193 protein-coding genes, 1 tRNA gene, 2 pseudogenes and 1 riboswitch (1 of these 197 cut by a window edge) are annotated in these 196,697 nt (G+C 61.9%); of the genes and pseudogenes, 109 read left to right on the forward strand and 87 right to left on the reverse strand.

The features are described 5' to 3' along the window. The 9 genes from BMX27_RS03710 to BMX27_RS03750 all read right to left on the reverse strand — a co-directional run. Window positions 1-546, reverse strand: partial view of an ABC transporter substrate-binding protein gene (locus BMX27_RS03710; RefSeq protein WP_090158505.1) — the start only. Its footprint begins 768 nt before the window's first position; 546 of the gene's 1,314 nt are visible here — the first part of the coding sequence; the start codon lies at window positions 544-546; its stop codon lies off the left edge, out of view. A 94-nt stretch (window positions 547-640) separates the two neighbouring features. Next, window positions 641-1,666 carry a LacI family DNA-binding transcriptional regulator gene (locus BMX27_RS03715; RefSeq protein ID WP_177172637.1) on the reverse strand — a complete coding sequence of 342 codons (1,026 nt, stop codon included), beginning with the start codon at window positions 1,664-1,666 and terminating at the stop codon, window positions 641-643. Between the two features lie 190 nt (window positions 1,667-1,856). After that, on the reverse strand, window positions 1,857-2,939 hold the full coding sequence (locus BMX27_RS03720; protein ID WP_090158507.1) for a BMP family ABC transporter substrate-binding protein: 1,083 nt from the start codon (window positions 2,937-2,939) through the stop codon (window positions 1,857-1,859). A 25-nt stretch (window positions 2,940-2,964) separates the two neighbouring features. Next, window positions 2,965-3,879 carry an ABC transporter permease gene (locus BMX27_RS03725; RefSeq protein ID WP_090158508.1) on the reverse strand — a complete coding sequence of 305 codons (915 nt, stop codon included), beginning with the start codon at window positions 3,877-3,879 and terminating at the stop codon, window positions 2,965-2,967. 55 nt (window positions 3,880-3,934) lie between these two features. Further along, window positions 3,935-5,020 (reverse strand): ABC transporter permease, encoded by a 1,086-nt coding sequence (locus BMX27_RS03730; protein WP_090158509.1) that lies wholly within the window; start codon window positions 5,018-5,020, stop codon window positions 3,935-3,937. Between the two features lie 54 nt (window positions 5,021-5,074). Further along, on the reverse strand, window positions 5,075-6,598 hold the full coding sequence (locus BMX27_RS03735; RefSeq protein WP_090158510.1) for an ABC transporter ATP-binding protein: 1,524 nt from the start codon (window positions 6,596-6,598) through the stop codon (window positions 5,075-5,077). Further along, window positions 6,595-7,338 (reverse strand): xanthine dehydrogenase accessory protein XdhC, encoded by a 744-nt coding sequence (gene xdhC, locus BMX27_RS03740; RefSeq protein WP_090158511.1) that lies wholly within the window; start codon window positions 7,336-7,338, stop codon window positions 6,595-6,597. The genes BMX27_RS03735 and xdhC overlap by 4 nt, the downstream gene beginning before the upstream one ends. Next, window positions 7,335-9,755 (reverse strand): xanthine dehydrogenase molybdopterin binding subunit, encoded by a 2,421-nt coding sequence (xdhB, locus tag BMX27_RS03745; protein WP_090158512.1) that lies wholly within the window; start codon window positions 9,753-9,755, stop codon window positions 7,335-7,337. The genes xdhC and xdhB overlap by 4 nt, the downstream gene beginning before the upstream one ends. After that, the gene (locus BMX27_RS03750; protein WP_090158513.1) at window positions 9,752-11,104 is read right to left on the reverse strand and encodes a xanthine dehydrogenase small subunit; all 1,353 of its coding nucleotides are present in this window, start codon (window positions 11,102-11,104) and stop codon (window positions 9,752-9,754) included. Before BMX27_RS03750 ends, xdhB begins: the two co-directional genes overlap by 4 nt. 219 nt (window positions 11,105-11,323) lie before the next feature. Here BMX27_RS03750 and BMX27_RS03755 point away from each other — a divergent pair, with 219 nt between their 5' ends. After that, window positions 11,324-11,683 (forward strand): VOC family protein, encoded by a 360-nt coding sequence (locus BMX27_RS03755; RefSeq protein ID WP_090158514.1) that lies wholly within the window; start codon window positions 11,324-11,326, stop codon window positions 11,681-11,683. Window positions 11,684-11,687: 4 nt separating this feature from the next. On the opposite strand, the gene BMX27_RS03760 is transcribed toward BMX27_RS03755, so the two are convergent. From BMX27_RS03760 to BMX27_RS03770, 3 genes are all read right to left on the reverse strand, one after another. After that, a complete protein-coding gene (locus tag BMX27_RS03760) occupies window positions 11,688-11,951 on the reverse strand; it encodes an SH3 domain-containing protein (protein WP_371260081.1) in 264 nt (87 codons plus the stop codon). Between the two features lie 65 nt (window positions 11,952-12,016). Continuing rightward, a complete protein-coding gene (locus tag BMX27_RS03765) occupies window positions 12,017-12,496 on the reverse strand; it encodes an SRPBCC domain-containing protein (RefSeq protein WP_090158516.1) in 480 nt (159 codons plus the stop codon). A gap of 12 nt (window positions 12,497-12,508) precedes the next feature. Further along, a complete protein-coding gene (locus tag BMX27_RS03770; RefSeq protein WP_090158517.1) occupies window positions 12,509-12,850 on the reverse strand; it encodes an ArsR/SmtB family transcription factor in 342 nt (113 codons plus the stop codon). Between the two features lie 85 nt (window positions 12,851-12,935). On the opposite strand from BMX27_RS03770, the gene dnaE reads away from it, so the two are divergent. Then, a complete protein-coding gene (gene dnaE, locus BMX27_RS03775; protein WP_090158518.1) occupies window positions 12,936-16,436 on the forward strand; it encodes a DNA polymerase III subunit alpha in 3,501 nt (1,166 codons plus the stop codon). A 46-nt stretch (window positions 16,437-16,482) separates the two neighbouring features. Then, window positions 16,483-17,061, forward strand: coding sequence for a hypothetical protein (locus BMX27_RS03780; protein ID WP_090158519.1), 579 nt, complete (start codon window positions 16,483-16,485; stop codon window positions 17,059-17,061). Between the two features lie 8 nt (window positions 17,062-17,069). Here the strand turns inward: BMX27_RS03780 and BMX27_RS03785 are convergent, their stop codons facing one another. Then, on the reverse strand, window positions 17,070-17,270 hold the full coding sequence (locus tag BMX27_RS03785; protein ID WP_056032681.1) for a SlyX family protein: 201 nt from the start codon (window positions 17,268-17,270) through the stop codon (window positions 17,070-17,072). Between the two features lie 99 nt (window positions 17,271-17,369). On the opposite strand from BMX27_RS03785, the gene hisS reads away from it, so the two are divergent. The 4 genes from hisS (at window position 17,370) to BMX27_RS03805 (ending at window position 21,571) form a co-directional block, all read left to right on the forward strand. Next, complete coding sequence (hisS, locus tag BMX27_RS03790) at window positions 17,370-18,947, forward strand: histidine--tRNA ligase (RefSeq protein WP_090158520.1); 1,578 nt, start codon at window positions 17,370-17,372, stop codon at window positions 18,945-18,947. Continuing rightward, entirely contained in the window at window positions 18,944-20,020 is a 1,077-nt protein-coding gene (locus tag BMX27_RS03795; protein WP_256212384.1) for an ATP phosphoribosyltransferase regulatory subunit, read from the forward strand. Before hisS ends, BMX27_RS03795 begins: the two co-directional genes overlap by 4 nt. Next, a complete protein-coding gene (hisG, locus tag BMX27_RS03800; protein ID WP_090158522.1) occupies window positions 20,017-20,709 on the forward strand; it encodes an ATP phosphoribosyltransferase in 693 nt (230 codons plus the stop codon). The genes BMX27_RS03795 and hisG overlap by 4 nt, the downstream gene beginning before the upstream one ends. Before the next feature lie 91 nt (window positions 20,710-20,800). Beyond that, window positions 20,801-21,571: a glycoside hydrolase family 25 protein gene (locus BMX27_RS03805; RefSeq protein WP_090158523.1), complete on the forward strand. Its 771-nt coding sequence runs from the start codon at window positions 20,801-20,803 to the stop codon at window positions 21,569-21,571. A gap of 2 nt (window positions 21,572-21,573) precedes the next feature. On the opposite strand, the gene BMX27_RS03810 is transcribed toward BMX27_RS03805, so the two are convergent. Next, a complete protein-coding gene (locus BMX27_RS03810; protein WP_256212385.1) occupies window positions 21,574-21,999 on the reverse strand; it encodes a phosphate-starvation-inducible protein PsiE in 426 nt (141 codons plus the stop codon). A gap of 185 nt (window positions 22,000-22,184) precedes the next feature. Here BMX27_RS03810 and BMX27_RS03815 point away from each other — a divergent pair, with 185 nt between their 5' ends. After that, on the forward strand, window positions 22,185-22,478 hold the full coding sequence (locus BMX27_RS03815; RefSeq protein WP_090158525.1) for a DUF1330 domain-containing protein: 294 nt from the start codon (window positions 22,185-22,187) through the stop codon (window positions 22,476-22,478). A gap of 20 nt (window positions 22,479-22,498) precedes the next feature. On the opposite strand, the gene BMX27_RS03820 is transcribed toward BMX27_RS03815, so the two are convergent. Next, window positions 22,499-24,058, reverse strand: a complete 1,560-nt coding sequence (locus BMX27_RS03820; RefSeq protein WP_090158526.1) for an AMP-binding protein — start codon at window positions 24,056-24,058, stop codon at window positions 22,499-22,501. 68 nt (window positions 24,059-24,126) lie between these two features. Continuing rightward, window positions 24,127-24,558 (reverse strand): DUF1489 family protein, encoded by a 432-nt coding sequence (locus tag BMX27_RS03825; protein WP_090158527.1) that lies wholly within the window; start codon window positions 24,556-24,558, stop codon window positions 24,127-24,129. Window positions 24,559-24,705: 147 nt separating this feature from the next. On the opposite strand from BMX27_RS03825, the gene BMX27_RS03830 reads away from it, so the two are divergent. Then, window positions 24,706-26,973 carry an adenosylcobalamin-dependent ribonucleoside-diphosphate reductase gene (locus BMX27_RS03830; RefSeq protein ID WP_090158528.1) on the forward strand — a complete coding sequence of 756 codons (2,268 nt, stop codon included), beginning with the start codon at window positions 24,706-24,708 and terminating at the stop codon, window positions 26,971-26,973. Window positions 26,974-27,102: 129 nt separating this feature from the next. Here the strand turns inward: BMX27_RS03830 and BMX27_RS03835 are convergent, their stop codons facing one another. Together BMX27_RS03835 and BMX27_RS03840 are read right to left on the reverse strand one after the other, a co-directional pair. Then, a complete protein-coding gene (locus BMX27_RS03835; protein ID WP_256212386.1) occupies window positions 27,103-27,570 on the reverse strand; it encodes a hypothetical protein in 468 nt (155 codons plus the stop codon). A 135-nt stretch (window positions 27,571-27,705) separates the two neighbouring features. After that, window positions 27,706-27,936, reverse strand: a pseudogene (locus BMX27_RS03840) (DDE-type integrase/transposase/recombinase); the annotation flags it as partial. 152 nt (window positions 27,937-28,088) lie between these two features. Here BMX27_RS03840 and BMX27_RS03850 point away from each other — a divergent pair. The 4 genes from BMX27_RS03850 (at window position 28,089) to BMX27_RS03865 (ending at window position 33,065) form a co-directional block, all read left to right on the forward strand. Next, window positions 28,089-29,345 (forward strand): glycerate kinase type-2 family protein, encoded by a 1,257-nt coding sequence (locus BMX27_RS03850; protein ID WP_090158530.1) that lies wholly within the window; start codon window positions 28,089-28,091, stop codon window positions 29,343-29,345. 258 nt (window positions 29,346-29,603) lie between these two features. Next, window positions 29,604-30,590: a TAXI family TRAP transporter solute-binding subunit gene (locus BMX27_RS03855; protein ID WP_090158531.1), complete on the forward strand. Its 987-nt coding sequence runs from the start codon at window positions 29,604-29,606 to the stop codon at window positions 30,588-30,590. Window positions 30,591-30,652: 62 nt separating this feature from the next. After that, a complete protein-coding gene (locus BMX27_RS03860; RefSeq protein WP_256212387.1) occupies window positions 30,653-31,081 on the forward strand; it encodes a DUF1850 domain-containing protein in 429 nt (142 codons plus the stop codon). After that, window positions 31,065-33,065 carry a TRAP transporter permease gene (locus tag BMX27_RS03865; protein ID WP_090158533.1) on the forward strand — a complete coding sequence of 667 codons (2,001 nt, stop codon included), beginning with the start codon at window positions 31,065-31,067 and terminating at the stop codon, window positions 33,063-33,065. The genes BMX27_RS03860 and BMX27_RS03865 overlap by 17 nt, the downstream gene beginning before the upstream one ends. A 47-nt stretch (window positions 33,066-33,112) precedes the next feature. On the opposite strand, the gene BMX27_RS03870 is transcribed toward BMX27_RS03865, so the two are convergent. Further along, window positions 33,113-36,190 (reverse strand): efflux RND transporter permease subunit, encoded by a 3,078-nt coding sequence (locus tag BMX27_RS03870; protein WP_090158534.1) that lies wholly within the window; start codon window positions 36,188-36,190, stop codon window positions 33,113-33,115. Between the two features lie 4 nt (window positions 36,191-36,194). After that, on the reverse strand, window positions 36,195-37,271 hold the full coding sequence (locus BMX27_RS03875; RefSeq protein WP_090158535.1) for an efflux RND transporter periplasmic adaptor subunit: 1,077 nt from the start codon (window positions 37,269-37,271) through the stop codon (window positions 36,195-36,197). A gap of 131 nt (window positions 37,272-37,402) precedes the next feature. Here BMX27_RS03875 and BMX27_RS03880 point away from each other — a divergent pair, with 131 nt between their 5' ends. Next, window positions 37,403-37,996 carry a TetR/AcrR family transcriptional regulator gene (locus BMX27_RS03880; protein ID WP_090158536.1) on the forward strand — a complete coding sequence of 198 codons (594 nt, stop codon included), beginning with the start codon at window positions 37,403-37,405 and terminating at the stop codon, window positions 37,994-37,996. 37 nt (window positions 37,997-38,033) lie between these two features. Here the strand turns inward: BMX27_RS03880 and BMX27_RS16685 are convergent, their stop codons facing one another. From BMX27_RS16685 to BMX27_RS03905, 6 genes are all read right to left on the reverse strand, one after another. Then, complete coding sequence (locus tag BMX27_RS16685; RefSeq protein ID WP_143056776.1) at window positions 38,034-38,192, reverse strand: peptidase M23; 159 nt, start codon at window positions 38,190-38,192, stop codon at window positions 38,034-38,036. Further along, window positions 38,189-38,647: a hypothetical protein gene (locus BMX27_RS03885; protein ID WP_090158537.1), complete on the reverse strand. Its 459-nt coding sequence runs from the start codon at window positions 38,645-38,647 to the stop codon at window positions 38,189-38,191. Before BMX27_RS03885 ends, BMX27_RS16685 begins: the two co-directional genes overlap by 4 nt. Beyond that, a complete protein-coding gene (locus BMX27_RS03890; RefSeq protein WP_090158538.1) occupies window positions 38,637-39,902 on the reverse strand; it encodes an agmatinase family protein in 1,266 nt (421 codons plus the stop codon). Before BMX27_RS03890 ends, BMX27_RS03885 begins: the two co-directional genes overlap by 11 nt. Continuing rightward, entirely contained in the window at window positions 39,892-40,650 is a 759-nt protein-coding gene (locus BMX27_RS03895) for an ATP-binding cassette domain-containing protein (RefSeq protein ID WP_090158539.1), read from the reverse strand. The genes BMX27_RS03890 and BMX27_RS03895 overlap by 11 nt, the downstream gene beginning before the upstream one ends. After that, the gene (locus BMX27_RS03900) at window positions 40,647-41,459 is read right to left on the reverse strand and encodes an ABC transporter permease (protein WP_090158540.1); all 813 of its coding nucleotides are present in this window, start codon (window positions 41,457-41,459) and stop codon (window positions 40,647-40,649) included. Before BMX27_RS03900 ends, BMX27_RS03895 begins: the two co-directional genes overlap by 4 nt. Window positions 41,460-41,534: 75 nt before the next feature. Next, a complete protein-coding gene (locus BMX27_RS03905; RefSeq protein WP_090158541.1) occupies window positions 41,535-42,602 on the reverse strand; it encodes a putative urea ABC transporter substrate-binding protein in 1,068 nt (355 codons plus the stop codon). Between the two features lie 95 nt (window positions 42,603-42,697). After that, window positions 42,698-42,807: riboswitch (guanidine-I (ykkC/yxkD leader) on the reverse strand. 257 nt (window positions 42,808-43,064) lie between these two features. Here BMX27_RS03905 and tolQ point away from each other — a divergent pair. From tolQ to folD, 11 genes are all read left to right on the forward strand, one after another. Beyond that, the gene (tolQ, locus tag BMX27_RS03910; RefSeq protein WP_172794869.1) at window positions 43,065-43,739 is read left to right on the forward strand and encodes a protein TolQ; all 675 of its coding nucleotides are present in this window, start codon (window positions 43,065-43,067) and stop codon (window positions 43,737-43,739) included. A 1-nt stretch (window position 43,740) separates the two neighbouring features. Next, a complete protein-coding gene (locus BMX27_RS03915; RefSeq protein ID WP_056032874.1) occupies window positions 43,741-44,217 on the forward strand; it encodes an ExbD/TolR family protein in 477 nt (158 codons plus the stop codon). Window positions 44,218-44,221: 4 nt separating this feature from the next. Beyond that, on the forward strand, window positions 44,222-45,367 hold the full coding sequence (locus BMX27_RS03920; RefSeq protein WP_090158542.1) for a hypothetical protein: 1,146 nt from the start codon (window positions 44,222-44,224) through the stop codon (window positions 45,365-45,367). Window positions 45,368-45,469: 102 nt separating this feature from the next. Beyond that, window positions 45,470-46,801 carry a Tol-Pal system beta propeller repeat protein TolB gene (tolB, locus tag BMX27_RS03925; protein ID WP_090158543.1) on the forward strand — a complete coding sequence of 444 codons (1,332 nt, stop codon included), beginning with the start codon at window positions 45,470-45,472 and terminating at the stop codon, window positions 46,799-46,801. A 65-nt stretch (window positions 46,802-46,866) separates the two neighbouring features. Beyond that, window positions 46,867-47,385 (forward strand): peptidoglycan-associated lipoprotein Pal, encoded by a 519-nt coding sequence (gene pal / locus BMX27_RS03930; RefSeq protein WP_090158544.1) that lies wholly within the window; start codon window positions 46,867-46,869, stop codon window positions 47,383-47,385. After that, window positions 47,385-48,191, forward strand: coding sequence for a tetratricopeptide repeat protein (locus tag BMX27_RS03935; RefSeq protein WP_090158545.1), 807 nt, complete (start codon window positions 47,385-47,387; stop codon window positions 48,189-48,191). Before pal ends, BMX27_RS03935 begins: the two co-directional genes overlap by 1 nt. Further along, a complete protein-coding gene (gene tilS / locus BMX27_RS03940; RefSeq protein ID WP_090158546.1) occupies window positions 48,182-49,426 on the forward strand; it encodes a tRNA lysidine(34) synthetase TilS in 1,245 nt (414 codons plus the stop codon). The genes BMX27_RS03935 and tilS overlap by 10 nt, the downstream gene beginning before the upstream one ends. A gap of 82 nt (window positions 49,427-49,508) precedes the next feature. Further along, window positions 49,509-51,419 (forward strand): ATP-dependent zinc metalloprotease FtsH, encoded by a 1,911-nt coding sequence (gene ftsH, locus BMX27_RS03945; RefSeq protein ID WP_090158547.1) that lies wholly within the window; start codon window positions 49,509-49,511, stop codon window positions 51,417-51,419. Between the two features lie 66 nt (window positions 51,420-51,485). Continuing rightward, window positions 51,486-52,067, forward strand: a complete 582-nt coding sequence (locus tag BMX27_RS03950) for an MOSC domain-containing protein (protein WP_090158745.1) — start codon at window positions 51,486-51,488, stop codon at window positions 52,065-52,067. A gap of 96 nt (window positions 52,068-52,163) precedes the next feature. Then, entirely contained in the window at window positions 52,164-53,840 is a 1,677-nt protein-coding gene (locus BMX27_RS03955) for a formate--tetrahydrofolate ligase (protein WP_090158548.1), read from the forward strand. Window positions 53,841-53,912: 72 nt separating this feature from the next. Continuing rightward, on the forward strand, window positions 53,913-54,791 hold the full coding sequence (gene folD / locus BMX27_RS03960; RefSeq protein ID WP_090158549.1) for a bifunctional methylenetetrahydrofolate dehydrogenase/methenyltetrahydrofolate cyclohydrolase FolD: 879 nt from the start codon (window positions 53,913-53,915) through the stop codon (window positions 54,789-54,791). On the opposite strand, the gene pdeM is transcribed toward folD, so the two are convergent. From pdeM to BMX27_RS04030, 15 genes are all read right to left on the reverse strand, one after another. Continuing rightward, the gene (gene pdeM / locus BMX27_RS03965) at window positions 54,736-55,431 is read right to left on the reverse strand and encodes a ligase-associated DNA damage response endonuclease PdeM (protein WP_090158550.1); all 696 of its coding nucleotides are present in this window, start codon (window positions 55,429-55,431) and stop codon (window positions 54,736-54,738) included. The genes folD and pdeM overlap by 56 nt on opposite strands. Window positions 55,432-55,469: 38 nt before the next feature. After that, the gene (locus BMX27_RS03970; protein WP_090158551.1) at window positions 55,470-57,869 is read right to left on the reverse strand and encodes a ligase-associated DNA damage response DEXH box helicase; all 2,400 of its coding nucleotides are present in this window, start codon (window positions 57,867-57,869) and stop codon (window positions 55,470-55,472) included. Window positions 57,870-57,905: 36 nt separating this feature from the next. After that, window positions 57,906-59,216: an ATPase gene (locus BMX27_RS03975; protein ID WP_090158552.1), complete on the reverse strand. Its 1,311-nt coding sequence runs from the start codon at window positions 59,214-59,216 to the stop codon at window positions 57,906-57,908. Between the two features lie 105 nt (window positions 59,217-59,321). Further along, window positions 59,322-59,816, reverse strand: a complete 495-nt coding sequence (locus BMX27_RS03980; protein ID WP_090158553.1) for a prepilin peptidase — start codon at window positions 59,814-59,816, stop codon at window positions 59,322-59,324. A 2-nt stretch (window positions 59,817-59,818) separates the two neighbouring features. Beyond that, window positions 59,819-60,658 carry a tetratricopeptide repeat protein gene (locus BMX27_RS03985; RefSeq protein WP_090158554.1) on the reverse strand — a complete coding sequence of 280 codons (840 nt, stop codon included), beginning with the start codon at window positions 60,656-60,658 and terminating at the stop codon, window positions 59,819-59,821. 26 nt (window positions 60,659-60,684) lie between these two features. Next, on the reverse strand, window positions 60,685-61,233 hold the full coding sequence (locus tag BMX27_RS03990; RefSeq protein ID WP_090158555.1) for a tetratricopeptide repeat protein: 549 nt from the start codon (window positions 61,231-61,233) through the stop codon (window positions 60,685-60,687). Window positions 61,234-61,247: 14 nt separating this feature from the next. Beyond that, window positions 61,248-62,240, reverse strand: coding sequence for a type II secretion system F family protein (locus tag BMX27_RS03995; protein ID WP_090158556.1), 993 nt, complete (start codon window positions 62,238-62,240; stop codon window positions 61,248-61,250). A gap of 8 nt (window positions 62,241-62,248) precedes the next feature. Next, window positions 62,249-63,214 (reverse strand): type II secretion system F family protein, encoded by a 966-nt coding sequence (locus BMX27_RS04000; RefSeq protein ID WP_090158557.1) that lies wholly within the window; start codon window positions 63,212-63,214, stop codon window positions 62,249-62,251. Window positions 63,215-63,219: 5 nt separating this feature from the next. Further along, window positions 63,220-64,686 (reverse strand): CpaF family protein, encoded by a 1,467-nt coding sequence (locus BMX27_RS04005; RefSeq protein WP_090158558.1) that lies wholly within the window; start codon window positions 64,684-64,686, stop codon window positions 63,220-63,222. 11 nt (window positions 64,687-64,697) lie between these two features. Then, window positions 64,698-65,960 (reverse strand): AAA family ATPase, encoded by a 1,263-nt coding sequence (locus BMX27_RS04010; protein WP_090158559.1) that lies wholly within the window; start codon window positions 65,958-65,960, stop codon window positions 64,698-64,700. 224 nt (window positions 65,961-66,184) lie between these two features. Further along, a complete protein-coding gene (locus BMX27_RS04015) occupies window positions 66,185-66,835 on the reverse strand; it encodes an OmpA family protein (RefSeq protein WP_256212388.1) in 651 nt (216 codons plus the stop codon). A 14-nt stretch (window positions 66,836-66,849) separates the two neighbouring features. After that, window positions 66,850-68,274: a type II and III secretion system protein family protein gene (locus BMX27_RS04020; RefSeq protein WP_090158561.1), complete on the reverse strand. Its 1,425-nt coding sequence runs from the start codon at window positions 68,272-68,274 to the stop codon at window positions 66,850-66,852. A 198-nt stretch (window positions 68,275-68,472) separates the two neighbouring features. Continuing rightward, a complete protein-coding gene (cpaB, locus tag BMX27_RS04025) occupies window positions 68,473-69,348 on the reverse strand; it encodes a Flp pilus assembly protein CpaB (RefSeq protein WP_090158562.1) in 876 nt (291 codons plus the stop codon). Window positions 69,349-69,400: 52 nt separating this feature from the next. Then, on the reverse strand, window positions 69,401-69,559 hold the full coding sequence (locus BMX27_RS16795; RefSeq protein WP_177172638.1) for a hypothetical protein: 159 nt from the start codon (window positions 69,557-69,559) through the stop codon (window positions 69,401-69,403). Between the two features lie 190 nt (window positions 69,560-69,749). Continuing rightward, on the reverse strand, window positions 69,750-69,962 hold the full coding sequence (locus BMX27_RS04030) for a Flp family type IVb pilin (RefSeq protein WP_056032922.1): 213 nt from the start codon (window positions 69,960-69,962) through the stop codon (window positions 69,750-69,752). A gap of 370 nt (window positions 69,963-70,332) precedes the next feature. Between BMX27_RS04030 and BMX27_RS04035 the strand changes: the two genes are divergently transcribed. Then, window positions 70,333-71,163 (forward strand): lytic transglycosylase domain-containing protein, encoded by an 831-nt coding sequence (locus BMX27_RS04035; protein ID WP_090158746.1) that lies wholly within the window; start codon window positions 70,333-70,335, stop codon window positions 71,161-71,163. Here BMX27_RS04035 and BMX27_RS04040 read toward each other — a convergent pair whose 3' ends face one another. From BMX27_RS04040 to tldD, 5 genes are all read right to left on the reverse strand, one after another. Continuing rightward, window positions 71,164-71,790 (reverse strand): 3-oxoacid CoA-transferase subunit B, encoded by a 627-nt coding sequence (locus BMX27_RS04040; protein WP_090158563.1) that lies wholly within the window; start codon window positions 71,788-71,790, stop codon window positions 71,164-71,166. Beyond that, entirely contained in the window at window positions 71,790-72,494 is a 705-nt protein-coding gene (locus tag BMX27_RS04045) for a CoA transferase subunit A (RefSeq protein WP_090158564.1), read from the reverse strand. The genes BMX27_RS04040 and BMX27_RS04045 overlap by 1 nt, the downstream gene beginning before the upstream one ends. A 147-nt stretch (window positions 72,495-72,641) precedes the next feature. Further along, entirely contained in the window at window positions 72,642-75,263 is a 2,622-nt protein-coding gene (gene topA / locus BMX27_RS04050; protein ID WP_090158565.1) for a type I DNA topoisomerase, read from the reverse strand. Between the two features lie 213 nt (window positions 75,264-75,476). Further along, on the reverse strand, window positions 75,477-76,667 hold the full coding sequence (gene dprA, locus BMX27_RS04055) for a DNA-processing protein DprA (RefSeq protein WP_177172639.1): 1,191 nt from the start codon (window positions 76,665-76,667) through the stop codon (window positions 75,477-75,479). A gap of 70 nt (window positions 76,668-76,737) precedes the next feature. Next, entirely contained in the window at window positions 76,738-78,156 is a 1,419-nt protein-coding gene (gene tldD, locus BMX27_RS04060) for a metalloprotease TldD (protein ID WP_090158566.1), read from the reverse strand. A 162-nt stretch (window positions 78,157-78,318) separates the two neighbouring features. Here tldD and coxB point away from each other — a divergent pair, with 162 nt between their 5' ends. The 10 genes from coxB (at window position 78,319) to BMX27_RS04110 (ending at window position 87,301) form a co-directional block, all read left to right on the forward strand. Then, window positions 78,319-79,149, forward strand: a complete 831-nt coding sequence (gene coxB, locus BMX27_RS04065; RefSeq protein WP_090158567.1) for a cytochrome c oxidase subunit II — start codon at window positions 78,319-78,321, stop codon at window positions 79,147-79,149. A 104-nt stretch (window positions 79,150-79,253) separates the two neighbouring features. Beyond that, complete coding sequence (cyoE, locus tag BMX27_RS04070; RefSeq protein WP_090158568.1) at window positions 79,254-80,189, forward strand: heme o synthase; 936 nt, start codon at window positions 79,254-79,256, stop codon at window positions 80,187-80,189. After that, window positions 80,189-80,404 carry a hypothetical protein gene (locus BMX27_RS04075; RefSeq protein ID WP_090158569.1) on the forward strand — a complete coding sequence of 72 codons (216 nt, stop codon included), beginning with the start codon at window positions 80,189-80,191 and terminating at the stop codon, window positions 80,402-80,404. The genes cyoE and BMX27_RS04075 overlap by 1 nt, the downstream gene beginning before the upstream one ends. Further along, window positions 80,404-81,015, forward strand: coding sequence for a cytochrome c oxidase assembly protein (locus tag BMX27_RS04080; protein WP_090158570.1), 612 nt, complete (start codon window positions 80,404-80,406; stop codon window positions 81,013-81,015). The genes BMX27_RS04075 and BMX27_RS04080 overlap by 1 nt, the downstream gene beginning before the upstream one ends. Before the next feature lie 23 nt (window positions 81,016-81,038). Then, the gene (locus BMX27_RS04085; protein WP_090158571.1) at window positions 81,039-81,845 is read left to right on the forward strand and encodes a cytochrome c oxidase subunit 3; all 807 of its coding nucleotides are present in this window, start codon (window positions 81,039-81,041) and stop codon (window positions 81,843-81,845) included. 115 nt (window positions 81,846-81,960) lie between these two features. Beyond that, window positions 81,961-82,629 carry an SURF1 family protein gene (locus BMX27_RS04090; protein ID WP_090158748.1) on the forward strand — a complete coding sequence of 223 codons (669 nt, stop codon included), beginning with the start codon at window positions 81,961-81,963 and terminating at the stop codon, window positions 82,627-82,629. Window position 82,630: 1 nt separating this feature from the next. Then, entirely contained in the window at window positions 82,631-84,016 is a 1,386-nt protein-coding gene (gene thrC / locus BMX27_RS04095) for a threonine synthase (RefSeq protein ID WP_090158572.1), read from the forward strand. Then, entirely contained in the window at window positions 84,013-85,275 is a 1,263-nt protein-coding gene (locus BMX27_RS04100; RefSeq protein WP_090158573.1) for a M16 family metallopeptidase, read from the forward strand. Before thrC ends, BMX27_RS04100 begins: the two co-directional genes overlap by 4 nt. Before the next feature lie 2 nt (window positions 85,276-85,277). Beyond that, window positions 85,278-85,859, forward strand: a complete 582-nt coding sequence (locus BMX27_RS04105; protein WP_090158574.1) for a GNAT family N-acetyltransferase — start codon at window positions 85,278-85,280, stop codon at window positions 85,857-85,859. 29 nt (window positions 85,860-85,888) lie between these two features. Beyond that, window positions 85,889-87,301: an FAD-binding oxidoreductase gene (locus tag BMX27_RS04110; protein ID WP_090158575.1), complete on the forward strand. Its 1,413-nt coding sequence runs from the start codon at window positions 85,889-85,891 to the stop codon at window positions 87,299-87,301. Window positions 87,302-87,450: 149 nt separating this feature from the next. Here the strand turns inward: BMX27_RS04110 and BMX27_RS04115 are convergent, their stop codons facing one another. Beyond that, entirely contained in the window at window positions 87,451-87,981 is a 531-nt protein-coding gene (locus BMX27_RS04115) for an adenine phosphoribosyltransferase (protein ID WP_090158576.1), read from the reverse strand. Further along, on the reverse strand, window positions 87,978-88,856 hold the full coding sequence (locus BMX27_RS04120) for an S-methyl-5'-thioadenosine phosphorylase (RefSeq protein WP_090158577.1): 879 nt from the start codon (window positions 88,854-88,856) through the stop codon (window positions 87,978-87,980). Before BMX27_RS04120 ends, BMX27_RS04115 begins: the two co-directional genes overlap by 4 nt. A gap of 134 nt (window positions 88,857-88,990) precedes the next feature. Between BMX27_RS04120 and BMX27_RS04125 the strand changes: the two genes are divergently transcribed. Beyond that, window positions 88,991-90,613: a SulP family inorganic anion transporter gene (locus tag BMX27_RS04125; protein WP_090158578.1), complete on the forward strand. Its 1,623-nt coding sequence runs from the start codon at window positions 88,991-88,993 to the stop codon at window positions 90,611-90,613. A 19-nt stretch (window positions 90,614-90,632) separates the two neighbouring features. Here BMX27_RS04125 and BMX27_RS04130 read toward each other — a convergent pair whose 3' ends face one another. Next, window positions 90,633-91,238 carry a flavin reductase family protein gene (locus BMX27_RS04130; protein WP_090158579.1) on the reverse strand — a complete coding sequence of 202 codons (606 nt, stop codon included), beginning with the start codon at window positions 91,236-91,238 and terminating at the stop codon, window positions 90,633-90,635. 74 nt (window positions 91,239-91,312) lie between these two features. On the opposite strand from BMX27_RS04130, the gene BMX27_RS04135 reads away from it, so the two are divergent. Both BMX27_RS04135 and BMX27_RS04140 read left to right on the forward strand, forming a co-directional pair. Next, window positions 91,313-91,810, forward strand: coding sequence for a GNAT family N-acetyltransferase (locus BMX27_RS04135; protein ID WP_090158580.1), 498 nt, complete (start codon window positions 91,313-91,315; stop codon window positions 91,808-91,810). A 42-nt stretch (window positions 91,811-91,852) separates the two neighbouring features. After that, window positions 91,853-92,641, forward strand: a complete 789-nt coding sequence (locus BMX27_RS04140) for an EcsC family protein (RefSeq protein WP_090158581.1) — start codon at window positions 91,853-91,855, stop codon at window positions 92,639-92,641. On the opposite strand, the gene ptsP is transcribed toward BMX27_RS04140, so the two are convergent. From ptsP to BMX27_RS04165, 5 genes are all read right to left on the reverse strand, one after another. Then, on the reverse strand, window positions 92,638-94,881 hold the full coding sequence (gene ptsP, locus BMX27_RS04145) for a phosphoenolpyruvate--protein phosphotransferase (protein WP_090158582.1): 2,244 nt from the start codon (window positions 94,879-94,881) through the stop codon (window positions 92,638-92,640). The two genes, BMX27_RS04140 and ptsP, sit on opposite strands and share 4 nt — an antisense overlap. 136 nt (window positions 94,882-95,017) lie before the next feature. Next, the gene (locus BMX27_RS04150) at window positions 95,018-95,842 is read right to left on the reverse strand and encodes a class I SAM-dependent methyltransferase (RefSeq protein ID WP_090158583.1); all 825 of its coding nucleotides are present in this window, start codon (window positions 95,840-95,842) and stop codon (window positions 95,018-95,020) included. A gap of 125 nt (window positions 95,843-95,967) precedes the next feature. Continuing rightward, window positions 95,968-97,206, reverse strand: a complete 1,239-nt coding sequence (locus tag BMX27_RS04155) for an aspartate kinase (protein WP_090158584.1) — start codon at window positions 97,204-97,206, stop codon at window positions 95,968-95,970. A gap of 69 nt (window positions 97,207-97,275) precedes the next feature. After that, window positions 97,276-97,923 (reverse strand): SDR family oxidoreductase, encoded by a 648-nt coding sequence (locus BMX27_RS04160; RefSeq protein ID WP_090158585.1) that lies wholly within the window; start codon window positions 97,921-97,923, stop codon window positions 97,276-97,278. Between the two features lie 12 nt (window positions 97,924-97,935). Beyond that, window positions 97,936-98,322 (reverse strand): DUF1178 family protein, encoded by a 387-nt coding sequence (locus BMX27_RS04165; RefSeq protein WP_090158749.1) that lies wholly within the window; start codon window positions 98,320-98,322, stop codon window positions 97,936-97,938. A gap of 108 nt (window positions 98,323-98,430) precedes the next feature. Here BMX27_RS04165 and BMX27_RS04170 point away from each other — a divergent pair, with 108 nt between their 5' ends. From BMX27_RS04170 to BMX27_RS04190, 5 genes are read left to right on the forward strand one after another with little or no spacing between them, the layout of a single operon-like run. Continuing rightward, complete coding sequence (locus tag BMX27_RS04170) at window positions 98,431-99,552, forward strand: acetoin utilization protein AcuC (RefSeq protein WP_090158586.1); 1,122 nt, start codon at window positions 98,431-98,433, stop codon at window positions 99,550-99,552. A gap of 42 nt (window positions 99,553-99,594) precedes the next feature. Next, complete coding sequence (modA, locus tag BMX27_RS04175; protein WP_090158587.1) at window positions 99,595-100,332, forward strand: molybdate ABC transporter substrate-binding protein; 738 nt, start codon at window positions 99,595-99,597, stop codon at window positions 100,330-100,332. Continuing rightward, window positions 100,329-101,024, forward strand: coding sequence for a molybdate ABC transporter permease subunit (gene modB / locus BMX27_RS04180; protein ID WP_090158588.1), 696 nt, complete (start codon window positions 100,329-100,331; stop codon window positions 101,022-101,024). The genes modA and modB overlap by 4 nt, the downstream gene beginning before the upstream one ends. After that, window positions 101,021-102,076 carry a molybdenum ABC transporter ATP-binding protein gene (gene modC / locus BMX27_RS04185; RefSeq protein WP_090158589.1) on the forward strand — a complete coding sequence of 352 codons (1,056 nt, stop codon included), beginning with the start codon at window positions 101,021-101,023 and terminating at the stop codon, window positions 102,074-102,076. The genes modB and modC overlap by 4 nt, the downstream gene beginning before the upstream one ends. Beyond that, window positions 102,073-102,561 (forward strand): gluconokinase, encoded by a 489-nt coding sequence (locus BMX27_RS04190; RefSeq protein ID WP_090158590.1) that lies wholly within the window; start codon window positions 102,073-102,075, stop codon window positions 102,559-102,561. The genes modC and BMX27_RS04190 overlap by 4 nt, the downstream gene beginning before the upstream one ends. Here the strand turns inward: BMX27_RS04190 and BMX27_RS04195 are convergent. The 5 genes from BMX27_RS04195 to BMX27_RS04215 all read right to left on the reverse strand — a co-directional run bounded on the left by BMX27_RS04195 (window position 102,530) and on the right by BMX27_RS04215 (window position 107,217). Beyond that, on the reverse strand, window positions 102,530-103,642 hold the full coding sequence (locus BMX27_RS04195; RefSeq protein ID WP_090158591.1) for a THUMP domain-containing class I SAM-dependent RNA methyltransferase: 1,113 nt from the start codon (window positions 103,640-103,642) through the stop codon (window positions 102,530-102,532). The genes BMX27_RS04190 and BMX27_RS04195 overlap by 32 nt on opposite strands. Before the next feature lie 161 nt (window positions 103,643-103,803). After that, on the reverse strand, window positions 103,804-104,967 hold the full coding sequence (locus BMX27_RS04200) for a lytic murein transglycosylase (protein ID WP_090158592.1): 1,164 nt from the start codon (window positions 104,965-104,967) through the stop codon (window positions 103,804-103,806). Window positions 104,968-105,017: 50 nt separating this feature from the next. Beyond that, complete coding sequence (gene cbiB, locus BMX27_RS04205) at window positions 105,018-105,917, reverse strand: adenosylcobinamide-phosphate synthase CbiB (protein WP_090158593.1); 900 nt, start codon at window positions 105,915-105,917, stop codon at window positions 105,018-105,020. After that, entirely contained in the window at window positions 105,914-106,849 is a 936-nt protein-coding gene (locus tag BMX27_RS04210) for a threonine-phosphate decarboxylase (protein WP_090158594.1), read from the reverse strand. Before BMX27_RS04210 ends, cbiB begins: the two co-directional genes overlap by 4 nt. Continuing rightward, window positions 106,846-107,217 carry a DUF1636 family protein gene (locus tag BMX27_RS04215; RefSeq protein WP_090158595.1) on the reverse strand — a complete coding sequence of 124 codons (372 nt, stop codon included), beginning with the start codon at window positions 107,215-107,217 and terminating at the stop codon, window positions 106,846-106,848. Before BMX27_RS04215 ends, BMX27_RS04210 begins: the two co-directional genes overlap by 4 nt. Before the next feature lie 243 nt (window positions 107,218-107,460). Here BMX27_RS04215 and BMX27_RS04220 point away from each other — a divergent pair, with 243 nt between their 5' ends. Further along, window positions 107,461-107,883: a response regulator gene (locus BMX27_RS04220; RefSeq protein WP_090158596.1), complete on the forward strand. Its 423-nt coding sequence runs from the start codon at window positions 107,461-107,463 to the stop codon at window positions 107,881-107,883. Here BMX27_RS04220 and BMX27_RS04225 read toward each other — a convergent pair. Beyond that, window positions 107,840-108,826 carry a glutathione S-transferase family protein gene (locus BMX27_RS04225; RefSeq protein ID WP_090158597.1) on the reverse strand — a complete coding sequence of 329 codons (987 nt, stop codon included), beginning with the start codon at window positions 108,824-108,826 and terminating at the stop codon, window positions 107,840-107,842. The genes BMX27_RS04220 and BMX27_RS04225 overlap by 44 nt on opposite strands. A 303-nt stretch (window positions 108,827-109,129) precedes the next feature. Between BMX27_RS04225 and BMX27_RS04230 the strand changes: the two genes are divergently transcribed. The 8 genes from BMX27_RS04230 (at window position 109,130) to BMX27_RS04265 (ending at window position 116,395) form a co-directional block, all read left to right on the forward strand. Then, entirely contained in the window at window positions 109,130-109,336 is a 207-nt protein-coding gene (locus BMX27_RS04230) for a DUF6732 family protein (protein ID WP_090158750.1), read from the forward strand. After that, the gene (locus BMX27_RS04235; protein WP_090158598.1) at window positions 109,333-110,550 is read left to right on the forward strand and encodes a sirohydrochlorin chelatase; all 1,218 of its coding nucleotides are present in this window, start codon (window positions 109,333-109,335) and stop codon (window positions 110,548-110,550) included. The genes BMX27_RS04230 and BMX27_RS04235 overlap by 4 nt, the downstream gene beginning before the upstream one ends. 72 nt (window positions 110,551-110,622) lie before the next feature. Continuing rightward, on the forward strand, window positions 110,623-111,261 hold the full coding sequence (locus tag BMX27_RS04240; protein WP_177172640.1) for a precorrin-8X methylmutase: 639 nt from the start codon (window positions 110,623-110,625) through the stop codon (window positions 111,259-111,261). Window positions 111,262-111,322: 61 nt separating this feature from the next. Continuing rightward, window positions 111,323-112,525 (forward strand): precorrin-6y C5,15-methyltransferase (decarboxylating) subunit CbiE, encoded by a 1,203-nt coding sequence (cbiE, locus tag BMX27_RS04245; RefSeq protein ID WP_090158751.1) that lies wholly within the window; start codon window positions 111,323-111,325, stop codon window positions 112,523-112,525. A 70-nt stretch (window positions 112,526-112,595) separates the two neighbouring features. Then, the gene (cobI, locus tag BMX27_RS04250; RefSeq protein ID WP_090158600.1) at window positions 112,596-113,297 is read left to right on the forward strand and encodes a precorrin-2 C(20)-methyltransferase; all 702 of its coding nucleotides are present in this window, start codon (window positions 112,596-112,598) and stop codon (window positions 113,295-113,297) included. Further along, window positions 113,288-115,105 carry a precorrin-3B C(17)-methyltransferase gene (cobJ, locus tag BMX27_RS04255; protein ID WP_090158601.1) on the forward strand — a complete coding sequence of 606 codons (1,818 nt, stop codon included), beginning with the start codon at window positions 113,288-113,290 and terminating at the stop codon, window positions 115,103-115,105. Before cobI ends, cobJ begins: the two co-directional genes overlap by 10 nt. A 70-nt stretch (window positions 115,106-115,175) precedes the next feature. Beyond that, a complete protein-coding gene (cobM, locus tag BMX27_RS04260) occupies window positions 115,176-115,949 on the forward strand; it encodes a precorrin-4 C(11)-methyltransferase (RefSeq protein ID WP_090158602.1) in 774 nt (257 codons plus the stop codon). Between the two features lie 95 nt (window positions 115,950-116,044). Further along, window positions 116,045-116,395 (forward strand): hypothetical protein, encoded by a 351-nt coding sequence (locus BMX27_RS04265; protein WP_090158603.1) that lies wholly within the window; start codon window positions 116,045-116,047, stop codon window positions 116,393-116,395. A gap of 9 nt (window positions 116,396-116,404) precedes the next feature. On the opposite strand, the gene BMX27_RS04270 is transcribed toward BMX27_RS04265, so the two are convergent. Next, entirely contained in the window at window positions 116,405-117,574 is a 1,170-nt protein-coding gene (locus BMX27_RS04270) for a MalY/PatB family protein (protein ID WP_090158604.1), read from the reverse strand. Between the two features lie 136 nt (window positions 117,575-117,710). Between BMX27_RS04270 and def (BMX27_RS04275) the strand changes: the two genes are divergently transcribed. From def (BMX27_RS04275) to def (BMX27_RS04285), 3 genes are read left to right on the forward strand one after another with little or no spacing between them, the layout of a single operon-like run. Then, window positions 117,711-118,232, forward strand: a complete 522-nt coding sequence (gene def / locus BMX27_RS04275) for a peptide deformylase (RefSeq protein ID WP_090158605.1) — start codon at window positions 117,711-117,713, stop codon at window positions 118,230-118,232. Beyond that, a complete protein-coding gene (gene def / locus BMX27_RS04280; protein WP_090158606.1) occupies window positions 118,229-118,684 on the forward strand; it encodes a peptide deformylase in 456 nt (151 codons plus the stop codon). The genes def (BMX27_RS04275) and def (BMX27_RS04280) overlap by 4 nt, the downstream gene beginning before the upstream one ends. Then, on the forward strand, window positions 118,681-119,175 hold the full coding sequence (def, locus tag BMX27_RS04285; protein ID WP_090158607.1) for a peptide deformylase: 495 nt from the start codon (window positions 118,681-118,683) through the stop codon (window positions 119,173-119,175). Before def (BMX27_RS04280) ends, def (BMX27_RS04285) begins: the two co-directional genes overlap by 4 nt. 61 nt (window positions 119,176-119,236) lie before the next feature. On the opposite strand, the gene trpA is transcribed toward def (BMX27_RS04285), so the two are convergent. Then, entirely contained in the window at window positions 119,237-120,028 is a 792-nt protein-coding gene (gene trpA / locus BMX27_RS04290; RefSeq protein ID WP_090158608.1) for a tryptophan synthase subunit alpha, read from the reverse strand. Window positions 120,029-120,131: 103 nt separating this feature from the next. Between trpA and BMX27_RS04295 the strand changes: the two genes are divergently transcribed. Both BMX27_RS04295 and ychF read left to right on the forward strand, forming a co-directional pair. Then, on the forward strand, window positions 120,132-120,317 hold the full coding sequence (locus BMX27_RS04295; RefSeq protein WP_056033070.1) for a hypothetical protein: 186 nt from the start codon (window positions 120,132-120,134) through the stop codon (window positions 120,315-120,317). 62 nt (window positions 120,318-120,379) lie between these two features. Then, the gene (ychF, locus tag BMX27_RS04300; protein WP_090158609.1) at window positions 120,380-121,477 is read left to right on the forward strand and encodes a redox-regulated ATPase YchF; all 1,098 of its coding nucleotides are present in this window, start codon (window positions 120,380-120,382) and stop codon (window positions 121,475-121,477) included. A 96-nt stretch (window positions 121,478-121,573) separates the two neighbouring features. Here ychF and BMX27_RS04305 read toward each other — a convergent pair whose 3' ends face one another. Next, window positions 121,574-123,004: a UdgX family uracil-DNA binding protein gene (locus tag BMX27_RS04305; RefSeq protein ID WP_090158610.1), complete on the reverse strand. Its 1,431-nt coding sequence runs from the start codon at window positions 123,002-123,004 to the stop codon at window positions 121,574-121,576. Next, window positions 123,004-124,236 carry a putative DNA modification/repair radical SAM protein gene (locus BMX27_RS04310; protein WP_090158611.1) on the reverse strand — a complete coding sequence of 411 codons (1,233 nt, stop codon included), beginning with the start codon at window positions 124,234-124,236 and terminating at the stop codon, window positions 123,004-123,006. Before BMX27_RS04310 ends, BMX27_RS04305 begins: the two co-directional genes overlap by 1 nt. Before the next feature lie 98 nt (window positions 124,237-124,334). Here BMX27_RS04310 and BMX27_RS04315 point away from each other — a divergent pair, with 98 nt between their 5' ends. The 8 genes from BMX27_RS04315 to glpK all read left to right on the forward strand — a co-directional run bounded on the left by BMX27_RS04315 (window position 124,335) and on the right by glpK (window position 133,812). Then, window positions 124,335-125,357, forward strand: a complete 1,023-nt coding sequence (locus tag BMX27_RS04315; protein WP_090158612.1) for a LacI family DNA-binding transcriptional regulator — start codon at window positions 124,335-124,337, stop codon at window positions 125,355-125,357. Window positions 125,358-125,428: 71 nt separating this feature from the next. After that, a complete protein-coding gene (locus tag BMX27_RS04320) occupies window positions 125,429-126,787 on the forward strand; it encodes an ABC transporter substrate-binding protein (protein ID WP_090158613.1) in 1,359 nt (452 codons plus the stop codon). A gap of 89 nt (window positions 126,788-126,876) precedes the next feature. After that, window positions 126,877-127,857, forward strand: a complete 981-nt coding sequence (locus tag BMX27_RS04325; protein ID WP_090158614.1) for a carbohydrate ABC transporter permease — start codon at window positions 126,877-126,879, stop codon at window positions 127,855-127,857. 10 nt (window positions 127,858-127,867) lie between these two features. Then, window positions 127,868-129,022 carry a carbohydrate ABC transporter permease gene (locus BMX27_RS04330; RefSeq protein ID WP_090158615.1) on the forward strand — a complete coding sequence of 385 codons (1,155 nt, stop codon included), beginning with the start codon at window positions 127,868-127,870 and terminating at the stop codon, window positions 129,020-129,022. 11 nt (window positions 129,023-129,033) lie between these two features. Continuing rightward, entirely contained in the window at window positions 129,034-130,125 is a 1,092-nt protein-coding gene (locus BMX27_RS04335; protein WP_090158616.1) for an ABC transporter ATP-binding protein, read from the forward strand. 103 nt (window positions 130,126-130,228) lie between these two features. Further along, the gene (gene aroQ / locus BMX27_RS04340) at window positions 130,229-130,660 is read left to right on the forward strand and encodes a type II 3-dehydroquinate dehydratase (RefSeq protein ID WP_090158617.1); all 432 of its coding nucleotides are present in this window, start codon (window positions 130,229-130,231) and stop codon (window positions 130,658-130,660) included. Between the two features lie 56 nt (window positions 130,661-130,716). Then, on the forward strand, window positions 130,717-132,282 hold the full coding sequence (gene glpD, locus BMX27_RS04345) for a glycerol-3-phosphate dehydrogenase (RefSeq protein WP_090158618.1): 1,566 nt from the start codon (window positions 130,717-130,719) through the stop codon (window positions 132,280-132,282). A gap of 36 nt (window positions 132,283-132,318) precedes the next feature. Further along, entirely contained in the window at window positions 132,319-133,812 is a 1,494-nt protein-coding gene (gene glpK, locus BMX27_RS04350; protein ID WP_090158619.1) for a glycerol kinase GlpK, read from the forward strand. On the opposite strand, the gene BMX27_RS04355 is transcribed toward glpK, so the two are convergent. After that, a complete protein-coding gene (locus BMX27_RS04355; RefSeq protein WP_090158620.1) occupies window positions 133,797-134,243 on the reverse strand; it encodes a DMT family transporter in 447 nt (148 codons plus the stop codon). The genes glpK and BMX27_RS04355 overlap by 16 nt on opposite strands. After that, window positions 134,240-134,710, reverse strand: a complete 471-nt coding sequence (locus BMX27_RS04360) for a DMT family transporter (protein ID WP_090158621.1) — start codon at window positions 134,708-134,710, stop codon at window positions 134,240-134,242. The genes BMX27_RS04355 and BMX27_RS04360 overlap by 4 nt, the downstream gene beginning before the upstream one ends. Before the next feature lie 174 nt (window positions 134,711-134,884). On the opposite strand from BMX27_RS04360, the gene rpsD reads away from it, so the two are divergent. Both rpsD and BMX27_RS04370 read left to right on the forward strand, forming a co-directional pair. Then, window positions 134,885-135,505 carry a 30S ribosomal protein S4 gene (gene rpsD, locus BMX27_RS04365; RefSeq protein WP_090158622.1) on the forward strand — a complete coding sequence of 207 codons (621 nt, stop codon included), beginning with the start codon at window positions 134,885-134,887 and terminating at the stop codon, window positions 135,503-135,505. A 157-nt stretch (window positions 135,506-135,662) separates the two neighbouring features. Continuing rightward, window positions 135,663-136,316, forward strand: a complete 654-nt coding sequence (locus tag BMX27_RS04370; RefSeq protein WP_177172641.1) for a pyridoxamine 5'-phosphate oxidase family protein — start codon at window positions 135,663-135,665, stop codon at window positions 136,314-136,316. 96 nt (window positions 136,317-136,412) lie between these two features. Here BMX27_RS04370 and BMX27_RS04375 read toward each other — a convergent pair whose 3' ends face one another. Then, window positions 136,413-137,798 carry a PQQ-dependent sugar dehydrogenase gene (locus BMX27_RS04375; protein ID WP_177172642.1) on the reverse strand — a complete coding sequence of 462 codons (1,386 nt, stop codon included), beginning with the start codon at window positions 137,796-137,798 and terminating at the stop codon, window positions 136,413-136,415. A 148-nt stretch (window positions 137,799-137,946) separates the two neighbouring features. On the opposite strand from BMX27_RS04375, the gene BMX27_RS04380 reads away from it, so the two are divergent. The 7 genes from BMX27_RS04380 to BMX27_RS04410 all read left to right on the forward strand — a co-directional run bounded on the left by BMX27_RS04380 (window position 137,947) and on the right by BMX27_RS04410 (window position 146,853). Beyond that, the gene (locus tag BMX27_RS04380; protein ID WP_090158624.1) at window positions 137,947-139,536 is read left to right on the forward strand and encodes a sulfatase-like hydrolase/transferase; all 1,590 of its coding nucleotides are present in this window, start codon (window positions 137,947-137,949) and stop codon (window positions 139,534-139,536) included. Between the two features lie 143 nt (window positions 139,537-139,679). Next, window positions 139,680-140,768 carry a histidinol-phosphate transaminase gene (gene hisC / locus BMX27_RS04385; protein ID WP_090158625.1) on the forward strand — a complete coding sequence of 363 codons (1,089 nt, stop codon included), beginning with the start codon at window positions 139,680-139,682 and terminating at the stop codon, window positions 140,766-140,768. Next, window positions 140,765-141,682: a prephenate/arogenate dehydrogenase family protein gene (locus BMX27_RS04390; protein ID WP_090158626.1), complete on the forward strand. Its 918-nt coding sequence runs from the start codon at window positions 140,765-140,767 to the stop codon at window positions 141,680-141,682. Before hisC ends, BMX27_RS04390 begins: the two co-directional genes overlap by 4 nt. Next, window positions 141,645-142,571: an extensin-like domain-containing protein gene (locus BMX27_RS04395; RefSeq protein WP_090158627.1), complete on the forward strand. Its 927-nt coding sequence runs from the start codon at window positions 141,645-141,647 to the stop codon at window positions 142,569-142,571. Before BMX27_RS04390 ends, BMX27_RS04395 begins: the two co-directional genes overlap by 38 nt. 308 nt (window positions 142,572-142,879) lie before the next feature. After that, window positions 142,880-145,810, forward strand: coding sequence for an isoleucine--tRNA ligase (ileS, locus tag BMX27_RS04400; RefSeq protein WP_090158628.1), 2,931 nt, complete (start codon window positions 142,880-142,882; stop codon window positions 145,808-145,810). A gap of 141 nt (window positions 145,811-145,951) precedes the next feature. Beyond that, entirely contained in the window at window positions 145,952-146,404 is a 453-nt protein-coding gene (locus BMX27_RS04405; RefSeq protein WP_090158629.1) for a PaaI family thioesterase, read from the forward strand. Further along, window positions 146,401-146,853, forward strand: coding sequence for a methylated-DNA--[protein]-cysteine S-methyltransferase (locus BMX27_RS04410; protein WP_090158630.1), 453 nt, complete (start codon window positions 146,401-146,403; stop codon window positions 146,851-146,853). The genes BMX27_RS04405 and BMX27_RS04410 overlap by 4 nt, the downstream gene beginning before the upstream one ends. A gap of 11 nt (window positions 146,854-146,864) precedes the next feature. On the opposite strand, the gene BMX27_RS04415 is transcribed toward BMX27_RS04410, so the two are convergent. Together BMX27_RS04415 and BMX27_RS04420 are read right to left on the reverse strand one after the other, a co-directional pair. Then, window positions 146,865-147,560: a CDP-alcohol phosphatidyltransferase family protein gene (locus BMX27_RS04415; protein ID WP_090158631.1), complete on the reverse strand. Its 696-nt coding sequence runs from the start codon at window positions 147,558-147,560 to the stop codon at window positions 146,865-146,867. A gap of 154 nt (window positions 147,561-147,714) precedes the next feature. After that, entirely contained in the window at window positions 147,715-148,515 is an 801-nt protein-coding gene (locus BMX27_RS04420) for a DUF3592 domain-containing protein (RefSeq protein WP_090158632.1), read from the reverse strand. 83 nt (window positions 148,516-148,598) lie between these two features. Here BMX27_RS04420 and BMX27_RS04425 point away from each other — a divergent pair, with 83 nt between their 5' ends. Continuing rightward, window positions 148,599-149,213 (forward strand): methyltransferase family protein, encoded by a 615-nt coding sequence (locus BMX27_RS04425; RefSeq protein ID WP_256212389.1) that lies wholly within the window; start codon window positions 148,599-148,601, stop codon window positions 149,211-149,213. A gap of 4 nt (window positions 149,214-149,217) precedes the next feature. Here BMX27_RS04425 and BMX27_RS04430 read toward each other — a convergent pair whose 3' ends face one another. After that, window positions 149,218-150,132, reverse strand: a complete 915-nt coding sequence (locus BMX27_RS04430; protein WP_090158634.1) for a tyrosine recombinase XerC — start codon at window positions 150,130-150,132, stop codon at window positions 149,218-149,220. After that, window positions 150,129-150,848, reverse strand: coding sequence for a DUF484 family protein (locus tag BMX27_RS04435; protein ID WP_056033136.1), 720 nt, complete (start codon window positions 150,846-150,848; stop codon window positions 150,129-150,131). Before BMX27_RS04435 ends, BMX27_RS04430 begins: the two co-directional genes overlap by 4 nt. A gap of 462 nt (window positions 150,849-151,310) precedes the next feature. On the opposite strand from BMX27_RS04435, the gene BMX27_RS04440 reads away from it, so the two are divergent. Beyond that, on the forward strand, window positions 151,311-153,503 hold the full coding sequence (locus BMX27_RS04440; RefSeq protein WP_090158635.1) for a primosomal protein N': 2,193 nt from the start codon (window positions 151,311-151,313) through the stop codon (window positions 153,501-153,503). Window positions 153,504-153,568: 65 nt separating this feature from the next. Here the strand turns inward: BMX27_RS04440 and BMX27_RS04445 are convergent, their stop codons facing one another. Beyond that, window positions 153,569-154,624 (reverse strand): sodium-dependent bicarbonate transport family permease, encoded by a 1,056-nt coding sequence (locus BMX27_RS04445; protein WP_090158636.1) that lies wholly within the window; start codon window positions 154,622-154,624, stop codon window positions 153,569-153,571. Window positions 154,625-154,718: 94 nt separating this feature from the next. On the opposite strand from BMX27_RS04445, the gene BMX27_RS04450 reads away from it, so the two are divergent. The 5 genes from BMX27_RS04450 to BMX27_RS04470 all read left to right on the forward strand — a co-directional run bounded on the left by BMX27_RS04450 (window position 154,719) and on the right by BMX27_RS04470 (window position 159,028). Beyond that, the gene (locus BMX27_RS04450) at window positions 154,719-155,585 is read left to right on the forward strand and encodes a LysR family transcriptional regulator (RefSeq protein ID WP_090158637.1); all 867 of its coding nucleotides are present in this window, start codon (window positions 154,719-154,721) and stop codon (window positions 155,583-155,585) included. A 41-nt stretch (window positions 155,586-155,626) separates the two neighbouring features. Further along, entirely contained in the window at window positions 155,627-156,856 is a 1,230-nt protein-coding gene (locus tag BMX27_RS04455; protein WP_090158638.1) for an MFS transporter, read from the forward strand. A gap of 63 nt (window positions 156,857-156,919) precedes the next feature. Further along, window positions 156,920-157,567 carry a peptide-methionine (S)-S-oxide reductase MsrA gene (msrA, locus tag BMX27_RS04460; RefSeq protein ID WP_090158639.1) on the forward strand — a complete coding sequence of 216 codons (648 nt, stop codon included), beginning with the start codon at window positions 156,920-156,922 and terminating at the stop codon, window positions 157,565-157,567. 153 nt (window positions 157,568-157,720) lie between these two features. Then, the gene (locus BMX27_RS04465; RefSeq protein WP_090158640.1) at window positions 157,721-158,587 is read left to right on the forward strand and encodes a 50S ribosomal protein L11 methyltransferase; all 867 of its coding nucleotides are present in this window, start codon (window positions 157,721-157,723) and stop codon (window positions 158,585-158,587) included. A 96-nt stretch (window positions 158,588-158,683) separates the two neighbouring features. Then, window positions 158,684-159,028, forward strand: coding sequence for a hypothetical protein (locus tag BMX27_RS04470; protein WP_090158641.1), 345 nt, complete (start codon window positions 158,684-158,686; stop codon window positions 159,026-159,028). Window positions 159,029-159,102: 74 nt separating this feature from the next. On the opposite strand, the gene BMX27_RS04475 is transcribed toward BMX27_RS04470, so the two are convergent. Continuing rightward, window positions 159,103-159,303, reverse strand: coding sequence for a DUF1127 domain-containing protein (locus BMX27_RS04475; RefSeq protein ID WP_090158642.1), 201 nt, complete (start codon window positions 159,301-159,303; stop codon window positions 159,103-159,105). Between the two features lie 239 nt (window positions 159,304-159,542). Here BMX27_RS04475 and ruvC point away from each other — a divergent pair, with 239 nt between their 5' ends. The 5 genes from ruvC to ybgC are packed head-to-tail and all read left to right on the forward strand — an operon-like array spanning window position 159,543 to window position 162,795. Beyond that, window positions 159,543-160,049: a crossover junction endodeoxyribonuclease RuvC gene (ruvC, locus tag BMX27_RS04480; RefSeq protein WP_090158643.1), complete on the forward strand. Its 507-nt coding sequence runs from the start codon at window positions 159,543-159,545 to the stop codon at window positions 160,047-160,049. Further along, the gene (gene ruvA / locus BMX27_RS04485) at window positions 160,046-160,702 is read left to right on the forward strand and encodes a Holliday junction branch migration protein RuvA (protein WP_090158644.1); all 657 of its coding nucleotides are present in this window, start codon (window positions 160,046-160,048) and stop codon (window positions 160,700-160,702) included. Before ruvC ends, ruvA begins: the two co-directional genes overlap by 4 nt. A gap of 9 nt (window positions 160,703-160,711) precedes the next feature. After that, window positions 160,712-161,731, forward strand: a complete 1,020-nt coding sequence (ruvB, locus tag BMX27_RS04490; RefSeq protein WP_090158645.1) for a Holliday junction branch migration DNA helicase RuvB — start codon at window positions 160,712-160,714, stop codon at window positions 161,729-161,731. A gap of 54 nt (window positions 161,732-161,785) precedes the next feature. Continuing rightward, complete coding sequence (locus tag BMX27_RS04495) at window positions 161,786-162,403, forward strand: hypothetical protein (protein WP_090158646.1); 618 nt, start codon at window positions 161,786-161,788, stop codon at window positions 162,401-162,403. Then, window positions 162,400-162,795 carry a tol-pal system-associated acyl-CoA thioesterase gene (gene ybgC, locus BMX27_RS04500; protein WP_090158647.1) on the forward strand — a complete coding sequence of 132 codons (396 nt, stop codon included), beginning with the start codon at window positions 162,400-162,402 and terminating at the stop codon, window positions 162,793-162,795. Before BMX27_RS04495 ends, ybgC begins: the two co-directional genes overlap by 4 nt. On the opposite strand, the gene BMX27_RS04505 is transcribed toward ybgC, so the two are convergent. Next, window positions 162,774-163,451 (reverse strand): DUF998 domain-containing protein, encoded by a 678-nt coding sequence (locus BMX27_RS04505; protein ID WP_090158648.1) that lies wholly within the window; start codon window positions 163,449-163,451, stop codon window positions 162,774-162,776. The two genes, ybgC and BMX27_RS04505, sit on opposite strands and share 22 nt — an antisense overlap. A gap of 99 nt (window positions 163,452-163,550) precedes the next feature. After that, window positions 163,551-165,758, reverse strand: coding sequence for an NADP-dependent isocitrate dehydrogenase (locus tag BMX27_RS04510; protein ID WP_090158649.1), 2,208 nt, complete (start codon window positions 165,756-165,758; stop codon window positions 163,551-163,553). Between the two features lie 183 nt (window positions 165,759-165,941). Between BMX27_RS04510 and BMX27_RS04515 the strand changes: the two genes are divergently transcribed. The 9 genes from BMX27_RS04515 to BMX27_RS04555 all read left to right on the forward strand — a co-directional run bounded on the left by BMX27_RS04515 (window position 165,942) and on the right by BMX27_RS04555 (window position 173,872). Then, window positions 165,942-167,084, forward strand: coding sequence for a DNA cytosine methyltransferase (locus BMX27_RS04515; protein WP_090158650.1), 1,143 nt, complete (start codon window positions 165,942-165,944; stop codon window positions 167,082-167,084). Continuing rightward, on the forward strand, window positions 167,081-167,818 hold the full coding sequence (locus tag BMX27_RS04520; protein ID WP_256212391.1) for a GIY-YIG nuclease family protein: 738 nt from the start codon (window positions 167,081-167,083) through the stop codon (window positions 167,816-167,818). Before BMX27_RS04515 ends, BMX27_RS04520 begins: the two co-directional genes overlap by 4 nt. 214 nt (window positions 167,819-168,032) lie before the next feature. After that, entirely contained in the window at window positions 168,033-169,247 is a 1,215-nt protein-coding gene (chrA, locus tag BMX27_RS04525; protein WP_256212392.1) for a chromate efflux transporter, read from the forward strand. 202 nt (window positions 169,248-169,449) lie between these two features. After that, a complete protein-coding gene (locus BMX27_RS04530) occupies window positions 169,450-170,016 on the forward strand; it encodes a hypothetical protein (RefSeq protein ID WP_143056779.1) in 567 nt (188 codons plus the stop codon). After that, the gene (locus BMX27_RS04535; protein WP_090158653.1) at window positions 170,013-170,687 is read left to right on the forward strand and encodes an ABC transporter ATP-binding protein; all 675 of its coding nucleotides are present in this window, start codon (window positions 170,013-170,015) and stop codon (window positions 170,685-170,687) included. The genes BMX27_RS04530 and BMX27_RS04535 overlap by 4 nt, the downstream gene beginning before the upstream one ends. Before the next feature lie 197 nt (window positions 170,688-170,884). Continuing rightward, entirely contained in the window at window positions 170,885-171,841 is a 957-nt protein-coding gene (locus tag BMX27_RS04540) for an ABC transporter permease (protein ID WP_371260082.1), read from the forward strand. Window positions 171,842-171,871: 30 nt separating this feature from the next. After that, window positions 171,872-172,639 carry a DUF4198 domain-containing protein gene (locus tag BMX27_RS04545; protein ID WP_090158655.1) on the forward strand — a complete coding sequence of 256 codons (768 nt, stop codon included), beginning with the start codon at window positions 171,872-171,874 and terminating at the stop codon, window positions 172,637-172,639. Continuing rightward, window positions 172,639-172,974, forward strand: a complete 336-nt coding sequence (locus tag BMX27_RS04550) for a hypothetical protein (RefSeq protein WP_090158656.1) — start codon at window positions 172,639-172,641, stop codon at window positions 172,972-172,974. The genes BMX27_RS04545 and BMX27_RS04550 overlap by 1 nt, the downstream gene beginning before the upstream one ends. A 4-nt stretch (window positions 172,975-172,978) precedes the next feature. Beyond that, entirely contained in the window at window positions 172,979-173,872 is an 894-nt protein-coding gene (locus BMX27_RS04555) for a metal ABC transporter substrate-binding protein (RefSeq protein WP_090158657.1), read from the forward strand. A 273-nt stretch (window positions 173,873-174,145) separates the two neighbouring features. Here BMX27_RS04555 and BMX27_RS16800 read toward each other — a convergent pair. Further along, window positions 174,146-174,239, reverse strand: a tRNA-Asn gene (locus BMX27_RS16800). Between the two features lie 120 nt (window positions 174,240-174,359). On the opposite strand from BMX27_RS16800, the gene BMX27_RS04560 reads away from it, so the two are divergent. The 6 genes from BMX27_RS04560 (at window position 174,360) to BMX27_RS04590 (ending at window position 181,083) form a co-directional block, all read left to right on the forward strand. After that, entirely contained in the window at window positions 174,360-175,613 is a 1,254-nt protein-coding gene (locus BMX27_RS04560) for a tyrosine-type recombinase/integrase (RefSeq protein WP_090158658.1), read from the forward strand. Further along, complete coding sequence (locus tag BMX27_RS04565) at window positions 175,610-176,326, forward strand: hypothetical protein (protein WP_090158659.1); 717 nt, start codon at window positions 175,610-175,612, stop codon at window positions 176,324-176,326. The genes BMX27_RS04560 and BMX27_RS04565 overlap by 4 nt, the downstream gene beginning before the upstream one ends. 269 nt (window positions 176,327-176,595) lie before the next feature. Then, on the forward strand, window positions 176,596-177,168 hold the full coding sequence (locus tag BMX27_RS04575) for a hypothetical protein (RefSeq protein WP_090158661.1): 573 nt from the start codon (window positions 176,596-176,598) through the stop codon (window positions 177,166-177,168). Continuing rightward, on the forward strand, window positions 177,165-178,508 hold the full coding sequence (locus BMX27_RS04580) for an AAA family ATPase (RefSeq protein WP_226748817.1): 1,344 nt from the start codon (window positions 177,165-177,167) through the stop codon (window positions 178,506-178,508). Before BMX27_RS04575 ends, BMX27_RS04580 begins: the two co-directional genes overlap by 4 nt. 306 nt (window positions 178,509-178,814) lie before the next feature. Further along, a complete protein-coding gene (locus BMX27_RS16690) occupies window positions 178,815-179,123 on the forward strand; it encodes a hypothetical protein (RefSeq protein ID WP_143056780.1) in 309 nt (102 codons plus the stop codon). A 770-nt stretch (window positions 179,124-179,893) separates the two neighbouring features. Further along, window positions 179,894-181,083 (forward strand): IS3 family transposase gene (locus BMX27_RS04590; RefSeq protein WP_090158663.1). Its coding sequence is split into 2 segments (ribosomal slippage): window positions 179,894-180,146 and window positions 180,146-181,083, totalling 1,191 coding nucleotides; the frame shifts between segments, so codons are not numbered across the junction. 190 nt (window positions 181,084-181,273) lie between these two features. Here the strand turns inward: BMX27_RS04590 and BMX27_RS04595 are convergent. The 5 genes from BMX27_RS04595 to BMX27_RS04615 form a co-directional block, all read right to left on the reverse strand. After that, window positions 181,274-181,957, reverse strand: a complete 684-nt coding sequence (locus BMX27_RS04595; RefSeq protein ID WP_090158664.1) for a DUF4386 family protein — start codon at window positions 181,955-181,957, stop codon at window positions 181,274-181,276. Beyond that, a complete protein-coding gene (locus tag BMX27_RS04600; protein WP_090158665.1) occupies window positions 181,954-182,436 on the reverse strand; it encodes an NAD(P)H-binding protein in 483 nt (160 codons plus the stop codon). The genes BMX27_RS04595 and BMX27_RS04600 overlap by 4 nt, the downstream gene beginning before the upstream one ends. A gap of 21 nt (window positions 182,437-182,457) precedes the next feature. Continuing rightward, window positions 182,458-182,820: a glycine zipper family protein gene (locus BMX27_RS04605; RefSeq protein WP_090158666.1), complete on the reverse strand. Its 363-nt coding sequence runs from the start codon at window positions 182,818-182,820 to the stop codon at window positions 182,458-182,460. A 106-nt stretch (window positions 182,821-182,926) separates the two neighbouring features. Continuing rightward, window positions 182,927-183,952, reverse strand: coding sequence for a helix-turn-helix domain-containing protein (locus BMX27_RS04610; RefSeq protein ID WP_090158667.1), 1,026 nt, complete (start codon window positions 183,950-183,952; stop codon window positions 182,927-182,929). 89 nt (window positions 183,953-184,041) lie between these two features. Continuing rightward, window positions 184,042-184,977, reverse strand: a complete 936-nt coding sequence (locus BMX27_RS04615; protein ID WP_090158668.1) for an alpha/beta fold hydrolase — start codon at window positions 184,975-184,977, stop codon at window positions 184,042-184,044. Window positions 184,978-185,064: 87 nt separating this feature from the next. Between BMX27_RS04615 and BMX27_RS04620 the strand changes: the two genes are divergently transcribed. Further along, entirely contained in the window at window positions 185,065-185,778 is a 714-nt protein-coding gene (locus BMX27_RS04620; protein WP_090158755.1) for a helix-turn-helix transcriptional regulator, read from the forward strand. Between the two features lie 36 nt (window positions 185,779-185,814). Here the strand turns inward: BMX27_RS04620 and BMX27_RS04625 are convergent, their stop codons facing one another. Continuing rightward, window positions 185,815-186,714, reverse strand: coding sequence for a LysR family transcriptional regulator (locus BMX27_RS04625; protein WP_090158669.1), 900 nt, complete (start codon window positions 186,712-186,714; stop codon window positions 185,815-185,817). A 133-nt stretch (window positions 186,715-186,847) separates the two neighbouring features. Between BMX27_RS04625 and BMX27_RS04630 the strand changes: the two genes are divergently transcribed. The 4 genes from BMX27_RS04630 to tnpB all read left to right on the forward strand — a co-directional run bounded on the left by BMX27_RS04630 (window position 186,848) and on the right by tnpB (window position 189,470). Next, window positions 186,848-187,570 carry a DUF4386 domain-containing protein gene (locus tag BMX27_RS04630; protein ID WP_177172643.1) on the forward strand — a complete coding sequence of 241 codons (723 nt, stop codon included), beginning with the start codon at window positions 186,848-186,850 and terminating at the stop codon, window positions 187,568-187,570. Between the two features lie 12 nt (window positions 187,571-187,582). Then, a complete protein-coding gene (locus BMX27_RS04635; RefSeq protein ID WP_090158671.1) occupies window positions 187,583-188,608 on the forward strand; it encodes an NAD(P)-dependent alcohol dehydrogenase in 1,026 nt (341 codons plus the stop codon). Between the two features lie 101 nt (window positions 188,609-188,709). Further along, a complete protein-coding gene (locus tag BMX27_RS04640) occupies window positions 188,710-189,123 on the forward strand; it encodes a hypothetical protein (RefSeq protein ID WP_090158672.1) in 414 nt (137 codons plus the stop codon). Then, window positions 189,120-189,470: an IS66 family insertion sequence element accessory protein TnpB gene (gene tnpB / locus BMX27_RS04645; protein WP_143056782.1), complete on the forward strand. Its 351-nt coding sequence runs from the start codon at window positions 189,120-189,122 to the stop codon at window positions 189,468-189,470. The genes BMX27_RS04640 and tnpB overlap by 4 nt, the downstream gene beginning before the upstream one ends. A 233-nt stretch (window positions 189,471-189,703) precedes the next feature. On the opposite strand, the gene BMX27_RS04650 is transcribed toward tnpB, so the two are convergent. Then, a complete protein-coding gene (locus BMX27_RS04650) occupies window positions 189,704-190,066 on the reverse strand; it encodes a DsbA family protein (protein WP_256212394.1) in 363 nt (120 codons plus the stop codon). A gap of 127 nt (window positions 190,067-190,193) precedes the next feature. On the opposite strand from BMX27_RS04650, the gene BMX27_RS16695 reads away from it, so the two are divergent. Continuing rightward, a complete protein-coding gene (locus tag BMX27_RS16695; RefSeq protein ID WP_143056783.1) occupies window positions 190,194-190,712 on the forward strand; it encodes a hypothetical protein in 519 nt (172 codons plus the stop codon). A gap of 38 nt (window positions 190,713-190,750) precedes the next feature. Here BMX27_RS16695 and BMX27_RS04655 read toward each other — a convergent pair whose 3' ends face one another. The 3 genes and pseudogenes from BMX27_RS04655 to BMX27_RS04665 form a co-directional block, all read right to left on the reverse strand. After that, window positions 190,751-191,740, reverse strand: coding sequence for a type VI secretion system-associated protein TagO (locus BMX27_RS04655; protein ID WP_090158674.1), 990 nt, complete (start codon window positions 191,738-191,740; stop codon window positions 190,751-190,753). 77 nt (window positions 191,741-191,817) lie between these two features. Next, a pseudogene (locus tag BMX27_RS04660) lies at window positions 191,818-192,414 on the reverse strand (IS3 family transposase); the annotation flags it as partial. 654 nt (window positions 192,415-193,068) lie between these two features. After that, the gene (locus BMX27_RS04665; protein WP_090158676.1) at window positions 193,069-193,488 is read right to left on the reverse strand and encodes a VOC family protein; all 420 of its coding nucleotides are present in this window, start codon (window positions 193,486-193,488) and stop codon (window positions 193,069-193,071) included. A gap of 66 nt (window positions 193,489-193,554) precedes the next feature. On the opposite strand from BMX27_RS04665, the gene BMX27_RS04670 reads away from it, so the two are divergent. Further along, window positions 193,555-194,037, forward strand: a complete 483-nt coding sequence (locus BMX27_RS04670) for a nucleoside deaminase (protein WP_090158677.1) — start codon at window positions 193,555-193,557, stop codon at window positions 194,035-194,037. A 449-nt stretch (window positions 194,038-194,486) separates the two neighbouring features. On the opposite strand, the gene BMX27_RS04675 is transcribed toward BMX27_RS04670, so the two are convergent. Next, the gene (locus BMX27_RS04675; RefSeq protein ID WP_090158678.1) at window positions 194,487-196,133 is read right to left on the reverse strand and encodes a mechanosensitive ion channel family protein; all 1,647 of its coding nucleotides are present in this window, start codon (window positions 196,131-196,133) and stop codon (window positions 194,487-194,489) included. Window positions 196,134-196,697: the final 564 nt, after the last annotated feature.

The following is a 196,697-nucleotide window of genomic DNA, read 5'->3' on the forward strand; positions in this document are numbered from 1 at the left end:
GCCGTTGATGTCGTTGTCGCGGTCCGTCATTGCAGCGGCTGCATCACGGATGAATTCCCAGGTGGGGGCCTCTGGCATTTCCAGACCGGCGGCTTCCATCAGGTCGGTGCGATACATGATCATCGACGATTCGCCGTAGAACGGTGCCGCATAGAGCGTGCCGTCATGGCTCAGGCCACCGGCCATCGCGGGCAGGATGTCGCCAGCGTCATAATCGTCGGACAGGTTGTCCAGCGGGACCAGCCAGCCGTTGCTGCCCCAGATCGGGGTCTCGTACATGCCGATGGTCATGATGTCGAACTGACCGCCGCTGGTGGTGATGTCGGTGGTGACGCGCTGACGCAGGACGTTCTCCTCCAGCGTGACCCATTCGACGTTGATGCCGGTCTGTTCGGTGAACTGATCGGTATAGCCCTGCATCCGGATCATGTCGCCGTTGTTGACGGTCGCGATCGTGATGGTGGGCGAGTGTGCTTCGGCGTAGGCGCCGCCGGCTGTGACCAGCGCGAGCGCCGTCGCAGCACTCAGAGTGCTCTTCAATGACATCAGGTATCCTCCCTAGATCGATGTTCTGTGGGTGAGCATAGGGATGAGGGCTACGCGGCGTCAATAAAAAATTTACGCGCGTAAATTAGCGGTATCAGGCCGAGTCGCGCAGGATCAGACGGCCCTCGATTCGCGTGCTTTGCCAACGCTCTACGCTGCCATCGATCGCGGCGAACAGTGTGTCGGCAGCGTGTTTGGATACGGCGTCATAGTCGTGGGAAATCGTCGTCAGTGGCGGGCAGGTGTAGCGCGAATGGGGGTGTCCGTCCTGACCGGCGATTCGCACCGTGCTGCCGTCGCCACGACCAACGGTGATTCCCCGCTCGTAGCACGCGGTCAGCAGACCGATGGCCAGGCGATCGTTGCTGCACAGGATCGTGTTGGTCGGAAACAGGTTCCTGGCAAAGGCGTCGTGACCACCGACCCGCCCGATTTCTTCGAAACCCCAACCTTCGCCCGCGACGGATATGACGTGCGGGCTGTGGCCGAACGTTTCCATTGCGGCCAGATAGGCGTGCCTGCGCCGATGCGCATTCGGGTTTGCGGGGTTTTTCATCTCGAAAAAGCAGGGTGGTTCACCGGTGCGGCACAGATAATCGGTGATATGCGCGGTGAACTGCTGGTTGTCAGACCCGACAAAGGCAATGCCCAGTTCGGCAACGCTGCTGTCAAAGATCAGCGTCGGCACATCATCGCAGAACTTGGCCAGGACTTCGGTGTCGCTGGCACGGCCCAGCGGTGCCAGCAAGACACCCGCAGGTTTGAGCGCCCGCAAGTTGTTAAGGACAGCAACCTCTTGTTCGGGGTCGCCATGCGCACTGAACAATGTCGGGGAATATCCGGCGACAATGCAGCGCTGCTCCAGGTTCCGTGCGATTTCCGCGAAATAGGGATCAGCCAGCAGGGGTACCACGATGCCGACATTCTTGGTCAGCTTGCGATTCTGGTTCATGGCAAAGATGTTCGGCCGGTAATCGTATTGTTCGATCGCGGCTTCGATCCGGGCACGGGTGGTCTGGCGCACGCTGTCGGGGTTGTGGAAATATTTGGATACGGTCGGGCGGGATATGCCGCTGACGGCAGCAAATTGATCCATGTTGCGAATTTCGCGTGGCGACACCTGCAGTCCTCGTCGGTTCTGGCTTTCCATAGAGTTTAACATTGGGAAAGTGATTTTGTCGCGCGTAAAATTTACGCTGTGATCCAGTCATCAAGATTTGGAAAGTTCGGCAAGGCAGCAAACTTTGCGTGCCCCAAAAGTGCAAAGGGCGACCCGCAGGCCGCCCTTCGTCTTTTTCGGTTGGTCCCGCTTATTGCGGAATTTCGCCTTCGATGCCTTCGACGTAGAAATTCATCCCCGCCAGCGTGCCGTCATCCGCAATCTCGCCCTCTGCCAGCCAGACGGACCCGTCCTGCCGGTTGATCGGCCCGGTAAAGGGATGGTAGCTGCCATCTGCAATCGCGTCGCGCATGGCCTCGGCGGACGCCTTAACCTCGGCGGGAACAGCGTCGGTGATTTCACCGATGCCGACCATGCCTGGACCGATGCCGTCCCAGGTGCTAGTCGATTCCCATGTGCCATCCATCACGGCCTGCGTGCGCGCGATGTAATAGGGGGCCCAATCGTCGATGATCGAGGACACGCGCGGCATGGGGGCGTATTCCGCCATGTCCGATGCCTGACCGAATGTATAGACGTTGCCAGCCGCCTGAGCGGCCGCCTGCGGTGCCGTGGAGTCGGTGTGCTGCAACACCACGTCGGCACCCTGTTCGATCAGGACGGTTGCGGCTTCGGCCTCTTTCGCGGGGTCGAACCATGTGTAGGCCCAGACAATCTTGAACTCGACGTCGGGGTTCACTTCCTTGGCGTGCAGGTAGGCGCTGTTGATGCCGCGAATGACCTCGGGGATCGGAAAGGACGCGATGTAGCCGATGATGTTGGATTCGGTGATCTGGCCTGCAATGTGGCCCTGAATGGCGCGACCTTCGTAGAAACGCGCGCTGTAGACGCTGACGTTGTCCGCCTGCTTGTAGCCGGTCGCGTGTTCGAATTTCACGTCCGGAAATTTGGCCGCGACGTTCACGGTCGGGTCCATGAAACCGAACGAGGTGGTGAAAATCAGGTCAGCGCCGTCCAGCGCCATCTGGGTGATCACACGTTCTGCATCGGGGCCTTCGGGGACGCTCTCGACGAAGACGGTCTCGACCGCGTCACCGAACTCTGCCTCGACGGCCAGACGCCCCTGATCGTGCTCGTAGGTCCAGCCGCCGTCGCCGACGGGGCCCACGTAGACGAAACCGACCTTGGTTTTTTCTGCATGAGCGGCGGCAAATGCGCCCGTGCCCATGGCGATGACGGCAGCCGTGCTGGCAATTAGTGTTCTGCGTTTCATTTCACTCTCTCCTGTTGGTGCGGCCCTAGCGGGCGGCGTGGAATATCCGTCCCAGTGATCCTGGGCTCCGTCCGGCGGACATGATGACCAGAACGGCGATGGTGGCAAGATAGGGCGACATCGACAGGTACTCGACCGGGATCGCAACTCCTGCCGCCTGCAAATTCAGCTGCAGGACAGTGACGCCGCCGAAAAGATAGGCACCCAGCACCAGCCGTCCCGGCCGCCAGCTGGCGAATACGACGATGGCCAGTGCGATCCATCCAGCACCCGCGGTCATGCCCTCGGTCCATTGCGGGACGCGCACCAGCGACAGATAGGCACCGCCCAGACCCGCGCAGGCCCCGCCGAATGCAATCGCCAGCATCCGCGTGCGACGCACGTTGTAACCCAGCGCATGGGCGGCATCGTGGTTTTCCCCCACGGCGCGCAGCACCAGCCCGGCGCGGCTACGGAACAGGAAAAACCAGACGGCCAGTGCGATCAGCAGCCCGATATACACCATCGGATCATGCTGGAACACGATGGGACCGATAACCGGGATATCGCCCAGTATCGGGACATGGATATCCGGAAAGGACGGTGCCTTGATCCCGATATAGCCCTGTCCCATCAGTGCTGACAGGCCCAGCCCAAACAGCGTCAACGCAAGCCCCGTCGCCACCTGATTGGATAGCAGATATTGCGTCAGGAATCCGAACACCTGGCTCAGCAATGCGCCACCCAGGGCCGCCCCTGCGAACCCCAGCCAGGGGCTGCCGGTTGCCACGGCGACGATAAATCCTGTCACTGCGCCGGTGATCATCATGCCCTCGACGCCCAGGTTCAGAACGCCCGCACGTTCGACGACCAGTTCGCCGATTGCGGCCAGCAGGATCGGTGTGGCCGCCACCATCAGTGACGCAAAGAACAGGATCGGATTGATCGACGACAGGTCCATCAGATGATGCCTCCGTGCAGGGTCAGGCGAACCACGCAGGTCTTGGTGCCGAACATCACGACACCTCCTTGCGCAGCATCCGGATGCGATAGGTGGTGAACACGTCCACGGCCAGCAGGTTGAACAGCAGCATCCCCTGCAACAGGTTGATCGCTGCGGCAGGTAGCCCGAGGCTGGATTGCGCGATGCCGCCCCCGATGTAGGTCAATGCCATCAGCGCGCCTGCGGCCATGATGCCGATGGGGTGCAGGCGACCAAGGAATGCCACGATGATCGCGGTGAACCCGTAGCCTACGTTGAAATCGATGCTGATCTGGCCGGCCGGGCCTGCGACCTCGAACAGGCCAGCGGCCCCGGCCAGGGCACCGGACAGTCCCATGCAGATCAGCACCATGCGTGCCGGATTCACGCCCGCGAATTTCGCCGCGCGCGGGGCCTGTCCGGCCAGCCGCACGTGAAATCCGAAGACATGACGCGACAGCGTCACGTAGGCAAAGATGACAGTGATCAGGGCCGCGACCACGCCCCAGTGCATCCCGCTGCCCGATATCAGTTCAAGGTTCGCGGCAGATGGATATTGCGACAGGTTGCGGCTTCCGGGGAACCCCATGCCTTCGGGGTTGCGCATGGCACCCAGCGCCATGGCGGCCAGCAGTTGTTCCGCCACATAGACCAGCATTAGGCTGACCAGAATTTCATTGGTGCCGAACCGCACGCGCAGCAGGCCGGGGATCATTGCCCAGGCCCAGCCGCCCAACGCACCCGCCAGCACCATCGACGGAAAGATCAGCCAGCGTGCGTCCATCGGATAAAGTGCCAGCGCCACGCCCGCCCCGCAAATGGCACCGACGATGTACTGCCCCTCGGCTCCAATGTTCCACACCCCCGCACGAAAGCCAAAGCTCAACCCGATGGCGATCAACACAAGCGGCGCGCCCTTGATCAGGATTTGCGGGCGGTAGAACCACGCAAATTCCGAAAACAGCGGATCAAGAAAAATCGTACGGATCACGGTGATTGAATTCTGGCCAAGGGCCGCGAACAGCAGGCCGCCCAGCACCATGGTCAGCAAAACCGCCATGACCGGACTGCCCCAGGCCCACAGCCGCGACGGCGCCTCGCGTTTTTCCAGAACGATCACAGCGCAGCCTTTTGTATCATCTTGCCAAAAATACTCGCCCGCCGCAGGCGTCCCTCACTCTGCCACATGCGCGACCTCCATGTCGTGGGCACCGCCCAGCATCATCCCGATCTGGTCGACCGTCAGCCCGCGGGCCGCGCGTGGCGCGCTCAGCCGGCCTTCGGTCAGGGCACAGAACCGGTCCGAGATCTCCATCAGCTCGTCCAGATCCTGAGAGATCACGACAACGGCAGCCCCTTCATCCGCCAGCGTCAGCAGCGCCTGCCGGATTGCTGCCGCAGCCGCCGCATCAACGCCCCATGTCGGCTGGTTGACGACCAGAACGCGGGGGGCCTGCATGATCTCGCGGCCGATCACGAATTTCTGCAGGTTGCCACCCGACAGGGAGGCCGCCGTATGCTGCGGTCCGGGCGTTCGGACATCGAATTGCGCGATGACCGCGCTGGCAAAGGCCCGCGCCTGCGGCCAGTCCACAAATCCGCGCCGTGTCAGTGATTTGCGGGTGATCGCCGTGACGGCCGCGTTTTCTGTCAGGCTCATGTCCGGTGCCGCCGCATGGCCCAACCGCTCCTCGGGCGCGCAGAGCAATCCCAGTGCGCGGCGTGCATTCACCGGGCTACGCCCCACCGGTTTGCCATCCAGCAATACGGCGTCGTTGTCGCTCATCGTCTCGCCGGACAGCACGGCCACCAGTTCATCTTGGCCGTTCCCGGCCACGCCACCGATGCCCAGCACCTCGCCCGCGCGTACGGCGATGCGGATGTCGCGCAGCGCCGTGCCGAACCGATGCGATGCGGGGGCTGACAATCCTGTCAGTTCCAGCGCCATGGCTCCTTCCGGTCGGGCGGCGCGCACGGGTGATTGCAGGACCTGACCCACCATAAGTTCTGCCATCTCGCGCGGCGCGGTAGTGCGGGGGTCGCAGGTCGCCACGACCTGTCCCATCCGCAGGATCGTCGCGGCCTCGCACAGGGCCGCGATTTCCGACAGCTTGTGGCTGATATACAGGATCGATGTCCCCTCGGCCGCCAGTTTGCGCAGGGTCTTGAACAGGATCTCCACCTCCTGCGGCGTCAGCACCGAGGTTGGTTCATCCATGATCAGCAGCTTGGGGTTCTGAAGAAGGCAGCGGATGATCTCGACCCGCTGGCGTTCGCCAGCGGACAGATCGCCTACGATCTGATCGGGGTCCAGCGGCAGACCGTACTGATCCGACACGCGCCGCACCTCGGCTGCGATGGCGCGGGGGCTGGGTGGATTGTCCATGCCCAGGACGATGTTTTCCGCGACCGTCAACGCGTCGAACAATGAAAAGTGCTGGAACACCATGCCCACACCGGCCTTGCGTGCGGCGGCCGGGTCCGTCGGCGCAAAGGGTGCCCCCCGCATGTCCATCGTCCCGCTGTCGGGTTTGACCAACCCGTATATGGTCTTCACGAGCGTTGACTTGCCTGCGCCATTCTCGCCCAGCAAGGCATGGATTTCACCCACGCCCACGGAAAACGATACCTCCCTGTTTGCGATCACGCTGCCATAGGCCTTGGTCAGGCCCGTGATGTTCAGCAGCGTGTCCCTCATGCGCGGCGGTCCTGTCTAGCAGCGGTCTGTCGCATCATCGCGTATGCGACACCAATGGCAATGGCCTGCGGGTGTTTTCCCAGGCCCGGATCGCCGATTGGACAGGCGATGCGTGCAATTTGTGCAGACGCATGACCCAGAGATTGCAACCGCCCCCGAAACCGTGCCCATTTCGTCGCCGATCCGATCAGCCCCACCGTCGCAAAGCGCCGCGACAGGATGGCGTGGCACAAATCCAGATCGATCCTGTGCGAATAGGTCACGATCAGATGATGGGTGTCATCGGGTGCGTGGGCCACGGCCCGCACCATGTCGGCGGCCACCAGCGGGGTCACATCCGGCGGCAGCAATGACGGCATCCGGTCGGCCGCGTCGTCGATCAGTGTCACCGACCACTCTGGCAGCGGGGCCATCGTGGCTGCGATGGCGCGACCGACATGACCTGCACCCCAGATCCACAAGGGTGCGCCTTGTGGGGGCTCCAGCCGGTCCGCCAGATCATAGTCAAGCGTCACAGACCCGCCGCAGCATTGCCCCAGCGCAGGCCCCAGCGGCACGGTCTGGCGGCTCTCCGCCCGGCCCTCACGCAGCATCGCACGGGCGCGGGCGATGGCCTCCCATTCCAGCGCACCACCACCGATGGTACCTTCGGTGCGGTCCGGCCAGACCAGCATGGCCGTGCCTGTTTCACGGGGGACAGATCCCGCGGTCTGGCTCACGGTGATGCGGATCGCCGTCATCGCCGACCTTTGGCGCGCCCGATAGCGGCCAGAACCTGTTCGGCGGTCGCGGGGGCTTGCAGGTCCGGCCAATGCGGCCCGCAGGATGCCACCGCATCCGCGAGTGCGGCAAAGTTCGACACGCCCAGCATGAACGGCGGCTCGCCCACGGCCTTGGACCGGTAGATTGTCGCGGCCGGGTTCGGCTGATCCCAAAGGTCCACGTTGAACACCGGCGGACGGTCCGAACAGGCCGGGATCTTGTAGGTGCTGGGCGCATGGGTCTTGAGGGTGCCCGCCTTGTCCCAGACCAGTTCCTCCATGGTCAGCCAGCCCGCACCCTGCACATAGCCGCCCTCGACCTGCCCGATATCAAGGGCAGGGTTCAGCGAGGCACCGGCGTCATGCAGCACATCCGTGCGCAAGATGCGGTTTTCGCCGGTCAGGGTATCGACCACCACTTCGGTGACGGCACAGCCCTGGGCAAAATAGAAAAACGGACGTCCCTGTCCGGCGATCCGGTCCCAGGCCAGGTCCGGTGTCTTGTAAAATCCGGTCGCCGACAGGCTGACCCGGTTCTGATAGGCGGTCAGGGCAGCCTGCGCAAAGGTCATGGTCTCGCCTGCGACCGTCACGGCATTCTCCTCGAACACCACCGTCTGTGGTGCGACCTGATGCAGCGCGGCCAGACAATCCGCAATCCGGTCCCGGATCGTGTCACAGGCAATCGCCACCGCCATGCCGTTCAGATCAGCCCCGGACGAGGCTGCGGTCGCGCTCGTGTTGGGCACCTTGTCGGTATCGGTCGCGGTGATCTTGACGGCACCCACATCCACGCCAAAACGAGACGCCGCAACCTGTGCGACCTTCTGGAACAACCCCTGTCCCATCTCGGTGCCGCCATGGTTCAAATGGATCGACCCGTCCTGATACACATGCACCAGCGCGCCAGCCTGATTGAGGTGCGTCAGCGTGAACGAAATCCCGAACTTGACCGGGGCAAATCCGATGCCGCGTTTCAACACGGGCGATCCTGCGTTCCAATCCGCAATCGCCGCACGCCGGGCGGCATAGTCCGCCGTATCCAGCAGCCGGTCGGTCATCTCATGCAGAATAAAGTCTTCGACCGCCATGCCGTAGGGTGTGGTATTCACATCGTCAGCCACGACCGCGTGCCGATCGTCCGCCACAGTCTGCGATCCGCGCGATGCTAGGTCCGCATGCATCATCTTGCCGGAAATACTCTCGGGGGGGGCCGCAGGCCGGGGGGCAGACAGCCCCCCCGCGACATCGCCCATCGCGCGGTAGTAGTTGACCCGGCGCACTGCGACAGGGTCCAGCCCAAGCGTCTGTGCGACATGGTCCATCACCCGCTCGATCCCCACGACGCCCTGCGGCCCGCCGAACCCGCGAAAGGCGGTGGCACTTTGGGTGTTGGTTTTCAGCCGGTGTGACGTGATCCGGCAGGCGTCCAGCAGATAGGCGTTGTCGGCATGCAGCATCGCGCGATCTGCCACGGGCAGCGACAGGTCCATTGCCCAGCCACAGCGCGTATAATGCGTGAAATCCACAGCCTGCAGCCGACCATCTGCGTCAAATCCCACGTCGTAGTCGACGGTGAAATCATGCCGTTTTCCGGTGATGACCATGTCATCGTCGCGGTCATAACGCATCTTGCACGGACGCCTCGTGGCAGCGGCGGCCACAGCGCAAGCCACAGCCAGCGCATTGCCCTGGCTTTCCTTGCCGCCGAAACCGCCGCCCATCCGGCGCACGGCCACGCGGACCGCGTGCATGGGCACGCCCAGTGCCTCTGCAACCTTGTGCTGGATTTCGGTGGGATGCTGGGTGCTGGAATGCACCAGCATGTCGCCCGCCTCTTGCGGGATGGCGAGGGCGGATTGCCCTTCGAGGTAGAAATGTTCCTGCCCGCCCATGGTGATCCGGCCCTGCAGGCGGTGGGGTGCTCTGGACAGGGCGGCGTCGGGGTCGCCCTTGGTCCAGACGCGGGGTCCGTCCTCGAACCGGCTGTCGGCGGCAAGGGCCTGTTCCACCGTCAGGATCGGGTCCTGTGCGTCGTAGGTGATCTGCGCCAGCGCCGCTGCACGGCGGGCCTGACCATGGCTTTCTGCGATCACCAGAAACACCGGCTGGCCCGCATAATGCACGGTGCCGTCAGACAAAAGCGGCTCGTCATGGTTTGACGGACTGACGTCGCAGTCGCGTGGCAGATCGTCCGCAGTCATTACCATGACCACGCCCGGTGCCGCGCGCACGGCGTCAAGGTCCATCGCCGTGATCGTGCCGCGCGCGCAAGTCGACAGGCCAAAGGCCAGCGACAGCGTGTTCGCGGGTGTCGGGATATCATCCACATAGCGGGCGGTCCCCGTCACATGCAGGGCCGCGGCGTCATGGGGCAGGGGTTTCGCGACACTCATGCTGTCACCGCATGCAGGTTGATGGCCTGTCCCGTGAGGTCGGCGTGGTAGCGGCGCAGCAGGTTCTGGGCCGTTTGCAAACGGTACGCCGCACTGGCGCGCATGTCCGACAACGGCTGGAAATCATCGGCAAAGGCGGGCAGGGCAGCATTCACGGTTGCGATGGTCCAGGGCTGGCCGATCAAGACAGCCTCTACTGCCCCGGCGCGCATCGGTGTGCCCGCCATACCGCCGAACGCGATCCGCGCGGTCGTCACGACTCCATCCGCGATTTCCAGATCAAACGCCCCGCAGACCGCCGAAATATCCTGATCAAAGCGTTTGGAGATCTTGTAGACGCGGTGGTTCGCGCGGCCCTTGGGGATCGTGACGCCGGTGACGAATTCGCCCGGCGCGCGGTCCTGCTTGCCGTAGCTGAGAAAGAAGTCCTGCAGCGGCATGTCGCGCGTCGCGTCCCCGCAGCGCAGGTGCAACGTCGTACCCAGGGCGATCAGCGCAGGCGGATTGTCCCCGATGGGAGAGCCATTGGCGATATTGCCGCCGATGGTCGCGGCATTGCGCACCTGGACCGAGCCATAGCGCCGGATCATCGCGGCATAGGACGGGTAATGCGGTGCGATGGCGTCCAGCACGCGGGTCATCGTGACGCCCGCACCAAGATGGATCGCATCATCGGTCTGGGTGATCTGTTGCAAGTCGGCGCAGCGGTTCAGAAACGCCACCTCGCCCAGGTCGCGGAACTGTTTGGTGACCCACAGGCCCACATCCGTGGCCCCCGCAATCAGCGTGCCGTCAGGGTGCGCCTGATACCAGGCGGCCAGCGCATCGGCACTGTCCGGTGCAAATGGCGCGTCAACGTCAACGGGTGCGTCGTGCATCCATGCGGGGACCTCTGCGGCTGCGGTCGCCTCGGCTGCGCGAATGATTGGCGCATAGCCGGTGCAGCGGCACAGGTTGCCGGACAGTTGGTCGTCGTGATCGGTGCGACCGTTCAGATGTGCGGTCGCCATGCTGACGATGAATCCCGGCGTGCAGAACCCGCACTGGCTACCGTGATGGTCGATCATCGCCTGCTGCGCGGGATGCATTGTGCCGTCTGGACCTGCGATCCCTTCGACCGTGCGGATCGATTTGCCCGCCAGTTGCGGCATGAACAGGATGCAGGCGTTCAGCGCGCGGGCCCCTTGATCGTCGGTGACCATGACGGTGCAGGCCCCGCAGTCGCCTTCGTTGCAGCCTTCCTTTGTGCCGGTCAGGCCGCGGTTTTCGCGGAGCCAATCCAGCAGGGTGCGCGTGGCTGTGGTGTCGGCGGTGACGACCTCGCCGTTGAGGCGAAAGGTGATGTCCATGAATTATGTCCGCCGCGATACCGGATGTGCAGGAACGGGCGCGTCGATGCGGCGTAGACGCGGCCCGGTGAGTAGAAAACCGGATCGGGCTGCATTTGGCAAGTGCGGAGGGGGCGCGGCCCCCGGCTGCGCCTCCCCCGGAGTATTTTTGGCAAGATGATACAGCACCATGGCGAAGGAAGCAGCACCATGCGAATATGCGCGGCAGAGGGGTTCGCGATGACTGGTTTCAGGATTTCGGCGCTGCATCACGTCCAACTGGCCATGCCAGAAGGGGCAGAAGACATGGCGCGTGCCTTTTACGCCGGGCGGCTGGGGCTGACCGAGGTGGCAAAGCCTGCGGCCCTGGCCGTGCGGGGAGGCGTCTGGTTCGCGGGTGGCACTCTGTCGCTGCATCTGGGGGTCGAGGACCCGTTCATCCCCGCGCGCAAGGCGCATCCCGCGTTGATTGTCGATGATCTCGAGGCGGCGCAGGCTGCCTTGGGTGGGTCGCAGATCACGGCACTGCCGGGGTTGCGGCGGTTTTATGTCGACGATCCCTTTGGCAACCGGATCGAAATCGTGCAGCCTGTGGCGTGACCTTTCAGCGTTCCTGCAGGTAAGCTGCCGAGACGTGGCCCTTGATCCCGCCCAGTGACACGGCGCACCAGCGGGTGTTGCCCATCGGTTGGCAGGAATCCACGTTCAGAATCGTCCCGTTGGGCAGGCCCAGCACCGTGACGAAACCTGTGCCGGGGCCGGCGCGCATTTTCAGCATGTCGTCTTCCTCGACGCCGATGACCTCGAACTGGCCGAGGCCGGGCAGCAGGTTGACGTCGCCGTCGCGCCCGCAACCGGTCAAGGCCATTGCCGCCGCAGCGGCGCAAAATGTGATGCGCATCGCGTTCTCCTGTTTTCGGAATGAGGGCAGGGTTAGAGTGTCCTGGCCAATGTGTCGAGTTGTGTCGTGGCAGTCCCCCAGCCGTCATGAAATCCCATGTCCGCGTGCGCCTGTGCGACCGCGGCGGTGGCGTGGGTGCAGGTGGCGGTGTAGGTGCAGCCGCCCGGGGCGGGGGCTATCAGGATCTCGGCGGTGAATGCGAAATCAGTCGCATCACGGCCCAGCATGTTGGGCCGGAAACCCGGCCCCAGCGCATTGGTCCAGACCAGGCGCTTGCCTGGCTCTGCGATCAGGATGCAGCCGGGTGCGGTTGCCATTTCGCCGTGATCCGGGATGACCATGACAGTGCGAAACCCGCCGCCAGGACGGGGATCGATGTCGGCATGGGTGACCTGAACCGGCTGCGGGGCGAACCACTGACGGATCAGGTCCGGTTCGGTCCAGCAGCGCCAGACCTGTGCGGGCGTCGCAGACAGGCTGCGGGTGAATGACAGGGCATGCGGTGCAGCCATGGTCGTAATCCCTTATGAATTTTCCAGATCGTCGGTGTCGTCCAGCATCAGGGCCATCTGGCCTTGTTCGCCCAGCCGCCGTTCCCATATTGCCCGTTGCCATGCCAGCCAGCCCTGCGCCTCCATCAGGGGGTCGGTGTTCAGATGGCAGGTGCGCACACGGCCTTTCTTGACCGAACGGACAAGGCCTGCGGCCTCGAGCTTGCCCAGATGTTTCATGAAGGTGGGCAGGGCGATGGGGTGAGGTGCCGCCAGAGCCGTGACCGTTTTCGGCCCGCCCGCCAGCTGTTCGAGGACCGCGCGGCGGGTGGGATCGGCAAGGGCCGAGAAAAAGGCGTTCAATGGCAGGGTCATACATCATTAGATTGCATCGGCGGGATGCCACGTCAACGTCGCTTGTGGGCTTTCGCGCGGTGGCCCGCCGCCGTAACCTGCGGTCATGAGCAAAGCACCCCGATTCATTCATCTGCGCGTCCACACCGAATATTCGTTGCTGGAAGGTGCCGTGCCGGTCAAGAAACTGGCAGGCATGGTTGAGGCGGCGGGTATGCCCGCGGTCGCCATGACCGACACCAACAACATGTTCGCGGCCCTCGAGTTCAGCGAATACGCGGCCAAGGCTGGGGTGCAGCCCATCGTCGGTTGTCAGATCAGCCTGGGCTATACCACGCCGGAACCCGGCAAGCGGCCGGATGCGCCTGCGCCCATCGTGCTGCTGGCGCAGTCCGAGGCGGGTTACATGAACCTGATGAAGCTGAATTCGGCGCTGTATCTGTCGGGCGACGGGCTGACACCGCAGATCACCGTCGATGATCTGTGCCATCATTACGCGGGCCTGATCTGCCTGACCGGCGGGCCTGACGGACCCATCGGTCGGTTGTTGCGCCAGGGCCAGCGCGCCAAGGCCGAAGCATTGACCGATACGCTGCATGCACTGTTCGGCGACCGGCTTTATGTCGAATTGCAGCGCCACCCTGACGGCGGTGGCCTGCCCGAGGCGGAACGCCTGTCCGAGCGTGGCCATATCGAGATCGCCTATGCAAAGGGCTTGCCGCTGGTCGCGACCAACGATGTTTATTTCCCGAAATCCGACCTGTACGAGGCGCATGATGCGCTGCTGTGCATCGCGGACGGGGCCTATGTCGATCAGCAAGAGGACCGCAGGCGGCTGACGCCGCAGCATTATTTCAAATCGGAACGGGAAATGGCGACGCTTTTTGCCGATCTGCCAGAGGCGCTGGACAACACCATCGAGATCGCAAAGCGGTGCGCTTTCAAGGTCTACAAGCGCGATCCGATCCTGCCGAAATTCGCTGATGACGAGGTGGCGGAATTGCGGCGTCAGGCGCAGGAAGGTCTGCGTGCGCGTCTGGCCATCATTCCGCATGCGGCCCCCGTCGAGGACTACGAAAAGCGGCTGGAATTCGAACTGGGCATCATCGAGGGCATGGGGTTCCCCGGCTATTTCCTGATCGTGGCGGATTTTATCAAATGGGCCAAGGGTCAGGACATCCCCGTGGGCCCGGGCCGTGGGTCCGGTGCGGGGTCGCTGGTGGCCTATGCGCTGCTGATTACCGACCTTGATCCGCTGCGCTACAGCCTGCTGTTCGAACGGTTCCTGAATCCCGAACGGGTCTCGATGCCCGATTTCGATATCGATTTTTGCATGGACCGCCGCGAAGAGGTGATCCGCTACGTGCAGGACAAATACGGGCGCGACAAGGTCGGGCAGATCATCACGTTCGGTGCGCTGCTGTCCAAGGCGGCCGTGCGTGACGTGGGCCGCGTGTTGCAGATGCCGTATGGCCAGGTGGACCGCCTTTCCAAGATGATCCCGGTCGAAGGTGTGAAGCCCGTCAGCATCGAAAAGGCGCTGGCGGACGAGCCGCGCTTGCGCGAAGAGGCCAAGAACGAAGAGGTCGTGGACCGGCTGCTGACCTATGCCCAACAGGTCGAAGGGCTGTTGCGCAACGCATCGACCCACGCGGCTGGTGTCGTGATCGGGGATCGCCCGCTGGACGAGCTGGTGCCGCTGTATCAGGACCCCCGGTCCGACATGCCTGCCACGCAGTTCAACATGAAATGGGTCGAACAGGCCGGGCTGGTGAAATTCGACTTTCTGGGTCTGAAAACCCTGACTGTCATCCAGAACGCCGTCGATCTGATCCTGAAATCGGGTCGTCCGCTGCACGTCGATGCAGAAGGCAACACGCTGTATCAGCCGCCAGCGGGTGCGGAAAACGACATCGGCACCATCCCGCTGGACGATCCGAAATCCTACGCGCTCTATGCGGCGGCCAAAACTGTTGCCGTGTTCCAGGTGGAATCCAGCGGCATGATGGACGCGCTGAAACGGATGAAACCGACCTGCATCGAGGATATCGTGGCCCTCGTGGCACTGTATCGTCCGGGACCGATGGAAAACATCCCGACCTATTGCGAGGTGAAGAACGGGCAGAAAGAGCTGGAGTCGATCCACCCCAGCATCGACTACATCCTCGAAGAAACCCAAGGCATCATCGTCTATCAGGAACAGGTGATGCAGATCGCGCAGGTCATGGCGGGCTACAGCCTTGGCGGGGCCGACCTGTTGCGCCGTGCGATGGGCAAGAAGATCGCCGAAGAGATGGCCAAGGAGCGCCCGAAGTTCGAGGCGGGTGCCGTCGCCAACGGTGTCGACAAGAAAAAGGCCCGCGAGGTTTTTGACCTTCTGGAAAAATTTGCCAACTACGGATTCAACAAGTCCCACGCCGCCGCCTATGCGGTTGTCAGCTATCAGACGGCGTGGCTCAAGGCGAACCACCCGGTCGAATTCATGGCCGGTGTGATGAACTGCGATATCCATCTGACGGATAAGCTCGGCGTCTATTTCCAAGAGGTGAAAAAAGGGCTTGGCATCGGTTACACCCCGCCTTGTGTGAACCGGTCGCAGGCAATGTTCGATGTCCACGAGGGAAAGCTGGTTTACGCGCTGGGCGCGTTGAAAAACGTAGGCGTCGAGGCGATGAAGCTGATCGTTGCCGCCCGTGCGGATGGGGAATTCGTCACGCTGTTCGATTTTGCCCGCCGTGTTGACCTCAAACGTGTTGGCAAACGCCCGATGGAAATGCTGGCGCGGGCCGGTGCGTTCGATGTGTTGGACCCGAACCGCAGGCGCGTGATGGCGTCACTGGATGCCTTGGTGGGCTATTCGGCGGCGATCCACGATCAGAAGAATTCCAATCAGGTCAGCCTGTTTGGTGACGCGGGTGAGGACCTGCCCGAACCGCGTCTGGCGGGGGGCGACGACTGGTTGCCTGCCGAACGGCTGGCAGAGGAATTCAAGGCCATCGGGTTCTATCTGTCCGGTCACCCGCTGGACGATTACATGGGTGCGCTGAAACGCAAACAGGTGCTGACGCTGGACGAGGTGACGGCCAAGGCCGAACGCGGCGCTTGCATCGTGAAAATGGCGGGCACCGTGTCGGGGCGTCAGGAACGCAAATCGGCACGCGGAAACCGGTTCGCCTTTGTCCAACTGTCGGACCCCACCGGCCAGTATGAGGTCACGATGTTCAGCGACACGCTGGAGGTCGCGCGCGAACATCTGGAAACCGGCAATCAGGTCGTGATCCAATGCGAGGCGACGATGGAATCCGACCAGTTGAAACTGCTGGGCCGCTCGGTCAGCCCGATCGACACGGCGGTGGTCGATGCGGTCAGTGGCGGTTTGCGCGTGTTTCTCGATGGTCCAGAGGCCATCCCATCCGTTGCCTCGATCCTGGCAAATGCCGCAAGGGACCGGGTCAAGGGTGCACGTGGTCCGGTGTTTTTCTGCCTGATGGGTGAGGGCCTGCCGGGCGAGGTCGAAGTCGATCTGGGACAGGATTTCCCAGTCAATCCGCAGATCAGAGGAGCCTTGCGGTCGCTGAGCGGCGTGGTTGAGGTCGAAGATGCGTAGCTGTGTGCCAGAGGCGTGCGGCGGTGTTGAGGTGAGGATGGTGGGCATGATGAAAAGTTTTCTGGCAGCACTGGGGTGCTGTGCATTGGTTGGCTGTGCGGGCGCAGGTCTGGGTACTGGCACGCCCTTGGTCACGTCAGACGTGGATGCCTTGGCGGTCGGGCCGGGGGCCGCGCTGCCCTTTGGCGAAATCGCTACTACCTGCGGCATCGCTACTGCGGATATGGGGATGCCGGTTGCCGCCGCCTCTGGCTATACCGTCTATGACACCGCGCCGACCAGCACTGCAGTGCGCACGCATTACATCGACGGGTTCAGTGACGGTTGCGCCAGACAGTTCACGGCCGCCCTCGTGCTGACCGGCGATGTCAGCACCCACGAAGGTGTGCGCTATGCCCGGACGCCTGCGCAGCAGCGCTATTCCGAAACCGACACGGCCTATGAGGCGATCAAACGTGCATTCTGCGGGGTCGGCACGGGCGAGCCTTGCGGCAGCAGGATCGACGCGCTGTCACGTCGGACCGTATTCGTCACCGCCTATCCGCAGTTTTCGGGCAGCAATTCATGGAAGGAATTTCTGCTGCACGAGGGGACGGTCGCGGCCAGCGGCACCGAAACGCCCTGATTGCCAGCCTACCAGTGCGGCGGACGTTCGTCGCCCAGCGGCACCGTACCGCTGCTTTCGGCCTCGCGGGTTGCCTCGCGCTGCATCAGCATTTCGATGCGGCGCAGGGCGATGGTCAGATCCTTGTCCTGCCGTGCGACGACATCTGACAGGTCCTCGACCAAGCGGGTCAGGTGGGCGATCTGTATTTCAAGGTCAGTGTTATCCATGCGCCAGAGTTAGGTCATCGCGCCTGCCATGCCAAGCCATTGCCCCGCAGCCCCGTGCGGGGTATGTCGCGCGCGACTGACAGACCCACAGGTGATCCGATGGCAAAGCCGAAAAAGACCCCGCGCCCCAAGGCCGTGACGCCCAAGGGCTTTCGCGATTATTTCGGGGCAGAGGTCACGCATCGCAACGAGATGCTCGCCAGGATCGCAGAGGTCTATCACCGCTATGGCTTTGACCCGCTGGAAACATCCGGGGTCGAAACGGTCGAGGCGCTGGGCAAGTTTCTGCCCGACGTGGACCGCCCGAACGAGGGTGTGTTCGCCTGGGAAGAGGACAGCGACTGGCTGGCGCTGCGCTATGACCTGACGGCGCCGCTGGCGCGGGTTGCCGCGCAATACCGCGATACACTGCCGTCGCCCTATCGCCGCTATGCGATGGGTCCGGTCTGGCGTAACGAAAAGCCGGGACCGGGGCGGTTTCGCCAGTTTTATCAATGCGATGCGGATACCGTGGGCGCCCCCTCGGTCGCAGCGGATGCTGAAATCTGCGCGATGCTGTCGGATACGCTGGAAGCCGTCGGCATCCCGCGCGGCGACTATGTGATCCGGGTGAATAACCGCAAGGTCCTGAACGGTGTGCTGGAGGTCGCGGGCCTGTCCGGCGACGACAAGGAAGCCGAGCGCGGGATCGTCCTGCGCGCGATCGACAAGCTGGACCGTCTGGGCGTCGAAGGCGTGCGCGCGCTGCTGGGTGAAGGCCGCAAGGATGAAAGCGGTGATTTTACGAAGGGTGCGGGGCTGGATGATGCGTCGGCCGAGGTGATCATGGGCTTTGCGACAGCCGGTGCCAGCATCGCGGAGCGCTTGAAGCAAAATGCAACCGCATGGCACGGTCACGATCTGATGGACCCTGCATACCAGCAAGCCATTAGAGAAAAGTCCGGTGATGCTTGGAATGTCGAGTCACTCAATGTCTTGGGCGCACTCGTTGGGAATTCACCTGTTGGCAAGGAAGGTGTCGAGGAGCTGAAGCAGATCGCTGACCTACTTGCTGCTCAAAACTATGAAGCCGACCGCATCGTCATCGACCCTTCGGTCGTCCGTGGCCTCGGCTATTACACCGGGCCGGTGTTCGAGGCGGAACTGACCTTTGAGGTGACTGACGAAAAGGGGCGTCCGCGCAACTTTGGCTCTGTCGCGGGGGGCGGGCGGTATGACGATCTGGTCAAACGCTTTACCGGCCAAGAGGTGCCTGCGACGGGTGTGTCCATCGGTGTGGACCGCCTGCTGGCCGCGCTGCACGCCAAGGGGCGGCTGGACACCAAGGCACGCGGTCCGGTCATTGTCACGGTGATGGATAAGGCGCGGATGGCGGATTATCAGACCATGGTCGCAGAGTTGCGGCAGGCGGGTATCCGGGCAGAGGTGTACCTGGGCAACCCCAAGAATTTCGGCAACCAGCTGAAATACGCGGACAAGCGCGAAAGCCCGATTGCAGTGATCGCGGGCGGCGATGAATTCGACCGCGACGTCGTGCAGATCAAGGACCTGATCCTGGGCGCTGAACTCGCCAAGGACGCCACCGCCGAGGAATGGAAGGACCGCCCCCAGCAGGTCGAGGTGCCGCGCACCGAGATGCTGGCGCGGATCCGTCAGATGCTGGACGACCAGTCGTGAACGGTCGCGCGATACAGGCTGAAACCGACCGCCTGTCTGCCTGCTTTGCCAAAGCTGGCGCGCAGACGGTCTATACGGACGTGCTGCAACCGGCGGATACGCTGCTGGACCTTTATGGCGAGGACATTCGCGGACGGTCCTACCTGACGTCCGACCCGGCCTTGGGCGAAATGGTGCTGCGGCCCGATTTCACGGTGCCTGTTGTGCAGATGCACATGCAGTCCCACGCCAATCCTGCACGCTATACCTACGCGGGGCGCGTGTTTCGCAAGCAGGACGTCAATCCCGGCCGTGCGACCGAATTCGTGCAGGTCGGGTTCGAGGTCATGGGCGGCGACGATCCTGCCGCCGCCGAGGCCGAGGTTTTTGCCACGATCCGCGCGGCCCTTGGCGATTTGCCGCTGCGGGCTGCGACCGGCGATATCGGCGTGCTGATGGCTGCCGTGCGCGGGTTGCGGACCACGCAGGCGCGCAAGGATGCGTTGATGCGTCATATCTGGCGGCCCCGGCGGTTTCGCGCGTTGCTGGACCGGTTCGGCGGGCGCACGCCGCCGCCAGCGTCACGCACGGCGCTGCTGGCCCTGACCGATCCGCTGGACGGCGCACCCGCGCTGGCAGGTGTCCGCACCCGTGCCGAAATCGCGGCAAGGATCGCATCTCTGCGCGAAGACGCGGCTGCGGCCCCCATCTCGGCCAGTGAAATCGCACTGCTGGATGTGATCCTCGATCTGCGCGCATCCGCGCCGCAGGCGCTGGGCCGTCTGCGCGATATCGCCATCGACATGCCCGCGATCGAACCGGCGGTGACCCGGATGCATGCGCGGCTGAACGCGCTGCATCTGCGCGGTATCGACGTGGACGCGCTGGAATTCGAGGGCAGCTATGGCCGCACCGCGTTGGAATATTACGATGGTTTCGTGTTCGGATTTTACGCGGCAGAGGGGCACCAGCCCCCGGTCGCCACGGGCGGACGCTATGACGCGCTGACCGCCCGGCTGGGTGATACCGATGTGCCTGCGGTCGGCGGCGTGATCCGCCCCGATCTGGTGCTGGCCGTTAGGGGACATGTGTGATGCTGAAACTGGGTGTGCCGTCCAAGGGGCGGCTGATGGAAAAGACGTTTCAATGGTTTGGCAAACGAGGCGTGACGCTGCGCAAATCCGGGTCTGACCGGGAATACGCCGGGGCCGTTGACGGGATCGACGGTGTCGATCTGGTACTGCTGTCCGCGGGTGAAATCCCGCGCGAGCTGGCCGCTGGCCGCATCCAGCTGGGCGTCACCGGGTCCGATCTGGTCCGGGAAAAACTTGCCAACTGGGAAAGCACCGTGCGCCAGGTTACCCCGATGGGGTTCGGTGGTGCCGATCTGATCATCGCCGTGCCGACAGGCTGGGTCGATGTCGATACGGTGGATGACCTTGACGCGGTCGCCGCTGCGTTTCGTGCAACCCACGGGCATCGCCTGCGTATCGCGACCAAGTATCATCGCCTCGTGCGGGAATTCCTCGCCCGCGAAGGCGTCGCGGATTATGCGCTGGTCGACAGCCAGGGTGCGACCGAAGGCACGATCAAGAACGAAACCGCCGAGGCGATTGCCGATATCACATCGACCGGGGAAACCCTGCGGGCCAACGGCCTGAAAGTGCTCAGCGACGGGATGATCCACGCCAGTCAGGCGACGTTGTTCCGGTCGTCACGGTCCGGGTGGACCATGGCGCAGCGCGACACGTTCCGCGTACTCGAACATAAGCTGGGGCTCTAGGCGTCGGGTCAACACGGTTGTTTGACCGGCAGGTCATGGCGTCAGACCACCAGACAGGTCACAGTCGCCTGATACCTGTTGGGGCGGTGTCATGGCAGCTTTGCGCGTTTTGTCTCTCTCGTTGATATGTTCCGGTTTGATCGCTTGCGGCGGCACCGGTGGCGCAGTCCTGGACGATGCGCCCGGCAATCCGCGATTTGCCGATGCCGATCCGCACCCCGCCATCGGCACGCAGCCTGCGTTTTATCCGGTGCACGGGCTGGATGTGTCGCGCTACCAGACGGACATCGACTGGCGGACCGCGCGGGCGGCGGGCATCCGCTTCGTCTATATCAAGGCGACCGAGGGCGGCGATCTGAGCGATCCGATGTTCGCGGCCCACCGCAACGGGGCCAAGGCGGCAGGCGTGCGATACGGGGCCTATCATTTCTACTATTTTTGCCGGTCACCGCAGGAACAGGCCGCATGGTTTATCGCCAACGTGCCGCGTGACCGGAACGCGCTGCCGCATGTGCTGGATCTGGAATGGAACCACGGGTCGCAGACCTGTCGCCGCAGGCCTGACGGTGCCACCGTCCGGGCCGAGGCGCAGGTCTTTATGGATATCATCGAACGGCACTACGGTCGGCGTCCACTGGTTTACACCACACCTGACATCTACCGCGACGCGGGGCTGGGGGCCTTGCCCCGCACCCAGTTCTGGTTGCGGTCGGTGGCAGCCCATCCTGCCATCACCTATTCGGGCGAGGGCTGGTCATTCTGGCAGTACACATCCACCGGGATTGTGCCGGGGGTGGCACGCCCGGTGGATATCAACGCCTTTGCGGGATCACTGGCGGAATGGGAACGTTGGATTGAATAAACTCAGCGCTTGCGCACGCGGATGATGATGAGTGCGGCGATCGTCAGGAACAGAATGGATACGGCCTCGTAGAGGATGTTTTCGGGTGCCATGTCCTTGCCTTGAAGAATGATCAGACGCGCGAGAGCCGTGATCGCGATAAAGATCGGATAAACGAACACCGCATTGCGGTCGGCAAAGAACACGATGACCATGCCGATCACCTCTGCGTAGAGGAACATCAGCAGGATGTCGGCCAACGTGATCGACATCGCCTGAACGACAGTGAAGATTTCCGATACGGCCCCGCCGACCGTCAGCAGCACGACAACGGACAACAGAAACCTTTCGATCAGGTGCAGAACCTTGAGTGACAACCCTGGTTGAGAAGGGCCTGCACCGGTGTGGGCGATGTCAATGTCGTCGGCTGTGTCTTTGTTCTGTGTCACGTCGTCGTCCCCCGTCCTGCGGTGCGCTTGTGCCACCTGAGAGCTAGCGCGAAACCGAAGTCTGGCGAACCGAGAGGCCCTCTCTGCCGCGGGCAAACGTGCGGCTAGCATCGTCGCGGCATATTTTTCCCTTAATCCAGTAGAGCCGCTATCCTACAATCATCGATCCAAAAGAGAATTGGACCATGTCTGCATTTATTATCGGTCAGATGGAAATTCACAGTAGGGGCTGGATGGACGCGTATTTCGCGAAAATTCCGCAGGTCGTCGCAGAACATGGCGGGGACTTTTTGGTGCGCGGCGGCGACCCGGAAAGGATGGAGGGCGACGCCCGCCTGCCAGACGCTGTGTTCATTCTTCAGTTCCCGGACCGCGCGCACGCGCGTGCATTCTGGGATTCCAATGCGTTTCGGGATCTCGCAGAGTTGCGGCGTTCAGGGTCCTCCCTGAACGCTGTTTTGGTTGATAAATTACCCTGAGGCGTTGACGTGTCTTCGGGTTAGCCTGCCGCCTGCACCCGGTCACGCAGGAAGCGGCGCAGAATTTTGCCTGACGCGCTTTTCGGAATTTCATTGACGCGATCAATGCGGTGCACCTGCTTGTAGGACGACAGGTTGGCGGCCAGATGCGCGCGGATCGTGTCATCGTCAGGGGCATTGTCGCCGCCGACCACAAAGGCCATCGGCAATTCACCTGCCTCTGGATCAGGTATGCCGATGACGGCGACATCGGTGATCCCGTCCAGCGCGACGATCGTCGCCTCCAGTTCTGCCGGGGCGACCTGAAACCCCTTGTATTTGATCAACTCCTTGAGGCGATCCACGACGAACATATGACCGTCCGCGTCGATCCGACTGATGTCTCCGGTGCGCAGCCAGCCATCCGCGACGATGGTGTCCGCCGTGGCCTTTGCGTTGTTCAGATAGCCCTGCATCACGTTGGGGCCTTTGATCCACAATTCGCCCTCGGCCCCCGGTTCGGCGTCCTGTCCGGTTTCGGAATCCACGATGCGGCACTGGACGTTGGGGGCCGCGATGCCCGATGATCCGGGTTTTGCATCATCCAGCGGACACAGGTGGCTGACGGGCGACAGTTCGGTCATGCCATACCCTTGTAAACTGACGCAGTTCAGGCGTTTGCCGACGGTATTTGACAGATCAGCCCCCAGGGGGGCCGCCCCGCAAAATGTCTGTTCGACACTGGACAGGTCGAAATCCGCCACCATCGGGTGCTTTGCCAGCGCGAGTGCGACCGGCGGAACGACCCACATGCGCCGCGCCCTGTGGTCCTGGCTGATCCGCAGAAACATTTCCAGATCAAAGCGGGGCATGGTGACAAGCGCGCCACCACCAGAAAGATGTACGTTCATCAAAACGGTCATGCCGTAGATGTGGAAAAACGGCAGAAAACCGGCGGCGACCTCTCCCGGTCGAAATCCCGCGCCGTGGATGATTTGATCCAAGTTCACGACCAGATTGCGATGGGACAGCATCACGCCTTTTGGCTGGCCGGTGGTGCCGGACGAATAGGGCAGGACGACCGTATGGTCGTCCAGGTCGACGGCGACCTGTTCGAAAAGAGGTTCGCCCATCATTTCCGTGATCGGCGTCAGGCCCACGGCGTCACCGATGCTGTAGATTTCGGTGACGCTTGTATCGACCGCCGCCTCCTTGGCTGTTTCCGCGAACATCGCGACCGTGACCAGCAGATCGGCCTGACTGTCATTCAACTGGTGGCGCACCTCTGACGCGGTGTAGGTGGGATTAATCGTCGTGACGGTGCCACCGGCAAAGGCCGCGGCATGAAATACCACGCAGTATTCGGGCATGTTCGGGGCCATCAGCGCCAGCGTCTTGCCGGGGCCGAAACCATGCGCACGCAGGCCACCCGCCAGCGCGCGAATCTGGTCGATCACATCGCCCGCCGTCAGGCTGCGCCCTGTCGGTCCATCGGTCAAAACGACCTCTGACCTGCGGTTTTCCAGCCCGGCAAAGATCGCCTGCGTGATAGACACGTCCCGCAGCGGCACGTCATCGAATTTGTTCGGATAGATATGCATGGTGAACCTCCCAATTCGCGCAAATCGTCGCACGGGTCGGGCCGCCTGTCACCTGTGCTGACGCAAGGTTATCTGACGCCGATATCGGCCAACGCCTTGGAAAGTTCAGGAGGCAGCGGTTCTTCGGCCTGGCGGCCTTCTGCCAGATCGGGCGGCGCGTCGGCCGGGGACAGGTATCGCCAGCCTTGGAACGCCTTCTTGGGCGTGGCGGCGACGTGGATCACATCGGGGGCCAGCACCAGCCCACAGCGGCGCACGCCGTCCTGACCGATGATTTCGCGCAAGGCCATGATCGGTTGTCGGCACAGGATCACACCCTTGATGACCCAGTAGATCGACCCGCCGTTCAGCAGTTCGTCCTCGCGCTTGGGCCACATGCGGGTCACGTGGTAATACTGCCCGTCGCGGACCTGTTGAGACCGCACGCGTTGCCAATCGAGCATGTTCTCGATTGATTCAGTGCCAACCGACAGCTTTACCAGATTTACGTGGTTGCCCAATGTGTCACCCCAGATGTAGTATGCAGGTCCGGTTTAACCGATTCTTTACCTGGCGAACAGGTAGAGTTGATCACCGGTGTTTCAATTGACCATGCCCGCCGCTGGACCTATTCCTGCACACCTTCACCACACCCCAAAGGATTCGTCATGACCCGTTTCACCGCCCCGATTGCAGAGCAGATCTGGGACATGAAGTATCGTTTCAAAGAAGCAGACGGCACCCCCATCGATGAAACCGTCGAGGATACCTGGCGGCGTATCGCGGGCGCGCTGGCCGTCGTGGAAAAGGAACCAAAGGTCTGGGAGGACCGGTTCTATGATGCGCTGGCGGATTTCAGATATCTGCCCGCAGGACGTATCACCGCCGGTGCGGGCACCGCGCGCGCGGTGACGCTGTTCAACTGTTTCGTCATGGGTACCGTGCCCGACAGCATGGGCGGCATTTTCGACATGCTGAAAGAGGCCGCGCTGACCATGCAGCAGGGTGGCGGGATCGGCTATGATTTCTCGACCATCCGACCCAAAGGGGCGACCGTGCATGGCGTGGCCGCAGACGCGTCCGGGCCGTTGTCGTTCATGGATGTCTGGGACGCCATGTGCCGCACGATCATGTCAGCAGGGTCACGCCGTGGCGCGATGATGGCCACCATGCGTTGCGACCATCCCGACGTCGAGGATTTCATCACCGCAAAACACGACGCCGCCCGCCTGCGGATGTTCAACATGTCCGTGCTGATCACCGATCCGTTCATGGATGCGGTCAAGGCGGACACCGACTGGGATCTGGTTTTCAAAGGCGAGGTCTACCGCACGATCAAGGCGCGCGACCTGTGGAACGCAATCATGAAATCCACCTACGAGGTGGCGGAACCGGGTGTCATTTTCATCGACCGCATCAATGCGGCCAATAACCTGAATTATTGCGAAACCATTGCCGCCACGAACCCCTGCGGTGAACAGCCGCTGCCGCCCTACGGCGCGTGCCTGCTGGGGTCGATCAACATGGCGCGCATGGTCGCCGACCCCTTTGGCGATGCGGCAGCGCTCGACGAGGCGGCACTGACCGACCTGGTCGCCACCGCCGTGCGGATGATGGACAACGTCGTGGATGCCAGCCAATTCCCGCTGGAGGCACAGCGCCAGGAGGCGCAGGCGAAACGCCGCATCGGTCTGGGTGTCACGGGTCTGGCCGATGCGCTGCTGATGGTCGGCCTGCGCTATGGATCCGAAGAGGCGGCGCGTCAGACCGACCGCTGGATGCACGCGATTGCCCGCGCCGCGTATCTGGCGTCGGTGGAATTGGCCAAGGAAAAAGGCGCGTTCCCGCTGTTCGACGCCGAAGCCTTTCTTGCGTCGGGGGCCATGCAGGACATGGATGACGACGTGCGCGACGCGATCCGCACCCACGGTATCCGCAACGCACTGCTGACATCCATCGCGCCCACGGGCACGATCAGCCTGTACGCGGGGAACGTCAGCTCTGGGATCGAGCCGGTGTTTGCCTATGCCTACACCCGCAAGGTTCTGCAAAAGGACGGCACCAAGACCGAAGAAGAGGTCGTCGATTACGCCGTGCAAATGTGGCGCGAGCTGAAAGGCGATGCAGAGCTGCCCGATTATTTCGTCAACGCACAGACGCTCGCCCCGCTGGACCACGTCCGCATGCAGGCCGCCGCACAAAAGTGGATCGACAGCTCGATTTCCAAGACGATCAACTGCCCCGAAGACATCAGCTTTGACGATTTCAAGGACGTCTATATGGCGGCCTGGGATCAGGGGTGCAAAGGTTGCACCACCTACCGCCCCAACGCGGTCACCGGTTCGGTGCTAAGCGTGTCAGAGGACAAGCCGGTGCAGGTCCAGACCGACGGCGAAACTGCAGAGGTCGTCTATATGACCGAACCGCTGGACCGCCCGACAGAGCTGGAGGGTGCCACCTACAAGCTGAAATGGCCCGATAGCGAGCACGCAATCTATATCACCGTGAACGATCTGGTCATTGCAGGTCACCGCCGCCCGTTCGAGGTGTTCATCAATTCCAAGAACATGGAACACTTTGCCTGGACGGTTGCGCTGACGCGTATGATATCTGCCGTGTTCCGCCGTGGCGGCGACGTGACTTTCGTGGTCGAAGAGCTGAAGGCCGTGTTCGATCCGCGTGGCGGCGCCTGGGTCAAAGGCAAATATGTCCCCAGCATCCTCGCCGCCATCGGCGGCGTGATCGAGCGTCACATGATCGCGACCGGATTCCTGACCGGGGAAGGCGAGGGTCTGAAAAGCGACCCGCAAGCAGATGTGGTCAACCTGTCCGACGCCCCCCGCGGTAAGGCCTGTTCCAGCTGCGGCAGCTATGAGCTGCGCATGGTGGAGGGTTGCATGACATGCGCCAGCTGTGGGTTTTCCAAGTGCGGCTAGGTGTTTGATCCCACGGTGTGAATCACCTCATCTGATTTCCGGATCGGGAGCCTCAGGATCGCCGAATGATTGCACGCCCGAGGCCGCGCGACAGCGCGGCCTTCGTCTTTTACGCATTGCATCAAGTAGTTACGCAAAAGCGCGATCGACGTCGTGGCGCAAGTACAGCGAGCCATAATCTTCGCCGTCGGGCGAGAAGGCCTCGACACCGGTCGCTTTCAAGGTTGCCGTCATGGACTGCCAACTCTTGCCGTGGGCCTGCGCCATCGTCCGTGGCGTGTAAAAGCGCCGGTGGAAGGCGACTGCATCGTCCCGGGTGATGAAGAACTGCTTCGTCTTCAACTTCGGATGGGCCATCTCGGTCGCGGGCGTATGGCCGTTGATGACAAGGCGTTTCATGCGGATCGGCTGGCCGATGCCGACCGATTTCGAAAACAGCTCGATGCCCTGGTTGGAAGATGTCTCAGGCGAAAGGTCCGAGCAGACCTCATCGTGGTAGACGTCCAGTGCCTCATAACCATCGAAGTCGGCATGGTTTCCGATCCTGACGATGCGCCGCTCCTGGATCGCCCGGATGATGACGTCCGGGCCCACCATCAGACGCGTAGCCGATTTCGAGACGTGTTCCCACCCGTGCTACGCTTGGCGGAGTGGAGAGGCTCCGAGGAAAACGCTGTCAAGAAAGCGCACACCATCCGCCGAAATTCATCGTTTTTGGGGTCGTCCATGGTATCGTAGGCCATGCTGACGCAGGATCGACTGATAATCGGGCGAACAATATTGGCTGCTGCGGTCGCTGTGGAAGATACAGTCTCTGGGCGGCGACCTGAGTGCGATCGCCATCGTCAGCGCCCGGATCGCCAGGTCGCGCTTCAATCGGTTGCCGACAGCCCAGCCGATGACGCGGCGAGAGTGCAGGTCCAAGATGACCGCCAGATACAGCCAGCCCTCGCGGGTCCAGATAACCGCGGCAGCCGGACTATTGATGCGTGCCGTCGAAAAGGTTTGCGCAGATGGTATCATGTCGCCAGATATTGGTGATACAGCCACGACGCAGGGCGCGACCGACGCCGTCTGTGCAGCGATCCGCGGCGAAAATATCTGAGAGTTTGCAAATGACCGATGACGATGCAGTGGCGCTGCTCCGCCGGATGATGGATGCAGCGATCGCCGCAGCAGATCCGGCGACCGTTCTGGCCTCGCACCTCCCCGCGAAGCCAGCGGGCCGCTGCATCGTCATCGGGGCCGGCAAATCCGCCGCTGCGATGGCGCTGGCACTTGAACGGGCCTGGCCGGATGTGGATCTGTCAGGCGTCGTCGTCACACGCTATGGTCACGCAGTGCCCACGACCCGGATACAGGTGCGCGAGGCATCGCATCCCGTCCCGGACGCCGCAGGGCTGGCCGCATCGCGCGAGATCATGCAAACGGCTGCTGCTGCCGGTGCGGATGATCTTGTGATCGCGCTGATGTCCGGCGGCGGCTCTTCGCTGTTGCCGATGCCGGTCGATCCGCTGACATTGCAGGACAAGATCACCGTCAACAAACTGCTGTTGGCGTCGGGCCTGACGATCGACGACATGAACAAGGTCAGGCGCAGGCTGTCCGCGATCAAGGGCGGCGGTCTTGCGCGTGCCGTGCATCCGGCCCGACTGGTGACCTTGGCCATATCCGATGTCCCGGGCGATGATCCGGCGGCCATCGCATCCGGTCCGACGGTGCCTGACCCGACGGCGGGTGAAAATCTGGGCTATCTCGTCGATCGGCTCGACCCGGACCTGCCCACTGCCGCGCGCGATATTCTTTTGCAGCCTGTCCGGGACGTGCCTGCATTTGCATGCGATTACCGCCTGATTGCCACCCCCGCCTTGTCGCTGGAGGCCGCAGCACAGGTTGCCCGCGACGCAGGTGTCACGCCGAAGATCTTGGGCGATGCCCTCGAAGGGGAAGCGCGGGAATTGGGAATTGCCATGTCGGGCATGGCCAAATGGGTGGCACGGCAGGCCACGCCTGCATCTGGGCCCACCGTGTTGTTGTCAGGTGGTGAAACGACTGTTTCGACCAGTGGCACCATCCCCGGTCGCGGAGGGCGCAATACCGAATTCCTCCTGAGCCTTGCCATCGCACTGAACGGCCACCGTGGGATACATGCGCTGGCGGCAGATACGGATGGTATTGATGGGACCGAAGACGCAGCCGGTGCCATGATCGGACCAGATGTGCTGATGCGCGCCAGTCGCGTCGGTGCCGATGCCAAGGCCTGTCTTGCAAGCCATGACAGCTACGCGTTTTTCGATGCGACGGGCGATCTGATCCGGACAGGACCGACCCTGACGAACGTCAATGATTTCCGTGCGGTCCTCGTGCGCTGACATCTGCCCAGGCTCGATGATTCGCGCCAAGGATGCCGTGCGTGGTGTCTGCGCGGGCTCGCGTACAACATCGTAAAACGCGGACGCACCAGTCTCTCAGCCATGACTCAAATTGTCCTGTCGCAGGCCTGCGGCGGACGGTCTCTGATAGGGCGTGAAAAAAGGGGTCCAGTTCCGTTCAGAAATCTGTATCGTTCCCACGAACCCGGGAGGAGCCGGGTCAAACCTTGGGTGACACACCCGATTTGGGAGGACGATATGTTCAAAGAAGTCTTGCGTGGGCCGTTGGGCCTGATCGGAACCGCGGCGATTGTGACGATGGGCCTTGCTGCGCCGGCAGTGGCACAGCAGCAGCTGTCCATCGCCACTGGTGGTACAGGCGGGGTCTATTATCCGATGGGCGGTGGCCTTGCCGAAGTCATCAACAACCACATCGAAGGCTATTCCGCGACTGCAGAGGTCACGGGTGCATCGGTCGAGAACATGGGTCTGATTGCCACCGGTGACGCCGATCTGGCCATCGGTCTGGCTGACACCGTGGCACAGGCCTATTCCGGCACCGGCCGGTTTGAGGGCCAGCAGCTGCCGATGATCCGTGGTCTGGCGTCGCTTTATGCAAACATGGTGCACATCGTCGCACTCGAGGGGTCCGGCATCACATCCCTGGCTGATCTGAACGGCAAGCGCGTGTCGATTGGTGCGCCCGGTTCCGGCACCGAGGTCAACACCAATGCCATCCTCGAGGCCAATGGCATCAGCTATGACGATATCGACGAACAGCGCCTGAACTTCAACGAAACAGCCGATGCGCTGGCCAACGGCGACATCGACGCGGGTTTCTGGTCCGTGGGTGCGCCGACCTCGTCGATCCTGAACCTTGCGACCACGCAGGACATCACGATCATCGCCCTGTCAGAGGCTGAATTGCAGGCGGCGATGGATGCGGATTCCACCTTTGCGACGACGACCCTTGCCGGTGGCAGCTACAACGGTGTGGACGAAGACATCACCGTTCTGGGCATTCCGAACGTCCTGGCGGTGTCGTCGGAAATGACCGACGACGTGGCCTATGCGATCACCAAGGCCATGTTCGAGAATATCGCGGACATGCAGGCGATCCACCCGGCGGCGAACGAAACAACGGTCGAGTTCACAATGTCCGCCACACCAGTCCCGCTGCATCCCGGTGCGATCCGGTACTACGAAGAAATCGGCGTGACGATTCCTGACGATCTGCGTCCATGATTGCAGACCAACGAGGGGGGAGGGGCATTGTCCTCTCCCTTTTCATTTGGCTGCTGCCATGCGTGGCATTGGCGGACGCGCTTGTCGCGACCCGCGCGGATGGCACCGAAATCGCGCGCTTTGTTGTGGCCGACGGCACAGAGTGGTGCGTGCTCTGGAACCATTCCGTTAAGGGGTTCCCGGTGTCGGACTGCTATGAAAACAGGGCGGGGCGCATGGTTCTGGTGCATGCCCATCTGCCCGATTTCGCCGCCGGACTGGACCACATCCCGGGTCGCGGACGGCAGGTCACGGACGGACAAGGCGGCTATTTTATCCTAGATATCAACGAGCCTGTGCCGGGGAACGCTTATATTCTGCGGCCCGGACTCGGCCCTGTCGATCATCGTTTGCAGGTCGGTGACACGGTCGTGTCGCTGTCGGCGGTTGCCCCGCGTGAACGGGTACGGATTGCCCTTTTAGGAAATACGAATAATGACGACGATACCTGACATTCCCGCACCCGAGGTGCCGCAACCGCGGTTCGTCATCCGCGCAATCACCGTGATCGGGATCGCGCTGTCGCTGTTCCAGCTCTATGCCGCCGGTGTGCAGCCGCTTGGTCTGTTTTTCCAGCGTCCCATCCATCTGGGTTTCGTTCTGGTCCTGTGTTTCCTGCTGTATCCCGCCTTTGGCCGTGGCAAGGCGCGGGGTCCCTTGGGCTGGGCCATCGATGGTGTGCTGATCCTCGCAGGGATTGCCGCGGGGGCCTGGGTGCCGTTGAATATCGACACCATTGCGAACCAGATTTTCCCGCGTCCCATCGACGTCTGGATGGGCATCGTCACGATCATCGTCGTGCTCGAGGCCGCGCGCCGGGCCGTGGGCCTTGGCATGACGCTGATCGGCGCGTTCTTTATCGTTTATGCCTTTGCCGGCAACCGCGGCGAGCTGCCGTTTCTGGCGGACTGGATGCCCGGCATCCTCAATCACCGGGGCTATTCGCTGGACCGGCTGGCCAGCCAGATGACGCTGGGTGCCGAGGGGATTTTCGGGATTCCGCTGGGCGTGGCTGCGACCTTTGTTTTCATCTTTGTGTTGTTCGGTGCCTTTCTCGAAGTTACGGGCGCGGGCAAATTCTTTATCGACCTGGCCTATGCCGCTGCGGGCAAGCAGCGCGGCGGACCGGCCAAGGCCGCGGTGATCGCCAGCGCCGGCATGGGATCGATTTCAGGATCGGCGATTGCGAACGTGGTGACGACCGGCGCATTTACGATCCCCCTGATGAAGCGGCTGGGCTACCGCCCGGCGCAGGCTGGCGGGATCGAAGCTGCTGCCTCGACCGGTGGGCAGATCATGCCACCGCTGATGGGCGCGGGCGCATTCCTGATGAGCGAATTCACCCGGATGCCATATGTCGACATCGTTTTGGTCTCGATTTTCCCGGCGATCCTGTATTTCGGGACCGTCTACCTGCTGGTCCATATCGCCGCCGTGAAACAGGGAATGCAGGGCCTGTCCGCAGAGGAATTGCCCAGCGTGCGCAAGGTGCTGGCCGAAGGGTGGCATTTCCTGCTGCCACTCGTCGCCTTGGTCATTCTGCTGGTTGCGGGCTATTCGCCCATGCGTGTCGGTTTCTATGCGATCCTTGCGATCATGGCGGCGGCATCGGCACGCGCGCTGTGGGATTTCCAACGTAACGGGCCAACGGCAGACCGGTTCGTCGCGATGTGCCGTCGCGGTGTGGCGCTGACACTCGAGGCACTGGATCTGGGCGCGCGCAACGCCGTCGCGGTGTCCGTGGCCTGCGCTGTTGCAGGCATCATCGTGGGTGTCGTGGGCCTGACGGGTCTGGGCCTGAAATTCTCGGCGATGATGATCGCATTTTCGGGTGGCAACATCGTTCTGGCGCTGATCCTCGTGCTGCTGGCCAGCTTGGTTCTGGGCATGGGGCTGCCAGTGACGGCAGCCTATATCGTCCTGATCATCCTCGTGGGCCCGGCTCTGACCGAACAGTTCGGCATGCCAATCCTGATCGCGCATCTGGTCGTGTTCTGGTATTCGCAGGACAGTAACGTGACGCCGCCAGTCGCCTTGGCAGGCTTTGCCGGTGCTGCGATCGCGGGATCAAAACCGATGGAAACCAGTGTGCAAGCGTGGAAATATGCCAAGGGCCTGTACCTGATCCCGCTGTTCATGGTGTTCAATCCGGAAATCATTCTGGGCGGGCCATTGCCGCTGGTGCTGTGGTCAGGGGCCATTGCCATATTGGGTCTGGTCGCCTTTGCCGCCGCGCTCGAAGGTTATTTGTGGGGGCCGATGTCGGTCTGGATGCGTATATTGCTGGTGCCCGGTGTCGTCGCATTGTTCTGGCCCAACCTGACCGTCGAAATCGTCGGATCGCTGTTGATCGCGCTCTTGCTGGGGCTGAATTGGTCCGTGGCGCGCCGCTCGGCTGGCGATGCGGGGCCGCGGCCTGCTGCATCCGGGTCATGACCCGGCAGGCGCGTCCACGTGATACCGTGGCCGCGCCCCCGTAGGCATCAGGCGGGGGCCGGCACGGCCCCGTCGGCGGCCTTCTTGTCGGCGATCCGCTCCTTGCGCAGGTAGGTGTGATACAGGACCGGGACACCCACCAGCGTCAGGACCGAGGCAAAGCCGAGACCGCCCATGATCGTCACGGACATCGCCGCAAAGAAGCTGTCGGACAGCAGCGGCACCATACCCAGGATCGTGGTTGCCGCGGCCAGAACCACGGGCCGCAGACGGCTGACACTGGCCGTGACGATGGCCTCATGTTGCGGCAGGCCTTCGGCCTTTTGCGCATCGATCTCCTCGACCAGAACGATGGCGTTCTTGATCAACATGCCCGACAGCGACAGCAGGCCCAGCAACGCGGTAAAGCTGAAGGGAATGTTCGACAACAGCAGGCCGATCGCCACACCGTTGATCGCCATGGGCACGATGGTCCAGATGACCGCCGTCTGGCGTAACTTGCCGAACAACAGGATGGTGATCAGCAACATCGTCCCAAAGGAAAGCGGCATCTGCCGACCCAGCGATTCCTGTGCCTGGCCTGCGCTCTCGAATTCGCCGCCCCATTCCATTTCATAGCCAGCCGGAACCTCGATTGCCTCGATCAGCGGACGCACCTCGGCGAACACGGTGGGCGGCGTCAGACCTTCGATGACGTTGCCTTGCACCGAAATGGTCTGGACGCGGTTTCGCCGTTCGATCACGGGGTTTTCCGGCACGACGGTGAAACCGTCCACCACCTGGCTTAGTGGCAGATAGCCTCCGATGGCCTGACTGTAGACAATCTGGTCCAGCAGCTGGCTGTCGCGTTCGGCCTCGTCGCGGGGTTTGCGCACGATAATGTCGATCAGCCGGTCGCGTTCGCGGTAGGTGCCGGCAGGAATGCCGTTGGTCGCAAGGGCAATTGCAGTCGCCACGTCGCTGCGGGTGATGCCTGCCGCCTGTGCACGATCCTCTGCATAGATCGGGCGGGTTGTGATTTCGACCTCGCGCCAGTCGTTGTGTTCGGTGTGCAGCAAGTCGGTGCTGTTGCGCAGGATCGCCTCTGCCTCCGCGGCCAGTTCACGCAGTACGGCAGGGTCGGGACCAGAAAAGCGTGCCTCGATATCCGAACCGGTCGCGGGACCAAAGATGATGCGTTTCGACTGAAGCTCTGCCCAGGGCAGCGCTTCGATCACGAATTGATCCAGCTCTGTGCGCAGGGCGGGGATCGCCTCGGGGGATGTGGCACGGATCACCAGCTGGGCATAGGAACTGTCGGCGCGGGCAGGGCTGTAGGTCAGCACGTAGCGCGACAGGCCTTGCCCGACTGTTGCGGTCACAGCTTCGACGTCGTCTCGGGCCAGCAGCCAGTCCTCGACCACGGCGATATCGGCGGACGATTCCTCGATGGCGGTGCCCTGTGCGGCTTTGTATTCAAGGTAAAAGATGGGTGTCGTCGCCGCAGGAAAGAACTGCTGTTTGACTTGGCCAAAGGCCATGATGCAGGCGACAGTCGTGCCCAGCAGGCCTGCGATCACCAGCCAGCGCAATTTCAGTGCCCAGCGGACCAGTTTGCCATAGGTGCGGAACACCGGGCCGTTGTAACCGGAATCGTCTGCATCCAGCCCGCCGACCTTGAACAGGTAGTGACCCAGCAGCGGGGTGATCGTCACGCCGACGATCCACGACAGCAGCAGCGAAATGCCGATCACCGCAAACAGCGAGAACATGAATTCGCCGGACGCATCGGGCGACAGGCCGATCCCGGCAAAGGCCATGATCCCGATGATCGTGGCCCCCAGCAGCGGGATCTGGGTTTTCTGCGTGGCAATATCCGCTGCATCACGCGAATTCTTGCCCTTGCGCATTTCCTGCTGCATGCCTTCGGCCACCACGATGGCGTTGTCGACCAGCATCCCCATCGCGATGATCAGAGCACCCAGGCTGATGCGTTCGACCTTGACGTCGAACAGATACATGAAAAAGAACGTCGACAGCACGGTCAGCAGCAGCGAGGCACCGACGACGACCGCCGCGCGGGGGCCCATGAAAACAGCCAGCACCACGATCACGACCGCGACCGACATGGCAAGCGACACCAGAAAGTTGCTGTTGGCCTCGTCCACAACCCGGTGTTGTTCGTAGATCGGGCTGACTTCGACGCCGACAGGCAGCAGCGTTTCCAGCACGGCCAGCTCTGCCTCGACCCGGCGACCGACATCGACGATATTTTCAGATACCAGGCCCGACACGCCCAATGTGAACACCTCCTGACCATTGTGACGCAGGATGTGATCGGGATTTTCAATGCGCGCGCGTTTGACGTCCGCGATGTCCAGCAGGTTCAGGACCTCGCCGCCGAAACCAAAGGTCAGACCGCTGATTTCGCGCACGCTGTCCTCTGCCGATGGTCCCTGGATTTGCAGATTCGCACTGCCATTGTTGACGAAACCGGTCGGGTTGATGGCGGTGGAATCGCTGATCGCGCCGATGATGACCGCCGGATCGACCCCCAGCTGCGACAGTGTCTGCGATGACGGTTCGACGAAAATCGCCTCTTGTGGCAGGCCCTGCAGCTGGACATTGGCCACGCCGTCCACGGTCAGCAGTTCGCGGCGCATGAAACTGGCGATGTCCCAGATTTCCGAATCGCTATAGCCGGGGGCCGCTACGGCATACAGGATGCCATAAACATCACCGAAATCGTCGTTCACGGTTGATGGCAGCGCATCCGCTGGCAGGGATGCACGTGCATCTGACACACGGTCACGCAGGTCGTCCCAGACCTGCGGCAGTGTATCGCCATCGTATTGATCCTCGACCTCGACCTCGATGACCGACATGCCCTGGGTGTTGCGCGATGTGACGTTCTTGACCTCGTCCATCTGCTGGATCGCGGCCTCTAGCACCTCTGATACTTCGGTGGCCACCTCGGCCGAGGTCGCACCTGGGTAGGGCGTGATGACAAGCGCGTTCTTAAGCGTAAAGGTCGGGTCTTCCAGCTTGCCGACGGACATATAGCCGAACAATCCGCCAAAAATGGCGAACAGGATGAACATCCAGGTGTAGAGGGGAGATTCGATCGAAAAGCGGGCGATTTTCATGGGTCTATTCCACCGTCAGGCCAATGAACGGACGCACGGTTTCGCCTTCGGTCAGCATTTGCAGGCCGGCGGCCACGATCTGCGTGTCGCCTGCGATGCCGCTGACCAGCAGGTCCGTCCCGTTCGGAGAACCGACCTCGACCGGTTGCCATGCCACGGTTCCGTCGGTGCCACCGGGGTTGGGCGTATAGACCAGAACGCGGGGTGATCCATTGTCATAGGACACCGCGGATGGCGGCAGCATCACCAGACTTTCGTCACCCAATGGCAGGGTCGCTGTCACGGTGATGGATGCGCCGGGAATGATCGCCGGAGGCACGTCGTCCTGCGTCAGGGCCAATGTGACCCGGTAGCTTTGCCCGATGTTCTGGGTTTCGGCGTTGAATTCGCGCAACTCCAGCGGGACGGGGGCGGCAAACAGCGGAGACGACCCGGTAAATTTCAGATCGCTGCCCTCGTCGACATTCTGAAACAGGCGTTCCGGCACGTCGATTTCGACGCGGACTTCTGACATGTCATGCAGGCGGACTATGGGCTGACCGGGGCTGACGATGGCGAAATTCGGCGTCAGACGCGACGCGACCAATGCCTCGAACGGGGCGTGAAGGCTGGCGTCCGCCAGCGCATCCTCGGCCTCGCGCAGGGCGACGGCAGCCAGATCACGGGCCGTTTGTGCGTCCTCGGCCTGTGTGGCCGACACGGCGTTCGTCGCGGCCAGGGTTTCAGCGCGGGACAGGGCGCGTTCGGCCTGCGTCAGGTTGATCTGTGCCCGTTCCACCGCCCGTTCAAATGGCCCCACGTCCAATGCTGCAATCTGCACGTCCTTTTGCAGGAACTGGCCCTCTTGGGCGTCGAACATCGTCATCTGGCCGCCGACCTCGAATGACAGATCGACCGTTTCCAACGCAACGACCTGACCAAAGAATGTCCTGTCGGTCAGCACGCTTTCGCCAGCGGCACGGATCAGTTTCACAGCCCTCATCGGGGCGGGATCACCCGACGGTGTCAGCGCCTCGGCCTCTTGGGCGGACAGTGGTGCAGCGGCAGCAAGAGCAAAAAGGACCGTGGCAATGCGAAGCATAAATAATCTCCATCGTAGAGTACGGCGCAGTACTTAACCCATCATCCGGCAGTGGCAAGGGGGGAAGTTCCGTCTGTTTTGCCGTGAGGTTCCCACTTTCAATTCGGGCAGGTGCGCCCTACCGTTCGTTAATGACCCAAAATCCGTCACAAACCCGTATCCTGGCCGCTGCTCGAAGTCTGTTTTTCAAACATGGCTTCGAAAAAGTATCCACCGACATGCTGGCCCGCGAGGCCGCCGTGTCCAAAGCGACGATCTATCGCTACTTTCAGAACATGACCGATCTGTTGGGCTGCGTCGCAACGGCAGAGGTCTGCCGGTTTCGCGACGCCAACCCGCCGGCGGTCACGTCGCGGGCGGAATTGCAAGACGGACTGACGGCATTCGGAACGCGTCTGCTGACCTTTCTCAACGACCCCGAGACCGTGGCATTCGCCTGCCTGATCCACGAAGAGGCGCGTCATGCCCCAGACATGGGCCTGACATTTTACGATGCTGCGTTCCAGCAGACGCTCGATGATCTGGCGCGGATGTTCGGTCAGGCCAAGGATTGCGGTGCACTTAAGACGGAATTCGCACCACAAGAGATTGCCGAGGATTTCATTGCCTTGCTCGAAGGGCACGGGTTCAAGCGGGCGCAGTTGGGCCTGTCGGGCCTGCCATATCCGGATGTGCCCAGCAAGGTGAACCGCGCGGTCACCACCTTGTTGCGGGCGCACGGTTAGGGCCGCTGCCGCAATTGCGGTGCAGCGGCCCCAAGGATCACATGCGGCGCCAGGCCAGATAGGCCGCCAGCGCGATGATACCGCCCATCAGCGACAGTGGAATTTCCATCCCATGCGGATGGATGTGTGCGCCGCCATGGGCCAGCGCGGGCGAGGCCGCCAAAATCGCTGCGATCGTCAGTGACAGGTATTTCATGCGTCTATTTCCTTTTTGCGTTGGGATAGAAAATCGCGGATGTCCAAGACGGATTTTTCATCCATCGAGACATAGATCAAGGACATGTTGGTGCGTTCTGTCACCATCTGGCCGGGAAAGGGCAGATAGCTCAGCTCGCGTGATCCGAATGACGGTGATGCTGTCCCGACCTGCCATTCGGTTTTCAACTCCACGTCGATCAGTTTCAGCGCCTTGGGTCCTGCGGCGGCGGGGCGTTCAAACGGCACGCCGGCCAGCTTGAGGTAGGCCGACTTGTCACGCGCCTGCACGTAGCCGTCGATGAACTGCGCGGTCAGGACCTGCAGATCTGCCGCCGCGTCATGTTCATGCATGTGGCTGTGCAGGTGATCGCCGTCCGCGTGGTTGTGACCATGGCCATGAGGCGCATGATCATGGTGGTGATGATGCCCGTCCGGGCCGTGATCATGTGGCATTGGACCACCTCTTGCCGCTGAATTCGCCGTGCGGGATGGAAACGGGCTTGTCGATATGCTGTTTGTGCGCGCCCATCTTGCCGCTGGCGACCATGGACCCCAGCACATCCACGATCACGCGTGTGCCCAGCAGGGCCGTGATGTCCGAGGTGTCATAGGGGGGCGACACCTCGACCAGTTCCATTCCGCAGATGCCCTCTGCGGCGATGCCGGATACCAGCGCCAGCGCCTCGCGCGGCAGGAAACCGCCCGGTTCGGGCCAGCCGGTGCCGGGGACGAAACCGCAGTCGATGCTGTCGATGTCGAACGACAGATAGACCATGTCGACCCCGTCCCAGGCCATGTCCAGCGCCATCTCAAGGGTCTTGTCGATCCCCATCTTTTCGACGTCGCCCATGGTGATGATGTTGGTCTCGCGTTCACGCGCGACCTTGACCGCCTCGCGCGGGACCTGCCAACCACCGATGCCGATCTGCACAAGGTTCTTGGCCGATACATTGGGCATGTTGGTCGCGTGGAACCACGGCGTGGTATGCATCCGTTCGTCCAGGTCCTTTTCCTGAATGTCGGCGTGGCGGTCGAAATGCACGATGCCGATCTTCTTGGACGTGCATTCCGCGATGCCGCGCAGACAAGGGTAGCCGATGGAATGGTCACCGCCGATCATGATGGGCAGCGAGCCGGAGCTGAACACATGGCTGACGCCACGGCTGATCTGGTCAAAGGATTTTTCGATATTAGCGGGGATCGTGAATACGTCGCCGGCATCGCACAGCGTCATCTGTTCGCGCAGATCAACGCCCATCTCGTAATTATACGGCGTATACAGCGCCGAGATCTTGCGCAGCGCCTGCGGGCCGAACCGCGTGCCGGGACGGTAGGTTGTGCCGCCGTCGAACGGGATGCCCAGGATCGTGGCGTCGTAATTGGCCACCTCCAGCACATCCTCTGCATAGGGGGCCTTGAGAAAGGTGTTGATCCCGGCGAAATGCGGCAGTTCTCCGCGGGCAAATGTCGGGATGGATTTGTCCTCGATCGCGTCGGCCCCGGTCAGACCCATGCGCAGCGCCCAGCGGCGTTCCTCGTCGGCGCGGCCGGTGGGAATGTCGCCCTCTTTCTGCATGGCCTTCCAGCCCTGTAGCTGGGTCAGGTCCGGATGGTGCTGGCGTTTGCCCTGCGCGTTGATCCGCTGGGCCAGATCGCGCGGGTGGTGCGACCTGCTGCGCCTGTTCTGGGGGCCTGTATCAGGAAACATGGGTGTCCTCCGTTTGGATTTGGTGGGGAATGCCGCCGTTGCGGGCGTCAAAGTCGTAGGTGATCGTGGCCCCGAACAGACCCGGATCATGCGGGTCCCAGCGGGGCTTATCAAAGACCAGCACACGGTCGCCCAGCTTGAACCCCTCTTCGAGGTCGTGGGTCACCATGAACACGGTCATGTTGGTCAGCGCGCGCAGTTCCATCAGAAACGCATGCATTTGCAGGCGCGTGCCGGGGTCCAGTGCGCCGAATGGTTCGTCCAGCAGCAACACGCGCGGTTTCGCTGTCATCGCCTGTCCGATGGCCAGTCGCTGCTGCATTCCGCCCGACAACGATGCGGGATATTGGTCGGCCACGTGGTTCAACCCGATCCGCACCAGCATCTCGTCCGCGTCCTGCATCGCCTGACGTCGTGCCGCACCGCGCAGGAAACCAAACCGCGTCTTGAACGCCGTGCCGGCCATCAGGTTGTCGCGCACGGTCAGGTGCGGGAACACGGAATAGCGCTGGAACACCACGCCGCGCTCTACGTTCGGCTCGACCGCAGGCGGGCCGCCATCAATGCTGATCTCGCCGCGTGTGGGGCGTTCCTGCGCCAACAAGAGCCGCAGAAAGGTGGATTTGCCACAGCCAGAGGCACCCACGATCGAAATGAATTCGCCCTGATCGACCTCGACGTTGACCCGTTCGATGATCGACCGGTCGCCGTAGGCCTGCCAAATGTTGCGGACGCTGACGAAACTCATAGCCCGGCCTCCAGCCACGGGAACGCCCGGCGGGACAGCGTTTTCAGCGCCCAGTCGATGAGAAACGCCAGCAGCGTGATCCAGATGACGTAGGTCAGGATGATGTCCATCGCGAGGTAGCGGCGCACCAGGAAAATCCGGTAGCCAAGTCCCACATCCGACGCCACAGCCTCGGCCGCGATCAGGAACAGCCAGGCTGACCCCAGCGACAGGCGCACATTTGCAATCAGGCGCGGCAGGATTTGCGGCAGTGTCACGCGCAGGGCGATGACCAGTGACGATGCACCGATGGTCTGCGCCTTGATCAGTTGTTCGGTGGGGATGTCCAGCACGCGCTGCGACAGGTCGCGGATCATGAACGGGGTGATGCCCACGATGATCAGCACGACCTTTGACAGCTCGCCCAGTCCGAACACGATGAACAGGATCGGCAGCAGCGCCAGCGGCGGCACCATCGACACCACGGAGACAAAGCTGGAAAAGCCGGACCGGACCAGCGGCAGCAGTCCGATGGCCATGCCCGCAAGCAGGGAGATAGCGGCCGAAATGCCGACACCCAGCAGCAGGCGCTGCAATGAGGCCCATGTATCCTGCCACAACAGGATGTCACCACTGCGGCGGTCGGCCTCTGTGAATAGCCGGATCGCGGTGTCCAGGATCGTGGCGGGTGCGGGCAACAGTTTGTCATTCGGGTTGGCCGTCAGCCGGATGTCCGAACTGATCGCATAGGCAATCATCACCGCGATGAACGGCAGCGCGGCGAGCATGATACCGCTGCGGCGTGATGGAATACGGTTGATCAGTCGCATGACAAGCCTCCGGTCAGGGGTCGCATGAATGACGGGAATTGGGGGCGCGCGACGCGGTCGCCGCGCGCCAGAGGCTTACAGCGCGCCGTCGGCGGCCATCTGCATGTAGGTGGTGTCGAACCGGAACATGACGTTATCCGCGTCGCCCGTCACCACGTCACCCGGATAGGCGATGCCCACGAAATCGGCGCTGGGCGCGTTCACACCCAGAATGCCCTTGTCGAACAGGAATTCCGCAACCGTCGTCATCGTGGTCGGCAGATCGGGCGACGCGGCCTGTGCGACGGCATCGGCAGGATCATAGAACATCTCTGTCACGGCCAGCTGCGCCTGATACCCGGCCAGATCGGTGCCCGCTGCCTCTGCCATGGCGGTCAACGCCTCTTCGTCACCAGCGGCCATCAGGCCCATGACCTCGTACCAGGCACCGACCACGGCCTTGCCGAAATCAGGGTTGTCGGCCAGCGTCTGCGTGTTCACCACCATCAGGTCCAGGATTTCACCGGGGATTTGCGAACTGTCGAACAGCACATTCGCATCCGGGTTCGACGCCGTGATTTCGGACACCAGCGGGTTCCATGTGACCACGGCGCTGACGTCGTCGGTCGCATAGGCCGCGATCATATCCGCGTCAGATGTGTTGATGACACCGTCCAGATCGGATTCCGACAGGCCGACCGTGTCCAGCCCCCGCGCCAGCAGGTAATGCGAAACCGACAGTTCCACCAGATTGACCGGCTTGCCTGCCAGATCCTGCAGCGTGCCTTCGCCCTTCAGGATGACCGCGTCGTTGCCGTTGGAATAGTCACCGATGATCAGGGCCGTTGTATCGACGCCACCGCCTGCTGGGATCGACAGCGTGTCCATGTTGGTGGCGCTGACACCATCAAAGGCACCGGCGGTATATTGGTTGATGGATTCGACGTAGTCGTTGATCTGCACGATCTCGACCGTGATGCCGTATTTTTCGGCCCACTTGTCCATGATCCCGCTGTCGGACAGATAGCCCCAGGGCATCCAGCCCGCGTAGATCGACCATGCCAGTTTGAAATCTGTTTTTTCCTGAGCCAGTGCAGGCTGCGCCATCGCAGTCGCCAGTCCGGCCGAGAGCGCCGCAGCGGATAGAATGTTCTTGAATTTCATGACTTTCCCCGTTGTGCGTCCCGCCTGTTGTCCAGATGGATTTCGCCGCGCTGGCGGAACAAGAGACAATGAGCGCGGCCAAAACCTGCGCAGTAGCCTCCCGGGATTTTGCCCCGCCGTGTGCCGCCCCGGAATTTGCCGGCGCGGTAGCTCTTCTTGGACCAGGCTTGTCGCGGGCGACAACGGAACCCTAAGTGCTCTGCCATCCCAGTAGCGGGCAGGGGATGGCGCTGTGCAACGCAGGCCGGGTCAGAAATGCGTGGTGCGCCCGCGTTGCCCGAAAATTGGGCGGTGTTCGCGGGCTGGCGCATCGAAATTCAGCGCCCAAGCGATACCGGACAGGTGGAATCGCCGCGCGCGGCAGGGCGCCGATGGCGCTTGTTTGATTAGACCCGGCGCAGAATCTGCCGTATACACGCGCCCAACACAGAGCCCCGCAGGGGCCGAACACAGAGCAGGCACATGGAACAGACACACGATTTCACGATGTGGAGCATGTTCGCGGACGCGACCATCCTCGTACAACTCGTCATGCTGGCGTTGGTCGCAGCCTCGGTCTGGTGCTGGGCGATCATCGTGGACAAGACGTTGCAATATCGCCGTGCCCGGCGCGAATCCGATGCCTTTGACGCGATGTTCTGGTCGGGCGAACCGCTGGATCAATTGTTCGACGACATTGGTGCAGCACCTCAGGGGTCGGCTGAAACCATCTTTGCCGCGGGCATGACCGAATGGCGGCGCAGCCACAAACAGGACGGCGATCTGATCGCGGGCGCGCAGGCGCGGATCGACCGCAGCATGGATGTCGCCATCGCCAAGGAAGCGGCCAAACTGCAAAAGGGCCTGCCCGTGCTGGCGACAACCGGATCGACGGCCCCGTTCGTGGGCCTGTTCGGCACAGTGTTCGGAATCATGAATTCATTCATCCAGATCGCGGAATCCCAGAACACCAACCTTGCGGTCGTGGCCCCCGGTATCGCAGAGGCGCTCTTGGCCACGGGTCTTGGCCTGCTCGCGGCCATCCCCGCCGTGATCTACTACAACAAGCTCAGCGCTGATGCCGACCGCATCATCGCCGGGTTCGAGGCCTTTGCCGACGAATTTTCCACCATCCTCAGCCGCCAGCTGGACAGCTGACATGGGGGCCGGTGTTCAGAAATCCGACGGAGGGGGCGGCGGGCGACGCGGGCGTCGCCGCAGCCGCGCCCAGCCGATGGCGGAAATCAACATCACTCCATTCGTGGACGTGATGCTCGTCTTGCTCATCATCTTCATGGTGGCCGCACCGCTGATGACCGTGGGCGTGCCGGTGGACTTGCCTGAAACGGCGGCCAATGCACTGCCCAGCGACGACGAGGAACCGCTGACCGTCACCATCGACGCATCCGGTGCGTTGTCGATCCAGAATACGCCTGTGGATCAGGCTGATCTGATCGCGCGCCTGCAGGGGATTGCGTCCGAACGGGCCAGCGACCGGATCTTTCTGCGGGCCGATGGGGCCAACGACTGGAACCGTGTCGCACAGATCATGGGTGCGCTGAATGCGGCTGGGTTCAACAACATCGGTCTGGTGACGGATATCGGCGGGCCGGACCTGATGGGCACGGACGGCTGATCCCATGCAATGGACGCCCGGCAGCACGGTTTCGGCGGTGGGACACACGGCTCTCTTGATCTGGTTGGTCGGGGGCTGGGGGTTTCAGGCTGACCCCATGCCGTTCGAGGTGTCGGACGTGTCCATCGTGACCTCCGAGGAATATGCGGCCATCGTCAGCGCCACCACGCCGAACCCCAGTGACGTGGCCCCGGACGCGCCCGTGGCACCGCCTGTCGAACAGACTCCGGATGCGCCGACCCCGGATGAGGTGCCGCCGCCGCCGCCGCCGCCGCCGCCGCCCGAACCACCCGTGGCCGAGGCCCCGCCGCCACCTGCAACCGATGCGCTGCCAGTGCCACCCGAAACGCAGGCACCCGTCGCACCCAGCCCGGTCCAGGACGAGGTGGTCGCCGCACCGAACCTGAACGACGCACCACGCGCGATCCCGCGCCCGTCTACCCGTGTCATGGCCCAGCCCGTTGCCCCGCCGCCGCCTGATGCGACCCCGGATGAGGTCGTGCGCCAGCAGGCCGCCCCCGATGCCGCCCCCGATGCCCCCGTGGTCGAAGAAGCACAGGAAGAAACCGCACCCGAAGAAGCGGTGACCGAAATCGTGACCGAGGCGGAAACACCCACAGGCCGCGTGACCGAGGCACCGCGCCCGCCGCAACGCCCAAATCGCCCGACGCCCGCGCCCGAGCCCGAGGTTGAGGTCGCCGAGGAAACCCCGGCCCCCGCGCCGGAACTCGAACCCGATCCGGCCCCGCAGACGGACGAGGACGCGATTGCCGCGGCCCTTGCGGCGGCGGCCGCGGTAACGGCCCCGGAACCGGATCTGGCACCCGGCCCGCCGATGACGCCCTCAGAACAAGAGGGGTTCCGCGTGGCGGTGAACGCGTGCTGGAACGTCGATCCGGGCTCTCAGGCGGCGATGGTGACGACGACGGTGGCATTTGATCTCGACCAATCTGGCCGCGTGACGGGCGACGTGCGGCAGGTCGGCGCGATGGGTGGCGACGCCGCCGCCACGGAAATCGCATATCAGGCGGCCCGCCGCGCGATCCTGCGTTGTCAGGGGCAGGACGGCTATGATCTGCCTGCGGAAAAATACGACCAGTGGCGGGAGGTGGAAATCACCTTTGACCCGTCCGGAATGCGGTTGCGGTAGGCGGGAAATCGCCAAGTCGTGATGGCGGTGACACGGTTGCGCTGTTAACCTGCGCAGAATGACGCAAAAGGGCGGAAAACGCCCGTGGTTGAGGGATTGGGTATGACATTGAAGGCAGTTGTGATCGCGGGGCTGATGGCCATTGCATCAATCGGGCAGACCTTGCCGGCGCTGGCGCAGTCCGGCCCGCTGCGGTTGACCATTACCGACGGCGTGATCGAACCGCTGCCCTTTGCGGTGCCGACATTCACCGCCGAAACACCGGGCGCAGAGGCGCTTGCCGCCGATATCAGCGGCCTGGTCGCGCAGGATCTGACGGGCACGGGGCTGTTTCGCGAAATCCCCGCTAGCGCCTATATCAGCCAGCTGGGCCCGTTTGGGACGCCACCCGCCTATCCGGACTGGCGCGCGATCAATGCACAGGCCGTCATCTCAGGTGCTGTTGCGGTGAACGGATCACAGCTGACAGTGAAATTCCGTCTCTATGACATCTTTACCGGGGCCGAACTGGGGCAGGGCCTGCAATTCGCCGGCACGACCCAGGGCTGGCGCCGCATGGCGCACAAGGTCGCCGATGCTGCCTATTCCCGCATCACGGGCGAGTCCGGCTATTTCGACAGCCGCGTCGTTTTCGTGAGCGAGGCAGGCCCCAAGGACAACCGCCTGAAACGTCTGGCGATCATGGATTACGACGGGGCGAACGTGCAGTTTCTGACCGACAGTTCGTCGCTGGTGCTGGCCCCCCGGTTTTCGCCCAACGGCGACCGTGTGCTTTATACCAGCTACGAATCGGGCTTTCCCCGGATCAACATTCTCGACGTGGGCTCTGTTTCGCAGCGACAGTTGCCGACGGCCCCCGGCGAAATGGCATTCAGCCCCCGGTTTTCGCGTGACGGCAGCCGGGTGATCTACAGCCTTGCGAATGGCGGCAACACCGATCTGTACATCGGTGACATCGGCAGCGGGGCCTCGACCCGTCTGACCAGCGCACCGTCGATCGAAACCGCCCCCAGCTTCAGCCCCGACGGCAGCCAGATCGTGTTCGAGAGCGACCGGTCCGGTGGCAGCCAACTGTACATCATGTCCGCAAACGGTGGCGAGCCGCGCCGCATCAGCTTTGGCGACGGGCGCTATGGCACACCGGTCTGGTCGCCGCGTGGTGACCTGGTGGCCTTTACCAAGCAGAACGCGGGCCGGTTCCACATTGGCGTGATGCGCACCGACGGATCAGAGGAACGACTGCTGACCTCCAGTTTCCTGGACGAGGGGCCGACATGGTCCCCCAATGGTCGCGTGTTGATGTTCACCCGCGAAACACAGGGCGCATCAGGCACCAGCCAGCTGTATTCGGTAGATATTTCCGGGCGAAACCTGAAACCCGTACCGTTGCAGGGCGGGGCGTCAGACCCAGCCTGGGGCCCGCTGCAACCGTGATTCCCAAATACGCTGTCGCGTGATAGTCTGCGACCAAAGAGCGGTTCAACAAGGACATTGAAACAATGCACATCTTAACAAAAGTGGCCCTGATCGGCCTTGCGCTGGCGACATCTGCCTGCACGCGCCCGGACCGTTTTGGCGGGATGGACCCGCTGACCGGCAGCGGCGTGGACGCCAATGCCGCAGGCGTCGCGACTGGGGCCTCTGACCCGCGCAGCCCCGAATTCTTTCAGCAGACCATCGGGGACCGCGTGCTGTTCGTCGTCGATTCCAGCACATTGACCCCGCAGGGCATTGCCACGCTGGACGGGCAGGCCGGCTGGTTGCAGACCAACGCCGACTACCTCGCCATCATCGAAGGCCACGCCGACGAACAGGGCACACGCGAATACAACCTGGCACTAGGCGCGCGCCGCGCCAACGCCGTGCGGGAATACCTGATCTCGCGCGGGATTTCGGCCAACCGCCTGCGGACCGTCAGCTATGGCAAGGAACGCCCGGTCGAGGTCTGCTCGAACGAGGCATGCTATGCCCAGAACCGCCGTGCGGTGACGGTCATCTCGATCGGACAGCTCAGCTGATGCGGGTGCTGGCGGTTGTCCTCGCACTCGCCGCGGGTCCGGCGCTGGCGCAGGACGCGACCCTTGCCGACATCCGGCAGCAGTTGACCGTGCTTTACGGTGACATTGAGGCGCTGCGCGGTGAATTGTCGGCCAGTGGTGCGCTGTCGACCGGCGTGGCCGGCAGCACCCCGCTTGATCGTCTGAACGCGATCGAGGCCGAGTTGCAGCGCCTCACCTCCAAGACCGAAGAGCTGGAGTTCCGGGTCAACCGGATCACCGTGGACGGCACCAACCGTGTCGGTGATCTGGAATTCCGCCTGTGCGAACTCGAACCGACCTGCGATATCGCGCTGCTGGGCGATACACCGTCACTGGGCGGCGTGGATTCGGCGGCTAATATCCCGGTGCCTGCCGCACCTGTGGCGCAGGCCCCCGACCTTGCCCTGGGCGAACAGCAGGATTTCGAGGCCGCACAACAGGCGCTGGCCGCGGGTGATTTCCAGATTGCTGTTGATCGGCTGGCGGCCTTTGGCAACACCTATCCCGGTTCACCGCTCGAGGTGCAGGCCAACATCGCACTGGGTCAGGCGCAGGCAGGTCTGGGTCAGAATGGCGAGGCGGCACGCGCCTATCTGGCCGCGTTTTCTGCCGAACCAGAGGGTCCCTTTGCACCCGAGGCGCTGTTCCGGCTGGGGCGCGCGCTTGGTGACGTGGGACAGATCCCCGATGCCTGCGTCACGCTTGCAGAGGTCGGTGTGCGGTTCCCCAACAGCACCTATGTCGCCGAAGCGAACAGCGCGCGCGGCCTGCTGGGATGCACCTGACAGGTCTGCCTGACCGCTTTGCCGGTGAAATGGGGCATTTGCTGGGACCTGAATTCCCGGATGCCATCGGCGTTGCCGTGTCAGGCGGTGGCGACAGCATGGCGCTGTTGCACCTGGCCGCTGGTTGGGCGCGGATTTTCGGCGTGTCGATGTCGGTCGTCACGGTCGATCACGGCCTGCGCGACGCCAGCGCATCAGAGGCCGCGATGGTTGCCGATGAATGCGCGACGCTTGGCGTTGCGCACGACACCTTGCAGTGGAAATGGGATGGGAACGGCAACCTTCAGGATGCGGCGCGCAATGGCCGCCGGGCGCTGATCGGCGCTTGGGCGCAGGGTCGCCCGGTCCTGTTGGGGCATACCCGCGACGATCAGGCCGAAACGCTGCTGATGCGGCTCGCACGTGGATCAGGCGTCGACGGTCTTGCGGCGATGGCGGGTTTGCGCGGCGCCGGGGGCTGGCAGATCGTGCGTCCGATGCTTCACTTGGGGCGTGACGAACTGCGCCACTATCTCAAGGTTTTGAACATTCCCTTTGTCGATGATCCGACCAACGACGATGCGACCTACGCGCGGGTTCGCATGCGACACCTCATCGGGCAAGAGGGGCTGGACACGGTGCGCTTGGCCAATACGGCGCAGGCCATGGCCCGTGCGCGCGTGGCATTGGCCGCGCGGGCACATGACGCCGCAACCGCAATGATGCGGCCAACGACGCAGGGTTGCATTGCACTGAACCGCGACGCGCTGACCCGGATCGAGGCTGAAACGCAGTTGCGGATCCTGGCCGGTGCAATTGGTGCGGTTGCGGGGGCCGTCTATCGGCCAAGGCTCTCTGCCCTGACACAGACACTGGACAGGGTGCTGGCTGGCGGCACGACTACACTTCAGGGCGCGATCCTCGTGCCCAAAGGTGCCCATCTGTTCATCGCGCGAGAGTATCAGGCCGTCGCGGATCATCAGGTCCGTGCACACAGCGGTGATCTGTGGGACGGGCGCTGGATGCCGGTCGGGCAGGGCCTGACAGGTGCTGTGCTGCGTGCGCTGGGGGCGGACGGTTTGCAGCAAATCACGGTGCGGCCTGAGGACGCGGCACCCCGTGCCTGCCTGCTGGGCCTGCCGTCGATCTGGGCAGGTGATCGCCTTATCGCTTGTTCTGCCTTGGATTTCGGCACGGATGCCGGGGTCAAAGACCAGATACGCGGAAGTTTTCCGCAATCCCTCCTTGTGCATTGAAGATAAGCGTAGAACCTCTATTTTAAGTACATCGTGACGCCGTCCCGCGCGTCGCACCATTCGCCGTCGGAGGAGCCTCGTTTTGGGCAACGCACGTAATATCGTATTTTGGGTCGTTCTGTTCCTGCTGGTCCTGACGCTGTTCAACCTGTTCAGCAACCCGGCAACCAGCGCCAGCAACACCAAGAGCTATTCCGAATTCGTCAGCGCCGTTGAAAACGACGCGGTCGCCAGCGTCACGCTGGATGGCGAACAGGTTCGCTATCGCGGAACCGACGGGCGCGACTACGTCACGATCCGTCCCGGCGACGCCGAAGTGACCAACCTGCTGATCGCGCAGGACATTCCTGTGACGGCGCAAAGCCAAGAACAGTCCGGTCTGCAATCCTTTCTGATCGGTCTGCTGCCCTTTGTGCTGCTGATCGGTGTCTGGATCTATTTCATGAACCGGATGCAGGGCGGCGGCAAAGGTGGTGCGATGGGCTTTGGCAAATCCAAGGCCAAGCTGCTGACCGAAAAGCATGGCCGCGTCACCTTTGACGAGGTTGCAGGCATCGACGAGGCCAAGGACGAGCTGGAAGAGATTGTCGAATTCCTGCGCAATCCGCAGAAATTCAGCCGTCTGGGCGGCAAGATTCCCAAGGGTGCGCTGCTTGTCGGACCTCCGGGCACTGGTAAAACGCTGCTGGCGCGTGCCATCGCAGGCGAGGCTGGCGTGCCCTTCTTCACGATCTCGGGCTCTGATTTCGTCGAAATGTTCGTCGGTGTGGGTGCATCCCGCGTCCGCGACATGTTCGAACAGGCGAAAAAGAACGCGCCCTGCATCGTGTTTATCGACGAAATCGACGCCGTGGGCCGGTCCCGTGGCGCAGGATACGGCGGCGGGAACGACGAACGCGAACAGACGCTGAACCAGCTGCTGGTCGAAATGGATGGTTTCGAGGCGAACGAAGGTATCATCATCATCGCCGCCACCAACCGTCCCGACGTGCTGGACCCCGCGCTGCTGCGTCCCGGTCGCTTTGACCGGCAGGTGCAGGTGCCGAACCCCGACATCAAGGGCCGCGAGAAGATCCTTGGCGTACATGCCCGCAAGGTGCCGCTTGGCCCCGATGTCGATCTGCGCATCATTGCGCGCGGTACGCCGGGTTTCTCTGGCGCGGACCTTGCAAACCTGGTGAACGAAAGCGCGCTGATGGCCGCGCGCGTCGGTCGCCGCTTTGTCACCATGACGGATTTCGAATCCGCCAAGGACAAGGTGATGATGGGGGCGGAACGTCGGTCCATGGTCATGACCGAGGACGAGAAAAAGCTGACAGCCTACCACGAGGCCGGCCACGCCGTCGTCGGGTTGAACGTGCCGCAGCATGATCCCATCCACAAGGCGACGATCATTCCCCGCGGTCGTGCGCTGGGTCTGGTGCTGTCCCTGCCGGAACGCGACCAGCTGAGCGTCAGCTGGACGAAATACACCTCGAAAATCGCGATGGCGATGGGTGGCCGCGTTGCCGAAGAGCTGGTCTTTGGCAAGGAAAACGTAACCTCTGGCGCCGCGTCGGACATCCAGCAGGTGTCGAAAATCGCGCGCGCCATGGTCACGCAGTTCGGCTACGCTGAAGAGTTGGGTTTCGTGGATTACGCCAACGAACAGTCCAGCTATCTGGGTAACTACGGCGGTGGCACAAACCACTCTGCCGATACGCAAAAGATCATCGATGACAAGGTCAAGGAACTGGTGCAGACGGGCTATGAAACAGCCAAGCGTATCCTGACCGAAAAACGTGACGATCTGGAACGTCTGGCGCAGGGGCTGTTGGAATACGAAACCCTGACCGGCAACGAGATCACGCGCGTCATCGCGGGTGAAACGCTGAACCGTGGCGAGGACATGGATGATACGCCCCCGTCGGGTGGCAATGCGATCCCGTCGGTGCCAAAGATCAAGAAAAAGCCAAGCGGTGACAGCGGTATGGAACCAGAACCCACCGCGTGATCCGGACAAAGCTGAAGGCCCCGCGCGGATCGTGCGGGGCCTTTTTCTATGGGGCAGGGGGATGAAATGCCGCAACTGGTCAAAACAGAACACACGGGGCGCATCGTCTGGATGGGGCGGGTGCCGCACCGTGAACGGGCGGAAATCGCAGGCCAGCCCGTCACGACGATGGATCTGGATTTTTCGGGTGCCGTAGGCGAGGTACACGCCGGTCTGACCCGGCCAAGCTGCGTGCGCGTGACGACGCAGTATCCCAAGGGCACCGAAATCCGCAATGTGCGGCAGGTTTCCATCGTCAGTGCCGAAGAACTTGCGATGATTGCGGATGATCTGGGGCTGGAACAGGTCGATCCGGCCTGGCTGGGCGCATCGCTTGTCATCGAGGGGATCGCCGATTTCAGCCATATCCCGCCTTCTGCCCGCCTTCAGTCACAAGGCGGGACAACGCTGACCGTCGATATGCAGAATGCGCCGTGTACGCTGGTGGCCAAAACCATCGAAGAGACGCGCCCCGGCCACGGCAAGGGGTTCAAGGCCGCCGCAAAAGGACGGCGCGGCGTGACCGCATGGGTCGAACGCCCCGGCCGTCTGGCCATGGGCGATGTCATCACGCTGCATGTCCCGAACCAGCGGGCATGGCGACCCTGAACCGACGCTTTTTCAGGCGGATCTGTCGAAAAACAGACGCTTTTGCTGCGCACCCTGCTTAGGCTGCGAGGAACGCAGTTCAGTGAAAGGCCCGCCATGACCGATATGTCCGACATTGCCATCGCCCGCGCCGCTCGGAAATTGCCGATCCAGCAGATTGGCGCAAAGTTGGGAATCAGCCCGGACGATCTGGTGCCCTACGGCCATGACAAGGCAAAGGTCGGCCAAACCTTTATCGATAGTGTTCAGGACAGACCCGATGGCAAACTGATCCTTGTCACCGCGATCAACCCGACCCCCGCAGGCGAGGGCAAGACGACGACGACCGTGGGGCTGGGTGACGGCCTGTGTGCCATCGGCAAACGGGCCGCGATCTGCATCCGCGAGGCGTCATTGGGCCCGTGTTTCGGGATGAAGGGCGGTGCCGCAGGTGGCGGATATGCGCAGGTCATCCCGATGGAGGACATGAACCTGCATTTCACGGGGGACTTCCACGCGATCACAAGCGCCCACAACCTGTTGGCGGCAATGATCGACAACCACATCTACTGGGGCAATGCGCTGGATATCGACATCCGCCGTATCGTCTGGCGCAGGGTGCTGGACATGAACGACCGAGCGCTGCGGCAGGTCAACGTGTCGCTGGGCGGTGTGTCGAACGGGTTTCCGCGCGAAACCGGGTTCGACATCACGGTTGCGTCCGAGGTCATGGCGATCCTCTGTCTGGCGCGCAATCTGGACGATCTGCAACAACGTCTGGGCGACATCATCGTGGCCTATACCCGCGACCGCACCCCCATCACCTGTCGCCAGATCAAGGCGGATGGGGCAATGACGGTGCTGCTGCGCGACGCGATGCAGCCAAACCTGGTGCAGACCCTCGAAAATAACCCGGCCTTTGTTCACGGTGGCCCCTTTGCCAACATCGCACATGGCTGCAATTCTGTGACCGCGACCACGACCGCGCTCAAGCTTGCGGATTATGTCGTGACAGAGGCCGGTTTCGGGGCTGATCTGGGGGCGGAAAAGTTTCTAAACATCAAATGCCGCAAGGCCGGGTTGTCGCCCGCAGTCGTCGTCCTGGTCGCCACGGTGCGCGCCATGAAAATGAACGGTGGCATAGCCAAGACTGATCTGGCCACCGAAAACGTCGCCGCCGTGCAGGCAGGGTGTGCGAACCTTGGCCAGCATATCGCCAATGTGCAGGGTTTCGGGGTGCCGGTCGTGGTGGCGATCAACCATTTCAGCGGCGACACGCAGGCCGAAATCGACGCGGTCACGGCCTATGTTGCGGGTCAGGGATCAGAGGCGATCCTGTGTCGCCACTGGGCCGAGGGATCAGATGGAACCCGCGATCTGGCCACCCGCGTGGCCGCCATCGCGGATGCCGGGACGGCCCGGTTCCAGACGCTCTATCCCGACGATATGCCCTTGCTGGACAAGATCGAGACAATTGCGACCCGCATCTACCACGCCGATGGCATCGCAGCGGGCGCCAAAATCCGCGCGCAGCTGACACAATGGGAGGCGCAGGGGTTCGGACACCTGCCGATCTGCATGGCAAAAACACAATATTCGTTCAGCACGGATCCCGACCTGCGCGGCGCACCACGGGGACATACCGTCCCCATCCGCGAGGTGCGCCTGTCCGCCGGGGCCGGTTTCATCGTTGCGATCTGCGGTGATATCATGACAATGCCCGGCCTGCCGCGCGTTCCCGCGGCTGAATCCATCGGATTGAACGCCAGAGGTGAAATCGAGGGTTTGTTCTGACGCCGTCCGGCGCTATTGCCCCCGTAATGGGGGCAAGGCACCCCGCCCACCGTCCCAAGCAGAGGTGATGACATGACGGCGACCGTGATTGATGGAAAGGCATTTGCCGCAAAGGTGCGCGCAAAGGTCGGCACCCATGTGGCGCGACTGAAGGACGAACACGGGATCACCCCCGGCCTCGCGGTGGTGCTGGTCGGTGAAGACCCTGCCAGTCAGGTTTACGTCAAGATGAAGGGCAAGATGACCAAAGAGGTCGGCATGCTGTCGCTGGAATACCGCCTCAATGCGGATGCAGACGAGGATGACGTGTTGCGACTGGTCGCGGACCTGAACGCCAATCCAGAGGTGCACGGCATCCTCGTGCAGCTGCCACTGCCAAAACACATGGAAGAGGCCAAGGTTCTGGCCGCGATCGACCCCGCCAAGGATGTCGACGGCTTTCACATCTCGAACGTCGGTCTGCTGGCCACCGGGCAAAAGGCGATGATCCCCTGCACGCCGCTGGGGTGCCTTATGATGCTGCGTGACCATCACGGTGATCTGTCGGGCATGAATGCCGTGGTTATTGGCCGGTCCAACATCGTGGGCAAGCCGATGGCGCAACTGCTGCTGGGCGACAGCTGCACCGTGACCATCGCCCATTCGCGGACCCGTGATCTGGCCGAGGTGGTCCGCCGTGCCGATATCGTCGTGGCCGCCGTCGGACGGCCGAGGATGGTTGGGGCCGGTTGGATCAAACCGGGGGCCACGGTCATCGACGTGGGCATCAACCGCACGGACGATGGTCTGGTCGGGGACGTGGATTATGCGCCCGTGGCAGAGGTCGCAGGGGCCATCACGCCCGTGCCCGGTGGTGTCGGCCCGATGACCATCGCCTGCCTGCTTGCCAACACGGTTACGGCCTGCTGCCGCGCAAACGACCTGGCGGAACCGGACGGGTTGACGGCGTAACCGGCACGGCAATCGCACGCCTGCCGGTCAGCACCGCGCAGGGCCGATCGAACAACGCTGCCAACACGGGATCGGTCGCACGCAGACCGCCCGTGTAGGCCCCAAAGGCCGGCAGGATCAGCCGCCTGCGGTCGAACAGAAAACAGGGCCGCGCGGACCCCGCGCCGGGGATCGCGTATTTCGGGTGGTAGTGGCCTGATACCTCGCCCGGCTGTGCCGTGGCGATGTGGCGAAAGACCAGCGGGCCGCAGTGATAGGCGGCCAGATGTGTGCCACCGAATTCCACCGGGCCGGGGTCGTGATTGCCTTCGATCCAGATCCACTGGCGGCCCGCCTGCATCGCTGTCAGACTGCCCGCATCCTCGGCTGACAGGGTTTCTGCCGCCAGCAAGTCATCGAAACTGTCGCCCAGGCAGATGACCGTCGTCGGATCACAGGCTGTTATGTCAGCGGCCAGACGCGCAAGCGTCTCGCGCGTCTCGTAGGGGGGCAGCATCTGGCCAGACCGGCGTGCCACGCGGTCGGATTTGCACAGATGCAGGTCCGACACGCACAACAGACGCTGATCCGGCCACCACAGCGCACCCGATGCCAGGGCGCGCAGCGTGGTGTCGCAAAAGGTCAAGGTGTAGGCGTTCATGGTCCGTTCCTGCCGCGCTTTGTCGGGCGATGCAAGCGCTAGAGATCGGCCAGCCCGGCGTCCCGCATCAGTTGTGCCGCGGTGTCTTCCATCAGGCGTTCGGCACCCGCACCCTTGATCGGGATGCGGCCCATTTCCAGCAACATCGGCGCTGCCAGCGGGGTCGGGCGGTTCAGCGTTACGTGATCGACACGGCCTGCGGTGCGCGTCAGCATTTCCTCGATCCGGCCAAAATCCACGAGGCCGCGCAGCGCCTCTTCGCGGGTGATCTGCAACATCAGGTGGTCGGGATCGTATTTCGCCAGCGTGTCATACAGGATGTCGGACGAAAATGTCGCCTGCCGCCCGGATTTGCGGGCCTGTGGCAGATTGCGCTGGATCAGCCCCGCAATGGTGGCCGAGGCGCGAAAGGTGCGTTTCATCACCGCATTGCCGCCCAGCCAGTCATTGAACCCGTCCAGCATCGCATCGCGGACGAACAGCGGCGCAGGATCGGTCACAGGATTCAGGCCCCAAACCAGCGTGGCATAGTCGGTCGCGACAAACCCCAGCGGATCGAGATCTTCTTCTTCCATCCGTTTGGTCAGCAGCAGACCCAGCGTTTGTTGCGCGTTGCGCCCGGCAAAGCCGTAGAAACAGGTATGTGCGCGATCGTTGTGTGGAAAGGATTCGACAAGAATGCGATCGGCCTCGGGCAGTTTGGACACCCGACGCTGCATGTGCAGCCAATCGGACGTGTGGCCGGGCAGTTGCGGCCAGTCGTCCTGCTGGAACATGCGCAGCACGCGCTGTGACAATTGCGTGGATGTGGCGAATTTGGTGCCCATGAATGTCGCGATCTTGGGCGGCTTGTCGGCGCGGCGCGTCACCTCGACACTGACCTCGCGTAGGCCCTCGTAACGGACGATTTCGCCGCCGATCAGGAATGTGTCGCCTTTGGTCAGCTGCGCGGCAAAGGCCTCTTCGACTTCGCCCAATGGCTTGAACCCACCCTTCAGCCGCACCTTGAGCCGGTCGGCGTCCTGAATGGTGCCGATGTTCATGCGGATATCGCGGGCGGCACGCGGGTCGCGCAGATACCATAACCCATCGCGCAGCAGCAGCCGTTTCCAGCGGTCGTAGGCGCGCAGGGCGTAGCCGCCAGTGGCGCAGAAATCGAGGCAATCATCGAATTCCGCCCGTGTCAGACTGGAGAATGCGCCGACCGTTTGCACCTCGGTAAACAGGTCGTCCGCGTCGAACGGTCCGGCGCAGGCCCGGATCAGAATGTGCTGACACAGAACGTCGCGCGGACCCGCCCCTTTGGGGTCGCCGTCCAGATCATGCGCCCGCGCGGCCTCGAGTGCGGCCACGCATTCCACGACCTCGAACCGGTTCGCGGGCACCAGCAGCGCCTTTGATGGGGCGTTGTAGCGGTGGTTTGCGCGTCCGATCCGCTGGATCAGGCGTTTGACGTTTTTCGGCGCGCCAATCTGGATCACCAGATCCACGTCGCCCCAATCGATGCCCAAATCCAGACTGCCCGTACAGACAATCGCCCGCAAATCGCCGCGCACCATCGCGGATTCGACCTTTTCCCGCTGGGCACGGTCCAGACTGCCGTGGTGGATGCCGATGGGCAGATCGGTGTCGTTGGCCAGCCAGAGGTTGTGGAAAAACAGCTCTGCCTGTGCGCGGGTATTGTGAAAAATCAGTGTCGTCTTGTGCTGTTTGACCTGTTCCAGCACCGCCGGGATCGCATGGCGGGCATTGCCGCCGGACCAGGGCGGACGTTCCCGGGTCACCAGCATCGCGATATCGGGGTCGGGGCCGGGATCGGCATAGAGGATTTCGCAAGGATCAGGATGACAGGCGAGGCCGTGGGCGATGGCGGCAGGGTCCTCGACCGTGGCGGACAGGCCGACGCGGCGCAGGTTCGGGCACATGGCCTGCAAGCGCGACAGTGCCAGCATCAGCTGATCGCCCCTTTTGGATTCCGCCAGTGCATGAATTTCGTCCACGACGATACGTTGCAGTCCTGCGAACATGCGCGGCGCGTCCTCGTAGGATGTCAGCAGAGCCAGGCTTTCCGGCGTGGTCAGCAGGATGTGCGGCGGGTCGGCGCGCTGGCGTTTCTTGGCGGTGGCGGTCGTGTCGCCCGTCCGGTCCTCGACCCGGATCGGCAGGCCCATCTCGTCGATCGGGGTGCGCAGGTTGCGTTTGATATCCGCGGCCAGTGCCTTTAACGGCGACACATAGAGCGTATGCAACCCGTCGTGTCCGCCGTCCGCCAGTTCCGCCAGTGTGGGCAGAAACCCCGCCAATGTCTTGCCGCCGCCGGTCGGCGCGATCAGCAGCAGCGACGCGGCATCGGCGCGGTCCAGCATGTCCTGCTGGTGCGGATGCACGGACCAGCCGCGCGCGGCAAACCAATCATGAAAGACAGGGGGGAGGTTCATCCCCCCTAGGTGTAGCTCAGGGTGCCCGTCGTCAAGTCAGCGGACGATATCCTCGTCCTTGACGAACATATTGGCCCAGGCGCGGTCCATCAGTTCAGGCGTCATCTGATAGGGGATGCCCTCGAATTCGCAGATCGCGATCATCTGGTCGATCAGGAATACGGGCTGATAGTTCGCATAGACGTTGTCGATCGTCGGGTAGAGGTTGTTCAGCAGATGCAGCAGCGTGCCCTCATCCAGCGGCATCTTTTTCTTGCGCGCGACAAGCGAGAAGATTTTCAGGAAATCGGACTGGCTGGGGCCGTCGATCTTGATCTTGTAGAAAATCCGGCGCAACGCGGCCTGGTCGAAAATTGCATTGGGGTGAAAGTTGGTGGAAAAGATCACCAGCGTATCGAACGGCACCTCGAATTTTTCGCCCGATTGCAGTGCCAGGATATCCTTGTTTTCCTCCAGCGGGACGATCCAGCGGTTCACCAGCGCTTGCGGCGGTTCGGCCTGACGGCCAAGGTCGTCGACGATGAAGATGCCGCCCGTCGATTTCATCTGCAGCGGTGCCTGATAGGTCCGCGCCACGGGGTTGTAGACCAGATCCAGCATGTCCAGCGACAATTCACCCCCCGTGATGACCGTGGGGCGTTCGCAGCGCACGTAGCGCGTGTCGAACATGCCCGTCGTGCGGCGCAGCGAATTGGGGTCCTGTTCATCGGCCTCGGCCTGCGAATGCACGATGGGGTCATAGACCGAAATGATCTGGCCCGAATATTCCACGGCACGCGGGACATAGATCTTGTCCCCCATGGCGTCGCGAATCCCGTTCGAGATGGACGATTTCCCGTTGCCCGGCGGGCCATACATCAGGATCGACCGGCCGGAACTGACGGCAGGGCCCAGGTTTCCGATCAGCGCGGGCGGCAGGATCAGGTGGCCCATCGCGCCGGTCAACTGGTCGCGGGTGACCTGGATATTGCGGATCGACTGGCGTTTGATCTGTTCGTGATAGACCGACAGCGGCACCGGCATCGCACCGTAGTATTCTGACTGGGACAGCGCCTCGTTCGCGCGATTTCGGCCTGCGTCGGTCAATTGGTAGCCCATCTCGGACCCCGACGACGCCGACAGCGTGCCGGTCGCCTCGAGCAAGAGCTGACTGCGGGCGATGTCGATCAGTTCCTGCGTGACGTTGATCGGCAGGCAGATGACCTTGGCGATGGCGGCCGCCTCGGTCAGGTTGGTGCGGAACATCGACTTGATCAGGATGTCGCGCATCATCGGCAGCGCCAGCTTCATCTCGCTCAGCGTTTTAGGGCGGGGCGGCGCGACGACGCCGGAAACTTGCATGTTCATTGGATGACCCTGGCTGCTGGCAGGGTCGCACCCCCGCCTATGGGTCAATGCATGGCGGGGCTTTATGGCCGAATGATGGACAAATTCGTGTCAGGCTGGGGCAGATCAGCCGCCAAAGGCCGCCAGTCCCAGATACAGCGTCAGCGCCATCGCCAACGGCAGGCCCATCGGGAAACGATTGCCAGATGTCCAGCTTTCCCAATGGGGATAGCGGGCGCGCAAGGGTGTCAGACGCAGCAGACGGTGCAGGATGATCCCGATGATCATGCAGGCGGACAACATCAGCATCATCGCGCTGATATCGCCGGCCGCGACCATCGGCGCACCGGCGGCCATGAATTTCGCGTCACCCGCCCCCAGCCAGCCTGTCATGTTCAGCAAGATGCCGATGACCAGCATCACGACCAGATGCAGGTAGTTCCACAGATAGACGTCCAGCGGCAATGCGACCAATCCCAGCACGGCATAGGCCGCGAACAGGGCCAGCACGGCCTTGTTCGGGATTTTCATGGTCGAGACGTCCCTGAACGCGACCCAGATCGAAATCGGGATGGCGGGTATCAGGAACAGCAGCGCGGCGGTCGTAGGCAGAGCCAACATGATCACGCCTCAAGCGCGCGCAGCGAACGGGCGGCTTCCTCAAAGTGCTGGGGATGTGTGTCGATCGCTTCGGTCAACAGACCCTTGCCGATGGTCAGATCGTTCTGTTTGATCGCCGTCAGGGCCATCGTGTACAGCAATTGCGCGCGTTCCACCTGCGTCATCGGAATGACGGGCAGGTCGTAGCGGCGCTGCGCCCCGCGAGCCAGCACCAGATTGTTTTTCGCGGTGAACATCGTGCTGTCCTGGCGCAGCGCGTCGGTGAACAGGCGTTCGGCACCCGCGTAATCGCCGCGCGTCAGCTTGGAAAAGCCCCAGTTGTTGATCACGCCGGCGGGTGTCGTCGTCAGGCCGGCAGCGGTCTGATAGAATGAATCGGCCTTGTCCCACTGTTTCTTGCTGTCGGCGACCATGGCCTCCAGCTTGTAGCGGTCGAATGTTTCGTGGGTGGGCGGGATCGCATTCAGCGTGGCAGCGGCGGCGTCCCACTGGTTGGCGCGGATCTGCGCATCTGCGAGGTTCACGCGGTCGTCGCTGTTGGATTGGGGATGGGCAATCACGTTGTTCCATGCGGTGATCGCCTCGGTGGCGCGACCAGCCCGGACCAGCGATTTCGCCAGTCCCCGCATCAGGTCGACCCGGCCCGGATCATTGGCATTGGCCCCGGCAAAATAACGGACGGCCTCGTCGGGATCACCGACGGTCAGCATCACGTCATTCAGATTGGTTTCGTCGACGACGTTCAGATCCTGGAGGGCGCGTTGCACTTCGGCATCGCCGTTCTTGGCGCAAGCCGACAGGACAAGGGTCCCGGCCAGGGCGATCAGAATAGGGTGGCGCATTTTTTGCGTCCTTTGCTGCTACTGCCTCAGAGCGGTTCGACGGTCACACCATCGTCCCTGACGACCAGTTGAAACTGGTTCTGTTGGCTGTCAGCGTAAATCGCGCCATCGCGTTTGGCGAGCGCCAAGGCCAAGTTCTGGCGAATAGCGTCCGAATTCCCGTTATCCGTGGCAAAAGCGCGACGGAAAACCTCGGCGGCTTCGGCGAATTTGCCCTGTTCCATCAGCAGAACGCCCAGATTGTTCCAGGCCGGCGGGAAATCTGGGGCATCTTCTGCGGCGCGGCGCAACAGGTCTTCGGCCTGACCCAGGCGGCCCAATCGCAGGTTGGCGGACCCCAGTGCCGACAATGTATCGACGTTCAGGCCATCGCGTGCGGCGGCGCGGGTGTAGGCGCGCAGGGCCAGTTCGTATTCCCCGGCGGCCATCAGGCGGTGGCCGACCACCAGCCCGTCGGTTTCCGCCTCGCCGGCAATACCGGGCGCGAAAACCGGCTGTTCGGGTTCATCGAAAAATCCGCAGCCGGTCATCAGGAAACACAGACCCGCCAGTGCCAAACTGCGCCAACCGATCATGTGTCCTGTTCCTCTTAGCCGCCAGCAGATCCCAGAATGTCACCCATGGCGTAAACCGAGGGTCCGATCAAGATGAGCAGTAGCGGCGGCACCGTCAACATCATCGTGGCCAGCGTCATCTTGGTCGGCAGCTTGTTTGCCTTTTCCTCGGCTCGCATCACGCGTTTATCGCGCATTTCGCCGGCATAGACGCGCAGTGCGTCAGCAATGGATGTACCGAATTGCTGGCTTTGGATCAGGACGGTCACGAAACTGGTGATGTCCGGCGTGCCGCAGCGTTCTGCCATGTCGCGCATGACGGATTCCTTGTCCTTGCCGGCCTTCAGTTCCTGCGACACCATTTCGTATTCGCCCGCCAGATCGGGGAAACCCGATTTCATTTCGCGGGCGACGCGCATGATCGACTGATCCAGCGATTGACCGGCCTCGACGCAGACCAGCATCAGGTCGAGGCTGTCGGGAAACCCGTCCTCGATATTCTGCTGCCGCGTCGCCTGACGGCGGGTGATCCAGTACATCGGGAACATGTAGCCGGCAAAACCGGGGATCACGATCATGAATGCCACCGCCTGACCAGTCAGCTCTTCGTTGGTGAGCGAGTCGAGATAGGCATAGATACATCCCAGGATCAGGCCGATGATCCCCAGGGCGAACTTTGCAAAATGAAAATTGCGCACCGCGTTGCGGCTCTTGTAGCCCGCCTGAAGCAGCTTCAGCTTCATCGCGGAATAGGCTTCCTCGTCCTGCGGCTCGAGGAAGGTCGCGTATTTTTCCAGCTGATCCTTTTTCTTTTCCTCGCGCAGACGCTGTCGTTTGTTGTCTGACTTGTCGGGCTTGGGTGGCTGGTTCGCTGCCTTCAGGCGATCCAGCGGGTCCTCTTCCTTTTTCAGCAGGACCGGCAACGTTGCGACGACCATTGTGAAACCAATGGCCCCGAGCAGCATCACCAGACCAAAGGGGCCCAGCATATCGGTGATCGTGGTATTCGCGTATTCCAGAAAACTCATGTCAGACCTCAAACTTTAATGTTCACAAGGGCTTTCATCACGAACAGGTTCACGATGAGAAACGCGGCAACAACCAGACAGGCCGGGATAAAGATCGGTTTATCCATGACCTCGTCATAATAGCCCGGTTGCACAAGGTTGATGCCCACCAGTGCCAGGATCGGGAAACCCGACAGCAGTTTGCCGGACCATTTGGCTTCTGCCGTGATCGCCTTGACCCGGCGAAACAGGCGGAACCGCGCACGGATCACCTTGCCCAGACCGTCAAGTACCTCGGCCAGGTTGCCGCCCGATGTGGCCTGAATGGTCACGGCCACGGCCAGAAACCGCATGTCCTGCATGTCCAGCCGTTCGGCGAGCGTTTTCAGACATTCGCCCATGTCCCGGCCATAGGCGGCCTCGTCCGACACGATCCCCATTTCAGTGCCCAGCGGGTCGGGCACCTCGCGCGCGACGATCGCCACGGCAGACGCAAAGGGGTGGCCGACGCGCAGCGATCGCACCATCAGTTCGACTGCCTCGGGCAGCTGTTCTTCCAGCATGGCCGTGCGCTTGGTCGCCTTGCCGTTGATCCAGGTATAGACCGCGCCAATCCCCATCGCGACCGCGACGACCGCGCGGGTGGGGGCCTCGACACTGGTGGCCACCGACAGACCGATGAAGGCCATGACGCTGACGCCAGCCATCAGCATGATGATCTGCGACGGTGTGAATGCGATATTGGCCTTTTGCGCCTTGGTCGCGAGGATCGAGTACAGCGGAATGCGCTGTGATCGCATGTGCTGGGTCATCTCCTTGCGGAGTTGTTCCAGCACCTTTTCGCGGTTGCCACCTTTTTCCAGCATGTCCAGACGGCGGTTGACCTTGCCGTCCATCGAAATGGATTTGCCGAAAATGACCAGATACACGCCCTGAACCGTCGCCAGAACGGCGGCAAAGATCACGGCATAGATGATGGGTTCCATTGAAATCATGATGATTACTCCGCGGCCATGGGTTCAAAGATCTGCGGCGGCAGGTCGTAGCCCCACAGTTTGAAACGATCGGAAAAGTGACTGCGCACGCCAGTCGCCGTGAAATGACCGATGATCTTGTTTTCCGGTGTCAGGCCGACGCGCTGATACTTGAAAATTTCCTGCATCGAGATGACGTCGCCCTCCATCCCGGTGATTTCGGTGATAGATGTCATGCGACGCGAACCGTCCTGCAGACGGGATGCCTGCACGATCAGGTTCACAGCCGATGAAATCTGGCTGCGCATCGCCTTGATCGGCATCTCGATACCCGCCATCGCGATCATGTTTTCCAGACGGCTGACACCGTCGCGGGCGCTGTTGGCGTGGATCGTGGTCATCGACCCGTCGTGGCCGGTGTTCATGGCCTGCAACATGTCGATGACTTCCTCGCCGCGGGTTTCACCCACGATGATCCGGTCAGGGCGCATCCGCAGCGCGTTTTTCAGACAGTCCCGCTGGCTGACACCACCCTTGCCCTCGACGTTGGGCGGGCGGCTTTCCATACGGCCCACATGGGTCTGTTGCAGCTGAAGTTCGGCCGTATCCTCGATCGTCAGAATACGTTCGCTGTTGTCGATAAAGGACGACAGCGCGTTCAGCGTCGTGGTCTTACCCGAACCCGTACCGCCCGACACGATGACGTTCAGACGGGTCGCGACAGCGGCCTGCAGGTAGGCGGCCATTTCCTCGGAGAACGCGCCAAAGGCGACCAGATCGTCGATCCCCAGCTTGTCCTTCTTGAATTTACGGATGGACACCAGGCTGCCATCCACGGCCACGGGCGGCACCATCGCGTTGAAACGCGACCCATCGGCCAGGCGCGCGTCGACATAGGGGTTGGATTCGTCAACACGCCGGCCCACGGCGGACACGATCTTGTCGATGATCCGCAGCAGGTGCTTTTCGTCCTTGAACGTGATGTCGGTCAGTTCCAGCTTGCCCGCGCGTTCCACGAAAATCTGTTGCGGACCGTTGACCAGGATATCGTTGACGGTGTCATCCTTGAGCAGGGTTTCCAGCGGTCCCAGACCCGTCACCTCGAAAAACAGATCCTGTGACAGGGTCACCCGTTCGTCGCGGGTCAGGACGATTCCCATTTCTTCGAGGGATTCGGTCGCGATCGCGTTGATTTCGTTGCGCAGATCGGTTTCGGATGCATTTTCCAGCGCGGCCAGGTTCAGGTTGTCCAGCAGCGCCTTGTGCAGTTCCAGCTTGATCTCGCCCAGACGCTCCTTGCGCTTTTTCTCGCGGTCGGCGGCGGGCACCTCTGCCGGACGCGCCGCGCGCGGTTTCATCAGGCTGACCTTTTCGACCGCAGCCGGTGTTGCGACGGGGACAGGCGCGGGTGCGGGCTTGGGGGCCGCTTTGCCAAGGACCGGCTTTTCGGTCCGTGCACCTGCGTCGCCTGGTTTCTTATATTTGGAAAACATCAGTTCACCTTTCAGGCAGCGTCCGCTGCTTCGGATTTATTGACCGCATGGACGGATGCCGCGAGTTTCGCGAGTTCCTTGCGCAGGGCGTTCTTGGGGGCCGCGACGGCCAGCGGTGTGCCGTGATCGCAGCTTTGTGCGACCTGGCGGCCGCCGTCGGGCATCATGACCTCGATGGGGATGCCCAGTGAATCGGCCATGCGCTTGACCCGTGCCTTGCCTGACAGATCGGTAAATCCGGGGGCCCGGTTCATGACGAACCGCAGCTTTTCGAATGGCAGATCCTCGGATTGCAGCGTCCGTTTCAGGCGCAGCGTGTTTTGCGCCGACCGCATGTCCAGTTCCAGCATCGCGAAATAGACATGCGATGCCTCGAGCACGGTCTGCGACCATTCCACCATCGCCGTGGGCATGTCGATGATGACGTAGTCGAAATTCGTTCGGGCCATTTCCAGCAGGCGGCCCACGTCGTCCGTGTCGATCAGTTCCAGCGGGACCATGTCGCTGGGCGCTGTCAGCACGTGCAGTTTTTCATCAAAGGAAACCAGCGCCTGCATGAACGCTGTGCTGTCCATCATGTCGGTGGCAGACAGCAGTTCCAGCACGGCCTCGCGGCGCGGCAGGTCCAGGTAGGTGGACATGCTGCCGTATTGCAGATCCAGGTCCAGCACGCAGACACGCGGCTGTTCGCCCTTTTTGTTCACGTTGGCCAGTTCCCACGCCAGGTTCAGGCCAAATGTGGTCGCACCCGTTCCGCCGGCCATGCCGTGCACGGCGATCAGCACAGCCTCGTGGGTGCCGGTCGGTTTCAGGGCCTTGGGCTCATCCACCAGCGCGGGGGGTGCAGCAGGCGTTTCGGGCGGCGGGGCCAGAACCCGGTCGATGGCCTGTGACAATTCGTTTTCGGGCAGAGGGTAGGGGACGAATTCATCGCCACCGTCGCGCAACAGCCGGTGCAACGTGGTCGGAGACACATCCTCGGTAATCAGGATCACCTTGATCCCCTGATCGCGGGCGGCGCGCACGACGTCGGAAATCTGGTCCAGATCCTCTTCGTCCTCGGCGTCCATCGCAACGGCGAGGAATTGCAGCTCCGCCGCTTCCGGTTGGCTCAGAAAGGCCAGCGCCTCGTCAAAACGCAGGTCGCCCCAACGTTCGCCCAGCGCAGTTTCCATGTCCTCGATCAGCAGGTCAAAGACCTGCACATCCCGGCTTACGGTGCATGCGATCAATTCGGTGCTGTCAATCAGTGCCGCTGCTGCTGCGTTATTCATTGCCTGCCGTCCTCATTACTGCGACGCGGTCCGGGCAAGCATGAAGCGGTGTTGATCCCGCACATCCGACCCGGATCGCATGTCCCCGCCCAAAGGGGGGAACGATCCTAATGATCAGGATATGACGGGCAATCTGGGCAAGATTGGGTCAAATTCATCGTCATTGTGCGGTATTTGGCGACGATGGCAGACGGGGCGGAACACTGTTCCGCCCGGTAGGGGGGTTATTCGCCCCCGGCACCACCTTCGGTGGCCGATATTTCGGTCGTTGGCACGGCGCTCAGCACGTATTCACGGAACACGACCTGCGCGTATTTGCCGTTCAGCAGCATCGGTGACCCGGCAACAAAGCCGGACACCTCGGTCACGGTGCGCCGGTTGCGCATCTCTGGCTGCTGGGTGGCGACGACGGGTCGTGTTTCGCCGAATGACACCAGGGCCTCCAGCCGGTTACGGCTGATCCCTTGGGTCGCCAGATAGGCCACCACGGCATTGGCGCGGTCGCGTCCCAGACGTTCGTTATAGGCGGCCGAGCCGACCAGATCGGTGTGGCCATAGACACGGAACCGGATTTCGGGGAATTGCCGGATCCAGTTGGCCTGCTGTTGCAGCACGGCCTGCGCCTGCGGTGTCAACACACTGGAATTGAACGGAAAGGTAACGGTGCTTTCGACTTCGGTCGCGAAACGAACGGCCAGTGCATCAGTCGCCTGCTGCGGGTTCGTCATGGCCTGAATATTCGCCGCCGTTGCGGCACCGAATTGCGCGTCGACCGCTTGGGCCGCTGCAATTTCATCGGGGAACATGCCGGCGGGTCTGTTGGAACAGCCCGCGACGGTCAACGCCGCCAGGCCCAGGATCAACGTCGTTTTCATGGCCACGGCTCCCATCAATCCATCACGTATCCGTAGGACCCGGAAAAGTCCTGACGGGCGACCTCGCCTGCACCGCCGCTCCGCGGGGCGTTGGCGGCAGAAACACGGCCGAACAGGAACAAGTCCTTTTCCGACGGCGGCTGAATGCGATCCGTGGGCAGCGCCAACGCCTCGCCGCGGGTCGGTGTGACCAGATGCGGTGTGACGATGATGACCAGCTCCGTTTGCTGGCGGGAATATTCGGCAGACCGGAACAATGCGCCCAGAACCGGGATGTCACCCAGCCACGGCACCTGACCGTTCAGATCGGTGAAATCGTCCGACAACAGACCCGCGATGGCAAAGCTTTCGCCGTCACGCATTTCCACCGTGGTGGATGTTTCACGCCGGCGGAATGCGTCGACGGTGAAACCGTTGGACGTAAACCCATTGGATGGATCGATCGAGGAGACGGCCGCGATCAGTTCTAGATTGATGATGTCGCCATCAACCACCCGTGGGGTAAAGTTCAGTTCCACACCAAAGGGTTTGAATTCGACGGCGATCTGGCCGCCTTCCTGCGCCACGGGAACGGGGTATTCGCCACCAGCGAGGAACTTTGCCTCTTGGCCGGACAATGCGGTCAGGTTGGGTTCGGCCAGCGTGCGCACGACGCCGCGACTCTCGAGTGCTTCGAGCAGGATGCCGACTTCGACTCCGCCAGCGTTGAACCCGAACAGAAACGCACCGTTGTTGGCATTGCTGGCAGGAGTGGACCCGGTGAACGTGTTCTGGACCGCTGCATTGCCGACCAGTGAACCGGTTCCGCCGGACAGACCCAGATCACCGCCCAGCGATGTGCCCTGTGCTGCGATAGAGGACGACAGCGACTTGGAAACCGACCGCTGCATCTCGGCGAAACGGACTTTCAGCATGACTTGCTGGGTGCCGCCGACGCTCATCAGGTTGGACACCCGCTCTGGCGCGTAACGTTCGGCCAGTTCCAGTGCGCGATCCAGACGCGCGATCGAGCTGACCGTGCCGGACAGCACGATGCCGTTGTTGGCGGTGCGCACTTCGATTGGCTCGCCCGGCAGGATCTGTTCCAGCCGTTCTTTGAATTCTGCAATATCAGGGGTGACCTGCACCTCGACGTTGCTGATCAGGCGTCCATCGACACCCAGAATCGTCATCGTCGTGCGGCCGGGCTCTTTGCCCAGCAAATAGATCGTGCGGTCCGACAGCGACAGGATGTCGGCGATGCCTGGGTTCGCAATAGAGAGTTCGGTAAAGGGCTCGTCGCTTTCGACCACGATGGCGCGGTTCATGGGGACGGCCAGCGCGCTGGACGGCGCACCACGCAAGACACGCAGGTTTTGCGCATCAGCCACGTCCGGAACGTGTACCAAAGATAGGGAAAGGCACGCAAAAACGGCCTTGATCGTCGTTTTGTAGCTCATTGTGACCTGCCTCTCGGATCACGACCAGCGGAAATTATTTTCCGTCATTACGACCATCTATGACGGACGGTCGCTAATATTGCAAGAATCAATGACTTGCCTTGCGAACCTGATGTGGGCTGTGGGCAACAGCGGGACAAACTGTCCTGCGTAAAAAGGCGTCTGGCCGCCCCGTGAGGGACGGCCAGACGACAAGGATCAGTTCGAGCAGGCGATTTCGGTCTGGACGGCTTCGGTGCCGCGGCGCACGGTCGTGAAACACCGTTCCGGGGCTGCAACGGGTGCCGGGGCTGCGACAGGTGCCTCGACGACCTGGACCTCTTCCTCTGGCGGTTCAGGCAGGAAAATGGCCTGATCGCCGATGGGGACTGACGATTCCTCGTTGCCCTTGCCAACCAATGCCAGGCTCAATCGGCCTTCGGATTGTGCCTGCGCTAGGCGGGCCACGTCCGAGGGGATGACTTCGACTGTCACCGTGCTTGGGATTGATGTCCGGGACCGGTTTCTGTCAGTGCTTTGGTCCACGGCGATCAGACGGATCGAGCTGCCGATCAGGTGGGTTTCCTCCGCACTGTTGCGGCCTGCCACGCGTCCTGTCCAATAGACATCAACGCGGTCGTTGGGGCGCAGGAAACCGGATACTGCGGTCGATGCGTCAACGCGGATCGTGAATGCACGCATCAGCGGGTTCAATTCCTGCGTGATGCTGGCAATCTGACCGGGCTCGGTGGTGTCGGTCATCAAAATGACTTCGTTGGCCTCGATCGGGCGGATCAGACTGCGCACGACCTCCGGGCCTTCGGGGAACAGGTCCGTGATTTCGGTGAATGTGCCTTCTGGCAGATATTCGGTCGCATATTTCACATAGACCACGTCATCCGCAGTCAGGGGATCACCGAACGAAAGCGACTTGTTTGCGGCCAGCACATTGACGGTCTCGATGACCTGTGCGGCGCGCGCTCGCTCTTCTTGCAGTGCGACCTGCTGGTCGCTCATGTATCCGCGGACCATAAAGACGGCAAAGCCTGCCAGTCCCATGCCCAGGATCAGAACCAATCCGAAAACTACACGCATTGCCTTGCCTCTCGTTTATTGGTGATCGAAAACAGTTCGATCGTTCTTGCCGTTATTCGGCGACCGTCAGGGAACTTGAGATTTCCGTCGTCAGGTCACCTGCGCCGCCTGCCACTGCCAACGCGGCAGCGATCGGCAGCAATACAATCGCGGCGGTCAATACGACCCAGTCGACTGTCACCGCACCGTCTTCGTCATTCAAAAAATTCATGTTGCCTACTCTCGCTTATATTGAACCTGCATGATGCGACAAAGTGGCATGAGCATGTCCTCGCGGGGGTATTGTTGTTTCAAACCGATGGGATTGTGGTGAAACGCAGACCTCCAAGTAGACAAAGGGCCGCGCCGAAACGGCGCGGCCCCAGGGAACCAGGTCGTGGAATGACCCGTTCAGGCGTCGCTTAGCCTTCTTCGCCGCCAGCGCCGAACGTGATGTCGGGAACGGTGGTGGTGGACAGCTCGGTTGCGATGTTGTCGGCCATTGCGTTTGCACCGCCAGCGACCTTTGCGCCGACTGCCACACCCAGAACAACGATACCTGCGGTCAGAACGACCCAGTCAACCGTCACTGCACCGTCTTCGTCGTTGTAGAAAGCTTTGATAAAGTTCATCATTTTGTAGTCCCTCCTCAGGGGTTTAGCTGGTTTGCATCCCTTGCCGGATCTTAGCGCGCCGGCCTCTTCTTGGCCCGCTCCCCGTCTTGGATGAACACTTATAGCCGTCGGAATGCGTCATCATTTGGACCTGTCTGGTGCTTTTTCAGGCCGCCTAAAAAAACCGCACGAAAATTATCTAAGCTACTGATAATGTTGAAAATAAAAATGTATAATACCTTTATAAACTCCGACTTTACGTGACATATTGCGACCAATTTGCCGCGCTCGTGGCGGACTGTTTCGCCACCGGTATCAATCAGCCGCAAAAAATGGTTCAGTTCGACAAAACAGATGCACCAAACGCATCGGCGGGCAGGACAATGTTATGATGAACGTGACGCGACTTTGCGGGGCGGCGGCCTTTGCGGCAGTTCTGTCGGCACCCGTGTGCGCGCAGGATCGACTGCAACCGGACTTTACCTTCAAACGTGTGGGCCTGCCCGAGGCAGGTGCACGGCGTCTGACCATTCAGATCGATCCCAGCGCACCCTCTGCGACAACATTCCCAAAATCGCAGGCCCAGCCAGAGGATATCGTGGCCGGGGTCGCGCTGCCGCGGCCGTCCGGGCTTGACTGGTTCTGGTCAACGGTGTCGCCTGATCGTGCGGATACAGGGCCCGGCCGTCTGCAAGAAGCCCTACGCGTGATGGCGGATCCACCCCAGGGTGCCGCAGTGCCCGAACCGCGGCTGGAAACGCTCAACGATATTGCCCGCGTGCACGGGATCGACATCATCCGTGCCACGGTCGGCACAAAGGTGTCGCCCGCTCTGGTGCTGGCCCTCATCTCGGTCGAGAGTGGTGGCCGCCCGGATGCCGTCAGCCGGGCAGGGGCCCAAGGTCTGATGCAGCTCATGCCGGACACTGCCGCCCGGTTCAAGGTCTCCAACAGCCTGTCACCGGCGGACAATATCCGGGGCGGTGTGGCCTATCTGGATTGGTTGATGGGCCATTTCGACAGTGACCCCATTCTGGTCCTCGCAGGCTACAACGCCGGCGAGGGGTCGGTCCGGGACGCCAATGGCGTCCCGCCCTTTCCTGAAACCCGTGGCTACGTGCCAAAGGTGCTGGCCGCGTTCAACGTTGCCCGCAACCTGTGCCTGACCCCGCCAGAGCTGGTCAGCGACGGTTGCGTGTTCGCGGTGAACACCTCTAGCTGATCAGTTGATGATCGTGGCCTCGGTTGCGGCGCGCAACTCTTGCTCGGTCACGCCATCGGCACATTCGATGATCTTCAGACCGCCGTCGACCACGTCGAACACGCCCAGGTTGGTGATCACCCGGTCCACGACACCCGCACCCGTCAGGGGCAGGGTGCAGGCCTTCAGCAGTTTGGACTCACCCTTCTTGTTCTGGTGATCCATGACGACGACGACACGTTTGACACCCGCAACCAGGTCCATCGCGCCGCCCATGCCCTTGACCAGCTTGCCCGGGATCATCCAGTTCGCCAGATCGCCGTTTTCGGCCACCTCCATGGCTCCCAGGATCGCACAGGCGATCTTGCCGCCCCGGATCATGCCGAAACTGGTGGCGCTGTCGAAATAGGACGTGCGGTCCAGTTCGGTGATCGTCTGCTTGCCCGCGTTGATGACGTCTGCGTCCTCTTCACCTTCGAACGGAAACGCCCCCATCCCCAGCATTCCGTTTTCGGATTGCAGGGTGATATCCTTGTCGCCGGTATAGTTTGCCACCAGCGTCGGAATCCCGATGCCAAGGTTCACATACATCCCGTCTTCCAGTTCCTCTGCCGCACGCGCGGCCATCTGATTGCGATCCCAGGGCATTATGCGGACTCCTTTTTGCGCGTAGTGCGCTGTTCGATACGCTTTTCGTGCGTGCCTTGCACAATACGGTGCACATAGACGCCGGGCAGATGGATGTGATCAGGGTCCAGCGATCCGCGCGGCACGATTTCCTCGACCTCTGCGACGCAGACCTTGCCGCACATCGCGGCGGGGACGTTGAAATTGCGTGCCGTCTTGCGGAAAATCAGGTTGCCTGTGTCATCGGCCTTCCACGCCTTGACGATGGCCAGATCGGCGACGATCCCGCGCTCCATGATATAGGTTTCGCCGTCGAAATCCTTGTGGTCCTTGCCTTCGGCAATCTGGGTGCCGACACCGGTTTTCGTATAGAAACCGGGGATACCCGCGCCACCGGCGCGCATCCGTTCGGCCAGCGTGCCTTGCGGATTGAATTCGACCTCCAGTTCCCCCTCGAGGTACTGGCGCATGAATTCGGCATTTTCACCGACATAGGACGACATCATTTTGCGCACCTGTTTGGTCTGCAACAGGATGCCGATCCCGAAATCATCGACGCCCGCGTTGTTGGACGCAAATGTCAGACCCTTTGTGCCGGCGTCGCGGATCGCGGCCAGCAGCAGTTCGGGAATCCCGCACAGGCCAAATCCACCAGCGGCGATGAGCATGTCATCGAACAAGAGCCCATCAAGGGCCTCGCGCGCAGAGCTATAGACTTTCTTCATGGATCCCTCCGGCAAACCAGTTTGCAAGAAACTGGCGCGGGGGCGCCCAAGTGTCAACGTGATGCTGTTGACGCGTGGTCTCCGCGCAAACAAATAATGCCCGCATCCCCGCCCCGGCATCGCAGGGCGGGTGCGTTATGATCCAGCCTAGTCGGCGGATTTCTTGGCGGGTGTTTTCTTTTTCGCGGCAGGCTTCTTGGCGGCGGCCTTCTTGGCCGGTGCCTTTTTCGGCACGGCCTTTTTCTTGGTGACCTTCTTGCCGGATTTGGCCGCGCGTTCGTCGATCAGGTCGACCGCCTGCGCCATGGTCAGATCGGCCGGTTCAACCGTATCGGGGATCGTGGCGTTGATCTTTTCCCATTTGACATAGGGGCCATATTTGCCGTCGTAGATATTGACCGCGCCGCCTGCCTCCGGGTGTTCGCCCAGCTCGCGGATCGGCACGGCAGCCTTGCCGCGCCCGCCACGGCTGGCGACCTTTTCGGCCAACAGCTGCACCGCACGGTTCATGCCGACGGTCCAGACGTCCTCCAGGTCTTCCAGGTTGGCATTCGTGCCGCCCTTGTGCGACGTCGTGTCGGCATGTTTGATATAGGGGCCATATCGCCCGATGTTTGCCCAGACGTTCACACCATCCTCGGGGTGCGTGCCTATCAGGCGCGGCAGGGCAAGCAGGCGCACGCCTTCTTCCAGCGTCAGCGCCTCTGGTTCCCATGCGGCCGGTACGGACTGGCGCGGTGGTTTCGGCGTCTCCTCGGTTGCAGCACCACGCTGCACATAGGGGCCGAAACGCCCCTTGAAGATGCGGATCTCGTCGCCCTGATCCTCGCCCAGCAGCTTGCCGTCGGGGGGAATGGCACTGGCCTCTGCCTCGGGGTCGGGCGGACCAAAGGGGCGCGTGTATCGGCATTCGGGATATTGCGAACAGCCGATGAATGCGCCGCCAGACCGCGCGGTACGCATGGACAGCCGCCCTTCGCCGCAGTTGGGGCACAGACGCGGATCGCTGCCGTCCTCGGTCGGGGGGAACAGATGCGGTTCCAGCACCTCGTTGATCTTGTCCAGCACCTCGCCGATGCGCAGATCGGCGGTTTCCGCGATGGCGGCCGAAAAATCGCGCCAGAACCGTTCCAATACCTTTTTATAGTCGGCATCGCCCGCGCTGACCGCATCCAGCTGGTTTTCCAGATCGGCGGTAAAGTCGTATTCGACATAGCGGTGAAAGTAGTTCGACAGGAACGCCGTTACCAGCCGCCCCTTGTCCTGCGGGATCAGGCGATTGCGGTCTTTTTCGACATAGCCGCGATCCTGAATGGTGGTCACGATGCTGGCATAGGTTGACGGACGGCCAATGCCCAACTCTTCCATGCGCTTGACCAGCGTCGCCTCGGTATAGCGGGGCGGCGGCTGGGTGAAATGCTGCTCGCTGTCGACCGACTGCTTGGCGGTTTTCTCGCCCTGATCGATCTGCGGCAGACGTTTGTCGTCTTCGTCCGGGGTGTCGTCGCGGCCTTCTTCGTAGACGCGCAGAAAACCGTCAAACATCATGACCTGACCGTTGGCGCGCAACCCGACCTGACCGTCCGCGCTGCCGATTTCCACGACCGTGCGTTCCAGACGTGCAGCCGCCATCTGGCTGGCCAGCGTCCGTTTCCAGATCAGATCGTACAGCTTGCGCTGGTCGGCATCCGCGATCTTGGCGTCATCGACACTGACCATCATGTCGGTCGGGCGGACACATTCATGCGCTTCTTGCGCGTTCTTGGCCTTGTTCTTGTAGATGCGGGCCTCGGCGGGCACGTATTCCTTGCCGAATTTCGCGCTGATGGCCTCACGCGCGCCGGTCACGGCCTCGGGGGCCATGTCGATGCCATCGGTCCGCATGTAGGTGATCAGACCGGCCTCATACAACCGCTGCGCCACGCTCATGCAATGTTTCGCGCCCATGCCGAACTTGCGGCTGGCCTCTTGTTGCAGGGTCGAGGTCATGAAGGGCGGGCTGGGATTGCGGGTCGCGGGTTTTGCCTCGACCGATTGCACGGTCAGGTCGCGGCTGTTGACCGCCTGGACGGCCATTTCGGCCTGCGTTGCATCGGCCAGATCGAACTTGTCCAGCTTCTTGCCTGCCAGGGTCGTCAATCGCGCCTCAAAGGATTGGCCGCGCGCGTTCGTCAGCACGGCCTTGACCGTCCAGAACTCGCGGTTCTTGAACGCCTCGATCTCCATCTCGCGCTCGACGATCAGGCGCAGCGTGACCGACTGCACACGACCCGCTGATTTCGCACCGGGCAGCTTGCGCCACAGGACGGGCGACAGGTTGAATCCCACCAGATAGTCCAGCGCACGCCGCGCCAGATAGGCCTCGACCAGTGGCGCATCCACACGGCGCGGATTCTTCATCGCCTCGGTGACGGCTGTTTTCGTGATCGCGTTGAAAACCACGCGCGACGCGCTCTGGATTTTCAGGCCGCGTTTGTTGTTCAATTCCTGTTCAAGGTGCCAGCTGATCGCCTCGCCCTCGCGGTCGGGGTCGGTGGCAAGGATCAGGTTGGGGTCATTTTTCAGCGCGTCGACGATCGCCTTGATGTGTTTTTTCGAGTCGCTCGCGACTTCCCAGATCATGTCGAAATCGTTGTCAGGGTCGACTGAACCGTTCTTGGGCGGCAAGTCGCGGATGTGTCCGTAGGACGCCAGCACAGTGTAGTCACTGCCCAGATACTTGTTGATTGTCTTGGCTTTGGCGGGGGATTCGACAACGACGACGGGCATGGGAATCCTTAATATTCGGACGATATGGCTATGACCGCGCAACATGTGGCGGTTGATCAAAGGATGTCAATGCAGCTTGTCGATATCGCACGGGGCGCGTGATCACGATGTTTTTGACGTTTGATCCATGATCGGTGGTGCACGCCGTGCCGCGATTCGTCATCGCGCACCCCGGCGGTTGGTCATGGCGAACGGGCTGCGGCAGGCGTTCGGTCAGGCGATACGCGACAGCAGACCGCCGGGTTGACGCATGATCTTGCCGTCCAGTTCCAGATCGACCAACGCGGGTGCAACCTGCATCGGTTTGGCTGACAGATCGCGGATCAGTTGATCCTCGGCCATGGGCGACGGGCCCAGCCGCGCGAGGATCTGTTCGTGCAGCCGTGCAGCACTGGCCAGATCGCGGGCCGGCGGTGCGGTGGGGACATGCGTCATCACTTCGCAACGGCTGTCTGTCGGGATTGCGGACGGTCCGTTCGCGTTGTCCGCCAGGGCGCGCAATGGCGCAGGTGCCGCAACTGGACCCAGCGCCTCCAGGATATCGTGAACTGAACGCACCAGAGTGGCACCGTCGCGGATCAGCATGTTACAGCCCGCTGCCCGCGCATCAAGGGGATGCCCTGGCACCGCCAGCACGTCGCGGTGCTGGTCCAGCGCATTGCGTGCCGTGATCAGGCTGCCCGATTTTGCCGCGGCTTCGACCACGACAACCGCGCGGGACAGCCCGGCGATGATCCGGTTACGGGCTGGAAAATGCCGTGCCTGCGGTTGCAGACCCATCGGCATTTCGGACAGTCGCAGCCCACGGTCGGCAATGGCATGCGCCAGTTCCGCGTTTTCTGACGGATAGATCACATCGACACCGCCCGCCTGCACCGCAACGGTTCCGCCATCCAGCGCGGCCAGATGCGCTGCCGCATCGACCCCGCGAGCCAGGCCCGACACCACCACATAGCCTGCCTCGGTCAGGTCGGCAGCCAGTTTGCGGGCCATGCGCGTGCCCAGTGACGACGCATTCCGGGCACCCACCAAGGCGATCATCGGGCGCGCCAGCAGGGCCGGATTTCCCAGCGTCCACAGCAGCGGCGGTGCATCCGCCATATCGGCGAGCGCCGCCGGATAGTCGGGATCGTCCGTCGCAATCAACCGCGCACCTGCCGCCCGGGCCGCGCGCAATTCTGCGCTGATGACGGCAGCAGGGCAGATCCGGTAATCAGACACGCCTGCGGCCTGCGCCAGATCAGGCAGCGCCAGCAGCGCGTCAGCGGCGGTGCCGTGTTCCGCCATCAGTCGGTGATAGGTCGCGGGTCCCACCCTGCGGGATCGCAACAGACGAAGCCGGTCAAACAGGTCGCCATCCGACGGGGGGATGCAAGGTGTCTGCGGGGTGTCGGCCAAAGTCATGCGTGCCTCGTCTGCTGCAAGACACAGGCTAGAATCGAACTCTTAACCGCAGATGAACGGCTGACGGATTTTAGGCGGACCCGCCGACGGTCAAGCCGCCGATCATCAGGCTGGGCTGGCCCACGCCCACGGGGACCCACTGTCCGGCCTTGCCGCAATTCCCGATTCCGGGGTCCAGTGCCAGATCATTGCCGATCGCGCGGATCTGTTTCAGCGCTGTCGCGCCGTCACCGATCAGCGTGGCACCTTTGACCGGCGCGCCGATCCGCCCGTCTCTGACTCGGTAGGCCTCGGTGCAGGAAAACACGAACTTGCCGTTGGTGATATCGACCTGCCCGCCACCGAAACCCACGGCATAAATCCCGTCCTTGAGGTCGCGCACCATGTCTTGAGGGTCGGCATTACCCGCAAGCATATAGGTATTCGTCATGCGCGGCATTGGCGCGTGGGCATAGCTTTCGCGGCGACCGTTGCCGGTCGGTTCCACACCCATCAGGCGCGCGTTCTGGCGGTCCTGCATGTAGCCGACCAGCACACCGTCCTCGATCAGCACATTCTTGGCGCTGGGCGTGCCTTCGTCATCGACGGTGATCGACCCGCGGCGGTCGGGTATCGTGCCGTCGTCCAGCACGGTCACGCCCTTGGCCGCGATCTGCTGGCCCATCAATCCGGCAAAGGCACTAGACCCCTTGCGGTTGAAGTCACCCTCCAGCCCGTGACCGATCGCCTCGTGCAGCAGGATGCCGGGCCAACCCGGTCCCAAGACCACGTCCAACACGCCAGCGGGGGCCGGTTCCGCCTGAAGGTTGATCAACGCGATGCGCAGCGCCTCGCGGGCAATGCCCTGCCAATGGTCCCGGTCGATCAGGCCCAGCAGCGATGCGCGACCGCCGCCGCCCATGCCACCCGATTCCCGTCGTCCGTCCTGTTCGACGATGACGCCGATGTTGATCCGGCTCATCGGGCGGGTGTCGGTGACCAGCACGCCGTCGGGGCGCAGGATCGCGACCTCTTGCAACGACGCCCCGAGAGAGACGGTCGCCTGAACGACGCGCGGGTCCAGATCGCGACAAAAGGCGTCGATTTCGCGCAGCAGGTCGATTTTCGCGGGAAACGTCGCCTCGCTGACCGGATCGACATCACTGTACAACCGCTCGTTCGTGCCCTTTGGTCCGGCGGCAAGCGTGCCGCCACCGTCACCCACGGCCAGCCGCGCCGTTGACACGGCACGCCCCAGCGCGTGTTCGTCGATGGTCGTGGAATGCGCGTAACCTGCGGTTTCGCCGCGCACGGCGCGCAGTCCGAACCCTTCGGCAGCATCAAAGCTGGCGGTTTTCACATGACCATCATCCAGCACCAGACTCTCGGACCGGCGGCGTTCGATGAACAGTTCTCCGTCATCGGCCCCCCGGACCGCCTCTTGCAGATGAGAAAGCGCCGTGTCCCGGTCCAGATGTGTCTCGAACGGGCGGAATGGGGCGTCTGACATCGGGCTCTCCGGTAGGGGCGCGGTCGGATGGGCGTCCGATTGCCGCAAGCTGGGTTCTTGAGTTGTCCGTCAAGATATGGGACACGGTGCCAAAGTTACAACGGGATTCCGTCTCGCCACGGATCGGATCGCGCAGGGCGCGGACAACGAAGGGAAGCGAAAATGGGTTTGAGCAACGTCGCCAAAACCGGATGGGCCACACTGGGTCTGATGATGGCCGGCAGCATGGCTACGGCACAGGATGTCAGCCAGGATCTGCCGGTGATCGGCGCACCCGAACAAGGGGGTATGGGCTTTCAGGCGGCTGCGACATCCATCGCGCGTGACGTGCACTGGCTGGACAACCTGCTGTTGGTCATCATTACCGTCATCACCCTGTTCGTCACGGGTCTGCTTGCCTGGGTCGCGATCAAGTACAATCACAAGTCCAACCCGACACCCGCACGGTTCACCCACAACAGCCCGCTGGAAATCGCATGGACTGTCGTGCCGATCGTGATTCTGGTCTTTATCGGTGCATTCAGCCTGCCGGTCCTGTTCAACCAGCAGGAAATCCCCGAGGGCGACATCACGATCAAGGTGACGGGCTACCAGTGGTACTGGGGCTACGAATACGTCGATGACGGCGTGTCCTTTGAATCCTTCATGCTGGCCGAGGACGAACTGGCCGACTACGGCTATGACGAAAGCCTGTATCGCCTCGCCACCGACCAGCCGGTCGTGATTCCCGTGGGTGCAACCATCGTGATGCAGCTGACGGGTGCTGACGTGATCCACTCGTGGACCATCCCCGCATTCGGGGTCAAGCAGGACACCGTGCCGGGTCGCCTCGCGCAACTGTGGTTCGCCGCCGAAGAAGAAGGCGTGTATTTCGGCCAGTGTTCCGAGCTTTGCGGCAAGGACCACGCCTTCATGCCCATTACCGTCAAGGTCGTGAGTGAAGAGGCCTACGCCGACTGGCTGGAAGAGGCCAAGGTCCAGAACCCCGCCTGATCCGACGCGCGGGCCAGCCCCGCGACGGCACATACCGCAAGATCTGAACGGCCTTGCCCCCGCTGGCAGGGCCGCTCTTTGATGAATGATTGGAAGGCACGACCATGTCCGACATGAGCCTGCACGAAACAGTCGCAGAAACCGAGTACGAGGCGCAGATGGGCGATTATTTCGCCCTGCTCAAACCGCGTGTCATGTCGCTGGTAGTCTTTACCGCGCTGGTCGGTCTGATCGTGGCACCCGTCGGCGTGCATCCGTTCATCGGTTTCGTCGCGATCCTGTGCATTGCTGTCGGGGCAGGGGCGTCCGGCGCGCTGAACATGTGGTGGGATGCCGATATCGACGCACGCATGCGCCGCACGGCCAAGCGTCCCATCCCCGATGGCCGGGTAAAGCCGGGCGAGGCGCTGGGCATCGGCATGGCGCTGTCGGGATTTTCCATCGTGCTTCTGGCACTCGCGACCAATTTCGTAGCGGCAGGGCTGCTTGCGTTCACGATCTTTTTCTACGCGGTCGTCTATTCGATGTGGCTGAAACGCGCGACGCCGCAGAACATCGTGATCGGCGGGGCCGCGGGGTCCTTTCCTCCGATGATCGGCTGGGCTGTGGCGACAGGCGGTGTCGGGATCGAGTCAATTCTGATGTTCGCGCTGATCTTTATGTGGACGCCGCCGCATTTCTGGGCGCTCGCCCTGTTCGTGAAAACCGACTACGGGGATGCGGGCGTGCCCATGCTGACCGAAACCCACGGTCGCCGCAGCACACGCAACCATGTGCTGGCCTATTGCCTGCCGCTGGTCGCCGTGGCCATCGGGCTTGGCTTCACGTCCATCGGCGGCTGGGTCTACCTGACGGTCGCCGTCTTCTTCAACGCCTGGTTCCTCAAGGGCTGCTACGACATCTGGCACCGAGACGAGGCGCAGGCCGAGGCCGACAAGTACAAGGTCGAGATCCAGACCTTCAAGGTCTCGCTCTACTACCTGTTTGCGCATTTTGGTGCGCTTTTGATTGAGGCCGCGCTGCGGTCAGGAGGGCTGTAATGGCTTTACGTGTCGAACATGAACTGCATAACCGCCGCCGCGGTCGCAACACTGGCGTGGGCCTGCTTTTGATCGGGTTTCTGGCCATTGTCTTTGGTCTGACCATCACCAAGGTCCTGCAACTGGGCGACGCCCGCAAGTTTGAGACATTTGACCACGTGGCGCGTCCCCAGATTATCCCTCAAGATGAGGTCGAAACAGGAGGGACCAACTGATGCTATTTCCGAAACTTCAGGGACCGAACCGGACCGTTGCACAACTGGTCAGCGTCGTGGTGCTGATGGGCGGTCTGGCATGGGCATCGGTGCCGTTCTACGACTGGTTCTGTCGGGTCACGGGCTTTGGCGGGGCCACCAACGTCGCCGAGGCCGGGTCCGACATGATTCTCGACCAGACGATCACCGTGCGGTTCGATTCCAGCCTTGACCGCGACATGCCTTGGACGTTCAAACCTGTCGAACGCGAAATGACCCTGCGCATCGGCGAAACCGGTCTGGCCTTTTACGAGGCGCACAACCCGACCGACCGGCCCGTGGCCGGGCAGGCCGCCTATAACGTCACCCCCTACGAGGCAGGCGGCTTTTTCGACAAGATCGAATGCTTTTGTTTCACCGAACAAGTGCTGCAACCGGGTGAAACGGTCCTGATGCCCGTCAGCTTCTTTGTGGACCCGGCCATCGTGAACGATCGCGACGCGAAATTCGTGCACACCATCACGCTGGGCTATACCTTTTATGAAATCGAGGATTTCGAGCCGATCGAACAGGCCGCGATTGATCCTCAAAGCTTGACCACACCGTCGGTCACCGCCATAGACAACGACTAACGACAGCCGCAGGGAACGCTCAAATGGCCCACGAAAAAGACCACGACTATCACATTCTTCCGCCCTCCGTCTGGCCGTTCCTCGGTGCGGTCGGCGCGTTCATCATGCTGTTCGGCGCTGTCCTTTGGATGCCGAAACAGGGCGGTGGCCCCTGGATGTTCCTCGTCGGTCTGGCGATCGTGCTCTACGTCATGTGGGGCTGGTGGGGCGACGTCATCAAGGAAAGCCTTGTTGGCGATCACACCCCTGTTGTCCGCATCGGTCTGCGCTACGGCTTCATCATGTTCATCATGTCCGAAGTCATGTTCTTTGCCGCGTGGTTCTGGTCGTTCTTCAAGAACGCCATGTACCCGATGGGCCCTGACAGCCCCGCCGTTGACGGTGTCTGGCCGCCGGTGGGAATTGAAACATTCGATCCCTGGCATCTGCCGCTGATCAACACGCTGATCCTGCTGTGTTCGGGCGCTGCCGCGACATGGGCGCACCACGCGCTGGTCCACGAGGACAACCGCGAGGACGTGAAATACGGTCTGATCCTCGCCGTCGTGCTGGGTGTGATCTTTACCTTCTTCCAAGCCTACGAGTACAGCCACGCCGCATTCGGCCTCGCCGGCAACGTCTATGGCGCGAACTTCTTCATGGCGACGGGTTTCCACGGTGCGCACGTCATCATCGGCACGATCTTCCTAGCTGTCTGCCTGATCCGCGTCTACAAGGGCCACTTTACCGCCGAAAAGCACGTAGGCTTCGAGGCTGCTGCCTGGTACTGGCACTTTGTCGACGTGGTCTGGCTGTTCCTCTTTGCCGCCGTCTACGTCTGGGGCGGCTGACACTCTGTATCTTGACGACGCAAGGGCGGCCCTCGGGTCGCCCTTTTGCGTCAGACCCTTCACCCCTCCGGTCAAACAGGCTAAGGCTGCGCGACTGCAACAACTGGTGATCCGCGTGCGCAAACTGATCTTTCCGATCCTGCTGGCCCTGTCCGGGACGGCCATCCTGATCAGCCTTGGCGTCTGGCAGATCCAGCGTCTGCAATGGAAAACCGCAATCCTCGCGCAGATCGAAACGGAAATCGCGGCGCCGCCTGTTGCTATCCCTGCCACCCCTGATCCGGCCGCCGACCGCTATCTGCCCGTGACAGCGACCGGCACCCTGACCGGCGACGTTCTGCACGTCCTCGTCAGCACCGAGGAAAACGGCGCAGGCTACCGCACCGTCAGTGCCTTCGAAACGGACGGGCGGCGCGTGCTGCTGGACCTTGGTTTCGTTGGTTTTGGCGACCGGGACATCGCGCTGCCCGCGGGCGAAATCACCGTCACCGGCAACCTGTTGTGGCCGGACGAGGTTGACGGTTTTACCCCGGATCCCGAACCCACTGGCCTGTGGTTTGCCCGCGATGCGGACGCCATGTCCGCCACCCTCGGGACAGAACCGTTTTTCATCGTGGCCCGCGACATCCAGCCGGGCAGCCCGACCGTCCCCATGCCCGTCGGCACCAGTGGCATCCCGAACGACCACCTGTCCTATGCGGTGACGTGGTTTTTGCTGGCCCTCGGCTGGCTGGCCATGTCGGGCCTTTTCATTTTCCGCACGCTGCGACCCAAGGAGCACTGACATGCGCTATATTTCCACCCGTGGGCAGGCTCCTGTCCTGACGTTTGAACAGGCGATGCTGACCGGGTTGGCCCGCGACGGCGGTCTGTATGTGCCCGAATCCATCCCGACGCTGTCGACCGATCAGATCGCCGCCATGGCGGGTCAGAGCTACGAAGAAATCGCCTATACCGTGATGCGTCCGTTCATCGGTGATACCTTCAGCGACGACCAGTTCCGCGACTTGATCGGGCAGGCCTACGCCGGTTTCGGCCACGCGGCCCGCGCGCCACTGGTGCAACTGGCCCCCAATCATTTCCTGCTGGAACTGTTCCACGGCCCGACTCTGGCGTTCAAGGATTTCGCCATGCAGCTGATCGGCCAGATGTTCGAGGCCGCCCTGACCCGGTCCGGCGACCGCGTGACCATCGTGGGGGCGACGTCAGGCGACACCGGGTCCGCTGCGATCGAGGCGTTTCGCGGCTTGGATGCCGTCGACGTGTTCATCCTCTATCCGCATGGCCGGGTGTCAGAGGTGCAGCGCCGCCAGATGACGACCCCCACCGAATCCAACGTCCACGCCATCGCGGTGGACGGCGATTTCGATGACTGTCAGGCCATGGTCAAGGACATGTTCAACGACTTTCAGTTCCGCGAAGACGTGCGCCTTGCCGGTGTGAACAGCATCAACTGGGGCCGTGTTCTGGCGCAGGTGGTCTATTACTTCTCCTCTGCTGTCTCCTTGGGCGCACCCCTGCGCGAGGTCAGCTTTACCGTACCGACGGGCAATTTCGGCGATGTCTTTGCGGGCTTTATCGCCAAACAGATGGGCCTGCCGATCCGTGATCTGGTCGTCGCCACCAACACCAACGACATCCTGCACCGTACGCTGGAAACCGGTGCCTATACCAAGGGGACGGTCACCCCGACGATCAGCCCTTCGATGGACATTCAGGTCTCGTCCAACTTTGAGCGCGCGCTGTTCTACGCCTACGGGCAGGATGGCGCAGCCGTCGCAGGCCAGATGGATGACCTGAAACGGGGCGGGTTTACTGTGTCCCAGGGGGCCATCGACGCGCTGCGTGAAACCTACAAATCCGGCCGGGCCTCCGAACAGGAAACATCGGACGCCATCACCGCCTATGTGCGCGACCACGGTGAATTGCTGTGCCCGCATACCGCAGTGGGCACCCAGGTGGCCGAGGCGCATCTGGGCACCACGCCCATGGTGACGCTGGCGACGGCGCACCCGGCGAAATTCCCGGCAGCGGTGGAACGCGCCACAGGCATCCACCCCCCCTTGCCCCCGCGCATGGCCGACCTGTATGACCGCGACGAACGGATCACACGGGCCGCACACGATTTGCCCGCCATCCAGAAAATCATCAAGGATCGGATCGCCACTTGACCATCGAGCTGCACACGCTGTCCAACGGCCTTCGCGTCGTCACCGAACACATGCCCGGACTGGCCTCGGCCTCTGTCGGGATCTGGGTGAACGCGGGCGGACGGCACGAAACGGCATCCCAGAACGGCATTGCGCATTTTCTGGAACACATGGCGTTCAAGGGCACGAAACGGCGCAGCAGCCTGCAAATTGCCGAGGCGATCGAGGACGTGGGCGGCTATATCAACGCCTACACCAGCCGCGAGACGACGGCCTATTACGCCCGCGTGCTCGAGGCTGACGTGGGTCTCGGCATTGACGTGATTTCCGACATCCTGCTGAATCCCCTGTTCGAGGACCGCGAGATCGAGGTCGAGCGCGGTGTGATCCTGCAAGAGATCGGGCAGGCGCTGGACACGCCGGACGACATCATTTTCGACTGGTTGCAGGAAACGGCGTATCCCGGCCAGGCCCTTGGTCGCACCATTCTGGGACCAGAGGAACGTGTTGCGCAGTTCACGCGTGACGATCTGACGGGCTTTGTCGGTCAGCACTACGGTCCGAACCAGATGATCCTCGCGGCCGCCGGTGCGGTGGACCACGACGCCATCGTGGCCGAGGCTGAACGCCTGTTCGGCCACCTGCCGCCCGCACCCCGCGCCGGACTGATCGAGCCCGCCCGCTTTGCCGGGGGCGAACGCCGCGAAACCAAATCGCTGGAACAGGTTCATTTCGCACTTGGATTCGAGGGGCCGGACTACCGCGACCCGGAAATTTATACCGCGCAGATCTACGCCAGCGCGATGGGCGGCGGCATGTCGTCCCGCCTGTTTCAGGAAATCCGCGAAAACCGCGGGCTGTGCTACACCATCTTTGCCCAGGCCGGTGCCTACGAGGATACCGGCATGACCACGATCTACGCAGGCACCAGTGCCGCCGAGATCGCCCAGCTGGCCACCGTGACGATTGACGAGATGAAACGCGCCGTGGAGGATCTGTCCGCAGCCGAGGTCGCCCGCGCCCGCGCCCAGATGAAGGCAGGGCTGTTGATGGGGCTTGAAAGCCCGTCGAACCGTGTCGAACGTCTGGCCCGTGTACTGGCAATCTGGGACCGTATCCCGCCCCTGTCGGAAACCATCGAACGCATCGACGCCGTGACCACGGGTGACGTGCGCAAATTCGCCGAACGCACGCTGCAGTCCGGGGCCGCGCTGACCCTTTATGGTCCGTCCAACGACGCCCCCACGCTGGATGCGCTGCGGGCGCAGATTGCGGCCTGACGGTGCTGCGCGCGCGCAAGGTGCGTCTGGAAACGGAACGGCTGACGCTGCGCGCGCCCGTCCACGCCGATTTTCGCGCCTGGGCTGCCCTGCGGCGTGACAGCGCAGATTTCCTGCAGAAATGGGAACCGACGTGGGCGGCTGACCATTTCAGCCGCAAGAGTTTCACCAACCGCGTCTATTGGTCCCAGCGGTCGATCACGCAGGGCACCGCTGTTCCGCTGTTCCTGATCCGCCGTGACGACAACACACTGCTGGGTGCGATCACGCTGGACAACATCCGGCGCGGCCCTGCGCAGGCAGGGACCACAGGCTACTGGATCGGCGCGCCTTTCGCGCGTCAGGGCTACATGCGCGAGGCGATCGAGGCCGTGGTGCACTACGCCTTTACGAAACTCGACCTCAGCCGGATCGAGGCAGGTTGCCTGCCCGAAAACACCGCGTCGCGTCGCCTTCTGGAACAAACGGGCTACAAATACGAAGGGGTGGCGCAAAGCTATCTGCAGATCGACGGGCGTTGGCGCAACCATGTGCTCTACGCCAACCTGCGACACGACCGACGGGGCAAGACGGACGCCGGCTAGGCGGTCCGGCCCGATAAATGGGGCAAGACATGTTTACACCAGCCACTGATGCCAACCTCGCGGACCTGCGCGCGGCCCTGCCGGACGGCACGTTCAAGGATGCGACAGACAGCTACCTGACCGAACCGCGCGGCCGCTGGCAGGGGGCTGGCACCGTCGTTGCCCCCGGCACCACCGACGCGGTGTCCAGCATCCTTGCCTATTGCAATGACCACCGCATCGCGGTCGTGCCCTACGGCGGCGGGACGGGTCTGGTCGGCGGACAGTTGATGGGCAAGGGGGCCGTGCCGCTGGTGCTGTCGCTTGAACGCATGACCGCCATCCGTGACCGGTTCCCGTCCGAGAACGTACTGGTGGTCGAGGCGGGTGCCATCCTTGCCGACGTGCAGGCCGAGGCGGAACGCCTGGGCCGCCATTTCCCGCTGTCGCTGGCCTCCGAAGGATCGGCGCGCATCGGCGGTTTGCTGTCCACGAATGCAGGCGGTGTGAATGTCCTGCGCTATGGCAACGCCCGCGCACAATGTCTGGGGCTCGAGGTGGTGCGCCCCGACGGCACGATCTGGCACGGACTGACGCGCCTGCGCAAGGACAACACCGGATACGACCTGCGCGATCTGTTCATCGGTGCCGAAGGCACGCTGGGCATCATCACTGCCGCGGCTTTGCGGCTGGTGCCGCAGCCCGTGCGCATCGGTGCGGCAATGATGGCCGTGCCTTCGCCGCAGGCCGCCCTCGATCTGCTTGGCATCGCGCAGGGGCGGTTGGGCGATGGTATCTCTGCGTTTGAAATCATCCACCGTCAGGGCCTCGATTTCCTGGCCGAGGTCGGGCCGGATGTGAAACCGCCCTTTGCCGAAACGCCCGACTGGATGGTGCTGATCGACGTGGGCTTGCCCGCGGGCCTGTCGCCGGACACGGCGCTGGAGGATCTGTTCACCGAGGCCGTCGCCGCCGATCTGGTCATCGACGGCGTCATCGCGCAATCCATGGCCGACCGCGCCGCGTTCTGGAAAATCCGCGAAAGCATCCCCGAGGCGAACCGCCGCATCGGGTCGATCAGTTCGCATGACATCTCTGTCCCGCTCAGCGCGGTGCCTGAATTCATCGCACGGGGCGCACCGGTGCTGGCCGAAATCGGGCATTTCCGGATCAATTGTTTTGGGCACCTTGGCGACGGCAACCTGCACTACAACGTCTTTCCCATGCCCGGCCGCAACCGCGCCGATTACGAGGCCGAACGCCCCGCCGTGAAAAAGGCGGTGCACGATCTGGCCCATGCCTTTGGCGGGTCAGTCAGCGCCGAACACGGTGTCGGCAGGCTCAAGGTGGGTGATCTGGAAACCTACAGCGATCCTGCCAAGCTGGCGATGATGCGCGCGATCAAGGATGCGCTGGACCCGCATGGCATCATGAACCCCGGAGCCGTGCTGCGGCAGGCCTAGCCTTTCGGCTTAACCATTCGTTCACCCGAATCGTTCAAACACGTCACAGCGGTAAATCCGCTGCACGTGTGGGTGCAATGACCCCGCTGCGGGCCTCGAACGGGCCAAACTGGCAAAGTCAGCGCAGCGGGGGCGTCTTGCTTTTTGGCCTATTCGCCTGCGTAGGCACACAGCGCATGGACATCCATGTTCATGCCTTCCAACTTGGCCCGTCCGCCCAGGTCGGGCAGGTCGATGATGAACGCACAGCCAACGACCTCTGCACCCAGCTTTTCGCACAGCTTGATCCCGGCCTCGGCGGTGCCGCCTGTCGCCAACAGATCGTCCACGATCAACACGCGTTCACCCGGCTGCAACGCGTCATCGTGAATTTCGACGACCGCCTCGCCGTATTCCAGCGTATAGGCCTGTTCGATGGTCCGCGCGGGCAGCTTGCCCTTTTTGCGGATCGGCACGAACCCCTTGGACAGCTGGTGCGCGATGGCCCCGCCCAGAATGAAACCGCGCGCCTCCAGTCCCACGACCTTGTCGATCTGCATGCCCGCATAGGGGTGCAGCAACTGGTCGATCGCGATGCGGAACCCGCGCGGGTCCGCAAACAGGGTCGTCACGTCGCGGAACATGATGCCTTCGTGCGGGAAATCGGGGATCGTGCGGATATAGTCTTCGACGGTTTTCATGTCTTGTCCTTTGGGGTCAGCACACGGCCAGCGACCGCATCCAGTTTTGCAATCAGATCGGGGTCGCGCCGGTCGGGCGCGGTCATGATGGCATGGGTCAACGCAGTATCACAGCCCGCGGCGCAGCCTGTTGGCAGATCCGCGGCCAGCGCCACGACCAGATCACGGGCCTTGGTGCCGTTGCCCTGCAGGGTTGCGATCACATCCGATACGTCCACCGACCCGTGGTCGGGGTGCCAGCTGTCGAAATCGGTGATCATCGCAACCGAGGCATAATGCAGCTCTGCCTCGCGGGCGAGCTTGGCCTCTGGCATGTTGGTCATGCCGATCACGTCGGCCCCCCAGACGTCACGGTACATCACACTTTCCGCACGGGTGGAAAACTGCGGACCTTCCATCGCGAGGTATGTGCCACCCGCGTGGACATTGATGCCCACACTGCGGGCCGCCGTCACACAGGCCGCCGACAGTGCGTCGCATACCGGGTGGGCCACGCTGACGTGCCCCACACAGCCGGGGCCAAAGAATGACTTGTCCCGCGCAAACGTCCGATCGATGAACTGATCGACCACCACGAAATCACCCGGCGGCATGTCCGCCCGGAACGATCCGCAGGCCGACAGGCTGACCACGTGGGTGCAGCCCAGCCGTTTCAGCGCGTCGATGTTCGCGCGGTAAGGGACGGACGTCGGCGTATGCACATGCCCACGCCCATGACGCGGCAGGAACGCCAGCGGCTGATCGCCCAGCGTGCCGGTCAGGATTGCGTCCGAGGGCACACCAAAGGGGCTATCGACGTCCTGCCACGCGGCGTCCGCAAGGCCGGGGATGTCATACAACCCCGATCCGCCGATAATACCTAACCTGCCGCGCATGTCGTCCCCTGCGTTGTGCCCGTCCCGTTGTGACCACTGCGCCCGTGCCGCGCAACCACTAAGCCCGTCGGGGGTGACAATCGCGGCCCCGTGTCGTAGGGGCGGCACAACAGATTTCAAAGACAGGTTTTCCTATGGCCCGCCGCGCGCTCTTGGCGAATTTCGCCGATTCCATCGCCCTGACCGATCCCAGCGCCCCGCTGACTGCCGGTCGGCTGCGGATCGAGGTTCTGTCAGGCCTCACGGTGGCCCTCGCCCTCGTGCCAGAGGCGGTCGCTTTTGCCTTTGTCGCGGGCGTGCCGCCGCTGGTGGGCCTTTATGCCGCGTTCATCGTCGGCCTCGTGACCGCACTGATCGGTGGGCGTCCGGGGATGATTTCCGGGGCGACGGGTGCGCTGGCCGTGGTCATGGTCAGCCTAGTTGCGGTGCACGGCATCGAATACCTCTTTGCCACTGTGGTTTTGATGGGGCTGATCCAGTTGGTCGTCGGTATCATGCGCTGGGGCAAATTCATCCGGCTTGTGCCACACCCGGTCATGCTGGGCTTTGTGAACGGGCTGGCCATAGTGATTTTCATGGCGCAGCTGTCGCAATTTCAGGTGCCCGGCACCGCCGTCGCGACCGGACATGGCATGTCGGGTGGCGAATGGCTGTCTGGCTTGCCGTTGATCATCATGCTGGTCCTGACGTTCCTGACCATGGCGATCATCTGGCTCATGCCCAAGATCACCAGTTTTGTCCCCGCCCCGCTGGCCGGGATCGGGATCGTCGCGGCCATCGTGATCCTGTTCGGTGTGGATACACCCGTGGTCGGCGACCTTGCATCCATCGAGGGCGGCCTGCCGCCGTTCCATATTCCGCAGGTTCCGCTGACACTCGAGACGCTTCAGATCATCCTGCCGTACGCGCTGATCCTCGCCGCCATCGGCCTGATCGAGAGCCTGCTGACACTGAATCTGGTCGGTGAAATGACCAACCAGCGTGGTGGTGCCTCACAGGAATGCATCGCGCAGGGTGCGGCCAACACGATCACCGGGTTCTTTGGTGGCATGGGCGGCTGCGCAATGATCGGTCAGTCAATGATCAACGTGAAATCGGGCGGTCGGACCCGCGTCGCCGGGATCGCCGCAGCCCTGTTTTTGCTGGCGTTCATCCTGTTCGCATCCGGTCTGATCGCGCAGATCCCGCTGGCGGCACTCGTGGGCGTGATGTTCATGGTGGTGATCGGAACCTTTGCCTGGAACAGCTTTACCATCATGCGCAAGGTGCCCAAATCCGACGCCTTCGTCATCGTGCTGGTGACCGTCGTGACGGTCATGACCGACCTCGCCACCGCCGTTCTGGTCGGTGTGGTCGTGTCGGCCTTGGTCTATGCCTGGGGCAACGCCAGCCGCATCTACGCCAGCACCTACACCACACCCGAAGGGGCCAAGGTCTACCAGATCCAGGGGCCGCTGTTCTTTGGCTCTGCCGAAGGATTCTCCGAACTCTTTAAACCAGAAGAGGACCCCGGCTTGGTGATTGTCGATTTCGAAAACAGCCGCGTGGTGGACCAGTCGGCCTTGCAAGCGATCGAGGCTGTCGCCGCGAAATACAACGCGGCAGGCAAGCATATCCAGCTGCGCCACCTCAGCCGCGACTGCCATCGCCTGCTGTCAAAGGCGGGTCACCTGATGGTCGATAGTGACGATGACCCCGATTACGCGCTTGCCGTCGATTATTCGGTGCGCACGGGCATTTTCGGCGCGGGCCACTGACCCGCGCCCGCCGTGCCGGTCATTCGCCGGGACGGCCCATCTCGAACACGTTTTCCACCACCGAAAAATCGCGATAACCCAATCGGCTGACCGGCTTCACGGCGGTGACGTCGAACATGCCGTCCTTGATGAACCGATCATCGATGTGGATGCCCACCACCTCGCCGAACACGGCATAGTTGGCGGCACCTTCCAGTTTGATGATCTGGCGCAGTTCGCATTCCAGCACGGCGGGGGCTGCGGCGACAAAGGGACAGTCGATTGTGGTGCACTGGCCCTTTTCCAGACCCGTCAGTTCAAATTCGTCGACATCCGCGCGCCAGCCGCCGGAACTGTGATTCATCTGCTCCTTGAGGTCGAAGGACACCACGTTGCAGGCAAACACGCCGGTGTCGTTGATATTGGCCAGCGAATCCTTGGTCCCCGGACGGTCGGGTTTTGCGCCCAGTGACGCGAACATCACCTGCGGCGGCGTATAGGCGACGGCGTTGAAAAACGAATAGGGGGCCAGATTGTCCCGCCCGTCCGCGCCGCGTGTCGAAATCCATCCGATGGGGCGCGGTGTCACCAGCGCGTTGAACGGGTTGTGCGGCAGGTCGTGGCCGTCTTTGGGGCGATAGAACATGGCGGTCTCTTTCCTATGGGTCGATACAAGTTTAGCCTACCCACAAGGCACGACCAGAGCAGAAGACGAACAGCATGGATATCACCACCGCACAAGAGCGGCCCGACGACCACTGGGAGGTCGAGGCCCTCTATGACCTCTGTTTTGCGCCCGGTCGGACAGCCCTTTCGTCCTATCGCCTGCGGGATGGCGTCGATCCCGTGGCGCAATTGTGCCTTGTCGCCCGCGATGGCTATGGTCAGGTTGCGGGCGCGATCCGTCACTGGCCCGTCTGCGTGGGGGGCAAGCCTGCGGTTCTGCTTGGCCCCGTGGCCGTGCACCCCACTCACCAAGGCGAAGGCATCGCGGCCCTGCTGATCTGGCGCTGTCTGGAAATCGCGGCCAAGGCGGGTCATCCGCGCATGATGCTGGTCGGTGACGAACCCTACTACGGCCGTTTCGGATTTCGTCGCCTGACCGATGTGACCATGCCGCCCCCCACCAACCCTGACCGGGTCTTGGGGATCGCATTGCGGCGCGGTGGCTGGGACGGCGTGACAGGGTCCGTGACACCGGCCACAGATTGCAAATGAACACGGCACGCATATCTTTGTGACAGCGCTGCGGAGGCTGACATGACCAACCCCGATCCCACGACAGACGATCACCTGCCCCTCACCGCCGAGGTCGAGGACCGTATTCGCGCCTTGGCGCACCGCCAGCGCCGGGCCAATGGCCTGATGATGCGGGCGATCAATTTCGTGGGCGGGCAGGTGGATGATACGCTCAAACTGTTGCCTGCCGGCGCGCGCGGCCAGATCGACACCGCCGTGCGCGCGGCACTGGAACGCAGTTTCGACATTGCCGCCAGATCACGCGAAGGGGCCGCCGGTCAGGCCGTCCAATCCGATGCCGCCCACAAGGCGATGGCGACCCTGTCCGGGGCCATCGGCGGCTTTGGCGGGTTGCCCACGGCGCTGGCGGAATTGCCCGTGGCCACCACGATGATCTTTCGTGCGGTGCAGGGCGTCGCGGCGCAGTACGGTGAGGACCCGACCAGCATGCAGACCCGCATGGATTGTCTGGCTGTCTTTGGTGCCGGCAGCGCCCAGGGCGAAAGCATCGACACCGCCTTTATCGGGGCGCGGCTGGGGCTGACGGGGGCCGCGGTGCATAGCCTGATCGGGCGCGTCGCCCCGCGTTTCGCGACCCTGCTGACGCAGAAACTGGCGACACAGGCCGTCCCGATCCTGGGGGCTGCTGCCGGGGCCGGGACCAATTACGCCTTTACCCAGTATTTCGTCGAAATGGCCCATGTGCATTTCGGCCTGCGCCAACTGTCGCGCCGCCACGGCGAAGACGCGGTGCTGACCCTGTTCCACGCCACACTCAGCGACGCGCGCCCACCCGCCAAAACCGCCTAAAGCCGGCTTTTCAGATAGCCGCTGACGGCGTCGCGTGCGGACAGATCGCCCTTGGCCCAAGCGTCATCCATGACGGCCCGCACCTCGTTCAGATCGACACGGCGCAGCAGGTGTTTCACGGGGCCGACCGATGCAGGCCGCATCGACAGGGACCGGAACCCGCAAGCCGCGAGGCAGATCGCCTCCAGCGGGCGGCCCGCATCCTCGCCGCAGAACGACAGGTGGGTGCCCGCATCGGCGCAGCGTTTGACGACCATTTGCAGGAACGTCAGGAAACTGTGGTTCAGCGTGTCATAACGACGCCGCACCCGTTCGTTTTCGCGATCAGCGGCATAGAAAAACTGTTTCAGGTCGTTGCCACCGACCGAGATGAAATCGACCTCCTGGAAAAATGCATCCGGGGCGAACCCCAGCGACGGCGTTTCCAGCATGGCACCGACGTTCAGCGGCGCGGGCAGGGGGTTGCCCAGGATCTTTTCGCGGGCCAGCACCTTGTCCAGTTCGGCGCGTGCTGCGCGGTATTCCGACAGCAGCGTGATGAACGGGAACATGACCGTCAGCGGCCCGCCGTTTGCGGCCCGCACCAGCGCCTGTAGCTGCATCCGCAGGATGCCCGGCTTGTCCAGACCGACCCTGATCGCACGCCAGCCCATCGCGGGGTTGGGCTCGTCGTTGGGTTTCATGTAGGGCAGGACCTTGTCCGACCCGATATCCAGCGTCCGGAATGCAATCGGTTTGCCACCCGAGGCCTTCATCACCCGCGCATACAGTGCCGACAGCTCTGACCGCTTGGGCATGTGGCTGCGGATCAGGAATTGCAGCTCCGTGCGGAACAGACCCACACCCAGGGCACCCGACCCTTCGAGTGACGGCAGGTCCGCGAGCAGGCCCGCGTTCATGTAGAGTCCCAGTTTCGTGCCGCATTGCGTCAGCGCTGGTTCGTCCCGGATCGACGCATAGCGCTCTTGGGCGCGCGTCTGCATCGCCAGCTTGTCGCGGAACGCGGCGTGCACGGCTTCGTCAGGGCGCAGGTGCACGACGCCCTGATCGCCGTCCACCAGAATTGGGTCGCCGTTCAGCGCCTCGGTGGTGATGCCCTTGGCATTGATGACCAGCGGGATCGCCCAGGCGCGGGCGACAACCGTGGCGTGGCTGCCGACAGAGCCTTCTTCCAGCACGATGCCGCGCAGTTTCTTGCCGTAGTCCAGCAGCTCTCCGGGGCCGATGTTGCGCGCCACCAGGATCGGATTGTCGGGCATGTCAGCACCCGTGTCCTTGCCCTGTCCCGTCAGGATGCGCAGCAGGCGGTTCGACAGGTCGTCCAGATCGTTCAGCCGTTCGCGCATATAGGCGTCGCCGGCCTGGTTCAGCCGCGTGCGGGCCAGCGATTGTTCCTTTTCCACCGCGGCCTCGGCGGTCAGGCCGTTGCTGATGTCGGCCTCCATCCGGCGCATCCAGCTGCGCGAATTGGCGAACATGCGGTAGGCCTCGAAAATCTCCAGCTGGTCAGTGGTCATTTGCCGACTGCCCGACAACAGCGCATCGACCGAGGATCGCAGTTCCTCGACCGCGTCGCGCAGACGCTGCAATTCCAGATCGGGATCGTCCGAGATCGGGTTGGTGACCACGACCCGTGCCTCGTGCAGGAACACATTGCCCGACGACGCGCCCTCTTGTGCGATCGACCCGCGGAACAGCACCGGGTTCTGGTGCCGTGCGGACAGGGCCGCACCTTCACCGATGAATGCGCCCAGTTCGGTCATCTCGGCCAGCACCATGGCCACGACTTCCAGCGCGTAAACCTCGTCGGCACTGAATTCGCGGGCGTCCTTGGACTGCACGACCAGCACGCCCAGCGCATCGCCCAGCCGCTGAATAGGCACGCCGCAGAACGACGAATACCGTTCTTCGCCGGTTTCGGGCATATAGCGGAAACCGCGCGCGCTGGGGGCGTCGGCGGCATTGATGACCCGCCGCGTTCGGGCGACCCGACCGACCAGACCCTCGCCCAGCCGCAGCCGGGTCTTGTGCACGGATTCCTCGGCCAGACCCTGTGTGGCGCACAGTTCCAGTGTCTCGTTGTCCCGGAACAGATAGATCGAACAGACCTCGGTCTGCATCGAACTGGCGATCAGACCAACGATCTTGTCCAGCCGTTCCTGTCCCTCGCCACCCTCGGCCAGCGCATGACGCAACCGTTCCAGCAGCTTGCGGCTCTCTGATTCAACGCGCTCCGGCATGCAGCCCCCAAACAAATTCGGACCACCTATAGGCGATTGCGTGGGGGCGGGGGAAGGTCAAAGGTCCGGTGCATCCAGTCTGTGCCAGCGCTTTGGGCGAATCCGTCCGTCGGGGAACGGTGAACGGGCAGTTGTATCATCGCGGATCGCGCGACTGCATCCACAGCCAGGGCGTCGGACCCATGCGCCATTCCCACAGGCACAACAGACGATCAAGGTCTGACAGCTGTTCCATCCAGTCGGGCAGGGCGGCCGTGTCAGCGCTGCGCCCGATCCGCTCCACGCTGTGGGTCGGGGCGAAACGCTGCGTCATCTCGTCTGACAGGCCGGGGGTGAAACAATCGTGCACCTCGACCAGGATATCGGCATGGGTCAGCGCCGGGGCCCGTGCGGGGTCCAGCAGCACCGCCTCGGCCCCTTCGATATCGCACAGGATCAGCGTGCGCTGGTCTGCACAGACCGCAAGGTCGGCATGGTCCAGCGTGCCATGAACCGTGACCCGCCCGTCGACCCCGTTGCGACGGGCCAGCGCCGCGCAGGCGGCCCGTGCACCTGGATTGCTGTCGCAGGCCATGACTCGCGTATCGGGCATCCGCCGCGCAAGGCCTATGGCGTAATAACCCTCTGCACAGCCCACGTCGACGACCAGCGGATAGGACTGTGCGATGATCTGCTCGAAAACCGGTGCAAGCGATGCCTCGTAGCACCCGATCAACCGCGCCACGCCTGCGCCTTCGGTTGCTTGGGTGTCATAGATCAGACCCTCGAAGGGACCGGACAGCACGTTGCATCCCTCACGGGCGGTCAGCGTGTTCTGGATCAACCTTGCGCGCCATTTCGCCAGATGCCGCAGTGCCTGCTCCAGCCGTCCAGCGTCAGGCACCCCCTCCAGCAACGCCAGCACGTCACGGGTGACCACCTGCGTCAGCGCGCTGGGTTTTTCCGATCGGCCGTTCGGCATGCCGCCCCCCGCCTGTTACTGATCCGTTTTGCGGCAGCGTCGCCGATCACACGGCGCAAGGCAAAGAAAAACGCGCCGCGATCCCCCGATCGCGACGCGTCATCTGCAAATCCGGCGCTGATGGATCAGGCGGCTTTTTCCAGCTCGAACGCATCGTGCAGCGCCTGCACGGCCAGTTCCATGTATTTGCGGTCGATCAGCACGCTGACCTTGATTTCCGAGGTCGTGATGACCTTGATGTTGATGCCTTCGTCGCGCAGCGTCTCGAACATCTTGGCCGCGACACCAGCGTGGGACCGCATGCCGATGCCCACGATGCTGACCTTGGCGACGCCTTCGTCTGCGACCAGATCGTGGAAATTGATCGACCCTGATGCCTTGGCGTCTTCCATCGCCTTTTGTGCGCGTTTCACCTGGTCAAAGGGACAAGAGAACGTCATGTCCGTGCGCCCTTCCTCCGAGATGTTCTGCACGATCATGTCGACGTTCACACCGGCGTCGGCCAGCGGGCCAAAGATGGCGGCGGCGATGCCGGGGCGGTCAGCGACCGAAATCAGGGTCATCTTTGCCTCGTCACGGGAATAGGCCACACCGGCCACGACGTTGTTTTCCATGATGTCCTCCTCGGCGCACACCAGCGTGCCCGCTTGATCTGATGGTTCCTCGAAACTGGACAGCACCCGCAGTTTCACGCGGTAGCGCATCGCCAGTTCGACCGAACGGGTCTGCAACACCTTGGCCCCCAGGGAGGCCAGTTCCAGCATCTCCTCGAACGCGATGCGGTCCAGTTTGCGCGCCTTGCTCGTGATGCGCGGGTCGGTGGTATAGACGCCGTCCACGTCCGTGTAGATATCGCAGCGTTCGGCACCGAATGCGGCGGCAAATGCGACAGCAGTGGTGTCCGACCCGCCACGCCCCAGTGTGGTGATCCGGCCTTCGGGGCTTATGCCCTGGAACCCGGCGACGACCGCGACCTTCATGCCGTCGGCGAATTTCGCCTCGATGTTGTCGGTCGGGATCGCCTCGATCCGGGCGTTGGCATGCGCGGATGTGGTCTGCACCGGCACCTGCCAGCCTTGCCACGACCGTGCAGGAATATCCATTTCCTGCAACCGCAGCGCCATCAGACCGGCGGTAACGTTTTCGCCCGACGACACGACCGCATCGTATTCGCGTGCGTCATATAGTGGCGAGGTTTCGTTGACCCAGCCCACCAGCTCGTTCGTCTTGCCAGACATCGCCGAGACAACGACGATCACGTTATAGCCATTGGCCACCTCGAGTGCCACGCGTTTGGACGCCCGCGCGATGCGGTCGAGGTTCGCGACCGAAGTGCCGCCGAATTTCATCACGAGGGTGGGCATGATTGGTCCCCATTCTGTTCCGACAGGCGCTTTAAGCCAGCACCGGCCCAAGGGCAATGCGTATCGCCGTCAAAGCGGGTGGGTTTGCCCGTCCCAGGTCAGAAATTCGCCCGTTGTGTCCAGCGACAGCGCGGCAAAGCGTCTGATCAACCCGGTAGCGGATTCCTCTGGCGTGATTGCCGCCGTGGCCCCGCCCATGTCTGTCTGCACCCAACCGGGGTGATAGACGCCGACGGCGATCCCCTCGGGGGCCAGGTCATGCGCCAGATTGCGCCCCAGGTTCAGCGCCGCCGCCTTGGACGCGCGGTAGGCATAGCGGTCCCCGGTGGCCAGCGTGTTCGACCCCAGTTGCGACGAAATGATCGCGATCTTGCCGCCCACCCGGCGCAGGTGCGGCAGCACGGCCTGCACCGTCAGAAAGACACCCATGACATTCACCGCAAAGGACTGCGCCCAGATGTCAGGCCTATATCCGTGATCCAGCGCCTCATCGCCGTCCAGCAGCACGCCCGCGTTGCACACCAGCAGATCCAGCCCACGGTCACCCAGCGTGCCCGCCAGATCGCACTGGCTGTCCGGGTCGGTCACATCCAGCTGCAGGAACGGTCCGTCTGCTGCGTCGCGATGCGTGCCCAGAACATCCCGCCCGTCCGCCAGCATGGCATCCAGCAAGGCACGTCCGATGCCGCGATTGGCCCCCGTGATCAATGTGGTCATGGCGTCGTTCCTTCAGTTGGTTGATTTGCGCGACCGGAACGGCAGCGGCAGGACCGGCACCTCGTCTGCGATCAATGCGCGGACCTCTTCACCCGTCGCCTCGCCGTAGATAGGGCGTTCGGGGGCGCTGCCGTCGTGTTGCGCACGGGCTTCCTTGGCGAATGATCCACCGACATAGGTCGCCGTGCTCTCGACATGTTTGCGCAGCTTTTCCAGCGGGGCAGGGTCACTGATCTTGGCTTGCACCTTGGGTGCCATCAGCGCCTTTTTGACGCGGGTCGATCCACAGGTCGCACAGGACAGATGCCCGGAACGGGACAGGCTGTCATAGGCCTGCGCATTGGCAAACCAACTGTCAAAGCTGTGGTCATTGTCGCATATCAGACTGTAACGGATCACCGGCGCGGTCCCTTGTGTGATGACATTCATCTAAGCCGTCCGGCGTCGCATGCAAATGCCTGTCGTGCGATGGTGGCGATCTGACCTTGCGCCACTAGGTTAGGCCACATGCAGCCGCCAGTTTTCATCGGGTCCGAGATCTACCGCCATTCGTCCTACGGACCGTTCCACCCGCTGCGGGTGCCACGCGTGTCCACGGTGATGGACATGTGCCGCGCAATGGGGTGGTTGCCCGCCGATCAATACCTGAACTCTCCGCGCGCCAAACCCGCCGCCTTGCTGTCCTTTCATACGCCCGAATACATCGCAGCCCTGCAACAGGCAGAGCGTGACCAATCCGTCACCGATGCTGTCCGCGCCCGTCATGCGCTGGGCACATCCAACAACCCGGTATTCCCCGAAATGTGGCGCAGGCCCGCCACCTCTGCCGGGGCCGCCATGCTGGCCGGAGAGCTGTTGCGCGACGGCGGCACCGTGTTCACGCCCGCAGGCGGCACGCACCACGGGTTTCCCGACCGGGCGGGCGGGTTCTGCTATCTCAACGATCCGGTGCTGGGCATCCAGTCGGTCCGGCGCAGCGGCGCGCGCCGGGTCGCCTATATCGACATCGACGCACATCACTGCGACGGGGTCGACCATGCATTCCGCGATGACCCCGACACGCTGCTGATTTCCACGCATGAGGATGGTCGCTGGCCGCGCACCGGCGCGCTGGACGACACAGGCGCGGGCAATCTGTTCAACGTCCCCCTGCCGCGCGGCGCGCGCGACGACGACATGGCATTGGTGCGCGACGCCGTCATTCTCCCCGCGTTGACCGCCTTTCGCCCCGACGCCATCGTCCTGCAATGCGGGGCCGACGCGGTGGATGAGGACCCGCAATCGCGCCTGTCGCTGTCGAACAACGCGCATTGGGACGTGTTGCGGGCGATCAAATCACTTGCGCCGCGTCTTATGGTGTTGGGCGGCGGTGGGTACAACCCGTGGTCGGTTGGCCGGCTATGGACAGGGAATTGGGCGATCCTGAATGGTCACGCCATCCCCGACACCCTGCCAATCGCGGCGCAAAACGTCCTGTCCGCCTTGCGGTGGGAAGGGCAGCGCAGGGTCAAAATGCCGCCGGACCACTGGATCACCACGCTGCGCGACGCACCGCGTCATGCGCCGGTTCACGCCCAAACCCGCGATGCCGCAGCGCTGTTGACCGGGCGGCTACGGGCTTGGGCGTGATGCCACCTTGCCCCCGTGCCGGACAGACAGGATAGTCGCCGCATGAAATACCTCTTTGCCTTGCTCCTGTCGCTTCTGCCCGGTCTGACCGCGGCGCAGGGCGTCACCGTCTTTGCCGCCGCCAGCCTCAAAGAGCCGCTGGACCAGATCGCCCTGACCCAGCCGGATGTGACAGTGACCTACGCAGGCAGCGGCACGCTGGCGCGGCAGGTCATGGCAGGCGCGCCAGCCGATCTGGTGGTCCTTGCCCATCCCGACTGGATGGACGCGCTGGAACAGGACGACGCGCTGGTGCCCGGCAGCCGCGTGGACCTGCTGTCGAACGAAATCGTCCTTGTCGCGCCGCAAGAAACGCCTGCACTGGACCTGACCCCCGGCGCGTTGACCGATGCCCTCGGCCCCGATGGACGCCTTGCCATTGGCCTCACGGCATCGGTTCCGGCAGGGATCTACGGACGTCAGGCACTCATATCGCTCGACCTCTGGGACGCCGTTTCAAACCGCCTTGCCGAAACCGATTCCGTGCGCAGCGCGCTGGCCCTCGTCGCACGCGGCGAGGCACCACTCGGCCTCGTCTATGCCACGGATGCGCGGGTTGAACCGACGCTCAAGGTGGTTGCCCGTTTCCCGCAAGGTAGCCACGCACCGATCCTGTATCAGGCCGCGGTTGTCCGGGGTGAACACGAGGATGCAGCACAGGCTCTCTTGCTTGCGTTGCAGTCACCCCAGGGTCTGACCGCCTTTATCGGGGCCGGGTTCCTGCCCGCGGGCCAGCCTTGACGCTGGGCCTTGATCCAGCCACCTGGGGGGCTGTCCTGCTGTCACTGCGCATCGCCGCAGTCGCCACACTGTGCAGCCTGCCGCTGGCCATTGCCGTCGCATGGTTGCTGGCGCGCAAACAATTCTGGGGGCGGGGCCTGCTGAATGGATTGGTGCATCTGCCGCTGGTGCTGCCGCCCGTCGTCACGGGCTATCTGCTGCTGATCCTGTTCGGCACCCAGGGTCCCATCGGCGGCTGGTTGCGCGACACGCTGGGCGTCACGCTGGCGTTCCGCTGGACGGGGGCCGCACTCGCCGCTGCAATCATGGCGTTTCCCTTGGTGGTCCGCGCGATCCGTTTAGGGTTTGAGGCCGTCGATCCCGGGCTCGAGGATGCCGCTGCGACCCTCGGCGCCAGCCGCACCCGCATTTTCGCAACCGTAACCCTGCCGCTGATCGGTCCGGCCGTGCTGGCAGGGGCGGTGCTGGGCTTTGCCAAGGCGCTGGGCGAATTCGGTGCCACCATCACATTCGTCGCCGCGATCCCCGGCCAGACGCAAACAATCCCGACGGCGATCTACGGGCTATTGCAGGTGCCGGGCAGCGATGGGGCGGTTGCGGTTCTGGTGACCATCTCCATCGTTTTGGCGCTGGGCACATTGGCGTTGGCCGAGGCGCTGTCGCGCCGGATGCAACGGCGGATCAGAGGATGATTGACGTCGCGGTTCAAAAACGGTTGGGCGATTTCTCGCTGGATGCTCAGTTTGCGGCACCCGGCGGAATCACCGCGATCTTTGGTCGGTCCGGATCCGGCAAAACCAGTCTGATCAACGTCGTCGCCGGATTGCTGCGACCCGACGCGGGCCATGTGCGCATCGACGGGACGGACCTGACACAGGTGCCGGTCCGGCGGCGGCGGATCGGCTATGTCTTTCAGGATGCGCGGCTTTTCCCGCATCTGAGTGTGGCCCAAAACCTTGCCTATGGCGGTACCCATGACCGGGACGCCGTGATCGACATGCTGGGGCTGGGTGCGTTGCTGGACCGCCGCCCTGCAAAACTGTCGGGTGGTGAAACATCCCGCGTGGCCCTCGGCCGTGCGCTGATGAGCAACCCGCAACTGCTGTTGATGGATGAACCGCTCGCAGCCCTCGACACCCCGCGCAAGGCAGAGGTGATGGGCTATCTCGAACGTCTGCGGGATCGGTCGCAGGTTCCGATCCTCTATGTCAGTCACGACATGTCAGAGGTCGCCCGTCTGTCCCGCACCCTTGTCATCATGGACGCAGGCCGCGTGGTCCGCGCGGGCCCGGTGGCAGAGGTGCTGTCGGATCCACAGGCCGTTCCACTGGTCGGTGTGCGCGACGCGGGTGCGGTGCTGACCGGGCGCGTGCAGGCCTTTGACGCGGACGATGACCTGACGCAGGTCGCGCTGTCCTCTGCCACGCTGACCTTGCCGGGACGGTTGGGGGCCTTGGGCGCGCAGGTCCGTCTGCGAGTTCCGGCGCAGGATGTGATCCTGTCGACGCAGGCCCCCATCGGAATCAGTGCGCTGAACGTGTTGACCTGTCGGATCGCCACGCTGATCGAGGGGCAGGGACCGGGCGTTGCCGTGTCGCTGACCTGTGGCACCGACCGCTTGCTCGCGCGGATCACCCGCCGGTCCGCCCGCGCAATGGGACTGCGCGTCGGACAAGAGGTGCATGCCATCCTCAAGGCGACGGCCATCGCGGCGGCAGACGTGGGAACAGGGGACGCGCCATGAAGATCATCGTCATGGGGGTATCCGGCTGCGGCAAGAGCCTGATCGGCGAGATGCTGGCCGATGAAATCGGCCTGCCGTTTCTGGACGGCGACGACCTGCATCCCCCCGCAAACATTGCCAAGATGTCGGATGGCAAGCCATTGAACGATGCCGACCGCGCACCCTGGCTGGATGCGGTGGGAGAGGCGCTAGCCGCCTGTGATCGGGTCATCGCCTGTTCGGCGCTGAAACGCATCTATCGCGACCGGATCAGGGCTGCCGCAGGTACGGTTTGTTTTGTCCATCTGGCAGGCGATAGGGCGGTGCTGCTGGACCGTGTGTCATCGCGGCCCGATCATTTCATGCCAGCGGATTTGTTGGACAGCCAGTGCGAGGCGCTGGAACCACCCGGCAGCGACGAACACGCCGTGACGGTGGATATCGACGCGACACCCGATCAGGTCTTGGCCGCGATCATGGCAACGGGTCTGTGCGATGCAGCGTGATGCGCAGGCCGCCATGCGGCACGATAATCCGCGTCGGGGTGAACGGCAGGCCGGTCGCGCTGGCCAGTGACGCCTCGCTGGTGACGATACCGACGCGCCAGCCGCTGAACCGGTCCAGCAGCGTTTTGCCCAAGGCCCCGTAAAGCGGGTAGAGCAGTTTCTTGTTCCCGATCCGCGCACCGTAAGGCGGATTCACGATGACCAGCCCCGGCGGCCCGTCGGGGCGTTGCAGGTCGCTGACAGCATGGTGGGTGAATGCGGTCTGATCCCCGACACCAGCGCGGGCGGCGTTTTTGGCCGCCATTGCGACAGCACCCGTATCGCGGTCAGAGCCGTAGAATTGCAGACCATGCGCTGTGACCGGATCACGTTTCAGCGCGGCGAATGCTCCGGGGTCGTAGGTTGCCAAGTGCTGAAACGCGAATTCCCTGCTGCGGCCCGGTTGCAGGCCAGCGGCGATTTCCGCCGCCTCGATCACGAATGTCCCTGAGCCGCACATCGGGTCCACGACCGACTCTGTTCCCGTGTAGCCGCATTCCGCCAGGAACAGCGCCGCCAGCGTTTCGCGCATCGGGGCCTTGCCGACCCATTCCTTGTGCCCGCGTTTGTGCAGGCTCTCGCCGCTGGTATCGATGCTGAAGGTGACGGTGTTGTCGGCAATCCGCACCTTGAGCGTAACCGGCGCATCGGCGGAAATGGTGGTGCCCAGCTCTTCTTTCAGGGCGGTTTCGATGCGTTGGGTCGCGGCGCGGCCGTGGTAGATCTTGGACCGTTTGTCGGTTGCAACTTCGACCCGGACAGGAACGTCGGGGCGCAGATAGTCAGACCAGGGAAATTTGCGCGCGCGCTTGTCCAACTGCGCGAGGTGAAACGCCAGAAACGACCCGATCCGCACCAGCACGCGACCCGTGCCGCGCAAGTCAAGGTTCGCGCGCCAGACGTCGGTCCAATCGCCCTGAAACGTCACGCCACCCGGCACGGTGACGGCATCGGCAAAGCCTGCGGCGCGGGCCTCGGCCCGGACGGCGTGTTCAAGCCCGGGCGGGGCAGAGAGGAATATTTCAAAGCGGTGATCTGTCATGCACAGGCCCTAACCCGCCCGCGCCGCCCCGCATAGGGCAAAGCGGCGGGCGGGATATATGTCGATTCCGTGATGTTTCGCATGCGAAACATATTATGTAACGAAAACATGGGTTTATGTGGCGCGCGCCGGGTTAACGCCGCAGATGTTGTGTCCGGACGCTAGAGCGCGTTCAACAAATCCAGCGTGGGCCAGGCGTCGGCAGGCAGGCCGCGACGCGCCTGTTCCTGCTGAACCGCCTCTCGGGTCTTTTCGCCCAGGATGCCATCGGCACCGCCCACGTCGTAGCCCAGCGCCTGAAGCCGTTGTTGCAACTGCACCATCTGGTCGCCTGACAGGCCGGGGTCCGCGTTGCCGGCGTCATAGACCGGCGCGCCATTGATTCGGGTCGCGAAATAGGCGGCCGTCAGCACGTAGGTCAGCGACTGGTTCCATTCGAAATAGACGCGGAAGTTCGGATAGGCAAAGAACGCAGGCCCGTTGCGCCCCATCGGCAACAGGACCGAGGCAGGCAGGCTGCCAGCGGGGGCGGCACCGTTGCGGATGTCGACGCCCAAGGCACGCCATTGATCGACGGTCATTTCCTTGTCCAGACCTGTCAGGGTCCAGTCCAGCCCGGCGGGCACGGTGATTTCCTGCAAGGCGGGCTGGTTCGGCACCCAGCCCAGATCGGCCAGAAGGGTTGCCGCCGACATCAGCGCGTCAGGGGCGGATGTTTTCAGCGTGACGTGACCGTCGCCGTCACCGTCGACACCGTTTTCGATGATGTCGCGCGGCAGCATCTGGACCTGACCGATTTCACCGGCCCAGGCGCCCGTGGTGTTCAGCGGAAAGTCACCACGCTGATAGAGTTCGATCGCGGCGATCAGTTCGGGGCGGAAAAGCTCTGGCCGGCGGCAGTCGTGGGCGAGGGTGAACAGCGCGTCGCGGGTGTTGAAATCACCCTGGATCTGGCCGAAATCCGTCTCGAACGCCCAAAAGGCCAGCAGCACGCCGCGCGGGATGCCGAAACGCGCCTCGATATCGTCAAAGATTCCGTCATAGCGGTCGCCGTAAACCTGCGCGTTTTGCAGGCGGCTGGCGCTGATCAGGCGGCGCGAGAATGTGACGAAATCCAGTTGAAACACGCCTTGTGCGCGGTCGGCGTTCAGCACCGACTGGTCGATGCTGGCGGTGTTCAGGAAATCACGCGCCGCCTGCGGGTCGAGGCCAGCGGCTGTAGCCTCTGCCAGAACGCCCTGACGGAAACTGTCGATGGACCCGCCGCATTCCTGGGCTGTGAGCGGGGTGGCAAGGCAAGTCAGGGCAAGCAGGGCGTGGCGCATGGGTTCGGTCCTTTGGTTGTTGGACCCTGATTAGCAAAGCGTGGGGCCGCTTAAAACAGCGCCACGATCACAGTGGCGAAAACCGCCAATCCCCATGTCAGCCACAGCGTCCGGCAGGCGCGGTCGATATCGGGCGGGCCGATCAGGTGGCGGCCATCGGGGTTCACGAAGGGATAGTCGCGCAGCGCACCGTCATAGCTGCGCGGTCCTGACAGCGCGATGCCCAGCACGTGGGCCATCGCGGCCTCTGGCCAGCCTGCGTTGGGGGACCGGTGCAGCGGGGCCTCGGCGATGATGGGTGCGATGCTGCGGCGGCTGGGGGTCGTGGCCCAGATGAGGGCTGCAGTCAGGCGGGCGGGCACCCAGTTTAGCAGATCGTCAAAACGGGCGGCGGCCCAGCCGAAATCCGCGTATTTGGGCGTGCGGTAGCCGATCATGGAATCGGCGGTATTGGTGATCTTGTAGACCAGCAGGCCGGGCAGGCCCGCGACCGCGAACCAGAATGCGGGGGCTACGACGCCGTCGGACAGGTTTTCTGCGGCGGATTCAATCGCCGCGCGGGCCGTGGCGGGTTCGGACAGGGTCGCCGTTTCACGGCCCACGATCATGGCGACGGCCGTGCGGCCCTGCGCCAGTCCCGCGCGCAGGCCGGTTGCGACGGCGCGCACGTGATCAACAAGGCTGCGCTGCGCGAGCAGGATCGCCAGCACGATGACATCGACCCAAGAACCGGGGACGGCCATCAGGGCCAGACCGAGCAGGGCCGCGCCAAGGCACAGCGCGGCAAGGCCAAGCGTGCCGTTTCGTTTGCGCCTGTCGCCTGTGTTGAAACGGGTGTCGATCCAGCCCACGGCGCGGCCCATCAGGACGGCGGGATGTGGCAGTCGGGACCACAACCAGCGCGGTTCGCCCAGCAGCGCATCCAGCAACATCCCCAGAAGTAGGGTCAAAAGGCGCCCTCGATCTGGTCCCAACGGTCGGGTGCCGGCAGGCCAAGGCGCAGCCAGTCGTCCGCATAGGGAAAGACGCGCGACCAGATCTTGTGCTGGGCCAGATGGTCCTGGGCTGCCTGCGCGTCAGCCACGCGGTAGAGGCGAAACAGGCTGGTGCCGCCGATCACCTCGGTTCCCTGTTTGGTCATCAATGCGTCCAGGCGGGCGGCGTCGGCGGTCAGGCGGGCATTGGTTTCATCTGCCCACTGCGGGTCGGACAGCGCTTCTGCGCCGATGCGCAGGGCCGGGCCAGAGACAGGCCAGGGACCGATGGCGTCGCGCAGGTCCGCGATGATCGCAGGATCGCCGATGGCAAAGCCCAGCCGCAAACCGGCGAGGCCCCAGAATTTTCCAAAGCTCTTGAGCACGATGGTGCCGGGCCGGGTGGTGAGTGCAATCAGCGATTCATCCGGCATGGTGTCGCAAAAGCTTTCGTCGATGATGCAAAAGGGGGCGTTGGCCTCGACGGGTGTCCAGGTCAGCCCGTCGGGGTTGTTGGGGTGCACGGCGACCAGCGCGTCGGCTGCGTCATCGGCCAGAGTCCAGCCCGCCGCGCGAAAGGCGGCACCGTGTTCATTGTAGGTGGGGCCGGGGATCGCGACCTGACCGGGGGGCCGCAGACGCGGCAGTTGCGCAATCGGGGCGGATGCACCCGGCGTCGCCAGAACGGCGGCCGCATCGGGAATGCGCCAGAACGCGCGTGCGCTGTCCTCGAGCCGTTGCCGGGCGGCACTGTCGGGCAGGTCGGCCCAGTCGGCGGCGGGCAGGGCCGGCACCGGATAGGGCACGGGATTGATGCCTGTGGACAGGTCCAGCCAGTCGGCGCGTTTGCCTCCAAAGCGGGCGATGGCCGCATCCAGCCCACCGCCGTGATCGCGCGGTGTCGTCATTGGTCGTCCGGCAGTGGCGGGTGGCGGGTGACAAAGTGACCTTTGATCGCTGTGGGCCATTCGCGGTAGGGCACCTGGCCGTTGCTGCTGTCCGCGTGTTTGGCGGCATAGGCGACGATGCCTTCGGCAGCCTCGGGTGTGGCCTCGAACCGGCCGAGGGTGTAATTCAGCTTGCCCCGTGCCTGCACCGCGACATTGCAGCCATGCGCGCAGCCCATCAGGCAGGACACGCGGCGGGTGCGCACCGCGGTGTCCGCGGCGGCGGCCTCGACCAGTGCGGCCAGTGTCTCGCCGTCGGTCGGTGCGCCGCTTGCAGCGTTCCAGTCGTCGCGCTTGCAGGTGTCGCAGACGGTAATCCAGGTTGTCATGGTCGCGTGCCTCGTTGGGTTGGCGTCTATCAACCGAATTTCAGGCATGGATACAAGGGTCGCAACCGGGCACATCCGGTCATTGACGGCCATCCCGTTGCGCGAAAGCGGCAGGGTTATACCGGTGCCCGCCTATTGCCTCGGGCTTGCTGACCGGCGGGTTTCCCCGATTCCAAGGCGGGAAATAGCGCAAGTTTGATGCATCGCCTCGTCGGGCACAGGCAAAAGCTCTAGCTTTGTCGCATGGGACATGCGGGACGGAACACGCGGGCGTTGATTGTCGAACCGGATGCCGATCTGGGGCAGCTGTGGGCGCGTCATCTGGAACATCTGGACATCGATGTCGTGCTGACAGCCACGGCCCCCGCAGCGGTCACCGCACTGGAGGCGGGCGGCTTCGACGTCATCGTGATCAACCTCGAACAGGACAACGGGTCGGCACTGGCGGTCGCGGATGTCGCGTCGTTGCGCCATCCGCGTGCCAATGTCGTGTTCGTCACCAGTGGCCGGTTCTTTTCGGATGGGTCGATCTTTGCCTTTAGCGGCAATGCCCGGATGATGGTCCAGTCAACAACCCCGCCGGACGATCTGGCCCAGATCGTCCGGCATTACGGAAGCGGTGTCAGCCCCGCTGATGCGGTGTCGCAAAGTCCGGCCAAGGGTTGATCGGCACGATCCGGTGCGGATTGATCGTGTCGTGACTGTAGTAGTAATGCTGCGTGATGTGATCCATGTTGACCGTGTCGGACACGGGCCCGTCCGGTGTATCCCACTGGTATAATTCGCGGGTATAGGCCCAGAGGTTCGGGTAATCGACGATCCTGCGCCTGTTGCATTTGAAATGAGTCGCATAGACGTTGTCGAACCGCACAAGCGTCGTCCACAGCCGCCAGTCGGCCTCGGTGATGCGCTCGCCCATCAGGTAGCGCTGCTGCGACAGCCGATCTTCGAGCCAGTCGAGGCTGTCGAACAGGGGGGTAATCGCATCGTCATAGGCAGATTGCGTCGTGGCAAAGCCGGATTTGTAAACACCGTTGTTGACCGTGTCGTAGATGCGGTCGTTCACGGGGGCGATGGCGTCGCGCAGATCGGCTGGCCAATAGTCGTCGGTATTGCCGGTGATCCCGTCAAAGGCGCTGTTGAACATCCGGATGATTTCCGACGATTCGTTGCTGACGATCATCCCTTGCGCCTTGTCCCAGAGGACAGGCACGGTCACGCGGCCGGTCATGTCGGGGGTGTCGCGCAAATAGACCTCGCGCATATAATCCAGGCCGAACAATGCGTCCCCGGTTGCCCCCGGATAGCTGCCATCCAGCGTCCAGCCGTCACCCAGCATGTGCGGGTGCACCACCGACACGTCGATATGTGCACTGAGCGATTTCAGCTGCCGGAACACCAATGTGCGGTGCGCCCATGGGCAGGCATAGGACACGTAGAGATGATAGCGTCCGCTTTCCGCCTTGAACCCGCCCTTGCCGGTCGGACCGGGGCTGCCATCGGCGGTTACCCAGTTGCGGAACGTGGATTCCTTACGCTCGAACTTGCCGCCCGTCTCTGACGTGTCGTACCATTTGTCTTGCCATTCTCCATCGACCAGCAGGCCCATGATGTCTCTCCCTTTTGTGTTGGTAATACACCTAGGGCAGTCTTCCTGACTGCCAAACCCTGCCTCACGCGCAGGACCTGTGCATGAATTGCGGCAGTGGTTCATCCGGTCAGCCTGTCGCAGAGTGACGCAAGATGTCGGACGACGCATTGCAGCGCTGCGCGTGGCACCCTATACGCATTCCCGACGAAGCCCCAAACGGGGCCAGAGCGGTTGGTGGCCAAGCGGTCGACCCTGACGGGGACTGTGACGCTGCATCGTCATGCAAAAGCTCTGGTCCATGACACACGCCCGGAGACCGCCATGCGCCTTTTGACCGTCACATTGATCCTCACCGGCACGACGGCTGCCGCACATCCCGGACATATTGTGGATGCGGCGGGGCATAATCACTGGGTCGCCGGGATTGCGCTGGGCGCTGCCGGTCTGGCCGCCCTTCTGGGCGCGCTCAAGGGGCGCAAGACCCGTGAAAAGAAGGCCACGCCAAAGTCCGAGGAACAGCCCGCATGAAAACTGGTGTGATGATCTGCGGGCATGGCTCGCGCAGTCAGTCGGCGGTGGATGAATTCGCGACTCTGGCGCAAAAGCTGCCGGCCTATCTGCCTGACGACTGGCTGTGTGACTATGGCTATCTGGAATTCGCGAACCCCGTGATCCGTGACGGTCTGGACCGTCTGCGCGCTGCCGGGTGTGATCGCATTCTGGCCGTGCCGGGCATGCTGTTCGCCGCGATGCATGCGAAAAACGATATTCCGACGGTGCTGAATACCTATGCCGCCCAGCACGGTGTGACGGTGAATTACGGCCGCGAATTGGGCGTCGACCCCAAGATGATCGCCGCCGCGGCAGGGCGCGTCCAGGAGGCGGTGGATCGCGCCAATGCCAAACACGGTGCGCTGTCGCTGCATGACACCTGCCTCGTGGTGATCGGTCGCGGCGCATCCGACCCCGATGCCAACGGCAACGTGGCGAAAATCGCCCGGATGCTGGCCGAGGGCATGGGTTTCGGCTGGCACGAGGTCGGTTATTCCGGCGTGACCTTTCCGCTGGTGGAACCCTGCCTGCAACACGTGGTGCGGCTGCCCTACAAACGGGTCATCGTATTCCCGTATTTCCTGTTCTCGGGCATCCTGATCGACCGGATCTATGGCTTTACCGACCGCGTCGCTGCGGAACACCCGGACGTGCAATTCGTCAAGGCGGGTTATCTGGGCGATCATCCCAAGGTTCTCGAAACCTTTGCGGAACGCATCAGGGAACAGGCGGGTGCAAATCCGCCGCCCAATTGCGGCGTCTGCGGCTACCGCAACCAGGTGCTGGCCATGGCCAAGGGTGAAACCCGCCGTATCAGTGCGGCCGACCGCACCCATCCGGCCTTTGGCGACGTGCCGCCTGCGCTGTGCGTGCTGTGCAAGTACCGCACACAGGTGCTTGGCTTCGAGAGCGAGGTCGGTGCCGTCCAGGAAAGCCACCACCACCACGTCGAGGGACAAGGCGCATCCGCACCGGGATCGAACGTCGCCGATTGCAGCCTGTGCGACACGTTCTGCACTGGCCTGTGCAGGCTGGAGGCACAGCATGACCACAGCCACGATCATGATCACGACCACAAGCACGGACACGGGCATCATCACCATCACGACCACGATCACGCCCATCCGGTCTATCCGCATGCCCATCATCCCCACGGCCCCGAAAGCGCGCGCAAGACCCGTAAATCCTGATCCGCGCATCATCTTGCCGAAAATACTCCCCCCGGAGGGTCCGCCCTCTCGTTCCCGCAAAGGCGTCTGCCCGTGAGACCCTACGAAAAAGACCCCAAGGCGATTTACGCGCAAAGCTTTGCCACCGTGCGTGCCGAGGCACGTCTGGATCGATTCCCGCCCGGCATGCGACCGGTGATGACGCGGCTGATCCATGCCTGCGGCATGGTCGAGATCGCGGACAGGCTGGCGTTTTCAGCCGGTGCGGCAGAGGTGGGTGCTGCGGCGCTGGCGGCAGGTGCACCGATCCTGTGCGATTGCGAAATGGTCGGCGCGGGTATTATTCGCCGTTATCTGCCAGCCCGAAACCGGGTTATCGTGACATTGAACGACGATCGCGTGCCTGCGCTGGCACAAGAAATCGGCAATACACGCTCGGCGGCGGCCGTTGATCTGTGGGATGCGGATCTGGCGGGCGCTGTGGTCGCCATCGGCAATGCGCCCACGGCGCTGTTTCACCTGCTGGAACGGATCGACGCAGGTGGGCCGAAACCGGCTGTGATCCTCGGGTTTCCAGTCGGGTTCGTCGGTGCCGCGGAATCAAAGGCAGAGCTGGTCGCAAATTCACGGGGTTGCGCGTATATCGCGCTGCGCGGGCGACGGGGCGGATCTGCGATGGCATCAGCTGCGGTGAATGCCTTGGCCGCTGGTTTGCCGGAGGACGCAACATGAGCGACGCCAAATTTTCTGCGAAAATTTGGACCGGATTTTCGCAGAAAATCCGGGGCCCCCGATGAATACGCCTTGGCTGCATATCGTGGGGATCGGCGAGGACGGTCTCGATGGGCTGGTGCCTGCGACCCGTGCGGTCGTCGAGGCCGCAGAGGTGATCCTGGGCGGAGAGCGTCACCACGCGTTATCTGACGGGATTACCGCGGAACGACTGGGCTGGCCGTCCCCGTTCGATGCGATGATCGACACGATCCGGGGGCTGCGCGGACGGCGGGCGGTCGTGCTGGTGACCGGTGATCCGCTATGGTTTTCGGTGGGGGCGCGGATCGGGCGCGCGATCGACCCGTCCGAGATCGTGTATCATCCGCAGCTGTCGGCCTTTCAGTTGGCCGCCGCCCGCATGGGATGGAGCCTGGCTGATGTCGAGACGCTGACCGTGCACGGGCGGCCCGTGAGCCAGATGGTGGCGTTCATCCAGCCTGACGTAAGGCTGCTGATCCTGACAACGGGCGCTGAGACGCCTGGGCAGATTGCGGAATTTCTGACGGCGCGTGGTTTCGGGCAGTCGCGGATGACCGTGCTGGCGGCCATGGGTGGCAAGGACGAGGCACGGTTCGACGGTCTCGCAGCACGTTGGGATCACGTGGTCCCGGCGTTCAACACGCTGGCCGTGGAATGCATCGCGGCCCCTGATGCGGCCCTCTTGCCGCGTGTGCCGGGGCTGGACGATGCACTGTTCCAATCCGACGGCACGATGACGAAACAAGAGGTACGTGCCGCGACGCTGGCCAAGTTGATGCCGATGCGCGGTGCGCTGCTGTGGGATATCGGCTGCGGGTCGGGATCGGTCGCGATCGAATGGATGCGCGCGGCCCGTTACGCCCGCGCCATCGGGATCGAGCCGCGCGACGACCGGCGTGCGATGGCCGGCGCGAACGCCCTTGCCCTGGGCGCGCCCCGTTTGGAATTGATTGAAGGCACTGCGCCTGCTGCATTGGACGGATTGGCGCCACCCGATGCGATTTTCATCGGTGGTGGTTTGTCCGAGGACGTCTTTGCCGCTGCCTGGGATGCTTTGCGGCCGCTTGGCCGATTGGTCGCAAATGCGGTGACGCTGGAATCAGAGGCGGTTTTGATGGCGTTGCACGCGCGGCATGGCGGCGATCTGGTGCGGTTGTCGGTTTGCAGGGCAGAGCCCGTGGGCCGGCTGACCGGATGGCGCCCCGCGATGCCTGTGACACAGTGGAGCCTGGTGAAGCGATGATCGGGCTGTGTTGTGGGGGCGGGTGCCTCCGGTGGGAGTATTTTCGGCAAGATGATACAGGGGGCGTCGCATGAGCGGTGTCCTATATGGTGTGGGACTGGGGCCTGGGGCACCGGATCTGATCACGCTGCGTGCAGCGCGGTTGATCGAGGGCGCGCGGGTTGTGGCCTATCCGACACTGGCGGGCGGCCAGAGTTTTGCGCGGTCGATTGCGGCGGACCTGATTGCACCGGCGGCGGTCGAGATCGTCATGGACGTGCTGATGAGTGTGGAGCGTGCCCCCGCGCAGACGGCCTATGATGCGGGGGCCGCACGCATCGCGGCGGCGCTGGAGGCCGGTGATGACGTGGTGTGTCTGTGTGAGGGTGATCCGTTTTTCTACGGGTCCTTCATGTATTTGTTCGCGCGGTTGTCGGACCGGTTTCGGTGTGAGGTGGTGCCGGGTGTGACATCCATCGCGGCCTGTGCTGCGCGCGCGGGCCGGCCGCTGGTGGCGCGCAACGAGCGTCTGACGGTGTTGCCCGGCCCGCTGCCCGAGGACGAATTGCGCGACAGGATTGCGGGTGCGGAAAGTGTCGCGATCATGAAAGTCGGGCGGCATCTGGCCAAGATCCGCAACGTGATTGCCGAACTGGGGCTGTTGGACGCGGCGGTCTATGTGGAGCGCGCATCCTTGCCCGAAGAGGTGGTTTGCCCGCTGGCCGATGCGCCGGAAAAGGCACCGTATTTTTCCATGATTTTGCTGACCAAAGGGGCCGATCCGTGGCTATAGAACCTGTCGTGATGGCGCTGTCGCGCTCTGGTGAGGCGGTGGCGCACAGGGTGGCCGCCGTCCTAGGCGCGCAGGTGCATGGGCGTGTGGACCGTGTCGATGTGGCGGATGCATTTTTCGACAATGCGCTGGATCATGCGCGTGATCTTTTTGCCGCCGGCGTGCCGGTGGTCGGTGTCTGTGCCAGCGGCATCCTGATCCGCGCGGTGGCACCTTTGCTGGCGGACAAGACCGCAGAACCGCCGGTGGTGTCGGTCAGTGATGATGGCGCGGTGGTCGTGCCGCTGCTGGGTGGTCATCGCGGGGCGAACCGGCTGGCTGCGCGGATTGCGGATGCTTTGGGGGCCGTGTCGGCGGTCACGACGGCGGGCGATGTGGCATTGGGTGTGGCACTGGATGCGCCGCCTGCGGGGTGGCGTCTGGTCAATCCAGGTGATGCCAAGGACGCGATGGCGGCGTTGCTGTCGGGTGGTGGGGCGCGGATCAAGGGGCCGGATGCGGCAACGGCGACCTGGCTTGCCGATTTGCCAGTGGGTGACGGCGTGACGATCACCTGCGGGACAGCCCCGGCGAAAGACCTTGGCGGTCATCATCTGCATTTTGTCCCCCAGCGGTTTGCGCTGGGCGTGGGCTGCGCGCGCGATTGTGCAGTGTCGGAACTGGGTGATCTGGTCCGCGGTATCCTGGCGGACGCCGATATCGCGCCAGAGGCGGTGGCCTGTGTCAACACCATCGGGTTGAAGGCGGACGAGCCTGCGATCCTCGCGCTGGCGCGGGATCTGGGCGTGCCGCTGCGGTTGTTCGGCGCTGATGAACTGGAGGCGCAGACCCCGCGCCTGGCCAATCCGTCTGACGTGGTCTTTGCCGAGGTCGGCACGCATGGGGTCAGCGAGGCTGCGGCACTGGCGCAGGTCGGTGATGCAGGCGCGCTGGTCGTGGAAAAGCGCAAGACGGCGATGGCAACCTGTGCGGTGGCGCAGGCGGATGTGCCGCTGGTCGTGTTGCAGGGGGCTGCGCGGGGGCGATTGTCCATCGTTGGTATCGGTCCCGGACAGGCGACCTGGCGCACGCCAGAGGTATCGCGGCTGGTGGCGGAGGCCGAGGAACTGGTGGGATACGGTCTGTATATCGACTTGCTGGGGCCGCTAGCTGTCGGCAAGGCGCGGTCGGATTTCCCGCTGGGCGGTGAAGAGGACCGTTGCCGCCATGCGCTGGAACAGGCGGCCAAGGGCAAGAACGTCGCGCTGGTCTGTTCGGGCGATGCGGGCATCTATGCGATGGGTGCGCTGGTGTTCGAACTGCTGGACCGCGGGCCGGACCAGATGGGCGTGTCAGATGCGGCGCGGCGGGTCGAGGTGATATCCTCGCCCGGTGTGTCGGCATTGCAGGGGGCCGCAGCGCGTGCGGGTGCGCCATTGGGGCATGATTTCTGCGCGATTTCCTTGTCGGATTTGCTGACGCCGCGTGACGATATCCTGCGGCGGCTGCGTGCGGCGGCGGAGGGCGATTTCGTGATCGCGTTCTACAATCCGGTGTCGCGGACGCGGCGAACCCTGCTGGCCGAGGCGCGGGACATCCTGTTGCAGCACCGTCCGGCGGATACGCCTGTGATGCTGGCGACCTCATTGGGCCGGCCCGAGGAGCATGTGCGCTATCGGCGGTTGGACGCGCTGGAGGTCGACGAGGTGGACATGCTGACGGTCGTGCTGGTCGGGTCAAGCAATTCGCGACTGGCGCAACTGGGTGAGGGGCCGCGGATGTACACGCCGCGCGGCTATGCGCGCAAGATCGATGGTGATCTGGCGTGACAGGATTTTCGCAGAAAATCCGGGCCTCCGGCGGGAGTATATTGGGCAAGATGATGCGGGGACGTGCGGCATGACGGTTTATTTCATCGGGGCAGGGCCGGGCGATCCCGAGTTGCTGACGCTGAAGGCGGCGCGGTTGATCGGGGCATGTCCGGTGTGTCTGTACGCGGGATCGCTGGTGCCTGAAGAAGTCGTGGCGATTGCGCCGGAGGGGGCGCGGGTCCTGGACACCGCACCGATGACGCTGGAAGAAACCCATGCAGAAATCGTCGCGGCCCATGCGCGCGGCGCGGACGTGGCGCGGGTGCATTCGGGGGATCCGTCGCTATACGGTGCCATCGCGGAACAGATCCGGCGGCTGAAGGCGGATGGGATCGACTATGCCATCGTGCCGGGCGTGCCGGCCTACGCGGCCGCAGCAGCGGCGATGGGCACGGAACTGACCGTGCCGGAGGTTGGCCAATCCATCGTCCTGACCCGTATGAGCATGAAATCGACCGGCATGCCCGCGGGCGAGACCTTGGAAAATTTTGCACGGACCGGGACCACGCTTGCGATCCACCTCGGCATCAGGGCGTTGCGCGACATCGAGCGGGTGCTGACCCCGCATTACGGTGCCGATTGTCCGGTGGCGGTTGTTTACCGCGCGTCATGGCCCGATCAGCTGATTCTACGCGGCACGCTGTCGGATATCCATGCACAGGTCCGCGCGGCCAAGATCACCCGCACGGCGCTGATCATGGTCGGCCCTGTGTTGGGCGCGCAACACGGATTTCCGGATTCGGCGCTTTATGATGCGGCCAAGCCCCATGTCCTGCGGCCCAGAGCGCGCAAGACGGTGTAATCGTGCCGCAGGTGCAGTGCCGCATTGCGGCGGTTTTTGTCACTTGAAATTTACCGGCAGCGCATAATCTTGTTTTGCAAGCAAGGGAGTGCGCCATGAACGACATCCTACAAGACGCGATCCGCAAAGGTTTGCAGGAGGCTCGCCGCGTTTCACTGGACCGCGGGGAACGGCTGTGTGTCCACGACGGTGATGATGTCTATCGCATCCTGCGGTTCTGGCAGGATGGCATGGCACTGGATGCCGGTGCCTGTGACAAGCTGCGCGGCCGGGTCGATATCTACGATGGTGCACGGCATCTATATCAGGCGCTGATCCTTGGAGCGGATGTGACCGACGGCGAATGCCATTTCCGGTTCAAATGGCTGCATCCGGTCCGCCAGACCGCGCCGCTGGATTTCGAAAGCGATGTGCGCGCCCCTGCGGGTCTGCTGACCCGCGCCTGATCTGCCGCCCTATTGTAGGTCGGCGAAGGCCTTTTGCAGGCGGCTGACCGCGTCCTCGATCTGGGCGCGGGGTGCGCCGATGTTGAAGCGCAGGAACTGACCGCCGCCCTTGCCGAAGGTGGGGCCGTGATTGGCCGCGATCTGTGCGTCGTTCTGAACGCGGTCCGTGAAGTCAGCGGCGGACATGCCTGTCCCCGAAAAATCGACCCAGGCGAGGTAGGTGGATTCCAGCTGCATGCTGTGCACACCGGGGATCGTGTTGACGCCTGCATCGAAGATCCGGCGATTTTCGTCGAGATAGAGGCGGAGCGCATCGACCCATGCCGCCCCTTCGGGCGAATAGGCGGCGGTGGTCATGAACAGTCCGAAACTGTTGGGCGACATGCCAAGCGCTGCCATGCGCGCGGCAAACCGACCGCGCAGGTCGGGATCGGCAATGATGACGTTCCCGCCGTGACTGCCCGCGATGTTGAACGTCTTGGTCGCAGAGGTCATCATCACCAGCCGGTCCGCGATCCCGTCGATCTGCGTCATCGGGATATGGGTTTGACCCGGAAACGTCAGGTCGTGGTGGATTTCGTCCGACAGCAGGATCAGCTCGTGCCGTTTGGCGAATGCGGCGACCGCCTGCAGTTCGGCGCGGGTCCAGACGCGGCCGCCGGGGTTATGCGGTGAGCAGAGGATCAGCATCCGTTCGGACCCGTCCATCTGGGCATCCCAAGTGTCGAAGTCCATCTCGTATCGGCCGTCGATATTGGCCAGTTCGCATTCCACGACACGGCGCCCGGATGCGTTAATCACGCGGGCGAAGGCATGGTAGACGGGCGTCATCAGCACCACGCCGTCGCCCGGTTTCGTAAATGCGTCAAGGCACATGGCCGTGCCGTTCACGAGGCCATGGGTGGTAAAGATATGGGCGGGGTCGACGGTCCAGCCATGGCGTTCGGCCATCCACCAGCAGATTGCGGCGCGGTAGTCGGATTCATCCCCGAAATAGCCGAATACACCATGATCGGCCATGTCGGTGACGGCCTTGCGAATGCAATCGGGGGCCTGAAATTCCATGTCGGCAACCCACATCGCGATCCCGTCCTCGCGCGAGACGCCGTAGATGTCCTCCATCGCGTCCCACTTGGCGCAGTGGGTGTTGCGGCGGTTGATCGGTGTGTCGAAATCCATGGGACTGCCTCTTGCTGTGGTGTTGACAGGTTCGGTGCAGGGCGCGCCGGGTGCAAGACGAAAATGGTGCAGGTCAACGGATGGGCGGGTGGGCGGCGATGTTGCAAATTGCGCAGGCCCGGCCTAATTGGGGCGCATGACAATACGCCCCATTCTGATCCATCCCGATCCGCGCCTGAAAAAGGTGGCCGACGCCGTAGCCGAGGTCGACGATACCTTGCGCACATTGGCCGCAGACATGCTGGAAACCATGTATGATGCGCCCGGCATCGGCCTTGCGGCGCCGCAGGTCGGCGTGATGCAGCGCGTCATCACCATGGATTGCGTCAAGGAAGAGGGCGAGGATCCACGCCCCATGGTCCTGATCAATCCGCGCGTGACATGGGCGAGCGATGAGACGAGCAGCTATGAGGAAGGCTGTCTGTCGATCCCCGAGCAATACGCCGATGTCGAACGCCCGGCAGAGGTCGAGGTCACATGGATGGACCTTGAGGGTGCCACGCAGTCCGAACGGTTCGGCGGCCTGTGGGCCACCTGTGTACAGCACGAGATCGACCATCTGGATGGCAAGCTGTTCATCGACTACCTGGGGTCGATGAAACGCCAGATGATCACGCGCAAGATGCAGAAGCTGAAACGCGAACGGGCGCGGGCATGATGCCGATCTTGCAGGCCCCGCATCCGGGTCTGCGGGCGGTTTGCACGCCGGTTGCGGATTTCGATGACGGCCTGCGGGCCCTGACCGATGCGATGTTTGCCGCGATGTACGATGCGCCTGGGCGCGGGCTTGCGGCACCGCAGGTCGGTGTGCTGTCGCGGGTATTCGTGATGGACTCCACGTGGAAAGATGCACAGCCACGCCCGATGGTGTTCTTGAACCCGCAGATCGTGGATCGGTCCTCTGACAAGGTCGCGATCAGCGAGAGTTGTCTGTCGATCCCCGATCAGCCGGTTTCAGTGCCGCGCCCGGCCTGGGTGACGCTGCGCTGGCAAGGGCTGGACGGTGTGGAACAGACAGACACATTCGAGGGAGTGGAGGCGGTCATCGTGCAGCACGAACGCGATCATCTGGACGGCATCTTGATCACCGACTACGCGGTGCAGGCGTGACCCGGTCGGTCGTGCGCTGGCCGCACAAGGCGCTGCGGACACCCGCGGCTGATGTGCCTGACATCACCGATGACATTCGCAGCATCTGGGACGACATGATCGGCGTGATGGAGGCGATGCCCGGCGTCGGGCTGGCCGCCGTGCAGCTGGGTATCCCGCTGCGGCTGGCGGTCGTGGACGCCAGCACCGCGCGCGGGCAGGCCGTGCGCATGGCCAACCCCGAGATCCTGCACGCTAGCGTGGAACTGCGGGACCATGAGGAGGCTTCGCCCTGCCTGCCCGGTGTGAGTGCCGTGGTCAAACGTCCGCGTGCGGTGACGGTGCGGTTCCTGAACGCGGATGGCGCGGTGGAAGAGCGCGATTTCGTCAGTCTCTGGGCCACGAGCGTGCAGCACCAGATCGATCACCTGGCGGGGCGCATGTATTTTGACCGGCTGGGTCGGGTCAAACGGGACATGCTGCTGAAACGTGTGGCCAAGCTGGGACGCTAGCGGTGGGGGCGCTGCCCCCGGCTGCGCCTCCCCCGGAGTATTTTTGGCAAGATGATGCGGACTAGCCGCGGTGACAGCCGTCGGCCAGGGATTTGACGAAGGCGAGCACGTCGGCGACGCTTTCTCCGGCACCGATTTTTTCAACGATGGCAGAGCCTACGACAGCACCGTCGGCGATGCTGGCGATGGATTCCGCAGCCTCGGGCGTCTTGATGCCAAAGCCCACGATCACGGGCAGGTCAGTGTGCGATTTGATGCGTGCGACCTCGGGGGCGACATCGGCGGACTGGGCCTCGGCGGTGCCGGTGATGCCGGTGACCGACACATAGTAGACAAAACCGGAGGTGTTGGTCAGCACCTTTGGCAGGCGCTTGTCGTCTGTGGTGGGGGTGGCGAGCCGGATGAAATTCAGCCCGGCCTTTTGCGCAGGAATGCAGAGTTCGTCGTCTTCTTCCGGTGGCAGATCGACGATGATGAGGCCGTCGATCCCCGCCTCACGTGCCTGGGCGAGAAATGTATCCACGCCGCGCGAGTAGATCGGGTTGTAGTAGCCCATCATCACGATCGGGGTTGTGTCGTCGGTCTGCCGCAGGGTGCGGGCGATTTCCAGTGTCTTGTCCAAGGTCATGTGCTGGGCCAGTGCGCGCTGACCGGCCAGCTGGATCGTGGTGCCGTCGGCCATCGGGTCGGTGAACGGCAGCCCCAGTTCGATGATGTCGACGCCAGCACCGGGCAGGCCCTGCACGATTTCGAGAGAGGTTTCGAAAGTCGGATCACCGGCCATCACATAGGCGACAAAGGCCTTGCGGTTCTGAGCGCGGAGCTGGGCGAATTTGGCGTCGATCCGGGACATGTGGCGGGCTCCTGTAGCGGGGTCGCGGATTTCTGCCAGCGTGGGGCGCGGTTTGCAATGGGGCAGGGGGTGAAATGACGCGGGAGGGGCCTATGTGTGATCCATGAATTATTTGCTCGCCTTGTTGCTCCCGCCCCTCTCGATCCTGCTGGCCGGTCGGCCATTCATCGGGATCATCGTGTTTTTCATCTGGATCCCGGCATTGCTGTTTTCTGGCGGCCTGACCCACCCGATGTTCATCATCCTTGCCTGGTTGCTGATCTACGAGGGACGCAATCGCGCGGCCTGACCTCTTGAGTCTGCCACCGGGGACGACTAGACGCGCGGGTGCACTGTCACAGGAGATGCGTCATGGGCTTCAAGATGGGAATTGTCGGTCTGCCGAACGTCGGTAAATCGACCCTGTTCAATGCGCTGACGCGCACGGCGGCCGCGCAGGCCGCAAATTTTCCGTTCTGCACGATCGAGCCGAATGTCGGTGATGTGGCGGTGCCTGACGCGCGGCTGGACACGCTGGCCGGGATCGCAGGGTCCAAGCAGATCATCCCGACGCGCATGACCTTTGTCGATATCGCGGGTCTGGTGAAGGGCGCGTCCAAGGGAGAGGGGCTGGGCAACCAGTTTCTGGCAAACATCCGTGAATGCGATGCCATTGCGCACGTGCTGCGGTGCTTTGAGGATGACGACATCACCCATGTCGAGGGACGTGTCGATCCCGTCGAAGATGCGGCCGTGATCGAGACCGAGCTGATGCTGGCCGATCTGGAGAGCATCGAAAAGCGTCTGGCCGGCCTTGTGCGCAAGGTGCGCGGTGGCGACAAGGAGGCGGTTCAGCAGGAACGCCTGCTGAAGGCCGCGCAGGCGGTGCTGGAAGACGGACGGCCCGCACGGGTGGTCGCGGTTGATGCCGATGATGCCAAGGCGTGGCGGATGCTACAGTTGCTGACGACGAAGCCTGTTTTGTATGTCTGCAATGTCGAAGAAGAGAGTGCCGGGGCCGGCAACAGCCAGTCCGCGCGTGTGGCCGAGATGGCGGCGGCCCAGGGCAACAGTCACGTTGTGATTTCGGCCCGGATCGAGGAAGAGATCAGCCAGCTGGAGGCTGAGGAAGCCGAGATGTTCCTGTCCGAGATGGGGCTGGACGAAGCGGGTCTGGACCGGTTGATCCGGGCGGGATATGCGCTGCTGCACCTTCAGACCTATTTCACGGTTGGCCCCAAGGAGGCGCGCGCCTGGACGATTCCGGAAGGCACCTCTGCGCCGAAGGCCGCTGGTGTCATCCATGGCGATTTCGAGCGAGGTTTCATTCGGGCCGAGACCATTGCCTATGACGATTTCGTGGCACTTGGGGGCGAACAACCCGCCAAGGAGGCAGGCAAGATGCGCGCTGAAGGCAAGTCATATGTCGTCAAGGACGGCGACGTGCTGCATTTTCTGTTCAACACCTGATGTTGGTGATGTCAGGATTTTCGCGAAAATCCTGACGGAGCCGATTTTTCGCGAAAAATCGGGTGGGGGCGCTGCCCCCATGCCCCCTGGATATTTTCAACCAGAAGAAGACAGTGCGGCGAGGTGGTTTGTGGCCGCGCGCAGGTCTTGTGTAAACGCCGTTTCAGCGGCCGCGCTTTCGTGGTCGGGCAGGCGGAGCAGGTAGGATGGATGGACGGTCACGAAGATCGGTGTGCCGTCCGGGGACACCTCGATCTGGCCACGTCGTTTCAGCAGGCCGTTTCCGTCGCCTGTCAGGCTGGCAAGCGCGGTCGCACCCAGCGCGAGGATGAGTTTCGGTTTGACCAAGGCCCGTTCGGTATCGAGCCAGAATTTGCAATGCTGTACCTCTGACCTGTTCGGGTTCTGGTGGATGCGGCGTTTGGTGCCGTGTTTGAATTTGAAGTGTTTGACTGCGTTGGTCACGAAGGCCGCGTCGCGGTCGAGACCTGCCTGAACTGCGAGGCGGTCGAACAATTGGCCTGCCGGGCCGACAAAGGGCTGGCCCAGGCTGTCCTCGGCGTCGCCGGGCTGTTCGCCGACGATCATCAATGCGGCATCGCGCGGTCCGGTTCCGGGGACAACCTGGGTTGCGGGGCCATGCAGTGGGCAGCGGGTGCATGTCTGCAAGCCGGCGTCGAGCAGGTTCCAGGACGCGGGCTGCGGCGTTTCGTTTAGCTGTTCGCGGATACGGGCAACGCGGGCGGGGGCGAGGGTCGGCGCCGCATCGGCCATTTCGCGGACGCGGGCCTCGGCATTGGCGATCATGTCGGGGATGTGCTGTGCCTCTGGCATGTTTTTCCAGTATTTCCGCGGCATCTCTGACGTCATGGCTTTGACCTTCAACCGGGCCGGGTTGAATATGTTCTTGAAATAGGTGCCCCACAGCTCCTCTGCCGCGTCGTCGGGCAGGTCGGGTTTTTCCCGACCGGGATGAAAGGTGAGTTTGCCGTTGTTGAAGTCCGCGGTGACGTCTGGGGTCACGATCATCCAGTCCATGTCGGCAAAGCGGCGGGCGAAGAAGGGCGCGTTGGGTTCGAGCGTATTGTGTGTGGGTTCGAACCATGCGGCAAAGCTGCGGCGCGGCCCGCCGGTGCGCAGGTCGCGGAACCGGACAAACGCGCGCATCTTGTGTTTGCAGCGGTGCACGGCCTTTTCCATCTGGCGCAATTTCGCCAGATCGGCGTCGGCGCGGTCGGTCATCAGCCCCTTGTCGAGGCGTAGCCGCCAGAGCATGGCGTAGAGCCGCGCAAAACGTTGCGGATCATTGTGCCAGACAACCCATTTGGCCATTTCGACGAAATCGGCAGGCACCTTGACGGTGCCGCGCACGACGGGTGCGGGCAGGTCTGTGGCGAACAATTCACCCTCGCCGTTGTCGTAGTTCCACAGGATATCCTCGGGCGGGGTGCGGGCGGCCAGGCAGGCGCGGGCCGCATCGCGCCAGGCGTCCCAGGTGCCGATGCGGGGCAGGGGAATCGTCAGCATCAAAAGAGTGACAGCTGTTCCGGTGGCGGGGCAAAGCGGGCGCGCAGCGTGTCGCTGTCGGTCAGCCCGCCGGGGGTCCAGTCGGCGCAGGTGATGAAGGCCTGCGCCTTTTTCAGCGAGGCACCCAGCCGCAGCAGGTCGTCATAGCGCAATGTGCGGTGGCGGCGGGTGGTCAGGATGCGGTGCACGGTTTTGGTGCCAAAACCCGGCACGCGCAGCAGCATCTCACGCGGGGCCGTGTTCACATCCAGCGGGAAATGATCGCGGTTGCGCAGGGCCCAGGCGAGTTTTGGATCGACCTCGAGGTCGAGGTTGCCGTCCTTGGCGGTGGAGGTGATTTCGTTCACGCCAAAACCGTAGAACCGCATCAGCCAATCCGCCTGATAGAGGCGGTGTTCGCGCATCAGGGGCGGTTTGATCAGTGGCAGCTTTGCCGTGGCATCGGGGATCGGGGAAAAGGCGGAGTAGTAGACGCGGCGTAGCTTGTAATCGGCATAGAGCCCGGTGGACCGCGTCAGGATCGTTGCGTCCGTGGCCCCGTCCGCGCCAACGATCATCTGCGTGCTTTGCCCGGCGGGGGCGAATTTCGGCGGTCGTTTGCCGGTGTGGCTGCGGTCCTTGCTGGCGGCGCGGTGCTGGCGCACGCCGCCCATCGCGGCACGGATCGTGACCGGGTTCTTCTCGGGGGCAAAGGCCTGCACGGCACGGTCGGTCGGCAGTTCGACGTTGATCGACAAGCGGTCGGCGTGGCGGCCCGCCTCCTCGATCAGTTTGGGGTCGGCGTCGGGAATGGTTTTCAGGTGGATATAGCCGCGAAAGTTTTCGACCTCGCGCAGGCGCTGCGCGATGCGGACCATCTCGCCCATGGTGTCGTCGGGGTTGCGCACCACGCCGGATGACAAAAACAGCCCCTCGATATAGTTGCGACGGTAGAATTCGAGGGTCAACTGCACCACCTCGTCCACCGAGAACCGCGCGCGCGGGACGTTGGACGACACGCGGTTCACGCAATAGGCGCAATCGTAGATGCAGAAATTCGTCATCAGGATTTTCAGCAGGCTGATGCAGCGGCCGTCCGGGGCATAGGCATGGCAGATGCCCGACCCTTCGGTGCTGCCCAGCCCCTTGCCGTCGCGGCTGTCGCGGCGGGTCGTGCCGGAGGATGCGCATGACGCGTCATAACGCGCCGCGTCCGAGAGAATCGCCAGTTTCTGATCCAGTGTCATTGCCATGTGTTCTTGATACGTTCTCATTGCTGGTCGGGCAAGGGGCATTCCCTGCGACTGATCGCGCCGCTTGCAACTGTGGGGCGGGGTGGGGATGATACGGCATGGTAACGTTAAAAGACATTTCGCGTGATCTGGGGCTGTCGGTAACACAGGTCAGTCGCGCCCTGGGCGATCACACGGATGTGAACCCCCAGACAAAGCAGCGCGTGCGCGCGGCGGCGGACCGGCTGGGTTATCGACCCAATGCCGTTGCTCGTGGGCTCAAGACGGGTCGGTCCGGGATTGTCGCGATGGTGGTGTCCGGCACACGCAGCCCCGAGGTCAGCGCCCATTTGCTGGAAATCGTGATGGGGTTGTCGGCCGAGTTTTCGCGAATCGGTTTGCGGTTCGTACTGCATGTGGCGCAGCCGGACGAGGACACCGCGCAACTGCATGAGGATCTGTTTCTGGCAGGTGGTATCGACGGGTTCATCGTCATCAGCCCGCAGCGCCAGGATCCCCGCATCAAGGCCCTGCGACGGTTGGGGGCGGCATTCGTGGTGCATGGGCGTGATCCGGACCAGCGCCATGTGCACGTGGACATCGACAATTACGGCGTAGGCTACCGGCTGGCGGATCATCTGCTGGCGCGCGGACACCGGCGAATCGCGTTCCTGACCGCTGGGGACCATACGTTTTTCTCGCAGGAACGGGTGCGTGGATTGCGGCAGGCCTATGCTGACAGGGGGCTTGATTGTGCAGCGGCACAGGTGATCGGCATGCCGATGATCGCGCCTGAAGGATATCGCGCAACGCGGGACCTGTTGTCGCAAACACAATCACCGACGGCCATCATTGCGGGCAACACAATGCTGGCACGCGGGGTCTATGCCGCTGCGGCTGAGTGCAACGTCGCGATCCCTGACCGATTGTCCGTGATCACCCATGACGACGGGCTGGACCTGTTCGGCACCGATACATTTGATCCGCCCCTGGGCGGAACGATTTCACCTTTGTCAGATGCCTGGGTCAGTGTCGCGCGGACTTTGCAAAACATGATTGCTGCACAAAATGATGGGTTGATGGAATGCATATTACCGTTAGGGTTTAGGGAAGGCGGTTCGATTCAGTCAGTTTTAGATTGACGGCATACGCAGAATTTGCCCTAAATCCGAAACGTTTCGGAAAAGACAAACTGTTATCTGGGAGGATATCAATGACACGTACAATCACCGGCGTTAGCGCTATCGCGCTGATCACCGTTGCGGGCTCTGCCTTTGCGCAGGACCTGATCGTTCCGCAGGGCGAGGGCGATTTCGCCTGGGCCGCGCTGGAAGAGTTCGCAGCAAACAATGATTTCACGGGTGAAACGCTGAACGTGACAGGCGCCACCACGGGTGACGACGCACAGCGTTACCGCAACCTGTACGCCTATTTCGAACAGGCGACCGGTGCGACTGTCGAATATTCGGGTTCGGAATCCTTTGAGCAGGACATCGTGATCGCAGCACAGGCCGGTGGTCTGCCCGACGTGGCGCTGTTCCCGCAGCCCGGTCTGGCCAAGGATCTAGCCGCACAAGGCACGCTGGTTCCCGTCGCCGAAGGCATGACCGATTTCATGGTCGACAACTATGCGGCCGGCGAAAGCTGGAAGCAGCTGGCGACCTTCCCGGGGGCCGATGGCAACGAGGACGTGTTCGGTCTGTTCTTTGGTACGGACGTCAAATCGCTCGTCTGGTACGTGCCCGAGCAGTTCGAAGAAGCCGGTTATGACATTCCTGAAACCCAGGAAGAGCTGATGGCGCTGAGCCAGCAGATCGTCGAAGACGGTGGCACCCCCTGGTGCATCGGTCTGGGTTCCGGTGCAGCCACCGGCTGGCCCGCGACGGACTGGGTCGAGGACATGATGCTGCGCACTGCGTCTCTCGAAGATTATGACCGCTGGGTCAGCAACGACATGCCGTTCAACGACCCGATCGTCGTGAACGCCATCGAGCAGTATGGCATGTATGCCCTGACCGAAGGTTTCGCAGACGGCGGCCCAGAGGCCGCAGCGACGACCGACTTCCGCGACAGTCCCGATGGTCTGTTTGACTTCCCGCCCAAGTGCTACATGCACAAACAGGCATCGTTCATCCCGATCTTCTTCCCCGAAGGCGTCGAGGCTGGTACGGACGTAGAGTTCTTCTACTTCCCGCCGTTCGAGGCGAATTCCGATCTGGGTCGCCCGGTCCTGGGGTCCGGTGGTCTGGCGTCCGTGACCAACGATCGTCCTGTCACCACGGCGTTCATGGAATTCCTGGGCACGCCCATCGCACACGAGCTGATGATGACGCAGGGCCAGTTCCTGTCGCCCCACGTCGATGCGAACCTGGACATCTACACATCCGACGTGCAGCGCGCACTGGGTGAGATCCTGACCACGGCCACGTCGTTCCGTTTCGACGGTTCCGACCTGATGCCGGGCGAGATCGGCACGAACGCGTTCTGGACCGGCATGGTGGATTACACCACCGGTGCGGATGCACAGTCGGTTGCGGATGCGATCCAGAGCCGTTGGGACGAAATCAAGTAAACGCTTGATCTGACATGGCCGGGTCCCGCATCGGGGCCCGGCACTAATGCCGGTCATCCGGCGAAATGCCGCTTTGGGAGGGGACGCGCATGAACCCGGTTTTTCAGGGTCTGATCACAATTGGTATCGGCGTCGGGGGCATATTCCTGTACTTCGTCGCGTCCAATGCCTTGCTGGACAAGGTGCTGTTCCCGGCCAAAGGCAAGAACGCTTCTCGGAATATCAATCGCGCGAACACGGTCAGACCCTGGCTGTTTCTGGCACCCACCATCATCGCGCTGAGCCTGTATCTGGTCTATCCGGTGATCGGCTCGTTCTATCGGTCGTTGTTCAACCGGTCCGGGGACGAATTCGTCGCGTTCAGCAACTATACCACCATGTTCGCGTCGTCCGAATTCCGCACGGCATTCTGGAACAACGTCCTGTGGGCACTGGTCGTCCCGTCGGTATCGACCTTTTTGGGTTTGTTGATCGCGCAGCTGACCGACAAGCTGCGCTGGGGCAATATCGCCAAGTCGCTGATTTTCATGCCGATGGCGATTTCTTTCGTCGGCGCGTCGCTGATCTGGAAATTCGTCTACGCCATCGACCCCGAACTGGGCATCATCAACGCGATCCGCGTGAACATGTTCGGGCTGGACCCGCTGGACGTTCTGCAGGTCGCATTCTGGAACAACCTTTTCCTGATGGTCATCCTGATCTGGGTGCAGACCGGTTTCGCCATGGTGATCCTGTCGGCCGCCCTGCGTGGCATCCCCGAGGAAACCATCGAGGCCGCGATCATCGACGGTGCGAACCCGTTCCAGATCTTTTTCAAGATTCAGGTGCCGCAGATCACCAACACGATCATCGTCGTGTTCACGACGACGACGATCCTCGTGCTCAAGGTGTTCGACATCGTCTACGCCATGACGGGCGGCAACTTTAACACGCAGATTCTGCCCAGCTACATGATGCAATTCATGTTCCGCGATGACGGGCGCGCCACGGCCGTGGCCATCGTCATCATGCTGATCGTGACGCCCGTGATGATCCAGAACATCCGGCAAGCACGCGCCGAAATGCGCTGAGGGGGATACCATGGATAATATTGCAGGTAAAAAATCAGGTCTGACCATCGCGGTGAACATCACGGTGTTCCTGCTGGTCCTGATCTGGCTGATCCCGACCGTCGGTCTGTTCGTTTCGTCCTTTCGTGATCGCGATGCGATTTCATCGTCGGGCTGGTGGCTGGCGCCGTTTTCCACGGAACAGACGTTCCGCGGGCGGGGTGACGTGGAATCCGTATCGCAGGATGGCGCGCTGTTCGTTTTGTCGGGCAATGTGTTTCAGGACCCCGAAATCGCGCCCGCATTTCCCAACGGTGAAGGCGACATCGTGGCGTTCGGTGATTCAGGCCGCGCGCCGGGTGAGTACCCCGCAGGCGAGGTTGCTGATCTGGGCGACGGCGAAACACTGATCGTCGAGGCCAACGGCGACTATCTCTACACCGTCCCCGAGGACCCCGGAAACCGGGGGCCGCGCTACTATGTGGTGGCCTCGACGCCGCCCAACTTTACCCTCGACAATTACCGCACGGTGTTGAGCGCGGGCGGCATGGGACAGGCGTTCATCAACACGCTGACCGTGACCATCCCCACCACGATCATTCCGATCCTGATGGCGGCCTTTGCGGCCTATGCCCTGGCCTGGATGGATTTCAGGGGTCGGGCGTTCCTGATCGCGGCGATCATCGGCCTGCTGGTCGTGCCGTTGCAGCTGGCACTCGTGCCGATGTTGCAGCTGCATTACAATCTGGGGATCGGGCAATCGTTCCTGGGAATCTGGCTGGCCCACTCGGCCTTTGGTCAACCGTTGGCGGTGTATCTGCTGCGCAACTACATGATCGGTCTGCCGCGCGACATCATCGAGAGTGCGCGTGTGGACGGCGGCACGGATTTCCAGATCTTCATGAAGATCATCCTGCCCTTGTCGTTCCCGGCACTGGCGGCATTCGCGATTTTCCAGTTCCTGTGGACATGGAATGACCTGCTGATCGCCAAGGTGTTCCTGCCCAGTTCCGAAGAAGCCAAGGTGATGACCGTCAAGATCGCCGACGACCTGCTGGGATCGCGCGGCGGTGACTGGGGCATCCTTGCCGCTGCGGCCTTTGTTTCGATCTCGATCCCGCTCTTGGTGTTCTTCACCCTGCAACGCTACCTCGTCCGCGGCCTGTTGGCCGGTTCCGTGAAATAAGGAGACCTGTCATGGCAACTCTCAAACTGACCGACGTCGCCAAGACCTATGGTGGAACCGTCGACGTTCTGAAAAACATCAATCTCGACATCAAAAAGGGCGAGTTGATCGTTTTCGTCGGACCCTCTGGCTGCGGGAAATCCACGCTGCTGCGGATGATCGCCGGTCTGGAAAAGATTACGGGTGGTGAATTGCAGATCGACGGGCAGGTGGTGAACGACGTGCCACCCGCCCAGCGTGGCATCGCGATGGTGTTCCAATCCTACGCGCTGTACCCGCATATGACGGTGCGCGACAACATGACCTTTGCGCTGAAACTCGCGAAAAAGTCCAAGGCCGAAATCGATGCGGCCGTGTCCAAGGCCGCCAAGATCCTGCAGCTGGAGCCCTATCTTGATCGTCTGCCCAAGGCCTTGTCGGGTGGTCAGCGCCAGCGCGTCGCCATCGGGCGGTCCATCGTGCGCGACCCCAAGGTCTATCTGTTCGACGAGCCACTGTCGAACCTCGATGCAGCCTTGCGGGTCGCTACCCGGATCGAAATTGCGCAGCTCAAGGAATCGATGCCTGACAGCACGATGATCTATGTGACGCACGATCAGGTGGAGGCGATGACGCTGGCCAGCCGCATCGTGGTTCTGGCGAACAAGGGGATCGCGCAGGTCGGCACGCCGCTGGAACTGTATGAACGGCCCGAAAACGAGTTTGTCGCGCAATTCATCGGCTCGCCGGCGATGAACCTGTTGTCGGGTGAGATCGTCGAGACTGGCGAACAGACCCGCGTGAAACTGGACGGCGGTGGCACCGTACTGGCCGCCGTGCCGACGCAGGCCGCCGACAAGGGCCTGAAAGTCAATGTGGGCGTCCGGCCAGAGGACCTGTATGAGGCGCAAGGCGGCGATTATATCTTCGACGCCAAGGTGAATATCACCGAAGCCCTGGGCGAGGTGACGCTGCTGTATTTCGAACCGCAGGGCGATCAGGATGCGCTGATCGGCAAGCTGCCGGGCATTCACGGCGATCTGCGCGGCAAGCCGGTCAAGATGACGGCCAAGCCCGAAAAGGTGCAGATTTTCCACAACGGTCATTCGCTGCACTACCGCTGATCCAGCGGCCACACTTTGCATCGGCGCGCCACATCGGCGCGCCTTTTGCGTTACATGGGGCGCGATTTGGGGCATGGTCCGGCCAAAGACCCAAGGAAACACCATGCCAACCATTCTGATCCTGAACGGCCCGAACCTGAACCTGTTGGGCCAGCGCCAGCCCGAAATCTATGGGGCCGATACGCTGGATGACGTGGCCGACCAGTGCCGCGCGGTCGTGGGTGACGCCGCAGAGCTGCGGTTCGCACAGTCCAACCACGAAGGCGCGCTGGTCGATCTGATCCAGGAGGCACGTGGCACCACGGATGCCATCGTCATCAATCCGGGGGCCTATTCGCATACCTCGGTCGCGATCCTGGATGCGCTGAACGCCTATGACGGCGCAGTGATCGAGGTGCATATCTCGAACATCCACAAGCGCGAGGCGTTTCGTCATCATTCCTATGTCTCTGGTCGCGCCGATGCGGTCATCGCTGGACTGGGGGTTGAGGGATACGCCGCAGCGCTGCGGCGTTTGATGCAACTTTTGTCCTGACAGTTTCATTCCACCGCCGATGCCTTAGGTGAGGGGCAGACGCGAAGGAATGGATCATGGACTACGATATTTTTGTTATCGGCGGCGGCATCAACGGTGCGGGCATTGCGCGGGATGCGTCCGGGCGCGGGTTGCGCACGGGGCTGGCGGAAATGAACGATCTGGCCTCTGCTACGTCCAGCGCCTCGACCAAGCTGTTTCACGGCGGCCTCCGCTATCTGGAGTATTTCGAGATCAATCTGGTGCGTCATGCGCTGGCGGAACGCGAAACGCTGCTGCGCGCGATGCCGCATATTTCCTGGCCGATGCGGTTCGTGCTGCCCTACGCGCCCGAAATGCGGTTCGAGGGTGAGACGCCGACGTCGAAAATACTGAACGTCGTGATGCCCTGGATGAAGGGCCGTCGCCCGATGTGGCTGATCCGGCTGGGCCTGTTCTTGTACGACAACCTTGGCGGTCGCACGATTCTGCCGGGGACAAAAACGCTGGACCTGACCACCGGACCAGAGGGTGCCCCGCTGGAGGATCGGTTCAAGGTCGCCTACGAGTATTCGGATTGCTGGATCGAGGACAGCCGGTTGGTTGTGTTGAACGCCCGTGACGCCGAGGCGCGTGGCGCGGATATCATGACGCGCACCCGTGTGCTGGCCGCCCACCGGACGGGCGATCACTGGACCATTGATCTGGACGGCCCGGATGGCGCGCGCAGCGTCACCGCGGGGGCGCTGGTCAACGCAGGCGGCCCTTGGGTCGGCAACATCATCCACGATACCGTCCACGTCGACAGCACCGAGGGCGTGCGTCTGGTGCGCGGCAGCCATATCGTGACCCGCCGCCTGTTTGATCACGACAAGGCGTATTTCTTTCAGGGTGAGGACGGGCGCATCATTTTCGCCATCCCCTACGAGACCGATTTCACGCTGATCGGAACGACGGACGCGGCCCACGAAAACCCCGACGAAAAACCGGTCTGCACCCCCGAAGAGGCGCAGTATCTGGTCGATTTCGCCAATGGTTATTTCAAGGACGACATCAGCACCGACGATATCGTCTGGACCTATTCCGGTGTGCGGCCCCTCTATGACGACGGGGTCAAATCCGCGACGGCCGCGACCCGCGATTACGTGCTCAAGGTCGAGGCTGACGGCGGCGCGCCGATCCTGAACATTTTTGGCGGCAAGATCACGACCTATCGCAAACTGGCCGAGAATGCGATGGACAAGCTGGCCCCATACTTTGACGATCTGCCGCCGAAATGGTCGGCGGGTGTGGCCATGCCCGGTGGCGATTTCCCGGTCGAGGACGTGGCCGGTATGATCACAGGCTTGCAGTCCGACTATCCGTTCCTGACACCCTATTGGGCAGGCCGTCTGATCCGCGCCTATGGCACCGAGGCGCGCGATATTCTGGGCGATGCGAAAACGGTCAGGGACCTTGGCCCCGATTTTGGCGCGACCCTGACCGGGGCAGAGGTGCGTTGGCTGATGACCCGCGAATTCGCGCGCACGGCAGAGGACGTGGTTTGGCGACGCACGAAACTGGGTCTGCGTCTGGATGCAGATCAGATTGCGGCCTTGGATCGCTGGATGTCAGATGCGGACTTTTCCACCCTCGCCAAATAGGCGATGATGCACATCCGGCGTCAGGGAGGAACCGACATGAGCAAACATATTCTGGCCATTGATCAGGGCACTACGTCATCGCGGGCGATCCTGTTCGACGCAGAGATGGTACCCGTGGCGACGGCCCAAGAGGAATTTCCCCAGCATTTTCCGCAGTCGGGTTGGGTCGAACACGATCCGGCGGATCTGTGGACCTCGACGGCCGCGACCTGTCGGTCCGTGATCGAACGCGCAGGTCTGCGCGTCGGCGACATTGCCGCCATCGGCATCACAAACCAGCGCGAAACGACCGTGGTCTGGGACAAGACCACGGGCGAGGCGATCCACAATGCGATCGTCTGGCAGGACCGCCGCACCACCGCGATCTGCCGCGATCTGGCGGGTCACGCCGACACGGTGACGGCCAAGACAGGCCTGTTGCTTGACCCGTATTTTTCAGGGACCAAGCTGAAGTGGATCCTGGACAACGTCGAAGGGGCCCGCGAACGCGCCCGCAACGGAGAGTTGCTGTTCGGTACCGTCGATAGCTGGCTGATCTGGAAACTGACGGGTGGTGCGTCGCATGTGACCGACGCCACGAACGCCTGCCGCACGATGCTCTATGACATTCACAACGGACGCTGGTCCTCGACCATTTGCGATCTGCTGGACATCCCGCAGCAGATGCTGCCGCAGGTGATGGATTGCGCCGCTGATTTCGGTGTCACGCGCCCCGATCTGTTCGGTGCTGAAATTCCGATTCTGGGTGTGGCGGGGGACCAGCAGGCGGCGACGCTGGGGCAGGCCTGTTTCCAGCCCGGTATGTTGAAATCCACCTACGGCACCGGGTGTTTCGCGCTGCTGAACACGGGCGATACGCCCGTCGCCAGCACCTCGCGGCTGTTGACGACCATCGCGTACCAACTGGACGGCAAACCCACCTACGCGCTGGAGGGGTCTATTTTCATCGCGGGGGCCGTGGTGCAATGGCTGCGCGACGGGCTGAAGCTGATCCGCGAGGCAAAGGAAACACAGCCCCTCGCCGAAGCATCGGACCCCGCGCAGGACGTGGTCCTGGTCCCGGCCTTTACGGGGCTTGGCGCACCCTATTGGAACGCCGATTGCCGGGGTGCGATTTTCGGTATGTCGCGCAACACCGGACCCGAGGAATTTGCGCGTGCCGCGCTGGAATCCGTGGGCTACCAGACGCGTGACCTGCTGGACGCGATGCGCGCCGACTGGCAGGGGCAGGCGGGTGATGCCGCGCTGCGCGTCGACGGCGGCATGAGCGCGTCCGACTACGCCATGCAGTTCCTGTCGGACATCATCGGTGCGCGTGTTGACCGTCCGAAGGTGTTGGAAACGACCGCGATGGGGGCGGCCTGGCTGGCAGGCTACCGCGCGGGGCTGTATCCCGATCAGGACGGCTTTGCCGCGACATGGGCGCTGGACCGGACGTTCGATCCGCAGATGGACCCGGACAAGCGGGCGGAGAAATATGGCCGTTGGCAGCGGGCCGTGCAGGCGACGCTGACCTATACCGGCGACTGAGCGGCCTTCACCTTGGGTGCGCGGCTCACCCACATCCCGGCGAGGATCAGCGCCACCCCGATCGTGCGCGCCAGCGGTGACCCCGGCGCGCCCGTGATCAGGTCGATCACCACGCCCGACACCATCTGGCCTGCGATGATCAGCAGGGCGGTCTGCGCCGCCCCGATCCGCGTGACCAGCCAGCTAGAGGCCGCGATGAACACGACGCCGCCCGTGCCGCCCAGCCAGGCCCACCACGGGACCTGGGTCACCTGGGCATCGCGCAACCCGCCAAAGATCAACGCGGCAATGGTCAGGGCGACAGCACCCACGATGTGATTCCAGAACGACGATTCCAGCGCCGAGGTATTGAGGCTGAGACGCCCGTTGATCTGGCGGCTGAGGATCACCAGAACACCGGCGGCAAAGGCCACGAGGACGGGCAGGATCATGCGGCACCCCCGAGAAATATCAGAACCAGCGATCCGGTCACGATCAGCGCGAGTGCGGCCATGTCCCGCGCGCTTGGCATCCGTTGCCGCAGACCGAATAACCCGCGTGCGTCTGCGATCAGACTGAACACCATCTGTCCCGCGAGCCCGATCGCCAACGTCCCGGACAGCGCCAGCGGCGTGTTCAAGGCATAGGACGTGGCCATCACGGTGACGGCCCCCGACAAACCACCCGCATAGGACCACAGCGGCGGGCGCACCCTGCTTGTGCGGCCGGGACGCAGGATCGCCAGCGCGATCAGGGCCGCCACCGTGCCCGTGGCGTGTGGCACCCAACTGGAAAACAGCAATGACCCGTACTGCGCCAGCGTGCCGTTGAACAGCACCATCAGTGACAACAGCCCGCCCGCGCCGAAGGCTGCGAGAAAGGCAAGCGGATGGGTCGGGGATTGTGTTGGGTCTGTCATGGGCGCAGATGTGACTCCGATGCCCTGCAGGCACAAGCCCGCATGGTGTTGACAGCGTCGCGCACATGACCTAAGCGCCCCGGACACTGGTGTTGGTGGCCCTCGCAAGGGGATGCCTGTCGGGGGTAACCCAAAGGACAACGCCCTTCGTAACGCAAATGAAGGAGATCAGCCGTGACCAAACGCACGTCTGCCAAGTACAAGATCGACCGCCGCATGGGCGAAAACATCTGGGGCCGTCCCAAGTCCCCGGTCAACCGTCGTGAATATGGCCCTGGCCAGCATGGCCAGCGCCGCAAGGGCAAGGTTTCCGACTTTGGTCTGCAGTTGCGCGCCAAGCAGAAGCTGAAAGGCTACTACGGCGACCTGACCGAAAAGCAGTTCCGCCGCATCTACGGCGAAGCCGAGCGCGTCAAGGGCGACACCGGTGAAAACCTGATCGGCCTGCTGGAGCGTCGTCTGGACGCCGTCGTTTACCGCGCCAAGTTCGTGGCAACCGTTTTTGCCGCACGCCAGTTCGTGAACCACGGCCACGTCACCGTGAACGGCAAGCGCGTCAACATCCCGTCCTACCGCGTCAAGGAAGGCGACATCATCGCCGTTCGTGACAAGTCCAAGCAGCTGGAAATGGTGCTGGTCGCCGCCCAACTGCCAGAGCGTGACGTGCCCGACTACATGGAAGTCGACCATTCCAAGATGACCGCCACCTTTGTGCGGACCCCGACGCTGGGTGATGTCCCTTATCCGGTGACGATGGAACCGAACCTGGTCGTCGAATTCTACGCCAAGAACTAATCGGTTCTGGCCCGCGATACGAAAGGCCGCCCCTTGGGGCGGCCTTTTGCGTTTATCGGTACGTCCTTTCGCGGTGCGCCATCAGCCTTTACATTGGACGGCCACCGTCAGCGCCCGTAAGGTCTCCCCGTTCAAAGACAAAAGGGATCGGTGTGAAGTGACGAAGCCGGACGTATTGAATACGGACTTTATCTTGCGCGATGAGGCGGAGCTGCGGCAGTTATTCGCCCCAACGCATGATACCGCGATCAAGAAGTGTCTGAATTATCTGGACAAACACGCCCGCGCTTTCATTGAACGGTCGCCGTTCATCTGCATCGGCACACAGTCCAGTGACGGTGCGGCGGATGTTAGTCCGCGCGGCGACCCGCCCGGTTTCGTCAAGGTGCATGATGACCGAACGTTGCTGATCCCTGATCGTCCCGGCAATAACCGTCTTGATACTTTGACGAACATCATGACCAACGGTCATGTTGGCCTGCTTTTTATCGTGCCCGGTTTTGATGACACGCTTCGCGTCAATGGCACGGCAGTCATCACGCGGGACCCCGACCTTTTGGTGCATATGGCCGTGAATGATCGGACGCCAACAGTGGCGATCGCTATCAGCGTCGATGAGGTTTTCATTCATTGTGCCAAGGCGTTTCGGCGGTCAAAACTGTGGAGTCCCGATGCGCAGCAGGATCGAGGGGATGTTCCATCGTTGATGAATATTATCCTCGACCAGACTACGGGGGCACCAAAGGATCCAGAGCAACTGGCCAAGCTCGATGAAGACCTTGAGGCAGAGTATCGGCAGACGATGTACTGATGGCTGCGTTGCAAATCTTTGCTGGCGACTTACGCCAGTGTCTGATGACGACAACGTCTAGGACCGCCCCGTAGGGCGGCCCGAGAGTCGTTCGATTTAGTTCGTGTTTTCGGTTTCGGTATCCGTTTCCTCGGCCTCTGACTGCGGCGCGTCGGCCGGGGCGTCATATGTCACGCGCCAGACGGTGTTGCCGGTGTCATCGGCGATGAACATCGCGCCATCGGGGGCGAATTCGACATCGACGGGACGGCCCCAGACCTCTGCCCGCTGGTCGTTTTCAACCCAGAAACCGGTGGCAAAGTTTTCATATGTCCCGGTTGGCATACCATTCTCGAACGGCGCGAACACGACCTTGTAGCCGGTGGGCTGGGTGCGGTTCCACGATCCCTTGAACGCGACAAAGGCACCGTTCTGATACGCCTCTGGCAGTTGCGCGCCGTCCTCGGGGAATTCGAGGTCCATCGCGGCGGAATGCGGCTGGAACAGCATGTCGGGCGCGAGCGCGGCTGCGACCTTGTCCGGGGCCTGATCGGCGAAACCGGGCTGCGGGTTCTGACCGATGTAGGAATAGGGCCAGCCATAGAACCCGTCCTGCTGCACGTTGATCAGGAAATCGGGCACGAGGTCATCGCCCGTGCCGTCGCGTTCCTGCACGACCGCGAACAGATCGCCGCTGTCGGGATGGATCGCCAGACCTGCGGGGTTACGCACACCGGTGGCCACGGTGCCGATCAGTGATCCATCGGGGTTGAAGGCCTGAATGGACGCAGGCACGCCCGGTTCGACCGAGATATTCCCGTTCGATCCGATCCCGACATAAAGGGTGCCGTCGTCTCCGATGGCGATGTCGCGGTTGACGTGACCAAAGGGGCCGTCACCGAACGCGCCCTCTGGCGTGATCATGGTCTGGCCGGAAAAATCATGCTGCGGCACGCGTTCGTCCTGCGGCACTTCATCGACGGTCTGGTTTTGCGATCCGACGATGCGGATGCGGCCCTCGGTATAGGGCATGGCCCAGATGCCCATCAGATCGGCGACAAGGATTTGCGGACCCTCCGCTCCGTCGCGGTAACTGACACCGTAGGGTGCGGTGAACGGTTCGGCGTAGCGCGAGATCGTTTCCGCCGATCCGTCGCCGTCACCGTCGCGCAGCAGGGCGATATAGCCTGCCGACTGGTGGGCCACTAGAACATCGCCATTGGGCAGCACCTCGACTTGGCGCGGGGCATCTTGCAATTGCGCGAACAGCGTCGCGGTAAAGCCCTCGGGCACGTTCAGTTGCGGGGGGGTGTCGGCCAGCCGCAGGGCGGTATTGTTGACGTTCGGCCCCGTGTAGGGTTCGGGTGCCTGATCCATCGTGTAGCGGAATGACAGCCCGACGGTGCGTTCCTGTTCGGGGGTCGCCTGACTGGACGGGATCGGTTCGTCCGTCGTTTCCTGTGCGAACACGGGTGCAGCAAGCGCGGCGGTGGCGGTGGTCATCAGAAGGGTTCTAAGCATCGGGTCCAAATTTTCTGTTTGTTTGCAATCGTGGACCAACGATCTGTACGCACATCAGTTCCAGCGCGGTTGAGAGCAGCCGTTCGTCTGCCACCTTTCGTCCGGATCGCAGGCGGGCTAGCAATGCTGCATGAACAAACCGAATATCGTGATGATCCTTACCGACCACGTGGCGTTTCACGGCCACTACGGGTCTGACCGTTATCCCTATCGCTGGCCGCACCTCGACCGAATCGCAGGGCAGGGGGTGTGGTGCGATCAGGCGCGCTGCATCACGCCCGTCTGCACGCCGTCGCGCGCCAGTTTCCTGACGGGCAAACGGCCTGACAAACACGGGCTGCGCTGGAACAGCGAATACCCCATTCCGCACAATCGCCGTGATTTCCGCGACGACGAGGTGCTGTATCCCGCCTACCTCGCGCAGGCTGGGTATCAGAACCATTACTACGGCAAATGGCACTGCGGCGTGAACAAGACCGCCGCCGACTACGGCCTGACCGGGTGGAGCCTGCCGGAATACGGCAACCTCTATGCCTCTGACCGGTATAAGTCCTATCTGGCCGACCGGGGGCTGGATCAGCCGCGCTGCCGGATCGACCATCACCTGCTGCGCCCGGAGCTCGACGGCACGACCGTTCTGATGGACCCCGAAGAGCCGTGGGATTTCATGGACGGGGCCGGTGTGCTGCTGGGCGATCCCGCGGCGCAGGAACAGAATTTCGTCGCCAATACCGCCGCTGATGCGATCCGCGATCTGGCGCGGGGGAACGACCCGTTCAGCATGGTGATCAGCCTGTGGGGACCGCATCACCCCTATTACCCGTCCGAGGATTTCGCGGCCCTGATCAACCCCGCCGACATTCCGCCCTATCCCAGCTTTGCCGAGGATCTGTCGGACAAGCCCTGGCGCTATCGCGTGCAGCGTGATCTGCGGTGTCAGCACAGGGCGGGTGAACGCTGGCCGGACTGGGGCATTTGGCAGACCGTGCTGGCGCGGGCCTATGCGGCCGGGTTGCAGACCGATGCCGCCATCGGACGGATCGCAGATGTGCTGGAGGCCGAAGGGATTGCCGACAACACGCTGTTCATCGTCACCGCCGATCACGGCGATGGGCTGGCCGCCCATGGTGCAGGCTGGGACAAATACAGCAGTTTCAGCGAAGAGGTCGCGCGTATTCCGCTGGTCATGCGCTGGCCTGACGGGCTGCCCGCCGGCGCCACGATCAGCGATCCGGTGACGTTGCTGGACGTGACCGCCACCATGATCGACGCGGCTGGCGCGCAGGATGATCTGCATCCGCTGGGGCTGGATGGTGACAGCCTGCTGCCGATGGCGCGGGGGACGTCGCGGCGCGAGGCGCTGATCTGCGATCACTTTGGCCATTCTGGCGACATCGCATTTCAGAAAATCCTGTATCTGAATGGTTGGAAATACGTCTGCTGCTGGGGCGACGGGGACGAGCTGTACGATCTGACCGCCGATCCGTTCGAGATCGACAATCGGGTAAACGATCCCGCCACCATCGACCGCCAGCACGTGATGCGCGACCGGATCATCGCGCATCTGGAGGCACGCCGTGCTGCACGGTCCATGTGGAAGCCGGCCGCATTCTGGGAGGACGGGATCGTGTTTTCCTCGCCCGAATGGCCGCGTGAAGAAACGCTGCTGTTGTACAAGATGCGCAGTCTTCAGGCCGATCCCGACTATCATCCTGGTTGATGACGGGCCCTGTTTTTCGCGAAAAACAGGACGGCCACCCATTTTCGCGAAAATGGGGTGCGCCTGTCGTGACCTGCGCGCGCTTGTCACTGGTCAGTCTGCCCGCCGGGGGCTAGAACAGCGCAGACTAGAGGACGTATTCGATGACCACTGCCATTTCTCCCCGCCGTTCGATCATGGACATCTCGCTGTACAAGGGCGGTGACAGCACCGTCGCGGGTCAGTCCAACATCGTGAAACTGTCGTCCAACGAGAATCCCTTTGGCCCGCCCGACGCGGCCAAGGACGCCGTCGCCCGCGCGGTGCACGAGTTGCACCGCTATCCTTCGACCGATCATGCGTCCCTGCGCCAGGCGATTGCCGAGGTGCACGGCCTGGATGCTGCGCGGATCATCTGCGGCGTGGGTTCCGACGAGATCATCCATTTCCTGTGCCAAGCCTATATCGAGGAAGGTGGCGAGGTCATCCACACCGAGCACGGGTTCGCCATGTACCGGATCAGCACGCTGGCCAATGGCGGCACCCCGGTCGAGGTCAAGGAGCGCGAGCGCGTCACGGATGTCGATGCGATTCTTGCGGCCTGCACGGACAAGACCCGGCTGGTGTTCATTGCCAATCCCAACAATCCCACCGGCACCATGATCGGTCAGGCCGAGATCACGCGTCTGGCCGAGGGTATCCCGCCGCAGGCCATTCTGGTGCTGGACGGGGCCTATGCCGAATATGTCGAGGGGTTCGATGCCGGTGCCGCCATGGTCGAGGCGCGCGAAAACGTGGTCATGACCCGCACCTTTTCCAAGATCTACGGGCTGGGCGGGTTGCGCGTGGGCTGGGGCTATGCGCCCACGGCCATCATCGATGTGCTGAACCGGGTGCGTGGTCCGTTCAACCTGTCTTCGCCTGCGCTGGCCGCGGCCGAGGCCGCCGTGCGGGATGTGGATTTCGTGGCGCGTTGTCGTGCGGAAAACGCCCGCTGCCGCGACTGGATGGCCAATGCGCTGGCCGAACTGGGTATCCCGTCGGACACCTCGACCGCGAATTTCGTGCTGGCGCGTTTCGCCTCCGAGGCAGAGGCCAATGCCTGCGACGATCACCTGCGGTCCGAAGGCATCCTGGTGCGGCGCGTCGCGGGCTACAACCTGCCCAATTGCCTGCGCATCACGGTGGGTGACGAATCCGCCTGTCGTCGCACTGTCCACGCGATCGCGCAATTCAAGGCGGGCAACGTGTGAGCGTGATCTACGACAAGATCGCGCTGATCGGGCTGGGTCTGATCGCATCGTCCATGGCGCTGGCGATCAAGCGTGCGGGCCTCGCACGCGAGATCACCGGCTACGCCCGGTCGCAGCAGACCCGCGACATCGCCCGCGAGATCGACCTGTGCACGGTCTGCGATACGGCCGCTGATGCGGTGCGCGATGCGGACCTTGTCGTGCTCTGCGTGCCGGTGGGGGCAATGGCCGCGGTGATGGCTGACATCGCGCCCGCACTGAAACCGGGTGCGACCCTGTCCGACGTGGGGTCCGTCAAGAAGGCCGTGATCGATGCGGTCGGTCCGCATGTGCCCGCAGGCGTGCATTTCGTTCCCGCCCATCCGCTGGCCGGGACCGAACATTCCGGCCCGCGTGCGGGGTTTGCCGAACTCTATGACAACCGCTGGTGCATCATCGTGCCCGCCGAGGGCAGCGATCCCGCCGCCGTTGCGCGTCTGGCCGACCTGTGGCGCGGCATGGGGGCGAACGTCGACGAGATGGACGCCGAACATCACGATCTGGTGCTGGCCGTCACCAGCCACACACCGCACCTGATCGCCTATACCATGGTCGGCGTGGCGGACGATCTGAGCCGGGTGACCGACAGCGAGGTCATCAAGTATTCCGCCGCGGGTTTCCGGGATTTCACGCGTATCGCGGCCTCTGACCCCACCATGTGGCGGGACGTGTTCCTGTCGAACAAGGAGGCGACGCTGGAAATCCTGGGGCGGTTCACCGAAGAGCTCTTCGCCTTGCAACGCGCGATCCGCACCGAGGACGGCGACCACCTGCACGATTATTTCACCCGGACACGGGCGATCCGGCGCGGCATCATCGAGGCCGGGCAGGATACCGATGCGCCCAATTTTGGCCGTGCCGTCAAGCCGCGCTGATCTGGCGGGCCTGTTGGCGCTGTGTCTGGCGCTGGCGGGATCCGCGGCCGCGCAGGGCGCGAGCGATCCATCGCGGCCCGTCGCGCGCAGTCTGGCGGAGGAGCCGCTGCCGCGGCCCGTGCCGCGGCCGCAGATCACGGGCCTGGCCGAGGATGTGGCCCGCAGCGCACCGCTTGTGCGCCCCGTGCTGCGCCCGCGCGTGGAACCCAGTCTGGCGATCGGATACGAGACGACGCCGCTGCGCCGGGCCGAACGGGAACTGTTTGCCTTCAGCCCCTTTGCGCCGCGTGCGGTTGACCGTCCCGCAGCACGCCCCGCCAGTATCGTGTCCGCCGCAGCCGAGCGACGGCAGGAGCGGCTGCGCGGCCAGATTTGCGGCGATCCGGCCATTCAGGGCGAGGCGATCGGCAATATCGGCGGACCCGGTGCCTGCGGGGTGACCGATGCCGTGCGTGTCCGGTCGGTTTCCGGGGTCACGCTGCAACCGGCACCGACGGTTGATTGCACAACAGCCACCGCGATGAAGGACTGGGTCGCCCAAGGGATCAAGCCTGCGGTGGGCACGACCGGCGGGGGTGTGACCCGTCTACGCGTCATCGGGCATTATTCCTGCCGCAACCGCGTCGGCGGCAGCTCTGGCAGCAGTCGCTTGTCGGAACACAGCTATGGTCGGGCTGTGGACGTGGCAGGGATCGGGCTGGCATCGGGGCGCGAGATCACGCTTCTGACCGATTGGAACAAGCCTGCCGAGGGTGCGATCTTGCGAGAGGTCTGGCGCAGCGCCTGCGGGCCGTTCGGCACAGTTTTGGGTCCTGATGCCAATGCGGCGCACCGTGACCATTTCCATGTCGACACCGCACGATACCGGTCGGGCAGCTATTGCAGGTAAGGCAATGGAGCGCCCGTTCCGGGCGCACGGCATATTTTGACGTAGGGACGCGGCGTCGTGCACAATACCGCTGAATGTCTGCTGCCCGATATGTCACTGGGGGCGCTGCCCCCGCGCGTGCCGCGCCCCCCCGGGAATATTTGAGACCAGAAGAAGCATGGGCCGCTTGCCGCCGTAGGGTCGGGGTTCTATAAGCGCGATCGATGACGGGATTTCGGATCATACGAATTAGCCTCCCGGCGCGCTGAACCCTTGGCGCTGCCGGGTCATGCTATTTTCCATACCGACTGACCGAAAGGACGCCCATCATGTGCGCCGACACGCCCCAGACCCCTGACTACAAGAGCACGCTGAACCTGCCCCGCACGGATTTTCCGATGCGCGCGGGCCTGCCACAGCGCGAGCCTGACTGGCTTGCGCGCTGGGCGCGGATCGGCGTCTATGACCGCCTGCGCGAAAAGCAGGGCCGCACGCCCTTTACCCTGCATGACGGCCCGCCATATGCGAACGGCAACCTGCATATCGGTCACGCGCTGAACAAGACGCTCAAGGATATGGTGGTGCGCAGCCAGCAGATGATGGGCCGCGATGCGCGGTATATCCCCGGCTGGGACTGCCACGGCCTGCCGATCGAATGGAAGATCGAGGAGCAGTATCGCCAGAAAGGCCGCGACAAGGACGACGTCCCGATCAACGAATTCCGCAAGGAATGCCGTGATTTCGCCGCCAACTGGGTCGATATCCAGCGCGAGGAGTTCAAGCGGTTGGGTATCACCGGCAACTGGGCCGACCCTTACCTGACGATGGATTTCCATGCCGAGCGTGTGATCGCCGCCGAATTCCAGACCTTCTTGATGAACGGCACATTGTATCAGGGGTCCAAGCCAGTGATGTGGTCGCCCGTGGAAAAGACCGCGCTGGCCGAGGCCGAGGTCGAATATCAGGACAAGGAAAGCTTTACCGTCTGGGTGAAATTCCCCGTGCGCGACACGGACAATGATGCGCTGCGTGGAACGTCTGTCGTGATCTGGACGACAACGCCCTGGACCATGCCGTCGAACAAGGCGGTCGTCTATTCCTCGGATATTTCTTATGGCGTCTACGAGGTCACGGACGCGCCAGAGGACAATTGGGTCACCAAGGGCGAGCGTTTCGTGCTGGCAGACAAGCTGGCGGAGGGTGTTTTCGCCAAGGCGCGGATCACGGAATTCACTCGTGTTTCGGACGCTGGCGATCTGTCGGGCACGTCGTTGTCGCATCCGCTGAATGGGGCCGAGGGTGGCGATGGCGAATGGGACCAGCCGCGCGATTTCCGCGCCGCCGATTTCGTCACCGATGACGAAGGCACCGGGTTCGTGCACTGCGCCCCATCCCACGGGATGGAGGAATTCGAGCTGTATCGTGATCTGGGGATGCTGGAACAGGTCATCACCTACAACGTGACCGAAGACGGCACCTATCGCGCCGATCTGCCGTTCTTTGGCGGCAAGGCGATCCTGCGGACCAAGGCCAACAAGAAGAACAAGGCGAACCCTTGGGAAGGTGATGCCAATACCGCCGTCATGGCCAAGCTGGCCGAGGTTGGCGGTTTGTTCGCGCGCGGTGTGATCAAGCACAGCTATCCGCATTCCTGGCGGTCCAAGGCACCGATCATCTATCGCAACACGCCGCAGTGGTTCGCCGCCATCGACCGCGCCGTGGGCGATGGTCAGGACGACATGGGCACCACGATCCGTGAACGCGCGTTGCGGTCCATCGACGAATTGGTGACATGGACTCCGCAGCGCGGACGTAACCGCCTGCATGCGATGGTCACGCAGCGCCCCGACTGGGTGCTGTCGCGCCAGCGTGCCTGGGGCGTGCCGCTGACTTGTTTCGTCAAACGTGGTGCGCTGCCCACGGACCCTGATTTCCTGCTGCGCAACGATGCAGTCAACGCGCGCATCCTGGATGCGTTCGAGGCTGAGGGCGCTGACGCCTGGTACGCTGACGGGGCCAAGGCCCGGTTCCTGGGCGATGATGTAAACCCCGATGACTACGACCAGGTGTTTGATGTGCTGGACGTCTGGTTCGACTCCGGCTCAACCCACGCATTCGTGCTGCGCGACCGCGCGGATGGGTCGGATGATGGCATGGCGGATCTCTACCTCGAAGGGACCGATCAGCACCGTGGCTGGTTCCAGTCGTCCCTGCTGCAAAGCTGTGGCACCAAGGGGCATGCCCCCTATCGCGGTGTGCTGACGCATGGGTTCACGCTGGACGAAAAGGGCATGAAGATGTCCAAATCGGTAGGCAATACCGTGGCCCCCGAACAGATCATCCAGCAGTACGGCGCGGATATCCTGCGCCTGTGGGTGGCGTCCTCTGACTATACCAACGACCTGCGGATCGGTGACCAGATCCTCAAGGGGGTCGCCGACAGCTATCGTCGTTTGCGCAACACGCTGCGGTTCATGCTGGGGTCGCTGGCCGATGTAACGGCGGCTGATCATGTGGATGCGGCCGACATGCCGGAACTGGAGCGGTTGATCCTGCACAAGCTCGCCGTGCTGGACCAGAACGTGCGGGCAGGCTACGCCGCCTATGACTTTCAGGGCGTGCTGCGCGCGATCTTTGACTTCACGACATTGGACCTGTCGGCGTTCTACTTCGACGTGCGCAAGGACGCGCTCTATTGCGACGGCGACACGCTGGAACGGCGCGCGGCTCGCACGGTGCTGGGGCTGCTGCATGCACGGTTGACGACATGGCTGGCACCCATCCTGTGCTTCACCATGGAAGAAGTCTGGCTCGAGGCGCATCCGGGCGACGACAGTTCGGTGCACCTGCAGGATTTCCCTGCAACGCCGCAGGGGTGGCGTGACGATGCGCTGGCCGCGCGTTTCGACCAGATCCGCGCCGTGCGCCGTGTGGTGACGGGTGCACTGGAACAGAAGCGGATCGACAAGGAGATCGGATCGTCACTCGAGGCCGCGCCGATTGTCTATCTGTCGCCTGATCATGCTGACGTCATCCATGATGCGCAGGCCTTCGCGACACTCTGCATCACGTCGCATGTGCAGCTGACGACCGACCCGGCACCGGATGATGCATTCCGCTCAGAGGATGTAGCAGGCGTTGCCGTGCGGGTCCTGCGGGCAGAAGGATCGAAATGCCAGCGCTGCTGGAAGATCGAACCGGACGTTGGCCAGCACAGCCATGCGGATGTCTGCGGTCGCTGCGAAGACGCGCTGTCCTGACCCTTCTTCTGGTCGAAAATATCCCTGGGGGTCCGGGGGCAAAGCCCCCGGCGGATCGGCTGGCGCAGCCAGTCGATCTGTTCCGGGTTTTTCTTTGCGCATGTCGCGATAGGATGGTCCCGACGCATCAAAGGGACAGTCATGCCGGACCACATTCACCCTGACACCATCGCGCGCATGACTGCCGCATTCGCCAGACAAGGTATCATGCAGACCCTCGGCGTCACGATCGCCGAGGTGACGGCCGGACGGGTGACGCTGACCCTGCCGTTCCGGACCGATCTGACCCAGCATCACGGATTTCTGCACGCGGGTGTGGTCACGACGGTCATGGACAGTGCTGCGGGCTTTGCTGCCTTTACCCTGATGGATGATGCGGCAGAGGTGCTGACAGCGGAATTCAAGGCGAGTTTTCTCAACCCTGCACGCGGGGACCACTTCCGCATGGTTGGCGAGGTCGTGAAATCAGGACGAACGCTTAGCTTTGCCGAGGCGCGCGCCTATGCGGTGACAGTCGAGGGTGAAGTCCTCATTGCCACCCTGACGGCGACCATGATGGCGGTGCGCAACCCGGCACTGCGACAGGGCGCGTGACTGCCGTTTTGTATCACAGTCCCTTGGGGCCGATTGGTGCCTGTGCTGCCAATGGGGGGATTACCCATTTGGTCTGGGGCGACGGTGCGCTGGCGGTCGGTGCGCTGGCAGATCAGTTGCGCGCGGAATTGGGGGCCTATTTCGCGGGACGTTTGCAGTGTTTCAGCGTGCCGCTCTCACCTGCGGGTACAGGATTTCAGCAGGCTTTCCGGGCCGCTTTGCTGGCTATTCCGTTCGGACAGACCCGCACCTACGGGGAACTGGCGCGTGACCTTGGCGTGAGTGCGCAGGCCGTGGGGCAGGCGTGCGGTGCGAACCCGGTGCCGATCCTGATTCCCTGCCACCGGGTGCTGGGGGCCGGCGGATTGGGCGGATTTTCAGGCCCACGCGGGATCGAGGACAAGGTCGCGTTGCTGCGGCACGAGGGGGCGGCGGGCCTGCTGATCTGAACGCCGGCGCGTCAGCCTTCGGGGCCGTAGATGATCTGCTGCACGGCCCCGGCCAGCGTCAGGTAGACGCTGGTGATCACGAGGCCCACGTCGACGAAGAATGGATCGTCGAATGCGACCCAGGCGGCCCAACCGGCGAATACGACCCAGGCCAGCGACATCGGCAGCGTGATGCTGCGCCAGCGCATGGTCCGGGTGGGATGCACGAATTTCACTGGCACGAACATTGTGACGGCAAGCAGGAACACGATTGCAAGGCAGGCCCACCACGGCGGCGTCAGCGCGAACAGCACCAGCACCAGCATGTTCCAGCATCCCGGAAACCCGCGAAAACTGTAGTCTGTTGTTTTCATGCGCGTATCCGCGAAATACAGCGCCGAAGTATAGGTGATGACGATGATCGCCACCCAACCCGACCAGCCGTCCATCAGGCCCGACCCGTACAACGCATAGGCCGGGATAAAGACATAGGTCAGATAGTCGATGATCAGATCCAGCAACACGCCGTCGAACTGCGGTGCATGGGTGTGCACATCGTAGCGCCGCGCCAGTGGGCCGTCGATCCCGTCCACGCCAAAGGCCACCACCAGCCAGACGAACATCATCGACCATTCCTGCTGCACGGCCTCGAGCATGGCCAGCATGGCCAGAACGGCCCCGGTCGCGGTCAAGAGATGGACGCTCAGCGCTTTGTTGGCAGCAGACATGGATGGCCTTTCGGATCGGGTTGTGCCCTATCATGTCCCCTTCGGTCGGGGAAGGCCAGTATGCAGCGCTGCAAAGCCCATGATGCTGATGGCCCGTGATATTCAGGCTGGCGCGATTGATGGCGCGGCCGCGGTGGACGCACGTTTGGTCGTGTCACGGCGCACGATCGCCAATGTCGCCAGCCCACCAACTGCGTCTGTCACCGTGAAATACGATCAGCGGATCACCCGGCTTGAAATCGCCGAACTTTGCTTTCGCGCGGCTCATGCTCTGTCCGGCACGACCCGTGCTTTCGGACCAGATTAATTGGACACGCCTGCTTAATATCGGAAGGCCCTTTCTGCGCACCTCAATCAGCGCGACCTCTTCTCTTGTACCGAGTTTTCTGGCTTGGATCGCATCCATTGCGCGTCTCGCGGCGACCCAGGTCATGCAAATCGCGAGGGCGAGGACGATTGCGAGGGCAACGCACAAAAGCATCGCGCGCTGCGCATTGATGCCGGGCGTGACCTCGATGATTTCGGGGGCGTCGCGCAGGTAGATGATGTCGATCGTGTCGCCGGTCTCGATCCGGTTGTACTCAAAAACGGTAACGGACTGCGTGATGGAAATGGCCTCTCCGGCTTGGGTCTCGTATCTCAGGTCAAGAAGGTAGAGCGTGAACATTTCGCCATCCACGGTCCGTTTCCTCTCATATTCTTTGCTGACTACTGTCGCGAGAGTCGTTTCACCACGTTCGGTGAATTGGCGGGCAGAATCGATGTGTTGTGCCGCAAATGAATAGACAAGCCACGCCCAGATCAGCAAAATCGGGACCACCATCCCGCCGAGTTGAAAAAACAGTGCGAGGATCGATTTCGGAGGGGTTTGCGTATCGGTTTTCATGGTGCTGTTTCTAGCCCTGCTGCGCAGAATGATCCATCCGGGCTGTGCTGATACGGTCGTGTCGGCCATCGCCAATCAGGTCGCAAGACGACTTGTTGGACGCCTGAAAAAGCTTATCAAGTGCGTGGGCCAGCCTGCGGAAGGACAAGATCGTGAACGGAATTACAAAGCCTGCCAACCAACGCAAGCGCATCCGGCTGCTGCGTGGTCTGGCATTGCTACTTGTGCCGCTGGTGCTGTTTACGACCTCGGCCTGGGGTGACGAAAGCATTATGGCCGAAGTGCTGGAACCGCTTGGCGCGTTGGTGGTGATCGCGGGCGTGCTGGGCCGTTTCTGGGCCATGCTGTATATCGGCGGCCGCAAGAACGGGATGGTGATGCAGGACGGCCCCTATTCGATGTGCCGCCATCCGCTGTATCTGTTTTCGACCATCGCGGCGACCGGTCTGGGCATCATGCTGGGGTCCATCGTGCTGGCCGTCGTGATCGGCGGACTGACCTACGTTGTGTTGATGCAGACCGCCCAAAAGGAAGAAGAGTTTCTGCGCGCGGCATTCCCGGACACCTACGCGACCTACGCTGAACGGGTGCCGCTGATCGTGCCTGATCTGTCGTTGTTTTCCACACCCGAAGAGGTGACGTTTTTCGTGTCCAACATGCGCACCAACATGGCGGATGCGCTGGTTTTCCTGGCCTTCATCCCGCTGGCCGAAGCCATTGGCGGATTTCACGAGGTTTTGGGCTGGTCCGCGCTTGCGATCTACTGACGCATCAGGCGCGCGGATGGGCTGCGTCGTAGACTTCCATCAGGCGCACGGAATCAACTGACGTATAGGCCTGTGTTGTTGACAGGCTGGCATGACCCAAGAGTTCCTGAATCGTGCGCAGATCGCCACCTGCGGTCAGCAGGTGGGTGGCAAAGCTGTGGCGCAGCGCATGCGGCGTGGCGCTGGCGGGCAGGCCCAGTTGCAGGCGCGAGAGCTCCATCACCTTTTGCACGGCGCGCGGGTTCAGTGGACCGCCACGGATGCCACGAAACAGCGGCGCATTGCCGGTCAGGTCATGCGGGCACAGGCGGGCATAGGCATCGACGGCTGTGCGGGCGGCGGGAATCACGGGCACGATCCGTTCCTTGCCGCCCTTACCCTTGATCCGCAGGATGTCGGGCAGCGGCAGGGCGCGCGCGGTGAGGCCCAGCGCCTCTGATATGCGCAACCCGCATCCATACAGGACGGTCACGACGGCCACGTCGCGGGCGGCGACCCAAGGTTCTGTCGCCTGACATTCGACCCTGTCGATCATCGCGCGGGCGGCGTCGATTTCCAGCGGACGTGGCAGCTTTTTCGTGAATTTCGGGGCGCGGATGGACAGGACGGCCGTGGGTTCAAACCCTTCGCGGTCGGAGAGCCAGCGGTAGAATGTTTTCACCGCCGACAGGCTGCGGGCGAGGCTGCGCGCCCCAACACCGCGCCCGCGCTCGTGGGCCATCCAGGCGCGCATGTCGCCCGTCGTGATCCGGGCGATGGGGCCCAGACCAACTTGGTCGCCGTGATGGGTCTGCATGAAGGCCAGAAATCCCATGACATCACCGCGGTAGGCGGTGATCGTATTCTCGGAGGCGCCGTTCAGCGCCCGGCAGTGGTCCAGCCATCCCGCAAGTGCGTGGGTCAGCTGGGGGGCGATCATGCCGCCCCCTGTTCCAGCCAGCGTTTCAGTGTCCTCTCGAACACCCCGCCAAAGAACGTCAGCAGGTCCGGCCCTTGTTGCGGCGTGAACAGATGCGGGTCCTCTGATCCCATGACCAGCATGCCGGGCAGGCGCCCGGTGCCAAGGTCCAGTTTCAGGCAGGCCTCTGACCGGATGTATTCAGCGGCTTCGCCATAGACGTCGGCCCCGTGGTCCTGCACCTGCCGCAAGGTGACCGTGCGCACGGGAATATCGCGGCCACGGGTGATATAGGCGTCGCAATAGCCCTGTTCGCCGACCGACAGAATGCCCGAGAGGGTCTTGATCGCGGGATCATCCGGGCTGGCCTGCGTTTCCAGCACCAATCGCATGGCGTCCACACGCATCGTATCGGCGACATCACCTGCAAGGTCCGCAAGAAAGGTCTCGAACTTTGACGCTTCCATCAGGCGCAGCACGGCACGGTGTACCTGATTTGTCCCGGCAAGGTTGTCGTAGGCCGCAGCAATGACGGACCGGTGGGTGTCCTCCAACCGGTCAAGACGCGCCTCGAGCCGTTCCATCGCGATACCGCGCAGATCGACGATATTGCTGCCCATGGTTTTTTCGTTCGCGGCCACCAGGGCGCGCATGATGTCGTGATCCTCCAGCACAAGCTGTGGATCAGACAGGATTCGGTCCCGGATGGGACCGGAAATCTGGGGCTGACTGCTCATGTCACCTTCTTTTTGACGGTGTTATTTTTTACGACCCTAGCAGATCATGCGCTGCGACGGACAGGAAAAATGCGGCCACGTCGGCAGATGATGCGCCCGGGTGACAGGCCCGCCTCGTTTTTAGTCAAGGCCGCGATCCGTGCTGCATAAAGTGAAGGCGTTTTGCCACGGTCGGCAAATATCGCCGATCAAAGCAAGACTGGGATTGCGTTGGAGGCCGTCACGTTTCATGGAAAAGGAGAGTGGATGATCAACCCTCATGGCGCGTCCTGTAATCAGGGCGCGCCGCCCACTTCATCGGCACCCCCCGATCGCAAAACCCATAAAGTCAGTTGTTTTGCGGTCCCTTGGGCAAGTCATTGCGTGTTTTTTGGTTTCGAATCACGGGTCGGTCACCTCTGATGCAGGTTGGCGCGGCACGGTTTAGGCATTAGCTAGGTCACTCTGACGGCAAAGGTCACCATGACACCCTCTCATTTCCACGAAGGCCAGTTGATCGGCGTGCTGACAGCACAGCCATTGGGCCGCGTGCTTGATTACAAGGCACCCGAGGGCGGCTGTTTTTTAGGCGCTTTCGTCGAGGTTCCCCTGGGCCCGCGCAAGGTGCTGGGCGTGGTGTGGCAGGCGGGCGCGGGTGATTACGACTATGCCAAGGTGCGGTCGGTGATCCGCGTGCTGGACGTGGCCCCGATGCGCGACGAGATGCGCAGTTTCCTGACACGGGCGGCGGATTACACGCTGACGCCGCTGAACCAGATGCTGCGGCTGGCAACCCGTGCGCCGGGCCTGGGCGATGCACCGGGCATGCGCAAGGTCTACCGCCTGGGCGACGCGGAACCCACGCGACTGACCGATGCCCGCACCCGCGTGATCGAGGTGCTGCGTGACTATGGCGGGTTGTCGTTCACCGGCAAGGAACTGGCCGATATGGCGGGCGTCGGCACGTCGGTCGTCAAGGGGTTGGCAAAGCAGGGAGTGGTGCGTGAAGAGGACGCGCCGCGTGATGTGCCCTATCCGCTGCTGGATGCCGATTATGGCGGCAAGACGCTGACCGAGGATCAAGAGGCGGGTGCCGCCGTCCTGCGTGAAGGGATCAAGGCGCAGACCTATGGCACGACCCTGCTGAAGGGTGTCACCGGATCGGGCAAGACCGAAGTCTATCTGGAGGCCGTCGCCGAATGTCTGCGGCAGGGGCGACAGGCGCTGGTGCTGTTGCCGGAAATCGCGCTGACGGGTGAATTTCTGGACCGGGTCGAGGCGCGGTTCGGTGCGCGTCCGGCGGAATGGCATTCGGGTGTGACGCAGACGGAACGTCGCCGCGTCTGGCGGATGATCGGGCAGGGCGACGCGCAGATGGTTGTCGGTGCGCGATCGGCGCTGTTTTTGCCGTATCAGAACCTGGGGCTGATCGTCGTCGATGAGGAACACGACACGTCCTACAAACAAGAGGACGGCGTGCTGTACAACGCCCGCGACATGGCGGTGTTGCGGGCCGCTGGGGTGGGCGCGCAGGTTGTGCTGGCTTCTGCCACGCCAAGCCTCGAGAGCTGGGCCAATGTCGAGGCGGGCAAATACCGGCGGCTGAACCTGACGTCGCGATTCGGTGATGCGGTGATGCCGACCATGCGCGCCATCGACATGCGGGCCGAGGATCTGCCGGGCGGCAAATGGGTCTCGCCCAGCCTGCGGGTGGCCATTCAGGACCGCATCGACAAGGGCGAACAATCGCTGATTTTCCTCAACCGGCGCGGCTATGCGCCGGTGACGCTGTGCCGGGCCTGCGGGCATCAGATCGGCTGTGACCACTGCGATGCGCGCATGGTCGAACATCGGTTTTTGAAACGCCTGATGTGCCACCAATGCGGTGAGACGAAACCGATGCCGACCGTTTGCCCCCATTGCGAGGCCGAGGATCGTCTGTCCGCCGTCGGGCCCGGTGTCGAACGCATGGGCGAAGAGGTGACAGAACTGTTTCCGGACGCGCGTGTGGTGGTGCTGTCTTCCGACCTTTATGGGTCGGCGCGCGCGATGAAGGCGCATATCGCGGAAATCGCGGCGGGTGGGGCCGACATCATCATCGGCACGCAGCTGGTGGCCAAGGGGCATAATTTTCCCAACCTCACGCTGGTGGGTGTGATCGACGCGGATCTGGGACTGCAGGGGTCCGATTTGCGCGCGGCGGAACGCACGTTCCAGCTGATGCGGCAGGTGGCGGGCCGGGCGGGCCGCGCCGAAAAACCCGGTGAGGCGCTGTTGCAGACCTATCAGCCGGAACATGCGGTCATTCAGGCCACGATTGCGGGCGACGAAGAGGCGTTCTGGTCCGCCGAGGCGGCAGAGCGCAAGGCGGCGGGGGTGCCGCCCTACGGTCGCATGGCGGGCATCGTGCTGTCGTCCACCAACGTGCAAGAGGTGTTTGATCTTGGCACGGCGATGGCGCGGCAGGATGCACCATTGCGCCGGATCGGGGCGCAGGTCTTTGGCCCCGCGCCTGCGCCGATTGCCCGGATCAGAGGGCGACACCGGGTGCGCCTGCTGGTCAAGGCGGAAAAGGGCGCGCCGCTGCAACAGGCGCTGGCCGACTGGGCGGCGCAGTTCAAACTGCGTGGCGAGCTGCGCATGGCCATCGATATCGACCCGCAAAGTTTCTACTGACCCGCCGCCGGTCGCCGCTGTTTGCCCCGCGGGCGGGGCAAAGGCGCCCCGCCCGCCGGCCCGGATCAGATCAGCGCCTCGGCCAGGGCGACAAACAGCGGGATGCTGAGGATTGCGACGGGTGTTCCCAGTCCTGTTGACGTGCCGAGGTAGGCCGATGCGTTCGCCTCTGGCAGGGCGGCCCGGATTGTGGGCGGGCCCGAAATGTCCGAACTGGATGCTGCCATCACGGACAAAAGCACCACGCCGCCTGCGCTGAAACCCGTGAGTTCGTGCGCCACAAGGCCAACCCCGAACCCGATGAGGCCGTGGATGAAGGGGGCGGTCACGCCGTAGAGGATATAGGTATGGGCAACCTTGCGCAGTTCCGACAGCCGTGACCAGGCCTCCATCCCCATGATGAGCATCAGAATCGACAACAGGCCTTTGAACAGAGGCTCGTAGAAGCTGTGATAGACGGTTTCAGGCTGTGCAAATGCCCCCAGCACAAGGCCCGCGATCAAGGCCGAGATGGCAGGGCTTTGAAAGGTATCAACGAGGATGTCGCGGACCATGCCGCCGTTGGTGCCCGCGTTGCCCGGCTTGGCGGTTGGTCCGCCCGCGATCACACCTGCGCCGCCGCTGACGGTGACAGCCCGCCGCGCGGCCGCGAGTTTCGCCATGGTGATCGCGGTCACGAGTGCTGCGATATCCATGAACGGATAGAGCGCCCCGATGAAGCCTTCGTAGGCCATCCCGTTGTCGTCGAGGATCGCCATCCCCGCCGCGAGCGTCGAGGCAGAGACTGCGCCGAACAGGCCCGCTGTTGCCAACCCGTCGACCTGCGATACCCCCCGGTGACGCGCCAGCGTGACGCTGCCGATCAGCACGATGACGATGCCGACCGCCGTGGCCCCGAGGGCAGGCACGATCAGGTCGATCAGGTTCGCGCTGCGGACCGAAATGCCCGCACCCATCCCGACCTTGAGCAGCAGCAGGATCACGATGAACTTGTACACTGGTTCGGGGATTTCAAAGCGGCTGCCAAGAGCCGCGAGCATCATGCCCGCGATCAGAAACGAGAGTGTCGGTTGTTGAAATTGGTCGAGGATCGTCGTGCCGATCATGATGATGGTGTCCATGGCGCTCTCCTTGTTTGGCTGCAGGGGAATTACGGCGCTGAAACGATAAATAAAAATATAGATTTTCGATCCATTCATTCTGTAAAGAAGAACGATGGAGCGTTTGAATTATCATCACCTGCGATATTTCCACGAGGTCGCTGTCACGGGGCATCTAGGACGGGCCGCGGACCGTCTGAATGTGGCGCAATCGGCGCTGTCATCGCAGATCAGGCAGCTGGAGGACCGTCTGGGACTGGCCCTGTTCGACAGGGTGGGGCGCACGCTTGTGTTGACCGAGGCAGGGCGCATCGCGTTGGACCATGCTGACCGGATCTTTGGCGCGGGGGATGAATTGCTGGCGGTACTGCGGCAGACCAGTGACGCGCGGCCACCGCTGCGGGTGGGGGCGCAATCCACGTTGTCGCGCAATTTCCAGCTGCAATTCCTGGCCCCGTTGCTGGGGGATGCCGGACGATCGTTTACCCTGAAATCGGGCAGTCATGGCACCTTGCTGGGCGACCTTGCGGGATTGGCGCTGGACGTGGTGTTGACCACCCAGGTACCGGGTGAGTCGGGATTCGCAGCGCAGCGCATCGCCGAACAACCCGTCTTGCTGCATGGCCAGCCTGCGTGGATGGATCATCGGTCGTTGGCCGCCCTGCTGGAACATGCCCCCATGATCCTGCCCACCGAAAGCGTGATCCGCGCGGGGTTCGAAAATCTGTGCGCGCGTCTGGGGGTCACGCCGCAGATCGCCGCACTGGTGGACGACATGGCCATGGTGCGCCTGCTGGCGCGCGAAGGCGTGGGTGTCGCCGTTGCCCCATCGGTCGTCGTGGCGGACGAAATCGCGGGTGGCACGCTGATGACTGCGCCCTTTGACCTCGGCATCATCGAGCCGTTTTTCGCGGTGACGCTGCCGCGCAAGTTTCCGCATCCCGATCTGGCGGATTTGTTGGCGCGGCATCACGCGGGTTGATACCTCTCGCCAATCCGTGCAGGCGGAGTTAAATCTGCGGCATGCGTATTGTCAAACTGACCGATGCCCGCACGTTGCCGTTCTGGCGCAGGCCCTTTTTCCTCTTGTTTCTGATGGCCATGGCCATGCCTGTCGCGTTTTCGACGTGGTCGGCGCTGCTGAACAATTTCGTGGTCGAGGTCGCGGGGTTCGATGGCGCGGATATCGGGCTGCTGCATACGGTACGTGAAATACCGGGATTTTTCGCCATTGGTGTGATTGCGCTGATCATGGTCATGCGCGAACAGGTGCTGGGGCTGGTCGCATTGTTGTTGCTGGGGGTGTCGACGGCGGTCACGGCGTGGTTCCCGCAGATGGGTGGGATCCTGACGATCACGATGCTGTCCAGCATCGGGTTCCATTACTTTGAAACGGTGAACCAGTCGCTGCAACTTCAATGGATCGACAAGGCGCGTGCGCCGCAGATGCTGGGCTGGATCATGGCGGCGGGGTCGGGGGCGACGCTGGTGGCCTATGTGGCGATCGTGATGACCTGGCAGACGTTGGGGCTGTCCTACAATTTCGTCTATCTGGTGTCGGGTGGGTTCTGTGCGGCGGTCGCGGTTTTCGCGCTGTTTGCCTATCCACAGTTCGAGGCCCCGCACCCGCAGTTGAAAACCTTTGTCCTGCGCAAACGCTACTGGCTGTATTACGCGTTGCAGTTCATGGCCGGTGCGCGGCGACAGATCTTTGTCGTTTTTGCGGGTTTCATGATGGTCGAACGTTTCGGGTTCGACGTGCATCAGGTCACGTCGCTGTTTCTGATCACGCTGGTGGTCAACATGCTGATCGCACCGCTGTTGGGGCGGATCGTGGCGGTGTTCGGTGAACAGCGCGCGTTATTGTTCGAATACATTGGCCTTGTTTGCGTGTTCCTGGCCTATGGCGGGGTCTATTTCTTTGGCTGGGGCGTGGCTGTCGCGGCGTCGCTCTATGTCATCGACCACATCTTTTTCGGGTTGGCGCTGGCGTTGAAGACCTATTTTCAGAAAATCGCGGACCCGGCGGATATCGCGCCGACGGCCGCCGTGGCGTTCACGATCAATCATATCGCGGCCGTATTCCTGCCGGTGCTGCTGGGGCTGTTGTGGCTGGTGTCACCGGGTGCGGTGTTCGGTCTGGCGGCGGGCATGGCGGGTGTGTCGGTCTGTCTGGCCCTGCTGATCCCGCGCCATCCCGTGCCGGGCCACGAGACGCGGCTGGTGGGATATGCCGCGCCGCAAGCCAGCTGAGACATCTGGAAAAGCAGCCGATCCCACCTATATTGAGGCCATCCAGAACAGGAGAGTTCCCCCATGTTTTTCATGTCCCGCGCCAAGTCCGAGATGGTCAGCCCCGAAAATGCCCTGCCGGGGCGCGATCAGCCGATCCCGACCGACACGACCCATCACGTGCTGGGTACCGACATCAAGGATGTGCCCGCAGGCATGGACATCGCCGTGTTCGGCATGGGGTGTTTCTGGGGTGTGGAACGCATGTTCTGGAAACTGGACGGCGTCTATTCCACCTCCGTCGGCTATGCCGGGGGGTACACGCCGAATGCCACCTACGAAGAAGTCTGCAGTGGCAAGACCGGCCACAACGAGGTCGTGCGCGTGGTCTACGACCCCAGCAGGATCAGCTATGACGACTTGTTGCAGGTGTTCTGGGAAGGCCATGATCCGACCCAGGGCATGCGCCAGGGGAATGATGCTGGCACGCAATACCGGTCGGGCATTTATGTTGCGAATGCCGATCAGCGTGCCGCGGCTGAACGGACCAAGGCGGATTTCCAGCCGCGTCTGACGCAGGCGGGTTACGGTGAGATCACGACCGAAATCGTGGACATGCCGGAGTTCTATTTTGCCGAAGGTTACCACCAGCAGTATCTGTCCAAGAACCCCAATGGCTATTGCGGGATTGGCGGTACAGGGGTGACCTGTCCGATCGGCACTGCTGCCTGACACTGGCAAATTCTGACGGTCGCTTTGACACCGGGCCCTTGGGTCCGGTGTTTTTGTTTGGTCGGTGGGCGCGGAGCGCTTTACTTGATCCAATGCGCTGCCACTGGCGATTTTTCGTGAACCGCGCTAGCGGTGGCGCAAAGGAGACCCGCGATGACAACCTGGACCGCATTGACCACCACAAACGGCCGTGCACCGGCCGAAGACCTGGCCGAACGGCTGGAACACCTTGACCCCGAAGCCACAGGCATCGGTGTGTTCGAGGTCGAGGATGGATCGGGCCTGTTCGAGGTGGCCGCCTATTTCACGGACCCTCCGGACGCGGTGCAACTGGCCGTGCTGGCGAAAATCGCAGGGGCTGCGGATTTCAACATCTCTGAAGTGCCGGACGAAGATTGGGTGGCCAAGGTGCGCCGCGATCTGCCGCCCGTCGCTGCGGGCCGGTTTTTCGTCTACGGTAGTCACGATGCCGACAAGGTGCCCGATGACAAGATCGCGCTGCTGATCGAGGCGGCGATGGCGTTCGGCACAGGGCATCACGGCACGACACTGGGGTGTTTGCTGGCCTTTGACAGATTGGTCGACCAAGGTTTTGTGCCGCAGAATGCGGTGGATATCGGTGCGGGCACGGCCGTGCTGGCGATGGCTGCGGCCCACATCAGCCCCAACCGGGTGATCGCCACGGATATTGACCCGACAGCCGTCGAAGTAAGCATCGCCAACACGGTCGCCAATGGTCTGGAAGGGCGGATCGACAGCATCGTCGCCGCTGGTTTCGATGCGGCCGCGCTGGATGAGGCTGCCCCGTTTGATCTGGTCTTTGCCAACATTCTGAAGGGACCGCTGGTGGCAATGGCCCCTGCGATGTTCCGCGCCACAGCGCCGGGTGGCTATGCCATATTGTCGGGCATTCTGAATGAACAGGCCGACAGTGTCGCGGCTGTTTATGTCGGCGCTGGATACAATGAGGAGCAAAGGGACAGCATTGGTGACTGGACGACGATAACGCTCTGCAAATAAGGCGGAAAAACGGCTTATTTGGGCGTTTCTCTTGCCCGTATTATGGCACGGGGGCTAATGTGCCTGCGAACGGGTGGGGATCTGGGGAATAGTGCAATGAGTCTGTCAAAAGGCGGCCTTGGCCGCAGCCAAAGTGTTTTATACACCAACCGTCGCCGGTTGAGCCACGGCAAGACGTTTACCATCGACGGCAACAATCTGATCGTCGCGCAACCCGTTGGGTACAGGCCGGCGTTCCCGTGGCGTGGTGTGATGCTGATCCTTGTCTGCTGTTTCAGCATGAAGGCATTTGTCATGGGGATCATGAGCGATGCCGACTATGCCGCGCGGCTGGAACAGTTGAACGAGGGTGTTCAGATCGAACGGGTTGCGGCGTGGATGATGCAACCTGATCCGGTGTCCAGCGCGATTGCCGGATTGTGGGCACCGTCCCGGCACTGAGGGGCGAGGGCCTGTCAGGCGGCAAGATGTGACGCGACCGTGTCGGGACATGGTCACGTCGTTTTTATTTCGGCTTAGCGGTAGGTGCCACGGGCAACAGCGTCGATGTCGGCGCGGGTCAGGCCCAGGTCGTCCAGCTCTCTTGCGGTCAGGCCGGACAGGGCCTTGCGGGTGACGCGGGCGTCATTCCACGCAACGATTGCGGAAAATAACGTGCCGGCAAAGCGTAGTGATCGGGGCAGGTTGAAGGTGCGGGAGTTTGAAATTACGGCCATTGGATCGTCCTGTGAGGTTTTTGCGCTGCACACATGGGCAGCGGTGAATATCATGATTGCCACGTAGTTGGGCGGTCTATGAATCAGAACCCCCGATTTTCGCATGGCCCATATGCAAAAAACGCGTGGTTCACGGCGCAGCACATGCGTGGACACACAGGTGCGGCGCTGATCTTGCTTGGTGTTTGTTCCCGCTTTGTGCTAGCCCTGTGGCCAAAGAAAACAAAAGGGGCGTGGGCATGCGGGTTTTGGGCGTCGATCCGGGGTTGCGAAACATGGGCTGGGGCATCGTCGATGTCGCCGGCAGTCGCATCACGCATGTGGCCAACGGGGTCTGTCACGGCACCGGTACCGATCTGGCAGACCGTCTGCTGGCACTGCATCTGGCGCTGACGCAGGTGATCGTGGATTACGCCCCCGATCAGGCCGCCATCGAACAGACATTCGTGAACAAGGACGCGGTCGGCACCCTGAAACTGGGGCAGGCGCGGGGGATCGCGTTGCTGGTCGTCGCACAGGCCGGGATCAAGGCGGGGGAATACGCGCCCAATGCCGTGAAAAAGGCTGTTGTCGGTGTCGGTCACGCGGCAAAGGCGCAGATCGACCACATGGTCCGGCTGCAACTGCCCGGCGTGCAACTGGCAGGCCCCGACGCGGCAGACGCGCTGGCCATCGCGATCACCCATGCCCACCATCTGCAATCGGCGGGGCATCTGTCCCGCGCCATCGCAAAGGCGGCGTCATGATTGGAAAAATCTCGGGTCGGATCGATTATCGTGGGGCGGATCACGTGCTGATCGACGTGCGTGGCGTGGGCTATGTGGTCTATGTCAGCGACCGCGTCATGGCGAGCCTGCCCGGCAACGGCGAGGCGGTGGCGCTGTATACCGACCTGCTGGTGCGTGAGGATATCCTGCAGCTCTTTGGATTCACCACGCTGGTGGAAAAGGAATGGCACCGGCTGTTGACGTCAGTGCAGGGGATCGGGGCCAAGGCGTCGCTGTCGATCCTGGGTGCGCTGGGCGCAGAGGGGGTCAGCAAGGCCATTGCACTGGGCGACTGGAACGCGCTGGCCAAGGCCAAGGGCGTGGGTCCCAAAACCGCGCAGCGCGTCGCAAACGAGCTAAAGGACAAGGCCCCCGCCGTGATGGCGATGGGCGGCGGTGACGTGGCCGTGCCCGACGACGATGCAGTGATCGAGCCGGACACCTCAGCGCGTGCACCACGCAAAGTGACGCCGCGCCAGAACCCGGCGCAGGCCGAGGCGCTGTCCGCACTGGTGAACCTGGGCTATGCGCCCGGCGATGCCGCCGGTGCGGTGATGGAGGTAATCACACCAGAGATGGCGACCGGCGATGTGATCCGCGCCGCCTTGAAGCTGTTGGCCCCAAAGGGATAGGGGTAAACCATGGAAAACCCCGACCCACTCGTCCGGCCAGAGCCGCTGCCCGAAGACGGCGACCGCGCGCTGCGCCCGCAGACGCTGGATGCCTTTATCGGTCAGGCCGAGGCGCGGTCGAACCTGAAGGTATTCATCGAAAGCGCGCGGATGCGTGGCGAGGCGATGGACCATGTGCTGTTTCACGGCCCGCCGGGGCTGGGCAAGACAACGCTGGCGCAGATCATGGCACGCGAACTGGGCGTGGGGTTTCGCATGACCTCTGGCCCGGTGCTGGCCAAGGCCGGTGATCTGGCGGCGATCCTGACGAACCTCGAACCCAAGGACGTGCTGTTCATCGATGAAATTCACCGACTGAACCCGGCGGTAGAAGAGGTGCTTTATCCTGCGCTGGAGGATTTCGCGCTGGATCTGGTGATCGGCGAGGGGCCTGCCGCGCGGACGGTGCGGATCGATCTGCAACCCTTCACGCTGGTGGGGGCCACGACCCGGATGGGCTTGCTGACGACCCCGCTGCGCGACCGGTTCGGCATTCCGGTGCGGTTGGAATTCTATTCAGTGGCGGAGTTGGACGAGATCGTGACCCGCGGCGCGCGCCTGATGGGCGCGCCTGCCACGCCGGATGGCGCACGCGAGATTGCGCGCCGTGCGCGTGGCACGCCCCGGATCGCGGGACGGCTGCTGCGCCGGGTTGTGGATTTTGCGCTGGTCGAAGGCGATGGGACCGTGGAAAAGGGGATCGCGGATCGTGCGCTGACCCGCATGGGGGTCGATGATCTGGGACTGGACAACGCCGACCGTCGTTACCTGCGGTTGATCGCGGAAAGCTATGGCGGCGGGCCGGTGGGTGTAGAGACACTATCGGCGGCCCTGTCGGAAAGCCGCGACAGCCTGGAGGATGTGATCGAACCCTACCTGTTGCAGCAGGGACTGATCCAGCGCACCCCGCGCGGGCGGATGCTGGCGCAGGCGGCATGGCGGCACCTTGGTCTGGACGTGCCCAGGGGGCAGGTGGATTTGTTCGGTTGAAAAGGTGGGCGCCTCCGGCGGGAGTATTTTGGGCAAGATGATACGAGGCGTGCGATGAACGATCTGGCTGGTTATTTTACGCGCAGCGACGGGACCTATCTGTGCGCGCGCTGGGGGCGACCCATCGTGCCGGTTGTGTTCGGTGTCGATGACGCCACGCTGTCGGTGTTCAAGGGAGCGATCGAGGCGATCGTGGCATTGGCCGGTCACAAGATGGCGGAGACGGACGGCGAGCTGGGCGCGAACCTGATGGTGTTTTTCTGCCGCGACTGGCACGAACTGTCGGACGTCCCGCATCTGGACCGTCTGGTGCCGGAGCTGGACGCGCTGGTTGCGCGGTTGCAGGCAGCTCAGGCCAATCAATACCGGATTTTCCGGTTTGATCCCGACGGCGCGGTCAAGGCGGCCTTTGTTTTCCTGCGGATGGACCAGCATCTGGAGGCGGTGCCAGCGGATACGCTGGCGCTGAGCCAGGCGGTGCAGACGATCCTGTTGTGGTCGGACACCGCATTCATGGATGCGTCGCCCTTGGCCATTCTGGACGGTGCGGCGGTGGTCCGACCCGAGGTGGCGCAGGTGATCCGGGCGGCCTATGATCCGGTGATGCCCGTGGTGGCCCATGATCCGGCCCATGCGCTGCGGTTGGCGGCACGCGTGGGAAAGATGCAATGACCCATCAGTTACCTGTCCGCGTCTATTACGAAGACACCGATATGGGCGGCATCGTCTATTACGCCAATTACCTCAAATACATCGAGCGTGCGCGGTCCGAGATGGTCGAGGATTTGGGCATGAACCAGATCGCGATGCGCGATGCGGGGATCGTGTTCGTGGTCACCCGCGTGGTGGCGGATTACGTCAGCCCGGCGCGGCTTGATGATCGTCTGACGGTGGTGACGACGCATCATGCGCAAAGCCCGGTCCGCTGGGTGTTCGATCAAGAGGTGCGGCGCGGCGACGATCTGTTGTTTCGCGCCGAGGTCACGGCGGTCTGCATGACGCTGGACGGCAAACCGACCCGGTTGCCAAAGGCGTTGCGTGGTCAGGTCTCGGCCAAGCGGTGACTGCGGTCGTAGCCGCGTCGAAACAGAACCGCGGCCAGTGGCAGGGTCCAGAGATACGTGCCGCCGAATGCGATTTTTTCAAAGATCCCGTCGATACTGTCGGGGGTCAGTTTGAACAGCGCTGCAAAGACGAACCAGACGACCCCGGCCGCGACGAAAGACCACCGCAGGCCGCGATGCAGCTCACCTATGGCTGTCGCCATGAACAGCGGCCCCACCAGAAAGAGGGGGGCCAGTATGAAGCTGAGCTGGGTGTGCACGGCCATGCCGTCACCCTCGGCGGTGCGGCCAAAGGCATCCCACAACCCCAGCATGACCACGACCAGTGCTGCCAGTGACAGGGCCAGGATGCCCAGTGACCAACCGGTCCGCCCCAGGTGGGCGTGGGCCGCACCGATAGCCAGCGCCATCAGGCCCGCTGCGGCAGCATAGAACCCGAAATCCATGATGAAGCGGTCTGGCCCGCGCGCGAGATCGGAAATGGAATCGGCGATGAAATCGTGATTACCAGCCGCGATGTCCGCCCAGACGATGGTGAAGAGTGGGACGATGCTGCCGATGAGGCCGACAAATCCGCAGACCATCAGCAGTTCGGGGCGTTCACGGGCGACGATCTGCCCGCTGGCGTCGTGGTCGCCGTCAGTCCGGTCCATCATCGCTGTATCCCCCTTGCGGGGATAACGGTCGCGTGAGGCAATGGTTCCCGAGACGCACGTGAATTGCCCCGCCGGATGATGCCGGCGGGGCCTGTAGTATCAGCCGATGATCGCGTTCAGCGCCGCAGAGGGACGCATGACGGCCGCCGTCTTGGCCGGATCTGTGTGGTAATAGCCGCCGATGTCGGCGGGCTGACCTTGGGCTGCGGCCAGATCTGCGGTGATCTGTGCCTCGGCATCAGACAGTGCCTGCGCGATAGGGGCGAAGGTGGCTGCCAGTTCCACGTCGTCGGTCTGTGCTGCAAGCGCCTGCGCCCAATACAGCGCAAAGTAATAGTGGCTGTCGCGGTTGTCGGGCTGACCGACCTTGCGGCCCGGCGATTTGTCGTGGTCCAGAATGCCCTGGGTTGCGGCATCGACGGCACGGCCCAGCACCATGGCCTTGGGGTTGTTCTTGACCTGTGCCAGGAATTTCAGGCTTTCGCCAAGGGCGCAGAATTCACCCAGGCTGTCCCAGCGCAGGTGGTTTTCCTCGACCAGTTGCTGGACGTGTTTGGGTGCGGAACCACCGGCGCCAGTTTCAAACAGGCCGCCGCCCTGCATCAGTTTGACGATGGACAGCATCTTGGCCGAGGTGCCCAGCTCCAGGATTGGGAACAGGTCGGTCAGGTAGTCGCGCAGCACGTTGCCGGTGATGGCGATGGAGTTTTCACCCTTGCGGATGGTGTCGAAGGATAGCGCCGTCGCCTCGCGCGGGGCGAGGATCTGGAATTTGTCGGCGACACCGGCCTTGTCCAGCAGGGGACGGACGTATTTCAGCAGTTCGGCGTCGTGGGCACGGTCCTCGTCCAGCCAGAACACGGCCTGACAGTTTTCCAGCGCCTGACGGTCGATGGCCAGCTGGACCCAGTCCTCGATCGGGGCCTGCCGGGTCGAGGCGGACCGCCAGATGTCCCCTGCTTCGACCTCGTGTTCGTGCAGGATATCGCCGTTGTCCAGCACCATGCGGACGGTGCCGTCGGCGGGGATTTCGAACGTTGTGGGGTGGCTGCCGTATTCCTCGGCCTTTTGCGCCATCAGGCCGACGTTCTGCACGGTGCCTGCGGTAGCAGGGTCCAGCGCGCCATTGGCGATGCAGTTTTTCACGGCCTCGTCATAGACCGCGGCATAAGAGCTGTCGGGGATCACGCAGTTGGTGTCGGCCTCTTGGCCGTCGGGGCCCCAGCCCTTGCCGCCCGCACGGATCAGCGCGGGCATGGAGGCGTCGATGATGACGTCGGACGGCACATGCAGGTTGGTGATGCCCTTGTCGGAATTCACCATGTACATCGGCGGCTGGTCGGCCATGACCGCGTCGATGGCGGCCTGGATTTCAGCGCCCTTGGGCGAGGCTGCGATCGTGGACAGAACACCGCCCAGACCGGAATTCGGGTTTACACCCATTGCCGCAAGGTCATCCGCGTATGTGTCGAAGACAGGTTTCAGGAACGCCTTGACCGCGTGGCCGAAAATGATCGGGTCGGACACCTTCATCATGGTGGCCTTGAGGTGGATGGAGAACAGCGTGCCGGCGTCCTTGGTCGCGGCGATCTGGTCCAGCAGGAATGCGCCCAGCGCCTTCGCCGACATGAATGTCGCGTCGACGACGGTGCCAGCGGGGTAGCTGACTGCGTCCTTGAGGACCGTCACTGTGCCGTCCAAGGCGACGTGTTCGATCCGGGCGGTGGCGGCCTGCGCCAGCGTCGCGGATTTTTCGTTGGACCGGAAATCGTTGGCGTCCATCGTGGACACGGTGGTTTTGCTGTCGGCGGACCATGCGCCCATGCGGTGCGGGTTGGCCTGCGCATAGTTCTTCACGGCGACAGCAGCGCGGCGGTCAGAGTTGCCTTCGCGCAGGACCGGGTTCACGGCAGAACCCTTGATCGTGTCGTATTTTGCGCGGATCGCCTTTTCGGCGTCGTTGGCGGGGGATTCCGGGTAGTCGGGCAGCGCATAACCTTGCGCCTGCAATTCTTTGACGGCGGCGACCAACTGCGGGACAGAGGCCGACACGTTGGGCAGTTTGATGACATTGGCACCCGGCGTTTTCACCAGCTCGCCCAGAAAGGCCAGATCGTCGGACTGACGCTGGGCCTCGGTCAGGTGTTCGGGGAATGTCGCGATGATGCGCCCGGCCAGCGAGATATCGCGCGTGCCGACGGTGACGCCTGCCTCTGCCGCGAACCGCTGGATGATCGGCAAAAAGGATGCCGAGGCCAGCTCTGGGGCTTCGTCGACCTTGGTGTAAACGATATCGGGGTTGTCCATCGGGATCTTCCTTGCTGTTCTGCGTTGAGATTGCTTTATCCAACGCGGGCAGGCCGGTCCACCCAAACACGCGGGCCAATCGTGGCAGAGCCCTGTTGTTCCGCTTTCGTTCCTGATGTATGCGGTTGATGTTGGATATGGCCGGGACCGCTGCCATATTGGGTACAAGAGCCCGGAGGAACGATGCAGCACAGCTATTACGATTTCTTTGCCGGTGGCGGCATGGCGGGATTCGGGTTGGGGTCAGACTGGCGCTGCCTGTTCGCCAATGACATCGACGCGAAAAAGGCTGCGAGCTATCGTGCCAACCAAGCGGAGGACGCGCTGTTGCTGCGTGATGTGGCACAGGTGACGCTGGACGATTTGCCGGGGTCTGCGGATTTGGTCTGGGCGTCCTTTCCCTGTCAGGATCTGTCGCTGGCTGGCAATGGTGCGGGACTGGCGGGGAAACGCAGCGGGATGTTCCGGCCGTTCTGGCAGTTGATGCGCGATCTGCACGCGGACGGACGCGCGCCAAAGATGATCGCGCTGGAAAACGTTTATGGTGCGATTACCAGCAACGGCGGGCGTGATTTCGCAACGCTGGCGGCGGCGTTTTCGGAGCTGGGTTACAGATTTGGCGCGGTCGTCGTGGATGCGGTGCATTTTTTACCGCAGTCCCGGCCCCGGTTTTTCATGGTGGGTGTGCGCGGTGATCTGACGATCCCCGATGCATTGGTCGCTGACGGGCCAAGCACGCTGTGGCACCCGCCCGCGTTGGTCGAGGGGTGTCGTCTGCTGTCGCAGACGGCCGCCGGGCGCTGGCAATGGTGGAACCTGCCGACGCCGCCCGCGCGCACCATCGCCCTGTCGGACCTGATCGATGACCAGCCGACCGGCGTGGATTGGCACAGTGCTGCCGAAACGCAGAAACTGTTGGGCATGATGACCGACCACAACCGGGCCAAGGTCACGGCGGCGCAGGCGACGGGCGAACGGATCGTCGGCACGATCTACCGGCGCACGCGTGCTGATGCAGATGGCGTGAAACGTCAGCGGGCAGAGGTGCGGTTCGACCAGATTGCAGGGTGTCTGCGCACCCCCGCAGGGGGGTCCAGCCGTCAGACCATCATGCTGGTGCAGGGTGCGCACGTCTGGTCGCGCCTGTTGTCCAGCCGCGAGGCTGCGGCACTGATGGGGTTGCCTGCGGATTACATCCTGCCCGTACGTTACAACGATGCCTATCGGCTAGCGGGTGACGGCGTGGCCGTGCCCGTGGTCCGTCATCTGGCGCAGTCGCTGTTCACACCGGTCCTGCGGGCGAACCGGTTGGCGCTGGTGGCGTGAGCCTGTTCGACGGCGTCATGATGGGGCGCAACCCCGATGACACCAACTATCCCCCTTTTGAAACAGAAGATCTGCGCAAGAACCTTGCCACTTTTCTGTCGCAGGGATTTCAGGACCCGGTGACCGATCGGTTGCGGTCGATCGGCAGCTTCAAGTGGGGGGTTTATGCATTTTACGACTATGACGGTGAACCGATCTATGTGGGTCAGACCAAGGAAAAGGTCAGCACCCGCATCCGCCGTCATCTGACCAATCAGCGCACCGATGCGGTTGCGATGTCGGTGCTGGACCCGTTCGAGGTTTATTCAGTCGAGGTCTGGCCATTACCGCAGTTCCAGAAAACCGGGGCAGGGGACAGTGCGGCGCGGGCGCATCTGGATGCACTTGAAAACCTTGTCTACCAGCAGGCCATCACAGAGAGCGTCTTTGGCGCGGTTCTCAATGAAAAGGACCCGCCGCAGCCCAGTGTCGCCGTGACCAAACCTGCGTCATTCCGCGGCGTGCTTGTCTCTGATGCCGTGCACCGCATCCGGTCGCACCCTGATTTTCGTATCGCGCGCCGCGCCCTGATCCTGTCGCGGTTGGCGCAGGTCATTTCCGAACGCAAGGTGCAGGGCGGTCTGCGTCGTGTTCTGCTGACGCAGGCGAAACGGCTGCAATGGTTGGCGGACCGCCGCTATGGCGCATTGGGTGGTGCCGAGAGCGTCCTGTCAGGTGAAGACGACGACGATTGACCGGATGATCCGCGCGTCGCAGCGCGTTTGAGACACCCCGTTTGGGGCCGCCAGGACGGCTTTTTCGTCCGGGCCAGAAGTATTGCACCTCTGGTGCACGTGTTTCCGATAGATGCAGCCACGTTATTTGTGCATCCATGCGGCACGTCGGACTGCGGTCACGCCGATGATACATGGACCGCCTAGGTCGGCAGGCGCTGGCAAAGGAGTCCTTGTGCGTAGAAAATTCGGGGCAGATCAGGGTGGGCCGGGGCACCTGCAGGGAAACCCCAGAGAGGTCTTTGCCACATTTCTGAAGCTGGGCCTGACGTCGTTTGGCGGGCCAATCGCGCATCTTGGCTATTTTCGCGAAGAACTGGTGATCCGGCGAAAGTGGTTGTCGGACAGTGCCTATGCTGAACTGGTCGCCTTGTGTCAGTTTTTGCCCGGTCCGGCCTCGTCGCAGGTGGGGTTTGCTATCGGTTTGCTGCGCGCGGGATGGCTGGGCGCGCTGGCCGCTTTTGCCGCGTTTACCTTGCCTTCGGCGGTGGTCCTGTTCGGTTTTGCCATGACCGCAACGCGGATTTCGGGTCCGATCGGAACAGGGGTCCTGCATGGGCTGAAGATCGTCGCGGTGGCCATCGTGGCACAGGCGGTCTGGGGGATGGCGCGGAACCTCTGCCCTGACCGCGAACGCGCGGGGATTGCGGTCTTGGCGGTTGTGATTCTGAACATTTTGCCGGGCACGCCGGGGATGATGAGCGCGATCACCGTGGGGGCGCTACTTGGCCTTGCGTTGGGGCGGGGCATCGGCGCGTCTATTGGCAGTGACGTGATCGGGCCGGTGTCGCGCGGTGTCGCGGGCCTCGCGTTGTTCACCTTCGTGGCGCTGCTGGTTTGCTTGCCGCTGGTTGCGGGGCTGGGGCAGGGGCTGGCGATCCTGGACAGTTTTTATCGCGCTGGGGCGCTGGTCTTTGGCGGTGGGCATGTGGTGCTCCCGTTGTTGGAAGCTGAGGTGGTGCAACCGGGATGGGTGACGCCTGACGCTTTTCTTGCGGGCTATGGTGCGGCGCAGGCGGTGCCAGGGCCGCTGTTCACGGTCGCAACCTACCTGGGAGGGGCTGCACATGGGTTGGCAGGGGCTGTCATCGCGATCTTTGCAATATTCCTACCGGGATTTCTGGTTCTGATCGGTGTTCTGCCGTTCTGGGACCGCTTTCGGTCCATGGCCCGGGTCCAGTCGCTGATGCAGGGCGCGAATGCTGCTGTCGTCGGTATTCTGGGTGCGGCGCTTTATTCCCCGGTCTTTACCAACGCGATCAGCGATCTGTCAGATTTTGCGCTGGCGCTCGTTTGTTTTGTGTTGCTGACAGCCTGGAAAGTACCGCCCTGGGGTGTCGTGATCGTTGCAGCACTTGGCGGGGCCGGTCTGATGCTGGTTCGTGGCTAGCGGTGTGTTTGTCTGATCCGCCCGCTGGAACGACACATGCGGGGCCGCGTGAATGTCGCGCACTGCATTCATTGCAAGCAGCCTGTCGCATCTGTGATCCGCCAAACCGGTTCGGCTGACTTGTGCTGGCCCCGCATGCATCCGATAGTCCCCCGAATACCGGCAGAACAGCCCCGGGCGCGCGACAGGACGAGGACAGGAATTGAGTAAGACGTTGAAGATCGTCGTTTCGGGCTGCATCGCCATGGTCGCGCTACTGGCCGTCGTGTTCGTCGCGCGACCCGACGGCACAAGCGGGCAGGCCTATGCGGCACCGGGGACCGGCGCGGTATCGGCGGATGAATTCCGCCAGGTTTCATTTCAGATTGTCCCGGAAATCCTCGCGGTCGTTTACCGCGCCTTTGCGGAAACGGATGAATCGCAGATCTACGACAGCCTGTCAGAGGTATCCGCGCGTGACGCGCTTGAAACGCTTTACCTTGAACGGGTGGGTGCGATGGCCGGCGGCGGTCTGGAGGCCGCGGACCAGGAATTGCACGCGATGGAACTCGAAGGTCTGACATCGCGTCAGGACGGCGAGGCATTCGACATGAACGTCACATGGCGGGTCGTCGGCACGGTCGGACATGCCACCCACCTGCATGTGCGTGGCAACACCTATTCCGCCAATCTGATGATCGAGCCGGTGGACGGCGCCTGGCGCATGACCAGTTTTGAGCTGACCGACGTGGATCGCACCGATGCCGGTGAAATGGTGGCTGCGGAATGATTGCAATCAACGATCTGACGTTTGCCTATCCGGACAGTGATTTCCGGTTGAATATCCCCAGCCTGGTGCTGGAGCCGGGCGAAAAGGTCGCCGTCGTCGGCCCCAGCGGGACCGGCAAGACGACGCTGCTGAACCTGATCGCCGGCATTGCCGTGCCGCAATCTGGCACGGTGCGACTGGGCGACGTCACCGTGTCGAACATGGGGGATGCCGACCGCCGGAGCCTGCGGGCCGGCCGCATCGGTTTCGTGTTTCAGGATTTTGCGCTGCTGGAATATCTGACCGCACGGGAAAACATCCTGTTTCCCTACCGTATCGCGGCGGGTGCAAAAATCGACGATGCCGCACGGACCCGTGCCGTTCAATTGGCGCAGTCCTGCGGGCTGGAAGGCAAGCTGGACCGCCGCCCCGGCGCATTGAGCCAGGGCGAACAGCAGCGCGTCGCCCTGTGCCGGTCGCTGATCATGAAGCCGGACCTGGTGCTGGCGGACGAGGCGACAGGTAATCTGGATCCCGCGAACAAGGTTGCCATCCTTGATCTGCTGTTTGCGCGCACGTCCGAACAGGGAGCCACATTGCTGGCTGTGACCCATGATCACGAATTGCTGCCGCGGTTCGACCGCGTCATCGACTTTGCGATATTCCGCGATGCCGGGGAACATGCCGCATGAACGCGTTTTTTCTGGCGATTTCCTACCTGCGATTTCATTGGGCGCGGTCGCTTGTCTTGATCGTGGTGACCGCGCTGATCCTGTCAGTGCCGATCATCAGTCAGGTGTTGCTGAACGGGTCGCAGACCGCATTGACCGAGAGGGCAGAAGCGACGCCGCTGGTTCTGGGCAGTCGGGGCAGCCAACTGGATCTGGCGATGAATGCGCTGTATTTTTCCGACGATCGCGCGAACCCGGTGACCATGGCGGATGCCGATGCAATCTGGGATTCGGGGCTGGGCCTGCCCATCCCGTTGAACACGGCATTTGAAACCAATGGTGCGCGGATCATCGGCACCTCGGTCGAGTATTTCGAGTTCAGGGGCCTGAATGTCGCGCAAGGCCGCCAGATCGCCCTGCTGGGTGAGGCTGTTCTGGGTGCATCCGTGGCCGAACGTCTGGGGCTGGTCCCTGGCGATACGGTTGTGTCGGCTCCGCAGAACCTGTTCGATCTGGATGGTGTCTACCCGCTGGAGCTGAACATCGTGGGAGTTCTCGCACCGACCGGCACACCCGATGACGAAGCCGTTTTCGTCGATATCAAGACGTCCTGGGTGATCGCCGGTATCGGCCACGGCCACGACGGCGTGCTGGCCGAGGGGGCGACATCCGACGATATCGTCGCCAATGCCGCGATCGTCGAATTCAACCGCATCACCGACGATAATATCGACAGTTTTCATTTTCACGGCGATCCAGCGGATTATCCGGTATCGGCGGTCGTGCTGGTTCCCAATGACGCCCGCGCAGCGACCATGCTGCGGGGGCGCTATCTGGATGCGGATAACCCCGTTCAGATCATCGTCCCGCGGGATGTGATCGGCGAACTCGTCGGGCGGATCTTTCGGATCAAATCGCTGCTGGATGCGGTGACACTGATTGTCGGCGGCGCGGCCCTGGCGGCCGTGGGTCTGGCGATTTTCCTCAGCTATCGATTGCGCGCGCGCGAAATGCAGACCGCGTTCAAGATCGGTGCCCGCAAAAGCATGATCCTGCAATTGATCGGGGCCGAAACCATTCTAATTCTGTGCATCGCGGGCGTTATCGCCATCGCACTGACGTTCGCCGTTCAGACAAACGGCAGCACCATCGTCGCCTGGTTGTTGGCGACCTGAAACCGAACAAGAAAACGGGAGTTTTGAGTAATGAAAAAGACATTCGCAGCGACAGTCGCGCTGACCGCACTGAGCGGGACGACGGCACTGGCGCACTATGGGATGATTATCCCGAACGATCCGATGATCAGCCAAGAGGACGGCCGGTCCGTGCAGCTGGAAATGTCGTTTTCGCACCCGTTCGAATTGTTGGGCATGGAACTGGTCGAACCCGTCTCCTTTACCGTGACCCATGCCGGTGAAACGACCGATCTGCTAGGTGATCTGACGGCAGCACAGATCATGGACCAACCCGGCTACACCCTTGATTATCCGCTGGAACGTCCCGGTACCTATGTTTTCGCGATGGAACCGCAGCCCTATTGGGAACCGGCCGAGGACAGCTATATCGTCCATTACACGAAAACCTACGTCAGCGCGTTCGATGATGACGAAGGCTGGGACACCGAACTGGGTCTGCGCACCGAAATCGTGCCGCTGAGCAAACCCTTTGGCCTGTGGGAAGGCAACGTGTTCCAAGGCACCGTCATGCTGGAAGGTGAGCCCGTCCCATACGCCGAGGTCGAGGTCGAGTATTACAACGAAGACGGTGAAGCATCCGTACCCAGCGAGTTGATGATCACGCAGACGGTCAAGGCCGATGCCAACGGTGTGTTCACCTATGCGGCGCCGACCGATGGATGGTGGGGATTCGCCGCGCTGAACACCGCACCTGAAACGATGGCGTTTGAGGGCGAAGAGAAGGCCGTCGAACTGGGTGCCGTGATCTGGGTCGAATTCGAAGAATGGGACGACTGATGCGCCGTTTGTTCGCAGCACTGGCGGTGGTTGCTTTTGCAACCGCCGCACAGGCCCATAATCTGAATGTATTCGCATTCGTCGAGGACGGAACGGTCGTTGTCGAAACCAAGTTTTCGACCGGCAAGATCCCGGTATCCGGCGAGGTGCGCGTTTTGAACGCGGCATCAGAGGTGGTCCTGACATTGCCGTTGCAAGAGGACGGAACGGTCCGGTTTCCGCTGGATCCCGATGCCGCGTCGGGTGGCCTGACCATCGAAGTCATGACCGGCGAAGGCCACGACGATTACTGGATACTGACGCCAGAAGACATCGCAAACGGATCCGGAAGCTGACTTTATGACTTTGACCCGCCGCGCCGTGCTAGCCCTGATCATGTCGACCGCCGCCCTGCCTGTCGCGGCGCAGGATCGTCCGGTCGTCGCAACCGATAACTATCCGCTGGCCTATTTCGCGGAACGCCTTGGCGGGGGGGGCGTGGACGTGCTGTTCACGGTGCCCGGCGATGTCGATCCGTCATTCTGGCGGCCGGGAATCGCGGATATCACCGCCATTCAGGCAGCTGATGTCATTGCGCTGAACGGAGCGGGTTTTTCCACCTGGCCGACCAAGGCCTCGCTGCCGCGATCACGCACATTCGATACCACGGCGGGACTGTCGGATCGCTTGATCCAGACCGATACGGTAACGCATTCGCACGGGGACGATGGCGAACATTCGCACGAGGCGACGGCGAACTATGTCTGGCTCGATTTCGAACTGGCGCAACAGCAGGCAGCGGCCATTGCCGAGGCGATAACGCGACAGGTGCCGGACCTGGCCGATGCGATCGCGTCCAGTCGTGACGACCTGATGTCTGACTTGGCGGCGCTCGACGCACAAGGGCGTGCAATCGGCGACATGGTGGATCTGCCGCCCGTCGTCGCGTCGCATCCCCGCTATCAATATCTTGGCGCGGCCTATGGGCTGGATATCTCGGCCGTGGAATGGGATGCGAATGCAGACCCGACCGCAGATCAATGGGCGGCACTTGCGGCGCTGGTGGCGCAGACGGGCGCACAGGTGTTCATCTGGGAAGCAGAACCGGCCCCTGGATCGCGTGCGCGCATGGCAGAGATCGGTCTGACGGATGTGGTGTTCCCACCGCTTGCCAATCGACCCGCCGAGGGCGATTTCTTGTCCGTCATGCAGGCGTCACTCACGACATTGTCCGAGGCATTCAAAGGGCTTTGACCTGATAGGTCGGATGGGATGGCCAATAGCGGAAATTGATCGGATCGGCAGACGATCCTCACGCACCCATGCGTGCGCTAAAATATCATAACGTGACTGGATCAGTGCTGCCCCAGAGGCATGTCGCGGGGCGGCCAGTGCCGATCCCCTGATGCGATGCCAAAATCCTGACGAGCCCGTTGCGTTCAGCTGAGCGCGCCATAATTCCCAGCTGCCCAGAATGTTTTGCTAAACCGCATTGAACGCGGCTCGGGGGGGGGAATGTGGAAGAGTTGGCTCCGACGGTAGGGATCGAACCTACGACCAATTGATTAACAGTCAAAATTCAGTCCCAAACAGTCCCTAACTTTGTAAAACTATCATCGGTCATTATGGCCTAAATTTTAAAGCTAAAAACTCACTTCTTGCTAACGCTCCATAACGCGGGGTAACAGTTTCTAACGGGCTCATCCGTTACCCCTGTGTTACCCCGGGAGACAAATTGATCATGGCAAGAGCTCTGACATCCAAGGCCGTGGAGGCTATGAAATCCGATCCAACCCGCCGGCTGGAGATCGCAGACCCTGCACTTTCAGGGCTCTATCTTGTGATTCAGCCGAGCGGGGCGAAGAGCTGGGCGCTGCGCTATAGATGGGCTGGTAAGTCGGCAAAGCTAACCTTGGGTAAGTGGCCCCTCTTGGGGGTGGCAGACGCGCGGGCTGCGGCATCGGAGGCGATCGATAAGGTAGATCACGGCCGAGATCCGTCTGCGGACAAGAAGGCCACCAAGGCAGCGCGCCTAGACGCCCAGCTGTCGGAGCGCGACAAGGTGAAAACGCTGGTCGACCAATATGACCAGCGCCACTTGATTGGTCTAAAGAGCGGTCGAACGGTGCGGCGCGAGTTGGATCGTCATGTCCTTGCTGTCTGGGGCGACCGTGACATTCACGAGATCCAGCGCCGCGACGTGATCGACCTATTGGACGGCATCGCAGACTCTGGGCGGATTGTTACCGCCAATAGGGTCCGAGCCTATCTAAATACGTTTTTCGCCTGGTGCGTTGAACGGGACATTCTTGCTGGTAGTCCGGCGACGGGCGTGAAGCCGGTTGCCAAAGAGATCAGCCGCGACCGTGTCCTAAGCGACACCGAGATCCGCTGGTTTTGGGAAGCCTGCGAGAATGCAGGTCAGCCTTGGGGACCGCTGGGAAAACTGCTCCTGCTGACAGGTCAGCGTCTCTCCGAGATCGCCGGAATGACAGATTCCGAGATCTATGATGCCACCCTGCATCTTGGGGCTTTACGAACAAAAAACGGCCGTGCGCATGACGTCCCGCTTTCGAAGGCAGCAATGGATGTCCTGTCGAGCATGGTGCAGATTGAAGGGCAAGCAGGGCTTTATCATACCACAAACGGAGAAACGCCACTGAGTGGGTTTCACAAGGGCCGCAACCGTTTGGCCGATGGCATGAGGGCCATAGCGCGTGAAGATGCCGGAGAGCCGACGGAGATCCCGCACTGGACATTTCACGACCTCCGGCGAACGGCTGCCACTGGAATGGCCCGTCTAGGCATCCCTGTCCGGGTTACGGAGGCGGTGCTGAACCACGCAAGCGGCACTGGCGGGGGGATCGTGGCTGTCTATCAGAGGCACGACTACGCCAACGAGAAGCGAAATGCGCTCGATGCTTGGAGCCAATTTGTATTGGCTCTCGTCGGTAGCGCTGAAGATAGCTTGGTCATTCAAAAGGTGCGAGGATGAACTACGACGAGTTTGTTCGGCGCTGGGATAGGCATGGTGTGAAGGATGACCCGCTTGTGCAAGTTATTTCAAAGCACACCCAAGCCGAAGGTGCCGAAGCTGGTTGGTGGGCCAGTCGAATCCACTCTCACGCGTTCATGTTCGGCTACGAGGTTTATAGCCGATCGAAGGATATAAATGCTCTCGTGACTCTAGATCGAGCGGTTAGAGATATTCAAAAGGTACTTGATGATGATGCAATGACAAGTCTTGCTTTTAAACAGCTCTTGTCAGAGCTAGGAATAATCTATGAAGAAGAAATATTAAAGCACCGTCACATTGAGACCGTTCATGATGGCGATGAAGATTCTCTCTCAAATGCAGGGGGTGACTTCACGCACGACATGAGACTGCTTTATCTTCTGGAGGAGCGAGCTAATTCAATTAGAACTGGAATTAAAAGAACAATTTCTTTCATTGAAGAGTCACCGTTAGAAAGGGTCTCTGCGTCGAAAATTAATGAGCGGGGTATTTCGCTTGTTGATGCGGCGCGTTTCATATGGTGCCTTGCGACGGATAAAGAAGCGCCGTCAAAAGACTTGAATCCCGCATCTAAATTCGGAGAGTTTTTGGCTGACGTTTTTGCAGCAATAGGGGAGACTACTGATCCTAGATCGACCTTTCGAGCCTGGGCGCGTGAGCGAGGCGACTGGTCCCTAGATCCTCCAGAATAACTGTGCCACCATGGGACGACTTTGAGGTTTTAACTTCATTAGAAAGAGGCCTAACGTTTAATAACGAGAGGTCTAAAAATGCAACGAAAGTTAATATCGTCGTTCGCAGTTCGAGAGCTTTGCGGCGGCGTTTCCAACATGACAATCTGGCGCTGGCTGCAAGATCCAGACATGAACTTTCCAAAGCCAATCAAAATTGGAAGACGGAACTACTGGCGCGAGGCAGATATGATTGTCTGGCTCGATCAGCAAGTGTCGGCAACCTGATCATGGCTGAACGCATAAAAGGCGTCGCCCTTTCGGCAAAGGGAACGGCGTCTAACGACTCGAAAGCGGCTAACCTCCACTCAATGAACTGCCTCAATCAGCAAGCAGGGGCAACCTGTGTTTCCCACCTGAAAAAATGCCAGAAAAGTTCGCTAGAAGCTCGTAATTGTCTAGGGTCCTGTGGCGTGTCAGGCATTTTTGCACACGCCCGCCCGGCGCACCAGACCGTCGCCAAGTCGATATGCTATGCGCTGACCCTCGAACACGCCGACGGTTGGCATGCATTGCCGGTCATCCTGCGGGCGCGGCTGAATGAACGTGAACGCGGGGCGTTGGCCTGCGTCGCATTACGAGCAATGGACGGCAGCAACGCGGCGTTCGTCGCGGACCTCTTCACCGACAGCGCGGGAATGCCTGCCATGCCGATGGTGAGCAAGATGGAGGAGGCCTCTTTTTGGGCCGATATGGCGACCACCTTGGAGCTTGAGGCTTATTGCTTCGCCACGTTCCGGCGCATGGCGCCTGACCGTCAGGCTGCGTTCCTCAACTTCATCCAAAGGGGGGCCGCGGCGTGACCTCAGGATTCAACGACGTTCGTGTCAGCGATAATAAGCCTCTGGCAATGGTTAAATCGAAAGTCCCGCAGCGTGACCCTTCGGACTTCAATAACACACAGCAAGGTAGGGATAGCTTCAAGCGGATGGCACAACTGGACAGCGCGTTTCAATCTGCATTTCTGCGCGCTCCAAATTCAGACCCTTTGCTACTACCGACCAACTACGTTTGGCGCGATCCGGCGCTGATCCCGCCGCGACCGTGGATTTACGGCAGTCACCTGCTGCGGAGACAAGCGTCTGTCACGGTCGCACCCGGCGGGCTTGGCAAGTCGTCCCTTTCGATTGTCGAGGGGTTGGCTATGGTCACAGGCCGAGACCTGCTGGGCGATAACGTCCACGACGGACCTAAGTCGGTCTGGCTGTTTAACCTCGAAGATCCGCTTGACGAACTCGAGCGCCGGATCGCCGCGGCGATGCAGCTTCACGGCATCTTAGGGAGCGAACTGGGCACACGTCTGCACATCGATAGCGGTCGCGATAGGCCGCTTTGCACGGCGATCCAAACCCGGAACGGCGCACAGATCATCGAACCAGTCTTTGAAGATCTGGCGCGGCAAATCCGGGGTCGCAAGATTGACGTGCTGGTGGTCGATCCTTTCGTATCGTCGCACCGAGTCAGCGAAAACGACAACGGCGCAATCGACCTTGTGGCGAAAAAGTGGGCCAAACTGGCGGACGAATGCAACTGCGCAATCGAACTTATCCACCACACTCGCAAGACGAACGGCGAAGAGGCAACGACCGAGGCCGCTAGGGGGGCATCGGCACTTTTGTCAGTTGCAAGGTCCGGTCGTGTCCTCAACCGCATGACAAGCTACGAACGCGAATCTGCAGGCATCCCTGTGGATGACCTGTCCACCTACTTTGCAGTTACCCGCGACAAGGCCAACTTGGCACCCGCTGGGCTGCGGCAATGGCGGCATATGGCATCTGTCCACCTTGCTAATGGCGACGACGTCGGCGTGGCTGAGGCATGGAAATGGCCCGACACCTTCGACGGTCTCACGGTGAAGGACTTATTGTCAGTTCAGAACGCAATCGATGGAAAACTGCCGCGCTACTCTCACCAAGCTGGCGGCGACTGGGTAGGCGTGATTGTGGCGGACGTGCTGGGTCTGCATGCTATAACTGACCGCAAGCGGATAAAGAAAATCATTGAAACTTGGATCCAAACTGGGGCGCTCGTGAAGGTTATGTGCGATGACAAAAAACGCATGAAGAGACCATGCCTTAAGGTGGGCGATTGGGCCGCCGAACGATCTGCCACACCACCCTACAAACATGGTGGGGCAAAGTGAGGCAAGCGCGAGTTGAGAAAGGTGCCACACCACCACCACCCCCTATGGGGGCGGTGGGTGGTAGTGGGGCGGCACACCTTGGCCGTAAGGTGGAAAGGCAATTTGGCACTCACAATCAGCGAGTCGTTGAAGGAGTGGCCGACGAAATACAGATGGCTGTGGCCGAGGCACACCGTATCCGATGTCTCCGATTTGCAAACGTGATGACGGTATCGAATGCGGTTCTGGATCTTCGAAGCACAGCTGCGCATCCGTAATCTAGCAGGCATAGCTTTTTAAATCTCTGACAATAGAAGGACTTCTGAAGTGCCAAAGCAAATCTCGGATTTAACACCTCGAGAGCAAAAAGACGTAATCCTCAGTTTCTTAATAGATTTTGCGGATCACGATGAAGAAGGCGATCTTTTGTCCTACCTCGACCACATTGGCTTTGATCTGCGGGTCATCCGCCATGTTAAGGAACTGCCTGCAGCGTTTGTAGCCAAATATCGTCTGAAAACCGGTAAGTACGATGTGGACCGCGCCGCAAATGACCTTGCCACCTGGCCCCCAATTGCCGCCCGCATTGCGGAGCTGACCGAAGCCGAGCAGAAAGGTTTGCCTAATGATTTGTGAGTGGCAAGAGCAGGTTGATGTCCGCCTCTTGGGCAGAGATTTGCCGGCGCGGAAGTGGATTATTTCGCAATGGGTGCGGATCACAACGACACCGTGTCATTTCGGCGGTGTGCGCTATTGGTTCATTTGCCCCAGCTGTGATCGCCGCTGCGCCATCCTGTATCCGCACGCCTGCCGCAAGTGCATTGACGGTCGCTATCAAGTTGAACTTCTCACCCCCGCGCACCGCCAAATAACCAAAGCTATCCGTGTGCGCAGAAGGCTCGGTCAAACTAAGAACGGGATGGTTGGCCGGTTTCCACCAAAACCTAAGTGGATGCGTTGGCACACATACCTGAACCTCCGCGCCAAGAGTGAGGCCCTTGAAAAAATCGTATGGACAACAGCTCATGCAAAACTCGTCAGATAGATTCTTGGGCCGTCCACGTTTCGTGTTGGTCGCTTTTGGGCTGCACTCGGACATCTCTCATCGGTCAGGAGAATGGGTAAATCAAAGTACGGCTGGAGGCTGCCGAGGTGTCTGTGATCGATGCCAGATGCGGGAATCCGCCGTTGAAGCGTTTTTGGGCGCGCTACCCAGAATCGTCACTGCCGACATTTAGAGAGCACGCTGCTTGACACTACAGAGCGACCGCAAGCATGTCGTTTAGTCTGCAAATTAGCGATAGGCTCAGGAATGAGTTCCTGAAGGTTGTTTCCGCAACGTGTGACCTGCCACGGGATTTTTCCTCCACCGTCGATTAGAGTCCGACCCAACCTGAGGACGGACAATGAAGCGAACGAGATTCACGGACGAGCAGATCATCGGCATCCTGGCCGAGCATGAGGCAGGCGCAAAGTGCGCGGACCTGTGCCGCAAGCATGGCATGTCGGAAGGCACCTTCTACAATTGGAAAGCCAAGTTTGGCGGTATGACGGTGTCGGAGGCGAAGCGGCTGAAGGCGCTCGAGGATGAGAACGCCAGGCTCAAGAAGCTGCTGGCCGAACAGATGCTGGATCTGGCTGCTATGAAGGATCTGGTCTCAAAAAAGTGGTAGGGCCCGCCGTGAAGCGAGAAGCCGTCGCATATCTTCAGGCCGAGCATGGCCTGTCGGAGCGGCGGGCCTGCCATATCATCGGTGCGGATCGCACGATGATCCGTTATCGATCTCAGCGTGCGTCGGACACGGTTCTGCGCGGTCGGTTGCGGGACCTGGCCAACGAGCGCCGGCGGTTCGGCTACCGGCGCCTGTTCGTGCTGCTGCGCCGCGAGGGCGAGCCCTCGGGGATCAATCGTATCTATCGGCTCTACCGCGAAGAGGGGCTGACGGTGCGCAAACGGAAGGCCCGGCGCGAGGCTATCGGGACGCGAGCCCCGATTCTCGTCGAGGCGCGGCCCAATGCACGCTGGTCGCTGGATTTCGTCCATGACCAGTTCGCGGGCGGCCAGCGCTTCCGGGTTCTCAACGTGGTCGACGACGTCACGCGTGAATGTTTGGCCGCCATCCCGGACACCTCGATCTCGGGGCGCCGTGTCGCGCGTGAACTGACGGCCCTGATCGAGCGCCGCGGAAAGCCCGGCATGATTGTCAGCGACAACGGGACCGAACTGACCAGTAACGCGATCCTGCGATGGTGTTCCGAGACCAAGGTCGATTGGCACTACATTGCGCCGGGAAGGCCAATGCAGAACGGTTTCGTGGAGAGTTTCAACGGGCGAATGCGCGACGAGCTGCTCAACGAGACCATGTTCCGAAACCTGGCCCATGCCCGCATCGTGATCTCGGCGTGGGCCACCGACTACAACACCGAACGCCCGCATTCTGCTTTAGGTTACGAGACCCCGGCCGACTACGCGCGGACCCTGGCCACCGCAATCGCCCGCCCCGCTGCGCGAGATGAAAACTCCGCGCGCCGGGCGATTGCTCAACCTGCGCCAAATGGCGTAAACACCAACCGGGCTCCGGTCGCGGCTGGATGAAAGTTCAGTGGCAGGTCAGTATGGGCCTTGCAAAATGCCAGCCAAGACAAACGCGCCCGGTAATGCAGGCACCGCACCCAAGAGTGCGATTCCCAAGGGGCCTCGAAGTGCCAATCTCGAAGATTTTGTCATGTGCCCGCTCCTTCGCACTCGATGAACTTACATGTTTTTCAGTGTTCTGGTCGGTTCGTTAGCTCTGCATGGGTTCTGACAAGACGACATTCCGCTTGAACAAAAGCGCCAAACCGACGGCGATGAACCATGCAATTGCCCCCAGTCCAAACACAGCACCCGCGATTTCACCGAACGGCGGAAAGACGGTCAGCAATCCACCAATGCCTGTAAGCAGTCCCAGACCAACGACGATCTTGCCAAAGGCGCGATGCATTATGCCAGCAAGACTGACGCACAAGATCCAGACCCCGCCAGCAATTTCGTTTCCGCCACCAAGACCGAGTTCAACAGCGTGCAGTGCTTCCCACGTCTGAACGGCACTCTCAAAATCGTTCGGAGCCATCGCAGCCATCGTTTCGGTTGTGACATTGCCGATCATGCCTGCGCCCAAGACGAGCGTCGTCCAGATCAGGCCAAAGGCCAGTGTCATGGTTGCCCAATCTGCCGACTTGGCCCGCAAGCGGCTTGCCAATGCAACAACCAGCACAGCAAGCGCCAGCGCGTTGAGCACGTAGATCACAGTGAACCATGTAATCATGAGTGCTTGATTATCGACAGTAAAACGCACCACGCCGGCGGCATCGATGTCGTTTGTGCCAAAGCCGGACTCTGCGAATACAGTCACAAGCAGGGTGAAACCAAAGATGTAGGTGGCGGCACAGATCAGGGCGGCAAGGCCCCCAATACGTTGCATCGTCATGATTTTGTCCTTTCGGGTTTAAATTTATGAATCCGCGCCGTTGGTATTATAGCGCTCGTGTTTTCGAATTGGTCTTGTTGTTTCTGCGGCTCTTCAGCTGCGTCTAGGCCGAGGGCATACATGACCTGCGTTTTACTAAGACCATGCAATTGGTCGACGCATATAAACTGTTCGACAGCTGCTCGCTTTGCCTCCCTTAGGAGGCTGAGTTTCGTTGTATAGTCGATGAGCCATCCATCTACGGCGTCGGCTTCATGCTTGATGCCAAGGCAGGAGACGACCAGTGTCACACCGGTCATAACCCCATTTAAGGCATCGGGGTCGGTAAAACGCGCCTCAACAAGTTGGTCCGCCGCGAGCAACTTCGCGCGGCAGGTCTTGCGAACAAGGGCGATCACGTACCACCCCTGTCGCTGGAACTCCGCACATAAGGAACGTCCGAGAGGACTGCTGGCTCCGATGATGAGGATGCGTTTCATGATGAACCTCCTGCGCCGGTCTTACCCAACAACCCGATGGCCACGGCCACGCAGGCATTCAATGACGATGCTCTCGCGCTTTTCACTCGCGTCAACGGCACCCGAAACGCCACCCGCAAGCGCACCTGCAATTGCGCCCTCCAATGGGTCGCCACTGTCAACTTCACCGAGAACAGCACCCACACCAGCGCCCAGAACAGATGCAGCAATCGTGTCTTCATCGAATTGGGTCTGATTGCGGGCCAATGCCTGACAGGCATCCAAGTCTGCCTGATAAGCTGGTGTCGGTGCGCCATCGAGAATTGGTTGGTAGTTCGCGCCGCTGTCTGCGCACGCCGCCACCAAGGCTAGCATGGCAGTGGAAATGGTTATTTTCGTTCTCATTGTCTGATCTTTCTCGTTGAAATGTCGAGAGATCAGATAACGAACCTATAGGAGTCGCGGCATGACCGCAGGCATCAACGAATTGACACTTGGTAACAGAGTGCTGTCAGGCCGCCTGATTGATGTAGGCGGTTGGGCTCAGGCCGGTCCATCGTTTGAAAGCACGAACAAACGAAGATGCTTCAGAGAATCCCAAAAGATAGGCTGTTTCGTTTACTGTCACCTTCTGGCCTTCCAAATACTCCATCGCCATCCGCTGGCGAAGGTCGTCGTGGACTTCGGCGAAGGTGACACCTTCATCCTTTAAGCGACGGTACAATGTCTGGCGGCTCATCGCGATGTCACTGGCCACCCTGTCCATCGAAATCGCCCCTTCATGCATCTTGGGCAGGATCTGGGCCTCGATCTGCGCGCGGATCGACGTATCGGCCCGCAGCTTTTTCAACAAAGCGTCTGCGTGTTGCGTGAAAATGCCGAAGGCATAGGTGTTTCCTGGATCGAACTGGGTCGCGGGGCTGTCCCAAACTGGATCAATCTGAAGTGCATTGCGGGGCGCATTGAACTGCACGGGGATACGGAACAATTCTGGATACTGGCCCACGTGAGGCGGCGACGGATAAGTAACCTCCAACCCGATCTCGAATATTGCATCCGGAAATGACCGGCGAAACTCGCTGATGAAGCGGGCAAATGATGCTTCGGTCGGCAGATATGCTTCAGGTGAAACTTCCAGATGATCGACGATCCAAAGGCTGCCGCCCTCATGCAGAACTTCAAATCGGTCGGTTCCGGATGTCAGCTTCCCGCTGGCCATTAGGTGCAGATAGCGATTGAGCTGCTCAATCGAATGCCGAAACGATGAAGAAGTGTGCACGATCTGCCCAACGACAGAGATGGTTTCGAGGCGCGATTCAAAGGTGTGGCGCAATAAGAGCGACGTATCACCAGTCTGCTTCATTGCTGCAGCAATCATCGCCCTATACGCGGCCTCGGGTATGCGGCTGTCCTGATCTGATAGATCATCCCTGGTCAGGCCACTGGAGGCGAGCAAGATGGCGCGTTTTGCGCCCTTCTCGCAAGCGTAGTCCAAAAAGCTACGCGCAAATCCCGCCGCCATTGTTTGTTCTGTCATCGCTTGGACTCATATCAAGAGGCCGTCTAACACTAGGCCCTTGAACCGGCCTTAATCAAGAAGGCCGGTCAAGTCTGCGCCTACCTGCATCATTGACCTGCAAGCCAGTCCAAAATCGCCTTTGTTGTCTCTTCCGGCAATTCCTGCTGGATCCAATGCCCGCAATTGAGGCTAACGACGTCGACACCCGGTACGACCTCCGCAAGGGTCTCAGACTTTGGGATCATATCCTGTTCGCCGTAAACCATTAGTGCGGGCTTGCGGATGATCGGCTGGACATCTGCAAGGATGTGCCAGTTGCGATCCATATTTCGGTACCAGTTGATACTGCCTGTAAATCCATTCTGTTCGAAAGCCGCGACAAAGACCGCGCGGTCCACATCGCTCATCACGGGCTCGCCAGCCGCGTCTGCGGTCTGAGCAAGATTGATCATCATCATGCCCGGTTCTGGCGGGGCTAGTGGAACATTCTTTCGAAACAGATTGCGGAGGAACCGATCAGCGCTTGCGTCCAAAATGGCATCCGCGACGCCAGGCTGCCGATTAAAGTGAACGAAGTAGTTATCAGGACCAAGGAATGCCTCCATCATTTCAATCCACGGCGTCTCGCCGCGCGTCTGATAGGGCAGTGCGAGATTGATGATCTTCTTGACCCGTGCTGGGTGCAGAAGCGCCATGCTCCAGACGACATTTGCGCCCCAGTCATGGCCGACAAAGATCGCGTCGTCGTAGCCGAAGTGATCAAGAAGAGCGGCAAGATCTCCGGTCAAATGCGAGATGTCGTAGTCCGTTACCTCCGAAGGGCACGAAGAATTGCCGTAGCCGCGCTGGTTGGGCACGATGACGTGATAGCCAGCCGCCGCCAAGGCCGGCATCTGATGACGCCAGGAAAAGGCGTGCTCTGGCCAGCCGTGGCACAGGACAATCGGATTGTCTTTATTTTCCTGACCGGCTTCGAAAACCTCGAGGGTCACACCGTTGACGTCCACGAATGTGGGCGCAGGGAACTTGGTGGTGTCTAACATTGCTTTGTCTCCGTTAATTTGGGTCAAGCAACATCGTAGATTATAAAGGTATCATAAACTGACACCTTTTATGCTATGGTCGTCCTCATGAATGGCAGAGCACGACAGGACGCGATTGTCCGCTCCCTGCGACGCTCGGGGTCGGCGACGATCAAGGGTCTGGCCGAAGAGGTTGGGGCATCGCGCAGCACTATCCTGCGCGATATCGCAGCGCTGCGGGATGAAGGGTTCGTTATTGATACCGAACAAGGCCGGGGCGGTGGGGTATCGATGGATACACGCTCCGTGCAAACCGCCGCGCGTCTGACCGTGACCGAAGTGTTCGCATTGGTGATCAGCGTGGCAAGTATGCAGGCGGCAGGGCAGCTTCCGTTTTCGCGGCTGGCCGATGCGGGACTGGCCAAGATCGAGAAAACGCTGCCGCCTGATAAGCTGCGCGATTTGCGGCGTCTGCTAGAGTGTCTCTATGTTGGTCCGTTGGCCCCAGAGGTTGATGTTTCTGATATTACAGTGTCCGATCCTGCGTTGCTTTCGGCATTCGAGGACGCGTTTCTGAACAGAAATTACTTACGCTTTCATTATTCTGATGCTCGTGGGGTCCGCTCGGAACGCGAGGTTGAGCCGCAGGCAATGCTCGTTCTTCCGCCACTTTGGTACCTTGTTGCTTGGGACCCAGAGCGACAAGATTTTCGCCATTTCAGAATGGATCGGATCACGACGCCGAAAGTGGTCGCAGGGTCAACGTTTCGTAAGCGACACGTCATGTTCGGTGATGGTGTTCACCGGGTGCGCTATGCATAGCCTTGGCTGCAACCCACATCAGAAGCCGCAGTTTGCTTATCTTTTCAGTTCTTCAATCAGAAAATCATAGACGCGCCGAATACGGCGGCTTGTTGTCAGTTCGCGGTGCGCCACAAGCCAGATCGGAAATTGCAGCGGCTCTAAATCTGGCAGGACACGCACAACGGTAGGTTCTGCATCGCCAATCTGCGCATCCAGAACACCAATGGCCGCCCCTTGCTTTACCAATTCCCACATCACCAGATAGCTCTCGGTTAGCAGCGGAAAGTTTGCTTCGGTCAGACCAAGGCCCAGACTATTGAGGCCTTTCAACATGCCGCCGCTGCGATCCAGATTAATGAAGTCAGCGTGCCGGAGATCGTAAGGCGTCTTTGGATTGCCCAGTTTTGCAACATAGTCAGGCGTGGCATAAAGAATAGCATCGGCCATACCGATCTTCTTGGCGATCAAGTCAGGTTCGGTCGGTCGGAAATTGCGGATCGCGATATCGGCTTCCCGGCGCAACAGGTCGCTGGCGTGGTTAGAGACAACAATCTCAACGTGGATGCCGGGTTCTAGTTTGCGTAGCTTCGTCACGATCGGCGGTAGCAGCACAGCCGCATAAGTCTCGCTTGCCGAAATGCTGATTGGCCCCTCCAGCGCCTGCGACTGACCCAGCGCGACCAAAGAGACCCGGCCAGCAGCCTCACCCATGCCGCGCACGTGCTCCAACAACTCCATGCCGCTTGGCGTCAGGGTCAGCCCCCGACCGACACGTTCGAACAACACGACCCCAAGTTCCTGCTCTAAACCATCAACCTGCCGCCCAAGGGTCGGCTGCGCCATGCCCAATGCGCGCGCGGCAGCAGAGAGTGATCCTTCTTCCGCCGTCACCAAAAAAGCGCGGGCTTTATTCCAGTCAAACTTTACCGACCGCCAATCCATGCAAATCTGCATATCAAAATTAGAGAATTGGTCAATTCGCATGGTTCACGGTCAGACGTACACCCATCCCAAGAACAAGCTAACGCTCTGCCGGTCACTGACAGCGAGGCTGACCCAGTCCGGCGCAACCGTGAAAGGAAACGCCATGAATAACGCAACGCAACACTGGGACCCACAAGCGGCCCGCGCCGCAGGAGGCCTTTATCTGGCCATTGCGATCTGCGGTGGTTTCAGCATTGGATATGTGCCGATGCAAATCATGGCTGCCGATGGCGCCATTTCAAGTGCCAATCTCTTGGCTAATCGAGGTCTCTTTCAGCTTGGCGTTCTGGCTGACAGCGCCGTGATCCTATTTGAACTAGCTATCACGGCGATCCTTTATCAGATGTTCCGACACGTCGGACCAAAGATGGCGATGGCTGCCCTGATTTCCCGGGCGGGCATGATCACGGTCATGGGGATCAACCTGCTGCTCTGGGTGATGCCATATGTTCTGCTGACGCAACCGACCGAACGGGACACCGCGCAACTTCATGCAATGGCTCAATTCTGCTTCGAGGCGCAGGCCATGGGCGTCTTCATCTGGCAGCTCTTCTTTGGTGTCCATCTTCTCGCCCTTGGTTGGCTGATCCTGAAGTCTGACGTTGTTCCACATCTTTTAGGAAAGGGGCTGTTCGTAGGAGCCTTTGGCTATCTGATCCAAGGCATCGCGAAACTGACCTTCGTCGATGTGGCAGCCATCAACTACACCTTCATCGCGTTGCTCGTCATCGTCTCGATCTCCGAGATCAGCTTTGGCCTTTGGCTGCTGATCCGCGGAGGCCGCCTTACCCCCAAAACCCATCAATCCGCATCTGTTGCGGCCTAGAGGAGACATCTCATGCTTGCTTATTCCTATTCCCAATACGGATCTGCCGACGTCGTTTCACGCATCGAGGTCCCCACACCGATCGCAAAGCCAGATGAGGTTCTGATCCGGGTTGTCGCGACGACGGTCAGCGCCGGTGACTGGCGCGCACGCAGCCTCACGATGCCAAAAGGTCTTGGGCTGTTGGGGCGGTTGGTCTTCGGCATCACGGGTCCCCGCAAACCGATCCTTGGGACAGAGTTCTCCGGCATCATCGATAAGGTCGGATCAGAGGTCTCTACATTCCAAGCAGGCGATGCAGTCATCGGGTTCCCCGGAGCAAGCTTCGGCGCACATGCCGAGTTCATCACAATGCCGGCGGATGGAAAGCTGACCAAGAAGCCTGACACCGTCAGCTTCGCAGAAGCCGCCGCCATACCGTTTGGTGGAACAACGGCCTATGACTTTCTTGTCAACAAGGCCAAGCTGAAGTCCGGTGATAGAGTACTGATCAATGGTGCGTCCGGTTCCGTAGGCTCAGCCAGCGTGCAAATCGCAAAGCATCTCGGGGCAAAGGTCACTGCTGTTTGCAGCGGCAAGAATACCGACTTGGTGCAGAAGCTGGGGGCAGACCGCGTCATCGACTACAGGACTGAGAGCATTGTCGAAGATGGTGTTCAATATGATATGGTGATCGATGCTGTTGGAACCCTGCCATGGTCACAAGCCCAACACGCCATCCGTCCTGGTGGAAAGATGGTTCTTATTGCGGGCAAGACATCGGACATGTTCTTTGGGGGCCTCAAAGCGACCATCAAAGGAAAGAAAATGGTCGGCGGGGTCGCAACAGAGAGCCGTGAAATAGTGGAGGCGGTCGTAGATCTCGCAGCGCAAGGCATCCTTCGTCCCGTCATCGACAGACGTTACGCATTTGACGATATGCGAGCGGCCCATGCTCATGTCGATACTGGGCGGAAAATGGGCAACGTGGTCGTTGCCGTCATGCCAAAAGTCAGCACAGAAATCGCTATGAATACGAAGGATCTGGTCAATGTCTGACAAAATGAAACTACGGATCGTTGGTCTTTGTATAGTAAGCGGTGCAAAGACCCCATGTTTCAATAAAATAAGGGTTTTGCGATGGTGTCTCCATTGAAGGTATGGAGAACATCACAATGGATAACGGCGCGACGCGAGAGGTGAAGATATGGGGTTTCACTATCCCAGTTTCCACGTCTGGCCGGCGGACATGGCCTGATGGGCTGAGGCTGCTTGCGGTCAAAAAAATTCAGGAAGGAGCTGGGATCCGCGAAACGGCTGAGGAGATCGGTGCGAATAAGTCTCTGGTGGCACTTTGGGTCAAAAAGGCAGAGGTGTCGCCGGGTCCCAATTTTGTGGAAGCAGTGCGCGCCTCCTCTGATCTTGGAACCTTTGCCCAAACTACTGCCGCAGAAAACGGCATCAACGGACTTTCCTGCCGTATCACGATCGGTGACATCACGGTTGATGTCCCGACTGGATATCCGGTTGGTCAACTCTCTGAGGTTCTGCGGGCCGTCAGGGGGGCAGCGTGATTTCACCGAGCGGAAATTTCAAAATTTTTATCGCGACCGAACCTGTGGATTTCAGGAAGGGTATGGACGGGCTGGCCGCATGCATTCACGGAAACTTCAATCTGGATCCGTTTTCCGGCGCGATCTATGTCTTCCGATCTCGGAGGGCTGACAGATTGAAGCTCTTGATCTGGGATGGATCTGGCCTTGTCTTGATCACGAAGCGGCTGGTTGGACGGCGCTTCACTTGGCCAAAGCTGCAGTCTGGACCGGTCGTGCTCAGCAAGGTCCAGTTTGACGCGATGTTTGAGGGCATCGACTGGACAAAATTGAAGGAGGTCACTGCGAGAAAGCCTGTGTTTCTTTAATTGGATCAGCAATGCGACAAAGCTTGTCTGAGTCCAGTCTTTTGCCTTTTGTGGTGCTCATCCCGTTCGTGAAGCGGCGACGGGTCCTCGGGCTGTAAATGTCGCCGGCAGCGACCGACCCTGACAAAATCTTCGGGAGCCCGTTCGACCCGGCGAATGCCAGGAGGTGACAAGTTACTGCTCAGTCCACGCTCAGCTCATTGGCCCATTGAACAGCATCTTCCAGAAGATCGTCACCCCAGAATATCTCGATCTACCGCGAATGTAGGCGAACCGAAAATTCCCAGTTCGGTTGCTTCATCCGTAGCTCGCGTCAGCACCTGCTCAATGCGTTCGGACTGAGCGTCTGCCAATACTCGGGCGGGGTCGTGGCCGATCTCCTCTATGCACGCGCTCAGGTTCGGCTCCTCGCCGGCCATATCCCCATCTTCGAACCAGCGTCGATAGGTGGCGCAAGTGTAGTCCTGGATCCAGCCCTCTTCGACACCCAAGATGGCGACCTTGTTGGCCGGCACAAGACCTGAGAGAGGATAGGAAGCAGGGATGCGCGGCGACAGTCCATACCGCCGCGCACGGCGTTCGATATCCCGCCGCATGTATGCAGTCTTAACGGGTTTGTCGGGGGTGTCCGCAAACCGTGTTGGTCGGTTGTTCGGACCGAGTAGCCCTATCGCGACAGAGACATTGCTTGAACGCATGCATAAAGCCATCTACGGATTTATAATGACCGATTTCGAAACAGCCCTTGCGGCAATTATCGGCAAGCCTTCGACGCAAAGACCATTTGTCTGCACTGGTCACCCGTCTGCCTGTCCAGTATGGGTCGTGGGGTATAACGCGGCTACAACGGGCGGAGACTGGTGGCGGTTTTGGTCCTCTGAGCGCGGATTCGATTACGCTTCATGGCGCAAAGACTACGATGCGGAACGGGCAGCGCGCGGCAAGGGGGCATCAGCTACTCGCCTTCGTATCGACCGGTTCAAGGCGTCTGTTCACAACGTTTTGGAAACCAATATTTTCGCTACGCCATCAACCAGAATGGCGAATATGCCCGCCAGCAGCACAGAAGCTTTTGATTTGCTTATGACCACGTTCAGTCCTCGTGTCATCATAGCTCATGGCGTGGCCTCAGCGAACCATCTTGCAGGCTGGACCGATGGAGAACTGATAGCTTGTCCTCATCTTTCTCGGGCGGGATATGCAATAGTCGATGAAATCGTCGAAAAACTCCGAAACCGCTAACACATCAAACCGAGCCAACACGGTTTGCTTCGCCTCGGTCAAAAGCTCCAGTTACAGGTCTGTGCGAGCTCGCCCAGAACGTCGCGGAGGCCGGCGATCCCGAACACAGCCGTGATCGGATTCTCCGAGTAAGGCGTCGTTTGCAGGACCAGTCGCTCCTCGTCGAGAAGCTCCTTGAGGAAGGCGCCGGGCCATTCGGGGGCGAAGGTCGCCTCCTTGTCAGTGGACAGGCTCCACCGCTCCTCTCTGGCCTCTCCCTGGCCGACCCGAACAATGACGCGCTTCCACTCCGCGTAAGCGTCGGAGGAGTCGTCGCCAAGATAGTCGTCCCAGATGGCATAGACCTCGGTTTTGTTCGATTGGCATCGGGCAACGAGCACCACGGGATCTCCCGATTGCGATTTGCCCTCCTCAGCCGTCAGTAGCAGTGTGACGGTCCTGGTATCATCGAGCGGATTGATGTCGGACTGGATGCGCCAGTCGCCGCCGGTGGAGCTACCCGGCGCAGGGGCGCTTTCGAGCTCGGCGTCGACACTGTAGGTGTAGGTGCCACAGAGCCCAGGGCTGTGGATATCGAAGGGAGGATCGGACGACTGAAACATTGCGAGATGCAGCAGGAAATCCTCGTCGAAAGACAGATCCTCGAAAAAGACTGCGTAGAGGTCCTGAGCCGGATTGGGCTCGCCGCACAGAGTATTGCCGTTTTGCAGGGGTCCGTGGTCATTCGACAGCCGGAATATCTCGGCTGTTTGCTTCTGCTCACCATCCAAGCTCCACGGGCGCCAAGTGGCGCCCTCGGAAACCAAGCCGACGCTTGTCCCATTCCCGAAGGTGATACTCATGGTGCTGCCTTTGGTGGCGAAGTGGTCATTGCCCGACAGCGTGATCGCGCCGGTGATCGCCTCGGCTGTCCGACTGTAGGGCGCAAAGGACCGAGCATCCTGCCAGACATGGCGCTCGAGAGCAGCCTGAGAGAGGGCAGCGTGCGGAAAGACGGCAAGTGCGATCAGGAGAAGTGTGGTGCGCATGAAGCCTCCGGACGGACAGGAACGAGAGCAGTCAAGAATGTGACCCCACGAATTCACGTCGCCTGCTCCTGTATGGAACTATGCACGCCAACACAGCTTGCGGACAGGGTTCGCCACAGCCGCTCAATGAAGATGTTGTCCAGATAGCGACCCTTGCCATCCATCGAGATGCGGACGCCCGAGCGGCGCAGGCGGTCTGTCCAGGCAAAGGATGTGAACTGCGACCCTTGATCGCTGTTCATAATGTCCGGCGGTCCAAACCGATAGATGGCCTCGTTCAGCGCCTCCACGCAGAAGTCCGCGTCCAGCGTGTTCGAGATTCGCCACGACAGAACCATCCGGGTATGCCAATCCATGATCGCCACCAGATAGAGGAACCCGCGGCGCATGGGCAGGTAGGTGATGTCCACGCACCAGACCTGGTTTGGCCTGTCTACCCGCAGACCCCGCAGCAGATAGGGGTAGGTCTTGTGCCCCTTCGCCGGCCTGCTGGTGTTGGGTTTCTGATAGATCGGCATCAATCCCATCAGGCGCATGAGCCGACGGACGCGCTTCTCGTTCACCGCATGGCCTTCGTTGCGCAGGTGCCAGGTCATCTGGCGGACGCCAAAGAACGGTGTCTCGAGGAACTGCACATCGATCAGCCGCATCAGCGCAAGGTTCTGCTCCGTCTCGCCTTGAACTCAGGGGCATGCTGTTTTCGTTTCGACATCTTCGATCTCCTTCTTGGTGAAGATCAGCAGACAGCAATTCAAAGCTTACGTCAGTGTCCAGTTTTCGGGGGGCACCTCAGCGGTCCATGTGGCGCAAATGACGAATTCCTACTCGCAGCAACCGTCCAGAACCTCCGCAAACTGGCGAAGATCTTTCCCGCACCGCAGCAAACGCGCAAAGCGTGATAGGAAAGGCGCTTGCGCCAAATTCAGAACAGTTATTTCTGCGCGCGCAAACGGGAGTTTTTCCACAGAATGGGCGGAGAGCTGCCATTCGCCGCGCCTGCAAATGGTCTCCAGTCCGTCGCGAAAGCAGCCTTTCGCACAGTCCGGCCATCTTTAGCGTCAGATTATAACTCGCGATGTCAGCGCGTCCTTCGGGGAGGCGGAAAAGATTCTCCGAGACCCATCTCGTTTCGCGTCCAGAGCGTCAACCTGCATTTAATTAAGGAGCCGATCCTATCTCGGGGCGCAGTCTCCCAGCGGATCAAGCGTCTCGAAATTGAGCTGGGGTAATTTTTCTCGTGCGTGGAGCACGCGGTGTCTGGCTAATACCCGAAAGCGGCTGCGTAAGCTCAATGCTTCGGTAATCCCCCTTTGCGCCTCGATGATCGCTTAGTGATCGGGCCACAGACCTGGCGATGCCGCCAATTCAAGCAGATGCCCGTCGGGGTCACGGAAATAAATGCTCTTGCCGCCCCGCAACCAACTCGTGCGGCTCAGAATTTCAACATCGTGTTGGTCCAGATGCGTGATCCAGTCGTTCAGTTCGTCATGTGATGTCTCGAACGCAAAATGGATGCGCCCATCCGCATCATGCGGAGGAATGTCATTTTCGCCATCCGCAACCGCCCCATCAGCGGTCCCACCTTTGTGAAATAATAGCAGAATGCTCTGCCCGTTTACATTCATTGCACACAACCGGTCTGAGGTTTTCAACGGCTCCAACCCCATAATTTCGGAGTAGAAGGTCTGTGCGCGCTCCAGATCCGCGACATAAATCGCCGTCTCAAGAATTTTAACAAGCTTTGGCACCGTTCAGGCCTCACATGAGTTTTCCGACTAAGTGAACGATAAGTAGCGCTTTAAAGGAGATTACAAATGGCAGACAATTCGAACGCGTTTCCTCTGACACCAGCAGAAAAGGAAGCCGTAAGCGGTGTGGTCAATCGGGCCTTAAATGCATCGCGCGACTCATATCGGAACGGGATCGCTGCAGCGATTGTCAGCGGAAATGCCGTGATCGAAGTTGCCGAGAATGAGGTAAACCTGCAGGGCGACCCTACCAAGCACGCCGAGATGGTTTTGATCGCACGTGTGACCCAGTCACTTGACCGCAAACAGCTATCGGAATGCACGCTGATCTCGTCGCTGCAACCATGTGAGATGTGTCTGTCTGCGATGCGGTTTGCCGGAATCAAGCGCGTTATTTTTTGCGCACGACAAGAAAATGTAGCGACAAAGTATTTCGCATTTCCGAATTTGAGTATCGATACCTTTGTTGCTGGCGGCACGCCGTTCACGCATATCGGCGGAGTGATGGAAAATGCGGTTCTACACCTCTACGAGGCAGGCGACGAATGACCATCCGTCATGTTAGGGTCAGCGCGCTGTATCCCTGTATTATCATTTCAAGGATACGATGACGAATGTCCGAAACCGGCAGATACATCTGCACTGGCCTCTGACTTTTCGCCAATCGCAGTTAGCCGGAGGCTAGCGTCGCTATCCTCCTAAAGGCCAAGGTTGCGGCCCGACCACTTTGGGACTGGGCTTGCGCTTTAGTCGAGTGATGTAAATGTTCCGCACCGGAACTTGCTGGAATTCGTCCGTCCGCCTCTGTTTGATAGTCAATCTTCTTTGTTGCAGTAAATGCAATGAAAGGAGCGGCATTAATCCGCGACAGGTCCACCTCCTCGACGAAGTGGGTGATCGCACCTTGACCGCAGCCAACTGAAACGGTCTCGATGCCTTACGATCTCCCATCCTCTTTCTCATGTGGTATCTCAGGCGCTTTCGATTTGCGGATGATCTCACACGGCTTCGACGGGTTCGGCCTCGGGGAAAACTTCAACACCCGTTCGTTCTAGACCTTGCATGCGACTGATAAGTTTCTCGCGGACATCGCAGGATACGACGAACGACGTGTTGGGATCGGCACAAGAAAGCGCAAACGTGACTTCTTGGCCAAATACGTCATGATCTGTGACCATAACCAAATGCTCATCCTTGTCGCCTAGCTCCTCGGCATCCACGGTTTCGATCACATCATAAAAAATCTGACGGAGATTTTCGACATCCGCGGTATGTGCGACCTTCACCTCAATAAGGCGCTTCATGTTTGTTTCCTGAAGCGTCCAATTCTCGAAAGTCTCTGCCACGAACTCCGTCACGGGGACAACGAGCCGCACACCTGTCCAAACACGCAACTGGACGAAAGTGAAATTGATCCGTTCAACGTGACAAACGTGATCTTTGAAGAGCACTTTGTCCCCGATGCGCGCCGACTGATTGAGAGCGATCTGCATGGACGACATGATATTTGAGAGCACCTCGCGCGCCGCGAAACCGAGGATGAGAGTCAGAGCGCCGGCCGAAGCCAGAAGGGAGAACCCGAAAGTCCGAAAAAGGTTGGCTTCGGTCATGACAATACCGGCACCCATAACAAAGATGGCGACGATCAGGATACGACGCGCCAGCGATATTTTTGTTGCCATCGAACGTCGCCCGTCGTGTTGGGCACTCTTTAAGGACACGTCATCGAAATCAACCAGCCGGTCGATGATCCTGTCGATAACGTTGATGACCAAGATCAGGGTGGTCAGGACATACCCTAGCGCTAGAAACGGCGAGATGAATGTCGAGACCCCGCCAGAGAATACGAACATCGCGCTGATGCCCGCGATGATCGTCGTCATAACGAAGATCATCGCGGGCATCCTGGTTGACTGAACAATCTCTGTTCTGAAACTACGCCGTGCGTTGTCAGCCACGCGAGAAAGCGCCTTGTGTGTCAATACGCCTGACAACCCTGCCAGCACGAGCATAAGAGGGATTCCAAACACCTCCCACCACATGAGGTGCCAGAATGCGATTTCGCGTGTCCACCCCGGTAGAGCCTCCTCCAGCCGGGACGGGCGGAATTTCGCGTGCAGTTTCTCGATATTGGCGACCGACCTCTGGGAAAACACCCAGACTGGCGGGGTGTCACCAACCTGAATTCGGTCCAGTCTGATAGGATATGGCCGATCGTCGATGATTAGAACCCAAAGAAGAATTGACCGTCTTGCTTGGCCGGCAACCGCACCATCCGTGGTGGCGTTGGCATCCATACCGTCAGGTCGATCAATTAAATCGGTCCAGTCGATCACGACCTTCCTGGTGATGATCTCATAAAGCTTCTCGGCGAGTTCCGGGCCCTTCTCAGCTTGTTCCGAGACTGGAACTGGTGAAAGGTTCAGCAGGTGAGCGGCGGATTTGAAATCCTGCAGTTCGGCAAGATCCAAGAGAGCTTCCAGCGTCGACTGCGGAGAACTCCGATCTACTGTATCTGGCACCTCGCCCAGCCCAACATTGAGCACATTGCTCTCGAAAACTGCGTCCTGAGCAGCAGCGGCATTGAATAGCCCTGTCGAGATCCAAAGACTCGTGATGAGAATGTATCGAGCGATGCAACGCATTTAGCTTCCTTAAAAAGCTGGTGGGTGACCTCATCTGCAAAGGTGTATGCGAGCGAACGACCACGGAGTTATTAGGTTCCTTTAAGGATTGCCACCTCCTTAATTCAAGCGGCATCGATCTCCCGTCGGAAAGTCCGTGCAGCTGACCTCAAGCCATGTCTTCGCTGTCGCCGTAGAGCCACAAACCGAAATCCGTAAACATCTCGAGGAAGACAAGGACACCAATCAGCAATCCGCAGACCAAAGGCCATCGCTGCCCGCGAGACCACCGCGATGGCAAAGAACCGACAGCGGAAACGATGATACAGGCAGCCGTTGTCGGAACCATCGCCGGAAATCCAGTGTATACGCGGACGAAAGCGTCGCTCCCAATCCCCCAACCAACTACAAGGACGCAGGCAGCAATGCAGCTTGCCGTCCAAAGAGCAATTTTTCCGTCACGGCGAAAATCGCTGATGGCTTCAAATTGTGACCTGCTCCCCTAAAAAGTCCGCGATTTGGGGTTAGTCTGTTCCTTGTAAAGGAGACGGACGATGAAGCGATCAAGGTTCACGGAAGAACAGA

The sequence above is a fragment of the Loktanella sp. DSM 29012 genome (assembly GCF_900110705.1).
Classification (GTDB): Bacteria; Pseudomonadota; Alphaproteobacteria; order Rhodobacterales; family Rhodobacteraceae; genus Loktanella; species Loktanella gaetbuli.

Bases quoted from the DNA above. Each gene is read 5' to 3' on its own strand.
- BMX27_RS03720 (WP_090158507.1), bottom strand. From the start codon at position 2,939: ATGAAACGCAGAACACTAATTGCCAGCACGGCTGCCGTCATCGCCATG.
- BMX27_RS03725 (WP_090158508.1), bottom strand. From the start codon at position 3,879: ATGGACCTGTCGTCGATCAATCCGATCCTGTTCTTTGCGTCACTGATG.
- BMX27_RS03735 (WP_090158510.1), bottom strand. From the start codon at position 6,598: ATGAGGGACACGCTGCTGAACATCACGGGCCTGACCAAGGCCTATGGC.
- xdhC (WP_090158511.1), bottom strand. From the start codon at position 7,338: ATGACGGCGATCCGCATCACCGTGAGCCAGACCGCGGGATCTGTCCCC.
- xdhB (WP_090158512.1), bottom strand. From the start codon at position 9,755: ATGAGTGTCGCGAAACCCCTGCCCCATGACGCCGCGGCCCTGCATGTG.
- BMX27_RS03750 (WP_090158513.1), bottom strand. From the start codon at position 11,104: ATGGACATCACCTTTCGCCTCAACGGCGAGGTCGTCACCGCCGACACC.
- BMX27_RS03755 (WP_090158514.1), top strand. From the start codon at position 11,324: ATGACTGGTTTCAGGATTTCGGCGCTGCATCACGTCCAACTGGCCATG.
- BMX27_RS03760 (WP_371260081.1), bottom strand. From the start codon at position 11,951: ATGGCCTTGACCGGTTGCGGGCGCGACGGCGACGTCAACCTGCTGCCC.
- BMX27_RS03765 (WP_090158516.1), bottom strand. From the start codon at position 12,496: ATGGCTGCACCGCATGCCCTGTCATTCACCCGCAGCCTGTCTGCGACG.
- BMX27_RS03770 (WP_090158517.1), bottom strand. From the start codon at position 12,850: ATGACCCTGCCATTGAACGCCTTTTTCTCGGCCCTTGCCGATCCCACC.
- dnaE (WP_090158518.1), top strand. From the start codon at position 12,936: ATGAGCAAAGCACCCCGATTCATTCATCTGCGCGTCCACACCGAATAT.
- BMX27_RS03780 (WP_090158519.1), top strand. From the start codon at position 16,483: ATGATGAAAAGTTTTCTGGCAGCACTGGGGTGCTGTGCATTGGTTGGC.
- BMX27_RS03785 (WP_056032681.1), bottom strand. From the start codon at position 17,270: ATGGATAACACTGACCTTGAAATACAGATCGCCCACCTGACCCGCTTG.
- hisS (WP_090158520.1), top strand. From the start codon at position 17,370: ATGGCAAAGCCGAAAAAGACCCCGCGCCCCAAGGCCGTGACGCCCAAG.
- BMX27_RS03805 (WP_090158523.1), top strand. From the start codon at position 20,801: ATGGCAGCTTTGCGCGTTTTGTCTCTCTCGTTGATATGTTCCGGTTTG.
- BMX27_RS03815 (WP_090158525.1), top strand. From the start codon at position 22,185: ATGTCTGCATTTATTATCGGTCAGATGGAAATTCACAGTAGGGGCTGG.
- BMX27_RS03820 (WP_090158526.1), bottom strand. From the start codon at position 24,058: ATGCATATCTATCCGAACAAATTCGATGACGTGCCGCTGCGGGACGTG.
- BMX27_RS03830 (WP_090158528.1), top strand. From the start codon at position 24,706: ATGACCCGTTTCACCGCCCCGATTGCAGAGCAGATCTGGGACATGAAG.
- BMX27_RS03835 (WP_256212386.1), bottom strand. From the start codon at position 27,570: ATGGTGGGCCCGGACGTCATCATCCGGGCGATCCAGGAGCGGCGCATC.
- BMX27_RS03850 (WP_090158530.1), top strand. From the start codon at position 28,089: ATGACCGATGACGATGCAGTGGCGCTGCTCCGCCGGATGATGGATGCA.
- BMX27_RS03855 (WP_090158531.1), top strand. From the start codon at position 29,604: ATGTTCAAAGAAGTCTTGCGTGGGCCGTTGGGCCTGATCGGAACCGCG.
- BMX27_RS03865 (WP_090158533.1), top strand. From the start codon at position 31,065: ATGACGACGATACCTGACATTCCCGCACCCGAGGTGCCGCAACCGCGG.
- BMX27_RS03870 (WP_090158534.1), bottom strand. From the start codon at position 36,190: ATGAAAATCGCCCGCTTTTCGATCGAATCTCCCCTCTACACCTGGATG.
- BMX27_RS03875 (WP_090158535.1), bottom strand. From the start codon at position 37,271: ATGCTTCGCATTGCCACGGTCCTTTTTGCTCTTGCTGCCGCTGCACCA.
- BMX27_RS03880 (WP_090158536.1), top strand. From the start codon at position 37,403: ATGACCCAAAATCCGTCACAAACCCGTATCCTGGCCGCTGCTCGAAGT.
- BMX27_RS16685 (WP_143056776.1), bottom strand. From the start codon at position 38,192: ATGAAATACCTGTCACTGACGATCGCAGCGATTTTGGCGGCCTCGCCC.
- BMX27_RS03885 (WP_090158537.1), bottom strand. From the start codon at position 38,647: ATGCCACATGATCACGGCCCGGACGGGCATCATCACCACCATGATCAT.
- BMX27_RS03890 (WP_090158538.1), bottom strand. From the start codon at position 39,902: ATGTTTCCTGATACAGGCCCCCAGAACAGGCGCAGCAGGTCGCACCAC.
- BMX27_RS03895 (WP_090158539.1), bottom strand. From the start codon at position 40,650: ATGAGTTTCGTCAGCGTCCGCAACATTTGGCAGGCCTACGGCGACCGG.
- BMX27_RS03900 (WP_090158540.1), bottom strand. From the start codon at position 41,459: ATGCGACTGATCAACCGTATTCCATCACGCCGCAGCGGTATCATGCTC.
- BMX27_RS03905 (WP_090158541.1), bottom strand. From the start codon at position 42,602: ATGAAATTCAAGAACATTCTATCCGCTGCGGCGCTCTCGGCCGGACTG.
- tolQ (WP_172794869.1), top strand. From the start codon at position 43,065: ATGGAACAGACACACGATTTCACGATGTGGAGCATGTTCGCGGACGCG.
- BMX27_RS03915 (WP_056032874.1), top strand. From the start codon at position 43,741: ATGGGGGCCGGTGTTCAGAAATCCGACGGAGGGGGCGGCGGGCGACGC.
- BMX27_RS03920 (WP_090158542.1), top strand. From the start codon at position 44,222: ATGCAATGGACGCCCGGCAGCACGGTTTCGGCGGTGGGACACACGGCT.
- tolB (WP_090158543.1), top strand. From the start codon at position 45,470: ATGACATTGAAGGCAGTTGTGATCGCGGGGCTGATGGCCATTGCATCA.
- pal (WP_090158544.1), top strand. From the start codon at position 46,867: ATGCACATCTTAACAAAAGTGGCCCTGATCGGCCTTGCGCTGGCGACA.
- BMX27_RS03935 (WP_090158545.1), top strand. From the start codon at position 47,385: ATGCGGGTGCTGGCGGTTGTCCTCGCACTCGCCGCGGGTCCGGCGCTG.
- tilS (WP_090158546.1), top strand. From the start codon at position 48,182: ATGCACCTGACAGGTCTGCCTGACCGCTTTGCCGGTGAAATGGGGCAT.
- BMX27_RS03950 (WP_090158745.1), top strand. From the start codon at position 51,486: ATGCCGCAACTGGTCAAAACAGAACACACGGGGCGCATCGTCTGGATG.
- BMX27_RS03955 (WP_090158548.1), top strand. From the start codon at position 52,164: ATGACCGATATGTCCGACATTGCCATCGCCCGCGCCGCTCGGAAATTG.
- folD (WP_090158549.1), top strand. From the start codon at position 53,913: ATGACGGCGACCGTGATTGATGGAAAGGCATTTGCCGCAAAGGTGCGC.
- pdeM (WP_090158550.1), bottom strand. From the start codon at position 55,431: ATGAACGCCTACACCTTGACCTTTTGCGACACCACGCTGCGCGCCCTG.
- BMX27_RS03970 (WP_090158551.1), bottom strand. From the start codon at position 57,869: ATGAACCTCCCCCCTGTCTTTCATGATTGGTTTGCCGCGCGCGGCTGG.
- BMX27_RS03975 (WP_090158552.1), bottom strand. From the start codon at position 59,216: ATGAACATGCAAGTTTCCGGCGTCGTCGCGCCGCCCCGCCCTAAAACG.
- BMX27_RS03980 (WP_090158553.1), bottom strand. From the start codon at position 59,816: ATGTTGGCTCTGCCTACGACCGCCGCGCTGCTGTTCCTGATACCCGCC.
- BMX27_RS03985 (WP_090158554.1), bottom strand. From the start codon at position 60,658: ATGCGCCACCCTATTCTGATCGCCCTGGCCGGGACCCTTGTCCTGTCG.
- BMX27_RS03990 (WP_090158555.1), bottom strand. From the start codon at position 61,233: ATGATCGGTTGGCGCAGTTTGGCACTGGCGGGTCTGTGTTTCCTGATG.
- BMX27_RS03995 (WP_090158556.1), bottom strand. From the start codon at position 62,240: ATGAGTTTTCTGGAATACGCGAATACCACGATCACCGATATGCTGGGC.
- BMX27_RS04000 (WP_090158557.1), bottom strand. From the start codon at position 63,214: ATGATTTCAATGGAACCCATCATCTATGCCGTGATCTTTGCCGCCGTT.
- BMX27_RS04005 (WP_090158558.1), bottom strand. From the start codon at position 64,686: ATGTTTTCCAAATATAAGAAACCAGGCGACGCAGGTGCACGGACCGAA.
- BMX27_RS04010 (WP_090158559.1), bottom strand. From the start codon at position 65,960: ATGAATAACGCAGCAGCAGCGGCACTGATTGACAGCACCGAATTGATC.
- BMX27_RS04015 (WP_256212388.1), bottom strand. From the start codon at position 66,835: ATGAAAACGACGTTGATCCTGGGCCTGGCGGCGTTGACCGTCGCGGGC.
- BMX27_RS04020 (WP_090158561.1), bottom strand. From the start codon at position 68,274: ATGAGCTACAAAACGACGATCAAGGCCGTTTTTGCGTGCCTTTCCCTA.
- cpaB (WP_090158562.1), bottom strand. From the start codon at position 69,348: ATGCGTGTAGTTTTCGGATTGGTTCTGATCCTGGGCATGGGACTGGCA.
- BMX27_RS16795 (WP_177172638.1), bottom strand. From the start codon at position 69,559: ATGAATTTTTTGAATGACGAAGACGGTGCGGTGACAGTCGACTGGGTC.
- BMX27_RS04030 (WP_056032922.1), bottom strand. From the start codon at position 69,962: ATGATGAACTTTATCAAAGCTTTCTACAACGACGAAGACGGTGCAGTG.
- BMX27_RS04035 (WP_090158746.1), top strand. From the start codon at position 70,333: ATGAACGTGACGCGACTTTGCGGGGCGGCGGCCTTTGCGGCAGTTCTG.
- BMX27_RS04040 (WP_090158563.1), bottom strand. From the start codon at position 71,790: ATGCCCTGGGATCGCAATCAGATGGCCGCGCGTGCGGCAGAGGAACTG.
- BMX27_RS04045 (WP_090158564.1), bottom strand. From the start codon at position 72,494: ATGAAGAAAGTCTATAGCTCTGCGCGCGAGGCCCTTGATGGGCTCTTG.
- topA (WP_090158565.1), bottom strand. From the start codon at position 75,263: ATGCCCGTCGTCGTTGTCGAATCCCCCGCCAAAGCCAAGACAATCAAC.
- dprA (WP_177172639.1), bottom strand. From the start codon at position 76,667: ATGACTTTGGCCGACACCCCGCAGACACCTTGCATCCCCCCGTCGGAT.
- tldD (WP_090158566.1), bottom strand. From the start codon at position 78,156: ATGTCAGACGCCCCATTCCGCCCGTTCGAGACACATCTGGACCGGGAC.
- coxB (WP_090158567.1), top strand. From the start codon at position 78,319: ATGGGTTTGAGCAACGTCGCCAAAACCGGATGGGCCACACTGGGTCTG.
- cyoE (WP_090158568.1), top strand. From the start codon at position 79,254: ATGTCCGACATGAGCCTGCACGAAACAGTCGCAGAAACCGAGTACGAG.
- BMX27_RS04075 (WP_090158569.1), top strand. From the start codon at position 80,189: ATGGCTTTACGTGTCGAACATGAACTGCATAACCGCCGCCGCGGTCGC.
- BMX27_RS04080 (WP_090158570.1), top strand. From the start codon at position 80,404: ATGCTATTTCCGAAACTTCAGGGACCGAACCGGACCGTTGCACAACTG.
- BMX27_RS04085 (WP_090158571.1), top strand. From the start codon at position 81,039: ATGGCCCACGAAAAAGACCACGACTATCACATTCTTCCGCCCTCCGTC.
- thrC (WP_090158572.1), top strand. From the start codon at position 82,631: ATGCGCTATATTTCCACCCGTGGGCAGGCTCCTGTCCTGACGTTTGAA.
- BMX27_RS04110 (WP_090158575.1), top strand. From the start codon at position 85,889: ATGTTTACACCAGCCACTGATGCCAACCTCGCGGACCTGCGCGCGGCC.
- BMX27_RS04115 (WP_090158576.1), bottom strand. From the start codon at position 87,981: ATGAAAACCGTCGAAGACTATATCCGCACGATCCCCGATTTCCCGCAC.
- BMX27_RS04120 (WP_090158577.1), bottom strand. From the start codon at position 88,856: ATGCGCGGCAGGTTAGGTATTATCGGCGGATCGGGGTTGTATGACATC.
- BMX27_RS04125 (WP_090158578.1), top strand. From the start codon at position 88,991: ATGGCCCGCCGCGCGCTCTTGGCGAATTTCGCCGATTCCATCGCCCTG.
- BMX27_RS04130 (WP_090158579.1), bottom strand. From the start codon at position 91,238: ATGTTCTATCGCCCCAAAGACGGCCACGACCTGCCGCACAACCCGTTC.
- BMX27_RS04135 (WP_090158580.1), top strand. From the start codon at position 91,313: ATGGATATCACCACCGCACAAGAGCGGCCCGACGACCACTGGGAGGTC.
- BMX27_RS04140 (WP_090158581.1), top strand. From the start codon at position 91,853: ATGACCAACCCCGATCCCACGACAGACGATCACCTGCCCCTCACCGCC.
- ptsP (WP_090158582.1), bottom strand. From the start codon at position 94,881: ATGCCGGAGCGCGTTGAATCAGAGAGCCGCAAGCTGCTGGAACGGTTG.
- BMX27_RS04150 (WP_090158583.1), bottom strand. From the start codon at position 95,842: ATGCCGAACGGCCGATCGGAAAAACCCAGCGCGCTGACGCAGGTGGTC.
- BMX27_RS04155 (WP_090158584.1), bottom strand. From the start codon at position 97,206: ATGCCCACCCTCGTGATGAAATTCGGCGGCACTTCGGTCGCGAACCTC.
- BMX27_RS04160 (WP_090158585.1), bottom strand. From the start codon at position 97,923: ATGACCACATTGATCACGGGGGCCAATCGCGGCATCGGACGTGCCTTG.
- BMX27_RS04170 (WP_090158586.1), top strand. From the start codon at position 98,431: ATGCAGCCGCCAGTTTTCATCGGGTCCGAGATCTACCGCCATTCGTCC.
- modA (WP_090158587.1), top strand. From the start codon at position 99,595: ATGAAATACCTCTTTGCCTTGCTCCTGTCGCTTCTGCCCGGTCTGACC.
- modC (WP_090158589.1), top strand. From the start codon at position 101,021: ATGATTGACGTCGCGGTTCAAAAACGGTTGGGCGATTTCTCGCTGGAT.
- BMX27_RS04190 (WP_090158590.1), top strand. From the start codon at position 102,073: ATGAAGATCATCGTCATGGGGGTATCCGGCTGCGGCAAGAGCCTGATC.
- BMX27_RS04195 (WP_090158591.1), bottom strand. From the start codon at position 103,642: ATGACAGATCACCGCTTTGAAATATTCCTCTCTGCCCCGCCCGGGCTT.
- BMX27_RS04200 (WP_090158592.1), bottom strand. From the start codon at position 104,967: ATGCGCCACGCCCTGCTTGCCCTGACTTGCCTTGCCACCCCGCTCACA.
- BMX27_RS04210 (WP_090158594.1), bottom strand. From the start codon at position 106,849: ATGACGACACCGCGCGATCACGGCGGTGGGCTGGATGCGGCCATCGCC.
- BMX27_RS04215 (WP_090158595.1), bottom strand. From the start codon at position 107,217: ATGACAACCTGGATTACCGTCTGCGACACCTGCAAGCGCGACGACTGG.
- BMX27_RS04220 (WP_090158596.1), top strand. From the start codon at position 107,461: ATGGGACATGCGGGACGGAACACGCGGGCGTTGATTGTCGAACCGGAT.
- BMX27_RS04225 (WP_090158597.1), bottom strand. From the start codon at position 108,826: ATGGGCCTGCTGGTCGATGGAGAATGGCAAGACAAATGGTACGACACG.
- BMX27_RS04230 (WP_090158750.1), top strand. From the start codon at position 109,130: ATGCGCCTTTTGACCGTCACATTGATCCTCACCGGCACGACGGCTGCC.
- BMX27_RS04235 (WP_090158598.1), top strand. From the start codon at position 109,333: ATGAAAACTGGTGTGATGATCTGCGGGCATGGCTCGCGCAGTCAGTCG.
- cbiE (WP_090158751.1), top strand. From the start codon at position 111,323: ATGAATACGCCTTGGCTGCATATCGTGGGGATCGGCGAGGACGGTCTC.
- cobI (WP_090158600.1), top strand. From the start codon at position 112,596: ATGAGCGGTGTCCTATATGGTGTGGGACTGGGGCCTGGGGCACCGGAT.
- cobM (WP_090158602.1), top strand. From the start codon at position 115,176: ATGACGGTTTATTTCATCGGGGCAGGGCCGGGCGATCCCGAGTTGCTG.
- BMX27_RS04265 (WP_090158603.1), top strand. From the start codon at position 116,045: ATGAACGACATCCTACAAGACGCGATCCGCAAAGGTTTGCAGGAGGCT.
- BMX27_RS04270 (WP_090158604.1), bottom strand. From the start codon at position 117,574: ATGGATTTCGACACACCGATCAACCGCCGCAACACCCACTGCGCCAAG.
- def (WP_090158605.1), top strand. From the start codon at position 117,711: ATGACAATACGCCCCATTCTGATCCATCCCGATCCGCGCCTGAAAAAG.
- def (WP_090158606.1), top strand. From the start codon at position 118,229: ATGATGCCGATCTTGCAGGCCCCGCATCCGGGTCTGCGGGCGGTTTGC.
- trpA (WP_090158608.1), bottom strand. From the start codon at position 120,028: ATGTCCCGGATCGACGCCAAATTCGCCCAGCTCCGCGCTCAGAACCGC.
- BMX27_RS04295 (WP_056033070.1), top strand. From the start codon at position 120,132: ATGAATTATTTGCTCGCCTTGTTGCTCCCGCCCCTCTCGATCCTGCTG.
- ychF (WP_090158609.1), top strand. From the start codon at position 120,380: ATGGGCTTCAAGATGGGAATTGTCGGTCTGCCGAACGTCGGTAAATCG.
- BMX27_RS04305 (WP_090158610.1), bottom strand. From the start codon at position 123,004: ATGCTGACGATTCCCCTGCCCCGCATCGGCACCTGGGACGCCTGGCGC.
- BMX27_RS04310 (WP_090158611.1), bottom strand. From the start codon at position 124,236: ATGGCAATGACACTGGATCAGAAACTGGCGATTCTCTCGGACGCGGCG.
- BMX27_RS04315 (WP_090158612.1), top strand. From the start codon at position 124,335: ATGGTAACGTTAAAAGACATTTCGCGTGATCTGGGGCTGTCGGTAACA.
- BMX27_RS04320 (WP_090158613.1), top strand. From the start codon at position 125,429: ATGACACGTACAATCACCGGCGTTAGCGCTATCGCGCTGATCACCGTT.
- BMX27_RS04325 (WP_090158614.1), top strand. From the start codon at position 126,877: ATGAACCCGGTTTTTCAGGGTCTGATCACAATTGGTATCGGCGTCGGG.
- BMX27_RS04330 (WP_090158615.1), top strand. From the start codon at position 127,868: ATGGATAATATTGCAGGTAAAAAATCAGGTCTGACCATCGCGGTGAAC.
- BMX27_RS04335 (WP_090158616.1), top strand. From the start codon at position 129,034: ATGGCAACTCTCAAACTGACCGACGTCGCCAAGACCTATGGTGGAACC.
- aroQ (WP_090158617.1), top strand. From the start codon at position 130,229: ATGCCAACCATTCTGATCCTGAACGGCCCGAACCTGAACCTGTTGGGC.
- glpD (WP_090158618.1), top strand. From the start codon at position 130,717: ATGGACTACGATATTTTTGTTATCGGCGGCGGCATCAACGGTGCGGGC.
- glpK (WP_090158619.1), top strand. From the start codon at position 132,319: ATGAGCAAACATATTCTGGCCATTGATCAGGGCACTACGTCATCGCGG.
- BMX27_RS04355 (WP_090158620.1), bottom strand. From the start codon at position 134,243: ATGATCCTGCCCGTCCTCGTGGCCTTTGCCGCCGGTGTTCTGGTGATC.
- BMX27_RS04360 (WP_090158621.1), bottom strand. From the start codon at position 134,710: ATGACAGACCCAACACAATCCCCGACCCATCCGCTTGCCTTTCTCGCA.
- BMX27_RS04375 (WP_177172642.1), bottom strand. From the start codon at position 137,798: ATGACCACCGCCACCGCCGCGCTTGCTGCACCCGTGTTCGCACAGGAA.
- BMX27_RS04380 (WP_090158624.1), top strand. From the start codon at position 137,947: ATGAACAAACCGAATATCGTGATGATCCTTACCGACCACGTGGCGTTT.
- hisC (WP_090158625.1), top strand. From the start codon at position 139,680: ATGACCACTGCCATTTCTCCCCGCCGTTCGATCATGGACATCTCGCTG.
- BMX27_RS04395 (WP_090158627.1), top strand. From the start codon at position 141,645: ATGCGCCCAATTTTGGCCGTGCCGTCAAGCCGCGCTGATCTGGCGGGC.
- ileS (WP_090158628.1), top strand. From the start codon at position 142,880: ATGTGCGCCGACACGCCCCAGACCCCTGACTACAAGAGCACGCTGAAC.
- BMX27_RS04405 (WP_090158629.1), top strand. From the start codon at position 145,952: ATGCCGGACCACATTCACCCTGACACCATCGCGCGCATGACTGCCGCA.
- BMX27_RS04415 (WP_090158631.1), bottom strand. From the start codon at position 147,560: ATGTCTGCTGCCAACAAAGCGCTGAGCGTCCATCTCTTGACCGCGACC.
- BMX27_RS04420 (WP_090158632.1), bottom strand. From the start codon at position 148,515: ATGGCCGACACGACCGTATCAGCACAGCCCGGATGGATCATTCTGCGC.
- BMX27_RS04430 (WP_090158634.1), bottom strand. From the start codon at position 150,132: ATGATCGCCCCCCAGCTGACCCACGCACTTGCGGGATGGCTGGACCAC.
- BMX27_RS04435 (WP_056033136.1), bottom strand. From the start codon at position 150,848: ATGAGCAGTCAGCCCCAGATTTCCGGTCCCATCCGGGACCGAATCCTG.
- BMX27_RS04440 (WP_090158635.1), top strand. From the start codon at position 151,311: ATGACACCCTCTCATTTCCACGAAGGCCAGTTGATCGGCGTGCTGACA.
- BMX27_RS04445 (WP_090158636.1), bottom strand. From the start codon at position 154,624: ATGGACACCATCATCATGATCGGCACGACGATCCTCGACCAATTTCAA.
- BMX27_RS04450 (WP_090158637.1), top strand. From the start codon at position 154,719: ATGGAGCGTTTGAATTATCATCACCTGCGATATTTCCACGAGGTCGCT.
- BMX27_RS04455 (WP_090158638.1), top strand. From the start codon at position 155,627: ATGCGTATTGTCAAACTGACCGATGCCCGCACGTTGCCGTTCTGGCGC.
- msrA (WP_090158639.1), top strand. From the start codon at position 156,920: ATGTTTTTCATGTCCCGCGCCAAGTCCGAGATGGTCAGCCCCGAAAAT.
- BMX27_RS04465 (WP_090158640.1), top strand. From the start codon at position 157,721: ATGACAACCTGGACCGCATTGACCACCACAAACGGCCGTGCACCGGCC.
- BMX27_RS04470 (WP_090158641.1), top strand. From the start codon at position 158,684: ATGAGTCTGTCAAAAGGCGGCCTTGGCCGCAGCCAAAGTGTTTTATAC.
- BMX27_RS04475 (WP_090158642.1), bottom strand. From the start codon at position 159,303: ATGGCCGTAATTTCAAACTCCCGCACCTTCAACCTGCCCCGATCACTA.
- ruvC (WP_090158643.1), top strand. From the start codon at position 159,543: ATGCGGGTTTTGGGCGTCGATCCGGGGTTGCGAAACATGGGCTGGGGC.
- ruvA (WP_090158644.1), top strand. From the start codon at position 160,046: ATGATTGGAAAAATCTCGGGTCGGATCGATTATCGTGGGGCGGATCAC.
- ruvB (WP_090158645.1), top strand. From the start codon at position 160,712: ATGGAAAACCCCGACCCACTCGTCCGGCCAGAGCCGCTGCCCGAAGAC.
- BMX27_RS04495 (WP_090158646.1), top strand. From the start codon at position 161,786: ATGAACGATCTGGCTGGTTATTTTACGCGCAGCGACGGGACCTATCTG.
- ybgC (WP_090158647.1), top strand. From the start codon at position 162,400: ATGACCCATCAGTTACCTGTCCGCGTCTATTACGAAGACACCGATATG.
- BMX27_RS04505 (WP_090158648.1), bottom strand. From the start codon at position 163,451: ATGATGGACCGGACTGACGGCGACCACGACGCCAGCGGGCAGATCGTC.
- BMX27_RS04510 (WP_090158649.1), bottom strand. From the start codon at position 165,758: ATGGACAACCCCGATATCGTTTACACCAAGGTCGACGAAGCCCCAGAG.
- BMX27_RS04515 (WP_090158650.1), top strand. From the start codon at position 165,942: ATGCAGCACAGCTATTACGATTTCTTTGCCGGTGGCGGCATGGCGGGA.
- BMX27_RS04535 (WP_090158653.1), top strand. From the start codon at position 170,013: ATGATTGCAATCAACGATCTGACGTTTGCCTATCCGGACAGTGATTTC.
- BMX27_RS04540 (WP_371260082.1), top strand. From the start codon at position 170,885: ATGAATGCGCTGTATTTTTCCGACGATCGCGCGAACCCGGTGACCATG.
- BMX27_RS04545 (WP_090158655.1), top strand. From the start codon at position 171,872: ATGAAAAAGACATTCGCAGCGACAGTCGCGCTGACCGCACTGAGCGGG.
- BMX27_RS04550 (WP_090158656.1), top strand. From the start codon at position 172,639: ATGCGCCGTTTGTTCGCAGCACTGGCGGTGGTTGCTTTTGCAACCGCC.
- BMX27_RS04555 (WP_090158657.1), top strand. From the start codon at position 172,979: ATGACTTTGACCCGCCGCGCCGTGCTAGCCCTGATCATGTCGACCGCC.
- BMX27_RS04560 (WP_090158658.1), top strand. From the start codon at position 174,360: ATGGCAAGAGCTCTGACATCCAAGGCCGTGGAGGCTATGAAATCCGAT.
- BMX27_RS04565 (WP_090158659.1), top strand. From the start codon at position 175,610: ATGAACTACGACGAGTTTGTTCGGCGCTGGGATAGGCATGGTGTGAAG.
- BMX27_RS04575 (WP_090158661.1), top strand. From the start codon at position 176,596: ATGGCTGAACGCATAAAAGGCGTCGCCCTTTCGGCAAAGGGAACGGCG.
- BMX27_RS04595 (WP_090158664.1), bottom strand. From the start codon at position 181,957: ATGACGATGCAACGTATTGGGGGCCTTGCCGCCCTGATCTGTGCCGCC.
- BMX27_RS04600 (WP_090158665.1), bottom strand. From the start codon at position 182,436: ATGAAACGCATCCTCATCATCGGAGCCAGCAGTCCTCTCGGACGTTCC.
- BMX27_RS04605 (WP_090158666.1), bottom strand. From the start codon at position 182,820: ATGAGAACGAAAATAACCATTTCCACTGCCATGCTAGCCTTGGTGGCG.
- BMX27_RS04610 (WP_090158667.1), bottom strand. From the start codon at position 183,952: ATGACAGAACAAACAATGGCGGCGGGATTTGCGCGTAGCTTTTTGGAC.
- BMX27_RS04615 (WP_090158668.1), bottom strand. From the start codon at position 184,977: ATGTTAGACACCACCAAGTTCCCTGCGCCCACATTCGTGGACGTCAAC.
- BMX27_RS04620 (WP_090158755.1), top strand. From the start codon at position 185,065: ATGAATGGCAGAGCACGACAGGACGCGATTGTCCGCTCCCTGCGACGC.
- BMX27_RS04625 (WP_090158669.1), bottom strand. From the start codon at position 186,714: ATGCAGATTTGCATGGATTGGCGGTCGGTAAAGTTTGACTGGAATAAA.
- BMX27_RS04630 (WP_177172643.1), top strand. From the start codon at position 186,848: ATGAATAACGCAACGCAACACTGGGACCCACAAGCGGCCCGCGCCGCA.
- BMX27_RS04635 (WP_090158671.1), top strand. From the start codon at position 187,583: ATGCTTGCTTATTCCTATTCCCAATACGGATCTGCCGACGTCGTTTCA.
- BMX27_RS04640 (WP_090158672.1), top strand. From the start codon at position 188,710: ATGGAGAACATCACAATGGATAACGGCGCGACGCGAGAGGTGAAGATA.
- BMX27_RS04650 (WP_256212394.1), bottom strand. From the start codon at position 190,066: ATGCGGCGGGATATCGAACGCCGTGCGCGGCGGTATGGACTGTCGCCG.
- BMX27_RS16695 (WP_143056783.1), top strand. From the start codon at position 190,194: ATGACCGATTTCGAAACAGCCCTTGCGGCAATTATCGGCAAGCCTTCG.
- BMX27_RS04655 (WP_090158674.1), bottom strand. From the start codon at position 191,740: ATGCGCACCACACTTCTCCTGATCGCACTTGCCGTCTTTCCGCACGCT.
- BMX27_RS04670 (WP_090158677.1), top strand. From the start codon at position 193,555: ATGGCAGACAATTCGAACGCGTTTCCTCTGACACCAGCAGAAAAGGAA.
- BMX27_RS04675 (WP_090158678.1), bottom strand. From the start codon at position 196,133: ATGCGTTGCATCGCTCGATACATTCTCATCACGAGTCTTTGGATCTCG.